Annotated in this window: 202 protein-coding genes, 4 pseudogenes and 1 riboswitch (1 of these 207 only partly in view); of the genes and pseudogenes, 106 read left to right on the forward strand and 100 right to left on the reverse strand. The window is 72.2% G+C overall.

Annotation, left to right across the window (positions count from 1 at the left end; genetic code table 11):
• From IO24_RS0108205 to IO24_RS0108240, 7 genes are all read right to left on the reverse strand, one after another.
• On the reverse strand, positions 1-1,072 hold the 5' portion of the coding sequence (locus tag IO24_RS0108205; protein WP_031133429.1) for an MDR family MFS transporter. Its footprint begins 233 nt before the window's first position; only the first 1,072 of its 1,305 coding nucleotides appear in the window; its start codon is at positions 1,070-1,072; its stop codon lies beyond the left edge, outside the window.
• Positions 1,069-2,877, reverse strand: a complete 1,809-nt coding sequence (locus tag IO24_RS0108215) for an ABC transporter permease subunit (protein WP_078898948.1) — start codon at positions 2,875-2,877, stop codon at positions 1,069-1,071. Before IO24_RS0108215 ends, IO24_RS0108205 begins: the two co-directional genes overlap by 4 nt.
• Positions 2,878-2,966: 89 nt before the next feature.
• Positions 2,967-4,466 (reverse strand): ABC transporter substrate-binding protein, encoded by a 1,500-nt coding sequence (locus IO24_RS0108220; RefSeq protein WP_031133433.1) that lies wholly within the window; start codon positions 4,464-4,466, stop codon positions 2,967-2,969.
• 23 nt (positions 4,467-4,489) lie between these two features.
• On the reverse strand, positions 4,490-5,026 hold the full coding sequence (locus IO24_RS0108225) for a GNAT family N-acetyltransferase (protein ID WP_031133435.1): 537 nt from the start codon (positions 5,024-5,026) through the stop codon (positions 4,490-4,492).
• A gap of 30 nt (positions 5,027-5,056) precedes the next feature.
• The gene (locus IO24_RS0108230; protein WP_031133437.1) at positions 5,057-5,449 is read right to left on the reverse strand and encodes a nuclear transport factor 2 family protein; all 393 of its coding nucleotides are present in this window, start codon (positions 5,447-5,449) and stop codon (positions 5,057-5,059) included.
• A 72-nt stretch (positions 5,450-5,521) separates the two neighbouring features.
• Positions 5,522-6,319 carry a VOC family protein gene (locus tag IO24_RS0108235; RefSeq protein WP_031133439.1) on the reverse strand — a complete coding sequence of 266 codons (798 nt, stop codon included), beginning with the start codon at positions 6,317-6,319 and terminating at the stop codon, positions 5,522-5,524.
• 109 nt (positions 6,320-6,428) lie between these two features.
• A complete protein-coding gene (locus IO24_RS0108240) occupies positions 6,429-7,262 on the reverse strand; it encodes an SDR family NAD(P)-dependent oxidoreductase (protein WP_234335159.1) in 834 nt (277 codons plus the stop codon).
• Positions 7,263-7,358: 96 nt separating this feature from the next.
• Between IO24_RS0108240 and IO24_RS0108245 the strand changes: the two genes are divergently transcribed.
• The gene (locus tag IO24_RS0108245) at positions 7,359-7,835 is read left to right on the forward strand and encodes a DUF4396 domain-containing protein (protein WP_031133443.1); all 477 of its coding nucleotides are present in this window, start codon (positions 7,359-7,361) and stop codon (positions 7,833-7,835) included.
• 171 nt (positions 7,836-8,006) lie between these two features.
• Here IO24_RS0108245 and IO24_RS0108250 read toward each other — a convergent pair whose 3' ends face one another.
• Complete coding sequence (locus IO24_RS0108250; RefSeq protein ID WP_031133445.1) at positions 8,007-9,146, reverse strand: winged helix DNA-binding domain-containing protein; 1,140 nt, start codon at positions 9,144-9,146, stop codon at positions 8,007-8,009.
• Between the two features lie 144 nt (positions 9,147-9,290).
• Between IO24_RS0108250 and IO24_RS0108255 the strand changes: the two genes are divergently transcribed.
• A complete protein-coding gene (locus IO24_RS0108255; RefSeq protein WP_078898938.1) occupies positions 9,291-9,944 on the forward strand; it encodes a hypothetical protein in 654 nt (217 codons plus the stop codon).
• 219 nt (positions 9,945-10,163) lie between these two features.
• Positions 10,164-10,775 carry a sigma-70 family RNA polymerase sigma factor gene (locus IO24_RS0108265; protein WP_031133448.1) on the forward strand — a complete coding sequence of 204 codons (612 nt, stop codon included), beginning with the start codon at positions 10,164-10,166 and terminating at the stop codon, positions 10,773-10,775.
• Positions 10,776-10,969: 194 nt separating this feature from the next.
• On the opposite strand, the gene IO24_RS0108275 is transcribed toward IO24_RS0108265, so the two are convergent.
• Together IO24_RS0108275 and IO24_RS0108280 are read right to left on the reverse strand one after the other, a co-directional pair.
• Positions 10,970-12,256 carry a cytochrome P450 gene (locus tag IO24_RS0108275; protein ID WP_420823201.1) on the reverse strand — a complete coding sequence of 429 codons (1,287 nt, stop codon included), beginning with the start codon at positions 12,254-12,256 and terminating at the stop codon, positions 10,970-10,972.
• Positions 12,257-12,285: 29 nt separating this feature from the next.
• Complete coding sequence (locus IO24_RS0108280) at positions 12,286-13,635, reverse strand: glutamine synthetase family protein (RefSeq protein WP_031133452.1); 1,350 nt, start codon at positions 13,633-13,635, stop codon at positions 12,286-12,288.
• A 336-nt stretch (positions 13,636-13,971) separates the two neighbouring features.
• Between IO24_RS0108280 and IO24_RS0108285 the strand changes: the two genes are divergently transcribed.
• From IO24_RS0108285 to IO24_RS0108330, 10 genes are all read left to right on the forward strand, one after another.
• Positions 13,972-14,160 (forward strand): ferredoxin, encoded by a 189-nt coding sequence (locus tag IO24_RS0108285; RefSeq protein ID WP_031108213.1) that lies wholly within the window; start codon positions 13,972-13,974, stop codon positions 14,158-14,160.
• Between the two features lies 1 nt (position 14,161).
• Positions 14,162-15,370 carry an NAD(P)/FAD-dependent oxidoreductase gene (locus tag IO24_RS0108290; protein ID WP_031133454.1) on the forward strand — a complete coding sequence of 403 codons (1,209 nt, stop codon included), beginning with the start codon at positions 14,162-14,164 and terminating at the stop codon, positions 15,368-15,370.
• Positions 15,367-16,179 (forward strand): acetoacetate decarboxylase family protein, encoded by an 813-nt coding sequence (locus IO24_RS0108295; RefSeq protein ID WP_031133456.1) that lies wholly within the window; start codon positions 15,367-15,369, stop codon positions 16,177-16,179. The genes IO24_RS0108290 and IO24_RS0108295 overlap by 4 nt, the downstream gene beginning before the upstream one ends.
• A gap of 121 nt (positions 16,180-16,300) precedes the next feature.
• The gene (locus IO24_RS0108300) at positions 16,301-17,764 is read left to right on the forward strand and encodes an aldehyde dehydrogenase (protein WP_031133458.1); all 1,464 of its coding nucleotides are present in this window, start codon (positions 16,301-16,303) and stop codon (positions 17,762-17,764) included.
• A complete protein-coding gene (locus IO24_RS0108305; RefSeq protein ID WP_031133460.1) occupies positions 17,757-18,677 on the forward strand; it encodes a 3,4-dihydroxyphenylacetate 2,3-dioxygenase in 921 nt (306 codons plus the stop codon). The genes IO24_RS0108300 and IO24_RS0108305 overlap by 8 nt, the downstream gene beginning before the upstream one ends.
• Complete coding sequence (locus IO24_RS0108310) at positions 18,670-19,515, forward strand: fumarylacetoacetate hydrolase family protein (protein ID WP_031133462.1); 846 nt, start codon at positions 18,670-18,672, stop codon at positions 19,513-19,515. The genes IO24_RS0108305 and IO24_RS0108310 overlap by 8 nt, the downstream gene beginning before the upstream one ends.
• Positions 19,516-19,570: 55 nt before the next feature.
• The gene (locus IO24_RS0108315; RefSeq protein ID WP_031133464.1) at positions 19,571-20,173 is read left to right on the forward strand and encodes a TetR/AcrR family transcriptional regulator; all 603 of its coding nucleotides are present in this window, start codon (positions 19,571-19,573) and stop codon (positions 20,171-20,173) included.
• Positions 20,174-20,311: 138 nt separating this feature from the next.
• Positions 20,312-21,772 (forward strand): APC family permease, encoded by a 1,461-nt coding sequence (locus tag IO24_RS0108320; protein WP_031133466.1) that lies wholly within the window; start codon positions 20,312-20,314, stop codon positions 21,770-21,772.
• Positions 21,773-21,834: 62 nt separating this feature from the next.
• Entirely contained in the window at positions 21,835-23,325 is a 1,491-nt protein-coding gene (locus IO24_RS0108325) for an aldehyde dehydrogenase (RefSeq protein WP_031133467.1), read from the forward strand.
• On the forward strand, positions 23,322-24,017 hold the full coding sequence (locus IO24_RS0108330; RefSeq protein WP_031133468.1) for a gamma-glutamyl-gamma-aminobutyrate hydrolase family protein: 696 nt from the start codon (positions 23,322-23,324) through the stop codon (positions 24,015-24,017). Before IO24_RS0108325 ends, IO24_RS0108330 begins: the two co-directional genes overlap by 4 nt.
• Positions 24,018-24,031: 14 nt before the next feature.
• Here the strand turns inward: IO24_RS0108330 and IO24_RS0108335 are convergent, their stop codons facing one another.
• Complete coding sequence (locus IO24_RS0108335; RefSeq protein WP_031133470.1) at positions 24,032-24,604, reverse strand: MarR family winged helix-turn-helix transcriptional regulator; 573 nt, start codon at positions 24,602-24,604, stop codon at positions 24,032-24,034.
• 104 nt (positions 24,605-24,708) lie between these two features.
• Between IO24_RS0108335 and IO24_RS0108340 the strand changes: the two genes are divergently transcribed.
• A complete protein-coding gene (locus IO24_RS0108340) occupies positions 24,709-25,650 on the forward strand; it encodes a TIGR03619 family F420-dependent LLM class oxidoreductase (RefSeq protein ID WP_031133472.1) in 942 nt (313 codons plus the stop codon).
• A 15-nt stretch (positions 25,651-25,665) separates the two neighbouring features.
• Here IO24_RS0108340 and IO24_RS0108345 read toward each other — a convergent pair whose 3' ends face one another.
• The gene (locus tag IO24_RS0108345; protein WP_031133474.1) at positions 25,666-26,697 is read right to left on the reverse strand and encodes a helix-turn-helix transcriptional regulator; all 1,032 of its coding nucleotides are present in this window, start codon (positions 26,695-26,697) and stop codon (positions 25,666-25,668) included.
• A gap of 207 nt (positions 26,698-26,904) precedes the next feature.
• Here IO24_RS0108345 and IO24_RS0108350 point away from each other — a divergent pair, with 207 nt between their 5' ends.
• The 4 genes from IO24_RS0108350 to IO24_RS0108365 are packed head-to-tail and all read left to right on the forward strand — an operon-like array spanning position 26,905 to position 32,160.
• On the forward strand, positions 26,905-27,915 hold the full coding sequence (locus IO24_RS0108350; protein WP_031133476.1) for a sugar ABC transporter substrate-binding protein: 1,011 nt from the start codon (positions 26,905-26,907) through the stop codon (positions 27,913-27,915).
• A 10-nt stretch (positions 27,916-27,925) separates the two neighbouring features.
• The gene (locus tag IO24_RS0108355; protein WP_037667598.1) at positions 27,926-29,434 is read left to right on the forward strand and encodes a sugar ABC transporter ATP-binding protein; all 1,509 of its coding nucleotides are present in this window, start codon (positions 27,926-27,928) and stop codon (positions 29,432-29,434) included.
• Positions 29,431-30,414 carry an ABC transporter permease gene (locus tag IO24_RS0108360; RefSeq protein ID WP_031133480.1) on the forward strand — a complete coding sequence of 328 codons (984 nt, stop codon included), beginning with the start codon at positions 29,431-29,433 and terminating at the stop codon, positions 30,412-30,414. Before IO24_RS0108355 ends, IO24_RS0108360 begins: the two co-directional genes overlap by 4 nt.
• A gap of 48 nt (positions 30,415-30,462) precedes the next feature.
• Entirely contained in the window at positions 30,463-32,160 is a 1,698-nt protein-coding gene (locus IO24_RS0108365) for an amidohydrolase (protein ID WP_031133482.1), read from the forward strand.
• Positions 32,161-32,167: 7 nt separating this feature from the next.
• Here the strand turns inward: IO24_RS0108365 and IO24_RS0108370 are convergent, their stop codons facing one another.
• The 3 genes from IO24_RS0108370 to IO24_RS0108380 are packed head-to-tail and all read right to left on the reverse strand — an operon-like array spanning position 32,168 to position 34,817.
• Positions 32,168-33,049, reverse strand: a complete 882-nt coding sequence (locus tag IO24_RS0108370; protein ID WP_031133484.1) for a metal ABC transporter permease — start codon at positions 33,047-33,049, stop codon at positions 32,168-32,170.
• Positions 33,046-33,894: a metal ABC transporter ATP-binding protein gene (locus IO24_RS0108375; protein WP_031133486.1), complete on the reverse strand. Its 849-nt coding sequence runs from the start codon at positions 33,892-33,894 to the stop codon at positions 33,046-33,048. Before IO24_RS0108375 ends, IO24_RS0108370 begins: the two co-directional genes overlap by 4 nt.
• Positions 33,891-34,817: a metal ABC transporter solute-binding protein, Zn/Mn family gene (locus IO24_RS0108380; RefSeq protein ID WP_031133488.1), complete on the reverse strand. Its 927-nt coding sequence runs from the start codon at positions 34,815-34,817 to the stop codon at positions 33,891-33,893. The genes IO24_RS0108375 and IO24_RS0108380 overlap by 4 nt, the downstream gene beginning before the upstream one ends.
• Before the next feature lie 184 nt (positions 34,818-35,001).
• On the opposite strand from IO24_RS0108380, the gene IO24_RS0108385 reads away from it, so the two are divergent.
• The 4 genes from IO24_RS0108385 (at position 35,002) to IO24_RS0108400 (ending at position 37,945) form a co-directional block, all read left to right on the forward strand.
• Positions 35,002-35,682, forward strand: coding sequence for a helix-turn-helix transcriptional regulator (locus IO24_RS0108385; protein ID WP_031133490.1), 681 nt, complete (start codon positions 35,002-35,004; stop codon positions 35,680-35,682).
• On the forward strand, positions 35,679-36,659 hold the full coding sequence (locus IO24_RS0108390; protein ID WP_031133492.1) for a pyridoxal-phosphate dependent enzyme: 981 nt from the start codon (positions 35,679-35,681) through the stop codon (positions 36,657-36,659). Before IO24_RS0108385 ends, IO24_RS0108390 begins: the two co-directional genes overlap by 4 nt.
• 60 nt (positions 36,660-36,719) lie before the next feature.
• Positions 36,720-37,079, forward strand: a complete 360-nt coding sequence (locus tag IO24_RS0108395) for a cupin domain-containing protein (RefSeq protein WP_031133493.1) — start codon at positions 36,720-36,722, stop codon at positions 37,077-37,079.
• 161 nt (positions 37,080-37,240) lie between these two features.
• Complete coding sequence (locus IO24_RS0108400; protein ID WP_031133495.1) at positions 37,241-37,945, forward strand: SDR family oxidoreductase; 705 nt, start codon at positions 37,241-37,243, stop codon at positions 37,943-37,945.
• On the opposite strand, the gene IO24_RS0108405 is transcribed toward IO24_RS0108400, so the two are convergent.
• Positions 37,946-39,304, reverse strand: a complete 1,359-nt coding sequence (locus IO24_RS0108405) for a vWA domain-containing protein (protein WP_031133496.1) — start codon at positions 39,302-39,304, stop codon at positions 37,946-37,948.
• Entirely contained in the window at positions 39,301-40,158 is an 858-nt protein-coding gene (locus IO24_RS0108410) for an AAA family ATPase (RefSeq protein WP_031133497.1), read from the reverse strand. The genes IO24_RS0108405 and IO24_RS0108410 overlap by 4 nt, the downstream gene beginning before the upstream one ends.
• A gap of 146 nt (positions 40,159-40,304) precedes the next feature.
• Between IO24_RS0108410 and IO24_RS0108415 the strand changes: the two genes are divergently transcribed.
• Positions 40,305-40,877 (forward strand): TetR/AcrR family transcriptional regulator, encoded by a 573-nt coding sequence (locus IO24_RS0108415; protein ID WP_031133500.1) that lies wholly within the window; start codon positions 40,305-40,307, stop codon positions 40,875-40,877.
• A gap of 163 nt (positions 40,878-41,040) precedes the next feature.
• On the opposite strand, the gene IO24_RS0108420 is transcribed toward IO24_RS0108415, so the two are convergent.
• The 6 genes from IO24_RS0108420 to rhaI form a co-directional block, all read right to left on the reverse strand.
• Positions 41,041-41,703 carry a LutC/YkgG family protein gene (locus tag IO24_RS0108420; protein WP_031133502.1) on the reverse strand — a complete coding sequence of 221 codons (663 nt, stop codon included), beginning with the start codon at positions 41,701-41,703 and terminating at the stop codon, positions 41,041-41,043.
• Entirely contained in the window at positions 41,700-43,178 is a 1,479-nt protein-coding gene (locus IO24_RS0108425; protein WP_031133505.1) for a LutB/LldF family L-lactate oxidation iron-sulfur protein, read from the reverse strand. The genes IO24_RS0108420 and IO24_RS0108425 overlap by 4 nt, the downstream gene beginning before the upstream one ends.
• On the reverse strand, positions 43,175-43,930 hold the full coding sequence (locus IO24_RS0108430) for a (Fe-S)-binding protein (protein WP_031133507.1): 756 nt from the start codon (positions 43,928-43,930) through the stop codon (positions 43,175-43,177). The genes IO24_RS0108425 and IO24_RS0108430 overlap by 4 nt, the downstream gene beginning before the upstream one ends.
• A gap of 70 nt (positions 43,931-44,000) precedes the next feature.
• Positions 44,001-45,449, reverse strand: a complete 1,449-nt coding sequence (locus IO24_RS0108435; RefSeq protein WP_031133509.1) for a rhamnulokinase — start codon at positions 45,447-45,449, stop codon at positions 44,001-44,003.
• Positions 45,446-47,485 carry a bifunctional rhamnulose-1-phosphate aldolase/short-chain dehydrogenase gene (locus tag IO24_RS0108440; protein ID WP_031133512.1) on the reverse strand — a complete coding sequence of 680 codons (2,040 nt, stop codon included), beginning with the start codon at positions 47,483-47,485 and terminating at the stop codon, positions 45,446-45,448. Before IO24_RS0108440 ends, IO24_RS0108435 begins: the two co-directional genes overlap by 4 nt.
• Positions 47,486-47,598: 113 nt before the next feature.
• Positions 47,599-48,759 carry an L-rhamnose isomerase gene (rhaI, locus tag IO24_RS0108445; protein WP_031133514.1) on the reverse strand — a complete coding sequence of 387 codons (1,161 nt, stop codon included), beginning with the start codon at positions 48,757-48,759 and terminating at the stop codon, positions 47,599-47,601.
• A 261-nt stretch (positions 48,760-49,020) separates the two neighbouring features.
• Here rhaI and IO24_RS0108450 point away from each other — a divergent pair, with 261 nt between their 5' ends.
• The 11 genes from IO24_RS0108450 (at position 49,021) to IO24_RS0108500 (ending at position 60,592) form a co-directional block, all read left to right on the forward strand.
• On the forward strand, positions 49,021-50,538 hold the full coding sequence (locus IO24_RS0108450; protein WP_031133517.1) for a sugar ABC transporter ATP-binding protein: 1,518 nt from the start codon (positions 49,021-49,023) through the stop codon (positions 50,536-50,538).
• Positions 50,535-51,575 (forward strand): ABC transporter permease, encoded by a 1,041-nt coding sequence (locus IO24_RS0108455; protein WP_031133518.1) that lies wholly within the window; start codon positions 50,535-50,537, stop codon positions 51,573-51,575. The genes IO24_RS0108450 and IO24_RS0108455 overlap by 4 nt, the downstream gene beginning before the upstream one ends.
• Positions 51,568-52,596 (forward strand): ABC transporter permease, encoded by a 1,029-nt coding sequence (locus tag IO24_RS0108460; protein WP_031133520.1) that lies wholly within the window; start codon positions 51,568-51,570, stop codon positions 52,594-52,596. Before IO24_RS0108455 ends, IO24_RS0108460 begins: the two co-directional genes overlap by 8 nt.
• A gap of 12 nt (positions 52,597-52,608) precedes the next feature.
• Complete coding sequence (gene rhaS, locus IO24_RS0108465) at positions 52,609-53,691, forward strand: rhamnose ABC transporter substrate-binding protein (RefSeq protein WP_031133522.1); 1,083 nt, start codon at positions 52,609-52,611, stop codon at positions 53,689-53,691.
• A gap of 17 nt (positions 53,692-53,708) precedes the next feature.
• A complete protein-coding gene (locus IO24_RS0108470; protein ID WP_031133524.1) occupies positions 53,709-54,029 on the forward strand; it encodes an L-rhamnose mutarotase in 321 nt (106 codons plus the stop codon).
• A gap of 16 nt (positions 54,030-54,045) precedes the next feature.
• On the forward strand, positions 54,046-55,470 hold the full coding sequence (locus IO24_RS0108475; RefSeq protein WP_031133526.1) for a BNR repeat-containing protein: 1,425 nt from the start codon (positions 54,046-54,048) through the stop codon (positions 55,468-55,470).
• Between the two features lie 88 nt (positions 55,471-55,558).
• Positions 55,559-56,590: a LacI family DNA-binding transcriptional regulator gene (locus tag IO24_RS0108480; protein WP_031133527.1), complete on the forward strand. Its 1,032-nt coding sequence runs from the start codon at positions 55,559-55,561 to the stop codon at positions 56,588-56,590.
• Between the two features lie 108 nt (positions 56,591-56,698).
• Positions 56,699-58,000: an alpha/beta fold hydrolase gene (locus tag IO24_RS0108485; RefSeq protein WP_031133529.1), complete on the forward strand. Its 1,302-nt coding sequence runs from the start codon at positions 56,699-56,701 to the stop codon at positions 57,998-58,000.
• Between the two features lie 50 nt (positions 58,001-58,050).
• Positions 58,051-58,785 (forward strand): PIG-L deacetylase family protein, encoded by a 735-nt coding sequence (locus tag IO24_RS0108490; protein WP_031133531.1) that lies wholly within the window; start codon positions 58,051-58,053, stop codon positions 58,783-58,785.
• Between the two features lie 22 nt (positions 58,786-58,807).
• Positions 58,808-59,719, forward strand: a complete 912-nt coding sequence (gene sigJ / locus IO24_RS0108495) for an RNA polymerase sigma factor SigJ (RefSeq protein WP_031133533.1) — start codon at positions 58,808-58,810, stop codon at positions 59,717-59,719.
• A gap of 30 nt (positions 59,720-59,749) precedes the next feature.
• Positions 59,750-60,592: a pentapeptide repeat-containing protein gene (locus tag IO24_RS0108500; RefSeq protein WP_031133535.1), complete on the forward strand. Its 843-nt coding sequence runs from the start codon at positions 59,750-59,752 to the stop codon at positions 60,590-60,592.
• Here IO24_RS0108500 and IO24_RS0108505 read toward each other — a convergent pair.
• The gene (locus tag IO24_RS0108505; protein WP_031133537.1) at positions 60,554-62,050 is read right to left on the reverse strand and encodes a cytochrome P450; all 1,497 of its coding nucleotides are present in this window, start codon (positions 62,048-62,050) and stop codon (positions 60,554-60,556) included. The genes IO24_RS0108500 and IO24_RS0108505 overlap by 39 nt on opposite strands.
• Before the next feature lie 109 nt (positions 62,051-62,159).
• On the opposite strand from IO24_RS0108505, the gene IO24_RS0108510 reads away from it, so the two are divergent.
• Positions 62,160-62,768 (forward strand): TetR/AcrR family transcriptional regulator, encoded by a 609-nt coding sequence (locus IO24_RS0108510; protein ID WP_031133539.1) that lies wholly within the window; start codon positions 62,160-62,162, stop codon positions 62,766-62,768.
• Between the two features lie 86 nt (positions 62,769-62,854).
• Positions 62,855-63,583, forward strand: coding sequence for a DUF2470 domain-containing protein (locus IO24_RS0108515; protein WP_031133541.1), 729 nt, complete (start codon positions 62,855-62,857; stop codon positions 63,581-63,583).
• Here the strand turns inward: IO24_RS0108515 and IO24_RS0108520 are convergent.
• The 5 genes from IO24_RS0108520 to IO24_RS0108540 form a co-directional block, all read right to left on the reverse strand.
• Positions 63,551-64,744, reverse strand: a complete 1,194-nt coding sequence (locus IO24_RS0108520; protein ID WP_031133543.1) for a lactonase family protein — start codon at positions 64,742-64,744, stop codon at positions 63,551-63,553. The genes IO24_RS0108515 and IO24_RS0108520 overlap by 33 nt on opposite strands.
• A gap of 283 nt (positions 64,745-65,027) precedes the next feature.
• Positions 65,028-66,137, reverse strand: a complete 1,110-nt coding sequence (locus IO24_RS0108525) for a hypothetical protein (RefSeq protein WP_031133544.1) — start codon at positions 66,135-66,137, stop codon at positions 65,028-65,030.
• Positions 66,138-66,182: 45 nt separating this feature from the next.
• Positions 66,183-67,436 (reverse strand): FUSC family protein, encoded by a 1,254-nt coding sequence (locus tag IO24_RS0108530; RefSeq protein ID WP_031133545.1) that lies wholly within the window; start codon positions 67,434-67,436, stop codon positions 66,183-66,185.
• Positions 67,437-67,547: 111 nt separating this feature from the next.
• Positions 67,548-68,042, reverse strand: a complete 495-nt coding sequence (locus IO24_RS0108535) for an FBP domain-containing protein (protein WP_031133547.1) — start codon at positions 68,040-68,042, stop codon at positions 67,548-67,550.
• Between the two features lie 101 nt (positions 68,043-68,143).
• Positions 68,144-68,791 (reverse strand): PAS domain S-box protein, encoded by a 648-nt coding sequence (locus IO24_RS0108540; RefSeq protein WP_031133549.1) that lies wholly within the window; start codon positions 68,789-68,791, stop codon positions 68,144-68,146.
• A gap of 152 nt (positions 68,792-68,943) precedes the next feature.
• Between IO24_RS0108540 and IO24_RS0108545 the strand changes: the two genes are divergently transcribed.
• The 3 genes from IO24_RS0108545 to IO24_RS0108555 all read left to right on the forward strand — a co-directional run bounded on the left by IO24_RS0108545 (position 68,944) and on the right by IO24_RS0108555 (position 73,554).
• Positions 68,944-72,135, forward strand: coding sequence for a cytochrome P450 (locus IO24_RS0108545; RefSeq protein WP_031133552.1), 3,192 nt, complete (start codon positions 68,944-68,946; stop codon positions 72,133-72,135).
• 30 nt (positions 72,136-72,165) lie between these two features.
• Positions 72,166-73,128 carry a phosphotransferase family protein gene (locus IO24_RS0108550; protein WP_031133554.1) on the forward strand — a complete coding sequence of 321 codons (963 nt, stop codon included), beginning with the start codon at positions 72,166-72,168 and terminating at the stop codon, positions 73,126-73,128.
• 150 nt (positions 73,129-73,278) lie between these two features.
• Positions 73,279-73,554, forward strand: a complete 276-nt coding sequence (locus tag IO24_RS0108555) for a hypothetical protein (RefSeq protein ID WP_031133556.1) — start codon at positions 73,279-73,281, stop codon at positions 73,552-73,554.
• 90 nt (positions 73,555-73,644) lie between these two features.
• Here the strand turns inward: IO24_RS0108555 and IO24_RS0108560 are convergent, their stop codons facing one another.
• From IO24_RS0108560 to IO24_RS0108575, 4 genes are all read right to left on the reverse strand, one after another.
• On the reverse strand, positions 73,645-74,655 hold the full coding sequence (locus IO24_RS0108560) for an SDR family oxidoreductase (protein ID WP_031133558.1): 1,011 nt from the start codon (positions 74,653-74,655) through the stop codon (positions 73,645-73,647).
• A gap of 214 nt (positions 74,656-74,869) precedes the next feature.
• Positions 74,870-76,165 carry an FUSC family protein gene (locus IO24_RS0108565; RefSeq protein WP_107062919.1) on the reverse strand — a complete coding sequence of 432 codons (1,296 nt, stop codon included), beginning with the start codon at positions 76,163-76,165 and terminating at the stop codon, positions 74,870-74,872.
• A 40-nt stretch (positions 76,166-76,205) separates the two neighbouring features.
• On the reverse strand, positions 76,206-76,871 hold the full coding sequence (locus IO24_RS0108570; RefSeq protein WP_031133562.1) for an HAD family hydrolase: 666 nt from the start codon (positions 76,869-76,871) through the stop codon (positions 76,206-76,208).
• 39 nt (positions 76,872-76,910) lie between these two features.
• Positions 76,911-77,951 carry a PHP domain-containing protein gene (locus IO24_RS0108575; protein ID WP_031133564.1) on the reverse strand — a complete coding sequence of 347 codons (1,041 nt, stop codon included), beginning with the start codon at positions 77,949-77,951 and terminating at the stop codon, positions 76,911-76,913.
• A gap of 123 nt (positions 77,952-78,074) precedes the next feature.
• Here IO24_RS0108575 and IO24_RS0108580 point away from each other — a divergent pair, with 123 nt between their 5' ends.
• Positions 78,075-78,884: an SDR family oxidoreductase gene (locus IO24_RS0108580; RefSeq protein WP_045295975.1), complete on the forward strand. Its 810-nt coding sequence runs from the start codon at positions 78,075-78,077 to the stop codon at positions 78,882-78,884.
• Positions 78,885-78,950: 66 nt separating this feature from the next.
• Positions 78,951-79,187, forward strand: coding sequence for a hypothetical protein (locus IO24_RS0108585; protein WP_031133568.1), 237 nt, complete (start codon positions 78,951-78,953; stop codon positions 79,185-79,187).
• 8 nt (positions 79,188-79,195) lie between these two features.
• Here IO24_RS0108585 and IO24_RS0108590 read toward each other — a convergent pair whose 3' ends face one another.
• From IO24_RS0108590 to IO24_RS0108605, 4 genes are all read right to left on the reverse strand, one after another.
• Entirely contained in the window at positions 79,196-79,741 is a 546-nt protein-coding gene (locus tag IO24_RS0108590; RefSeq protein ID WP_031133570.1) for a VanZ family protein, read from the reverse strand.
• Between the two features lie 351 nt (positions 79,742-80,092).
• Positions 80,093-80,755, reverse strand: a complete 663-nt coding sequence (locus IO24_RS0108595) for a DUF4230 domain-containing protein (protein WP_031133572.1) — start codon at positions 80,753-80,755, stop codon at positions 80,093-80,095.
• A gap of 106 nt (positions 80,756-80,861) precedes the next feature.
• Entirely contained in the window at positions 80,862-81,239 is a 378-nt protein-coding gene (locus IO24_RS0108600; RefSeq protein ID WP_031133574.1) for an anti-sigma factor antagonist, read from the reverse strand.
• Positions 81,240-81,444: 205 nt separating this feature from the next.
• On the reverse strand, positions 81,445-81,882 hold the full coding sequence (locus tag IO24_RS0108605; RefSeq protein ID WP_031133576.1) for a MarR family winged helix-turn-helix transcriptional regulator: 438 nt from the start codon (positions 81,880-81,882) through the stop codon (positions 81,445-81,447).
• A 103-nt stretch (positions 81,883-81,985) separates the two neighbouring features.
• Between IO24_RS0108605 and IO24_RS0108610 the strand changes: the two genes are divergently transcribed.
• On the forward strand, positions 81,986-83,440 hold the full coding sequence (locus tag IO24_RS0108610) for an aldehyde dehydrogenase family protein (RefSeq protein WP_031133578.1): 1,455 nt from the start codon (positions 81,986-81,988) through the stop codon (positions 83,438-83,440).
• A gap of 23 nt (positions 83,441-83,463) precedes the next feature.
• A complete protein-coding gene (locus IO24_RS0108615; RefSeq protein WP_031133580.1) occupies positions 83,464-84,573 on the forward strand; it encodes an NAD(P)-dependent alcohol dehydrogenase in 1,110 nt (369 codons plus the stop codon).
• Positions 84,574-84,743: 170 nt separating this feature from the next.
• Here the strand turns inward: IO24_RS0108615 and IO24_RS0108620 are convergent, their stop codons facing one another.
• Positions 84,744-85,694, reverse strand: coding sequence for an NADP-dependent oxidoreductase (locus IO24_RS0108620; RefSeq protein ID WP_031133582.1), 951 nt, complete (start codon positions 85,692-85,694; stop codon positions 84,744-84,746).
• A gap of 71 nt (positions 85,695-85,765) precedes the next feature.
• Between IO24_RS0108620 and IO24_RS0108625 the strand changes: the two genes are divergently transcribed.
• From IO24_RS0108625 to IO24_RS0108650, 6 genes are all read left to right on the forward strand, one after another.
• Positions 85,766-86,710 (forward strand): GlxA family transcriptional regulator, encoded by a 945-nt coding sequence (locus IO24_RS0108625; RefSeq protein WP_031133584.1) that lies wholly within the window; start codon positions 85,766-85,768, stop codon positions 86,708-86,710.
• A 267-nt stretch (positions 86,711-86,977) separates the two neighbouring features.
• Complete coding sequence (locus IO24_RS0108630; RefSeq protein WP_031133586.1) at positions 86,978-88,708, forward strand: ATP-binding protein; 1,731 nt, start codon at positions 86,978-86,980, stop codon at positions 88,706-88,708.
• Between the two features lie 4 nt (positions 88,709-88,712).
• The gene (locus IO24_RS0108635) at positions 88,713-89,123 is read left to right on the forward strand and encodes a roadblock/LC7 domain-containing protein (RefSeq protein ID WP_003994857.1); all 411 of its coding nucleotides are present in this window, start codon (positions 88,713-88,715) and stop codon (positions 89,121-89,123) included.
• On the forward strand, positions 89,120-89,491 hold the full coding sequence (locus IO24_RS0108640; RefSeq protein WP_031133588.1) for a DUF742 domain-containing protein: 372 nt from the start codon (positions 89,120-89,122) through the stop codon (positions 89,489-89,491). The genes IO24_RS0108635 and IO24_RS0108640 overlap by 4 nt, the downstream gene beginning before the upstream one ends.
• Complete coding sequence (locus IO24_RS0108645; RefSeq protein WP_031133590.1) at positions 89,472-90,074, forward strand: GTP-binding protein; 603 nt, start codon at positions 89,472-89,474, stop codon at positions 90,072-90,074. Before IO24_RS0108640 ends, IO24_RS0108645 begins: the two co-directional genes overlap by 20 nt.
• Positions 90,071-91,321 carry a cytochrome P450 gene (locus IO24_RS0108650; protein WP_031133592.1) on the forward strand — a complete coding sequence of 417 codons (1,251 nt, stop codon included), beginning with the start codon at positions 90,071-90,073 and terminating at the stop codon, positions 91,319-91,321. The genes IO24_RS0108645 and IO24_RS0108650 overlap by 4 nt, the downstream gene beginning before the upstream one ends.
• Positions 91,322-91,467: 146 nt before the next feature.
• Here the strand turns inward: IO24_RS0108650 and IO24_RS0108655 are convergent, their stop codons facing one another.
• On the reverse strand, positions 91,468-93,081 hold the full coding sequence (locus tag IO24_RS0108655; protein WP_244310209.1) for a hypothetical protein: 1,614 nt from the start codon (positions 93,079-93,081) through the stop codon (positions 91,468-91,470).
• 784 nt (positions 93,082-93,865) lie between these two features.
• On the opposite strand from IO24_RS0108655, the gene IO24_RS0108660 reads away from it, so the two are divergent.
• On the forward strand, positions 93,866-94,330 hold the full coding sequence (locus tag IO24_RS0108660) for a pyridoxamine 5'-phosphate oxidase family protein (protein WP_031133596.1): 465 nt from the start codon (positions 93,866-93,868) through the stop codon (positions 94,328-94,330).
• Positions 94,331-94,409: 79 nt separating this feature from the next.
• Positions 94,410-94,802 (forward strand): VOC family protein, encoded by a 393-nt coding sequence (locus IO24_RS0108665; protein ID WP_030845174.1) that lies wholly within the window; start codon positions 94,410-94,412, stop codon positions 94,800-94,802.
• 195 nt (positions 94,803-94,997) lie between these two features.
• Here IO24_RS0108665 and IO24_RS0108670 read toward each other — a convergent pair whose 3' ends face one another.
• Positions 94,998-95,294 (reverse strand): DUF4235 domain-containing protein, encoded by a 297-nt coding sequence (locus IO24_RS0108670; RefSeq protein WP_031133599.1) that lies wholly within the window; start codon positions 95,292-95,294, stop codon positions 94,998-95,000.
• 42 nt (positions 95,295-95,336) lie between these two features.
• Positions 95,337-96,362, reverse strand: a complete 1,026-nt coding sequence (locus IO24_RS0108675) for a glutathione S-transferase family protein (RefSeq protein ID WP_031133601.1) — start codon at positions 96,360-96,362, stop codon at positions 95,337-95,339.
• 139 nt (positions 96,363-96,501) lie between these two features.
• Between IO24_RS0108675 and IO24_RS0108680 the strand changes: the two genes are divergently transcribed.
• A complete protein-coding gene (locus IO24_RS0108680; RefSeq protein WP_031133603.1) occupies positions 96,502-97,422 on the forward strand; it encodes a cation diffusion facilitator family transporter in 921 nt (306 codons plus the stop codon).
• 84 nt (positions 97,423-97,506) lie between these two features.
• On the opposite strand, the gene IO24_RS0108685 is transcribed toward IO24_RS0108680, so the two are convergent.
• Both IO24_RS0108685 and IO24_RS0108690 read right to left on the reverse strand, forming a co-directional pair.
• Complete coding sequence (locus IO24_RS0108685; protein WP_031133605.1) at positions 97,507-97,956, reverse strand: nitroreductase family deazaflavin-dependent oxidoreductase; 450 nt, start codon at positions 97,954-97,956, stop codon at positions 97,507-97,509.
• A gap of 104 nt (positions 97,957-98,060) precedes the next feature.
• Positions 98,061-98,693: a LysE/ArgO family amino acid transporter gene (locus IO24_RS0108690; protein ID WP_031133606.1), complete on the reverse strand. Its 633-nt coding sequence runs from the start codon at positions 98,691-98,693 to the stop codon at positions 98,061-98,063.
• A 348-nt stretch (positions 98,694-99,041) separates the two neighbouring features.
• On the opposite strand from IO24_RS0108690, the gene IO24_RS0108695 reads away from it, so the two are divergent.
• The 3 genes and pseudogenes from IO24_RS0108695 to IO24_RS46260 form a co-directional block, all read left to right on the forward strand.
• Positions 99,042-100,238, forward strand: a complete 1,197-nt coding sequence (locus IO24_RS0108695) for a cytochrome P450 (protein WP_031133607.1) — start codon at positions 99,042-99,044, stop codon at positions 100,236-100,238.
• A 13-nt stretch (positions 100,239-100,251) separates the two neighbouring features.
• The gene (locus tag IO24_RS0108700) at positions 100,252-100,449 is read left to right on the forward strand and encodes a ferredoxin (RefSeq protein WP_031133609.1); all 198 of its coding nucleotides are present in this window, start codon (positions 100,252-100,254) and stop codon (positions 100,447-100,449) included.
• Between the two features lie 93 nt (positions 100,450-100,542).
• Positions 100,543-100,668, forward strand: a pseudogene (locus tag IO24_RS46260) (DUF1348 family protein); the annotation flags it as partial.
• 44 nt (positions 100,669-100,712) lie between these two features.
• Here the strand turns inward: IO24_RS46260 and IO24_RS0108705 are convergent.
• On the reverse strand, positions 100,713-101,582 hold the full coding sequence (locus tag IO24_RS0108705) for a hypothetical protein (RefSeq protein ID WP_045295974.1): 870 nt from the start codon (positions 101,580-101,582) through the stop codon (positions 100,713-100,715).
• A 225-nt stretch (positions 101,583-101,807) separates the two neighbouring features.
• On the opposite strand from IO24_RS0108705, the gene IO24_RS0108710 reads away from it, so the two are divergent.
• The gene (locus IO24_RS0108710; protein ID WP_031133613.1) at positions 101,808-102,776 is read left to right on the forward strand and encodes an aldo/keto reductase; all 969 of its coding nucleotides are present in this window, start codon (positions 101,808-101,810) and stop codon (positions 102,774-102,776) included.
• Between the two features lie 16 nt (positions 102,777-102,792).
• Here the strand turns inward: IO24_RS0108710 and IO24_RS0108715 are convergent, their stop codons facing one another.
• Complete coding sequence (locus IO24_RS0108715; protein WP_031133615.1) at positions 102,793-103,635, reverse strand: phytanoyl-CoA dioxygenase family protein; 843 nt, start codon at positions 103,633-103,635, stop codon at positions 102,793-102,795.
• Positions 103,636-103,698: 63 nt separating this feature from the next.
• Here IO24_RS0108715 and IO24_RS0108720 point away from each other — a divergent pair, with 63 nt between their 5' ends.
• Complete coding sequence (locus tag IO24_RS0108720) at positions 103,699-104,637, forward strand: helix-turn-helix domain-containing protein (RefSeq protein ID WP_031133618.1); 939 nt, start codon at positions 103,699-103,701, stop codon at positions 104,635-104,637.
• A 375-nt stretch (positions 104,638-105,012) separates the two neighbouring features.
• Positions 105,013-107,313: a ricin-type beta-trefoil lectin domain protein gene (locus IO24_RS40475; RefSeq protein ID WP_045295973.1), complete on the forward strand. Its 2,301-nt coding sequence runs from the start codon at positions 105,013-105,015 to the stop codon at positions 107,311-107,313.
• Positions 107,314-107,325: 12 nt separating this feature from the next.
• On the opposite strand, the gene IO24_RS0108735 is transcribed toward IO24_RS40475, so the two are convergent.
• Together IO24_RS0108735 and IO24_RS0108740 are read right to left on the reverse strand one after the other, a co-directional pair.
• Complete coding sequence (locus IO24_RS0108735; protein WP_031133621.1) at positions 107,326-108,585, reverse strand: arsenic transporter; 1,260 nt, start codon at positions 108,583-108,585, stop codon at positions 107,326-107,328.
• A gap of 180 nt (positions 108,586-108,765) precedes the next feature.
• Positions 108,766-111,153, reverse strand: coding sequence for a SpoIIE family protein phosphatase (locus IO24_RS0108740; protein WP_031133623.1), 2,388 nt, complete (start codon positions 111,151-111,153; stop codon positions 108,766-108,768).
• A gap of 256 nt (positions 111,154-111,409) precedes the next feature.
• Here IO24_RS0108740 and IO24_RS0108745 point away from each other — a divergent pair, with 256 nt between their 5' ends.
• The 3 genes from IO24_RS0108745 to IO24_RS0108755 all read left to right on the forward strand — a co-directional run bounded on the left by IO24_RS0108745 (position 111,410) and on the right by IO24_RS0108755 (position 117,770).
• Positions 111,410-114,505: a glycoside hydrolase family 2 TIM barrel-domain containing protein gene (locus IO24_RS0108745; RefSeq protein WP_031133625.1), complete on the forward strand. Its 3,096-nt coding sequence runs from the start codon at positions 111,410-111,412 to the stop codon at positions 114,503-114,505.
• A gap of 153 nt (positions 114,506-114,658) precedes the next feature.
• A complete protein-coding gene (locus IO24_RS0108750) occupies positions 114,659-116,902 on the forward strand; it encodes a glycoside hydrolase family 9 protein (RefSeq protein WP_031133628.1) in 2,244 nt (747 codons plus the stop codon).
• A 76-nt stretch (positions 116,903-116,978) separates the two neighbouring features.
• Complete coding sequence (locus tag IO24_RS0108755) at positions 116,979-117,770, forward strand: alpha/beta fold hydrolase (RefSeq protein ID WP_031133629.1); 792 nt, start codon at positions 116,979-116,981, stop codon at positions 117,768-117,770.
• Here IO24_RS0108755 and qcrB read toward each other — a convergent pair.
• The gene (qcrB, locus tag IO24_RS0108760; protein ID WP_031133630.1) at positions 117,730-119,244 is read right to left on the reverse strand and encodes a cytochrome bc1 complex cytochrome b subunit; all 1,515 of its coding nucleotides are present in this window, start codon (positions 119,242-119,244) and stop codon (positions 117,730-117,732) included. The two genes, IO24_RS0108755 and qcrB, sit on opposite strands and share 41 nt — an antisense overlap.
• Positions 119,241-120,170, reverse strand: coding sequence for a sigma-70 family RNA polymerase sigma factor (locus tag IO24_RS0108765; RefSeq protein WP_031133632.1), 930 nt, complete (start codon positions 120,168-120,170; stop codon positions 119,241-119,243). Before IO24_RS0108765 ends, qcrB begins: the two co-directional genes overlap by 4 nt.
• Before the next feature lie 175 nt (positions 120,171-120,345).
• Here IO24_RS0108765 and IO24_RS0108770 point away from each other — a divergent pair, with 175 nt between their 5' ends.
• The 3 genes from IO24_RS0108770 to IO24_RS0108780 all read left to right on the forward strand — a co-directional run bounded on the left by IO24_RS0108770 (position 120,346) and on the right by IO24_RS0108780 (position 122,928).
• Complete coding sequence (locus tag IO24_RS0108770; protein ID WP_031133634.1) at positions 120,346-120,591, forward strand: hypothetical protein; 246 nt, start codon at positions 120,346-120,348, stop codon at positions 120,589-120,591.
• A 3-nt stretch (positions 120,592-120,594) separates the two neighbouring features.
• On the forward strand, positions 120,595-120,972 hold the full coding sequence (locus IO24_RS0108775) for a hypothetical protein (protein ID WP_031133636.1): 378 nt from the start codon (positions 120,595-120,597) through the stop codon (positions 120,970-120,972).
• 327 nt (positions 120,973-121,299) lie between these two features.
• Positions 121,300-122,928, forward strand: coding sequence for an RICIN domain-containing protein (locus tag IO24_RS0108780; RefSeq protein ID WP_031133639.1), 1,629 nt, complete (start codon positions 121,300-121,302; stop codon positions 122,926-122,928).
• Positions 122,929-122,986: 58 nt separating this feature from the next.
• On the opposite strand, the gene IO24_RS0108785 is transcribed toward IO24_RS0108780, so the two are convergent.
• The 3 genes from IO24_RS0108785 to IO24_RS0108795 form a co-directional block, all read right to left on the reverse strand.
• A complete protein-coding gene (locus tag IO24_RS0108785; RefSeq protein WP_031133642.1) occupies positions 122,987-124,156 on the reverse strand; it encodes a lactate 2-monooxygenase in 1,170 nt (389 codons plus the stop codon).
• Positions 124,157-124,237: 81 nt separating this feature from the next.
• Entirely contained in the window at positions 124,238-124,936 is a 699-nt protein-coding gene (locus IO24_RS0108790; RefSeq protein ID WP_031133644.1) for an alpha/beta fold hydrolase, read from the reverse strand.
• A gap of 33 nt (positions 124,937-124,969) precedes the next feature.
• Positions 124,970-125,527 (reverse strand): hypothetical protein, encoded by a 558-nt coding sequence (locus IO24_RS0108795; RefSeq protein WP_031133646.1) that lies wholly within the window; start codon positions 125,525-125,527, stop codon positions 124,970-124,972.
• Between the two features lie 325 nt (positions 125,528-125,852).
• On the opposite strand from IO24_RS0108795, the gene IO24_RS0108800 reads away from it, so the two are divergent.
• Complete coding sequence (locus IO24_RS0108800) at positions 125,853-126,287, forward strand: protease inhibitor (protein WP_031133648.1); 435 nt, start codon at positions 125,853-125,855, stop codon at positions 126,285-126,287.
• A 206-nt stretch (positions 126,288-126,493) separates the two neighbouring features.
• On the opposite strand, the gene IO24_RS0108805 is transcribed toward IO24_RS0108800, so the two are convergent.
• The 9 genes from IO24_RS0108805 to IO24_RS0108845 form a co-directional block, all read right to left on the reverse strand.
• Positions 126,494-126,700 carry a CDGSH iron-sulfur domain-containing protein gene (locus tag IO24_RS0108805; protein ID WP_031133650.1) on the reverse strand — a complete coding sequence of 69 codons (207 nt, stop codon included), beginning with the start codon at positions 126,698-126,700 and terminating at the stop codon, positions 126,494-126,496.
• Positions 126,681-127,337 (reverse strand): HemK2/MTQ2 family protein methyltransferase, encoded by a 657-nt coding sequence (locus IO24_RS0108810; protein ID WP_234335157.1) that lies wholly within the window; start codon positions 127,335-127,337, stop codon positions 126,681-126,683. Before IO24_RS0108810 ends, IO24_RS0108805 begins: the two co-directional genes overlap by 20 nt.
• A gap of 22 nt (positions 127,338-127,359) precedes the next feature.
• Positions 127,360-128,367 carry an iron-containing redox enzyme family protein gene (locus IO24_RS0108815; RefSeq protein ID WP_031133652.1) on the reverse strand — a complete coding sequence of 336 codons (1,008 nt, stop codon included), beginning with the start codon at positions 128,365-128,367 and terminating at the stop codon, positions 127,360-127,362.
• Positions 128,368-128,482: 115 nt separating this feature from the next.
• On the reverse strand, positions 128,483-128,683 hold the full coding sequence (locus tag IO24_RS0108820; RefSeq protein WP_031133654.1) for a hypothetical protein: 201 nt from the start codon (positions 128,681-128,683) through the stop codon (positions 128,483-128,485).
• Between the two features lie 48 nt (positions 128,684-128,731).
• Entirely contained in the window at positions 128,732-129,739 is a 1,008-nt protein-coding gene (locus IO24_RS0108825; RefSeq protein WP_031133656.1) for a Ppx/GppA family phosphatase, read from the reverse strand.
• Between the two features lie 326 nt (positions 129,740-130,065).
• A complete protein-coding gene (locus tag IO24_RS0108830; protein WP_031133658.1) occupies positions 130,066-132,888 on the reverse strand; it encodes an NHLP bacteriocin export ABC transporter permease/ATPase subunit in 2,823 nt (940 codons plus the stop codon).
• Position 132,889: 1 nt separating this feature from the next.
• Entirely contained in the window at positions 132,890-135,115 is a 2,226-nt protein-coding gene (locus IO24_RS0108835; RefSeq protein WP_031133660.1) for an NHLP family bacteriocin export ABC transporter peptidase/permease/ATPase subunit, read from the reverse strand.
• On the reverse strand, positions 135,112-135,918 hold the full coding sequence (locus IO24_RS0108840; RefSeq protein ID WP_031133662.1) for a biotin/lipoyl-containing protein: 807 nt from the start codon (positions 135,916-135,918) through the stop codon (positions 135,112-135,114). Before IO24_RS0108840 ends, IO24_RS0108835 begins: the two co-directional genes overlap by 4 nt.
• Before the next feature lie 137 nt (positions 135,919-136,055).
• Complete coding sequence (locus IO24_RS0108845; RefSeq protein WP_003994898.1) at positions 136,056-136,271, reverse strand: hypothetical protein; 216 nt, start codon at positions 136,269-136,271, stop codon at positions 136,056-136,058.
• 744 nt (positions 136,272-137,015) lie between these two features.
• On the opposite strand from IO24_RS0108845, the gene IO24_RS0108850 reads away from it, so the two are divergent.
• Positions 137,016-138,404: a S1 family peptidase gene (locus IO24_RS0108850; RefSeq protein WP_031133665.1), complete on the forward strand. Its 1,389-nt coding sequence runs from the start codon at positions 137,016-137,018 to the stop codon at positions 138,402-138,404.
• A 115-nt stretch (positions 138,405-138,519) separates the two neighbouring features.
• On the opposite strand, the gene IO24_RS0108855 is transcribed toward IO24_RS0108850, so the two are convergent.
• Positions 138,520-140,676 carry a SpoIIE family protein phosphatase gene (locus IO24_RS0108855; RefSeq protein WP_031133667.1) on the reverse strand — a complete coding sequence of 719 codons (2,157 nt, stop codon included), beginning with the start codon at positions 140,674-140,676 and terminating at the stop codon, positions 138,520-138,522.
• 318 nt (positions 140,677-140,994) lie between these two features.
• On the opposite strand from IO24_RS0108855, the gene IO24_RS42770 reads away from it, so the two are divergent.
• On the forward strand, positions 140,995-141,603 hold the full coding sequence (locus IO24_RS42770; protein ID WP_031133669.1) for a response regulator transcription factor: 609 nt from the start codon (positions 140,995-140,997) through the stop codon (positions 141,601-141,603).
• 291 nt (positions 141,604-141,894) lie between these two features.
• On the opposite strand, the pseudogene IO24_RS46265 reads toward IO24_RS42770, so the two are convergent.
• The 4 genes and pseudogenes from IO24_RS46265 to lanKC form a co-directional block, all read right to left on the reverse strand.
• A pseudogene (locus tag IO24_RS46265) lies at positions 141,895-143,328 on the reverse strand (ATP-binding cassette domain-containing protein); the annotation flags it as partial.
• Positions 143,325-145,166 (reverse strand): ABC transporter ATP-binding protein, encoded by a 1,842-nt coding sequence (locus IO24_RS0108870; RefSeq protein WP_078898930.1) that lies wholly within the window; start codon positions 145,164-145,166, stop codon positions 143,325-143,327. The gene IO24_RS0108870 and the pseudogene IO24_RS46265, both read right to left, overlap by 4 nt.
• A gap of 82 nt (positions 145,167-145,248) precedes the next feature.
• Complete coding sequence (locus IO24_RS0108875; protein ID WP_031133675.1) at positions 145,249-145,365, reverse strand: SapB/AmfS family lanthipeptide; 117 nt, start codon at positions 145,363-145,365, stop codon at positions 145,249-145,251.
• A gap of 84 nt (positions 145,366-145,449) precedes the next feature.
• Positions 145,450-148,044, reverse strand: a complete 2,595-nt coding sequence (gene lanKC, locus IO24_RS0108880) for a class III lanthionine synthetase LanKC (RefSeq protein WP_031133677.1) — start codon at positions 148,042-148,044, stop codon at positions 145,450-145,452.
• A gap of 186 nt (positions 148,045-148,230) precedes the next feature.
• Here lanKC and IO24_RS0108885 point away from each other — a divergent pair, with 186 nt between their 5' ends.
• Entirely contained in the window at positions 148,231-150,678 is a 2,448-nt protein-coding gene (locus IO24_RS0108885; protein WP_031133678.1) for a SpoIIE family protein phosphatase, read from the forward strand.
• 34 nt (positions 150,679-150,712) lie between these two features.
• On the opposite strand, the gene IO24_RS0108890 is transcribed toward IO24_RS0108885, so the two are convergent.
• Positions 150,713-151,408: a type 1 glutamine amidotransferase domain-containing protein gene (locus tag IO24_RS0108890; protein WP_031133679.1), complete on the reverse strand. Its 696-nt coding sequence runs from the start codon at positions 151,406-151,408 to the stop codon at positions 150,713-150,715.
• A gap of 152 nt (positions 151,409-151,560) precedes the next feature.
• Between IO24_RS0108890 and IO24_RS0108895 the strand changes: the two genes are divergently transcribed.
• The 7 genes from IO24_RS0108895 (at position 151,561) to IO24_RS0108925 (ending at position 157,178) form a co-directional block, all read left to right on the forward strand.
• A complete protein-coding gene (locus tag IO24_RS0108895) occupies positions 151,561-152,496 on the forward strand; it encodes a LysR family transcriptional regulator (RefSeq protein WP_078898929.1) in 936 nt (311 codons plus the stop codon).
• A gap of 74 nt (positions 152,497-152,570) precedes the next feature.
• Entirely contained in the window at positions 152,571-152,990 is a 420-nt protein-coding gene (locus tag IO24_RS0108900; protein WP_031133683.1) for a CBS domain-containing protein, read from the forward strand.
• Positions 152,991-153,182: 192 nt separating this feature from the next.
• Positions 153,183-153,356 (forward strand): hypothetical protein, encoded by a 174-nt coding sequence (locus IO24_RS45580; RefSeq protein WP_167551596.1) that lies wholly within the window; start codon positions 153,183-153,185, stop codon positions 153,354-153,356.
• A gap of 103 nt (positions 153,357-153,459) precedes the next feature.
• Positions 153,460-154,527, forward strand: coding sequence for a glucose-1-phosphate thymidylyltransferase (locus IO24_RS0108910; protein ID WP_031133685.1), 1,068 nt, complete (start codon positions 153,460-153,462; stop codon positions 154,525-154,527).
• Complete coding sequence (gene rfbB, locus IO24_RS0108915; protein ID WP_031133687.1) at positions 154,524-155,504, forward strand: dTDP-glucose 4,6-dehydratase; 981 nt, start codon at positions 154,524-154,526, stop codon at positions 155,502-155,504. Before IO24_RS0108910 ends, rfbB begins: the two co-directional genes overlap by 4 nt.
• Positions 155,501-156,388, forward strand: coding sequence for a dTDP-4-dehydrorhamnose reductase (gene rfbD / locus IO24_RS0108920; protein ID WP_031133689.1), 888 nt, complete (start codon positions 155,501-155,503; stop codon positions 156,386-156,388). The genes rfbB and rfbD overlap by 4 nt, the downstream gene beginning before the upstream one ends.
• Entirely contained in the window at positions 156,375-157,178 is an 804-nt protein-coding gene (locus IO24_RS0108925; protein WP_031133691.1) for a class I SAM-dependent methyltransferase, read from the forward strand. The genes rfbD and IO24_RS0108925 overlap by 14 nt, the downstream gene beginning before the upstream one ends.
• A 374-nt stretch (positions 157,179-157,552) precedes the next feature.
• Here IO24_RS0108925 and rfbC read toward each other — a convergent pair whose 3' ends face one another.
• From rfbC to IO24_RS0108940, 3 genes are all read right to left on the reverse strand, one after another.
• Positions 157,553-158,161 (reverse strand): dTDP-4-dehydrorhamnose 3,5-epimerase, encoded by a 609-nt coding sequence (rfbC, locus tag IO24_RS0108930; protein WP_031133693.1) that lies wholly within the window; start codon positions 158,159-158,161, stop codon positions 157,553-157,555.
• 4 nt (positions 158,162-158,165) lie between these two features.
• On the reverse strand, positions 158,166-160,109 hold the full coding sequence (locus IO24_RS0108935; RefSeq protein WP_031133695.1) for a glycosyltransferase family 2 protein: 1,944 nt from the start codon (positions 160,107-160,109) through the stop codon (positions 158,166-158,168).
• 173 nt (positions 160,110-160,282) lie between these two features.
• The gene (locus IO24_RS0108940; RefSeq protein ID WP_031133697.1) at positions 160,283-162,181 is read right to left on the reverse strand and encodes a DEDDh family exonuclease; all 1,899 of its coding nucleotides are present in this window, start codon (positions 162,179-162,181) and stop codon (positions 160,283-160,285) included.
• 95 nt (positions 162,182-162,276) lie between these two features.
• On the opposite strand from IO24_RS0108940, the gene IO24_RS0108945 reads away from it, so the two are divergent.
• Positions 162,277-162,786: a metallophosphoesterase family protein gene (locus IO24_RS0108945; protein ID WP_031133700.1), complete on the forward strand. Its 510-nt coding sequence runs from the start codon at positions 162,277-162,279 to the stop codon at positions 162,784-162,786.
• Positions 162,787-162,804: 18 nt separating this feature from the next.
• Positions 162,805-163,170: pseudogene (locus tag IO24_RS0108950) on the forward strand (SAM-dependent methyltransferase); the annotation flags it as partial.
• A 13-nt stretch (positions 163,171-163,183) separates the two neighbouring features.
• Here IO24_RS0108950 and IO24_RS0108955 read toward each other — a convergent pair.
• The 5 genes from IO24_RS0108955 to IO24_RS0108975 all read right to left on the reverse strand — a co-directional run bounded on the left by IO24_RS0108955 (position 163,184) and on the right by IO24_RS0108975 (position 167,628).
• Positions 163,184-163,807 (reverse strand): carboxymuconolactone decarboxylase family protein, encoded by a 624-nt coding sequence (locus IO24_RS0108955; RefSeq protein WP_045295972.1) that lies wholly within the window; start codon positions 163,805-163,807, stop codon positions 163,184-163,186.
• Between the two features lie 74 nt (positions 163,808-163,881).
• The gene (locus tag IO24_RS0108960) at positions 163,882-164,934 is read right to left on the reverse strand and encodes an alcohol dehydrogenase catalytic domain-containing protein (protein WP_031133706.1); all 1,053 of its coding nucleotides are present in this window, start codon (positions 164,932-164,934) and stop codon (positions 163,882-163,884) included.
• A gap of 27 nt (positions 164,935-164,961) precedes the next feature.
• Positions 164,962-165,969, reverse strand: a complete 1,008-nt coding sequence (locus IO24_RS0108965) for an NADP-dependent oxidoreductase (protein WP_031133708.1) — start codon at positions 165,967-165,969, stop codon at positions 164,962-164,964.
• 131 nt (positions 165,970-166,100) lie between these two features.
• Positions 166,101-166,433, reverse strand: a complete 333-nt coding sequence (locus IO24_RS0108970) for a putative quinol monooxygenase (protein WP_031133709.1) — start codon at positions 166,431-166,433, stop codon at positions 166,101-166,103.
• Positions 166,434-166,521: 88 nt separating this feature from the next.
• On the reverse strand, positions 166,522-167,628 hold the full coding sequence (locus tag IO24_RS0108975) for an XdhC family protein (RefSeq protein WP_031133710.1): 1,107 nt from the start codon (positions 167,626-167,628) through the stop codon (positions 166,522-166,524).
• A 191-nt stretch (positions 167,629-167,819) separates the two neighbouring features.
• Here IO24_RS0108975 and IO24_RS0108980 point away from each other — a divergent pair, with 191 nt between their 5' ends.
• Complete coding sequence (locus IO24_RS0108980) at positions 167,820-169,793, forward strand: elongation factor G (RefSeq protein ID WP_031133712.1); 1,974 nt, start codon at positions 167,820-167,822, stop codon at positions 169,791-169,793.
• A gap of 82 nt (positions 169,794-169,875) precedes the next feature.
• Positions 169,876-171,735, forward strand: coding sequence for a cellulase family glycosylhydrolase (locus tag IO24_RS0108985; RefSeq protein ID WP_031133714.1), 1,860 nt, complete (start codon positions 169,876-169,878; stop codon positions 171,733-171,735).
• Here IO24_RS0108985 and IO24_RS0108990 read toward each other — a convergent pair.
• Positions 171,728-172,978, reverse strand: a complete 1,251-nt coding sequence (locus tag IO24_RS0108990; RefSeq protein WP_031133716.1) for a YncE family protein — start codon at positions 172,976-172,978, stop codon at positions 171,728-171,730. The two genes, IO24_RS0108985 and IO24_RS0108990, sit on opposite strands and share 8 nt — an antisense overlap.
• Before the next feature lie 146 nt (positions 172,979-173,124).
• Between IO24_RS0108990 and IO24_RS0108995 the strand changes: the two genes are divergently transcribed.
• Complete coding sequence (locus IO24_RS0108995; protein WP_031133718.1) at positions 173,125-173,784, forward strand: TetR/AcrR family transcriptional regulator; 660 nt, start codon at positions 173,125-173,127, stop codon at positions 173,782-173,784.
• A 78-nt stretch (positions 173,785-173,862) separates the two neighbouring features.
• Here the strand turns inward: IO24_RS0108995 and IO24_RS0109000 are convergent.
• The 3 genes and pseudogenes from IO24_RS0109000 to IO24_RS0109010 all read right to left on the reverse strand — a co-directional run.
• Positions 173,863-174,216: pseudogene (locus IO24_RS0109000) on the reverse strand (bifunctional 5,10-methylene-tetrahydrofolate dehydrogenase/5,10-methylene-tetrahydrofolate cyclohydrolase); the annotation flags it as partial.
• A 6-nt stretch (positions 174,217-174,222) separates the two neighbouring features.
• Positions 174,223-174,307, reverse strand: a riboswitch (ZMP/ZTP riboswitch).
• Positions 174,308-174,325: 18 nt separating this feature from the next.
• Positions 174,326-174,691, reverse strand: coding sequence for a nuclear transport factor 2 family protein (locus IO24_RS0109005; RefSeq protein WP_031133721.1), 366 nt, complete (start codon positions 174,689-174,691; stop codon positions 174,326-174,328).
• A gap of 296 nt (positions 174,692-174,987) precedes the next feature.
• Positions 174,988-176,742 carry an ABC transporter ATP-binding protein gene (locus tag IO24_RS0109010; RefSeq protein ID WP_031133723.1) on the reverse strand — a complete coding sequence of 585 codons (1,755 nt, stop codon included), beginning with the start codon at positions 176,740-176,742 and terminating at the stop codon, positions 174,988-174,990.
• Between the two features lie 162 nt (positions 176,743-176,904).
• On the opposite strand from IO24_RS0109010, the gene IO24_RS0109015 reads away from it, so the two are divergent.
• The 4 genes from IO24_RS0109015 to IO24_RS0109030 all read left to right on the forward strand — a co-directional run bounded on the left by IO24_RS0109015 (position 176,905) and on the right by IO24_RS0109030 (position 180,498).
• Positions 176,905-177,993 (forward strand): S-(hydroxymethyl)mycothiol dehydrogenase, encoded by a 1,089-nt coding sequence (locus IO24_RS0109015; protein WP_031133725.1) that lies wholly within the window; start codon positions 176,905-176,907, stop codon positions 177,991-177,993.
• Entirely contained in the window at positions 177,993-178,622 is a 630-nt protein-coding gene (locus IO24_RS0109020; RefSeq protein ID WP_031133727.1) for an MBL fold metallo-hydrolase, read from the forward strand. The genes IO24_RS0109015 and IO24_RS0109020 overlap by 1 nt, the downstream gene beginning before the upstream one ends.
• A 90-nt stretch (positions 178,623-178,712) precedes the next feature.
• A complete protein-coding gene (locus tag IO24_RS0109025; RefSeq protein WP_031133729.1) occupies positions 178,713-179,627 on the forward strand; it encodes an SDR family oxidoreductase in 915 nt (304 codons plus the stop codon).
• A 175-nt stretch (positions 179,628-179,802) separates the two neighbouring features.
• A complete protein-coding gene (locus tag IO24_RS0109030) occupies positions 179,803-180,498 on the forward strand; it encodes a L,D-transpeptidase family protein (RefSeq protein ID WP_031133730.1) in 696 nt (231 codons plus the stop codon).
• A gap of 27 nt (positions 180,499-180,525) precedes the next feature.
• Here IO24_RS0109030 and IO24_RS0109035 read toward each other — a convergent pair whose 3' ends face one another.
• The 4 genes from IO24_RS0109035 to IO24_RS0109050 are packed head-to-tail and all read right to left on the reverse strand — an operon-like array spanning position 180,526 to position 184,995.
• Entirely contained in the window at positions 180,526-181,725 is a 1,200-nt protein-coding gene (locus IO24_RS0109035) for a Gfo/Idh/MocA family protein (RefSeq protein WP_031133732.1), read from the reverse strand.
• A gap of 14 nt (positions 181,726-181,739) precedes the next feature.
• Positions 181,740-183,083, reverse strand: coding sequence for an ABC transporter substrate-binding protein (locus tag IO24_RS0109040; RefSeq protein WP_031133734.1), 1,344 nt, complete (start codon positions 183,081-183,083; stop codon positions 181,740-181,742).
• Between the two features lie 10 nt (positions 183,084-183,093).
• Positions 183,094-184,011: a carbohydrate ABC transporter permease gene (locus tag IO24_RS0109045; protein ID WP_031133736.1), complete on the reverse strand. Its 918-nt coding sequence runs from the start codon at positions 184,009-184,011 to the stop codon at positions 183,094-183,096.
• A gap of 18 nt (positions 184,012-184,029) precedes the next feature.
• A complete protein-coding gene (locus tag IO24_RS0109050) occupies positions 184,030-184,995 on the reverse strand; it encodes a carbohydrate ABC transporter permease (protein WP_031133738.1) in 966 nt (321 codons plus the stop codon).
• Between the two features lie 171 nt (positions 184,996-185,166).
• On the opposite strand from IO24_RS0109050, the gene IO24_RS0109055 reads away from it, so the two are divergent.
• The 3 genes from IO24_RS0109055 (at position 185,167) to IO24_RS46270 (ending at position 187,536) form a co-directional block, all read left to right on the forward strand.
• Entirely contained in the window at positions 185,167-186,327 is a 1,161-nt protein-coding gene (locus IO24_RS0109055; protein ID WP_031133740.1) for an ROK family transcriptional regulator, read from the forward strand.
• A gap of 112 nt (positions 186,328-186,439) precedes the next feature.
• Entirely contained in the window at positions 186,440-186,598 is a 159-nt protein-coding gene (locus IO24_RS44310) for a hypothetical protein (RefSeq protein WP_162494364.1), read from the forward strand.
• 401 nt (positions 186,599-186,999) lie between these two features.
• Positions 187,000-187,536, forward strand: coding sequence for an EamA family transporter (locus tag IO24_RS46270; protein WP_234335156.1), 537 nt, complete (start codon positions 187,000-187,002; stop codon positions 187,534-187,536).
• Between the two features lie 32 nt (positions 187,537-187,568).
• Here the strand turns inward: IO24_RS46270 and IO24_RS0109070 are convergent, their stop codons facing one another.
• Both IO24_RS0109070 and IO24_RS0109075 read right to left on the reverse strand, forming a co-directional pair.
• Entirely contained in the window at positions 187,569-188,915 is a 1,347-nt protein-coding gene (locus tag IO24_RS0109070; protein ID WP_031133743.1) for a S1 family peptidase, read from the reverse strand.
• A 122-nt stretch (positions 188,916-189,037) separates the two neighbouring features.
• Positions 189,038-190,027, reverse strand: coding sequence for a DUF3800 domain-containing protein (locus tag IO24_RS0109075; RefSeq protein ID WP_031133745.1), 990 nt, complete (start codon positions 190,025-190,027; stop codon positions 189,038-189,040).
• Positions 190,028-190,051: 24 nt separating this feature from the next.
• Here IO24_RS0109075 and IO24_RS0109080 point away from each other — a divergent pair, with 24 nt between their 5' ends.
• From IO24_RS0109080 to IO24_RS0109090, 3 genes are all read left to right on the forward strand, one after another.
• Positions 190,052-191,230, forward strand: coding sequence for a MalY/PatB family protein (locus IO24_RS0109080; RefSeq protein ID WP_031133747.1), 1,179 nt, complete (start codon positions 190,052-190,054; stop codon positions 191,228-191,230).
• A 30-nt stretch (positions 191,231-191,260) separates the two neighbouring features.
• Entirely contained in the window at positions 191,261-191,641 is a 381-nt protein-coding gene (locus IO24_RS0109085) for a PPOX class F420-dependent oxidoreductase (RefSeq protein WP_031133749.1), read from the forward strand.
• A gap of 64 nt (positions 191,642-191,705) precedes the next feature.
• Positions 191,706-193,040, forward strand: a complete 1,335-nt coding sequence (locus IO24_RS0109090; protein ID WP_031133751.1) for a Gfo/Idh/MocA family protein — start codon at positions 191,706-191,708, stop codon at positions 193,038-193,040.
• Positions 193,041-193,047: 7 nt separating this feature from the next.
• Here the strand turns inward: IO24_RS0109090 and IO24_RS0109095 are convergent, their stop codons facing one another.
• Both IO24_RS0109095 and IO24_RS0109100 read right to left on the reverse strand, forming a co-directional pair.
• Positions 193,048-193,458, reverse strand: a complete 411-nt coding sequence (locus IO24_RS0109095) for a Zn-ribbon domain-containing OB-fold protein (protein ID WP_031133754.1) — start codon at positions 193,456-193,458, stop codon at positions 193,048-193,050.
• A 151-nt stretch (positions 193,459-193,609) separates the two neighbouring features.
• Positions 193,610-194,278 (reverse strand): TetR family transcriptional regulator, encoded by a 669-nt coding sequence (locus IO24_RS0109100; protein ID WP_199808813.1) that lies wholly within the window; start codon positions 194,276-194,278, stop codon positions 193,610-193,612.
• Between the two features lie 220 nt (positions 194,279-194,498).
• On the opposite strand from IO24_RS0109100, the gene IO24_RS0109105 reads away from it, so the two are divergent.
• Together IO24_RS0109105 and IO24_RS0109110 are read left to right on the forward strand one after the other, a co-directional pair.
• Complete coding sequence (locus IO24_RS0109105; protein WP_031133759.1) at positions 194,499-195,179, forward strand: peptidoglycan-binding domain-containing protein; 681 nt, start codon at positions 194,499-194,501, stop codon at positions 195,177-195,179.
• Between the two features lie 9 nt (positions 195,180-195,188).
• On the forward strand, positions 195,189-195,677 hold the full coding sequence (locus IO24_RS0109110; RefSeq protein WP_031133762.1) for a flavin reductase family protein: 489 nt from the start codon (positions 195,189-195,191) through the stop codon (positions 195,675-195,677).
• 247 nt (positions 195,678-195,924) lie between these two features.
• Here IO24_RS0109110 and IO24_RS0109120 read toward each other — a convergent pair whose 3' ends face one another.
• From IO24_RS0109120 to IO24_RS0109135, 4 genes are all read right to left on the reverse strand, one after another.
• Positions 195,925-198,321: a SpoIIE family protein phosphatase gene (locus IO24_RS0109120; protein WP_045295971.1), complete on the reverse strand. Its 2,397-nt coding sequence runs from the start codon at positions 198,319-198,321 to the stop codon at positions 195,925-195,927.
• Positions 198,322-198,425: 104 nt separating this feature from the next.
• Positions 198,426-198,992: an antibiotic biosynthesis monooxygenase gene (locus tag IO24_RS0109125; RefSeq protein WP_031133766.1), complete on the reverse strand. Its 567-nt coding sequence runs from the start codon at positions 198,990-198,992 to the stop codon at positions 198,426-198,428.
• A 43-nt stretch (positions 198,993-199,035) separates the two neighbouring features.
• Positions 199,036-199,416, reverse strand: a complete 381-nt coding sequence (locus IO24_RS0109130) for a hypothetical protein (protein WP_031133768.1) — start codon at positions 199,414-199,416, stop codon at positions 199,036-199,038.
• A 262-nt stretch (positions 199,417-199,678) separates the two neighbouring features.
• Positions 199,679-200,596, reverse strand: a complete 918-nt coding sequence (locus IO24_RS0109135) for a MurR/RpiR family transcriptional regulator (RefSeq protein ID WP_031133770.1) — start codon at positions 200,594-200,596, stop codon at positions 199,679-199,681.
• 155 nt (positions 200,597-200,751) lie between these two features.
• On the opposite strand from IO24_RS0109135, the gene IO24_RS45585 reads away from it, so the two are divergent.
• Both IO24_RS45585 and IO24_RS0109145 read left to right on the forward strand, forming a co-directional pair.
• Positions 200,752-200,913, forward strand: a complete 162-nt coding sequence (locus IO24_RS45585; protein ID WP_167551597.1) for a hypothetical protein — start codon at positions 200,752-200,754, stop codon at positions 200,911-200,913.
• Between the two features lie 56 nt (positions 200,914-200,969).
• On the forward strand, positions 200,970-201,371 hold the full coding sequence (locus tag IO24_RS0109145) for a DUF3662 domain-containing protein (RefSeq protein ID WP_031133772.1): 402 nt from the start codon (positions 200,970-200,972) through the stop codon (positions 201,369-201,371).
• 19 nt (positions 201,372-201,390) lie between these two features.
• Here IO24_RS0109145 and IO24_RS0109150 read toward each other — a convergent pair whose 3' ends face one another.
• The 3 genes from IO24_RS0109150 to IO24_RS0109160 all read right to left on the reverse strand — a co-directional run bounded on the left by IO24_RS0109150 (position 201,391) and on the right by IO24_RS0109160 (position 206,118).
• The gene (locus IO24_RS0109150; RefSeq protein WP_078898927.1) at positions 201,391-203,055 is read right to left on the reverse strand and encodes an ArnT family glycosyltransferase; all 1,665 of its coding nucleotides are present in this window, start codon (positions 203,053-203,055) and stop codon (positions 201,391-201,393) included.
• Between the two features lie 36 nt (positions 203,056-203,091).
• Complete coding sequence (locus IO24_RS0109155; RefSeq protein ID WP_031133776.1) at positions 203,092-205,008, reverse strand: phosphatase PAP2 family protein; 1,917 nt, start codon at positions 205,006-205,008, stop codon at positions 203,092-203,094.
• Between the two features lie 210 nt (positions 205,009-205,218).
• On the reverse strand, positions 205,219-206,118 hold the full coding sequence (locus IO24_RS0109160) for an N-acetylglucosamine kinase (protein ID WP_031133777.1): 900 nt from the start codon (positions 206,116-206,118) through the stop codon (positions 205,219-205,221).
• A 240-nt stretch (positions 206,119-206,358) separates the two neighbouring features.
• Between IO24_RS0109160 and IO24_RS0109165 the strand changes: the two genes are divergently transcribed.
• The 5 genes from IO24_RS0109165 to IO24_RS0109185 all read left to right on the forward strand — a co-directional run bounded on the left by IO24_RS0109165 (position 206,359) and on the right by IO24_RS0109185 (position 212,903).
• Positions 206,359-207,480, forward strand: coding sequence for an ROK family protein (locus tag IO24_RS0109165; RefSeq protein WP_031133778.1), 1,122 nt, complete (start codon positions 206,359-206,361; stop codon positions 207,478-207,480).
• Between the two features lie 274 nt (positions 207,481-207,754).
• Positions 207,755-209,077, forward strand: coding sequence for an ABC transporter substrate-binding protein (locus IO24_RS0109170; protein WP_031133780.1), 1,323 nt, complete (start codon positions 207,755-207,757; stop codon positions 209,075-209,077).
• Between the two features lie 125 nt (positions 209,078-209,202).
• On the forward strand, positions 209,203-210,114 hold the full coding sequence (locus tag IO24_RS0109175; RefSeq protein WP_031133782.1) for a carbohydrate ABC transporter permease: 912 nt from the start codon (positions 209,203-209,205) through the stop codon (positions 210,112-210,114).
• Positions 210,111-211,013: a carbohydrate ABC transporter permease gene (locus IO24_RS0109180; protein ID WP_031133784.1), complete on the forward strand. Its 903-nt coding sequence runs from the start codon at positions 210,111-210,113 to the stop codon at positions 211,011-211,013. Before IO24_RS0109175 ends, IO24_RS0109180 begins: the two co-directional genes overlap by 4 nt.
• 57 nt (positions 211,014-211,070) lie before the next feature.
• Positions 211,071-212,903, forward strand: a complete 1,833-nt coding sequence (locus IO24_RS0109185; RefSeq protein ID WP_031133786.1) for a hypothetical protein — start codon at positions 211,071-211,073, stop codon at positions 212,901-212,903.
• A 7-nt stretch (positions 212,904-212,910) separates the two neighbouring features.
• On the opposite strand, the gene IO24_RS0109190 is transcribed toward IO24_RS0109185, so the two are convergent.
• Together IO24_RS0109190 and IO24_RS0109195 are read right to left on the reverse strand one after the other, a co-directional pair.
• Complete coding sequence (locus IO24_RS0109190; protein WP_031133788.1) at positions 212,911-213,420, reverse strand: GNAT family N-acetyltransferase; 510 nt, start codon at positions 213,418-213,420, stop codon at positions 212,911-212,913.
• A gap of 7 nt (positions 213,421-213,427) precedes the next feature.
• Positions 213,428-214,063, reverse strand: a complete 636-nt coding sequence (locus tag IO24_RS0109195; protein ID WP_031133790.1) for a nucleoside/nucleotide kinase family protein — start codon at positions 214,061-214,063, stop codon at positions 213,428-213,430.
• A gap of 119 nt (positions 214,064-214,182) precedes the next feature.
• Here IO24_RS0109195 and IO24_RS0109200 point away from each other — a divergent pair, with 119 nt between their 5' ends.
• From IO24_RS0109200 to nicT, 5 genes are all read left to right on the forward strand, one after another.
• Positions 214,183-214,920: an HAD family hydrolase gene (locus tag IO24_RS0109200; RefSeq protein ID WP_031133792.1), complete on the forward strand. Its 738-nt coding sequence runs from the start codon at positions 214,183-214,185 to the stop codon at positions 214,918-214,920.
• Positions 214,917-217,271, forward strand: coding sequence for a glycoside hydrolase family 65 protein (locus tag IO24_RS0109205; protein ID WP_031133794.1), 2,355 nt, complete (start codon positions 214,917-214,919; stop codon positions 217,269-217,271). The genes IO24_RS0109200 and IO24_RS0109205 overlap by 4 nt, the downstream gene beginning before the upstream one ends.
• Positions 217,272-217,375: 104 nt before the next feature.
• Positions 217,376-218,854, forward strand: coding sequence for a hypothetical protein (locus IO24_RS0109210; protein WP_031133795.1), 1,479 nt, complete (start codon positions 217,376-217,378; stop codon positions 218,852-218,854).
• Positions 218,855-218,928: 74 nt separating this feature from the next.
• The gene (gene prcB / locus IO24_RS0109215; RefSeq protein ID WP_031133797.1) at positions 218,929-219,777 is read left to right on the forward strand and encodes a proteasome subunit beta; all 849 of its coding nucleotides are present in this window, start codon (positions 218,929-218,931) and stop codon (positions 219,775-219,777) included.
• Between the two features lie 152 nt (positions 219,778-219,929).
• The gene (gene nicT, locus IO24_RS0109220; protein WP_031133799.1) at positions 219,930-221,069 is read left to right on the forward strand and encodes a Nickel transporter NicT; all 1,140 of its coding nucleotides are present in this window, start codon (positions 219,930-219,932) and stop codon (positions 221,067-221,069) included.
• A 7-nt stretch (positions 221,070-221,076) separates the two neighbouring features.
• Here the strand turns inward: nicT and IO24_RS0109225 are convergent, their stop codons facing one another.
• Positions 221,077-222,048 (reverse strand): hypothetical protein, encoded by a 972-nt coding sequence (locus IO24_RS0109225; RefSeq protein ID WP_031133801.1) that lies wholly within the window; start codon positions 222,046-222,048, stop codon positions 221,077-221,079.
• Positions 222,049-222,060: 12 nt separating this feature from the next.
• Positions 222,061-223,530, reverse strand: a complete 1,470-nt coding sequence (locus IO24_RS0109230) for an APC family permease (protein WP_031133803.1) — start codon at positions 223,528-223,530, stop codon at positions 222,061-222,063.
• A gap of 405 nt (positions 223,531-223,935) precedes the next feature.
• On the opposite strand from IO24_RS0109230, the gene IO24_RS0109235 reads away from it, so the two are divergent.
• Positions 223,936-224,427 (forward strand): DUF5709 domain-containing protein, encoded by a 492-nt coding sequence (locus IO24_RS0109235; RefSeq protein ID WP_420823203.1) that lies wholly within the window; start codon positions 223,936-223,938, stop codon positions 224,425-224,427.
• Between the two features lie 85 nt (positions 224,428-224,512).
• Here IO24_RS0109235 and IO24_RS0109240 read toward each other — a convergent pair whose 3' ends face one another.
• Positions 224,513-224,719: a hypothetical protein gene (locus IO24_RS0109240; protein WP_031133805.1), complete on the reverse strand. Its 207-nt coding sequence runs from the start codon at positions 224,717-224,719 to the stop codon at positions 224,513-224,515.
• Positions 224,720-224,938: 219 nt separating this feature from the next.
• Between IO24_RS0109240 and IO24_RS0109245 the strand changes: the two genes are divergently transcribed.
• Complete coding sequence (locus IO24_RS0109245; protein ID WP_031133807.1) at positions 224,939-225,175, forward strand: chaplin; 237 nt, start codon at positions 224,939-224,941, stop codon at positions 225,173-225,175.
• 66 nt (positions 225,176-225,241) lie between these two features.
• Here the strand turns inward: IO24_RS0109245 and IO24_RS0109250 are convergent, their stop codons facing one another.
• Positions 225,242-226,351, reverse strand: a complete 1,110-nt coding sequence (locus tag IO24_RS0109250) for a PP2C family protein-serine/threonine phosphatase (RefSeq protein ID WP_031133809.1) — start codon at positions 226,349-226,351, stop codon at positions 225,242-225,244.
• Positions 226,352-226,624: the final 273 nt, after the last annotated feature.

Genomic DNA, 226,624 nt, shown 5'->3' on the forward strand with positions numbered 1-226,624 from the left:
GCACCACCAGCATCTGCCCCACGGTGAGCAAGATCACGAAGCCGGCGGCCGGCAGCAGCGCGGCGGTGCCGGTCCAGCCGGCCGGGCGTGCCGCGGCCACCACCGCGAAACCGGACGCGATCAGCAGCAGCCCCGCGGTCATGGAGCGGCGCAGATCGAGCCGGTCGCCCGCCCAGCGGGTCACCGGCAGCTGGGTGAACACCACCAGCACCGAGGACAGTGCGAAGAGCCAGGACAACGGCGCCTGGGAGCCCGCCACGCGCTGCACCTCGTCCGGCAGGGCCAGATACAGCTGGTTGTAGGCGAGCAGATAGGTGCCGTAGGCACAGCACAGGGCGAGGAAGCGGCGGTTGCGCAGCAGGGCGCGGGCCCCGCCCCGCTCCCGGATACGGATCCGGCCGGGGATGTGCTGCGGCATCAGCCACAGGTGCCCGGCGAGGACGAGCACGAAGACCGCGGCACCGGCGAGGCACGCGGTGCGGAAGTCGACGGCGAGCAGCAGCGCGCCGAGCAGCGGCCCGACGAACGCCCCGGCCTGGCCCGCCACGCTGAACAGCGCGAGGACACGGGTGCGCGGGCCGCGCCCGTCCTCCTCCCAGACCACCGACTGGCGGGCCACCTCGGACTCCACGGCGGGAGAGAACAGCGCGGCGGCGAATCCGATCACCAGCACCGCCCCGATGACGGTCCAGCTCGCCTCCGCGTACCCGAGCCACACGAACCCGGCGATCCGCAGCACGCAGCCGGCCAGCACGACCGGCCGCACCCCGAACCGGTCGACGAGCCAGCCGCCGACGACGAACAGCCCCTGCTGGCTGAAGGTGCGCAGCCCGAGCACGAACCCGACCAGCCAGCCCGCCATGCCGATCGCGGTGCCGAGATGCTCGGCGAGGAACGGCAGGACGGCGTAGAAGCCGATGTTGAAGGCGAGCTGGGTGAGGATCAGCAGCCGCAGCAGCGGCGACAGCTCCTTGCAGAGGCGCCAGGTGCTCTCGCGCGGGGACTTCGGTGCCCCGGCGTCGGAGGTACGGGCGGCCTTGCGGGCCAGCACCCGGGAGAGGAGGTCGGTCATCGTTCTTCCGTCTGTGAGGCGGGCACGGGAGTCAGGCGGGCGCCGGGGCGGTCCCGTTGCCGCTGCGGGGCCGTGGCGAGCCGGTCCGCGGGCGGTTGGGCCGGCCCTGTGGGCCGTTTGCGCCGCCGGGGCAGCCGTACGCCGCCCGCGGCCGTCACCGCGAGCGCCCCGAGCAGGGCGAGCACGGCGGCGGGGAAGAGGACGGCCCACGGGGCGCGTTCGGCGTACGGCTGGTTCTCGGCGAGCAGCAGGCCCCACTCCGGGGAGGGCGGTTGGGCGCCCAGGCCGAGGAAGCCGAGCGCGGCGAGGTTCAGCGCGATCCCCGGGAGCCGCAGCAGGGCGTGCCGGGCGACCGGGGGCAGGACGGCGGGCAGCAGTTCGTGCCGGAGCAGATACCAGCGGCCGGCGCCCAGCGCCCGGGTGGCCGTCAGATGGGTGGTCGAGCGTTCCTGCCGCAGCAGGGAGGAGGTGTGCACGGCCAGCGGGGACCAGGCCACGACTGCCACGGCGAGCGCGGGTGTCCAGGGGCCGCTGCCCAGGACGCCGGTGACGAGGAGGCCGGACAGTACGGGCGGTACGGCACTGAGCGTGTCGGTCAGCGGCCCGGACAGCCTCGGCAGCAGCCCCAGCAGCAGCCCGGTGACGAGGGCGGCGGCGCTCACCGCGAGGGCGGTGCCGAGGGTGGTCAGCGCGCCGTGGGAGATCCGGGCCAGGATGTCGCGGCCGAGCGCGTCCGTGCCGAAGGGATGCTCCGGGGAAGGGGCTCGCAGCCGGGCGAGCGTGTCCAGGGCGAGCGGGTCGCGGGGCAGCCCGAACCCGATGACGGCGGCCAGCAGTCCCCCGTAGAGCAGCGGGAGTGTGCGGGGCGCGGGCGGCCGGGGCCGGTGCAGGGACTGCAGGGCGCCGTCGTGCAGCGCCGGACCGATCAGCAGGCGGGCGGCGAGCCGGGCGAGAACGCCGGCGGTGGCCGCGAGCAGGACGAGAGCGAGTGTGCCGGTCTGCAGGGCGGGCAGGTCCTGGGCGAGCGCGGCGTGCAGGGTGAGCCGGCCGAGGCCCGGGATGTCGAAGATCTGCTCGACGGCGACCGATCCGCCGGTCAGTCCGACCACGAACAGCGCCAGGTTGGGCAGCAGTCCGGGCACGCAGCGGCGCACCGCGTGCCGGGCCACGGACCTCGGCGGGACACCGCGTGCCGCTGCCGCCATGGCCCACGGCTCCGCGAACGCGCCGGGCAGCAGGTCGTCGAGCATCCGCCCCAGGACCGCCCCGGCGGGCAGGCCGAGGGCGAGCGAGGGCAGCACCATCCACTGCGGCCCGTACCAGCCCAGGGCGGGCAGCCATCCCAGCTGCACACCGATCAGCGAGGCCAGCACCGAGGCGACGAGGAACTCGGGCAGCGCGGCCAGCACGGCCGGCGCCGTCCCGCCGGGACGACGGCCGGCGAGCCGGCCCCGCGCGCCCAGCCGGAGCGTACGGGCGCAGACGGCGGCCGCCGTGCCCGCGGCGACCACCAGGGCCCCGGCCATCAGCAGCAGCGACACGCCGAGCGCCTGCACGACGCCCGGCAGCACGTGGGCGCCGGACACCCAGGACGTGCCCGCGTCCCCGTGCAGCAGCCCGCCCAGCCAGCGGCCGAGCAGCACCAGTGGGCCGTCGTCGAGGCCCAGTTGGTCCCGGATGGCGCGCAGGGTCTCCGGAGTGGGGTCGCGGTCCGCCGACCGCGCCCGGAGCACGGTCAGGGCGGGGTCGGTGCGCGACAGCCACGGCAGCAGGCCGATACCGCAGACCAGACAGGCCACGAGCACCGTCCGCCACAGCAGCGTCGGGGCGCCGCTGCGCGCGAGTGCGCGCAGAGCGGCGGCGGCACCTTTCGTCGAGGGCGTGGGCGAGCTGTTCAGCGCCGGGTCCCCGTACCTATGAGGGTGCGCTCGTAGGGATCGGGCAGCGCGCCCTGCACGGACGTCGCGATGCCCGCGACGAGCTTCAGATGCACCAGCGGGATCACCGAGTCGGTGCCGAGGACGGCCGCCTCCGCCTTCATGGCGGCGTTCTGCCGCTCGGCCGTGCCGGACTCGGCCTGGGCGGCGGCGACCAGCTTGTCCACGTTCTCGTCGCACAGGAACGACAGGTTGTTGGAGCCGTCGCAGGTGTAGTCGCTCGCGAGGACGGTGACCGGGTCGCCGGTGTCCAGCATCATGTTGCGGGAGAAGACCGCGGCGTCGAACTTGCCGCCCAGCAGGTCGCCTTCGAGGCGCGCGTACGTGCGCACCTCCAGCTTCACCTCGAACCCCGCCTTCTGCAGCTGCTGCTGGAGTATCTGGGCGGCCTCCGGCAGCTCGGGCCGGTCGTTGTAGGTGGCGAGCGTGATGTCCGTGCCGTCGGGATCGGCGGCCTTCGCCCGTCCGGCCGGTTCGACGCGCTTGCCGGCCGCCCAGGTCAGGGCCGGACCGAAGAGGCCCTGTGCGGGCACGGCATACCCCTCGTACGCGCCCTTGGCGATGACCGAGGTGTCGATCGCCTCGCGTGCGGCTGCCCGCAGCCCCGCGTCGGTGAAGGCGCCGGACCTGGTGTTGAGGTAAAGGCCGGTGTTGCGGGCGGTGTTGACCTCGTGGACGGTGTCCTTGTCCAGGGACGACACCTGGGCGACGGGGAGGGACTCGGCGATGTCGACGTCGCCGGTGCGCAGGGCGTTGGCGCGGGCGGTGCCGTCGGAGACGAAGCGGGCGGTGATGCCGGACGCCTGGGCCCGGCCGCCCCAGTAGTCGTCGAAACGGTCGAGTGTGGCCGCCGTGTCACCGTCGACCTCGGTGAGGGCGAAGGGACCGGTGGCGGTGCCGACGACGTCCACCTCGCCCTTCGCGTCGTACGCCTTCGGCGCGAACACCGAGAGGGACGGGTTCGACAGCCGCAGCGGCAGTACGGGGTCGGCCTCTTCGGTGCCGACCCGGACCCGCTGGTCGCCCTCGGGTGTGGCGGTCAGCCGCACGCCGGAGATCGCGGAGGGCGCCGGGTCGGCCTTCCCGGCGGCCGTGAGGGAGGCGGCGACGGCCTTGGCGGTGACGGCCTCGCCGTCCTGGAACCTCGCGTCCCGCAGGGTGAACACCCAGCTCTTGCCGCCGTTCTCACTGCTCCACGACTCGGCGAGGGCGGGTACGGCCGTGCCGTTGGCATCCAGCTTGGTCAGCCCTTCGATCACACCGAGCCGGGACAGGAGCATCGCGTCCTGGCCGTACGGCGAGTAGTTCTCGGTGGGGGCGAAGGGGAGGGCGACACGCAGGCGTGCGCCTTCGGCGGCGCCGGAGGAGGCCGATGAGCCGTCACCGGAGGACGCGAAACAACCGGAGAGCAGGGGCAGCACGAACAGCCCGGCTGTGAGCCGGCGGGAAGTTCTCATGGCGTACATGAATATCATTTTCGTTAAGCGAACGGTATTTCGAAGTGCACCGCCCCGCTGCCGCCGCCGGGCACCTCCTCCCGCTCGTCGCACACCACCTTGCCCAGCGCCTGCCACAGGCCCATCGCGCCGGGGGAGTGCGGGTACGTGTGCAGATACACGGACCGGTATCCGCCGTCGGCCCGGGCGAACTCCAGCAGGCCGTCCACGAGCCGCCGGGCCAGTCCGCGCCGCCGGTGTCCGGGGCGCACGTACACCCGCCGGAGCTGTGCCGTCTCGCCCGAGGGGAAACGCTCGGCCAGCCAGCCGGGGTTCGGCGGGTGCGCCGGGCCGCGCGCGTCCAGAGCCGCCGTGGCCGCCACCGTCCCGTCCTGCTCGTCCACGGCGACCAGGAGAGCGTGCCGGGGCGGTGTGACGTAGAACGACACCGGATCGATGATGTCGGCGTGCCAGTGCGGTACGTAACCCGTGCCGAAGTCGCGGTACACGGCGTCGAGCATCACCGCCCTGGCCTCGTCGATGTCGGCCTCCACGGCTTGCCTGATGCTGTACTCACGCATTTGCGCATCATATGCAAGAGGATCTCGACGTCAGTCGGGGGCCACCGGTGTGATGTGGCTCAGCACGCACAGCCAGCGGCCCTGCCGCCGTACGAACACGTCCGTCGTCCACTCGTCGGCGTCGTGGCGTTCGCCCTGATAGTGGGCCGTGTTCGTCACCCGGCCGGTCACCACGGCGGTGTCGCCGTAGACGCGGATCCTGGGTTCGGTCCTGAGGTCCATCGCCGAGTGGGTGAGCGTGCCGGACTCCACGAGGGAGAGGAATCTCTCCTTCGGGTCGATCCCCGAACCGGAGACGAAGACCCACTCGTCCGCCATGAAGCTCGCGATCCGCGCCGGGTCGTCGGAGACGATCGCCCCGGCCCAGTCCTTCACCAGGCGGACGAGCTGAAGGGCGGCTGCGGAATCGGGCTCTTCGCTCATAGCGCGACCGTCATGGTGTCCAGGCGGTGATGCGGGGTGTTCTCGGCCCAGGGTGACCTGCCGCGGCCCGGGTCAGGTCTCGGACGGGGCGAGCAGCACGAAGTCCGCGTTCGCCGGGTCGAGGCAGACGGCGAGCCGGCCGACGCCCTCCATGTCCTCCGGGCCCATCTGCACGCTGCCGCCGCCCGCGGTGACCTCGGCCACCGCCGCGTCGCAGTCCTCGACGGCGAAGACCGGGTGCCAGTACGGCCGCCCACCCGTCAGGGTCAGGTCCTCCTTGCGGAGCTGCATGAGCCCGCCGTGCATCCGGTCCTCGGAGAGCCCCGAGGGGGTGATCAGGGTGTACGCGCCCGCGCCGCCCGGCAGTGGCATGTCGCTGAACTGCCAGTCGAAGAGGGCGCCGTAGAACTCCCGCGCACCCGCGGCGTCGGACGTGTACAGCTCCGTCCACGACAGCGAGCCCGGCTGGTCCACCAGCTCCAGGCCCTTGTTCGTCCCCGGCTGCCAGACGGCGAACTGACCGCCCAGCGGGTCGCTGTACTGCGCCATCCGGCCCCAGTCGTCGAGGTCCATCGGCGCGACCCGCACGGCGCCGCCCGCCTGCTGCACGGCCTGTGTCGTGGCGTCCGCGTCGGCGACGCAGTAGTACAGCATCCAGGCCGGGCGCGCGCCCTCCTCGGTGAGTTTGCCGAGCCCGGCGACGATCTTGCCGTCCTTCTTGAACATCCCGCCCTCGAAGTCCTCGCTCTCGCCCATGGACTCGTAGTCCCACCCGAGGACGGCACCGTAGAAGGCGGCGGCGGCGCGGACGTCCGGAGCGCCCAGGTCGAGCCAGCAGGGGGAACCGGGGACGTAGTCCGTCGTGATCATGGCGATGCTTCCCTTCGGCGGGGCCTGTGTGCCCAGCGTGACACCGCGCACCGGCCACCGCCCGTCGGCGGCTCCCCGTTTGGGGGACGCCCGGCGGATGCCGGGGGGATCAGTGGACGGACAGCCCGCCGTCGACGAAGACCGACTGCCCGGTGACGTAGGCGGATGCCTCGCTCGCCAGGAAGACGGCCGCGCCCGCGAAGTCCTCGGCGAGGCCGTTCCGCCCGATCATCGTGCGGGCGGCGAGGGCGGCCACCTTCTCCGGGTCCGTCGACAGCCGCGCGTTGAGAGGTGTCATGACGACGCCCGGCACGAGGAGGTTGCAGGTGACGCCGCGCGGCGACCATGCCTCGGCCTGGGAACGCGCCAGTGCTTCCAGCCCGCCCTTGGAGGCGCCGTAGGCGCCGCTCTGGACGAACGCGCGATGCGCCTGCTGCGAACTGATGTGGATGATGCGTCCGTACCCGCGCTCCGCCATACCGGGGCCGAAGCGCTGCCCCAGCAGGAACGGCGCCTCCAGATTGACGGCCATCGTGGCGTCCCAGACGTCCTCGCCGAGCTCGTCCATCGGCGGACGCAGGTTGATCCCGGCGCTGTTGACCAGGATGTCGGGCTCCCCGAACACCCCGGCCGCCCGCTCGGCGGCCGTCCGCACACCCTCGCGGGTGCTCAGATCCGCGCTGACCCACGCGGCGCGGCAGCCCCGGGCCGTCAGCTCCTCCACCGTCGCCGCCAGCCCGGCCTCGCCGCGGGCCACGATCACCACGCTCGCCCCGGCCCGCGCGAGTGCGCCGCTGATCGCGCGACCGATACCGGAACTGCCACCGGTGACCACCGCGACCCGGCCCTCCAGGGAGAACAGTTCGGAGAGGTAAGCCTGGGGCGGCGCAGGCGCCTCGGCCGGCCGAGGCGGATCCGTCGGTGGTGTCGGCTGTGTCGTCATGGCGACCCACTCTAGGTCGATCATCCGGCCGGTCCCGCGCGGCGAGCCCCGGCCGACTTCCCGCGTGTATACCCCCCCAGGGTATATGATCGCCTCATGGACCACACCGCTCATGAACCGGAGAAGCGTCCGCACGGGGCCGCGTCCTGGGGGACCGCCGTGAAGGCGACGCTGCACTGTCTGACCGGATGTGCGATCGGCGAGATCCTCGGCATGGTGATCGGCACCGCGCTGGAGTGGGGCAACGTGCCCACCATGGTGCTGGCGATCGGGCTCGCGTTCCTCTTCGGCTACTCGTTCACCCTGTTCGCGGTCCTGCGCTCCGGACTCGGCCTCAAGGCCGCGATCCGGATCGCCCTCGCCGCGGACACGGTCTCGATCGCCGTGATGGAACTCGTGGACAACGCGATCATCGCGCTCACCCCGGGCGCGATGGACGCCCATCTGTCGGACGGCCTCTTCTGGTCCGCGCTCCTGGGCGGTTTCGCGGTCGCCTTCCTGGTCACGACTCCGCTCAACAGATGGCTGATCGGCCGCGGCAAGGGCCACGCCGTGGTCCACGCCCACCACTGACGCGATGTCACCCCAGCGTGGCGACGGCAGAACCGGGCGGGGTCACGCCCGGTCGCCCCGGGAGGCAAACCCGCCGGGTGCGGTTTCAGCGCGGCCATGGCGTCGTACGAGGAAGACTTCAGGGTGACGGCCCACCGAGGTCCATGCCCGGGTGCCGGACCAGACGCCGGTTCAGCCCTTGAGCAGGCGCACTCGACCGTCAGGGAGTTTCGGCCACCAGTGGTGGTAGCGGCGGTAGACCTCGGTGTCGCGGCCGGCCAGCAGCGCCGACAACGACACGGCCTCCGCGGCGAGTCCGTCCCACGCGGCGCTCGGCAGGTCGTGGAACGCCGTGGCCTCGATACCACCGTCGACCGCGCGCCACACGCCGGCGACCCGGCCGTCGACCAGCAGCGTGGGCAGCACATCGCCGTTCGCCCGGATCACCAGACGGCGATACGCCGGCGGGATCACGCGGCTGCGGTCGGCGTGGGCCAGCAGAACGCTGTCCCACATGGCCATGAGCCGGGGTGGTGCCGGCGTGTCCGCCGGTGGGCGCGAGGCGCCCGGCACGTCGTACAGGAGGGTGCCGTCGGGTCCCCGGAGCTGCTCCACCCCGTCGCCGAGGGCGAGCAGCGCGCGGCGTACGGGGGCGCGCTGCACCATGGCGAACTGCGCGACGTCCGCCACCGACGCGGGCCCGAAGCCCGCCAGGTAGCGCAGGACGAGGTGGCGCAGCGCCTCCGTCGCCGTCTCCCGCCCACCGGGTACAGGGCCGGTCCGTGCCGCGACGAACGACGACCGGGGGCCGAACGACCACGGCCCGCCGGTCGGGACATGGAGCAGCGGCGCGTACGCCTTGAGCCCCCACCACGCCCCGGCCTTCCTCTCCGCGCCGACCTGTTCCGCCAGCCAGTCCTGCATCTCGGCGGCCGTCCGAGGCCGGTCCGCGAAGTCCAGCAACTCGGGCACGAGCGCCTCGCCGTCGGCCGGCGTGAGCCCCGCCGCGGCGAAGCGGTACCCGAGCCGTGAGGCGTACAGGGTCTGCTGCATCGCCTCACGGAACACCTGGTAGTCGTCCGCGTGGACCGCGTGCAACGTGATCCGCATCAGGGTCGCCTTGACCACTTCACGCCCCGCGAACGCGGTGTCCAGTTCGGCCGGCGCGAACCCGGCCAGCCGGTTCCACAGGGCCACATACGGTGAAGCGGCATGCTGCGCCTGGAGCGCCACCACACGCCGCACCGCCTCCCCGGCCTCCATCACCTCCCGCCCCAGCAGCAACTGACGCCCGAGGGTGGCCCGATTGAGCTCCTGCGCGGTGATGTCCACGCCGGGGATTCTGCCGTGGCCCCACCGGAGTCACCGGCTCCGCGACAGTGGCCTGGATCACATGGCTCGGATTGAGTGTCCGGCGGGGGAGGTGTCCGTACTCCTGGGTGGCGGGGTGGGGGCCGGATGCGAGGATGAGGCGCCATGACAGTCGGGTGGTGTGCTCGCGCGATACGGGCCGCGGTGTTCGCGGCCGTCTGTGTCGTGCTCGCCGCCCTGGGGCACGTCATGATGTCCGGCGACCACGTGTCCCCGCCGACGCTGCTGGCCGGCTGGGCCGTGACGGGCGTGACGGGCTGGTGCCTGGCGGGCCGCGAGCGCGGACCGGGCCTGGTCGTCGCCGTGGCCGTGGCCGTCCAGACGGCCCTGCACTCGGCGTTCTCGCTCGGGCCGCCCACGCCTTCCGCGCCCGGGGCGCACTCCATGGACACGCCGTCCATGAGTCATGGCATGGGCTCCATGAGCCACGACATGAGCTCGGGCGCCGTGGACTCCATGTCCCCGCACATGGCGCACGTCCCCGGCGGTGACTCGTCCCTGGGCATGCTCGCCGCCCACCTCCTGGCCGCCCTGTTGTGCGGCCTGTGGCTGGGGCACGGGGAGCGGGCCGTCTTCCGGCTGCTGCGCGCCGTGGGCAGCCGGCTCGCCGCACCACTGCGGCTCGTGTTCGCCCTGCCCGCACCGCCGCCCCCGCCCGTGCGCCAACGGCGACGGCCGTCGAACCGCACGCCGCGCAGCCTCCTTCTCGTCCACGCGATCACCACCCGGGGACCCCCCGCGGGGGCCGCTGCCGCCTGACGGCAGCCAGTGGTGACCGGGGCGGCCATTGCCCGCCCCGGTAGCGGTCGTACGCCTGTGCCTACGCGCCCACCTGTAAGAGGGCGCGCCTCCTGAGGCGCGGTACGGGCACGCCCGCGCCCCCCCCGCTCACCGGACCGCGCGGCACGCGCGCACGCCCGGCCTCACGGCCGGCCCGCTCACGTCCTCGCGGTCCCGGCACCCCGAGAAGGACATCAGGTGATCACTCCTGCCCTGCCCCTTCCGCACGAAAGATCGGCGTCGGCCGACGAGTCGATAACCGCCTGGGCGCTGGCCGCCCGCGGCGGCGACTCCGCGGCCGTCGACCACTTCGTGCGCGCCCTGCACCGTGACGTCATCCGGTACGTCGCCCATCTGAGCGCCGACCCGCAGGCGGTGGACGATCTGGCGCAGGACACGTTCCTGCGGGCGCTCGGCAGCCTGCACCGGTTCGAGGGCCGTTCCTCGGCGCGGACCTGGCTGCTGGCGATCGCCCGGCGCGCGGTGGCCGACAGCATCCGGTACACCGCCGCACGCCCCCGCCCGGCCGACCTGCCGGACTGGGAGCCGGCGGCCGAACTCGCCCAGCCGCGTGGCCTGCCCGGTTTCGACGACGGCGTGGCGCTGCTGGAGCTGCTGGCCGGGCTGCCGCACGAACGCCGCGAGGCGTTCGTCCTCACGCAGCTGCTCGGACTGCCCTACGCGGAGGCCGCCGCGCTGAGCAACTGCCCGGTCGGCACCATCCGTTCCCGAGTGGCCCGCGCCCGCGCGACGCTCCTCGCCCTGCTCGCCGCGGCGGAGGAACCGGACCCCGCTCTCACCGCGGCCTGACCCGTCCGGACCGGCGGTGCCCACCGGCTCTGGCCGGTGGGCACCACCGGCGACGGTCGCGCTCGCCCCTCACTCCACGCGCCGCACCGACTGCCGGATCACCAGCCGGGTGCTCAGCACCAGGTGGTCGTCGACCGCGACCCGCTCCTCCACCTCCCTCCAGAGGGCGGCGACCCGGGAGTTGGCGGGCTGGGTCAGGCCGGAGTGATCTCCACCGGCAGCTTCTTGATGCCGTTGACGAAGTTGGAGCGCACCCGCGGCACGTCGCCGGTCAGGCGGATGTCCGTCAGGCGCGGGATCAGTTCCTCGAACATGATGCGGATCTCGGTGCGGGCGAGGAGGTTGCCCAGGCACAGGTGGGGGCTGCCCTTGCCGAAGGTGACGTGGTCGTTGTCGCGGCGCGTGACGTCGAAGTCGTAGGGGTTGCCGAAGACCTCCTCGTCGCGGTTGCCGGAGGCGAACCACATCACCACCTTGTCGCCCGCCTTCACCTGCTTGCCGCCCAGCTCGACATCGCGCGTGGCGGTGCGGCGGAAGTGGTAGACGGGGGAGGCCCAGCGCAGGAACTCCTCGACTGCGGCCGGGATCCGCGAGGGGTCCTCCTGGAGGCGGGCCAGCTGCTCGGGGTGCTGGATGAGGGCCAGCATCGAGTGGGAGATGGTGTGCCGGGTGGTCTCGTTGCCGGCGACGACCAGCAGGAGGAAGTAGTTGTCGAAGTCCTGCGGGGAGAGCGGGACTCCGTCGCGGGGCGTGGTGTTGACCAGGTGGGAGACCAGGTCGGTGCCGTCGCCGCCCCGGCGCTGCCGGGCCAGCTCACGGCCGTACTCGAAGACCTCCAGGGAGGCGGGCGAGCGGAAGGGCAGGTCGCGGTACTGCTCGCTCTCCTTGCTGTGCAGCAGGACGTCCGCGTAGTCGGGGTCGGTGTGGCCGATGATGCGGTTGCCCCAGTCGATGAGCTTCTGGTTGTCCTCCGGAGGCACGTCCAGCAGCCGGGCGAGCACGTTGATGGGGAAGTCCGCCGAGACGTCCTCGACGAAGTCGAAGCGGCCCTTGGCGAGGGCGGCGTCGAGGGTCCTCGCGGTCAGCCCGCGCAGGAAGTCGGTGTAGCCGCTGATCACGTTCGCACCGAACTGCCGCTGGATCAGGCTCCGCAGCGCCCGGTGCCGCACCCCGTCCAGTTCGAGGATCGAGGCGCGCTTCTTGATCTGGTCGTCGTCGACCTCTTCCAGGTTGACGAACTTCGTCGACGTGAACGTCTCGGCGTCGCGGTCGACCCGCACGATGTCCTGGTGCCGGGTCAGCGCCCAGAATCCGGAGTTGGGCGCCTCCTCGGGCTGCCAGTGCACCGGGTCCTCGTGGCGCAGGGTGTGGAACATCCGCCACGGCGTCACACCGTCGGTGAAGCGGTCCAGGTCGGCGAGGTCCACGTCGGCCAGGGGCAGCGGCTCGCGCACGGCGTCGGTCGGGGTCTCGGTCGTCATCGGCATGCTCCTCGGCGTCACAGGGGGCGTCACAGGTGGTAGGCGTACTCGGTGAACTCCCAGTCCGTGACATGCCGGTGGAAGCGTTCGACCTCGTCGCGCTTGTAGGAGAGGAAGGACGTGGTGAAGCCCTTGCCGAGCAGGTCGGTCAGGGCGGTGTCCGCCTCCAGCGCGTCCAGCGCGGCGGACAGGGTCTGCGGCAGGACGGCCGAGCGGGCGGTGTCGTAGCCGTAGCCCTCCAGCGGGGCGGGCGGCTCCTCGCCGGCCAGCACGCCCAGCAGCGCGGCGGCGGCGGTGCCGGTGATCGCCAGGTAGGGATTGGCGCTCGCGTCGCCGAGGCGCAGTTCGAGCCGGGCGCCGGTGCCGCGCTCGGGCGGGATGCGCACCATGGCGCTGCGGTTGTCCAGCCCCCAGTCGATCAGCCAGGGCGCGAGGGTGTCCGGGCCGAAGCGCTTGTACGAGTTGACCGTGGGGTTGAGCAGCGCGGCGAGGGCCGGTGCGTGGGCGAGGACGCCGGCGACGGCGTGCCGGGCGGTGGCGGACAGGCCGTACGCGCCTGTCGGGTCGTCGAAGGTGTTGCGGCCCTCCTCGTCGTCGCAGGACAGATGGAGGTGGAAGCCGGAGCCGCCCGCGTCGTTGAAGGGCTTGGCCATGAAGGTGGCCAGCCGGCCCTCCTTCCGCGCCAGTTCCTTGATCGCGGCCTTGAAGCGGAACGCGCGGTCGGCGGCCGACACGGCGTCCGAGTGGGCCAGGTTGATCTCGATCTGGCCGCCGTCGAACTCGTGGTTGCCGCTGATCGCCCCGACCCGCAGATCGCGCACGTGGCGCAGGGTGCGCAGCAGGTGGTTGTCCGGGTCGGCACGCAGCCCGGCGGTGTAGACGACCCCGGTGCCGGGCGCGTAGCGGCGCCAGCCGCCCGACGGGTCCGGCTCGCACAGGAAGTACTCGAGCTCGGGACCGACGACCGGGCGCAGCCCGTGCTCGGCGCACCGGGTGAGGACGGACCGCAGCAGATCGCGGGGCGACTCGGGTGCGGGCGCTCCGGTCGCCGGGTCGACGACCTCGCCCAGACAGGCGGCCACCCCCGGCTCCCAGGGCAGTGGCACCAGCGTGTCGAGGTCCGGACGGACGCAGATGTCCGGCAGCCCCGCGTCCAGCCCACCGCTGACCGGGACCACGTCCCCCTGCGGGCTGGTGTGGTAAACGGCCCGGCAGAATGCCAGGCCGTGCTCACAGGCCCTGGGCAGCTCCTCGAGCAGCACGTCACGCGCCCGGTCGGTGCCGATCAGGTCGGGATAGGTCACCCGGACCACGTCGATGCCGTCGGCGGCGAGCCGGTCCATGTGGCGGCGGACTTCTTCGGAATCGTGAGCGCTCACCGTTGTCTCCTCGGGCGGACGTCGGGACACCTCCGGGACGGGGGGCCGGGGAGGCGGGTGGCGTGAGAGCGAGCGTCCGGGCGCGGCGGAGCCAGGACCGCCCGGTGCTTGTTTGATGCCAAACGGTAAGGCGGGGCGAGAGGCCCCGCAAGAGGGTCGGGGCCAAGAATTTATCCATCCGGATAGCTCTTGACCAGACCCCGGCCCCTGCCTACCTTGTTTGAAGCCAAACGAGTTCGGGATGCTTCTCAAGCACCCCGTTGGCCGGGGCCCGGCCCCTTCCGGCCGGGCCCCTTTCCTTCCGCTTCGACGCCCTCACATTCAGGAGGACCGGCCATGAAGGTCGTCGTCGACATGAACAAGTGCCAGGACCACGGCCAGTGCGTCTTCTCGGCGCCCGACGTCTTCCGGATGGACGACGACGGCCGCCTCGCCTACGTCCCCGACCCCGACGACGCCCTGCGCGACGAGGTCGAGGAGGCCGCGGACGTCTGCCCGCTGCAGGCCATCCGGATCGAGGACTGACATGAGCGGGCGCATCGTCGTCGCCGGCGCCTCCCTCGGCGGACTGCGGGCCGCCGAGCAACTGCGCGCCGCGGGCTGGACCGGCGGCATCACGGTGATCGGCGACGAGCCGCACCCGCCGTACAACCGGCCCCCGCTGTCCAAGGAGGTCCTCGCGGGCAAGGCGGCCTTCGCGTCGCTGGCCTTCACGCCGAAGGCGTCCGCGACGGACGTCGAGTGGCGGCTGGGCACGAGGATCGTCTCGGCCCGGCTCGCCCGGCGGACCGTCGAGCTCGACGACGGCGCGGTGCTCCCCTACGACGGTCTGGTCGTCGCCACCGGGATGCGGCCCCGCCGCCTGCGCTGCCCCGGGCCGGTCGCCGGTCGCCACACGGTCCGGACGATCGACGACGCCCAGGTGCTGCGGGACCGGCTGACCCCCGGCGTACGGGTCGTCGTGGTCGGCGCCGGGTTCATCGGCTGCGAGGTGGCCGCCACGGCGGTCGGACTCGGCGCTGCCGAGGTGACCGTGGTCGATCCGCTGCCGCTGCCGATGGTCGGGCCGCTCGGGGAACTGCTCGCGCGGGAACTGCGCAGGCGGCACGAGCAGCGCGGGATCCGCTTCGTGCTGGGTGCCGGCGTGGCCGGGTTCGAGGGCGGGGACCGCGTCACCGGTGTCGTGCTGAGTGACGGGTCCGTGCTGCCCGCCGATGTGGTGGTGGAGTCCGTGGGATCGGTCGCCAACACCGAGTGGCTGGAGGGCAACGGACTCGACCTGAGCGACGGCGTGGTCACCGACGCGCAGCTGCGCGTCGGCGGCCGTCCCGACGTCGTCGCGGTGGGCGACGTCGCCCGCTTCCCGAACGCGCGCTACGACGGTGTGCCCCGGCGGGTCGAGCACTGGTCGGTGCCGACCGACTCGGCCAAGCACGCGGCGAAGGTACTCGTCGGCGGCGACGCCGGCCTGGCGCCGTTCGCGCCGCTCCCCACCTTCTGGAGCGACCAGCACGACTTCCGGCTGCAGTCCTTCGGGGCGCCCGTCCTGGGGCTCGGCGACGTCCGGGTGCTCGACGGCGACCCCGCCGGGGATGTCCTGGTCGGCTACCACCGCGACGGACGGCTGGTCGGTGTCGTGGCGCTCGGCGGACCCTCAGCGGCCCGGGCCGCCGCCCGGTACCGCGCCGAACTGCTGAAGCAGCCCGCCCTCACCCCGCAAGGAGCCCTCTCGTGACCGGTCTTCGTGGTTACTTCCATCCCAAGACGGCGACGGGCGCGTCGTCGCTGATCCCGTCCCCGCCGTGGCGCTACTCCGGTGACCTGCTCACCGTCGAGTACCGGACGGATCCCGCCCGCGTACGTGAACTGCTCCCCGAAGCACTGGAGCTGGCGGATGAGGACCCGGGTGCGGTCGCCCTGATCTGGGCCGACTGGCAGTCCTGCTCGGCGTCGGGGGAGGAGCTGCTGGACCCCGTGCGGGCGCAGTACAAGGAGGCGTTCGCGGTGGTGCGGTGCCGGTTCCGGGGGCAGACGTACTCGAGGTGCGTCTACATCTGGGTGGACAAGGACTTCGCGATCGCGCGGGGGCTGCACCAGGGGTATCCGAAGAAGCTCGGCTCCATTCACCAGACGCGTCCGCATCCCTACGGGCCCGCTCCGCGGATCGAGGCGGGGGCCCGGTTCGGGGCGACGCTGGCGGCCTCGGACCGGCGTCTCGCGCAGGCCGTGGTGACGCTGCGGGAGCCTTCCGAGAGCGGCGGGTTCGTCAACGCGCATCCCATGGCCCATCACCGGTGGCTGCCGTCGATCGAGAAGGGGAAGGGGCTGGCGCTCGACGAGCTAGTCGAGTCCGGGGCGGCGTCCTTCGAGGGCGGTCAGGCGTGGGTGGGGGACGCGGAGCTGGAGCTGTTCGAGGCGCCTACGGAGGAGCTCGCGCGGCTGGAGATACGGGAGCCGATCGCTGCGTATTACCGGCAGGTCGGGGTCGTTTGGGACGGGGGGCGGCTGCTGGAAAGTGGTACGTCCGGAGCGGGTGCCGAGTAGTGCCGGTGGTCGGGTGCGGGTTCGTCGTGGCTGTTCGCGCCCACGCGGCGGAGCCGCAAATGATTACAGCCCCGCGCCCCTGAGGAATTGCAGTAGCCCCTCATTGAATGGAACTCCTCTCATGTCTGACAACATTTCCGTCGCCGGGGTGTCCGTCGACACCCGGCACTGGATCGGCGGTCGCCGCATCGCCTCCGCCGGTAGCTTTGCCGACCACTCGCCTATCGATGGCAGCCTTCTCGGCGAGATCGCCCGGGGCGGGCCCGCCGAAGCCGAAGCCGCTGTCGCCGCCGCCCGGGACGCGTTTCCCGGCTGGGCCACCACCCCGCGCGCCGAACGCGCCCGCATCCTGCACGCCATCGCCGACGGCGTCGACAAGCGGATCGAAGAGCTGGCGATCGTCGAGACCACGGACAACGGCGCCCTGCTCCGTTCGCACCGGCGGGGCGTCATGCCCCGCGTCGCGCACAACTTCCGCTTCTTCGCCGACTGGTTGCTCCGGCTCGACCACGAGGACTTCGAGACGCGCGGTCACACCAACCACGTCAGCTGGGACCCGGCCGGGCCCTGTGTGCTGATCACGCCGTGGAACGCGCCCCTCATGCTCGCCACCTGGAAGGTCGCCCCGGCCCTCGCCGCCGGGAACACCGTCGTCCTCAAGCCCGCCGAGTGGTCGCCGCTGACCGCCTCCCTGCTGGCCGACGTCGCCGCGGAGGCCGGGCTGCCCGCCGGTGTCCTCAACGTCGTCCAGGGCTACGGCTCCGAGATCGGCGACGCGCTCACCTCCCACCCCGACGTGCGCCGCATCAGCTTCACGGGGTCGGTGCCGACGGCCAAGCGGATCGCGGCGTCCGCTGCCGCGAACCTCACGCCTCTCAGCCTCGAACTCGGTGGCAAGTCACCCCTGTTGGTGTTCGCCGACGCCGACCTCGACCTGGCCGTCGACCTCGCCGTGGAGCAGTACGACAACGCCGGGCAGGTCTGCCTTGCCGCGACCCGGCTGCTCGTGGAGGAGCCGGTGGCAGAGGAGTTCACCCGCCGGTTCGTCGAGAAGGTCACGGCCCTGCGGCAGGGCGATCCGCGTGACGAGGGCACCGACATCGGGCCCAACATCCACCCGCGCCAGCTGGAGAAGATCGACGGCTTCGTGCAGCGGGCCCTCGCGGCGGGGGCGCGGGCGGTCATCGGCGGGCAGCGGGGGGACGGGCAGTACTACGCGCCGACGCTGCTCACCGATGTCGAGCAGGACTGGGAGATCGTGCAGGAGGAGGTCTTCGGGCCGGTTCTGACCCTCCAGACCTTCGCCGGTGAGGACGAGGCCGAACGGCTCGCCAACGACACCCGCTTCGGGCTCGCCGCCACCGTAGCGACCGGCGACCGGGAGCGGGCCGAGCGGGTCACGGCCCGGCTCGTCGCCGGCACCGTCTGGGTCAACTGCTTCTTCGTGCGCGACCTCCAGGCACCCTTCGGCGGCTCCCGGCAGTCCGGGGTCGGACGCGAGGGCGGGACCTGGAGCTTCGACTTCTACTGCGATCTGAAGAACACCGTCACCGCCCCGCAGGGATGGGGCCAGGACCATGGGTGAGATCGTCGGGGCCGGGCTGCTCGCCCACGTGCCCACCATCGTGCTGCCCGAGGCCGACCGGCTGGAACTCAACGAGGGCAAGGAGATCACCCTCGTCACCGGGCTTCGGGAGCTGCGCAGGGACGTCTTCGAGCGGGACGACTACGACACCGTCGTCGTCCTGGACTCGCACTGGGCGACCACCGTCGAGTTCGTCGTGACCGCCCAGCAGCGCAGGGCGGGGCTCTTCACCTCCGAGGAACTGCCGCGCGGCATGTGCAGGATGCCCTACGACTTCCCCGGTGATCCCGAACTCGCCCACAACGTGGCCTCGTTCGCCGACAAGCACGGCACCTGGATCACCCCGATCGACGACGAGTACCTGCCGATCTACTACGCCACCATCAACCTCTGGAAGTTCCTCGGGGAGGGACTGCCCGACAAGCGGTGGGTCACCATCGGGGTCTGCCAGACCGGCGACATGGAGGACCATCTGAGGCTCGGGCGGGCCCTCGCCGACGGGATCGCCGCGACCCCGGGGCGACGGGTGCTGCTCATCGCCTCCGGCGCCCTCTCGCACACCTTCTGGCCGCTGCGCGAACTGCGCGACCACGAGGCCGGTGACCCCGTGCACATCCGCACCCCCGAGGCCCGTGAGGCGGACTACGAGCGCATCGCCTGGTTCAAGGAGGGCCGCCACGACAAGGTCCTCGACACGATGGACCAGTTCTGGACGTACAAGCCCGAGGCGAAGTTCTTCCACTACCTGATGATGGCCGGCGCCCTCGGCGAGCAGCGCTGCGTCGCCCGGGGCCGTCAGTACGGCGAGTACGAGAACTCCATCGGCACCGGCCAGGCCCACCTATGGTTCGACCGCCCCGGCGGCGGCTGGACCGCCGCCCACACCCCCGCGCAGGAGTCCGCCCATGCCTGAGTACCGCCGCATCCTCCTTGACGGCGCCGCCGTCCAGGTCACCGTCGACGGTGACGAACTCGTCGCCGGGGACGGCCGCCGCGTCAAGACCGAGGACGCCCGGCACCTGTCGCCCGTGGTGCCGTCCAAGGTCATCGCCGTTCACCTCAACCACCGCAGCCGGGTCGACGAGTTTCAGATCGGGCTTCCCGGCACCCCCACCTACTTCCACAAGCCGACCTCGGCCCTCAACGCCCACCAGGGCGCGATCGTCCGCCCCGAGGGCTGCAAGTGGCTCAACTACGAGGGTGAGGTCGCCATCGTCATCGGGAGGACCGCGCGGAACATCTCGCCGGCCGAGGCGGGGGAGTACATCGCCGGGTACACCGTCGCCAACGACTACGGCCTGCACGACTTCCGCGACACCGACGCGGGGTCCATGCTCCGGGTGAAGGGCTCCGACACCCTCTGCCCGCTCGGCCCCGGCCTGGTCACCGACTGGGACTTCCACGGCAAGCGGCTGCGGACGTATGTCAACGGGGAGGTGGTGCAGGACGGTTCCACCGACGAGATGACCTGGGACATGCACTACCTCGTCGCCGACATCGCCCGCACCATCACCCTGTACCCCGGGGACGTCCTGCTGTCCGGTACCCCCGCCAACTCGCGGCCCGTCCGGCCGGGCGACGTCGTGGAGGTGGAGGTCGAGGGACTGGGGCGGCTCACCAACCACATCGTGACCGGCCCGACCGCCATCCGCACGGACGTGGGCGCCCAGCCCACGGATTCGGAGGAGGTCCTGTCGACCGCGCTCGGCGGCGAGTGGGAGTTCCGTGGCATCCGGCCCCCGCGCCGCTGACGCGGGGCCCGGCCGTCCCGTCGCCGGGCGCGAGCGCCCCGGTAGGGTCACGGGCATGACCGAGCCCGCCGGGCGGCGCCCCCGCAAGCGCGTGAACTACGGCACGGGACGTGAGGCCCTGCTGGAGGCCGCCGTGCGTGTCGTGGCCCGGGGCGGGCTGCGCAGGCTCACCTACCGGGCCGTCGCGGAGGAGGCCGGCGTCACCCACGGCCTGGTCGTGCACCACTTCGGCTCGCGCGACGCGCTGATCGAGGAGGCCGTGGCCCACGCCATCCGCTCCTCCCTGAGCAGCAGCGCCCTCGAACCGGGTACGGGCGAGGCCGCCGACTTCTCGGTGGGGCTGACGGACATGGTGGAGGCCGGTCCGGACCTCCAGGCGTTCCAGTACGAGCTGCTGCTGGAGGCCCGGCGCCGTCCCGAGCTCCTGGCCCACCTGCGGTCGCTGTACGACGAGTACTTCGACGCGACCCGGCGTGAGCTCACCCAGATGCTGCCCGGCCCGGTCGGCCAGGGCTTGTCCCGGATGGTGTTCGCCACCCTGGAGGGACTCGTCCTGCACCAGCTGGTCTTCGGTGAGCGCGAGGTCATCGACGAGGCCCTGGACGAGCTGCGGTCGGTGCTGCGGCTGCTCGCCGAGCGCCGCGGCGACGAGGCCTGACCCGCACCGGTTCCCGCACGCCCCGCCGCGCTGGAATTCCTCGTCCCTCACCCCTTGCCAAACGGATAGTTCCGCCCCACGATGAGGCAACTCGTTTGGCCTGAAACGATCCTTCCTCTCCTCTGGCAGGTGATCCGAGTGGACAGTCAGACGGTCTCCCGGCACGCGGCGAAACCGGACGCGCCCACCGCAGGCACGCTCAAGCCCAACGCCCTCGGCGTCGTGGGCATCCTCTTCTTCGTCCTGTCCGCCCAGGCCCCGCTGACCGGCATCGCCGGTGCGGCCCCCATCGCCGTGGCTCTCGGCAACGGCCCCGGTGTGCCCGCCGCCTATCTGGTGGCCGGCCTGGTGATCCTGCTGTTCTCGGTGGGCTTCGTCGCCATGGGGCGCCACGTGGTGGACGCGGGCGCCTTCTACACGTATATCGGCAAGGGCCTGGGCCGCACCACCGGCACCGGCAGCGCGGGCCTCGCGCTCTTCGCCTACTGCACCATCCAGGCCGCGATGTACGGCCTCTACGGCGCCATCGTGAGCGGCCTGGTCGCGAGCCACACCGGCCTCGACCTGCCGTGGTGGGTCTGGACGCTGGCCACCATGGCCATCGTGCAGGCGCTCGGCGCGGCCGGCGTCGAGATGGGCGCCAAGGTCCTCGCCGTGTTCGTCCTCGCGGAGTTCAGCATCCTGTCGGTCTTCGCCCTGGTCACCCTCTTCAAGGGCGGCGGACCCGAGGGGCTCGGCCTCGCCGACAGCTTCTCCCCGTCCGCTGCCCTGGACGGTGCCCCGGGCGTGGCCGTGATGTTCGCCGTGGCCTCCATGTTCGGCTTCGAAGCCACCGCCATCTACGGCGAGGAGGCCCGTGAACCCAAGAAGACCGTGCCACGGGCCACGTACCTCGCGGTCGTCGTCGTCACCGGCTTCTTCGCGCTGGTCTCCTGGATGCTCGTCTCCTCCTACGGCGCCTCCAAGGCCACCGCGGCCGCGGGCAGGGCTCTGGAGGGGGGCGACGGCGCCGGGTTCGTCTTCGCGCCCATCGCGGCGGACTTCGGCGGCTGGGTGGGAGACGTGCTGCCCGTCCTGCTCGCCACGTCCCTCTTCGCCGGCATCCTCACCTTCCACAACTCGGCCAACCGCTACCTGTTCTCCCTCGGCCGCGACCGGCTGCTGCCGCTGAGGCTGTGCCGGCTCAACCGCCGTCACGCGCCCTCGACCGCCGGGTGCGTCCAGACGGTCCTGGCCGTGCTGCTGGTGGTGCCCTTCGCGCTGGCCGGCAAGGACCCGGTGCTGACGCTGTTCTCCTGGTTCAGTGGCGTCGCCGTCCTGGCGATGATGCTGCTGTACCTGCTGACCTCGGTGTCGGTCGTCGTCTTCTTCCGCCGCGCCCGTCTCGACACCCGCCCGTGGAACACGCTGATCGCACCCGCCCTGGGCGCGCTCGGCATCGCGGGCGCCATCTGGCTCATCCTGGCCAACTTCACCACCCTCATCGGCGGCGAACGCACCACCGCCCTGTGGCTCACACTGTCCGTCCCGGTCGTCATGGCGCTGGGCCTGGCCGCCGCACGCGTGCGGGGCCGGACCGTGGCAGCCGCCGACGGCTGACCGCACGCGCTGCCGTCCGCGGACAGCCCTCTCCAAATCGTTTGAGATCAAAGGAGGTCCTCATGCCGGCCGTCCCCCACGACGAGTGGCTGCGCCGCGCCAAGGCGTTCCAGCTCTCCGGTGGCCATCACATCGACGGCGCCGAGGAGGCCGGGGCTGGGGCGGCGTTCCCTGTCGTCTCCCCGCGGGACGGCCGGGTTCTCGCCGAGGTCGCGGACGGCGGCGCCGCCGAGGTGGACGCGGCCGTCGCCGCCGCGCGGCGGGCCTTCGACAGCGGCCCGTGGCCGCGCCTGGCACCCGCCGAGCGCGGCCGGGCACTGCTCCGCCTCGCCGACCTGCTCGAAGAGCGGCGCGAGGAACTCGCCCTCGCGGTCAGCCTGGAGATGGGCAAACCGATCTCGGACGCGTACGGCATCGAACTGCGCGCCGTCATCGGCACCTTCCGCTGGTACGGCCAGCTCGCGGACAAGCTCACCGACGAGTCCCCGCACACCGCCCCGGACGCCCTCGCCCTGGTCACCCGGGAACCCGCCGGGGTGGTCGGGGCGGTGGTCCCCTGGAACTTCCCGCTGACCCTGGCCGGCTGGAAGGTCGCCCCGGCCCTGGCGGCCGGCTGCACGGTCGTCCTCAAGCCCTCGGAGAACTCCCCGCTCTCCGCCCTGCTCCTCGGGCGCCTCGCCACCGAGGCCGGCATCCCGCACGGCGTGCTCAACGTCGTCACCGGCGACGGCCCGACGGCGGGCAGGGCCCTCGGCCTGCACCCGGACGTCGACGTCCTGGCGTTCACCGGCTCCACCGCTGTCGGCCGCCACTTCCTGCGCTACGCCGCCGACTCCAACCTCAAGCGCGTCTGGCTGGAACTCGGCGGCAAGTCCCCGAACATCGTCCTGCCCGACGCCCCCGACCTCGACAAGGCCGCCGCCACCGCCGCCTGGGGCATCTTCTTCAACCAGGGCGAGATGTGCACCGCCCCCTCCCGGCTCCTCGTGCACTCCTCGATCGCCGAACGGGTCACCGAGGCCGTGGTCCGGCGGGCCCGCGAACTGAAGGTGGGCGACCCGCTCGACCCGGAGACGGAGATGGGCGCACTCGTCGGCCGGGCGCACCTGGACCGGGTGGTCGGCCACATCCGCCACGGCCTCGACGAGGGCGCCCAGCTGCGCACCGGCGGCGACCGCGTCCTTGCCGAGACGGGCGGCACGTATCTGGAGCCGACCGTCTTCGACCGCGTCGACCCCGGCTCGCGACTGGCGCGGGAGGAGATCTTCGGCCCCGTCCTGTCCGTGCTCGCCTTCGACGACCTCGACGAGGCCGTCCGCCAGGCCAACGCCACCGAGTACGGCCTCGCCGCCGGCCTGTGGACCTCCGACCTGTCCACCGCCCACCGGGTCTCGCGCGCTCTGAAGGCCGGAACGGTCTGGGTCAACTGCTACGAGGAGGGCGACCTGACCGTGCCCTTCGGCGGCATGAAGCAGTCGGGCAACGGCCGCGACAAGTCCGCCCACGCGCTGGAGAAGTACACCGAGCTCAAGACCACCTGGATCCAGCTGTGACCCGCCCCCTGATAGCGGTCCCCACCCGCTTCTCGGCCACGGCTTCCGCCCTCCGGTACGCCGCCGAGGTCAACGCCCGCGCCCTGGTCGAGGCCGTCTGGCGGGCCGGCGGTGAACCGGCCGGCATCCACCCGGCGGAGACCGGCACGGCCGCCCGGCTGGCCCGCTTCGACGGCGTCCTGCTCCCCGGCGGCGGCGACCTCGCCCCGTCCCGCTACGGCGCCACCGACACCCACGACACCGTCTACGACGTCGACACCCTCCAGGACACCTTCGACCTCGACGTCGCCCGGCACGCCCTGGAGTCGGGGCTGCCGCTGCTCGCCGTGTGCCGCGGCCTCCAGGTCGTCAACGTCGCCCTCGGCGGCACGTTGCAGCAGGACATGGGCGGCCCCGAGCGTGAACACCGGCACCTGGTGCACCCCGTCACCCTGGAACCCGGCTCGCTCGTCGCCCGGGCCGCGGGCGCCGAGAAGACCGACGCGTCCTGTTTCCACCACCAGCGCGTCGACCGCCCGGGCACGGGCCTGCGCGTCACGGCCCGGGCGGCCGACGGCACCGTTGAGGCCCTCGAACTCCCGGGCGCCGACGGCTGGTTCGCGGCCGTGCAGTGGCACCCGGAGGACACCGCCCACGAGGACCCCGCCCAGCAGGGCCTGTTCGACGCGCTCGTGCGGGCCGCGACCCGGTGAGTCCGCGGTGGGACTCAGGCCCGGGGCCGCCGCCCGCTGCGCCGCGGGGCGGGCTCGGCGCCGCCCAGCAGGGACTGCCGCCGCTCCTCACCGTGCTCCTCCACCTGGAGCACCACACTGCGCAGCCCCTCGGCGAGGCGGCGGCACTCGGCGTCGCTGAGCCCGGCGGTGACGAAGGCCTCCTCCTCGTTGAACGCCGGGAACACCCGCGCCATGAACTCCTCGCCCTCCGGGGTGAGGCGCAGCAGCACCAGGCGCCCGTCGCTCGGATGACCGTCCCGCCGCAGCAGGCCACGGGACTCCAGCGTGCGCACCACCCCCGTCAGCGTGCCCTTGGAGATCCCCGCCTCCTCCGCCACGTGCCGGGTCTCGGACTCGCCCCACACCCAGACCACCCACAGCACCACGAAGGCAGTCCAGGTCAGGTCGGAGCCGCGCAGCACCGAGTTCTCCAGGTGCTGCCGCACCGCGGACGCGGCCCGGTAGATGTTCGCCACCGCCGCCATCTGCTCCCGGCGGATCGCGATACCGCCGAGCTTCGCCGCGGCGAGCTTCTCGGCTTCGGTGATGGATCGGTGCCCCGGCACGGGCGGCTCCTTCGTCTGGTCGGGACGTCTCACGCGCGGGCGGCTCGTCCCGGCCGTTCGGTCGTTCGGACTCAAATTGTACGAAGTCGAAAGGGAAACCCGTCATGCACAGCCCTCCCCGCATGCTCCTCGTCCTCAGCGAGAACTGGACCCTCACCGGCGGCCGGGCCGATCTGCCCGCCGCCGTCCGCTGGGCCCGCGAGGCGGAGGACGCCGGATTCGACGCCGTCATGGTCAGCGAGCACATCGTCCTCGGCCCCGACGCGGCAGCCGCCGGCGTCATGGGCAACCCCCGCGACTACGCCCTCCCCGGCAACCAGGACCCGCACACCCCCTGGCCGAACTCCCTGCTGCTGCTCGCCGCCATCGCCTCCGTCACCTCCCGGCTGCGCCTGGCCGCCGCGGCCGTTCTCGCCCCGCTGCGCCACCCCCTGCTGCTCGCCCGCGAACTCGGCACCCTCGACCTGATCAGCGAGGGCCGGCTCGTCGTGCAGCCGACGGTCAGCTGGAGCAGGGACGAGTACGACGCCCTCGGGGTGCCCTTCACCCGGCGCGGTCGCCTCCTCGACGAGCACCTGGAGGTGTGGGCGAAGGCCTGGGGCCCGTCCCCGCTCTCCCATGACGGGCCGCACTACCCCTTCCGGGACGTCTGGTTCGAGCCCAAGGCGCACCGCCCCGACGGCCCCCGGCTCTGGTTCGGCGGCCAGCGCCTGCACGGCCCCGTCCTGCGCCGCCTCGTCGAGTACGGCCACGGCTTCCACCCGCTCGGCCGGCCCACGCCCGAAGACCTTCAAGGACTCAAGGAGGCGATGTCCGCCGCCGGGCGGGACGTCGCCGACCTGGAGATGATCGGCGGTACGCAGGCCGTCTTCCCCGACGACCGCTCACCGGCGGACCTCGGCGCGGCGCTGTCCGTGATCCCGGAGCAGCTGGAGCAGGGCTTCACGACCTTCTGCGTCAAGCCGAACCAGTTCATCGACGACCCGGGCGGCGTGGGGGAGTTCTGCCACGAGGTCATGCGGCGCGTCGAGGCGCTGACGTCCTGACCGTCCCGGCCCGGATCACCGCTCGACGAACCGTGCGAGGTGATCCGGGTCCGGCCGCAGCAGCCCGTCCCGCACCGCGAGCGCGGTGGCCTCGGCCCGGGAGGCGCAGCCGGTCTTGCGCAGCAGGTGCTCGACATGGCTGTGCACGGTCCGCGGGGACAGGAACAGCGCCTGCGCGATGGCCTGGTTGGTCTGCCCCGTGGCCGCCCGGGTGAGCACCTCCAGCTCCCGGGGGCTCAGCCCGTACGGCAGCTCCGTGGGCGTCTCGTGCACCAGCACCGCGTCCGCCGCCAGGCCGGGCCCGGCCGGATGCCGGTGCAGAAGGACCCGCCGCCAGCCTCCGCCCGCCGGCCACAGCAGCCGCAGCCGCTGCCCGCCCGTGCCGCCGAAGGCGTGCAGCAGCGCACCGAACCCGCCCTCCTCCCGCAGCACCGCGGGGCGGTCGCGACCAGGCAGGTCGATGACGCGGCCGTCGCCGGTGACCAGGCTCGCCGCGTCCTCACTCGCCAGGCCGTGCAGGTCACCGGCCTGCGCCAGCGGGTCGGCGAAGGCGGCCAGGGCGGGGATCACGGAGGCGAGCAGCCGCCGTGCGTCGGTGTCGTAGGCGTTCGCGCTCTCGGTGGAGAGATGGACCAGGCCCACCAGTCGGCCCCGGTGCCGAAGCGCCCCGGTGACGCCGTCCCGGAAACCGGCCGGGCGGACCCGCTCGGCGTAGAACCAGCCGTGCCGGAAGCGCGGACCGGCGTCTTCGGAGTCCTCCGCGTCTTCCGAGATGGACGGCGGCAGCTCCCGCCGTACGACGTTCCGGTACCACGGGGTGGCGACGAACTCCCCGGCCAGAGCCTGCGAGGCCTCGGCCGTGTAGCCGATGCTCGCGATCTGGACGTGGGAGCCGGTCAGCGGGTCGATCGTGAGCAGGGTCGCCGCGTCCAGGGGCAGCGCACGGGCGAGTTCGCACAGGGCCTGCGCGGAGGCCGAGACGGTGTCGCGCTCGCGGGTGAGCATGCCGATGCGCGTGGCTGCCGCGATCTGGTGGTGGCTGGTCATGGCGAGCCTCCGGGGCGGCTCGGGCAGCGATGTCGTTTGGGGCCTAACGATAGGGCTCCGGTCGGTGTCCGGCAAGGTGTTCACCGAGTCCGGCCGTACCCGCAGTCGGTATTTGTACGGATGGCGCGGCGGGCCCCGCGGGTCTTTCCTGTTCGGCACAGCCGGACGCCCGCTCCAGTCGGGCCCGCCCCTCGGAGAGCCCTCGCCATGACCCCACCCCCGTACACCGCCTCGCGCAGACACTTCCTGGCCCTGTCCGCCGCCACCGCGCTGTCCGCCGCCGGATGCTCGGCACCGGAGAACACGGCCGCCTCGGCCAAGCCCTCACGGTCCGGCGGCACCCGCCTGACGAAGATCGGCCTCGACTACCCCTTCACCCAGCTCCCGCTCTACTCCACGCTGGTGAAGCTCTCCACCGCCCAGGCGAAGCGGCACGGCATCTCGCTGCTGACGACCAGCGACAACGCCAGTGCCGACACCCAGGCCGGCAACCTGAACACCTGGGTCGCCCGCAAGGTCCCGGCGATCGTGTCCTTCCCCATGGTCTTCGAGGCCGCCGAGCCCATCGCCGAGGCGGCCCTCGACGCGGGGCTGATCTGGGTGACCTACGGAGGCTCCCTGCAACACCAGAGCGCCGACATCCGGTTCAGCTTCCGCGAGGGCGGCACCCTGCTCGGCGCCGCGGCGGCGAAGTGGGCCCAGGAGCACCTCGGCGGCAAGGGCAAGATCGCCTTCCTCACGGACAGCACCATCGAGCTGGGCCGCGAACGCACCAAGGGCATGATCGACGCCTTCACCAAGGCGGCGCCCGGCGTCGACGTGGTGGCGCGGGAACAGGCCATCGACCCGGACACGGGCCTGTCGAAGACGAAGGCGATCCTCGCCAAGCACCCCGACCTCAACCTCGTCCTCGGCGTCACCGACGCCGCCGCGTACGGCGGCTTCAAGGCGCTCCAGCAGACGGGCCGGGCGAAGGACGACGCCAGAACCTTCGTCGGCGGCCAGGACGGCTCCGCGCCCTCCCTGCTCGCCGTGAAACAGGGCACGTTCTACCGGGCCTCCGCCGCCCTCGCGCCGAAGGACATCGCGGCCGCCATCGTCGACGTGCCGCGGGCGGTCGCCGCCGGACAGGCCGACCCCAGCGCCGAGGTGCCGGTCACGCTCGTCCAGCGCGCCGACACCGCCCGGATCGACGCCCTGCTCGCCCAGAACGCCTAGGGCCGGCACCATGACGACCACGAACCTCCGCATCAGCGGCCTGACGAAGTCCTTCGGCGGCGTCAGGGCCCTCGACGGTGTCGACCTCACCGTCCCCGCCGGGCAGGTGCACGCCCTGCTCGGCCACAACGGCGCCGGCAAGTCCACCCTCATCAAGTGCCTGGGCGGCGCCTACCCGCCCGACGCCGGCACCATCGAGGTCGGCGGGACGTCGTACACCCGGCTCACCCCACGCGAGTCCATCGCGTCCGGCGTGGCGATCATCTTCCAGACGCTCAGCGTGGTCGACGCTCTGACCGTGGCGGAGAACATCTTCCTCGGCCAGGAGTGGACCCGGCACGGCCGCATCGACCGGCGTGCCCAGGAGGAGGTCGCCGCCGGGCTGCTGGAGCGGGTGGCCGCGAAGTGCTCCCCGCGTGACCGGGTGGGTGATCTGCCCATGGGCCAGCGCCAGTTGGTGGAGATCGCCAAGGCCCTCAGCCGCAGCGCCGCTGTCCTGGTCCTCGACGAACCGACCGCCGCCCTGTCCGGCGCCGAGACCGACGCCCTGGCGGAACGCGTCGAGGACCTGCGCACCCAGGGGCTCGCCATCGTCTACGTCACCCACCTCCTGGGGGAGGTGGAACGGCTCGCGGACGCCGTGACCGTGCTGCGGGACGGGCGGGTGGCCCACCACGCGACGGTGCCGGGGCAGACACGCCGGGAACTGGTGGAGGCGATCGCGGGACGGCCGGCGGAGGTCGCCCGGAAGTCCTCGCGACCTCCCGCCCCGCCCCGGCTGGTCGCCGAAGCCTTGCGAGGACCCGGCTTCGGGCCCGTCGGCCTCTCCGTCGCCGAAGGCGAACGCGTCGGTCTGTTCGGGCTCATCGGCTCCGGCCGCACCCGCATCCTGGAGACCCTCTACGGCAGGCGCCGCGCCACCGCCGGCACGATCCGCGTCGGCGGCCGTACCGTCACCCCCGCCCGGCCGGCCGACGCGCTCGCCGCCGGGATCGCGCTCGTACCGGCGGACCGGCGGGCCCAGGGCCTGTTCCCGTCGATGACCGCCCAGGACAACGCCCTGCTCCCCTCGGTCGGGCCCCTGTCCCGCCTCGGGGTACGGGCGTTGCGCGACGAGCGGCGGGTGTTCGGCGCGCTGGCCACATCCGTCGGACTGCGCCCGGCCCGGCCCCGGCTGCCGGCGGGCGCGTTCTCCGGCGGCAACCAGCAGAAGCTCGTCCTCGGCCGGTGGATCAACGAGGCCCGGCACGTGGACGTGCTGCTGCTGGACGAACCGACGCAGGGCGTCGACGTGGGGGCTCGGCAGGAGATCTACCGGGTCGTGTCCGCACTCGCCGAGGACCGCGGCACCGCCGTGCTGTTCGCCTCCAGCGACCCCGAGGAGATCGTGGCGCTCGCCGACCGCTGCCTGATCGTCGCCCGGGGACGGATCGTCGGCGAACTCTCCGGCACCGAACTCACCGAACAGGCCTTGCTGTCGGCCGTTCACGACCCCCTGACCGCCGAAGGAGCAGCATGACCACCGCCGACCCGGTCCTCCCGCGGCCCCGCCCGATCGCCACGGGCGGCCTCGCCGCCGTACGCCGCAACCCGCTCCTCGTCGTGCTCGTCGCGATGGTGCTGGTCTTCCAGCTGACCACGGGCAGCTTCCTCGCCCCGGCCAACCTGAGCGGCATCGCCACCGACGCCGCGACCCTCGCCATCGTCGCCGTCCCGCTGGCCCTGCTCGTCATCAGCGGCTACCTCGACCTGTCGGTGGGCTCCACGCTCGCGCTCGGCGGGCTGGTCGGGGGCTGGCTGGCGGGGCAGCACCACCAATCGCCCGCCGTCGCCCTGCTCGGGGCGCTCGCGGCCGGGGCACTGGTCGGCGCGGTGAACGGCGTCCTGTGCTGCTGGTTCGGCCTGTCCGCGTTCATCGTCACCCTCGGCATGCTGACCGCCGTACGCGGCCTGGCGCAGCAACTGTTCCCGCTGCCGCTGAGCGGCTTCGGCTCCGGCTTCGCCTGGATCGGCGGGGCCCGCGTCGCCGGGATCGCCGCGCCGGTCGTCGTCGCGGTGCTCGTGCTGGCCGCGGGTGCCCTGTTCCTCGCCATCACCCCGGCCGGCCGGCACGTCTTCGCCATCGGCGTCAACCGGGAGGCCGCCCACCTCTCCGGCATCCACATCCGTCGCACCCCGTTCGCACTGTTCGTCGCCACCGGTGTGGCCGCCGCCCTGGCCGGAGCCATCAAGGCGTCGGTGCTGGACAGCGCGGTGGCCGGCACCTCCGGAGCCGGGTTCGAACTGACCGTGCTCACCGCGGTGCTGCTCGGCGGCGTCGCCCTCACCGGCGGCTCCGGCTCCATCCTCGGCGTGCTGCTCGGCGTGCTCTTCCTCGGCGGCCTGCAGAACGGCCTGACCCTGCTGAACGTGCCGACGTTCTGGCAGCAGATGGCCCAGGGCACCGCACTGGTGGCCGGCGCGGCGCTGGCGTACTTCGCACCCCGCACCGGGCGCTGATCCGCCCACCCCACTGAAATGAGGTCATCCGTGAGCGACACCGCATCGATGAGCGACACCGCTCCCACCCTCGTCCTGACCGGCGGTCAGGTCCTCACCGTCGATGCCGGGTTCTCCGTCTTCGAGGGCGTGGCCGTGCGCGGCCGGGACATTCTCGCTGTCGGCAGCGACGCGGAGATGCGCGCCCTGGCCGGTCCCGGCACCCGGATCGTCGAACTGGGCGGCCGGACCGTGCTGCCCGGCATCAACGACTCGCATCTTCACGGAGCCGCCTACGGCATGACGAAACCGCCGTTCGCCCTCGACGTGGGCCACCCGTCGGTCGGTTCCGTCGCCGACATCGCGGCGGTCGTCGGCCGTGCGGCACACGAGACCCCGGAGGGCGACTGGATCATCGGCCTGGGCTGGGATCCCGGCTACCTCGCCGAGTGCCTCGCCGACCCGGGCCGCTTCCCGCACCGGCGGGACCTGGACGAGGTGGCACCCGGTCACCCGGTCTGCCTGACCGACTTCTCCTCGCACATGGTGTGGGTCAACTCCGAAGCCCTGCGCCGCTGCGGCATCGACGCGGACACCCCGGCCCCGCCCGGCGGTGTCATCGACCACGACCCCGACGGCCGGCCGGCCGGCATCCTGCGCGAGTCCGCCGGGCGGCTCGTCCAGGCCGAACTGCCCGCCCCGACCCAGGCCCAGCGTCGCCGGGCGATCCAGGGCGTGATCCGTGAACTGCACTCCCGCGGCATCACCAGCTACACCGAGCCCGGCCTCGGCCCGGGCGGCGCCGGCTCCCTCTTCGGCGGTCTGAGCACCGACAACTGGACCGCCTACGCCGACCTGGCCGCGAGCGGAGAGCTCCAGGCCCGCGTCAGCGTCCTGCTCCTGCCCGCCCCCATGGGCGGCTCCGCCGACGACGTCCGCAAGGGACTGGCCGAACTGCGCCGCCCCGAGTCGGCCGACCCCCGGCTGCTGCGGGCCATCGGCGTCAAGATCTTCGCCGACGGAGTGCCGCCCAACCGCACGGCGTGGATGAGCGAGCCGTATCCGGACGGCGGTCACGGTGCCCTGTGCGTGCACGGGGACACGCCCGCACTCCAGGTGCACGAACTGCGCGAGATGATCAGGCTCGGGCACGAGGCCGGCTTCCAGCTCGGCGTGCACGTCACCGGCGACCGGGCCATCGACCTCGTGGTGGACGCCTTCCTCGCCGCGAACACGGCCGCACCCCGCCCCGACGCCCGCCACTACGTGATCCACGGCGACTTCATCAGCCCGGACAGCCTCGCCAAGCTCGCCGCGCACGGTTACGGCGTCAACATGAACCCCGCCATCAAGTGGACCATCTCGGACCTGATGGACGAGGTCGTCGGCCCCGAACGCTCCGCCTACCAGTGGCCGGTGCGCTCCGCGCTCGACGCCGGGGTACGGGTCTGCGCCAGCTCCGACGCACCCATCACCGAGCCCGACTGGCGTCAGGGCGTGGCCTCGATGATGCTGCGCGAGTCCAAGGCCAGCGGCCGCCCCAGCGGCCCCGAGCAGTGCGTGCCCCTCGCCGACGCCCTGCGGGCCTACACCTTCACCGCCGCCTGGCAGGACTTCGCCGACGGCTGGAAGGGCACCCTGGAACCGGGCCGGGCCGCCGACCTGTGCGTCCTGGACCGGCCGCTGCTCGGTCTCGACCCGCACGAGATCACGCAGGTGCAGGTGGATCTCACGGTCTTCGACGGGCAGGTCGTCTTCGAACGGTGAGCCCTGTTCAGGCCGTTGGCACCGCCGTCCGCCGCGCCCCCCACCGCCGGTTCCGGTACCGGCCGGCCACCCGGCACACCGCGTAGACCGTGAACGAGATCGTCGTGACGTAGGGGCTGATGGGGACGCTGCTGCCCAGGGCCAGCAGGATGCCGCCCTCGATCGAGGCCACGGCGAACAGCACGCTCAGCACGGGCAGCAGCACGGGCGAGGCCGTGACGCGGGCGGCCGCCGCAGCCGGGGTGACGACGAGGGACAGCACCAGCAGCGCGCCGACGATCTGTACCGACAGGGCGACCGCGAGCCCGAGGACCAGCATGAAGGCGAAGGACAGCGCACGCACCGGCACCCCGCGGGCCTCGGCCACGTCCGGATCGGTGCTGGCGAAGGCGAGCGGGCGCCACATGACGACCAGGGCCACCAGCACCAGGGCGGAGGTGCCGAGCAGCCACGACATCTGCGGGGTGTCCACGGCCACGATCTGCCCGGTGAGCAGTCCGAACTTGTTGGCCGCCCGGCCCTTGTAGAGGGCGAGGAAGAGCACGCCGAGTCCCAGGCCGAACGGCATGATGATGCCGATCACCGAGTTGCGGTCCCGGGCCCGTGTCCCGAGGACGCCGATGACGCCGGCCGCGAGGAGCGAACCGACGATCGAGCCCCCCACGATGTTCGCGCCCAGCAGCAGTGCCGCCGACGCGCCCGCGAAGGACAGCTCGCTGATGCCGTGCACGGCGAACGGCAGGTCCCGCATCAGGACGAACACCCCGGCCAGCCCGCCCACCAGACCCAGGGCCACGCCGGCGACGAGGGAGTTGCGGACCAGGGCGAGGAGCTCGCCGTAGTCGGTGAAGTCGAAGATCTGGTTCCAGATCCCGTCGGCGAGTGTCATGCGCGCACTCCGTCCGTCTCGTGAGACCGCCCGGGGTGGTGCGGCGGTGTAGCCGTCTCGTCGGGCGCTCCCGCCACCACCACCCGGCCCCCGACGCGCAGCACGTCGACCTGCGTGCCGTAGAGGCGGGACAGCGACTCGGAGGTCAGCACCTCGTCCGGGGTGCCGACGCGGTGGCCGCCGCGGGCCAGGTACAGCACCCGGTCGACCATGCCCAGGACCGGGTTGATCTCGTGTGTCACGAACACCACCGCCGTGCCGTGGGAGCGACGCCGGGCGTCGATCAGCTCGGTGACGGCCCGCTGGTGGTTCAGGTCGAGCGACAGCAGCGGCTCGTCGCACAGCAGGAGGCGGGGGCCGGTCGCCAGGGCCTGCCCGATGCGCACGCGCTGCCGCTCGCCGCCGGAGAGCATCCCGAGCGGGACGTCGGCGTAGGACGCGGCGCCGACCGACTCGAGGATCTCGTCCACCCTGCGGCGGATACCGCCGGTGCGCAGCCGCGGCCCGAAGCGGTGGCCGTCGATGCCGAACCGGACGAGGTCGCGGGCGCGCAGCATGGCCTGCGCGGACAGCGCCGCCTGCTGCGGGACGTACCCGATGTGCCGGGCGGCCTGACGCGCGGGCCGGCCGAGGACCGTCAGCGTGCCTGCGGACAGCGGCTGACGGCCCAGCAGCGCCCGGACGAAGCTGGTCTTGCCCGCACCGTTGGGGCCGAGTACGGCCAGGAACTCCCCAGGGCGTACGTCGAGTTCGAGGCCGCTCCACACCTCGCGGTCGCCGTAGGACAGGGCGGCTGCGCGCAGAGCGACGACAGGCGTGCCGTCCTGCCGGGGTATCGGGGTCACTTGGCCAGCGCGCTCGCGAGCGCGTCGACGTTGGCGGTCATCCAGCCGAGGTAGTCCTTGCCCTTCGGCAGAGTCTCCGTCACGGGCACGACGGGGATGCCGGCCGCCTTGGCCGCCGCCTCGGTCTTCTCCGTCTGCGGTCCGGAGGTCTGCTCGTTGTAGACGAGTGCCTTCACCTGCTTGCCGCTGAACAGCGCCAGGTTCTCCTGGAGGATCCGCGGCGAGACGTCGTCGCCCTCCTCGATGGCCTCGCTGAACGCCGGGGGCGTCCTGTCGACCAGGCCGCTCGCCTCGGTCATGTAGAGCGGCACGGGCTCGGTGATCGCCACCCCCTCGCCGCCGTGTTCCTTCTTGATCCGCGCCTCCTTGGCCTCCAGCGGCCCGAGCTTCGCCTTGAAGGCGGCGGCGTTCTTCTCGAAGGCGGCCGCGTCGCCCGGGTCGGCCTCGGCGAGGGCGGCGGAGATCCGGTCGGCGACCCTGGCGACGGTGGGGAAGTCGTACCAGACGTGCTCGTTGAGCTCGCCGTCCTTCGGCGCGGTCCTGCCGGACACCTCGACCGCGTTGATCACCTCGGCGGAGTCGTTGTGGCCGCTTTTCAGCATCCGGTCGACGAAGTCGTCGTAGCCGCCGCCGTTCTCGACGACGACCTTGGCCTTGGACAGGGCCAGCTGGTTCTGGGGGTCGGCCTCGTAGGAGTGCGGGTCCTGGTCGGGGTCGCTGATGAGCGAGGTGACATCGACTCTGTCGCCGCCGATGCGCTGGACGATGTCGCCGTAGACGTTCGTGGAGGCGACCACGGTCACGCGGTCCGGCGCGCTCTTGGCGGCGGCGTCGGCGGAGTCCGACGAGCTGCCGCATCCCGCGAGCAGGGCCAGTGACGCGCTGGTCAGCAGCGCGAGGCGGCGGGACGTGGACAGGGGCATGGCTCCTCCAGGAAGGGCGCACAGGGGGTTGCTCGGCAGGCGCCACGCTAGATGGGAATGAATGTCAAGAGCGTGTTCCAGTCGAAGTCATGTGACAACCATTGCCGATTGTTGGAGATCGGCTGGACTGTCTATCCAACAGCTGGACTTGTGGTCTAAAGTGGTGAAGGTGAGAGGAGGCAGGATGGACAGCGAGCTGAACGCCGAGCGGGATGCGATCCTCGCCGCGCTGACCCCGGTCGTGGACGGGATCGCCGTGACATTCGGACCGATGTGCGACGTCGTGCTGCACGACTACCGGAGCCCGGAGAAGTCGGTGGTCGCCGTGGCCGGCTCGGTGACCGGGCGGACGGTCGGCGGCGCGATGAGCGAGATCGGTATGCGCGTCCTCGCCCGCGGCGACGCGGCGGCCGACGAACTGAACTACGTCACCCGCACCCGGGGCGGGACGCTGGTCAAGTCCTCCACGATGGTGCTGCGCGACTCCACGGGAGCCGTCTTCGGCGCCCTCTGTGTCAACGTGGACGTCGGCGCCGTCACCCAGGCCCACGGCCTGCTCGGCGCGCTCGCCGGACTCGGCGCCGCCCCGGCGGAGCTGCCGACCACCACCTTCGGCAACGACATCGACTCCGTGGTCGACGCCCTCGTCGACGCCCACCAGTCGAAGCAGCGGGGCAGCTGGGCGGAGCTCGACCGTGCGGAGCGCCTGGAGCTGTTCGGCGGGCTGGACACCCGTGGTGTCTTCGCCGTGCGCGGCGCCGTCGAGCAGGTCGCCGCCCGGCTCGGCATCTCCCGCGCCTCCGCCTACAACTACCTGTCCCGGGCCCGGGCGGCCCACGACACTTCCACCGGAGGCTCCGCGTGACGACCACCACCCCACCGGTCACCCTCGACGACGTCCGCGACGCCGCGGCCCGGCTCAAGGGCGTCGCCCACCGCACGCCCGTGCTGCGCTCCCGCACCCTGGACGCGCTCGCGGGTGCCGAGATCTTCCTCAAGTGCGAGAACTTCCAGCGCGTGGGCGCCTTCAAGTTCCGCGGCGCCTACAACGCCGCCTCCCGCCTCACCCCCGAGCAGCTGTCCCGGGGCATCGCCGCCTACTCCTCCGGCAACCATGCCCAGGCCGTCGCCCTGGCGGCCCGTGAGCTGGGCACCACCGCCGTGATCGTCATGCCGCAGGACGCCCCGCCGTCGAAGCGTGCGGCCACCGCCGGATACGGCGCCGAGATCGTCACGTACGACCGCTACACCGGCGACCGCGTCGCCATCGCCGAGGCGCTGGCCGCCGAGCGCGGTCTCGCCCTCATCCCGCCGTACGAACACCCGCACGTCATGGCCGGACAGGGCACGGCCGCTCTCGAACTCCTCGAAGAAACAGGGGAGTTGGGTGCTCTGCTGGCACCGGTCGGCGGCGGCGGGCTGATGGCCGGCAGTGCCACGGCCGCCAAGGGCCTGCACCCGGGCATCCGTACCATCGGCGTCGAGCCGGAGGCCGGGGACGACACCAGGCGCTCGCTGGAGGCAGGCCGGCGTATCAGCATCCCGGTCCCGCGCACCATCGCCGACGGCCAGGCCCTGCACACTCCCGGAGAGCTCACCTTCTCGGTCAACCGGCGGCTCCTCGACGACGTCGTCCTGGTCTCCGACGACGAGATCCGGGACGCGATGCGGTTCGCCTTCGAACGCCTGAAGATCGTCGTCGAGCCGAGCGGCGCCACCCCGCTGGCCGCCCTGCTCACCGGCCGGGCGGGCGCACTGCCGGAACGGGTCGGCGTGATCATCTCCGGCGGCAACGTGGACGCCGGGCGCTTCGCCGAGCTCTGCGGCAGCGGCGCCCCCTGATTGGCGCCGCCTGCCGGGCGGGCGGACGATGGAGGCAAACCCTCACCGAGGAGGAGCGTCATGCTTGAAGTGAAGACGCTCGACAAGCCCGACGAGCGGCGCGACTACCCCCGAGGCCACCTGGAAGCCGTCCACATGACAGGACTGGACTTCGCCGTGGCCGTCTTCGAGCCGGGCTGGCGCTGGTCCGAGTCCGTGGCCCCGATCGCCGGGACGGACAGCTGCCGGATCCACCACAACGGCTATGTCGTCTCGGGCCGTATGCACATCCGCATGGACGACGGCGCGGAGAGCGAGGTGGGCCCCGGCGACGTGTTCGTCTGCACGCCCGGCCACGACGCCTGGGTCGTCGGTGACGAGCAGTGCGTGGTGTACGACTTCGCGGGCAGCATGGCCAAGGAGTACGCCAAGAAGGGCTAGCGCTCGCGCCGAGCGCCTTTCGCGCAGGGCCATGAGGGTGCGCCCGGCCCCGGCCGGCCGTCTCCCACACCCTGCCCTTGCTCCCGGAAACCGATCGGTTTACACTTCCCGGCATGGGAAACCGATCGGTTTCCGAGCTGAGGGCAATGAGGGAGACTCCCATGACCGCCATCGAAGGTTCCGTCGCTCTGGTCACCGGCGGCAGCCGCGGCATCGGCCGGGCGCTGGTCGCGGCCCTGTACGAGCGGGGCGCACGCAAGGTGTACGCCACCGCCCGCGACCCGCGCACCGTCACGCACCCGGACGCCGTGCCGCTGGCCCTGGAGGTGACCGACCCCGCGTCCGTCGCCGCGGCGGCCGAGCAGGCGCAGGACGTCACCCTGCTGATCAACAACGCCGGTGCGTCGGTGAACGCGAACTTCCTCGACTCGCCCGTCGAGGACGTGCGCCGCGAATTCGAGACCAACTTCTACGGGCCGCTCCTGGTGACCCGCGCCTTCGTCCCCGTCATCGAGCGCAACGGCGGCGGCCACATCCTCAACGTCCACTCCGTGCTGTCCTGGATCGGCCTCGCCGGCTCCTACAGCGCCTCCAAGGCCGCCTTCTGGTCACAGACCAACTCGCTGCGCCTCGATCTGAAGCCGCGCCGGATCGACGTCACCGGCCTCCACGTCGGTTACGTCGACACGGACATGACCGTCGCAGTGGACGCCCCCAAGTCCACGGTCGCCTCCGTCGCGGCCCAGGCCCTCGACGGTATCGCGGCCGGTGCGTACGAGGTGCTGGCCGACGACATCTCGCGGCAGGTCAAGGCCGGACTGGCGGCCGACCCGGCCGCCCTCTACCCGCAGCTCACCGCCGCCTGATCACACCGGCAGCAGCCGCGCCACCAGTGCGCTCAACTGCCGGGCGTTGCGGCACTCGTGCATCTCGGCCAGCTCGGCGTAGGCGGGCGCCACGGAGTCGCCCGTCCCCCAGCGGGAGCGCTGCTCGGGGTTGAGCCAGTGGACGCGGCGGGCGCGTTCGGTGATCCGCCGCAGGGCGGGCAGGTTCGGGTCGCTGCGGTTCGTGCGGGCGTCACCGAGAACGAACAGGGTCGTGCGCGAACCGACCGCGTCCGCGTACCGCTCGGCGAACTCGCCCAGTGCCATGCCGTAGTCGCTGCTGCCGTGGAAGCCCGTGACCGCCGCCTCGGCCTGGATGCGGGAGCCCAGCCCTTCCGGGTCGGCCCTGCCGTGCTCCAGCAGTCCGGTCACCTCGTCGATCCGGTTGACGAAGGCGAACACCCGCACCTTGCTGAACTGGTCGTGCAACGCCTGCACCAGCAGCATCGTGAAGTCCGAGAAACCGGAGACCGACCCCGACACATCGCACAGCAGCACCAGTTCGGGGCGGGCGGGACGTCGTCGGCGCAGTACCGGCTTCATCGGCACCCCGCCCGTCGACAGCGAACCGCGCAGAGTCCGCCGCAGATCGATCGCGCCCCGGGACGCGCGACGGCGCCGGGCCGCCAGCCGGGTCGCGAGCTTGCGGGCCAGCGGCTGAACCGTCCTGCGCAGCTCGGCCAGCCGGTCCTTCCCGGCGAACAGGAAGTCGACCCGGTCGGCGGTCGGGGCCACCGCCCGCCGGGCGATCTCGTCCCGGCCGCGCCGTTCGGCGGCCCGCCGCCGCGCCTCCGCCGCGACCATGGCCCGGAAGGTATCGACGCGCCGCCGGATCTCGTCCTCCAGCAGCCGGTCCGCGAACCCGGAACTTCCGCCCTGCGCACGGATGTTGTCGCGGACCCGGGCCAGCAGGGTCTGCGGCCGCAGCCGTTCCAGCGTCTGGTACGAGGACCAGCCGTCCGACTCCGGCGAGGAACCGTAGCCGCCGAAACCGTCGACCGCCTCGATCGCCAGCCGGCCCAGCGTCTCCTGGTCGTCGGCTGTCAGGGCGTCGGCCAGCCGGTCCCGCAGGTCCTCCCGCCCCGCCGCCCGCTGCTCCGGGCCGCCGACTCCGCGCGGGAAGTAGAGGTCGAAGACCGGGTCGAACACCTGCCGTTGCCCGGGCCCGTGCAACAGCGTCGCCGCGAGCCCCTCGCGCAGCAGCTCCCGGTCCGCGAGGCCGAGTTCCTCAACCGCCCGCCCCGCGTCCACCGTCTCGCCGGTGCCGATCCGCACGCCGTGCGCGCGCAGCGCCCCGACCAGGGACGTCAACCGCTCGGCGACGCCCGACGGCGTCGTCACAGGGCGTCCAGGTCGAGCTTGGCGGACGCCTTGAGGACGTCGTCCTGATGCTTGAGGAGCACACCGAGCGTGGCCCGCACGACCGTCTCGTCCAGCGAGTCGGCCCCCAGCGCGAGCAGGGTGCGCGCCCAGTCGACGGTCTCGGCGACCGACGGCACCTTGCGCAGGTCCATCGCCCGCAGCGCGCCCACGACCCGGACCACCGAGCGGGCCAGCGCCTCGTCGAGGCCCGGCACCTTCAGCCGTACGATCCGGCGTTCCAGCTCCTCGTCCGGGAAGCCGATGTGCAGGAAGAGGCAGCGGCGGCGCAACGCCTCGGACAGCTCCCGGCTCGCGTTGGAGGTGAGGACCACGAAGGGGCGGCGGGTCGCGGTGATGGTGCCCAGTTCGGGAACGGTCACCTGGAAGTCGCTGAGCACCTCCAGCAGCAGGCCCTCCACCTCGACGTCCGCCTTGTCGGTCTCGTCGATCAGCAGCACCTTCGGGTCCTCGCCCCGGATGGCGGTCAGCAGGGGCCGCGTGAGCAGGAACTCCTCGCTGAAGATGTCCGTACGGGCCTCGTCCCACGTCTCGTCGCGGCCCGCGCTGATGCGCAGCAGCTGCTTGGCGTGGTTCCACTCGTACAGGGCGCGGGACTCGTCGACCCCCTCGTAGCACTGGAGGCGCACGAGCCGGGCTCCGGCGACCTCGGCGACGGCCTTGGCGAGCTCCGTCTTGCCTACGCCGGCCGGGCCCTCCACCAGGAGCGGCTTGCCGAGGCGCCCGGCGAGGAAGACGGTCGTGGCGACGGCGGGCGAGGCGAGGTAGCCGGTCTCGGCGAGGCGTGCGGAGACGTCGTCGACGGATGTGAACAACGGGGCCTCCGGGGCGGCGGAGAGGGGCGAACGGTCAGGGCACTATCTAAGCGCTTGTTCACCCGCGCTGTCACGAGGGTTCCGGTACGGGGTCAGGCCCAAAACCGATCGGTTCCCAGGGGCTGTGGCGCGGTACTCTCGCCCGTATGGCCACATCCGACCAGGCGTCCACCAGGGACCGGCTCCTCGACGCGGCGGCCGAGCTGTTCTACCGCGAGGGCGTCTCCCTCGGTGTCGAGACGCTGTGCCGGAGCGCCGGGGTCTCGAAGCGTTCCATGTACCAGCTCTTCGCGAGCAAGGACGAGGTCCTCGCGGCGAGCCTGGCCCGGCGGCTGCCGGAGTACGAGGAGCGGCTGGCTCCCGGCCCGCAGGAGGAGGCCGTCAGCCCGCGCGAGAGCATCCTGCTCGTCTTCGAACGGCTGGAGAAGGCGTCCGCCGAGCCCGCCTACCGGGGCTGCCCCTATCTCGCCGCGCTGGTCGAGCTGAAGGACCCCGAGCACCCGGCGAGCACCGTCGCCCGGGGAGCGAAGCAGTGGCTGCTGGAGTTCTTCCGCTCGCGGGCCGAGGAGGGCGGGGCGCGGGACGCGGAGCTGCTCGCCCGTCAGCTGATGCTGGTCTTCGACGGGGCCAGCGCCCGGGCCGGGGCGAAGATCGAGACCCTGGACGGCCTCACCACGACCACCGTGACCGCGCTCCTGGACGCCTCCGGCACGCGCTGAGGGGTGGCCGCCGCGGCGACCGCCCCTCCACCAGGCCCTCCGCTCAGGCGGCCGACACCCCCGCCCGCACCGCCGGGGCGCAGCGCCCGCCGTGCGGTGGCCGGGCCGTCCAGTCCGACCACGCCTCGGCGACCACGGGTGGCGCGCTGCGGGTCGACGGGGGTTACGTCGACCCGATCCTGCCCTGACTGACCAGCACCACCTCCAGGGTGCGCGGGCCGTGCACCCCCTCCACCCGGTCCAGTTCGATGTCACTGGTCGCCGACGGCCCGGAGATCCACGTCAACGGGCGTGCCGGGTCGAGACGTTCGAGCCCCTGCGGCACGGACGACACGACCTGGCCGGGCACGCGCACGACACAGATGTGGTGGTCCGGGACGAGCGTGATCCGGCGGCGGCCCTGGTCGGGCGAGCCGTCCAGCACGATGGTGCCGGTCTCGGCGATCGCGACCGCGCAGGCCGTCACCACACTGTCCACCCGGTCCAGTTCGGCGGGGGTGCTCTCGGCCCGGTCCGCCACCCGTGTCACACCGGTCGCGGCCAGCCACTCCGCGTCCAGCCCGGGCGGCACCAGCACCGAAGCGGCCCCGCGCTTCTCCAGCAGCCCCGCGATGAGCCCGGCCAGCCCGCCGGTGTCCGTGCGGTGCACGATCGCCCGGTAGTCCGCCAGGTTCTCGGCGAGCAGCTCCACCGTCTCCGCGACGGACCGCTGCCCGTGCTCCCGCACATAGTCACGCGACACCGCCTGCTCATACGGTGCGTCGTCCCGTGGTACGTCCGCCAGCGCGCGCCGCACCCGTCCGAGGATCCGTTCCCTGCTGTTCACCTGTCCCCGTCCTTCCCGCCACGAGTCCGCTGCCACCAGTCCCGGAACGGCTCTGCGGGCACCGGCGGCAGATCCCGGGTCCCGCTCCAGGCCCGGCCGGGCCCGGGCAGCGTACGGGGATGGAAGCGACGCGTCCGGGAGGCGGTCCGCTGGCCGGTGCGCAGCGCGCCCGGGTGCGTGAACGCCCAGCGCGCCGCGCGCATCGCCGCCCGCTCGGCGGCATGCCCCTTCGCGGGCCGCAGCACCACCTTGTTGCCCTCCCGCGTGACCTCGCCGCCCTGGACGACCCGCTCCCGCAGATGCACCAGCACCTCCGGGATGTCGATGGCGACCGGGCACACCTCGTAGCACGCACCGCACAGCGAGGAGGCGTACGGCAGCGAGGCGTCGATCTCGCTGCCGGTGCCCCGCAGTTGCGGACTGAGGATCGCGCCGATCGGCCCCGGGTACACCGAGCCGTAGGCGTGGCCGCCGGCCCGCTCGTACACCGGGCACACGTTGAGGCAGGCCGAGCAGCGAATGCAGCGCAGGGCCTGCCGGCCGACCTCGTCGGCGAGGGTGTCGGTGCGGCCGTTGTCCAGCAGCACCAGATGGAAGGTGCCCGGGCCGTCCTCGTCTGTCGTGCCGGTCCAGGTCGACGTGTACGGGTTCATGCGCTCGGCCGTGGAGGAGCGGGGGAGGGTCTGCAGGAACACCTCCAGGTCCTGCCACGTCGGCACGATCTTCTCGATGCCGACGACCGAGATCAGCGTCTCGGGCAGGGTCAGGCACATCCGGCCGTTGCCCTCCGACTCCACGACCACCAGGGTGCCCGTCTCGGCGACCATGAAGTTGGCGCCGGAGATGCCGACCTTGGCCCGCAGGAACTTCTCCCTCAGGTGCAGGCGGGCGGCCTCGGCGAGTTCGGCCGGTGTGTCGGTCAGGCCTTCGGGGGCGGGACGGCCCCACTCGCTCATCTCGCGGGCGAAGATGTCCCGGATCTCGCCCCGGTTGCGGTGGATGGCCGGGACGAGAATGTGCGAGGGCCGGTCCTTGCCCAACTGCACGATCAGTTCGGCGAGATCGGTCTCGTAGGCGTGGATGCCCTCGGCCTCCAACGCCTCGTTGAGCCCGATCTCCTGCGTGGCCATCGACTTGACCTTGACGACCTCGGACTCGCCGGTCATCTTCACCAGCTGGGTGACGATCTCGTTGGCCTCGTCCGCGTCGGCGGCCCAGTGCACGACGCCGCCCGCGGCCGTGACCGACTCCTCCAACCGCACGAGGTAGCGGTCGAGATGACGCAGCGTGTGGTCCTTGATCCGCTTGCCCGCCTCGCGCAGCTCGGCCCAGTCGGACACCTCCGCGACGGCCTTCGCCCGCTTGGCGCGGATGGTGTGTGTGGCGTGCCGCAGATTGCCGCGCAGGGTCGTGTTCCCCACGGCCTCCCGCGCGGCCTCCGGAAACGCCGGCATGCCGACGAACGTCCCGCTCATACCGCCGGTTCCTCCTCCGTGCTCGCCAGGATCTCCGCGATGTGCACCGGCCGCATGCCGGTCCGCAGCCGGGCCATCGTCCCGCCGATGTGCATCAGGCAGGAGTTGTCGGCGGCGCACAGCACCTCGGCGCCCGTCGACTCGGCGTTGCGCACCTTGTCGGTGCCCATCGCCGCCGAGACGTCGGCGTTCTTCAGCGCGAAGGTGCCGCCGAAGCCGCAGCACTCGTCGGCACCCGGCAGCTCGACGAGCTCCAGCCCCTGCACCGCCTGGAGCAGTCGCCGCGGCCGCTCGCCGAGGCCGAGTCCGCGCAGCCCGTGGCAGGTCGGGTGGTAGGTCACCTTGTGCGGGTAGTACGCCCCGACGTCCGTCACGCCCAGCACGTCGACCAGGAACTCCGTGAGCTCGTACGTCTTGGGCACCACCGGCGCCAGCGTGGCCGCGAGGGCGTCGCCGCGCCCCTCGGCCCGGGCCCGCTCGCCCATCCGCGGATACAGCTCCCGCACCATGGCCCCGCACGATCCGGACGGCGTCACGATGGCCTCGTACTCGCCGAAGACATCGGAGAAATGCCGGGCGAGCGGCTCGGCCTCGTGACGGTATCCGGTGTTGTAGTGCGCCTGCCCGCAGCAGGTCTGCGCCATCGGGAAGTCGACGTCGACGCCCAGCCTGGTCAGCAGTTTCACCACGGCGCGTCCGGTGTCCGGATAGAGCGTGTCGTTGACGCAGGTCAGGAACAGGGCGACACGCATCGCGGCTCCTTGAGGTTGATCATCGGATGAGTGCAGCGTAGTCCTGGGACGAGACCCGGGGGAGACCTCGTCAGCCCCCGGCGAGCCGGGCCTGCGCGGCGCGCCACCGCTCGGTACCGCCCCGCGGCTCGTACCGCGTGAGCGGCTGGGTGTTCACGAGCAGCCGCCGCATCCCGGCCAGGTCACCGACCAGCCCGTGCGCCCGCGCCTGCACGAGCACGTTCCCCAGGGCGGCCGCCTCGGTCGGCCCGGCCACCACCGGCAGCCCGCACGCGTCGGCGGTCAGCTGGCACAGCAGGGCGTTGCGCGTACCGCCCCCGACCACATGCACGACGTCGACCGCGTGCCCGGCGAGCCGCTGGGCGTCCTGGACGGCCTTGCGGTGGGCGAGGGCGAGGGAGTCGAGGATGCAGCGCGTCACCTCGGCGGGCGACTCGGGCACGGGCTGCTCCGAGACCCGGCACGCCTCGGCGATCCGCTCCGGCATCCGCCCCGGCGCGAGGAACGCCGCGTCGCCCGCGTCCACGACCGACCGCAGCGCCGGAGCCTTGGACGCCTCCAGCAGCAGCCCGCCCAGGTCCGGGTCGCCCCAGGCCCGTACGCACTCCTGGAGCAGCCACAGCCCCATGATGTTCCGCAGATAGCGGACCGTGCCGTCCAGTCCCAGCTCGTTCGTGAAGTTGGCGGACCGGCTCTCCTCGGTCAGCACCGGCGTGTCCAGCTCCAGCCCGGCCAGCGACCAGGTGCCGGTGCAGATGTAGGCGAACCGCTCGCCCGACGCGGGTACGGCGGCGACCGCCGAGGCGGTGTCGTGCGACCCGACGGCCGTGACCGGCACCGGACCGCTGAGCCCGGTCTCCTCCAGCACCTCGTCGCGCAGCAGCCCCGCCGGATCGCCGGGTTGCCTCAGCGGTGCGAACAGGTCCAGGTCGATGCCGAGCCGAGAGGCGATGCCGTGCGACCAGTCACGGGTCCGCGGGTCGATCAGCTGGGTCGTGGACGCGTTGGTCAGTTCCGTGCCCTGCTCGCCGGTCAGCCAGTACGTCAGCAGGTCCGGCATCAGCAACAGCCGCCGGGCCTGGGCGAGCTGGGTGGTGGAGCGGGCGGCGGTGAGCTGGTACAGGGTGTTGAAGGGCGCGTACTGCAACCCGGTCGCGGCGTACAGCTCCTCGGCGGGCACGGTCGCCCAGACCTTCTCCGCGACACCCTCCGTCCGGGCGTCCCGGTAGTGCACGGGATTGCCGAGCAGCGCTCCGTCCGCGTCCAGCAGCCCGTAGTCCACGGCCCAGCTGTCGATGCCGACGGAGTCGGCCTGCCCCGCTGCCCGCAGCCCGTCCAGTACCCCGGCGTACAGCCCGAGCACGTCCCAGCGCAGTCCCTCGGGCACGCGCACCGGCCGGTTCGCAAAGCGGTGGGCCTCGCTCAGCTCCAGCGAGTCGGGGCCGACGCGGCCGACCATGACGCGCCCGCTGGACGCCCCGAGGTCGACCGCGGCGTACGACTTCACGGCCGCGCTCATCGCAGGAAGGCGGCCGCGACGCCGGCGTCGACCGGGATGTGCAGACCGGTCGTGTGGGTGAGATCCCCGCCGGTCAGCGCGAAGACGGCATTGGCGACATGCTCCGGGAGCACCTCGCGCTTGAGGATGGTCCGCTGGGCGTAGAACTCACCCAGCTTCTCCTCCTCCACCCCGTACACGGCGGCCCGCTTGGCGCCCCACCCGCCGGCGAAGATCCCCGACCCGCGCACGACACCGTCCGGGTTGACCCCGTTGACCCGGATCCCGTGCTCGCCCAGCTCGGCGGCGAGCAGTCGCACCTGGTGCGCCTGGTCGGCCTTGGTGGCCGAGTAGGCGATGTTGTTGGGACCGGCGAACACGGCGTTCTTCGAGGCGATGTACACGATGTCACCGCCCAGCTCCTGGGCGGTCATCACCCGGGCCGCTTCCCGCGACACGAGGAACGACCCGCGCGCCATGATGTCGTGCTGGAGGTCCCAGTCCCTGGCGGAGGTCTCCAGCAGCGGCTTGGAGATCGAGATGCCCGCGTTGTTGACGACGAGGTCGACACCGCCGAAGGCCAGGACGGCCGTCCGGAACGCCTCGGCGATCTGCTCCTCGGAGGTGACGTCCACCGTGACCGCGACGGCCTTGTCGGGCCCGCCCAGCTCTTCGGCGACGGCCTCGGCGTTCTCCGCGTTGAGGTCGGCGACGACCACACACGCCCCCTCGGCCACGAGCCGGTGCGCGATGGCCTTGCCGATCCCGCTCCCGGCACCCGTCACCAGCGCCACCCGGGTCGCCAGCGCCTTCGGCTTCGGCATCCGCTGAAGCTTGGCCTCCTCCAGCGCCCAGTACTCGATCCGGAACTTCTCGGACTCCTCGATCGGAGCGTAGGTGGACACGGCCTCGGCCCCGCGCATCACGTTGATGGCGTTGACGTAGAACTCCCCTGCGACCCGGGCGGTCTGCTTGTCCTTGCCGAACGAGAACATGCCCACCCCCGGCACCAGCACGATCGCCGGGTCGGCGCCGCGCATGGCGGGGGAGCCGGGCTCGGCGTGCCGCTGGTAGTAGGCGGCGTACTCCTCGCGGTACTCGGCGTGCAGCTCCTTCAGCCGGGCGATCGCCTCCTCGAGCGGAGCGCCCGGCGGCAGGTCGAGCACCAGCGGCCGGACCTTGGTGCGTAGGAAGTGGTCCGGGCAGGAGGTCCCGAGTGCGGCCAGCCGCGGGTGCTCCGCGCTCGCGAGGAACCCGAGAACGACCTCGGAGTCGTTGAAGTGCCCGACCTGAGGCCGGTCCTGGGAGGCGATGGCCCGCACGTACGGGGCGAGCGCGGCGGCCCGCTCCCGCCGCTCGGGGGCACCGAGCGCGGCGTATCCCTCGATCACCGGCCCGAACGGCTCGGCCTTCCCCCGCTCGGCGAGGAACTGCTCGGCGGTGCGGATGATGTGCAGCGAGTTCCGCTCGCACTCCTCGGACGTGTCACCCCAGGCGGTGATCCCGTGCCCGCCGAGGACGCATCCGATGGCCTGTGGATGGGCCTTTTTCACGGCGGCGATGTCCAGCCCGAGCTGGAAACCGGGCCGCCGCCACGGCACCCACACCACGCTGTCCCCGAAGCACTCGGCGGTCAGCTTCTCCCCGTCGGCGGCGCAGGCGAGCGCGATCCCCGAGTCCGGGTGCAGATGATCGACGTGCGCGGCCTCGACGAGTCCGTGCATGGCGGTGTCGATGGACGGAGCGGCCCCGCCCTTGCCGTGCAGGCAGTAGTCGAACGCGGCGACCATCTCGTCCTCACGCTCGACACCCGGATACACGTCGACGAGAGCCCGCATCCGGTCCAGCCGCAGCACGGCCAGCCCGGCCTCGGTCAGTGTCCCGAGGTCACCGCCGGACCCCTTGACCCACATCAGCTCGACGTCCCCGCCCGTGACGGGGTCGGTCTCGGTGCCCTTGGCGGAGGCGTTGCCCCCCGCGTAGTTCGTGTTGCGCGGATCGGCACCGAGCCGATGCGAACGATCAAGCAGGTCGGCAGCTTCGGGATGGACAGCCATGACAGTTCCTTTTCAATAGAGGGTGGGTCGAGGTGCCTTCTCGGGGGCGCGGGGAACTGCGCGACCAGCCACAACCGGCGCGCGCCCCGCAGACAACGGATCCAGGCAGACGCTTACGCTCCCCACCCCGCCTGCTGCCCGCCGACCCGCTCGGCGACGATCTTCTCGGCCCACCCGGACCGCCGGTACGCGGCAAGAGGCTCGGGGTCCAGCCCCATCTCCTCCCGCACCTCCCGCAGCAACGGCCGCACATCCGTGTTGTACGCGTCCATCACCACGGCATTGGCCTCCAGCACGTCACCCGCCCGCTGCGCCGCGGCCAGCGCGTCACCGTCGACGAGCAGCGCCTTCGCCGTGGCCTCCTGCACGTTCATCACCGACCGGATGATCGCCGGGATCTTCGCCTCGATGTTGTGGCACTGGTCGAGCATGAACGCGACCTCGGACGAGAATCCGCCCCCGCGCACGACCTCGTACATGATCCGGAACAACTGGAACGGATCGGCCGCCCCGACCATGAGGTCGTCATCCGCGTAGAACCGCGAGTTGAAGTCGAATCCGCCGAGCTTCCCCTCGCGCAGCAGCGTCGCCACGATGAATTCGATATTGGTGCCCGGCGCGTGATGCCCCGTGTCGACGACGACCTGTGCCTTCGGCCCGAGCTTCAGGCAGTGGGCGTAGGCGGTACCCCAGTCCGGCACATCCGTCGTGTAGAACGCCGGCTCGAAGAACTTGTACTCCAGCAGCATCCGCTGCCCGTCCCCGAGCCGCTCGTAGACCTCGGCCAGCCCCTCGGCCAGCCGGTCCTGCCGCTCCCGGATGTCGTCCTGGCCGGGATAGTTCGTCCCGTCGGCGAACCACAGCTTCAGATCCGCGGAACCCGTCGCATCCATGACGTCGACGCACTCCAGCAGATGGTCCACGGCCTTCCGCCGCACGGAGGCCTCCGGATGGCAGATGCTCCCGAGCTTGTAGTCGTCGTCCTGGAACGTGTTGGAGTTGATCGCCCCGAGCTTCACGCCCCGCTGCTCGGCGTGCTTCGCCAGCGCCGCGTAGTCGTCGACCTTGTCCCACGGGATGTGCAGGGCCACCGTCGGGGCGACCCCGGTGAACTCGTGCACCTTCGCCGCGTCGTCCAGCTTCTCGAACGGGGTGCGCGGCACCCCCTCCTGCGCGAACACCTTGAACCGTGTGCCCGAGTTTCCGTACGCCCACGACGGCGTCTCGACGGCCTGTGTCTGGAGAGCGGCCTTCGCCGCGGCGAGCTCGGTCACGTCAGGCTCCTGTGACATCGGGTCGTGACGACCACTGAATGAAACGATTCAGTACGCGAAGTTATGGGCCCCCCGAGGGGGTGTCAACCCTTCCGGCCGAGACGGTTTCCCGTGACCCATGTGTGACCTTGCGTCCTCGAAACTTTTTCGACCGGAACCCATTGACGTGACATGCGCCGCCCGCCTAACGTCCCGGCAATCCAGTTGAAACCTTTCACGACGCCGAGAGGGCCGACCCGCCGGCGTCGTCGAGGAGCCCTCATGACCCACCCGTCCACCACGGGTCCGGCCCCGGTTCTCGCACTGAGGGACGTCTCCAAATCCTTCGGCGCGGTCCGCGCACTGCGGGACGTCTCCCTGGAGCTGTTCCCCGGGGAGGTGCACGCACTCGCCGGCGAGAACGGCGCCGGCAAGTCCACCCTCATCAAGACCCTCGCCGGGGTGCACCGCCCGGACGCCGGCCAGGTGCTGCTCGACGGTGCGCCCGTCGCCTTCCACGCCCCCGGCGACGCCCGCGACGCCGGCATCGCCGTGATCTACCAGGAGCCCACGCTCTTCCCCGACCTGTCGATCGCCGAGAACATCTACATGGGCCGCCAGCCGCGCCGCGCCCTCGGCCGGATCGACCACAAGGCCACGCACAACGCGACCGCCGCCCTGATGGAGCGCCTCGGGGTCGAACTCGACCCCGACCGGCCCGCCCGCGGTCTGTCCATCGCCGACCAGCAGATCGTCGAGATCGCCAAGGCCCTCTCCTTCGACGCCCGCGTCCTGATCATGGACGAGCCGACCGCCGCGCTCACCGGCAGCGAGGTCGCCCGCCTCTTCGGCGTCGTCCGCACCCTGCGCGAGCAGGGCGCCGCCGTGCTGTTCATCTCCCACCGGCTGGAGGAGATCTTCGAGATCTGCCGGCGGGTCACCACCCTGCGCGACGGCGCCCGGATCGCCAGCGAGCCGCTGGAGGGCATGACCGAGGACGACCTCGTGCGCCGTATGGTCGGCCGCGACCTCGACGAGCTGTACCCCAAGCAGAAGGTCGAGCCGGGCGAGGTCGCCCTGAGCGTGCGCCGGCTGACCCGCGAAGGCGTCTTCACCGACGTCTCCTTCGACGTCCGGCACGGCGAGATCGTCGGCCTGGCCGGACTCGTCGGCGCCGGGCGCACCGAGGTCGCGCGGGCCGTGTTCGGCATCGACCGATGGGACGCCGGCGAGGTGTCCGTCCGGGGCAAGGCCCTGGTCAACGGCGCGCCCTCCACCGCGATGGCCGCCGGGCTCGCCCTGGTCCCCGAGGACCGGCGCGCCCAGGGCCTGGTGATGGACATGTCCATCGAACGCAACATCGGGCTCACCGGGCTCCGTACGACGGTGAAGGCCGGGCTCATGGACCGTGGCGCCGAGCGCAGCCGCTCCCTCGACTGGGCCGTGAAGCTCCAGGTGAAGTACGCCCGGATCGCCGACACGGTCAACACGCTCTCCGGCGGCAACCAGCAGAAGGTCGTGCTCGCCAAGTGGCTGGCCACCGGCCCGAAGGTGCTGATCGTCGACGAGCCGACACGCGGCATCGACGTCGGCACCAAGGCCGAGGTGCACCGGTTGCTGTCCCAGCTGGCCGCCGACGGCGTGGCCGTGCTGATGATCTCCTCCGACCTGCCCGAGATCCTCGGCATGGCCGACCGCGTGCTGGTGATGCACGAGGGCCGCCTCACCGCCGAGATCCCACGCTCCGACGCCACCGAGGAAACCGTGATGGCCGCAGCCACCGGGAGGGCCGCCGCATGACGGTCGTCACTCCTCAAGAGGCCCCCGTGGCCGATGTGCCCAAGTCGAGCGGCACCCGGCTGGTCGACCGCGTCTTCAAGATGCGCGAACTGGCCATCCTGCTCGTCTTCCTGGTGATGATCGGTATCACCCAGGCCGGCAACAGCGAGTTCCTGTCCGAACAGGGCATCAAGGACCTGCTGCTGAACGCGACCATCCTGGTCCTGGTCGCCACCGGCCAGTCCCTCGTCGTCATCACCCGCAACGTCGACCTGTCCGTCGGATCCACGCTCGGCATCAGCGCCTTCGCCGCCGGCACCTATCTCCAGGGCGGCGGCAACCCCGTCGTGGCGATCGCGCTGGCCGTGCTGCTCGGCATCGGCTTCGGTCTGCTCAACGGACTGCTCGTCAGCCTCGGCCAGGTGCCCGCGCTCGTCGTCACCCTCGGCACGCTGTACATCATCCGCGGCATCGACTCGATCTGGGTCGGCTCCCGCCAGATCACCGCGGCGGATCTGCCCGGCGGATTCGTCGACTTCGGCTCCGGCGGCATCGCGGCGGTGCCGTACCTGGCGCTGATCGCTCTGGCGGTGCTCATCGCCACCGCCTACTACCTCAAGCACTTCGCCAGCGGCCGCGAGCTGTACGCGCTCGGCTCCAACCCCGAGGCCGCCCGCCTCGCCGGCATCCCCGTCCGCAAGCGGATCCTCGCCGCGTACACCTTCTGCGGCGCCCTCGCCGGACTCGCCGGCGCGATGTACCTCGCCCGGTTCGGCAACGTCGACTCCGGCACCGGCAACGGCTACGAACTGACCGTCGTCAGCGCGGTCGTGGTCGGCGGCGTCGTCTTCACCGGCGGCTCCGGCAGCGTCTACGGCGCGGCCCTCGGCGCGCTGCTGCTGACCTCCATCAACAGCGTGCTGCCCGCCCTCGGCGTCAGCTCCGTCTGGGTGCTCGCCATCAACGGCATCCTGCTCATCCTCGCGATCGCGGTCGACCGGGTCGTCGCGCTGCGCGTTGCCTCCGCCCTGAAGAAGAGGAACGCCCGCCATGGCTGACATCTCCCCGAGCCGAGCGGCCGGCTGGTCCGGCCTGAAGAGGTGGGATTCCGCCGTCGGCGCCCTGCTCGTCGTGGTGCTGCTGTTCTCCTTCGGGTTCGTCGACGGGTTCGGCAACGCGCTCAACCTGTCGTTCCTGATCGGCAACACGCTGCCGATCGCACTGATCGCGCTGCCGATGACCCTGCTGGTCGTCTCCGGCGAGATCGACCTGTCGGTCGCCTCCACGGCCGGTCTGTCCGGTGCCGTGATGGGAGCCCTGTGGAACCAGGGCATGACCATCGAGACGATCATTCCGATCTGCCTGCTGCTCGGCGTCGTGTGCGGGCTGGTCAACGGGCTCCTGGTGACCAGGCTGGGGCTGCCGTCCCTCGCCGTCACCATCGGCACGCTGGCCGCCTACCGGGGCATCGCGCAGATCGTGCTCGGCTCCGACGCGGTGACCGACTTCCCGACGCAGTACCTGGACTTCGCGGCCGGGCGCATCGGCGACACGTTCGTCCCGTACGCCCTCCTGCCGTTCCTCGTCCTGCTCGCCATCGCCGTGGTCGCGCTGCACGCCACACCGTTCGGCCGGTCGCTGTTCGCGATCGGCGCGAGCGAGGAGGCCGCCCGCTTCGCCGGGATCCGGGTCAAGCGGCAGAAGCTGATCCTGTTCACCCTGACCGGTCTGATGGCTTCCCTGACCGGCGTCTTCTGGGCGTTGCACTACGCCAGCGCCCGCTACGACAACGCCACCGGCCTCGAATTGTCCGTCGTGGCCGCCGTGCTGCTCGGCGGCATCGACTTCGACGGCGGCAAGGGCACGCTGGGCGGCGCGATCGCCGGGGTCTTCCTCCTCGGCGCGCTGCAGAACGTGATGAGCCTCCAGGACGTGTCCGCCCAGTCCCAGATCGTCGTCACCGGCGTCCTGCTCGTTCTGTCCGTGCTGGGCCCCCGGGTCCTGCGGCAGATCTCCACAGCGAGGGCGGGCCGCAGAGCCGCCTCGACTCCCCTCTCGTCATCCAAGCCTTCCTCGTAAAGGACCAACGCCATGCGTAAGACAACCCTGCGCCGCAGTTGCGCGGCCCTCGCCACCGCCACCTCCCTCGCGCTCGCGCTCACCGCCTGCGGCGGCACCACGAAGAAGGACGTCGCCGACGAGGGCGCCTCCGCCGCCACCGCCGGCAAGGCGGACCCCAACGCCGCCACCAAGAAGGGCCTCACCGTCGGGTTCCTGCCCAAGCAGGTCAACAACCCGTACTTCACCAGCGCCGACAAGGGCGGCGAGAAGGCGCTCAAGGAGCTGGGTTCCAGCTACAAGGAGGTCGGGCCGTCCAGCGCGACCGACACCGCCGGGCAGGTCTCCTACGTCAACACGCTCACCCAGCAGCAGGTCGACGCGATGGCCGTCTCCGCGCAGGACCCCGGTGCGCTGTGCACCGCCCTCAAGCAGGCCATGAAGAACGACATCAAGGTCGTCACCTACGACTCCGACACCACGCCCGACTGCCGCAACGCCTTCGTCTCCCAGGCCTCCGCCGAGGACCTGGGCCGCACCGAGGTGCAGCTGCTCGCCAAGCAGATCGGCTACAAGGGCGAGATCGCGATCCTGTCCGCCGCGCAGACCGCGACGAACCAGAACACCTGGATCGACTTCATGAAGGACGAGCTGAAGAAGCCCGAGTACAAGAACATGAAGCTGGTGAAGACCGCGTACGGCAACGACGACGCCCAGCAGTCCTTCCAGCAGACCCAGGGCCTGCTCCAGGAGTACCCGAACCTGAAGGGGATCATCTCCCCGACCACCGTCGGCATCAAGGCCGCCGCCCAGTACCTGTCGGGCTCCAAGTACAAGGGCAAGGTCAAGCTGACCGGCCTCGGCACCCCCAACGACATGCGCAAGTACGTCAAGAACGGCACCGTCGAGGCGTTCGAGCTGTGGGACCCGGCCAAGCTCGGCGAGCTGGCCGCCCGTACCGCCGTCGCCCTGTCCTCCGGGCAGATCACCGGCAAGGAGGGCGAGACCTTCAAGGCCGGCTCCATGGGCGAGTACACCATCGGCAAGGACGGCGTGATCAGTCTCGGCAAGCCGACCGTGTTCGACGCCAAGAACATCGACCAGTTCAACTTCTGATTCCCGGAGGTTTGTTGATGCAGCGCGTGTGCTTCCTGCTGAAGGTCCGGTCGGAGCGCCTCGACGAGTACCGCGAGCGGCACGCCGCGGTGTGGCCCGAGATGCTCCAGGCACTCTCACAGACCGGCTGGCACAACTACTCGCTCTTCCTGCGCGAGGACGGACTGCTCGTCGGCTACCTGGAGACCGAGGACTTCGCGGCCGCCCAGGCCGGCATGGAAGCCACCGACGTCAACGCCCGCTGGCAGGCGGAGATGGCGCCGTTCTTCGAGTCGCTGGACGGCGCCCGGCCCGACGAGGCCATGAAGCCGCTCACCGAAGTGTTCCACCTCGCATGACGATGGAGTCCACGAGATGCACAGACGTACCCTGCTGGCCGCCGCCCTCGCGGGGGCAGTGGTGACCCCCGCCCTCGCCTCCGGCACGGCGCGGGCCGCCGACCCCGGCCCCTCGGTCACCCGGACCGGCACCACCACGCTCGACAGCCAGGCCCTCTTCTTCGTGTCCTACGACGGGCTGGTCAACAACAACTCGTTCCAGAAGAACGGACTGCTGACCTACAAGGGCTACCAGTACGCAGTCTGGTACACCGCCGACCGCAACGCCGTCGTCGGCCGCCGGGCACTCGGCGCGAGCACCTGGTCCACCGTGAAGGTCGGGCACACCCTTCGCTACAACGACTCCCACAACGTCATCTCCATGGGCGTCTCCAAGGTCGACGGCCGGCTGCACCTCAACATGGACTCCCACAGCGACGGCTTCACCTACGTCAAGTCCGCCGCCGGGCTCATGGACAACCCCGCGGGGCTGAGCTGGACCGCGAGCCGTTTCGGGGCGCCCCAGTCGACGCTGGACGGGCTGGCGCTGACCTCGCAGTTCACCTACCCGCAGTTCGTCTCCACACCCGACGGCAAGCTCCAGCTGAGCTACCGCGTCGCCGTCTCCGGCAACGGCCGCAACGCGCTCGCCGAGTACGACGGCACCAAGTGGACCAACCTCGGCGAATGGTCCGCCTCCACCGGCACGTACACCAGCGAGCACGGTTCCTCGACGGCCCGCAACATGTACCTGCACGGCATCGACTACGACCGGAACGGCCGGCTGCACTCCTTCTTCACCTGGCGCGAGCAGAACGGCGCCGTGATGTGCAACAGCGGCGGCATCACCAACCACGACACCGGCTACGTCTACTCCGACGACCGGGGCCGCACCTGGCGCAACAACGCCGGCGCCGTCGTCGGCACCACCGGCGGCTCCGACAAGGTGTCCGTCAACGACGGCGGCCTGGTCGTGGACCCGCTCAACCCGGACCACTCCCTGATGAACCAGGAGAGCCAGTTCACCGACTCCGCGGGCCGGCCGCACGCGATCATCTCCTACGTCCCGGGCCGCTTCGGCCAGTGCACCACGAACTACGTCGCGAACCGGACGGCCAACGGCCGTGCCTTCCACGTCCGCAGGAACGCCTCCGGTATCTGGCAGAAGACCGAGATACCGGTCCCGCTCAACTCCAGCCAGCGCACCAAGCTGGTCCTGGACAAGTACGACAACGCGTACGCGATCTTCCCGTTCGGCCGGATCGCGGGGGCCTCCGCCGCCTCCGGATACACCGACTGGAAGATCCTCTTCGACGGCAGCGGCCTCAACGCCTTCGGCGAGGTCGTCATCGACGAGGCACGGGTCGCGCAGGACGGGGTGCTGTCCTTCATGTACCAGGAGAAGTCCAGCGGTACGACGCCCTCGACGCTGCACGTCGTGGACTTCCGCCTGCCCGCCTGACCGCGACCGGCTCCCGGGGCGGCGTGCCGGTAGTGTGAAACCGCCCCGGCCGCCGCCCCCCTCGTCTCCCTCTGGAGGTCCCTGCCCGATGGCCCAGTCGGTGGGTATCAAGGACGTCGCCCGCGTCGCCGGAGTCTCCGTCGGCACGGTCTCGAACGTGATCAACCGCCCGGACACGGTCGCGACCGAGACCCGGGCCCGCGTGCTGTCCGCGATAGACCGGCTCGGCTATGTCCGCAGCGAGTCGGCACGCCAACTGCGCGCGGGCCGCAGCCGCATCATGGGGCTGCTCGTCCTCGACATGGGCAACCCCTTCTTCGTCGACGTGGCGCGCGGCGCCGAGCGCGCCGCCCGCCAGGCCGGACTCGGCGTGATGGTCTGCAACAGCGCCCAGGACCCGGGCGAGGAGGCCGAGTACCTGTCGCTCTTCGCCGAGCAGCGGGTGCGCGGCGTGCTGCTCACACCCGCCGACGCGACCGGCCGCAACATCGAGGGGTTCCGCCGGCACAACATCCCGTTCGTCCTGGTCGACCGGGTCGCCGAGGGCACCACCGAGTGCTCGGTCTCCGTCGACGACGTGGCGGGCGGCGCCCTGGCCGTACGGCACCTCGTCGACGCCGGGCACCGCTCCCTCGCCTACGTCAGTGGCCCGCCCGGCCTGAACCAGGTCCGCGACCGGCGCACCGGCGCCCTCGAAGCGCTCGCCGAGGCGGGGCTCGGACCCGACGCGCTGCGCGAGCTGCCCACCGAGCGGCTGGACGTCGCCGCCGGCCGCGACGCCGGGGCCCGGCTGCTCGGGCTCGCCGACCGGCCCACCGCCGTGTTCTGCGCCAACGACCTGCTCGCCCTCGGCGTGCTGCAGGCGATGTACGCGGCCGGTGTCGGCGTCCCCGACGACCTCGCCATCGTCGGCTACGACGACATCGAGTTCGCGGCCGCCGCGGCCGTCCCGCTCACCTCGGTCCGGCAGCCCGCCGTCACCATGGGGGCCATGGCCGCCGACCTGCTCCTGGAGGAGACGGAGGCGGAGGGGGAAGGCACGGGGCGAACGCACGAGCACCGGAGGGTCGTCCTCCAGCCCGAGCTGGTCGTCCGCCGCTCCAGCCTGTCCGCCCGCTGAGTCTGAACCACCGTTCAGCAAGGTTTCATGATCGAAGGGCTCACCCGGGGACGATCGCTGTGATGAACTGGGACGCGGTCCGAAAATCCGTCCGTCCCGGGAGCCCTGTTGACCGCCAGCTACCGCCAGCCCGGAGTCGTCCTCACCGACCGCCGCTTCACCGTCCCCCTCGACCACGACCGCCCCGAGGGCGAGACGATCGAGCTGTACGCCCGCGAAGTCGTCGCGAACGACAAGGCGCACCAGGACCTTCCCTGGCTGCTCTACCTCCAGGGCGGCCCCGGCTTCGGCGCGGACCGGTCCGTCGGCCGCCCGGGCTGGCTCGGCAGGGCCCTGAAGGAGTACCGCGTCCTGCTCCTCGACCAGCGCGGCACCGGCCACAGCACACCCGCCAACCGCCAGACGCTACCGCTGCGCGGCGGCCCCGCCGAGCAGGCCGGCTACCTCACGCACTTCCGTGCTGACTCGATCGTCCGCGACTGCGAGGTCATCCGCGCGGAGCTCAGCCCCGGCAAGCCCTGGACCGTCCTCGGCCAGAGCTTCGGCGGTTTCTGCGCGACCAGCTACCTGTCCCTGGCCCCCGAGGGCCTGGCCACCGCCGTGCTCACCGGCGGCCTGCCCTCCCTCGACGCGCACGCCGACGACGTCTACCGGGCCGCCTTCCCGCGCATCGAACGCAAGGTCACCGCCCACTACGCCCGCTACCCGCAGGACGCCGAGCGCGCCCGCCGCATCGCGGACCACCTGCTTCACCAGGACGTGGTCCTGTCCAACGGCTACCGGTTCACCGTCGAGGCCTTCCAGTCCCTCGGCATCGTCCTCGGCACCGGCGACGGCACCCACCGCCTGCACTACCTCCTGGAGAACGCCTTCGTCCGCACCCCGCAGGGCCACACGCTCTCCGACGCGTTCCTGGAGCAGGCGCAGGCCATGCTCTCCTACGCCCGGCACCCGCTGTACGCCCTGATCCACGAGTCGATCTACGGCCAGGACGCCCGGCCCACCGCCTGGTCTGCCGAGCGGGTCCGCGCCGAGTTCCCGCAGTTCGACGCCGCCAAGGCCCTCGCGGGCGACGAGCCTCTCCTGTTCACAGGAGAATCGATTCACCCCTGGATGTTCGACTGCGACCCGGCCCTGCGCCCCCTGCGCGAGACCGCGGACCTGCTCGCCGCCCGCACGAACTGGACGCCCCTGTACGACCCGGCCCGCCTCGCCGCCAACGAGGTACCGGTCGTGGCGGCCGTCTACCACGACGACATGTACGTCGACACGGCCCACTCCCTGCGCACCGCCCGCACGATCCGGGGCCTGCGCACCTGGATCACGGACGAGTTCGAGCACGACGGCATCCGCACCGGCGGCTCCCGCGTCCTCGACCGGCTGCTCGCGCTCGTGCGGGGCGAGGCGTGATGCCGTGCCGTACGCCCGGTGATGCCGGCGGCGCGGATTAGTCTGCGCACATGACGACCACTCAACTGCAGCCCATGCCCGGCGACTGGCGGCGTGCCCTCGCGGTCGTGGCACACCCGGACGACCTCGAGTACGGCTGCTCGGCGGCGATCGCGGCCTGGACCGACGAGGGCCGCGAGGTCGCCTACGTCCTCGCGAGCCGGGGCGAGGCGGGCATCGACACGATCGAGCCCGCGCGGTGCGGGCCGCTGCGCGAGCGGGAGCAGCGGGCGAGCGCGGCGGTGGTCGGCGTGACGGAGGTGGAGTTCCTCGACCACAAGGACGGCGTCATCGAGTACGGCACCGCCCTGCGCCGCGACATCGCCGCCGCGATCCGCCGGCACAGGCCCGAGCTGGTCATCACGCTCAACCACCGCGACACCTGGGGCGGCGTCGCCTGGAACACCCCGGACCACGTGGCCGTCGGCCGGGCCACGCTCGACGCGGCGGGCGACGCCGGCAACCGGTGGATCTTCCCCGAGCTCGTCGAGCAGGGCCTCGACCCCTGGGACGGGGTGCGCTGGGTCGCCGTCGCGGGTTCCAGCACCCCGACGCACGCGGTCGACGCGACGCCCGGGATGGAGCGGGCGGTGCGCTCCCTGCTGGAACACCGCACCTACATCGAGGTGTTGACCAGCGAGGACCCGGAGACGTATGTCCGCGGCTTCCTGACACAGCACGCGGAGACGACGGGGGAGCGGTTCGGGGGCCGCCCGGCGGTGGCGTTCGAACTGTTCAGCAGATGACCGGCAGACGACGGGGGAGACCATGACAGGCAGCGAGGAACTGGCCGACCGGTTCGAGGAACACCGCGGCCATCTGAAGGCGGTGGCCTACCGCATGCTCGGTTCGCTCTCCGAGGCGGAGGACGCCGTCCAGGAGGCGTGGCTGAAGCTCGGCCGCACCGACGCGGACGACATCCACAACCTCGGCGGCTGGCTCACCACCGTGACCGGCCGGGTCTGTCTCGACCTGCTGCGCTCGCGTACCGCGCGCCGTGAGCAGCCGATGGGCGACACCCAGGACACCGTGCGGGCCTTCGTCCCCGATCCGGTGCTCCGGCCCCTGTCGCACCTCGACCCGGCCGAGGAGGTGCTCCAGGCCGACTCCGTGGGCCTGGCCCTGCTCGTCGTGCTGGAGAACCTGGCGCCCGACGAGCGGCTCGCGTTCGTGCTGCACGACATGTTCGCCGTGCCGTTCGACGACATCGCGCCGATCGTGGAGCGCAGCCCGGCCGCGACCCGGCAGCTGGCGAGCCGCGCGCGGCGCCGGGTGCGCGGCGCCACCCCGTCGGCCGAGCCGGACCTGGGCCGACAGAAGCAGGTGCTCGACGCCTTCCTGGCCGCCTCACGCGGCGGTGACTTCGAGGCGCTGCTCGCACTGCTGCACCCGGACGTGGTGCTGCGGGCCGACTCGGGGGCTCTCGTGCGGGGCACGGCCGCGTCCAAGGTCGTCCAGGGCGCGAAGGCGGTGGCGGAGCAGGCGCTCATGTTCGCCCGGTACGCGCAGGCCGCTCAGCTGGTGCTGGTCAACGGCTCGGTCGGAGTGGTCCACATGCCCGGGGGCCGCGTGCAGTCGGTCATGGGCGTCACGATCACCGACGGCCGCATCACCGGCATGTACATCCTGGCCGACCCGGAGCGGCTGGGGCGCCTGGCGGCGCCCGGGGTCACGGAATAGCGGCGGCTCATCCGGCGGTTTTCGTTTCGTATGCTGAACGGCATGCGAGATCACCAGGCTGAGCGGGCGGAACTGCGCGGCGACTGCGAGCAATGCTTCGGGTTGTGCTGCGTGGCGCTGCCCTTCGCCGCCTCGGCCGACTTCGCGGTCGACAAGGCCGCCGGCACACCCTGCCGCAACCTCCAGGAGGACCACCGCTGCGGCATCCACGCCAGGCTCCGGCAGAAAGGGTTCTCCGGCTGCACGGTCTACGACTGCCTCGGCGCCGGGCAGCAGGTCTCGCAGATCACCTTCGGCGGCCGGGACTGGCGCACCGGACCACCGGAGCGGGCCCGCCGCATGTTCGAGGTGTTCCCGGTCGTCCGGCAGCTGCACGAGCTGCTGTGGTACCTGACCGAGGCGCTCGCCCTGCCGGCGGCCCGTCCCGTCCACGCCGAACTGCGCACGGCGCTGGCGAAGACCGAGGAGCTCACCGCCGGGACCCCGGAGGAACTCGCCGGGCTGGACGTGGCGGCGCACCGCCAGGAGGTCAACGTCCTGCTGCTGAGGACGAGTGAGCTGGCCAGGGCCGGCATCAAGGGCCGCAGGAAGGACCGCCGGGGTGCGGACCTCATGGGCGCCCGTCTCAAGGGCGCCGACCTGCGGGGTGCCTGCCTCCGCGGCGCCTACCTCATCGCCGCGGACCTCACCGGCGCGGACCTGCGGGGCGCCGACCTGATCGGCGCCGACCTGCGCGACGCGGACCTCACGGACGCCGACCTGACCGGTGCGTTCTTCCTCACCCAGCCGCAGCTGAACGCGGCCCGGGGGAGCGCCGGAACCCGGCTGCCCGGGTCAGTCACCCGCCCCGGGCACTGGACAGCGCAGGTCTGAGGCCGGCTCCCGCACCGCCGTGCGGCGTTCCGGGAGCAGCCGCAGGCCCTCCGGCATCAGCGTCAGCCGTTCCGTCACGCCGAGCCGGTAGGCCGGGTCGGCCCGCAGGTCGTAGCGCCGCAGCAGCAGCCCGAGCACCAGCGTGGCCTCGTGCAGCGCGAACTGGCGCCCGATGCAGGCCCGCGCGCCCGTCCCGAACGGCTTGAAGGTGTGCGGGGGCCGGGACCGTACGGCCTGCGCGTCGAAGCGGTCGGGGTCGAACCGCTCGGCGTCCGCGCCCCACACCTCGGGGTCCCGGTGCAGCATCGGCGTCAGCACCAGCGCCCACGCCCCGCGCCGCATGGGATGCTCCCCGGCCAGCACCGTGTCCACCCGGGCCTCCCGGGAGAACGCGGGCGCGGTGGGCCACAGCCGCAGCGACTCGTCCAGCACCCGGCGGACGTAGCGCAGCCGGGCCACCTGCTCGTAGGCGGGCTCCGCTGTGTCTCTCCATACCCGGTCCACCTCGGCGCGGGCCCGGGCGGCGACCTCCGGGTGCCGGGAGAGGTAGTGCAGGGCGAAGGAGAGCGCGCCGGACGTCGTCTCGTGGCCCGCGACGAGAAACGTGATGACCTGACGGCGGACGTTGCGCGGCGCCAGCCGTTCCCCGGTGCCGGGGTGGGCCGTCTCCAGCATCCGGTCGAGCAGGTCACCCTCGCCGCCGCCGGTGGCCCGCCGGGCCCGGACCAGTTCGTCGACCGTGTCGTTGAGACAGGCGATGTCGGCCGCGTTGCGGCGGCTCGCGCTCCGCAGCAGCAGCGGAGCCAGCGGGAAGGGGACGGTGTTGAGCCGCTGCGCGTAGGTCAGCGTGCCCACCATCGCCGTCACGAAGGGGTGCGGCCGGGAGCGTTCGAACGAACCGAAGTCGTGCCCGAAGCCGGTGCGCGCGATCGTCTCCAGGGTCAGCTTGGTCATGTCGCCGGGCACGTCCACCGCCCGGCCCGTCGCCGCCGCCCGGTCCCAGTGCTCCGTCAGCCGCTGCGCGACGGACAGCATCATCGGGTGGTAGCCGGCCATGGCATCGCGGCTGAACCCCGGCGCGAGGACATCGTGGGCCAGCTGCCAGTTCGGCTCGTGGTTGTACGCCGTGAACAGGCCGTCCCCGGCGACCGGCCGCAGATTGGCCACGCCGAGCCCCACGTGCTTGGCGAACCGCGACTCGTCCGCGAGGTCGGCGGCGTACCGCGCGCCCCACACGAACACGAACTCCTTGCCGAACGCCTTCCGCCGGAACACCGGCCCCAGCCGGCGGGCGTAGCGCATCGAGTCCTGCAGCGGAGTGCGCCGGTTCACGCCCACCACGTCACCGAGCAGTGGGATCCGGCGCGGCGGATGCGGAATGCGGGCCAGCTCCGGCCAGCCCAGCTCGGCACTCCGGAAGCCCTTGGGCTCCCCGGTCCGTGTCGGCGCCTCCGTCATGACGCGATCTCCCTTGATCCGGCGGCCGGTTCGCACGTGTTGTACGTGAGTTCAATAGCGCGCTTCAGTCTGTTCCCGTTGCTGAACCGGCGTCAAGTAAAGTGCGGGCATGGCCGCGAACCAGGCCGGGCGCACGCGCCGCCGGCTCAGTACCGAGGAGCGCCGGGAGCAGCTCCTGTCGGTCGGGGCGCGACTGTTCTCCGAGAGCCCCTACGACGACGTGTGGATCGAGCAGGTCGCCGAGATCGCGGGGGTGTCGCGCGGGCTGCTCTACCACTACTTCCCGACCAAGAGGGACTTCTTCGCGGCGGTCGTCGAGCGCGAGAGCGACCGGATGCTGCGCATGACGGCGGCGGTGCCCGGCCTGCCGGTCCGCGAGCAACTCGCGGCAGGACTGGAGACGTTCCTGGAGTACGTCCAGGCGCACGCGCACGGCTATCGCGCCTTCCATCGCGCCGACGCGGCCGGGGACCAGGCGGTGCGGCGGGTGTATCAGCGGGCGCTGGCCGCGCAGGAGCGGCAGATCCTCACCGCGCTCGCCGCGGACCCCGAGTTCGGCCCGGCCTTCGAAGAGCGGCCGGAGGTCCGGCTGGCCGTACGCGGCTGGCTGGCGTTCACCACGGCTGTGTGCCTGGAGTGGCTGCGCGGTACGGAGTTGGGCCGGGAGCAGGTGCGTGAGCTGTGTGCCCGCGCCCTGCTGGGCGTCCTCACTCCCTGAAAGGTCTCGCAAAGAGCACCCTCACGCGGTTGGCGTGCACCACGATCTTCGATAGGTTAGGTGAGGCTTACCTAAGGAGGTCTGGGATGGATGACGACAGCCACAGCTGGACGGCGGCTCCCTCCGCGGCGCAGCGGGCCCGCTCGGTGCTCGCCGCCGCGTGGTCCTGCTCCGTGACCGCGGAGAGCACCCGGGAGGAACTGGTCGGCGCGCACACCGTGGGCGAGGACGGCCGGGTGCTCGTGGACGTGCCCGAGGACAGCGCCCTGCTCGCGGCCGCGATCTGCGCGCCCCGCGGCGAGCCGTCCGCGGTGCTGGAGTTCGCCGACGTCGCACCCGTCCCGGTCCGCAACCGGATCCGCGCCCGGCTGTGGCTCGCGGGCTGGTTCGCCGTCGAGGGGGAGAGGCTCGCCTTCACACCCACGCGCGTGGTGCTGCGGCAGCCGTCCGGATCCGTGGTCGTCGACCTCGACGAGTTCGCCGCCGCCGTGCCCGACCCGCTCACCACGGCCGAGGCCCGCCTGCTGACCCACCTCGCCGACTGCCACGCCGACGCCGTCGAGCGGCTCACCCGGCTCGTCGACTCCGGCACCCTGCACGGCGCCGTCCGCGTCCAGCCGCTCGCCGTCGACCGGCACGGACTGACGCTGCGCATCGAGCGCGCCCGCGCCCACGGCGACGTACGCCTCGCGTTCCACGCGCCCGCCGACGACGTCGCGCAGCTCACCGAGCGGATGCACATCCTGCTCAGCCAGGCCACCGCCGCGTCCTGTCCGCGGGCCCTACAGCGGCAGCGCACAGACGGCGACGGGTGAGGGGAACGCTTCGCCTGCGCGGCGCAGTTCGCCGTTCGCCTCGTCCACGTGGAACGCGGTGACGGTGGAGGACTTCTGGTTCGCCGCGAACAGCAGCGTGCCCTGGGGCGAGAAGGCGATCTGCCGCGGGAAGTCCCCGCCCACCGGCACCGTGCCGAGCAGCCTGAGCCGGGCGCCGTCCGCCTCGACGGCGTACCGGGTGAGGCTGTTGTGGCCGCGGTTGGCGAGATACGCGTACCGGCCGTTCGCGGTCACCAGGATCTGTGCCGGGTAGCTCGTGCCCGGGCCCGTGCCCGTGGACTGCGCCTCGCCGATGGTCAGCCGGCCGGAGGCCTTGTCGTACGCGCAGACCGCCACGGTGTTGTCGACCTCGTTGGCGAGGTAGGCGTACCGGCCGCCCGGGTGGAACGTGAGGTGGCGCGGCCCCGCGCCCGGCCGGGTCCGCGCCCGCGCTGCCTCGGTGAGCGTGCCCGCCTTCTCGTCCAGCCGGTACGTGTAGACGGTGTCCGTCCCCAGATCGACGGCGAGAACGTGGCCCCCGTCCGGGCTCGTGACGAACTGGTGGGCGTGCGGACCCTCCTGGCCGGGGCCGGGCGGCGGACTGGTGTGCCGGACCAGGCCGGTGCGCTCGCCGAGGGCGCCCGAGGCGTCGATGGGATGCACGGCCACGCTGCCCGCCCCGTAGTTCGCGCTGAGCAGCCAGCGCCCGCCCGGATGGACCGACAGATGGCAAGGGGCCGCGCCGCCGGTGCTCCGGCTGCCCAGGACCTTCCGGTCGGCCAGCCGGACGGCGGTCACGGCACCGTCGTCGCGCTCGTCCACCGCGTACAGCGTGCGGCGGTCCGGGTGGATCGCGAGATACGACGGGTCGCCGACGCCGGTGATCGTGCCGGTACCGGTGATCCGGCCCGTCGCCGCGTCGTACGTGGCCAGGCCGATGCCCTTGCCGCCGCCCTCGACGGATGTGTAGGTACCGAGGAAGAGCGGGCGGGGCCCGGAGGGGCGGCGGGCCTCCCGGGACGGGCTCGTCCCCGCCTCCGGCTCCGGCGCCGGGGTGTCCGTGGGCGCGGGCGTGTCGTCACAGGCCGCCAGCGCCGCCGCGGCGGCCCCGCCCGCCAGCGCACCGACGAACCGGCGCCTGCTCCAGCCACCACTGTCCATGTCGCCCCTCAGGTCGCCACTCGTCCCCGTCGTGACAGCCACCTTGGCGTGTCCCGTCCACCGGGTGCAACAACGGCAGCGGGTGTTGCGCGAAGCGCAACGAGTCGTGGCGGCCCGTCAGCCCGCCGCGACGCGCCCCGGCCGGCAGTCAGTCCCCTCCGAGACCCGAGTCCTCGGCTGTCGGCCTTCGTCCGTCACGCGCCCCGGTCGGCTGACCGTGCCCTCCAAGACGTGCCGTCGTCGGCTGACCGTCTCCGTCCTGTCCGCGATGCGCCTCCGCCGGCTACCAGTCCCCGTCCTCGATCGGCTTCCCCGGAGCGTCCTTGAGCTGCTGTGTCTGCCCCGGCGTGGGCGGTTGCCAGGGCTCGTGGTCGTCGCCGAGCCAGTCGCCGACCGGCTTCACGGACCGGAGCGTGTCCGTGGGGGCCAGGTCCGGCGCGTCCTCGTCGCAGTAGTCGAACCAGGGCAGGCCCGCGCGGGTGTACGCGGCGCGGTCCACCGGTGACGGAGGCGCGGCCTCGCCGGTGATGCGGCGCCACTCCGGCGGCGTCACCAGGTGCACGAAAACCCGGCCCGCGGGCTGCTCCGACCAGTCCGTGAGCGGCCGGTCGTCCTGGTAGACCTCCTGCCGCATGGAACCGCCGACGCCAAGACCCATCGCGGCGGCCGCGCGGGGCGGGCTCGCCGGAGCGGCACCGGCGGCGGGCGCCGGGACCGCTCCGGGAGCGGACGGGGCCGCCATGGGCATCGCTGCGCCGAAACCGCCGGACGCCGCGGGGGGCAGGCCGCCCGGCATCGCGGCGCCGTACCCACTCGGCGGCGCCATCGCCCGCGTCCGCTCCGCCCGCTGCCGCTCCTCCTCGTGCCACCGCGCCAGCTCCCGGCCGTTCAGCGCGAAGGACCGCAGCTGTACGCCGCCCCACACCTCCTCGCCCGTGACCTGCCCCTCGACGGTGGCGCCCAGGCCGAGCGGGACGGCCACGAACTGCCGGACCGTGCCCGTGCCGGAGTTGATGCCGTCCAGCCAGGGCTGGCGGGGGAGCACCACATAGTTCTGCGGGCCGTGTGCCAGGCGGTCGCTCCAGGGCCGGCCCGAGACCGCGCACACCTTGCCGACCCCGACCTGGAGCGCGGCCGGCTCCGAGGTGCCCGCGAAGCTCAGCCACATCGCCTCGCGCAGATACACCGGGAGCATCACACCGCCGCGCGCCCGCCACGCCTCGGGAACCCTGTCCCCGTAGTCCGCGATCCGCCGCACCGGGAACTCGCCGAGGCCCGGCGGAAGCGGATGGGTGCCGGTCTCCGGCAGGCGCAGGGTGCGGATGAAACGCACGGCGACCCCGCCCGGCAGCCGCAGTGTGTTCCCGTCGATCCGCACGGTCGTGTCGGCCATCGGCCCGCTCCTCGCCTCAGGCGCCGACCCCCTGCCGGCGTCCCCTCACCGAGAACGCTCGCCGAACCCCGCGCGGTTCCGCCACAGCTGCTCCGTGACGCCCAGCCGCTCCCGCAGCCGCGTCAGCCGGGGCATCCGGGCGCGCTGCTCGCGCGACACGCGGTCCAGTTCCTCGAACAGGCGCCGGGTGCGGTGTTCGGTGTCGAGCTCGTCCAGGATGCGGTTGACCTCCGTCAGGACGGCTCCGGGCAGCTGCCAGTGCCGCAGGTCGCGCTCGGCCTCCTCGCGCAGCAGCAGGGCCAGCTTGTCGCGGGTGCCCGCCGCGGTGCGCAGTTCCGCGGCGAGACGTTCCTCCGCCGACTCGGCGCTCGCACTGAGATGGGTGGTCACCAGCACCGCGAAGCTCACCACGGCGTCGGCGATCTCCGACAGCAGCTGCTCCAGGGCGGCGCCCGTCTCGGGCGCGAACAGCGGCTCGGGTTCGCGCTCCTTCGCAAGGTCGGTGAGGGAGCGGGCGAGCACACGCAGGACGACCGTGCAGATCTCCAGCGTGTCCAGGCCGGTGCGCATCACGACCCGGTGCAGCACGCTGTCCTGCACGCGCGGGTTGAGCCGCAGACTGTCCTCGGCCTGCCGCAGGGCCGCGTCCACCTCGACGATGTCGTGGTCCAGGCGGCGCGCCTCGTGCAGCTGCTTCTCCGCGCGGTGCACGGGCGTGCCGTCGGCGGCCTCCTCGCCCATGCGCAGCATCAGCTGCCGCAGCCGGCGCGCCAGCCCCTCGATGGACTCGCCCGCCTCCTCCACCCACACCGGCGGAGCCAGCAGCAGGTTGCAGGCGAGTCCGACGACCGCCCCGATCAGCGTCTCCACCACCCGGGCCCAGGCGGTGTCCCCGACGGTGGTGACGCCGAGGACGAGCATCGCGCTGATCGCGACCTCGGGTACGTACTCCTCCACCCGGACCAGCCGGCCGACGGCCAGTGAGGCCACCAGCAGCAGCGCCAGGCTCCACCAGGTCAGGCCCACCAGAAGGCTGAACGCGATGGCGACGAGGACGCCGGTCACCACGGCGTTCACCCGCCGGAAGCCGTTGGTGATCGTGGCGTACAGCGTCACCTGGACGACCAGCAGCGCCGTCAGGGGAGCGGTGAGAGGTGCCGGTTCGGGGCTCAGCCGCAGTGCGATGACGTACGCGATCGTCGCGGCGGTCGCGGACCGCAGCGTCTGGACGACCACCGGATCGCGACGCTTCCTCGCGATCCGCTCGGCGTGCGCCGTCCACTCACGTACCTCTCGCATCCTCGGGCTGTTCCCCTTCCCCGGCGTATCGAACGCATCCATGATCACATCCATGAAGGACGCTCACGATGGACGGTAACGCCGGGGCACTCCACGGGCGACCGAGGAGGCTCAGGCGGACACCTTGTCGAGGAAGGCGGCCAGATGGTTCGTGGTCCGCTCGATCTGCTCCTCCAGCGTGAGGCTCTCCTCGAACCGGGCCCCGGTCTCGAGCGCCTTCTTCCCCCGCAGGTAGAGGGAACAGGCGAGGTCGGTGCACATGTACGCCCCGACGGTGTTGCCCTCGCGCCCGGCCTGCCCCGCCTTCCGGGCGGTCATCAGGGAGACCCCGCCCCGCGGGTGCGTCGTCAGGCACAGGGAACACATGCTGCGGTGCAGGAACCCGCGCCGCGCGGCCTGGAACCGCATCGCGACCCCGACGAGCCGCCCTCCCCGCTCCGTCACCAGATAGCTCCGGTCGGGTGCCCCCGGATCACGCCACCCCAGGAAGTCGAGATCGTCCCAGGGGCGCTCGCCGAGGTCCCGGGGCACGGCCAGGCGCTTGGCCTCGCCCTTCGAGCAGTTGATGAAGGAGGCGCGGATGTCCTGCTCGGTGAGCGGCTGCATGGAAGGGCTCCCTGGGGTGGTCGTCGTGAAACCTAGGGGTCCTAGGTTTGCGGGCCAGGTCAGGTTAGACAGTCGCGTCGCGGGGGGCGACCGGATTTCCGTCAGGCCCCGTCGCCCGAGACGCCCGGCGGCCACACCCCGGGGATCAGCACCCCCAGCGCGTACGCCCGGGCCACCAGTTCCGTGCGGTTGGAGGCGCCCCAGCGGGACGACAGGCGGCGCAGATGGTAGGTCACGCCGTCCGTGGTGAGGGCCGTCTCGCGGGCTGCCCGGGCCGTGGTGGCGCCGGCGGCCAGAAGCGCCAGGATGCGGGCTTCCATCGGGGTGACGAGGGCCGGTTCGGCGGGTGCGGCGGGGGAGGGGACGCGTTCGGCGTCCACCCGGAGCATCACCAGCAGGGCAGGGGTGTCCTCCACCGTGTCGCTGACCGGATCCGCCGTCAGTTCGCCGTAGCGCTCCACGCCGCCGGGGGCCTGCCAGCGCACCGACACCTGATAGCGCGAGCGGTGACGCAGGCGCAGGGCCTCGGCGATGCGCTCCACCTGCGTGGCCTCCCGCGGGCTGAACAGGTCCAGCACGTCACGGCCGCGCAGCCGCCCCGGCGTCGTACCGCACTCCGCGGCCATCGCCGGATTGGCCAGCAGCACCGCCCCGTACACATCGCACACCGCGACCGGCATCGCGACCCGGTCGAACAGGAGCAGGGCACGGTTGCGCCACGTCACGGCCTCCTGCCGGGCCAGATCCACGAGCCTCTCCTGCCATGCCGGGCCGCTCCCGCGCAAGAGCGGCGCGCCTGCTCCCGCTACACAATCATGTAGGGCCGCGGCACTGCCCCCCGGGCCCGGTGGATCACGCTGGAGCGCAGTACTTCCGTACCGCGAAAGGCAGTTGCCGCGTCATGCCCCCCACCGGACAGCCTCCCCTGACCGCCGACACCCTCCCCGGCGTCCCCGTCGCCGACATCTCCGGCACCGGACCCGGCGGTGCGCCCGTCCAGCAGGCCATGGACCTGATGCGCGAGCACGGACCCGTGTTCGTGCGGCGGCTGTACGGGCGGGACACCCTGTTCGTGGGTGACCCGGACCTCGTGGCCGACCTCGCGGACGAGCAGCGGTTCGCCAAGCACATCGGGCCCGGTCTGGAGAACGTCCGCGAGTTCGCCGCCGACGGCCTGTTCACCGCGTACAACGACGAACCCAACTGGGCCAAGGCGCACGACATCCTCATGCCCGCCTTCGCACTGGGCTCGATGCGTACCTACCACCCGGTGATGCTTCGGGTGGCCCGTCGGCTCATCGCGTCCTGGGACCGCGACGCCCGCGCCGGGCAGCCGGTGAACGTCCCCGACGACATGACCCGCATGACGCTCGACACCATCGGACTCGCCGGCTTCGGCTACGACTTCGGCTCCTTCGAACGCACCGAGCCGCACCCCTTCGTCGAGTCGATGGTCCGCTGCCTGGAGTGGAGCATGACCCGCCTCGCCCGCGTCCCGGGCCGGGACTACTCCGAGCAGGACGCGGCCTTCCGCGACGACTCCGCCTACCTCGCCCGGGTCGTCGACGACGTCATCGCCGCCCGCACCGGCACCGACCAGAGCGACGCCGACGACCTCCTCGGGCTGATGCTCACCGCCCGGCACCCGGCCGACGGCACCACACTCGACACCGCAAACATCCGCAACCAGGTCATCACCTTCCTGATCGCCGGCCACGAAACCACCTCCGGCGCCATGTCCTTCGCGCTGTACTACCTCGCCAAGCACCCCACCGCGCTCCAGCTGGTGCAGCGCGAGGCCGACGCGCTGTGGGGCGACCAGGCCGACCCCGAGCCGACGTACGACGAGGTCGGCAGGCTGACCTACACCCGCCAGGTGCTCAACGAGGCGCTCCGGCTCTGGCCCACGGCCGCCGTCTTCTCCCGGCAGGCCCGCGAGGACACCCTGCTCGGCGGCCGCATCCCGCTGCGCGCCGGGCAGTCCGCCCTGGTCCTCACGCCGATGCTGCACCGCCAGTCCGTGTGGGGCGACAACCCCGAGCTGTTCGACCCCTCCCGCTTCACGCCCGAGGCGGAGGCGGAGCGGCCGGTGCACGCCTTCAAGCCGTTCGGCACCGGCGAGCGCGCCTGCATCGGGCGGCAGTTCGCGCTGCACGAGGCGACCATGCTGCTGGCCATGATCGTCCACCGCTACCGGCTGAACGACCACGCCGACTACCGGCTCACGGTCAAGGAGACCCTCACCCTCAAGCCCGAGGGCTTCACCCTCGCGCTCACCCCGCGCACCTCCGCCGACCGCGTCCACACCCCGCTGCCCGGAGCCGCCCCGGCCCAGGACAGCGAGTCGGCCGAGCCGCAGGGCCTGCCCGGCCGCGTCCGCCCCGGCACCGCCGCCCTGTTCCTGCACGGAAGCAACTACGGCACCTGCCGCGACTTCGCGGGTCAGCTCGCCGACGAGGCCGCCGCGATCGGCTGCGACACCGAGGTGGCGCCCCTCGACGCCTACGCGGGCGGCCTGCCCACCGACCGGCCCGTCGTCATCACGGCCGCCTCCTACAACGGCCGCCCCACCGACGACGCCACCGCCTTCGCCGCCCGGCTGGAGGAGACCCACGACCTGTCCGGCGTGACGTACGCCGTCCTCGGCGTCGGCGACCGCAACTGGGCCGCCACCTACCAGCACGTCCCCACCCGCGTCGACGAGCGGCTCGCCGAGTCCGGCGCAAGCCGGCTCCTGGAGCGCGCCGCCGCCGACGCCTCCGGCGACCTCACCGGCACCGTCCGCGCCTTCACGGCCTCCCTGCGCAGCGCCCTTCTGGAGCGCTACGGCGACCCGGACGCCACGACGCCGGACCCCGAGCCCGCCACCGCCTACGAGGTCCGCACCCTGACCGGCGGCCCGCTGGACGCCCTCGCCGAACGGCACGACCTCGTCCCCATGCGCGTCACCGAGGTCCGCGACCTCACCGCCCCCGGCTACGCGCGCCGCAAGCGGTTCGTCCGCGTCGCACTGCCGGACGGCGTCACCTACCGCACGGCCGACCACCTCACCGTCCTGCCCGCCAACGCCCCCGAACTCGTCACCCGCGCCGCCACCGCGCTCGGCGCCGGCCTCGACACCGTCCTGGACATCCGCGCCACCCGCCCGCGCCGCGACGGCATCGCCGTGGACCGGCCCGTGACGGTACGGCAGCTCCTCACCCACCACGTGGAGCTGCAGGAGCGCCCGAGCGCCGGGCAACTGGCCGCGCTCGCCGCCGCCAACCCCTGCCCGCCCGAGCGCACGGCCCTGGCCGCCCTCACCGACGACCCGCGCACCCTCGTCGAGATCCTCGAGGACCACCCGGCCCTGCGCGGCGCCCTGGACTGGCCGCAGCTCCTCGACCTCCTCACCCCGCTGCGCCCGCGCCACTACTCCATCTCCTCCTCGCCCGCGGTCGACCCCGGCCACGTGGACCTGATGGTGTCGCTGCTGGAGGCACCCGCCCGCTCCGGCAAGGGTGTATACCGGGGCACCGGCTCCGGCCACCTCACCACCGTCGAGCCCGGCGACACGCTGTACGCGCGCGTGCAGCCCTGCCGGGAGGCCTTCCGCATCGACGTCACCGGCGACTCGGCGCCGGTCGTCATGGTCGCGGCGGGCACCGGCCTCGCCCCGTTCCGCGGCGTCATCGCCGACCGCACGGCGGCCCTCGCCGCCGGCACCGCCCTCGCCCCGGCTCTCTGCTACTTCGGCTGCGACGCCCCCGACGCCGACTTCCTGCACGCCGGGGAACTGCGCGCCGCCGAGAGCGCCGGAGCCGTCAGTCTCCGACCCGCCTTCAGCGAGACCCCCGAGGGCGAGGTGCGGTTCGTGCAGCACCGGATCGACGCCGAGGCCGAGGAGGTCTGGGCCCTGCTCGACGCCGGAGCGCGGGTCTACGTCTGCGGCGACGGTTCCCGAATGGCGCCCGGAGTGCGGGAGGCGTTCCGTACGCTGTTCCGCAAGCACGCGCGGGCCGTCGACGGCACGGACGAGAAAGCCGCGGAGCAGTGGCTCGACGGGCTGATCGCGGACGGCCGCTACATCGAGGACGTGTACGCGGCCGGCTGACCGAAGCGACAGGGGAGGGGTGGGCACACAGTGGTGGACTCCTGGGAACGGGCCCGGCACATCCTGGAGGGGGCGGGCCTGGACCCCGGCCGTCTCGCCCGCCTCGCCCCGCTGACCGGCGGCACGTACAACACCGTCGAGGAACTCCTCCTCACCGACGGCAGCCGCTACGTGCTGAAGATCCCGCCCGCCGCGGCCGTCCCCGGTATGCGGCACGAGAAGCGGCTGCTCGTCTCGGAGGCCGAGTTCTACCGCTCGGCGGCGCGGGCCGGGGTCCCCACACCGCGGCAGGTGTCCGCGGGGGACGACTTCCTGTTGATGACGGCCGTCCCGGGCGACCCGTGGGACGGCACGCTCACCGACGTGGAGCAGACCGCCCTGCGCGCGGAGCTGGGACGCCAGGTGGCGCGCCTGCACGGCGTGACCGGCCCCGGCTTCGGCTACCCTTCCGGCGCCCTCGGCCCGCTCGCCCCCGACTGGCGGACCGCGTTCACGGCGATGTTCGACGCCGTCCTCGACGACGCCCGGCGCTACGGGGCCCGGTTGCCCCGCCCCGTCGACGCGGTGGCCCGTACCGCCGCGTCCGCGTACGGCGCCCTCGACGAGGTCACCGACCCGTGTCTGGTCCACTTCGATCTGTGGCGGGGCAACATCCTCGTCGACCGCGCGGACGGCCCGGCCCGCATCGGTGGCCTCATCGACGGGGAGCGCATGTTCTGGGGTGACCCCTCGGCCGACTTCGTCTCCCTGGCACTGCTCGGCGACATCAGGAAGGACGAGGAGTTCCTGGCGGGCTACCGCGAGGCCGGCGGCCGGGCCCGCTTCGACGCCCCGGCCCGCCTGCGTCTCGCCCTGTACCGCGCCTACCTGTACCTGATCATGCTCACCGAGACGGTTCCGCGCGAGGCCGGTGAGGAGCAGCAGCGGTGGGTGCGGGAGAGGGTCGACCCGGAACTCGTCGCGGCCCTGGACGAGATCGAGCGGGGTTCCTGACCCTCCCGGCCGGACGCGGGTCGGCTCACGTCGTGAAACAAGGGGTGGAGGAACATTCCGCCACGCCTTCAGGAAGGGACACGCGCTGAGGTTTCGCCGATCACCGCGGAGGTACTCGCGTGGCGCCCGGACCACAGAAGGGAGCACGCCGTGACCGACCACCGCCTCGAAGGACCCGGCGAGAACGGTGAGCCCATCCCGCGGGACATGCCGGACCAGCAGGCCGACGACGGCGAGGACCCGTGGGAGGTCGCCCCGCGCTTCACGGGCACCGGTGACAACGACCGGCAGGAGAGCGACGACGAGTCCGACGAGCCAGCCGGTGACGTCCCCGACACGGACGAAGCGGGGACGGGCCGGCAGGGAGCACCGCGCCCGGGAACGGTTCACCCCGAGCACCCGGTGCCTGACGAGCCCTCCGCCTGAGGAGGGCATCCCACCGAGGGCCGCAGCCGGCTGTGGGGGTCGGCTGCGGCCCTCGGGCATGTCCCGGGCCGCTCGTGCGGCTCGCCCGGATCAGCCCACCTTGCGCCCTCGCAGCGGCTCCGTGCGCGCACCCGCGCCCTGCTGCATGCCCTGCAGGAACTCCTCCAGCACCTCGACAGCCGTGTGCTCCGGACGCCAGCCGAGCTCCGTACGGGCACGTGTCGAGTCCATCAGCGGCAGTCGCAGCACCGCGTCGAACAGGTGCGGCGAGGCGGGCAGCAGATGCAGGCCCCAGGCGGCGGCGATCGCCGACCTGGCCGCGCTGCGCGGCAGCCGCACCGGACGCGCGTCGAACATCTCGCCCAGCAGCCGCGCGTCCACCGGTGGGTCGGCCGCCAGATTGAAGGCGCCCCGGACATCGGAGTGCAGCGCGAGGCGGTACGCCTCGGCCGCGTCGTCCGTGTGCAGCGCCTGCACCCGCAGCCCCGGGACGTCGGGCAGGAAGGGCAGCAGCTCCGGGCGGGCCAGCGGGCCGGGCAGGAAACGGCCGCCGAAGATGCGGCGCTGCTCGCTCGCGGACTCCCGCTGGAACAGGAAGGCGGGCCGCATCCGCACCACTCGCGTCTCGGGACGGTCACGCTCGAACGTGTCCAGCGCCCGCTCCAGATAGGCCTTCTCCCGGCAGTACGCGGCGTCCGGCCAGCCGTGGGTCGGCCACGACTCGTCCACCGCCTCGTCCTTCGGGCCGGGCGAGTAGGCGCCGACCGAGGAGGCGTGCACCAGCGTCGGCACTCCGGCTGCCGCCACCGCCTCGAAGACGCGCATGCTGCCGAGTACGTTGGTGCGCCAGGTCGCGGCGGGGTCGTGCGTCGGCTGGAACGCCCAGGCCAGATGGACCACCGCGTCCGCGTCCGTGAACCGCTCCACCAGGTCGGACCGCTCGGACGCCAGATCGACGGCGGCCCAGTCCGTCTTCGGCGGGGACCAGTCGGGGATCCGCCGGGCCAGGCCCAGTACGGAGGCGACCTGCGGGTCCTCCGACAGCAGGCGCACCACACTGGTGCCCACGTTGCCGGTGGCGCCCGTGACGACGACCTTCATGTCCGTTCCGCTGCTCACCTCGTGCTCCTCTCGGCCGCGTGGTTCTGCGAGAGGTACCCGAGTACCCGGGTGGCGCGGATTGCACGTGGACAGGGAGAAGCCCCGGCCGGACGGGGGAATCACGGCCGGGGCGGCTCAGGGGCGGATCCTGTCCGGACCCAGGCAACCACCGCTGGGTGTTCCGCGCCCTGCGCACCGGGCCCGGTGCGGTGCGTCACTGCTCCTGGTCGCCCGGCACCGTCTCGGCCCAGAGGTTCTCCGCCTGGAGCAGCAGCGTGCCCAGGACCATGGTGTGAGCGGCTCCCTCCCCGGCGTGCCGGCGCAGCTTCTCCTGCAGCTCCTCGTGCAGTTCCCGCATCGCCTTTTCGCTCTCCTCGCCCGGCCGGGCGATCACGCTGCCGTCGAGCAGACTGTCGGCCTCCGCGCACAGGCTGTCCCCGATCAGCTCCAGCAGACGCGCGTACGAGCGCAGAGCCGGGCCCTCGGGCGGGGCGGGCGTCCGCTTGGCGTCCACGGACACCGCGAGGGCCCGGGTGAGCGCCATGACGTGCCCGGTCGCCCGGGCGAGCCGCTCGTCCTCCTCCTCCGACGGCAGGACGCCCTCGTGGGGCACACGGTGCAGGGCGCGCAGCGGGGCAAAGGTCAGGCGCAGGCTCTCCTTGCTCCACCGGCGCGCCGAGCGCAACGCCTTAAGACGGTGGTCCAGCCGGGTCGCGGCGCTGACCCAGCCGGAGGCGGTCTGCGCGTCCCACTCGCCTTCGCGCAGATCGCCGGCGACGGTGTGCAGCACGTCCCCCGCCTCCCGGGCGAGCGCCGCCAGGTTCTCCCGTACGTCCCGCAGGTGGATCGGCGGCAGGACGAGCGCGTTGACCGCGACGCCGATGACGGCGCCGATCGCCGCCAGCCCCACCCGGTGCCCGACCGCGGACAGGCTGACCATGCCCGAGGAGATGGTGAACAGGGCCGTGGTCGCCGCGTAGATGCCCTGGTCGCCGAAGCGGGGCCAGTTCGCCAGCAGCATCAGCACCGGCACGGACAGCGCGAGCGCGCCGGTCGTGTCGTCGGTGATCGCCTGCGCACCCGAGGCGAGCAGGGTGCCGACGCAGATCGCGCCGAACTGCCGCGCGCCCTGCACCAGCGAGCTGAACACGGTGGCCTGCACCAGCACCAGAGCCACCCAGGGCGCCATCAGCGCCAGCGGGTCGTCCATCCAGACGCCGCCCACCAGCCACGCCAGCACCGCCGCCCCGGCCGCCTTCAGCGACTGGACGACCAGATCCCGCTCCCGCCCGGGCCCGCGCCACGCCGCCCGTACGGCGTTCCAGGCGCCCCGCGTGTCGCGGCGCACGGCATCCACCGGCCGCACGGAGCGCGTCTGCTGCTCCAGGTTCCGTATCCGCCCCTGAGCCGTCGGTGCTCCCCGGGGCCGCCCACCCGGGTCCTTGTCGCTGTCCTTCCGCCTGCGGAAGACTCCCGCCGCCCGCCGTACCGCACTCGCCACACGCGTCATGCGCTGCGGGTATCCGTGTGACCGGCGGTTTCACGTCGTTTCATGACAGCGGGCTGTCGCCGAGGGCCGACAGGAGGTGTGCGGGGTCGGCGTAGACCGCGTCCGCGCCGGACTCCTCCAGGTCGGCGCGCGGGACGCCGCCGCACAGGACGCCCACACAGCGCACCCCGGCCCTGCTGCCCGCGCGCATGTCCCACACGGTGTCGCCGACGAACACCGCCCGCTCCGCCGGTACCCCGGCCAGCTCCAGCGCGTGCTCGACCGGCTCGGGGGCGGGCTTGCCCTCGTCGACGTCGTCGGCGCTGGCCGTGGCGGCGATGGCCTCGTCCGCGTCGATGGCCCGGCGCAGCGCGCCAAGCTCCGCGCCGTCCGCCGAGGTGGCCAGCACCACCGTCCAGCCGTCCCGGTGCAGCCGCCGCAGCAGCGCCCCGGCCTCCGGCAGCGCGGGCAGCCGGTCGAAGTACTGCCCGTACAGCGCCTTGTGCCCGGCGCTGATGTCGGCGTCCTGGTCCGTGTCCCGGTCGTCACCCAGCAGATGGGCGATCAGGTCCGTCGACGGCAGGCCCACGGCCCGGTGAACGGCGTGCATCGGAACCTGGTGGCCCGCCTGCCGGAAGGCCTCCCACCAGCTCACGACATGCAGATGGTTGGTGTCGACCAGCGTGCCGTCGACGTCGAACACGGCCGCCCGTCCCGCGCTTCCCATAAGTACAGTCCTTTCCTCTCCGGCCGCGCGGGTACCACGTCAGGCGCCCGCCACGCCGGACGGCACCCGCCGCTCACGCGTCCAGGCCAGCAGCTCGTCGAGGGGCCACGTGGTCACCACCCGCTCGGGCGGCACCCCGCACTCCTCCGCCCGTGCGCACCCGTTGATCTGCCAGTCCAGCTGCCCCGGCGCGTGCGCGTCGGTGTCGACGGAGAACAGCACACCGGCGTCCACGGCCCGGCGCAGCAGCCGCCGCGGCGGGTCCAGCCGCTCCGGCCTGCTGTTGATCTCCAGGGCCGTGCCCGTCTCGGCGAGCGCCGCGAACACCTCGTCCGCGTCGAACTCCGACTCCGGCCGCCCCCGCCCGGTCACCAGCCGCCCCGTGCAGTGCCCGAGCACGTCCGAGTGCGGATCGCGTACGGCGGCCACCATCCGGCGGGTCATCGACCGGGCGTCCATACGCAGCTTGGAGTGCACCGACACCACCACCACGTCGAGCCGGTCCAGCAGCTCCGGCTCCTGGTCGAGTGTGCCGTCCTCGAGGATGTCGCACTCGATGCCGGTCAGCAGCCGGAACGGCGCCCAGGTCTCGTTCAACTCCGCCACCACGTCCAGCTGCTCCCGAAGCCGCTCGGGCGACAACCCGCGGGCCACCGTCAGCCGGGGCGAGTGGTCGGTCAGCGCCGCCCACTCGTGGCCCAGCTCCGCGGCGGCCCGGCCCATCTCCTCGATCGGGCTGCCGCCGTCCGACCAGTCGGAGTGCAGATGGCAGTCCCCGCGCAGCAGCGCCCGCAGCTTCTCCCCGCCCCGCACGGCCGGCTTCTCCCGCGCCTCGCCCTCCAGCTTCGACAGATAGCCGGGCACCTGGCCGGCCAGCGCCTCCCGCACCACCTGCGCGGTCTTCGGGCCGACCCCCTTGAGCCCCTCCAGCGAGCCGTCCGCCGCCCGCCGCCGCACCTCGTCCTCGCCCAGGTCCTTCAGCACCCGGGCCGCCGTACGGAAGGCGCGCACGCGGTACGTCGGTGCCAGGGACCGCTCCAGCAGGAAGGCGATCCGGTCCAGTGCCTCGACGGGGTCCATCGTCACCTCCACCTCAAGGGTTCCCCAGCGCCGGACGGGCCGCACGACGGGCGGGCGGTTTGCCCGGTATCCCCCCGGGTACTGCGATGCCTCGCCCTCACCCCGTCGACGAGGAGGCCCCTCATGTCCGCTCCGAGCGCGTCACCCAGCAAGGTCGCCGTGATCACCGGCGCCGACTCCGGCATCGGCCGGGCCACCGCCGTACGCCTGGCGCAGGCGGGCCTGGACGTCGGCATCACCTATCACAGCGACCGCAAGGGCGCCGAGGAGACGGCCGACGAGGTGCGCTCGCACGGGCAGCGGGCCGAGGTCGCCCGGATGGACCTCACCCGGCTGCCCGACGCCGCCGACACCGTCGACGAGCTGTGCGAGCGGCTCGGCCGCATCGACGTGCTGGTCAACAACGCCGGCACCGGCACCATGACGCCCTTCCTCGATCTGGAGCTGTCCGACGTGCGCGAGGTCCTCGACGTGGATCTCGTCGGGCCGTTCCTGTGCGGGCAGAAGGCGGCCCGCCACATGATCGGGCACGGCGAGGGGGGCCGGATCATCAACGTCACGTCCGTACACGAGCACCAGCCGCGGGTGGGCGCCGCCCCCTACTGCGCCGCCAAGGGCGGCCTCGGGCTGCTCACCCAGGTCATGGCGCTCGAACTGGCCGAGCACCGCATCACCGTCAACGCCGTGGCGCCCGGCGAGATCTCCACGCCCATGACCGGGCAGGAGGACACCGACCCGCACACCGAGAGCCGCCCGGGCGTCCCGCTCGGCCGGCCCGGTGACGCCCGCGAGGTCGCCGCCGTCATCGCTTTCCTCGCCGGGCCGGACGCCTCGTACGTCACCGGCGCGTCCTGGAGCGTCGACGGCGGCATGCTCCGGATGGGCCCGCAGGCCGGATCCCATCTGACCGGCCACGACTGGCGCCGCCCCTGAGCGGCCGGCCGGTCCGGCGGGCGCCCTGAACCCGCGCCGCCGCCGGTTGCGTTCTACGCTCGATGCATGACCGAAAGCGCGAGCCCGTACATATCCCACCCGCGGATCATGGTGCTCGGGGTACAGCCGGGCACACCGCCGTTCCGGATCGTGCAGATCGACGGACAGGTGGTCGGGGAGGCCCGGGCCGTCACCGACGTGCTGGCCGCCGCGGCCGCGTTCGGGATCACAGTGCACGACATGGACGATCCGGATGTGGTCCGCTGGGTAGGCGGAGACAAGTTCACCTGGACCGTGCACTAGGGCTCGCCCTAGGCCTTGCCGGCCGACGGCTCCTTCCCCGCCCGGCCCGGTCGGGGCTTGCGCGCGTGCACGGCCCTGCTGAGGCGCCGTCCCAGGAGCAGGTAACCGATGAGCGCGCCCGTCGTGTTGAGGATGACGTCGTCGATGTCGAAGGCGCGGCCCGTGACCAGGGCGCCCTGGGCGAACTCCACCAGGAGCATCACGATCGCGGTCAGGAACAGCACGCGCAGGATGCCCCGGGTGCGGGGGGCGACCACGGGCACGAGGATGCCGAAGGGAATGCCCAGCACGATGTTGCCGCCTATCTGCTTGACGGCGTCCCGTAGTTCGGGCTGGTCGAGATAGGCCTTCAGGGAGCTGCCCGGCTGCAGATTGCTGTGGGTCAGCGCCTCCGAGGCGGGCGAGGGCTGCAGGGTCAGCCGGGCCAGCACCACGGCGAAGGCGACCATGAACGTGAACGCGCACAGCACCGCCAGCAGCCGGACGGGCCACGGGAGCGGGTGTCGCTCGCTCCCGGACCCGGTGGTCCTGGGACGTGAGGCTGTACCGGCCATGGTGAGTTCTCCAGTCTTCGACTTCCCTGCGTGACAAGGCGGTTACCCCCGGGCGGGCCGACGATGCCGCGGGGGCCGTTCCGGGCCTCGGTCCCCGACGGCATCGCCGGGGACCGTTCCCACCGTCTGTTTCCCCGCGTTCCCCGGAGCACTCCCGGCTGGGGGCCGCGGGTCGAAGTCGCCGGATCCCGGACATCATGAGGCCGGCCCGCGCCACCACCGGGCCCCGCTCGGCGTCCTGCCCGGCCTCGTCCCGGCCGCGCCGGCGCTCATCCCCGCGACGGAGCCGTCACCCGGCCCGGGCCTCGCCGCCCCGGGCCGGGTTCTGGGGACCACGTCCTCGGAAGCCGATCAGCTCCCGTACGAGACACGCACCTCCTTGAAGCCCAGGGAGCGCAGCAGGCCTTCGAGCATGCCGGTGGTGTTCGACTCGGCGCGTGCGGTCAGTTCGCTCTCCTTCGCCGCGTCGCCGATGTGCCGTACCGCGAGCTTCTGCACGGCCTGCTCGCCGTTGGGGTTGTCCGAGAAGAGGTCGCCGAGGCGGTCGAAGAGACCGCGCTGCTTGGAGACCGCGTAGGAGCGGTCGGGGTCGAGGGCGGGCCTGCCCAGCTGCGCGTGGGGCAGCCGGAGTGTGGCGGACGTGCGGTCGCCGTTGACCTTCACGTCGTTCTCGCCGACCTTGCCCAGGTCGACATAGGCGTCGACGGTGCCCGCGCCGACGTACAGGGTGCGGGTGCCGCGGATGGCGTCGGGCAGCAGCTTGGCGTCTTTCTCCAGGTCCACGACGACCTGGAAGTTGCCGGAGGCGGCGTCGTAACGGCTGAGGTCCTGGACGGACTTCAGCAGCGCGGGGCCGGACCGGTCGTGGGTGTCGGTGCCGAACAGGTCCTTCAGGCCCGGGAGCACGCTCAGCCGGAGCCCGGCGAAGAACACGAAGAGCACCAGCACGAGCGCGGCCACCACCTTCGCCCAGCCGGGCATGCGCCTGGGGAGACGCTTGACGGGAGTCGTCATGCGACGGCCCTCCTTCCTACTGTCCGGATGCCCGCCGCATGCCCTGCCAGACCGCCGAGTTGAGGATGGGAGGGTCTTCGGCGGAAGCACGCGGGGCGCACGCCCGTCACGGGCGGGACGTCGCCTCGGGCTGCTCCAGCGCGGCGTCCAGCGTCGGCTGCGGAGGCAGCAGCCGGGACAGGCCCGTGATCCGCAGGACGCGCAGTGTCAACGGGTGCGCACAGACGAGGAGCACGTACCCCCGCCGGTCCAGCACCCGGCTGCGGGCCCGGTACAGCAGCCTCAGTCCGGAACAGTCGAAGAAGTCGATCCCGCTGAGGTCGATCACGACCCGGGCGGCGGGGCGGTCCGTTTCCCGGTCCAGGTGCGGGGCGATCTCCGTGGCCGCGGCGAGATCGATCTCGCCGCGGAACTCCAGCACCGTGTGCCCCCGTTCCTGGCGGACGCGCAGATGCCGGGTGAGCGGTGCAGGTTCCTGCCGCACGACGAGATCGCCTCCAGCCTGCTCCGTGCGTGGGGAGGGGCTACGGCCTCAACACCGGTCCCCGCCCTGCAAGTTACCCTCCAACGAGTGAATTTGAGCATGTTCGATTGACATATGTCTTTGAATTCCGGCCGAGTTGGCCGAGGTTCACGCCGGGGCGTGCGCGGGCGTGTCCGCGGGGGTGTGTCACCAAGGCCCGGCTGGGTCAGGACAGGGCGTGCCAGGTCCTGGCGAGTGCCTCGCGGAACTGCTCGGTCTGGTGCGCGGTGAGGTCGCGCACCATCCGCTCCTCCAGCTCCCGGACCGGCCCGGCGTGCCGGGCGAGCAGCTCGCGGCCGTCGTCGGTGAGCAGGATCAGCAGCTCCCGGCGGTTGCGGGGGTTGCGCTCCCGGCGTACCAGCCCGCGGCCCTCCAGGGAGCGGACCAGGTCCGCGATGGACTGGGCGGTGACGAAGGAGTCGCGCGCCAGCTGGGCCGCGGACAGTCCGTCGTGCCGCTCCAGCACGGTCAGGGCCGTGTACTGAAGGGCGGTGATCCCAGAGGGTCTGACCAGCTCGTCCAGATGGGAGCGCACGACGAGCTCCACCTGCTTGACCATGTAGAGCAGGGAAGGGGGCGCCTTGGTCACCTGAGAGTCGAGCATGAGGGCAGGCTAGACCATTGACAGGAAACCTGTCTGTAAAGAGACTGCGCACAGACAGGAATCCTGTTTGTTGAAGTCTTGGCGACGAAGCTGAGGAGTGGCGATGACCACCTTCGAGAGCACACCCGGGCAGCTGTTCATCGGGGGCCGATGGCGCGAGGCCGCCGACGGGGCGCGCACCGAGGTGGTCGACCCCTCCCGGGGGACGGTCGTCACCACCGTCGCCGAAGCGGGCCCCGCCGACGTCGACGCGGCCGTACGCGCCGCCCGCGAGGCCTTCGACGACGGCGCCTGGTCCGGGCTGAGCGGCCGCGAGCGCGGCCGGGTGCTGCACCGCGTCGCCGAGCTGATCCGGGAGAACGCCGACGAGCTCGCCGCACTGGAGAGCCTCGACGTCGGCAAGCCGATCACGCTGTGCGGCGCCGTCGACGTCACGAACGCGGCCAACGACTACGAGTACTACGCCCACCTCGCCCAGAGCCAGGACGGCGCGCTGCGCGACCTCCCCATGAACGCCCTCGCCTACACCAAGCGCGAGCCGCTCGGCGTGGTCGCCGCGATCACCCCGTTCAACTTCCCGCTGATCCTGGCCGGCTCGAAGCTCGCCCCGGCGCTCGCGGCCGGCAACACCGTCGTCCACAAACCCGCCGACGAGACCCCGCTCAGCGCCCTGTACATGGCCCGCCTGCTCCAGGAGGCGGGCGTCCCCGACGGCGTCGTCAACGTCGTCACCGGCAGTGGCCCGGTGGCGGGCGAGGCGCTGCTGCGGCACCGCGGAGTCGACAAGGTCGCCTTCACCGGCTCCACCGCGATCGGCCGGCACGTGGCGAGCGTCGCCGGCGAAGCGCTCAAGCCCGTCACCATGGAACTCGGCGGGAACGCGGCCCACATCGTCTTCGAGGACGCCGACCTCGAGAAGGCGGTCGGCGCCGTCATCAAGGGCTTCGTCTTCAACACCGGCCAGTTCTGCATGGGCGGCCCGCGCCTGCTGGTGGCCCGCTCGGTGTACCCGACCCTGCTCGGCATCCTCGCCGAGGCCGTGCCCGGCGTGCCGATGGGGGACCCCCGCGATCCGGCCACGGTCATCGGCCCGATGGCGGCCGAGAAGCACCTGAAGAAGGTCGAGGAGTACGTCGCGCTGGCCCGCAAGGAGGGCGCCCGCATCGTCTGCGGCGGTGAGCGGTTCGACCTCGACGGCGGCTACTACTACCGGCCGACCGTCATCGCCGACCTGGCCAACGACTCCCGCGTGATCCAGGAGGAGATCTTCGGCCCGGTCCTCACCGTGCAGCCCTTCGACGACGAGGACGAGGCCGTCGCCCTCGCCAACTCCACGCCCTACGGGCTCGCCTCGGGCGTCCAGACCACCAACCTCGCCCGCGCCCACCGGGTCGCCGACCGGCTCCAGGCGGGCATCGTCTGGGTCAACGACTGGGCGATGCTCGATCCCGCGGTGCCCTTCGGCGGGGTGAAGGACTCCGGCTACGGCCGCGAGTACGGGCCCGAGGCCCTCGCCGGCTACACCAAGGTCAAGTCCGTCGTCGTCTCGCTCGACTGAGACACCGTCAAGGAGTCATCGCGATGCCCACCACCACCCGTGCCGCGGTCGTCGAGTCCGGCGGCGCGCCCTTCACCCTCTCCGACGTCGTCCTCGACGCGCCCGGCCCGCACGAGGCGCTGGTCCGCATGGTCGCCACCGGCCTGTGCCACACCGACCTCGGGGTGGCGAGCGGCGGCCTGCCCTTCCCGCTGCCCGGGGTCCTCGGCCACGAGGGCGCGGGCGTCGTCGAGGCCGTCGGCTCGGCCGTCACCGGCGTCGCGCCCGGCGACCACGTCCTGCTCTCCTTCACCTCCTGCGGCGGCTGCCGCAACTGCCGCGGCGGCCACCCCGCGTACTGCGCGACCTGGCTGCCGCTGAACCTGCTCGGCGGCACCCGCGCCGACGGGACGAGCACCATCAGCCGGGACGGCGAGGCTCTGGGCGGCCACTTCTTCGGCCAGTCCTCCTTCGCCGAGCTGGCCCTGGCCGACGAGCGCAGCCTCGTCAAGGTCGACCCGGACGTGCCGCTGGAGTCCATCGCACCGCTGGGCTGCGGGGTACAGACCGGAGTGGGAGCCGTCTGGAACGTCCTGAAGCCGGACACCGGCGGCACGGTCGTCGTCCTGGGCGCCGGAGCGGTCGGCCTGTCCGCCGTGATGGCAGCGGCCCTCACCCCCGCCACCAGGATCGTCGCCGTCGACCGGGTCGCCGAACGCCTGGCTCTGGCGAGAGAGCTCGGCGCCACCCACACCGTCGACACGAGCAGCGGCACGGACCTCGCGCCGGCCCTTGCCCAGATCACCGGCGGGCAGGGCGCGGACGGGGTCGTGGAAACCACGGGCAACGTCGGCGTCCTGCGGCAGGGCGTCGACGCGCTCGCCGCCCGCGGCACCCTGGTCGTCGTCGGCGCGCCGCCCTTCGGGACCGAGGTCGCCCTGGACGTCAACGGCCTCCTCGGCGGCAAGCGCATCGTCGGCCTCACTCTCGGCGACAGCGAGACCCAGACCATGATCCCGGCCCTGGTCCGCCTGGTGAAGGACGGCCGGCTCCCGCTGCACCGCCTGATCGGCACCTACCCCTTCGGGGACATCGACCGGGCGGTCCAGGACATGAGGTCGGGCAAGACGATCAAGCCGGTTCTGACGTTCTGAGGCGGCCCGCCGTCATGGCCGGTTCGCATGAGAGCCCGGGGGCGCGGGTGGACCGGCGTGTGCGGCATTGCCGTGGCTTGCCGCGCAGTTCCCCGCGCCCCTTCGGGGCACTGCCGTCCGGCCGGCCCTGCCGAGCTCCTGCCACCGCGTCCGCCGTCCGGCCGTTCGGGTCAGTCGTTCACCAGGACCAGCTTCCCCGTGGTCCGGCCCGTGTCGCCCGAGGCATGGGCCTCCGCCGCGGCGGCCAACGGGAAGGTCCCGGCGATCGTGGCGTGCAGCTTCCCGGCCTCGACCAGTTCCGCGATCGCCTCCATGCCGCTGCGGTCGGCGTCCACCAGCATCCGCAGCGCCCGCACACCGAGCCGCTCGGCCTCCTCGTAGAGGTCGTCCGATCCGCCCGGGAGGATCGAGACGAGGACACCGCCGGGGCGCAGCACGCGCAGTGAGCGCAGCGCGTTGTCGCCGCCGATCGTGTCCAGGACGACGTCGGCGTCCTTCACGGCCTCGGTGAAGTCCGTCTCCCGGTAGTCCACCGCCTCGTCCACGCCGATCTCGCGCAGGAACTCGTGCTTGCCCGCACTCGCGGTACCGATCACGTACGCACCGCGCGCCTTGGCGATCTGGACCGCCACGTGTCCGACCCCGCCCGCCGCGGCGTGGATCAGCACCCGCTGCCCGGCCCGCAGGCCGGCGTGCTCGACCAGGGCCTGCCACGCGGTCAGTGACACCAGCGGCAGCGCGCCCGCCTGGACGTGGCCGGTCCCGGCCGGCTTGCGCGCCAGGGCCCGCACCGGAGCGATGACGTACTCGGCGTGCGAGCCGTGCCCGAACGGATACGGCAGCATGCCGAAGACCTCGTCACCTGGTGCGAACGCCGCGACGCCGATGCCGACCGCCTCCACCACCCCGGAGACGTCCCAGCCGAGGACGAAGGGCGGCTCGCCCAGGAATCCGCCCGTGGCACGGTGCTTCCAGTCGGTCGGGTTGACCCCGGCGGCCCGCACCCGCACCAGCACCTCGTTCGGCCGGGGTGCGGGGCGCTCGACTTCCACTTCCTTCAGGACCTCGGGGCCGCCGAGGACGTCCTGGCTGATGGCTCGCATCGTGTTCTGTGTGCTCATGGTCATCCAGCGTGCCCGCCCCCGCCCCGCCCGCCAATGGCACGATTGCCAACCTTCGATAGGATCGTGCCATGCGACGTGAGCGAGTGGTGGTCCTGGCCCTGGACGGGGTGTACCCCTTCGAGCTGGGCATCCCCAGCCGGATCCTCGGCGCGGCCGACAGCCGGTACGAGGTGCTGACCTGCTCGGTCGACGGCGGTCCGGTGCGCACGAACGCGGACTTCGGCGTCACCGTGGAGCACGGCCCCGAGATCCTGGGCACGGCGGACACGGTGGTGATCGCGCCCGTCGCGCCCGGCCGGCTGACCGACGAGGTGTCCGGCGACGTCCTGGCCGCCCTCGCGTCCATCCGCCCCGGCACCCGCATCGTCTCCATCTGCACCGGCGCCTTCGTCCTCGCCGCCGCGGGACTCCTCGACGGGCGCCGGGCGACCACCCACTGGCAGGTCGCCGACCACTTCCGGCGCCTGTTCCCGCGCGTCCACCTCGACCCGGACGTGCTCTTCGTCGACGACCACCCGTTCCTCACCTCCGCCGGGGCCGCCTCCGGCGTGGACATCTGCCTGCACCTCGTCCGCAAGGACCACGGCAGCCGGCTGGCCAACAGCGTCGCCCGCCGCTGCGTCGTCCCGCCCTTCCGGGACGGCGGCCAGGCCCAGTACATCGAGCAGCCCGTCCCCGAGCAGGGCGCCGCGAGCACCGCCGCCACCCGCGCCTGGGCCCTGGAACGCCTGGGCGAACCGCTCACCCTGGCCGACCTCGCCGGCCATGCCCGGATGAGCCTGCGCACCTTCGCCCGCCGCTTCCACGACGAGGTGGGTCTCAGCCCCGGCCGCTGGCTGATCCAGCAGCGCGTGGTCCGGGCCCGGCATCTGCTGGAGTCCAGCGACCTGACGGTGGATCAGATCGCGGGCCGGGTCGGCTTCGCGACCGGCGCGTCACTGCGCCAGCACCTGAACGCGGCGATCGGCGTCTCCCCGCAGGCCTACCGCCGCACGTTCCAGACCGCGCGCTGACGCCGGCGGCACACGCCCGCGGCCTGGCACGCACAGTCCAATTCCGTTGGCAGCAAAGCCATTTGTCGACCTGTTGCCTTCTGTCGGAGCGTGACGGAACCCTCATGTCCCGGCGGGGGGCGGGTTTGATCCTTTCGGGTCCAAACCCGATAAGGTTCCGATCGGCGCTGCGAGTTGACGCGATCGCGTCCAGTCGACTCGCGGTGCGTACTCATGAGTGCGGTCCACACCCCCCCCTGTTCGTTCGTGTTGCTTCGAAGGATGCAGATGGAACTCGCCACTCCGCCACCGGCGGCGCGGGCCCCTGTCGCCTGGTACAGCTGGTGGTTGATGCCGCTGGGCCTGGGAGGCGGGACCGTTGCCGCCACGTTCATGAGCTCGGAGCGAATAACCGCGGCCGTCGCCGGAGTAGCGGCGACGGCGGCCGGTGCCCTGTGCGTACGGCTGCTGCTGCGCACCCGGGCACAACTGCACCGGGCGGAGGCCTCCTTCCGTACCACGCAGGCCGAGCACAACCAGCAGTGGCAGCAGCATGTGGCGGCCCTGGAACGCAAGTTCGCCGCCGAGCGCGCCGGCCTGGAATCCCAGCTCAACGAGCAGAACGCGACGTACGAGCGGCGCCTGGCCGACCAGAGCGCCACGTACGAGACGCAGCTCGCCGAGCACTCCCGGGCCTACGAGGAACGGCTGACCGAGCAGGCCACGTCCTACGAGGCCCAGCTCGCCGACCAGGCCACGGTCTGGCAGGAGCAGCTCTCCCACCAGCTCGCCGCGGTCGCCCGGCTCGCCGACGAGCAGCTGCCCGACGCGATGGAGAAGCTGCGCGCCGGCGACGCCATCGACGACCTGCTGCCCACCGTCAACCAGTGCGCCAAGGTCGGTGCGGAGCTCCAGGCCGAACTGCGCAAGCTGCTGCGCACCTCCCTGATCGGCCTGGAGGCGGAGTTCGACCGCTCCACCTCCGCCGAGCAGGCCGTGATCAGCATCGGCAACCGCATCCACGTCCTGACCAGCAAGCTCCGCGGCCGTCTGCACGAGATGCAGGGCGAGCACGGCCGGCTGCCGGCCGTCGCCCGGGGCCTGATGGAGCTCGACCAGGAGCTCGGCCCCGCCGACTCGCTCGCCGCGAGCATCGGCGTGCTCGGCGGCTCCGACCGGCCCGGACGGCAGTGGCAGGAGCCGCAGCGGCTGCTGAGCGTGGTGCGCGGCGGCATCGGCCGGATCAAGGACTTCCACCGGATCCAGGTGCGCCACCTGCCCGAACTCGGCGTCGACGGCGGCCTCGTCGACCACCTCACGCTGATCCTGGCCCACCTCCTGGACAACGCGGCCCGCTACTCGCCGCCCACCGAGCCGGTGCTCATCTCCGGCAAGGAGGTCCCCAACGGCGTCGGCATCGAGATCCAGGACTCCGGCAAGGGCCTGAGCGAGGAGAAGAAGCGCGAGGCCGAACACGCCCTCGCGGGCACCGCACCCGGCGCGGGCCTCGGCGGCATCACCGAGGACGCCAGCATCGGCCTGCGCGTCGTCGGCGCCCTCGCCCGCCGCTACGGCATCCGCGTCACCTTCGCGGACTCGCCCTGGCTCGGTACCTCCGTGGTGGTCGTGGTCCCGCACAAGTACTTCAGCCCGCTGCCCACGGCCGCGACCGCTCCGGCCGCGCCGGCCCGGGAGGTCCGCACCGCCGCCCCGGCCGTCCCGGCCCGCGAGACGGTCAGCGTGCCCGAACCACGGGCCGCGCAGGCCGAGACCGCGGAAACCACGCCCGGCGGACTGCCCCGGCGCCGCAGCAAGCGGAACGAGACGGAGGCGCCCAGGCCGGCCGACCGGACCGACCGGGGCACCGTCGCCGCCGTCCCGCCGGACGCGTCCTTCTCGGGTCTCGCCGCCTTCGCCACCGCCGGACGGAACGCAGCAGAGGACTCCTCGGCGGCCGACGACCGCGACACCCTCGCCGGACGCGAGTACACCGAGCACCGCACCGAAGAGAGCGACTAGTCCCATGACGCAACAAGGAACAGATGTGAGCTGGGCGCTCCGCGATCTCGTCGAGAGCATCCAGGAGATCCGCTTCGCCCTCGTGGCCTCCAGCGACGGCAAGGCCATCACCTCCTACGGCGCCGAAGACCCCGACGACGTCGACCGCTTCGCGGCCGTGGTGGCCGGCCTGCAGGCCCTGGCCCAGCCGGTCGCCGAGCAGTTCCCCAAGTACGCCGGGCAGCTCCGCCTGGCGATGATCGAGGTGGACGGCGGGCACCTCTTCGTCGTGCGCGCGGGTGTGGAGACGTACCTCGGTGTCCTCGCCAGGGAAGGCCTCGACCAGGGCCTGCTCGGGCACCAGATGAGAGACCTGGCCCGCAGGATGGGTGAGCTCCTCGGCACCACTCCGCGCCTGGAGGAGCACTCTGGATGAGTGCTCCCCGCAGGCCGTCGGACCCGTCCGGTCTCGAGCGCTACTACGTCCTCACCGGGGGGCGCAGCGGACCGGGCGGTTCGGCGTCGAGCCTCGACGTGGCGACCCTGGTCGTCTCCCGCGCCGCCCCGTTACCGGGCATGCAGCACGAGCACGAGGAGATCCTCCGCCGCTGCCGCGACCCGCTGTCGGTCGCCGAGCTCGGCGCTCACCTCGGGCTCCCCTTCAACATTCTCGCGGTGCTGCTGTCCGACCTGCTGGACGCAGGTCGCGTCGAAGCGCGTAACCCCATCCCGGCACACCAGGCCGGCCGCGGGCCCGACCTCGCGCTCCTTGAGGAGGTACTCAGTGGACTTGAAAGGCTTTGACCAACCCGGAGGCCCGGCCGGGGACACCCGCTCGGTGAAGGTGATGATCGCCGGCGGGTTCGGTACCGGGAAGACCACCATGGTCCGGTCGGTCAGCGACATCAAGCCGCTCACCACCGAGGAGACCCTCACCCAGGCCAGCGTCGACGTCGACCATCTCATCGGCGTCGCCGACAAGACGCAGACCACCGTCAGCCTGGACTTCGGCAAGATCGGCATCAACGAGAGCCTGGTGCTGTACCTGTTCGGCACGCCCGGGCAGGAGCGGTTCTGGTTCCTGTGGAACGGGCTGTTCAAGGGGGCCCTCGGCGCGATCGTCCTGGTGGACACGCGCCGCCTGGAATCCAGTTTCCGGGCGATCGAGGAGATGGAGCGGCAGAACGTCCCCTTCGTCGTCGCGCTGAACGTCTTCCCCGACTCGCGGAACTACCCGGCCGAGGAGATCCGGGACGCCCTGGACATCCCCGAGCACACCCCGGTCGTGGCCTTCGACGCCCGCGACCGGGCCTCCAGCCGGGACGTCCTCGTCGCCCTGATCCACCATCTGAAGGAACGCTCGGCCGTGGCCCTGGAGCCCCGATGAACGACTCGACCGATTCTGGACTCCAGGCCGTGCGGGGCTGCCCCGTCGCCCACCACGGGGCCGACCTGACCAGGCTGTACGGCCCGGACGCCGCGACCGACCCGGCGGGCATCTACGAGCGGCTGCGCAAGGAGCACGGCTCGGTCGCGCCGGTTCTGCTCGAAGGCGACGTGCCCGCCTGGCTGGTCCTCGGCTACCGCGACAACCGGCGGGTGCTCGACAACCCCCGCCAGTTCAGCCGGGACGCGAGGATCTGGCGGGACTGGCGGGAGGGCCGGATCGAGGAGACCTCGCCGATCATGCCGATGGTCGGCTGGCGCCCCGACTGTGTGTCCCAGGACGGCGAACCGCACCGCAGGCTGCGCGGTGCCGTCACCGACGGGTTGCAGGCGGCGGCCGCCCGGGGCATCCGGCGGCACGTCACGTACTTCGCGAACAAGCAGATCGACGCGTTCGCCGACGCCGGGCGCGCCGACCTCGTGGCCGACTACGCCGAGCAACTGCCGATGCTCGTGCTCACCAGGATGCTGGGCCTTCCCGCGGCGGACGGGCTACGCCTGATCGAGTCGTGCGCCGAGGTCTTCAAGGGCGGTGAGGGCGCCCTCGAGCACAACGACCGGATCATGCAGATCCTCGCGGAACTCGCCGAGCGCAAGCGGGCCGAGCCGGGCTCCGACTTCGCCACGGCCCTGCTGGAGCACCCGGCCGGCCTCGACCACGACGAGGTCGTCAGCCATCTGCGCCTGGTGCTGATCGCCGCGCACACCACCACCAGCAACCTGCTGGCCCGGGTCCTGCAACGGGTCCTCACCGACTCCGCCCGGCTGTCCGGTCTGGTCAGCGGGGAGCTGAACATCTCCTCAGCGGTGGAAGAGGTCATGTGGGACACCCCGCCGCTGTCCGTGCTGCCGGGCCGGTTCGCAACCGCCGACCTGGAGCTCGGAGGCCATCACGTCCAGGAGGGAGAACTGCTCATCCTGGGCCTGGCCGCCGGCAACCTCGACCCGGAGGTACGGCCCGACTCGGCCGTCGCCGTGCAGGGCAACCAGTCGCACCTGGCGTTCAGCTCCGGACCGCACGAGTGCCCGGGGCAGAACATCGGCCAGTCCATCATCGAGATCGGCGTGGACGTCCTGCTGCACCGGCTGCCGGACCTGCGCCTGGCTGTACCGCCGGAAGAACTCGGCTCGACCGCCTCCACGTGGGAGTCCCGGCTGGACAGCCTGCCGGTCGAGTTCGCCGTCTAGGCCACGCCGGCAGACCGTTGCCCGGCCGGCTTCCGGCCGGGCAACGCCATGCGTGGGTGCAGGCGGTGGCTCACACGCCCAGCAGGCCGTGAACCGAGCTGCGTCCGGGGAGTCCGGCCGCGGCCCGAGCCTTCAGGGTTGAGGCGTCAGCCGTCGAGCCAGTCGCCTGCGACGCCCGTGGGACGGTATCCCGTGGCGTTCCAGAGAAAATGCGGGTGGGCACAGCCGAACATGTAGGCGAGCAGTGCGGTGTCTTCCCTCCCGGTCTGAGGGTCGTGCAGGGTGTGGAACCTCTCGGATCCGACTACGCCGGCGTCTTGCTGGACATGACGGGCGCGGTCCGGCGATGGTGCGGCGCTGGATGCCTCCACGGCGGCGATGTAGGTGCGGCGCAAGATCTCCCACGTGCTGTCCGTGTTGCCGTACCAGGGGCCGTGCAGTGCTTCGAAGGCATGGAGCTCGGCGTCGAAGAGGGGCCATGTCCGGGGGTATTGGGCTCGACAGCGTGCGGACAGCTCGGCGGTCCGGGTGCTCAGTGCCGGTGCGGTGGGCCGCGGGGCGATGGTGAGGGTGGTGCCGTGGGTGAGGATGCCGGTGCACGGGTTGGGCTGCAGGTCACACAGCGGGCACTCCTCGGCAGGGGGGAGGCCCTGGGTGATGCCGTCGAACCACAGGGCGTGGCGGCCCGTGAGTCCCATCCAGACGATGGTGGTGGTCATCAGCCAGGTGTTCCACATCGGGCTGTGGGCCTCGGGCATGCAGCCGTACTTGACGAGGGCTATCGCGCAGGCAGCGTAGAGCGCCTTGGTGTGGGTGGGCATTTCGGCGAGCCAGAAGTTGCTGATCTCGCCGGTGAGGGCGTCGGCTCGTACATCGGCCATGTCGTCGATGACGCGGCACAGCAGCAGGGAGGCGAGGTTCTCTTCCTGCCAGAGTTCGGTGTCGGGGGCGACGTGCCAGAACAGGCAGTCCAGCATCTGCAGGGCTGAGTAGGTGCTCTGGTCGAGCGGGTTGGTCTGGGAGAGCATGACGCTGCCCGCGTCGTGCTGTTGCAGCCAGTACTCGTCGACGGAGCGCTTGTGGGCTGCGAAGAGTCCGGAGACCAGGGCCCGTGCGCTGTTGGTGCTGAAATTCTCGGCCAGGCGGCCTTCGACGTGTTGGGTGAGGCGCGTTGTGTCGATGGTGTCGATCACGCGTTTGTATTCGTGGAAGACGAGGATGTCGTCCTCGAAGCGGTGGCGGTGGCCGAGGTCTCGTTCGAGGTCGTTCATCTGCCGGGTCCAGGACCATCCACCGGTCAGGACGCTGTCGAGTTCCCGGCGGTACGGCCAGGTCTTGACGGTGAGGGGACGACCGGCGCTCTGCCGCCAGCGGTAGTCGTCCAGCGTGCGTGCGGGGGGCGTGGGCAGCCGACGGCACAGGGGGCAGGCGCAGACGCTTGTCTGCTCCTCCTCGCGCGGCGGGGTGAGTGCCCGGCTCCTCCAGGCCCCTTCCAGCATCGTGCAGGTCAGTCTGCAGACCTCGACGTCGGTGCTGACTTGGGGGAAGGCTGCTTCGATCATGCGCAGGCTGGTGTCGAGGTGCCTCAACCTGGCGTAGCCCTCCTCGTCGGGCGGGAGGAACGCGGGCCGCGCCAGATGGAGGGCTCCCTCCACACGCAGCGTGGTGCTGGAGTGGGGGGAGCCGAATGCGTTCAGCCGCTGCTGAGCGGCGTTCTGGGACCTTCGGTACTGCTCCGTGTTCCCCTTGATGTGTTTCACCAAGAGGCGGGCCAAGGTGTTCCCTGCCTCCGTGGGGTGGAGCTGGGCGCTCGGCTGCGCCGGGAGCGAGCTGTCGGCGGACGCCTTCGGAACAGCACCTGCGACTCGAGATTTCACACCGGTCTCCCCATGAACTGTGGTCCTGGCAACGGAATGGATCGACCGTGGTCGTTGACCGGTCGTGTCCGGGAATCTTCTGTACTTTCCGCGACGGCCTCGCCGGACAGCCGGACTCACGCGACCGGCTCTGGCTCCTGCTGCGAACGACCGCGAGGGGCACGACTGCTGCGATGGCGGCACTCCTGCTGCAAGGCGAGCACCTGCATCGCCGGCTCAGCTGTGCTGATCAGGAAGCACTCGCGGCCCGTCAGGCGTAGCGCGACCCCTGGATCCGAGATGCGCTGCTTCGCCCGAGGTGTGTGGGTAGCTGACCGGGGTGTCGAAGGGCAGGTCGAACCGGACGTCCTGAGGCATGCGTTTCCTTTCGGGAGACGGAACGCAGAGTCCCCCCACCCCTGCCGGCGGACGGTGCCGTGACCGCCCGCACACTCGAACTGGGCTTCGCAGTCCGAAAGTTGAACCGAGAAAGCGGTACGAGGCTGCCCACGGCGTGAATAAGCCATTCCGTGACCCTGCCGTGATCTCCGTTACTGCCCGAAGCGCATGAGCTGCGTATACTCCCTCGTCCCTCACCCGGTACCGGCTCGTCCGCCGAGCCTCCGGAGCCGCGGAACGCCACACTGGTCAAAGTCCGTTCGACGACCGGCCAGGAGGCGCACCGACGATGACGTCCGCACCCGCACGCAGCGCTGAGCAGCGCACGAAGGACACCCTGCACCGTCTCGAACACGACGTGGACGCCTGGGTCGCCACGGCCGACGGCGCGTCGGGGACGCCCTACCTCGTCCCGCTGTCCTTCCTCTGGAACGGCTCGTACCTGCTGTTCGCCACGCCCGCGTCCAGCCCCACCGGACGGAACCTCGCCGCGTCCGGCCGGGCCCGGGTGGGCATCGGGCCGACCCGTGACGTCGTCCTCGTCGAGGGCACCGTCGAGACGGTCCAGCCCGGCGAGCTGACCGAGCAGGACGCCGAACTCTTCGCGGCCAAGACCGGGTTCGACCCCCGCCGGCTCGCCACGCCGTACCTCTACTTCCGCGTCGTGCCACGGCGGGTGCAGGCCTGGCGGGAGGCCGACGAACTCGACGGCCGTGAACTCATGCGCGACGGGCGGTGGTTGAAGGCCGACTGAATCCGCCGGACCGGGATATCCGCAAGGTACGGATCCGCGGGGCACGACCGCCCTGCGGCCGGAATCCTGCGGAGGAGACATGGCACTGGTGAAAGCGGGGGTCCTCGTGCTCGACTGCGCCGAGCCCGAGAAGCTCGCCGTGTTCTACAAGGAACTGCTGGAGGGGGAGGAGTCGGACGCCACCGCCAACCGGGTGGAGATCAAGAGCGCCGACGGCTTCCGGATCGCACTGCGCCGGGACGTCAACGCGACCCCGCCCAGCTGGCCCCGCCCCGAGAACTCCCTGCAGGCACATCTGGAGTTCGTGGTGGACGACCTCGACGCGGTGGAACGCCGCGTCATCAGCCTCGGCGGCCGCCCCCTGGAGGCCAAGGAGCCCTCGGGCCCCCTGGAGGAGCGCGGCTACGCCGATCCGGCCGGACACTCCTTCACCCTGCGCCGCACCGCGCCGACGGCACCCAAGCAGGGCTGAGCGAGGGGTTCGGTGAGGACCTGCCGGACGTGGCCGACGGGCCCGGTCACGTCGTGCGCGACCGGGCTGGTGGAGGCCCGGCGGCCTGCCCGCCGCGCTGCGCCTCGCATCCCCCTCACCACGAAAACGATCACTGTGAACGGCTGAGGGCCGGCCGGCCCCGCCCGGCAGCCGCCGGGCGGGGCCGATCGGCTGTCAGTCCCGGCCGCCCTTCTCGCCGACCGGCCACGTGCCGGTCGAACGCTCGATGGCCTTGGCGCCCGCGCGGTCCACGGCGCTGCGCACCACCGCGAAGATGGCGCCCTGGATCGCGGCGGCCAGCAGGACTTCGCCCCAGCTGCGGTCCTTGTCCAGCGCGTCGGGCGCGTCCTCCTCGTGCCGGATCGCCATCCACGTCTTGCGGAAGGCGAGCCCGGCCAGCCAGCCGCCCGACCAGCCGAGCACGAACCCGACGGGCTGGTACGCGAGGGACATCTTCTTCTTCTTTGCCACGGGAACTCCTTGGTCGCTGAGGGGGGAGATGAAGGGAAGGGGTCAGGGTGTGTGCGCCGCCGGGATCCGCTCCTCGGCGCGGACCGGCCCGGGCGGTGTGCCGTCACCGAACGGCCGGCCGCCCAGCTCCTCGCGGTGGTGCGGGGCCGACCAGCCGGACAGGTCCGGGCCCAGCGGGACGACGCGGGTCGGATTGATGCCGGTGTGCACCTGGTAGTAGTGGCGTTTGATGTGGTCGAAGTCGACGGTGTCACCGAACCCGGGCGTCTGGTACAGGTCGCGGACGTACGCCCACAGCACCTGGTTCTCCGTCAGCTTCCAGCGGTTGCACTTGAAGTGGCCGTGATAGACCGCGTCGAAGCGGACCAGCGTGGTGAACAGCCGGATGTCCGCCTCGGTGATCGTGTCGCCGACGAGATACCGCTGCCGCTCCAGCCGCCCGGCGAGCAGCTCCAGCCGCCGGAACACGCCCGCGCAGGCGGCCTCGTACTCCTCCTGCCCGGTGGCGAAACCCGCCCGGTAGACGCCGTTGTTGACGTCCTCGTAGACGTCCGTCATCACCTCGTCGATCTCGTCGCGCAGCGCGTCCGGGTACAGGTCGGGCGCGCCGTCCCGGTGCAGGGCCGTCCACTCGGTCGCGAGATCGAGGGTGAGCTGCTGGTAGTCGTTGGTCACCAGCTGTCCGCTGGGCACGTCCACGAGCGCCGGCACGCTGACACCGCCGGGGTAGTCGCTCTCGCGGCGGTCGTAGGCCTCGCTGAGGAAGCGGATGCCGAGGACCGGGTCGCGACCGTCCTCGTCCAGAGTGAAGCGCCAGCTGCGGTCGTCCTGGATCGGGTCGGCGACGGCCAGGGACAGGGCGTCCTCCAGGCCGAGCAGCCGCCGGGAGACCAGCGACCGGCTCGCCCACGGGCAGGCCCGGCTGACGACCAGACGGTAGCGGCCGGCCTCCACCGGCCAGCCGTCCCGGCCGTCCGCGGTGACCCGGTCCGCGAAATGCGCCTTGGACCGTTTGAACGCCCTCCTTCCGTAGCCGGTGTTGCCGTCGTCGCCGTCGTCGCGGCTCATGGGGGTGACCTCCTTGCCGTACGTGGACCCTGGTGAACGCGTTCCCCGTTTTCCGCCGACGGCACGGTGTGAGCACCGCCGACCGGGGCAATCGGCGTGGGTGAATGATGAAGGAAGTGATCAGAGGACACGCGTCACCGTGCTGGTGGCGCTCGCGGCGAATCTGGTGATCGCCGTGGCCAAGGCGGTCGGCGGCCTGGCGGCGGGGTCACCCGCCCTGCTGTCCGAGGCGGCCCACTCGGTGGCCGACAGCCTGAACGAGGTGTTCCTGCTCGCGGCACTGCGCCGCAGCCGCCGCCCCGCCGACCGGCGCCATCCCTTCGGCTACGGCAAGGAGCGGTTCTTCTGGTCGCTCCTCGCGGCCGTCGGGATCTTCGTCATGGGTGGCTGTTTCTCCTTCTTCCAGGGCTTCGAGGCCCTGACGAGCGATTCGGCGGAGAATCTCGGCGGCTATGTGGCCGGCCTGATCGTGCTGGGAATCGCCCTCCTCGCGGAGGGCGGTTCGCTGTTGAGGGCGCTGTACCAGGTGCGGCGGCAGGGCGGCACGGGCGCCGGGATGCGCGACCCGGCCCTGCGCACGGTCGTCGCCGAGGACGGCACCGCGGTGCTCGGCGTCACTCTGGCCATCGCGGGCATGGCGCTGCACATGGTCACCGGCCAGGTGGTGTGGGAGGCGTCGGCCTCGCTCGCGATCGGCGCGCTGCTGGTCTACGTGGCCTTCCGGCTGGGCCGCGAGGCCCGCGACCAGCTGATCGGCGAGGCGGCCGACCCGGAGTCGAGCGGGCGGATCCACGCGCTGCTGCGGGCACAGCCCGAGATCGACAGTGTGGAAGCGCTGTTCACGATGAAGACCGGACTCGACACGATCCTGGTGGCGGCCCGCGTCGACCTGGTACCCGGCCTGGACAGCGAGCGCGTGGAGGATGTCGCCGTCCGCATCAAGCGATCCATCGCCCGGACGGTGCCCGAGGCGGACCAGATATTCCTCGACGTGACCGACCGGCTCGCCCGCGAGGCAGCGGAAAGCCCCGCCGCGACGGGGGAACGCGGCGGGGCCTGAATCACGCGTGCCCCGTCGCGGCCGGTTCACACACACGGGGGGAGATTTTCCGCCGGCTGCCCGCACCGGGCAGCCGGCCCCGCCTCAGCCGGTCTCGCCCGGCTCCAGGACGAACACCGGAATCTCCCGGTCCGTCTTCTTCTGGTAGTCGTCGTACGCCGGGTACGCCGCGACGGCCCGCTCCCACCACGCCGCCTTCTCCTCGCCCGTGACCTCACGGGCGGTCATGTCCCGCTTCACCGGCCCGTCCTGAAGCTCCACGTGCGGGTCGGCCCGCAGGTTGAAGTACCAGACGGGGTGCTTCGGCGATCCGCCGAGGGAGGCCACCACGGCGTAACGCCCTTCGTGCTCCACCCGCATCACCGGTGTCTTGCGCAGCTTCCCGCTCCTGGCACCCCGTGAGGTCAGGACGACGACCGGCATCTTCGAGCCCTGCAGCGTCGTCCCCTCGGTACCGCCGGAGCTCTCGTACAGCTCCACCTGCTTGCGCACCCACTGCGTCGGGCTGGGTTCGTACTCGCCCTCCAGAGGCATGGCATCCGTCCCATCGTCGCGTCCGCGGCTCATCGCCACCTGTCGTCAACACCCGTGCCCCCCGGAATCATCCGCATCGCGGCGGATCCGGCCGGAAACGGAGCTCACCCCGGCGCGAGCGCCATCCGCACGGCCAGAGCCGTCATCACCCCGCTCGCGGCCAGTGCCGTCGCCAGCCGCCCCCGACGACCGGTCAGCGCGCGGCCCAGCAGCGCCCCGCTCCCGGCCAGCAGCACCTGCCAGCTCGCGGAGGCGGTGAAGGCGGCCAGCACGAACACGCCCTGCTCCGGCAGACCGGCCGGGCCGGAGGCCTGGGCGCCGAGCACGAGGGCCGCGAAGTAGATGACCGTGGTCGGGTTCAGCAGGGTGATGCCCAGCAGGCCCAGATAGGCCCGGGCGGGGCTCGGGGGAGCGGGGGCGGTGCGGGTCGCGAGCCGGTGGCCGCGGTACTCGCGCACGGCGGTGACCGCGCCCCACGCCGCCAGCGCGAGCAGCACCAGCACGCAGACCCACCGCAGCGGACCGAGCACCGGCCGCAGCGCGGACGCCAGGGCCGTGCCCCCGAGCGTGGCCGCCAAGGCGTAGAGCCCGTCGGCGGTGGCGACGCCGAGCGCGGCGCAGACACCGGTGCGCAGGGAGGTGCGGGCGGTGAGGGAGACGAGGTAGGTCCCGACGGCGCCCACGGGTACGGCGATGCCGTACCCGGCGAGCAGCCCCGCGACGAGCGCGGTCGTCACGATCGCGGCGGTGTCGGTCCTCCCCGGCGGTCCGACTGCTGCTGCCGGGGCGCGGCGGGAGCGGCGACGGACAGCGGTACGAGGACAGTGAACGCAGGCATGGCTGGATCCTGGGGCCTGCCCGTCCGCACCGACAACTCGTTTTCGCATCGACGTCGCCGCGCCCGTGCCGGGACGCGGACGCCGGCCCCGCGCCATGGGCCTCAACCCTCGTGTCCGAACGGGAAGACGGCATTCCCCGGCCATATCGGCGCCGGCACCGATCTGGCCGAACTTCGCGTCGCCCCATAGATGCCTGGGGCATCTAATGAAGATCGGCACGACGCACTATTCGTCTGCGAGGTCTTCATGACGGACACGACCGCACCCGTCGTCTTCCCCCAGAGCCGGACCTGTCCCTACCACCCGCCCGCCGCCTACGACTCCCTGCGCGCCGAGCGCCCCCTGACCCGGATCACCCTCTTCGACGGCCGCGAGGCCTGGCTGGTCAGCGGGCACGCCACCGCCCGCGCGCTGCTGGCCGACCCGCGTCTGTCGTCCGACCGCGACCGGCCCGGCTTCCCCGCCCCCACCAAGCGCTTCGCCGGGATCCGCAACCGCCGGACGGCCCTGCTGGGCGTCGACGACCCCGAGCACCGCGTCCAGAGGCGGATGGTCGTCGGGGACTTCACCCTCAAGCGGGCCGTCGAACTCCGGCCACGCATCCAGGAGATCGTGGACGAACGGCTCGACGCGATGATCGCCGGGGGACCCGCCGCGGACCTGGTGAGCGCCTTCGCGCTGCCCGTGCCGTCCATGGTGATCTGCGCCCTGCTGGGCGTCCCGTACACCGACCACGACTTCTTCGAGACCCAGTCCCGGCGGCTGCTGCGCGGCCCGGAGACCGCCGACGTACTCGACGCCCGCGACCGGCTGGAGACGTACTTCGGCGAGCTGATCGACATCAAGCAGCAAGACCCCGGCACCGGCCTGCTCGACGACCTGGTGCACCGGCAGCTGGGCGAGGGCGAACTGGACCGCGAGGGCCTGATCGCCATGGCCCTCATCCTGCTCGTCGCGGGCCACGAGACGACCGCCAACATGATCTCGCTCGGCACCTTCACCCTGCTCCGGCATCCCGAGCGGCTCGCCGAGCTGCGCGCGGACCCGCGGCTGCTGCCGGCCGCGGTCGAGGAGCTGATGCGGATGCTGTCCATCGCGGACGGCATGCTGCGCCTGGCCGTCGAGGACATCGAGGTGGCCGGGACGACCATCCGCGAGGGCGAGGGCGTGGTCTTCGCGACCTCCGTCATCAACCGCGACGAGACGGTCTACCCCGAGCCGGACACGCTCGACTGGAGCCGCCCGGCCCGTCACCACGTCGCGTTCGGCTTCGGCATCCACCAGTGTCTCGGCCAGAACCTCGCCCGCGCCGAGCTGGAGATCGCCCTGCACAGCCTCTTCGACCGGCTGCCCACCCTGCGCCTGGCCGCCCCGGCCGAGGAGATCCCCTTCAAACCGGGCGACACGATCCAGGGGATGCTGGAACTCCCCGTGACCTGGTAAGAGGCTTCCACCCATGCACATCGACATCGACAAGGACGTCTGCATCGGCGCGGGCCAGTGCGCCCTGACCGCCCCGGACGTGTTCACCCAGGACGACGACGGCTACAGCACCCTGCTGCCCGGCGGGGAGGACAGCGGCAGCCCGCTGCTGCGGGAGGCGGCCCGAGCCTGCCCGGTCAGCGCCATCACCGTGTCCGAGACGGTGAGCTGACCCCGCGCTCACGCGGCGTCCAGGAGCCGCCGGGCCGCCTCACGCGCCCTCGGCCGCGGGCTCGGCGCTCCTGGAGACGCCCGCCGTGACCACAACCGCGACACCTTCGTCACCGGCCGCGCCGAGATCGCCGAATACCTGACCCGCCGGCGGGAGCGCGAGCGGGAGCAGGCGCTGCGCAAGGACCCGTGGGCCTTCCCCGGCGACCCCATCGCCGTCCCGGGTGGGGGCGGGCCCTGGACCTGGTCGGACGCGGCCGGGGGTCAGGCGCAGCCGACCGTCGGCCCCTCCACCATGCCGCCGGTGTACAGCGCCTGCCCGCGCGGCATCCAGTAGCCCAGCTTCGAGACCACCGCCGAGCAGGTCGCGGCCGTGGTGACCTGGACGCGCACGGTGGCCGGACGCCCGGGCTGGAGGTCGGTGAGCGCACAGTCCACGGAGTGCGTCAGCCGGGCCTTCGACGGATGGCTGCCGACCAGCGGGTTGACGCACCGGGCGTCCCCGGTGCTGATCCGCACCCCCGTGCTCTCCTCGCCGATCAGCCCGAAGCGCGCGCTGCCGTCGCCCTGCTCGCTGTCGCGGTACACCCGGTACGTCAGCGTGGTGGTGCTGCCACGCTTCAGGGTGGTCCGGTCGACCTCCACGCGATGGGTGGGCCGCTGCTTCGGCGCGGTCAGGGTGAGCGTGGCCCGGACCGTGCCGCGCAGGTCCACACCGGCCGGCGCGGAGCGGACGTGCACCGTGGCGGCGACGTCGTAGGTGCCGGGGCCGGGGTAGGGCTGCGAGCCGGGCATGGTGCCGGAGGCCACGGTCGCGCCGTCGCGCTTCGCCGTCCAGGTGCCGGAGGTCAGGCAGGCGTACCGGACGGACGTCCCGGGCCGGCGGCAGGTCGCGGGTGCCGAGACCTCCATCACCGGGGTGCCGCTGCCCGCGCAGAGGCTGACGGCGGCCCGCTCGCCGTCGTTGCCGCGCAGTACGCCCGCGGGCGCGCACAGGGTGGCCGCGGCGCCGGCCGCCGGTGCCCGGACCTCGGGCTGTGGCGGGGCCGGGCGGCTCCAGGCGGTCGAGGCGAGGGCGACGGACGCGGCTGCCGCCCCGGTCAGGATCCTGAGTGTCCTGCGTGGTACCGCCACGAGTCCTCCCGAACGCCGTGCGCAACGGACCGGCCCGGCACCGGTCACCCGCGCCGATGATGCGGCAGCGGCCGGGCCGCCCGGCTGCTCCCACGCCGTCCGGTCACCTCGGGGCAGCAACGATGACGGCCCGTCAGGCGCCCCGTCGCGACTCGCCTTCGAGCGCACGCGAACACGTACGCTCCCCCTGGAACGCCGACCCTCCCGAAGGCAGGAGCAGCAAGGATGCAGTACGTGAAGCTCGGTTCGACGGGTCTGGACGTCTCGCGGATCTGTCTGGGGTGCATGACCTACGGTCTGCCCGACCGCGGCCCGCACGCGTGGACCCTCGACGAGGAGGCCTCACGCCCGCTGATCCGGCAGGCCGTCGAGGCGGGCATCAACTTCTTCGACACGGCGAACGTGTACTCCGACGGCACCAGCGAGGAGATCGTCGGCCGGGCCCTGCGCGACTTCGCCCGCCGTGACGAGATCGTCCTCGCGACGAAGGTGCACGGCCGGATGCGGCCCGGGCCGAACGGCGGCGGACTGTCCCGCAAGGCGATCATGACCGAGCTCGACCAGAGCCTCACCCGCCTCGGCACCGACTACGTCGACCTCTACCAGATCCACCGCTTCGACCCGCACACCCCGGTCGAGGAGACGATGGAGGCCCTGCACGACGTGGTCAAGGCGGGCAAGGTCCGCTACATCGGGGCGAGTTCGATGGGCGCGTGGCAGTTCTCCAAGGCCCAGTACACCGCGCGGCTGAACGGCTGGACCCGCTTCGTCTCCATGCAGAACCACTACAACCTGATCTACCGCGAGGAGGAGCGCGAGATGCTCCCCCTGTGCGCGGACCAGGGCGTGGGCGTCCTGCCCTGGAGCCCGCTCGCCCGCGGCCGCCTCACCCGGGACTGGGACGCCACGACCGAGCGCAGCGCCACCGACACCTTCGGCAGCACCCTGTACCAGGAGGGCGACCGCACGATCGTCGAGGCGGTCACCCGCATCGCCGGGGAGCGGGGCGTCCCCCGCGCGCAGGTCGCCCTCGCCTGGCTCCTCCACCAGCCCACGGTGACCGCCCCGATCGTCGGCGCCGCCAAGCCCGGGCATCTGGAGGACGCGGTGGCGGCCGTGGAGGTCCGGCTGAGCGACAAGGAGCGGGAGGAGCTGGAGCGCCCGTACGGTCCCCATCCCATCGCCGGGCACTGAACGTACGTCCCGCAGCTCAGTGGGGCCCCTGCGGCGCGAACTCCGTCCCGCAGGGGCCCGCCCCCTCGCTCTCCGCCAGCTCCACCCTCGCCCCGCTCATCGCCAGCGTCCGGTAGAACCGCCCGATCCGCTCCGTCGACCGCCCCACGTAGTGCCCGATGAACGAGCGCCGGAACCGTTCGGCCGACCGGTTCGGCTGCGACCCGTGCACCAGGCTCCCGTTGAAGAACAGGACATCGCCCGGCGCCATGTCCACCGGCACCGGCGCCAGCCCCGGCGGCGGCGCGACGTACTCCCTGGCGAAGGACACATCCGAGTCGGCCGTCTCCGGGCAGAACAGGTCCATGAGGTGGGTGCCCGGCACGACCTCCAGTCCGCCGTTCTCCCGGTCGATCACATCGCAGGCCACCCATGCCGCCACGCACGTCCCCGGCTCCACCCGCAGATAGAAGTTGTCCTGGTGCAGTGCCTGCCCCCGGGCCCCCGGCGGCTTGAAGTAGAACATGCTCTGCGCGGCCAGCACCTCCTCCCCGAGGAGCACCTCAAGAACCGTCCGCAGCCGGGCGTCGAGCAGGACCTCACGTGCGAGGCCGTTGATCTCGTGCGGATGCATCACCCGGGGCCAGATGTGCAGCGGATCCGCGCCCGGCCCGTCCGCCGCGCGCGGCTCGAAGTGCCCGGGAACCCGACCGGCCGCCCGCAGCGCCGCGAACTCGCCGCACAGCCGCTCGATCTCGCCGGCCCCGAAGAGCCCGCGCACGACGGCGAAACCGTCCTCCTCGAACGCCTCCCGGTATCGCCGCAGCCCGGCGGGGTCCAGCATGGAAGCGCCGGCGGCGCCGTTGCCCGTGACTGTCATGAACGCACTCCTCGGTCAGGTGTCCTCGGTCCGAAACGCTAGGCCGCCCAGCCGTCCAGGAGGATGCCCGTGCGTGCTGACGAATTGCCCGGCGCTGCTGAGCACGGCGACACCGGCGACTGCGGGGATCCCGCCCCGCCGCCCGGGCTGGTCGTGCTCGGTCACTTCGACCAGCCCCCCGGTTACGGCGTCAACCGGCCGCACGGGTCCGCGAGCTGGCTCTTCACCTGGACCACCGCAGGCCGGGGACGGCTCTGGCAGGGCGGTGCGCGGACCTCGGCCGGCGTGGGCCACCTGGTCGTGCTCGCTCCGGGCGTTCCGCACGGCTACGCCGTCGAACCCGGTGCCCGGCACTGGCGGTTCTGGTGGGCGCACTGCCAGGCCCGCCCGTCCTGGGCGGCGTGGCTGCGGCCGTATGACGCCGGTGACGGGATGTACGTCGTCACCTCCGCCCCGCCCGGGGTGCACGGCCGCGTCGGGGCGGCGTTCCGGCGGATGCACGCCGACGCCCGCTGGACCGGCACCGAGGCACCGCCCGACGCGGCGCCTCCGGACGGCCAGGTCGCCGTGGCGCACGGCAGCGCGGCCCGTGAACTGGCCCTGTGCGCCCTGGAGGAGATCGTCCTCCTCACCACCGCCGGCGCCCGCCCGACGGCGCCCCGGCCCGGCCTCGACGCACGGATCCGCCGCGCCCAAGAGCTGATCGAAGCCGACCCGGGCGCCCCGCACACCGTCCGCTCGCTCGCCGGGAGCGTCGCGCTGTCGCCGTCCCGCTTCGCCCATCTGTTCAGCCGGCAACTCGGCCAGTCGCCCATGCGTGCCCTGCGCGAGGCGCGGCTGCGCCACGCCGCCCGGCTGCTGGAGAGCACCGACCTGCCGGTGGAACGCGTCGCCGCCGCCTCGGGGTTCGTCAGCCCGTTCCACTTCAACCGAGCCTTTCGCGAGCGCTACGGGGCACCGCCCGGGGCCTACCGAACGACGGGCGGCGATCCGCCCGCCTGAGCACCGCTTATTGGTTCCACCGGAGGCCCCGGAAGGCCGGCGCGGAGAAGGCGTTCGACGCTGTGAGCTGCTGGTCAGGCGATGGCTCAATGGTTTCCGGGCGGCTTCCGGAGGCGGGAAAATCCGAGCCGTAAAAGGGGGCAGACAGCACGGAAATGCCTTTCGCTCCGTTGATTGACATCTTGTCAAAAGGCACTGGCGCCGCACGCAATGCACGAAACTGCGAGATCGCTTGTTCCCTGTCGCTGACCTGTGCAAAGGTGTGCCCTGTCGGCGTGCCCACATCACGCCTTTCTTTCGTATGCGCGAGGCCGACATGCCGGCATACCCCTTGGTATGGACTTTATCCCGCATGTCCTTGAGAGGAATGCAGCCGTGAAAGACGCAGGCCCGTCGAATTCCCCGGCCCCGGCCCGCAGGTTCGGCGCGACGGACGAGCAGCTGAGCGCGGAGCTCAGGAAGTGGACCGGGGCGACGCCCGCACTTCACCCCGTCGGCGAACTCCTGGACCGGCACTGGGAGGCGGCCTTCGCCTACGCCCGGCTGTGCACCGACGGCCCGCGCTCCGCGGGAATGCTGACCACCGCGGCTTTCACCCGGCTCTTCGGCGAGACCCTCCGGCAGAACGGCCCGACCTCCGCATGGCGGCCCCATCTGCTCGTCACCGTTCGGCGTATCGCGGCCGAGTGGGCCGGTGACCACCGACACGAGATGCTCCACCCGGAGCTGCTCGCCGGGACCGGCGAGGGGGAGCGGCCCGCCTCCCGGCTGCTGCCGTCGCAGCGCCGGCGCCTGCTGTCCGGGGCCTTCCAGCGGCTGCCCCAGTCCGCCCGCTGCCTGCTGTGGCACGTCGAGGTCGAGGCCGAACCGCTCACCTCCCCGGCCGGGTTGCTCGGCCTGGACGAGGAGGGCGCACGCGTCGAACTGGCCCGGGCCCGGGACCGGCTGCGCGAGGAGTGCCTCCAGCTGCACCGCGAACTCGCCCCTGACGAGGACTGCCGGCGCTATCTGCGCCTCCTCGACGTGACGTACCGGCGCGGGGGCCTCGGCATCGACCCGGATCTACGCGCGCATATCGAGGGCTGCGGGCACTGCAGCGCCGCCGCCGACCAGCTCGACCGGTTCAACCACGCTCTCGGCGCCGCCCTGTCGGAGGCGGTGCTGGGCTGGGGCGGTCAGGCGTACGCGGAGAGCCGGGAGGGTGAGGCGGGGGCGACAGCCGCCGCCGGCGGCCGCGGGGGAGCGGCCGGTGCGGCAACCGTCCCGAGGCCGGCCGATCTGGCCCGAGAGGCCTTTGCCGATCCGGACCGTGTGTTCCCGGATCCGGTGGGTGTGGCGCGCCAGGTGTTCCCGGATGCGGTCGGTGCCGCGCGTGAGGTGTCCCGCGATCCGGTGGATGTCGCGCGTGACGTCTTCCCCGATCCGGCCGGTGCCGCGCCCGAGCTCTTCCCGGACCCCGTCGCCCTCGCCGGCACGGTGGGGGAGTCGTTCACCGAACCGGGTGGTCCGGCGGCCGTGCCGCCACCTCCCGGCGCCGGAGCCGGACCGGGAGCCAGAGCGGGAACCAGAGCCAGAACGGGAGCCAGAGCCAGAACGCGGCGTGCGGACGCGGCCGGGGGCACAGCCCCTCCTCCGGTCCCGGCCCGCGCGAACCTCGCCGTCCCACCCGTCACCACAGCCCCCGCTACCGCCCCGCCGCCCCTCACCGCATCCCCGGGCCCCCGGCCCGTCGGCCCCCGGACCGCCGCCCGACGATCCGCCCACAAGGCGGCCCGCCGTGCCGCCCGGCGGCGCAACCTCACCGCAGGCGTCCTGACCGTCAGCGGCCTCGTCGTCCTGCCACTGGTCCTGTGGTCCATCGGCAACTCCGGCGACGGCGCCCCGGCCGGCACCGACCGGCCCGCCGGGGAGGCCCCCGGCTCGGACGCGGGCGAGGCGACCACCGACCCGTCCTGGGCCGGGGCGGCCGACGCCGAGAAGGGCGCCCTGCGCGGGCGGCTGCACAACGTCGCCTCGGGCCTGTGCGTGGGCATCGACGGCAAGAAGGCCGTCGAGGACGCGGAGGCCGAGCTCACGGCCTGTTCCGCGGACGCCGCCCAGCAGTGGACGTACGAGACCGACGGACTGCTGCGCAACGGCGCCTCCCCCGGCCTGTGCCTGGACTCGCAGCTCGGCTACTCGGTACGGCTGGCTCCCTGCACGGGCGCGTCCCGGCCGGACCCGAAGCACATCCGCTACGACTTCACCCTCCAGGGATCCCTGGTGCCCCGCTGGGACCAGGACCTCGCCCTGACCCCGGCCGCGACCGACGGCTCGGGAGCCCTGGTCCTCAAGGCCCGGGCGGACGACGAGGCCCAGCGCTGGGTGATCGACACCTCCAAGACCGACCTCCAGATGGAGGCCGTCAACTGGAACGCCGCCGCTCCGGCCCCGAGCCCCACGCCGACCCGGGCCCCCGCCCCCACACCGTCGAAGACGCCCGGGCCCGCACCGACGCCGTCCGCGACCTCCCCGGCCCAGCAGCCGGCACCGAGCAGCCCGGCCGCGACCGACTCGTCCTGCCACCACTACGGTTACTACTGCGATGCGGACGGCCGGTACGGCAACCCGGGATACGGCTACCCCGGATACGGCTACGGCGGAGGCTATGGCTATGGCGGAGGCGGCCGCGGCTGACCGGGTGTGCGCTCAGACCCCGAGGACGGTGAGCGACAGCCACAGGGCCACCACGGCCGGCACCAGCGCGGCCGGTACGGCGAGCAGCCCGAGCCGTGTGAACTCCCCGAGCCCGACCCGGTGCCCGTGCTGCTGCACGATCCGCCGCCACAGCAGGGTCGCCAGCGATCCGGCGTAGGTCAGGTTGGGGCCGATGTTCACCCCGAGCAGTACCGCCAGCACGGCGCCGGGACCCGACCCGGCGGTCAGGGGCAGCAGCACCAGCACCGCGGGCAGGTTGTTGATGAGGTTGGCCAGGACGGCGGCCAGTGCCGCCACGCCCAGCAGCGTGAGCAGGCCCGCCCCGTCGGGCAGGACCCGTCGCAGCGCGTCGGCGAGCCCGTGGTCGACGACCGCGCGCACGACGACGCCGAGCGCGAGCACGAACGCCAGGAAGGCCGGGGCGGCGGACCGCACCACCGTCAGGGGCGTCGCCCGTCGCCGCACCAGCGCCCGCCCGGCCAGCACCAGCGCGCCGGCCAGCGCGGCCCAGGCCGGCGCGATGCCCACGGCGGAGGCCACGACGAACCCGGCGAGCGTGCAGCCGACCGTGACGAGGGCGAACAGCGGAAGCGGCTCGGGGTGCGGCGCCGGGTCGGGGGAGGGGAGGGGCGCCGCCAGTTCGTCGTCGAAGAAGCGCCGGAACACCAGGTACTCGGCGGTGATCGCGACCAGCCAGGGCAGCGCCATCAGGGCCGCGAAGCGGGTGAAGCTCAGCCCGCTCGCCGTGAAGGCCAGCAGGTTGGTCAGGTTGGAGACCGGCAGCAGCAGCGAGGCGGTGTTCGACAGATGGGCGCACGCGTACAGGTGCGGCCGGGCCCGCACGCCCATGCGGGTCGCGGTGGCCAGCACCACCGGGGTCAGCAGGACGACCGTGGCGTCCAGACTGAGCACGGCCGTGATGACGGACGCCAGCGCGAACACCGCGGTCAGCAGCCGCGTGGGGCGCCCCGCCGCCCAGCGGGCCATCCAGGCCCCGCACGCCGTGAACAGCCCCTCGACGTCGCAGAAGTGGGCGAGCACCAGCACGGCCGCGAGAAAGCCGACCACGGGCCCCAGCCGCTGGACCTCCTCCCAGGCGTGGTCCGGCGAGATCACCCCCAGGGCGACGGTGAGCCCGGCGGCCGGTACCGCCAGCACGGCTTCGGGCAGGCCTTTGGGGCGGGCGACGGCCCAGATCAGCACGGCGGCCAGCAGCGTCACGGACAGGACTTCGGCGAGCGGGGTGTTCAGGGCGGGGTCCTCCGGGACGTGAGCAGGTCGTGCCCGCTCATGAAACCAGGCGCGGGTAAGAGACCCCCGGCGGCCCCGCTGTCCCGGTCAGGGGCCGCTGCCCGCCGTGACCGCCGTCCGGAGCTCCCGCCCGGCGCCGGCCGCACGGTCCGCCGGCCCGGCCGAGTGCACCCGGATCGCTCAGATCTCGTCGCCGAGCAGGGCCAGCTCCGCCCAGATCGTCTTGCCCTCGGCGGTGTGCCTGCTGCCCCACCGCTGGGTGAGCTGGGCGACCAGGAGCAGACCGCGGCCGCCCTCGTCCCAGGTCTTGGCCCGGCGCAGGTGTGGTGCCGTGTGGTTCGTGTCGGACACTTCGCAGATCAGCGTGGCCGCGTCATGGATCAACCGCAGCCGGATCGGCGGGGCGCCGTAGCGGATGGCGTTGGTGACCAGCTCGCTCACGACCAGCTCGGCGGTGAACGTGGCCTCGACCATCCCCCAGCGTTCGAGCTGGTCCACGACCTGCTTGCGGATGGGGGCCACCAGCGCCGGGTCGGCGGGGATGTCCCAGGTGGCGACCTGGGCGGACGGCAGGCCGCGGGTGCGGGCCAGCAGCAGGGCCACGTCGTCGCTGGAGCCGCCCGGTGGGAGCAGGGTGTGCAGCACACGGTCGCAGGTCTCGTCCAGGGAGGCGGAGGGCACCGACAGCGCCTCGCGGAGCATCCGGCTGCTCGCGTCGACGTCCCGCTCGCGGCTCACGAGCAGCCCGTCCGTGTGGAACGCCAGGACGCTGCCCTCCCGCAGCTCCACCTCGGCGGACTCGAACGGCAGCCCGCCGACACCCAGCGGGGGACCCGAGGGCAGGTCGAGCTGCTGTGCCGGACCGTCCGGCGGCACCAGCAGGGGCAGCGGATGCCCCGCCCGGGCGAGGTCGCAGCGCCGCGACACCGGGTCGTACACCGCGTACAGGCAGGTCGCGCCCATCTCTCCGGCGTCGTTGTCCCCGCCGGACTCCTGGGAGAGCCGGACGACCAGGTCGTCGAGGTGGGTGAGCAGTTCGTCGGGGGCCAGGTCGATGTCGGCGAGGGTGCGGACGGCGGTGCGCAGCCGGCCCATGGTGGCCGAGGCCTGGATGCCGTGGCCGACGACGTCGCCGACGACCATGGCCACTCGCATCCCGGACAGCGGGATCACGTCGAACCAGTCGCCGCCCACGCCGGAGCGGATGGCGGGCAGATAGCGGGAGGCTGCCTCCACCGCCGCCGTGTGCGGCAGGGTGCGGGGCAGCAGGCTGCGCTGCAGCGTGAGGGTCGTCTCGCGCTCGCGGGAGTAGCGGCGTGCGTTGTCGATGCAGACGGCCGCCCGCGCCGTGACCTCCTCGGCCAGCAGCACGTCGTCGTCGGTGAACGCCTCGGGGCGCCGGAAGCGGGTGAAGACCGCCACTCCGAGGGTCGTGCCGCGGGCCTGGAGCGGGACGGACATCGTGGAGTGGATGCCGAACTCGTGGACCCGCTGGAAGCGGACCGGGTCCCAGGCGAGCCACCGCTCGAGGTCGCCGGACGAGCCCGAGGCCACCACCGTGTGCCCCGCGACCAGCGAGGCGGCCTGCGGGGAGTTCGCCGGGTAGACGTCGACCTGCCCGGGCTCGGCGACGGCTTCCGGGCTGCCCTTGTTGACCGACCGGTGGGCTGCCCGGCGCAGATGCACGGGCGGCGCCGGCGGCCCGGCGGACTCGCCGCCGTGCTCCTGCGGGTCGAGCAGGTCGACGCTGACGAAGTCGGCGAGCGCCGGGACGCTCACGTCCGCCAGCTCCTGGGCCGTACGGGTGACGTCGAGGGTGGTGCCGATGCGCACGCTCGCCTCGTTGACCAGCTGCAACCGCTCCCGTGACCGGTACTGGTCGGAGAAGTCATGGGCGGTCACGCACACGCCCCGCACCTGGCCGGTGCCGTCGGTGAGGGGTGCCATCCGGGCCAGCCAGGCGTGCGGGCCCCGGTTCTCGCCTGTGGCCTTCATGTACGTCTGCATGTCCTGTCGCCGACCGGTGCTCAGCACCCGGCGCAGATGCTCTTCGAGGTCGGTGTTCTGCGGCCGGCTGCCGATGTCGGTGGGGCGCAGGCCCAGCACCCGCCCGGCGGGCAGTCCCAGGAGGTCCGCCATGGCGTCGTTGACGCCGCGCAGCCTCAGCCGCTCGTCGAAGATCATGGTGGCGCAGGGCGACTGGGTCAGGGCCATGCGGACCAGTGGGTCGTCCGGAAGGCCGTGGTCGGCGCCTTCCGGAGCGCACACCGCGAGCCAGTCGGTCGTCTCCGCTCCGTCCGGCGGTCTGCGGTGGGCGAGCACCCACACGGACACGGGGTGGCCGTCGCGATGCCGCAGGGTGAGCGTGCCGCTCCAGCGGGAGTCGTCCGGCACGGGCGGCGGGTCGGCGCCGTCGGCCAGCAGCGCCGCGGCCGGGCGTCCCACGACCTCGGCGGCCGTGTGGCCCAGGAGACGGCGGGCGCCCTCGCTCCACTCGGTGAGCGTGCCGTCGACGGCGATGACGGCACGGGCGGCCACGCCATCGTCGAACGCCTCGTCCGGGCTCATCGTCGCGACTCCATACGGACACTCACAGTGAACAGGGAAGTCAGTTGAGTTCCAGCGTAGTCCGTAGGCGCCCGGCGTGGACCGGTAACCCCCGTGGCGCCTCCCCGGCGGAGGCACGGCGCAAATCCGGCCGAAGCGACCCCTGAGGCAGAAGGGCGCTTCCGCACCCTTGACGGCCGTGTGTGACACATCGACAGAATCTGTTTGTTCACGATGAGTTGTGAGTAATTCTGGGCCCTAATGAGGGAGAGTCGCCATGTCGGTCACGCGCAGATCGGTCTTGCTCGCCTCCGCCGCCGCGCCCGCGGCCGGAGCGCTGCCGGGCGCCCCGGAGGCGTGGGCCGCCGGGGAGGCGCGCGGCGCGTCCGGCCGCCGGACCGTCGCACTGCGCGACGGCTGGCGCTTCGCGCTGGTGAACCCCGGCGGCATCACCGACCCGACCGGTGCCTACGCCGACGCCCACCTTCCCGGCTACGACGACTCCCGGTGGCGCGAGACCGCCGTCCCGCACGACTGGAGCATCGAGCAGACCCCCACCACCGAGCACGGCACCACCAGCGGCACCGGCTTCCTGCCCGGCGGCCTCGGCTGGTACCGCCTGGCCTTCACCCTGCCGCCCACCCTCGCCGGCCGGTGCATATCGGTGGAGTTCGACGGCGTGTACATGGACTCCACCGTCTACTGCAACGGAAAGGAGGCCGGCCGCCACCCCTACGGCTACACCGGCTTCGCTCTCGACCTCACCGACCTGGTGCACACCGACGGCACCACCGAGAACGTGATCGCCGTCAAGGTCCAGAACCGGCTCCCCAGCAGCCGCTGGTACTCGGGCAGCGGCATCTACCGCGAGGCCCGCCTGGTGATCACCGAGCCGGTGCACGTGGCCCGCTGGGGCACCCGGGTCACCACGCCCGAGATCACCGCCGAGCGGGGTGTCGTACGGGTCGCCACCTCCGTCGTCAACGCCTCGGGCAGGGACGCGGACATCGAGGTGGTCTCCCGGATCGTCGACCGCAAGGGCCGGACCGTCGCCCGTACCTCCGCCACCGCGGCCGTCACCGGCGAGCGGACCGAGACCCAGGAACTCACGGTACGGCGACCCGAGTTGTGGGACTTCGAGACGCCCCACCGCTACACCCTGCACACCGAACTGCGCGTCGACGGCACAACCACCGACACCTACCGCACGGTCTTCGGCTTCCGCACCTTCCGCTTCGACCCGGACGAGGGCTTCTTCCTCAACGGCACCCACCACAAGATCAAGGGCGTCGACCTCCATCACGACCTGGGCGCACTCGGCGCCGCCGTCAGCATGGACGCCGTCCGCCGGCAGATGGAGATCATGCGGTCCATGGGCGTCAACGCCCTGCGCACCTCCCACAACCCGCCCGCGCCCGAGGTCATCCAGGTCTGCGAAGAGCTCGGCGTCGTCATGCTGGTGGAGGCGTTCGACTGCTGGCGCACCGGCAAGAACCGGTACGACTACGGCCGCTTCTTCGACGAGTGGTGCGAGAAGGACGCCACCGAGATGGTGCTGGCCGCCCGCAACTCGCCCGCCGTGCTGAGCTGGTCCATCGGCAACGAGGTCCCCGACTCCACCTCCACCGCCGGCCTCGCCATGGCCGACCGGATCATCGGGGCGATCAGGGCCGCCGACGACACCCGGCCGCTGGTCATCGGCTCCGACAAGTACCGCCGCCTGCCCGCCAAGGGCTCCGCGGCCGATCTGATGCTGGCCAAGCTGGACGGCCTCGGCCTCAACTACAACACCGCCAAGTCGGTGGACCAGTTGCACGCGGCCTACCCGCATCTGTTCCTCTTCGAGTCCGAGTCCTCGTCGGAAACCTCCACCCGCGGCGCCTACCAGGAACCGGAGCGCCTCAACACCGGTGAGAACTACACGCCGGGCAGGCGCGCGACCTCCTCCTACGACAACAACCTCGCCTCCTGGACCATGAGCGGCGAGTACGGCCACAAGAAGGACCGGGACCGGAAATGGTTCGCCGGGCAGTTCCTCTGGTCGGGCATCGACTACATCGGCGAACCCACGCCCTACGACGTCTTCCCGGTCAAGGCGTCCTTCTTCGGCGCGGTCGACACCGCGGGCTTCCCGAAGGACATGTACCACCTGTTCCGGAGCCAGTGGACCAGCGAGCCGATGGTCCACCTGCTGCCGATGACCTGGAACCACGAGAAGGGCGACACGGTCGAGGTCTGGGCGTACGCGAACGTCGGCACCGTCGAGCTGTACCTCAACGGAAAGTCCCTGGGCGTACGGCGGTTCGACACCAAGAAGACCGCCGACGGCCGCACCTACCTGGAGACCACCGAGGCGACCGGCGACGACAAGACCTTCACCGACGGCCCCTACCCCGGCAGCTACACCAGCCCGAACGGCAGCGCCGGAAAGCTCCATCTGACGTGGAAGGTGCCTTTCGCGCCGGGCGAGCTGAAGGCCGTCGCACGGCAGGGCGGCAAGGTGGTCGCCACCGACGTGCTGCGCACCGCCGGAGCGCCGCACGCGATACGCCTGAGCCCGGACCGCAAGTCCCTCGCCGCGGACGGCCGTTCCCTGGTCTTCGTGACCGCCGAGGTCGTCGACCGGCACGGTGTGGTGGTGCCCGACGCGGAGCACCTGCTCTCCTTCGAGGTGGCGGGCGGCTCCCTCGCCGGGCTCGACAACGGCCGCCAGGAGAGCGCCGAGCGCTACCGGGCGAGCACCCGGACCGCCTTCCACGGCAAGGCCCTCGCCATCGTCCGGTCCGGCGCCAAGTCCGGCCCGGTGAAGGTGACCGCCCGCGCCGACGGTCTGCGCCCGGGCACCACGACCGTACGGGCCACCCGGGCGCAGGACCGGGCCGAGACGGCCCCGGCCGTCTTCGGGCCGGAGCACCCGGCTCCCGTCGGCCACCCGCACGCGGACGCCAGTTACTCCGGACGTCCGGACACCCTGCCCGCCGCCATGCTCGACGGAGACCCGGCCACCGGCTGGTCCAACGGGTTCTTCAAGCAGGCCACGCCGCTGCTGCCCGCCTTCGACGGGGCGCGGGCCGAGGACTGGGTCTCGGTCGACCACGGGCGCACCCGCGGCTTCGACCGGGTGGACGTCTCCTTCACCGTGGACGCCACGCACAGCCTGCCCGCGGCGGTCGAGGTGGCGGTCTGGGACGGCCGCGTGTGGCAGGCCGCGCGGGACACCGAGATCGGCTGGGCCACCGCCTCCGACGCCCCCACCGTGATCACCTTCAAGGCCGTCCGCGGCTCCCGGGTCCGGCTCACCCTGACGAGCCGCCACCCCGGCGAGCCCCGCGGCGCGATCCGCATCAGCCGGCTGGACGCCCCGGCCGTCTGAGCCCCCGGGCACCACGGTCCGGGCGGGCGGCGAACAGCCAGTCCTGTCCGGACCGTTGACGGCGTGTCACATCAGACACAACCATGGCCTGCGTCCGCATCTGGGAGCGCTCCCACCCCGAGCGCCACCCGCATCCCCCGGAGGAGCCCAGACGTGAAACGACGCAGAACCGCCCTGCTGTCCCTGACGGCCCTGCTGGCGACCGCGCTCACCGCGCTGCCCTCCGCGCCGGCCGGGGCCGAAGAGGTCGAGCAGGTCAGGAACGGCACCTTCGACACCGCCACCGAGCCCTGGTGGACGACCAGCAACGTCACCGCGGGTCTGTCGGACGGCCGGCTGTGCGCCGACGTCCCCGGCGGCACCGCCAACCGCTGGGACGCCGCCGTCGGGCAGAACGACATCACCCTGGTGAAGGGGGAGTCGTACCGTTTCTCGTTCAGCGCGACCGGGTCACCCGCCGGACATGTGGTGCGGGCGATCGTGGGTCTGTCGGTGTCGCCCTACGACACCTACTACGAGGTGACACCGCAGCTCAGCGTCTCCGGCGACACCTACTCCTACACCTTCACCTCGCCCGTCGACACGGCTCAGGGCCAGGTCGGCTTCCAGCTCGGCGGCAGCGCGGACGCCTGGCGCTTCTGCATGGACGACGTCTCGCTGCTCGGCGGCGTGGCGCCGGAACCGTACGAGCCCGACACCGGGCCCCGGGTCCGCGTCAACCAGGTCGGCTACCTGCCGGCCGGCCCGAAGAACGCCACTCTGGTCACCGACGCCACGGCCAAGCTGCCCTGGCAGCTCAAGACCTCCGGCGGGACGGTCGTCGCCCGGGGCACCACCGTGCCGCGCGGCGTCGACGCCTCCTCCGGGCAGAACGTCCACTCGATCGACTTCGGCGCGTACCGCAAGAGGGGCACGGGCCTCACGCTCGTCGCCGACGGCGAGACCAGCCGCCCCTTCGACATCGACGCGAGCGCCTACGAGCGGCTCCGGCTGGACTCGGCGAAGTACTACTACACCCAGCGCAGCGGCCTCGCGATACGCGACGACCTGAGGCCCGGCTACGGCCGCCCCGCCGGTCACGTGGGCGTGGCACCCAACAAGGGCGACACCTCGGTGCCCTGCCAGCCGGGCGTGTGCGACTACAGCCTCGACGTCAGCGGCGGCTGGTACGACGCCGGTGACCACGGCAAGTACGTCGTCAACGGCGGCATCTCCACCTGGGAGCTGCTGAGCACCCACGAACGCGCCCGGCACGCCCGCACCGGGCAGGCGGACAAGCTCGGGGACGGCACGCTCGCCATCCCGGAGAGCGGCAACAAGGTCCCGGACATCCTCGACGAGGCCCGCTGGGAGCTGGAGTTCCTGCTGAAGATGCAGGTGCCCGACGGCAAGCCGCTGGCCGGCATGGCTCACCACAAGATGCACGACGAGCAGTGGACCGGCCTCCCGCTGATGCCCCATGACGACCCGCAGAAGCGCGAACTGCACCCGCCGTCCACGGCCGCGACCCTGAACCTGGCCGCCACGGCTGCGCAGGCGGCCCGGCTGTACCGGCCCTACGACAAGACGTTCGCCGGCAAGGCCCTGGCCGCCGCCCGCAAGGCCTGGTCGGCGGCGCTCGCCCACCCCGACCGCTTCGCCTCCGACAGCGACGGCATCGGCGGCGGCGCCTACTCCGACAGCGACGTCACCGACGACTTCTACTGGGCGGCGGCCGAGCTGTACCTCTCCACCGGGGAGAAGCGGTTCGAGGAGTACGTCCTGAAGTCCCCGGTCCACGCGGCCGACCTCTTCAAGCCCCTCGGCTTCGACTGGGCCCGCACCGGCGCGGCGGGACGGCTCGACCTCGCCACGGTGCCGAACAGGCTGCCCGGCCGGGACAAGGTGCGCCAGTCCGTCGTCGAGGGCGCCGACCGCTACCTGGCCACCCTCAAGGCACACCCCTACGGCATGCCCTACGCACCGGACGGCGCCACCTACGACTGGGGCTCCAGCCACCAGGTCCTCAACAACGCGGTCGTCCTGGCCACCGCGTACGACATCACCGGCGCCTCGAAGTACCGGGACGGAGCGCTGCAGAGCATGGACTACATCCTGGGCCGCAACGCGCTGAACATCTCCTACGTCACCGGCTACGGCGAGGTCAGCGCGCAGAACCAGCACAGCCGCTGGTACGCCCGCCAGCTCGACCCGAGCCAGCCGGGCCCGCCGAAGGGCACCCTCGCGGGCGGGCCGAACTCGAGCATCCAGGACCCCTACGCACAGAGCAAACTCCAGGGCTGCGTCGGTCAGTTCTGCTACATCGACGACATCCAGTCCTGGTCGACCAACGAGCACACGATCAACTGGAACGCGGCCCTGACCCGCATGGCCTCCTTCGTGGCGGACCAGGGGTAAGGACCGGACGACGGTGCCGCGTGCCGGGGAGGTCCGCCGGCAGGACTCCTCCGGCACGCGCGCGTAGCCTGGTGTCATGCCAGCGGTGCGGGTCGACGGCGTCGAGGTCGCGTACGACCGGGCGGGCCGGGGCCCGCTCCTCGTGCTCGCGCACGGCGCCACGATGGACGCCCGGCTCTTCCGCGGCCAGTTCGAGGACCTGGCCGACGAGTTCACGGTCGTCGCCTGGGACGAACCGGGCGCAGGCCGCTCCTCCGACGTACCGCTCTCCTTCCGGCTGGCCGACTATGCCCGCTGCCTGGCGGCCGTCATCGACGACGTGGGGCTCGGCCCCGCCCATGTCCTCGGCCTGTCCTGGGGCGGGACCGTCGTGCTGGAGCTGTACCGGAACCATCCCGCGCTCGTGCGGACGCTGCTCCTCGCCGACACCTACGCGGGCTGGAAAGGCTCGCTGCCCGCGGCGGAAGTGCGGTCCCGGGTCGAGGGGGCGGAACGGATGCTGGCGGTCCCGGCCGAGGCGTTCGCTCCGACCATGCCGGGTCTCTTCGCCGGGCAGCCACCCGCCGAAGCGGTACGCATGCTGTCCGTGATGTCGGCCGACACCCGCCCCCGGAGCATGCGGACCGAGCTCACCGTCATGGCCGAGGCGGACCAGCGTGACCTGCTGCCGAAGATCGAGGTACCGACGCTCCTGTTGTGGGGCGAGCGCGACGCGCGCTCACCCGTGGAGCCCGTCGCCCACCAGTTCCTCGAAACGGTCCCGCGGGCCACGCTGGTCGTGCTCCCCGGCATCGGGCACCTCAGCAATGTCGAGGCGCCGGAGCCGTTCAACCGGACCGTCCGGGAGTTCTGCCGCGCCCACTCCTGACCGGCCCGGCCACGGCCCGGCGCGGCTCGTGCCCGACGGGCTCCCCGGGCCTGTCATGCGCGGTCAGGGTGTGCAGCCGGGCCCGGTCGAGCGGCTCGTGCACCTCGACGTACTCGCCGTGCGGCAGCCGCTTGATCACCCCGGTCGGCCGTCCGTGCGCCACCAGCTCCCGGTCGCGCAGCTGCAGGCCGAGGCAGATCCGCCGGGTGACGGCGAAGACGACCGCCGGGACGGCGAACACCGCGATCCGCACCGCCCACGTCACCGTGTTGATCGACAGATGGAAGCGGGTCGCCACGATGTCGTTTCCGCCGCCCGCCAGCAGCACCAGGTAGAGGCTGATCCAGGCCGCCCCGATCGCCGTACGGACCGGGCGGTTGCGCGGCCGGTCCAGCAGATGGTGCTCGTCCCGGTCGCGGGTGAACCGGGCCTCCAGGAACGGGTACACGCCGATGAAGACCAGCAGCAGCGGGAACACCACGACCGGGATCAGCACGCCCAGCACCAGCGTGTGCCCCCACAGCGTGACCTCCCAGCCGGGCATGATCCGCACCAGGCCCTCGGCGAAGCCGAGATACCAGTCGGGCTGGGCGCCCGTGGACACCTGGTCGGCGCGGTACGGGCCGTACGACCACACCGGGTTGATCGTCGCCACGGCCGCCATCAGCGCGAGCACCCCGAACACCAGGAAGAAGAAGCCGCCCGCCTTCGCCAGGTACACCGGCATGAACGGGGCGCCCACGACGTTGCGTTCGGTGCGTCCGGGCCCGGCGAACTGGGTGTGCTTGTGGTACACGACCAGCAGGACGTGGACGACGATCAGCGCCGCCATGACCCCGGGGACCAGCAGCACGTGCAGGGCGTAGAAGCGGGCCACGATGTCGTCGCCGGGGAACTCGCCGCCGAACAGGAACATCGCCAGATACGTCCCCACGATCGGCACCGACAGCAGCGCACCGTGCACGAACCTCAGGCCCGTACCCGACAGCAGGTCGTCCGGCAGCGAGTAGCCGAACAGTCCCTCGAAGAGGCCGAGGAGGAGCAGCAGCCAGCCGAACAGCCAGTTGACCTCCCGCGGCCTGCGGAACGAGCCCGTGAAGAAGTGCCGCATCATGTGCGTCAGCATCCCGGCGACGAAGACCAGCGCCGCCCAGTGGTGCAGCTGCCGGATGAGCAGCCCGCCGCGCACGTCGAAGCTGATGTCCAGCGTGGACGCGTACGCCTCGGACATCCGCACACCGTTCAGCGGGACGTAACTCCCTTGGTACGTCACCTCGTTCATCGACGGGTGGAAGAACAGCGTCAGATACACGCCGGTGAGGACCAGCACCACGAAGCTGTACAGGCAGATCTCGCCCAGCAGGAACGACCAGTGGTCGGGGAACACCTTGCGCAGGTACTTCCTGCCCAGCGTGTGGATGCCGAGCCGGCCGTCGAACCAGTCGGCGAGACGCTCACCGCGTCCAGCGCTCACGCCGCCTCCCTGGGCAGGTGGGCGAGCTTGTCCGGGTTGGCCACCACATAGATGCCGCGCACCCGGTCGCCCTCCGGGGTGAGATCCAGGACCAGGACGGCGAACGGCGCGTCGCCGTCGAACAGCACCGCCGCGTCGTCGCCGTTCACCCGCCGGTAGCGCCAGACGGGGTGCTCCGGACCGCCCCGCCCGGACGTCAGCAGGCGGGCCACCTTGTCCCGGCCGTGCACCGGGCGCAGGCCCGCCCGCCGGCGCTTGCCGCCCGCGTCCGTCCACGCCGTGACGTCCGGCGCGAGGACCTCCATCAGCTCGGCGATGTCCCCGCCGAGCGCCGCCCGCACGAACCGCTCGGTCGCCTCCCGCCGCACCCGCGGGTGCGCCTCGTACCGCGGCCGCCGCGCGTGCACGTGCTCCCGGGCCCGGTGCGCCAGCTGCCGTACGGCGGCGGGGGAGCGGTCGATGATCTCCGCGATCTCGGCATGCGGGTAGCCGAACACCTCGCCCAGCACGAACACGGCCCGTTCCAGCGGCGTCAGCGACTCCAGGACCACCAGCATCGCCAGCGACACCGACTCCGAACGCAGCGCCGGGTCCTCGGCGGTCTCGGTGTCCTCACCGACCAGCGGCTCGGGCAGCCACGGGCCGACGTACGTCTCCCGCCGGCGGCTGATCACGGCACGGCGGCGCAGCGCGTGGTTGACCGCCACCCGGACGAGATAGGCGCGCGGATTGTCGACCCCGGCCAGAGGAGCGCCCCCGCCCCGGGCCGTCCAGGAGAGCCATGTCTCCTGCAGGACGTCCTCGGTGTCGGCGACGCTGCCGAGCATGTTGTAGACGACGCCGAACAGCAGCTCGCGATGGTCGACGAACACCCCGGTCGCCGCGTCGAGCGGGGCGTCGGTGCCGGGTACGGAGATCTCGGTCATGCGTGGGCCTCCCGTTGAACGCGCTCACTACTGCGAGCCGGGCAGGGCCCCGGAATGTGACATCGCACGGTCCGATGTGACCCACATCTCAGGCGGCCGTCTCTTCGGTACCGTCCAGAAGCCTTCCTGACCTGGGGATATTTACGAGTCAGTACCCGAGCGGTACCGTGAAGGCATGCCAGCTCTCAACGTGGAGTTCAGCGACCGCGAACTTGAGGACCTCAGGCAGATCGCCAAGGAGCGCGGTACGTCCATGAAGGCGCTCGTGCGGGAGGCGGCCGCCGCCGACATAGCCCGCCACCGGGCCCTGCAGGAGGGCGCGGAGGCCTTCCGCCGCTTCTTCTCCACTCACGCCGACGAGTTCGCCGCCGCGTTCCCCGACGACGAACCGCCCGCCAGGGGCGAAGGGCGGGCTGCCTGACCCATGGCGCCCCTGATCCATATCGACGTGCCCTGGCTGCTTCAGCGCCACGAAGAGGTCCTGCCGGACCAGCCCACCGTCAACGACTTCTCCGCGCTGGTCGCCGCCGTCGCACGGCACCGCGTCGACCCGCCCCGCCTCGGCGTGAACTCCGACCCGGCCTGGCGGGCCGCCGCACTGCTGCACACCATCACCGTGCTCCGGCCGCTGCCCTCGGCCAACGCCCGCTTCGCCTGCGCGACCGCCGTGGCGTACATGTTCGTCAGCGGCGTCGGCATCGACCCGCCCTACGGCGCCCTGGTCGACCTGGCCCGCGATCTGCTGTCCGGCGCCACCGACGTCTACGGCGCCGCGGACCGGCTGCGCTCCTGGCAGATCTGAGGAACCGGATCGGTGCCCGATTCACGCGGGCCGCAGGGAAATGTCGAAAACGGGTGCGAACTGCGCGCATGCGTTCTGTGTTTCTGACTTTCTGTCAATGGCGGGGATGTTGACCGGGCGCCTTGTTGGCCGTGTGGGGGTTGTGCAAGAGTGCAACACGCGTGCGGGGGGAATCGCCGGGTGTCGCACGTGATTTGTTGACCACGACCGATTCTCCGTCGGTGAATTCTCACCTCCCGCGCCGCGCCAAAGAGGGTACGCACCAACCGGGCTCCTTTTCGGCGGCAGGACTTCTGTGTGTCACATGCGTGGGAAGGAACCATCTCAGTGCCCACCCCCCACCCCCCTCGTCCCCCGTATCCCCCGCCCGGCGGGGATCTTGGGGAATCCGATGAAGCACTCGCCGCCCCACTGAGAGGCAGTCCGGAGGGCGGGGTCGCCGCCCATTCCGTCGCACTGCTGATGGCGCGGCACTACCAGCCGGCGCACGACTACGCGGTCATCTGTCTCGCCTCGTCGGCGCAGGTCGCCGCGATGGTGACCGGGACCGCCTTCCACCGGACCCTCAACCGCCTCGCCTTCGGCGAGTCCGCCGTCGCGCTGCGCCCGGCCCTTCTCGTGACCGTGCGCGACACGATCCGCGAGTGGTCCGGCGACGACCGAATATCAGCCGTTCTGCCCGCCTTGCAGAAACCGGCGGGAGGGCGGGGGCTGCGCGCGGCGACGTCCATGACGCCCGATAATCGCACCCTCGCGGAGCGGGCATTCCAGGCACTTCCCGCGGCCTCGCGCTGTTTGCTCTGGCATGTCGAGGTCGAGGCAGATCCTTTAAGCGTCCCGGCCGGACTGCTGGGCATGGACACGGACATCGCGTCGGCGACCCTCGAACAGGCCCGGGACACATTCCGTGAAGGCTGTGTACACGCCCATCGCGAACTCGCGCCGACCCACGACTGCCGCTTCTACAACCGCCTCCTCGACGTCCCGATCCGCCGGGGTGGCGCACTGCTGCCGGACGTCCAGCAGCATCTGGCGGAGTGCCGCTACTGCCGGAGCGCGGCGGAACAACTCAGCCATTTCGAGGGCTCGCTGGGGCCGCTGCTCGCCGAGGCGGTGCTCGGCTGGGGCGCCCGCCGCTACCTCGACTCCCGCCCGGGACGCGCGTCGCACGGCACACGGGGCGCTCGCGTCGGCCGGCGCGGTGGCGGACGGCGGGGCGGCGGGCGGCACGGGCTGCTGTCCCGGCTCCCCGTGCCCGCCCCCCGGGTTCCGGAGGCGCTGCGCTCCTCGCGGGCACTGCTCTCGGGCGTCGGCGCGGTCTCGGCCGGGGTGCTGGCGACGGTGCTCATCATCAGCGCGTCGTCCCACGACGGCGGGGAGGCCGACCCGGCCGGCTCCAACAGCGCCGCCGGGGGCGGCAAGAGCTCCACGTCGGTGACGCCGCCCGGTACCGCCGGGCTTCCCGCGGCACCGGGTGTGACGCGGCTGCGCAATGCCGGTGCCGACCTGTGCCTCGACATCCGGGACCTGCCGAAGGAGGGCTCCGGCACGAAGCTGGCGCAGTGCTCGACGGTGTGGACGCAGCAGTGGACGTACGAGGACGACGGCCTGCTGCGCAGTGTCGCCGACCCCGGGCTGTGTCTGGACTCCCACAAGGACGCCGGTGTCGTCGTCCTCGGCACCTGCGCCGACGAGGACGCCGAGCGGGGCGACGACGTGCGCTACGACCTCACCGTGCAGGGGGAGTTGCTGCCCCGCTGGGACGAGCAGCTCGCCCTCACCCCGGCCGACGACGACCCGGGGGCCGACATCGTCGTCAAGGTCCGCGCCCGCTCCTCCGACGCCCAGCGCTGGCAGCCGGAGCCCCTGCCGACGGCGGAGGGCTCTCTGTCGATCGAGGAGCAGGACGACCCGGCCGCCCGCCGGGTGACACTGACCGACGGCAGCACCGCCTGACGACGGGCCCCGGGGCCGGAGCGGGGCTGCGTGGCGAACGCGCCGCGCAGCCCATCCGTCAGGCCGGATCCTCGACGAGGTCGGCCGGGCCGATCGTGCTCGGTGTCGCATGCCCCGAGAGGGCGAGCGTGAGGTCGAGTTCGGCGAGCAGGCAGCGGATGACGTGTTCGACACCGGACCGGCCGTCGAGGCCGAGTCCGTAGACGTACGGGCGGCCGACGAGGACCGCGCGGGCGCCGAGGGCGAGGGCCTTGAAGATGTCGTCACCGGTGCGGACGCCGCTGTCGAAGAGGACGGTGAGCCGGTCGCCGGCGGCCTCCGCGACGCGGGGGAGCGCGTCTGCCGCCGCGACGGAGCCGGCCACCTGGCGGCCGCCGTGGTTGGAGACGACCACGCCGTCCATGCCGGCGTCGGCGGCCCGTCGCGCGTCGTCCGGGTGCAGGACGCCCTTGAGGACGATCGGGCCGTCCCAGTTCTCCCGCAGGAACGCCAGGTCGGGCCAGCTCTTGGCCGGGTCGGAGAACATGCCGACGAAGTGCATCACGGCCGCGTTCGGATCCTCGTGCACCGGCTTGGCCAGACCGGCCTGGAAGGCCGGGTCCGAGAAGTAGTTGGCCGTGCCGACACCGTGCAGGAACGGCAGGTACGCCTGGTCGAGATCGCGCGGCCGCCACGACAGCAGAGGCGTGTCCAGGGTGACGACCAGTGCGGTGAAGCCCGCCGCCTTCGCCCGGCTCAGGAAGCTGCGGGCCACCTCCGGGTCCTTCGGCCAGTACAGCTGGAACCAGCGCTCGGCGTCACCCATGGCCTCGGCGACCTGCTCCATGGGGGTGCTGGACGCGGACGACAGGATGTACGGCACGCCCTGCGCGGCGGCGGCCCGGGCCGCGGCGGACTCGGCGTCCGGATGCATGATCGACAGCACGCCGACCGGGGCCAGCGCGAGGGGGGCGGGGAGGGTCCGGCCCAGCACCCCGACCGACAAGTCCCGCTCGTGCACGTCCCGCAGCATGCGCGGCACGATCCGCCGGCGCTCCAGGGCCGTCCGGTTGGCGCGGGCCGTACTGCCGTTGCCGGCGCTGCCCGCCACATAGCCGACCGGGCCGGGCCCGAGCCGCTGCTCGGTGAGCTCCTCCAGCCGGGTCAGATCGGTGGGCAGCCGCGGTACGGCACCCGTCATCCCGTTCAGATAGATCTCGTACTGGAAGTCCGCCCAGTGCTTGCCCACCGTACGCCCCGCCTCTCGTCGTCTCCTCGTCGAGACCGTGCCGTACGGCCGACGATACCGAGCGGTATGCGCTGCGGTGGATCAGGGCCGGGCCGCCGCCGTGTGCAGCACACGGGCCAGAGCACGCGGCCGGGAGAACATCGGCCAGTGCCCGGTGTCCAGCTCCACCAGCTCCCAGCTGTCGCTCTTGAGGGCCGCGGCGACCGCCGGCATCGGTTCGTCCCCGTCGAGGAGGCACTTCACGTACGTCGCCGGAAGGTCGCCGAGGGGGCGGGTGAGGACGGCCGGTTCGGTGAGCGTGGCACCGGGGTGCGGCGTCGAGCCGCCCACGATGCGGGCGATCTGCTCGTCCGTCAGTCCCTGCCCCGCGTAGTCCTGCGGGCCGAGCGGCGGCCAGTACCCGTCGTGATCGGCGATCGCCTGCCGGACATGCCCGCTCGGCCAGCCCGACAGGAACGACTCACCGTCCTCCGGCACGTTCGCGTCGACGAACACCACGCGCCGCAGCCGGTCGCCGATCCGCTCGGCGGCCTGCCCCACCGGGATGCCGGCGTAACTGTGTCCGACCAGGGCGACGTCCTGCAGGTCGAGACGCTCCACCTCCTCGACGATGTCCCGGACGTGCGTCTGCTGCCCGGCCGGCTGTGTGCCGCTCTTCTCCGCGAGGCCCGACAGCGTCAGCGCATGGACGTCGTGCCCGGCTCCACGCAGCTCCGCGGCCGTCTCGTCCCATGCCCACGCCCCGAGCCATGTCCCTGCCACCAGTACGAAGTCGGTCATGCGGGCAACGTAGCCGAAGGGTCTGACAAGTGGTCACTCCCCGTCGTCGGTGTCCGGTGCGGTGTCCGGTGCGGTGTCCGGCCCCTGGGCCCTGACGCGCTGCACGTGTTCCAGCGAGTCGCGCAACTCCGCGAGCCAGTCGTCCGTGTGCCGCTGCACCAGGCGCACGCACCAGGCCAGCGCGTCGCTGCGGCTGCGGGCCACACCGCCGGCGATCAGGGTGTCGAGGACCTGGCGCTCCGGCTGGCGCAGCCGCGTCATGACCGGTGCGGCCACGTGCGTGAAGAGCGTCCGCAGCCCGCCGCACTCCACACCCCAGGACACCTTCCGGCGGAACCGGTGCTCGGCCTCCCGGGCCACGGCCATCCGGTCCTCGCGGGTGCGCTCCCGGAACTCCTGCGCCCGGCTTGCCAGGGCCGCCTCCCGTTCGGTGGGCGGGACGTCCTCGGCCAGCCGGGGTGCGGGGATGCGGCCGACCACGAGGATCTCCTCGCGGTCGACCGTGATCTCCGTCAGTTCCTCGAAGAGGTCGTCGGGCAGGCGTCCTGCGAACCAGCCGCGAAGCTTCTCTCTCTGCTCATTCGTAATCATGTAATGACGATTACTCGGCCGATCCATGAACGCAAGAGGTCTCCAGCGGTCGGCGAAGGGCGGAATCGGAATGTTTCAGGCCTATTAACAAACACGCGGGAATCGGCCATCTGGCCGCTTCGTAACCCCCGAGACCGCGCAGTTACGGGCTTCCCCCGGGCGGATTCCGTAACTTCACGCCACTGATTCAATACGCAAGGTTACTGAAACCCGTGGGGTCGATGTGTGTTTCCGCTGCGGACTCGGCAGACTCGCGCTCGCCGCTCCGGGCACCGACCGAGCACGGACCGGCACACCCTGTCATCGATGCGGAAGGATGCACACAATGCGGAACACCGCGCGCTGGGCCATGACCCTTGGCCTGACGGCCACCGCCGTCTGCGGACCCCTCTCCGGGGCCGCGCTCGCCACCCCGGGTCAGGCCCCCACCGCGCTCTACGCCCCGTCGGCCCTCGTCCTCACGGTGGGGCACGGTGAGAGCGCGATCGCAGCGACTCCGGAACGCGCGGTCACCCTGACCTGTGCCCCGACGCCCGCCGGCACGCACCCGGCGGCCGGCCCGGCCTGCGCGGAACTGCGCGGCGTCGGCGGGGACTTCGACGCCCTCACCGCGAAGGACGGCGTGTGGTGCACCAAGCAGTACGACCCGGTGGTCGTCACCGTCGACGGAGTCTGGCAGGGCAAGCGCGTCTCCTACGAGCGCACCTTCTCCAACGACTGCATGAAGAACGCCTTCGGAACGGGCGTCTTCTCCTTCTGAGAGGGCCGATCCCACAGACCGGGATCGCGCTGAATCCGTGAAGCACAGCGGGCCGTGGCTGGGGAGCCGGGCCGTTGTCACGGGAAGCCGCGATCTCGCGCGAGGGGGCCGGCGGGCGGAGTGGGGCCGCCCGCCGGCCTCCGGGTTTCCACGCCCGGCAGGTTTCCACGCCCGGCGCGCCCGGCTGGTTTTCTACGCCCGGCACCTCACGCCCGGTCGCGGTGGCTCGTGTCGCACCACGGGTAGCGGCGGCTCCGGCGGCAGGTGCACAGGGCCACGCGGAAGCGGTCCGAGGTGACCACGGAGCCGTCCTCCAGCTCCACTTCCACCGGGCCTTCCATCAACAGCGGGCCCTTGCGCTGGACGGTTACGCGTCGAGGCGCGGCGGGCCGGTCAGACGGGGAGTTCGGCACGGACGACCACCAGCTCTTCCTTGTCATCGGCGGCGGACAGCAGCCCCCGCTCCCGCAGCCAGCGTTCCCGGCCGCGCAGCACCGGGCCGAACGCGATCCGGCGCCGGAGGGTCACGGCGGCCTTCAGGCCGGCCGTGCGCAACTGCCCGACGGTCAGGTCCGGGCCGCTGAGTGCCGACTGCACGAGCAGCAGCACCCCGCCCGGCCGCAGCAGACCGGGCGCCTCCCGGCAGATCCGGTCGACGATCAGCCGCCCGTCGCCGCCCGCGTCCCACGCCCGGGCCGCGCCCCGCGGCGGCCTGCGATGACCCTCGGGCGCCGGCACGTACGGCGGATTGGCCAGGATCAGATCGAACGTTTCTTCGCGTACGGGTTCGAAGAGGTTCCCGTGCCGGATACGGACCGGGAGCCCCGCCAGACGGGCGTTCAGCCGCGCGGCCCACACGGCGCTCCAGGACACGTCCACGGCGGTCACACGGCCGCCGCGGCGCGCGGCCTCCAGAGCCAGGGCGCCGCTGCCGGTGCCTACGTCGAGGACCTTCGCGCCCGGCGCCAGCGGCTCGTCGGACAAGGCACCGGCCAGCAGCTCGGTGTCCTCCTGCGGGGCATACACGCCCGGGGGTACCAGTGCAGTCACGGAACGCCGAGTACCCCGGCCATCAGGAGGTATGAGTCGCTTCCCGGGCCAGTGGTTCACGCAGTGACGAACGTGACGCACGCCAGTCGGTGAGCAGCCGGACGCCGAAGCGTTCCTCGACGAACTCGGTGGCGTCGATGCCGAAGGCGACATCCGGGGCGAGATGCGGCTCCCGTTCCAGCAGCCCGCCGATGACGTCGTGACGCACCACCTGCTCGTGGACGGCGTCGGCCTCGACGTGCTCGTCGTAGAAGTGCTCGGCCGCCGGCCCCGCACCGGTGCGGCGCATCGCCTCGGCGAGCCGCCGCGACCCCGGCGACGAGGTGATCTCGACCGTCGCGAAGTGACCCACCAGGGCGCCCCTGAGCGCCCGGTGCAAGCCGAAGAGGGACATCATGTTCACGGTGACCAGGGCCTCGGCGGACGCCGCGTCGAGATAGCGGCCGTACGTGGTGTCCAGGCCGAGGTCCGTCATCAGGTCCGCGAACAGGACGGCGTGCACGCGGTCGGCACGGCCGCCGCCCCACTCGTCGAACTCCACGGCCGCCATCGCCGCCTTCGCCCGGCCGTACAGACGCGGCAGCACCCAGGCGTGCGGGTCCGCCTCCTTGAGGTGGTAGAGGGAACGCTGGGCCGCGTACTCGCGCACCTGCCACAGCTCGCCCTCGTCCCGCAGGAAGTGGGTGACGCCGGTTCCCTCGACGGGCTCGACCAGCAGGCCGGCCAGTGCCTCGGCCACGCTGTCGTGGACGTGCGCGTCGGTGCGCAGCGCGGACAGGAAGCGGTGCTCCATGGCCGCGCGGACCCGCAACAGATCGGGGTCCCACTCGCGCTCCGGAGGGACGCCCGCGAAGCCGCGGTAGTGCAGCTCGTAGCAGAGGTACAGGGCGAGCTGGAGATCGTCGCCGTACACCTCGGCGCGGGCGACGTCCTCGGGACGGGGCAGACGGCCCGCACCTCGCAGATACGCGTCGACCCCCCTGCTCAGCGGGCCGCGCGGGGCCGGCAGTCGTGGTCCATCGTGCTCCATGCGCGCCGGGTACCCGCCCGGCGCCCGAGGTCACCCGCCGTACGACACCGCCCCGCCGTACGGGCGCGACCGGTCGGGCCGCGGCCCGAGGCAGCCCGGGACCGCCCGGCGCCCGTCAGTCCCCCTCGGACTCCTCCTGCGCACGCGTATTGGGCGTGATGGCCTCCCCCGCCTCGCCCCGGTGGCGGCGCTGCCCGGCGGAGTCCCGGGTGCGGTTCTCGGCGTCCTCGACCTCCCGCAGCACCTCCTCGAGTGCCGTTTCGGGCGGCTTGCCGTGCTGGTCCTCGCCCCGGTCGTGGTCCTTGTGCTGAGACACAGGGGTCTCCTTTCTGCGTTCGGTGCGTCCGGCCAGGTGGTGGGCGGTTCAGGTGGAGGCTGCGGCGATGCGCAGGGGTACCGGATCGGGCGGGACGGCCTCCGCACTGCGGCGGGCGACCTCCGCCCACCAGGAGGGGCCGTCCTCGATGTGGCGCAACAGCACCCCCTCGCGGATCGCCCAGGGGCAGACCGTGACGGCCTTGATGCCGGTCAGCTTCAGTGCCGTGTGCCCGACCACGGCTCCCGCCAGGCTCTGCGCGGCGCGCGGTGCGGAGATGCCGGGCAGGTGCGCGCGTTCGGAGGCGGGCAGAGCCGCCAGCTGCGTGATCGCCGCCCGCAGCTCGGAGCGGTGCATCTGCCGGTCCACGAACGGGCCGTGGCGTCCGGGCGCCGCGCCGCACAGCCGGCCCAGCTGCTGGAAGGTGCGGGAGGTGGCGACCGCGGTGCGCGGGCCCTCCCAGCGGATGCGTGCCGCGACGTCCCGCAGCTGGTGGCGGACCTTGCGGCGCAGCGCCCGCACCTGCTCCGGTGACGGCGGGTCCTCGTCCTCGAAGAACTCGTGCGTCAGCCGCCGTGCGCCCAGCGGCAGGGACGCCACGAAATCGGGCAACCGGCCGCGCCCGAAGGCGACCTCGAGCGTGCCGCCGCCGATGTCGAGCAGGGCGAGCGGCCCCGACCGCCAGCCCATCCAGCGCCGGGCCCCCAGAAACGTCAGCTCGGCCTCGACCTCGCCCGGCAGCGTGCACAGGTCCACGCCGGTACGGGCATGGACGGTGCGCAGCACCTCGTGCCGGTTCGGCGCGTTGCGCACCACCGCGGTCGCGAACGCCAGCGGGTCGGCCGCACCCCACCGGGCCGCGGTCCGGCTCGCCTCGGCCACCGCGTCGACGAGCTGTCCCACGGCCTGCTCCGGGATGGGTCCCCCCGGTGTGACCTGCTCGGACAGCCTGAGCCGCCACTTGGCGGTGTGCACGGGCAGCGGCACCCCGTCCGCCGCGTCCGCGACCACAAGTCTGACCGTGTTCGATCCCACATCCACCACGCTGATTCGCATGGGCGGTGGGTACCCATTTACGGGGCGCGCCAACAGACCACACGCTCCGTACCGGCGAGGTCACGCCACGGACCGGCCTGCGCGCCTCCCGGGCCATGAGCCGGCTCGGCGCTGCGATGCTCCTCGCCGTAGCCGGACAGCGCCCAGGTCACGTTCCGGCCCCGCACAACCCCCGGCTGAAGGTCGCGCCCGTGGTGCTCCCCGGCCAGGGCGCGGCGCTCGGTGAACCGGACGGGCGGCCGACCGGGGGCGTCCCGGGATTCGTTGCGAGGTCGAGGACCGTGTCGTGCGCTGGCCACGTCGCGCCTGTGGGAGAGCGCGCTGCGTCACGCCATCTGGCGGCGCACCAGTTCGTGCAGCCGGCCGTTCGTGTCGGCGAGGAGTTGAGAGGGCGGGCCCTGTTGGATGACCTTGCCGTCCTCCATCACCACGACCCGGTCGGCGTCCATCACGGTCGACAGCCGGTGCGCGATGACGATGCGGGTGGCGTTGAGGGCCTTGGTGCTCTCGATGACCGTGCGTTGCGTCTCGTTGTCGAGCGCGCTGGTCGCCTCGTCGAAGAAGAGGATGCGCGGCCGCCGGATCAGCGCCTGGGCGATCATCAGCCGCTGGCGCTGGCCGCCGGAGACGGCCCCACTGCCCGCCACGATGGTGTGCAGGCCCATCGGCATCCGCTTGATGTCCTCGGCGAGCCCGGCCATCTCGGCGGCCGCCATCGCCTCCTCCGGCGTGTACGGCTCGGTGCCGCAGATGACGTCCAGGATCGAGCCGGAGAACGGCTGCGCGTGCTGGAGCACCACACCGCACTGGCGGCGCACCGCCGACTGGTCCAGGGCCGCCAGGTCCTGCCCGTCGTACAGCACGCTGCCCGACACGGGCCGGTCGAAGCCGATCAGCAGCCGCAGCAGCGTCGACTTTCCGCAGCCGCTCGGGCCGACGACCGCGACGAACTCGCCCGGCCGCACCTCGAACGACACGTCGTCCAGAACCAGCGGACCGTCGTCCGAGTAGCGGAACGACACCCGGCGCGCCTCGATCGCCCCGGTCAGCGGCCCCGGCCGGGTACTCGCCGTGCGCACCTCGGGCGTGGCGTCCAGCACCGGCTTGATCTCCTCGAAGAGCGGCAGCGCGGCCACCGCCGAGACGAACGCACCGGTGAGCTGGGTGACGGAGGTCAGCAACATCGTCACCGACGTGTTGAACGTGAGGAACGCCGCCGCCGACATCGAGCCCCGGGCCGGACCGGCCAGCAGCATGAACATCAGCAGGGTGCACAGCGGCAGGTACACCGCGCCCAGCACCGAGGTGATGTTCTTGATCCGGCCGACCCTCTGCTGGAGTTCCCGGCTGCGCGCGAACTCCGATGCCCACGCGGCGTACGCGTAGTTCTCGGCGGCGGCCACCCGCAGCTTGGGCAGGCCCCGCAGCGTCTGGAACGCCTGGTTGTTCAGCTTGTTGGAGAGCACCACCAGCCGCCGCTGCCAGCGCACCTGCCACAGCCCGAGCCCGAGGAACACGGCCGCGATGACGACGAGCATGCCGATCGCGGCCATCGCCATCGGCACGCTGAACCACAGCAGCAGCCCCAGGTTCATCGCGCCGACCGTCACCGACTGGGCGACCGTCGGGCCGACGCCCGCCAGCAGCCGGCGGATGGAGCTGATGCCCATGGCCGCGCTGGCCAGTTCGCCCGTGGAGCGCTCGGTGAAGAACTTCGTCGGCAGTCTCAGCAGCCGGTCCCACACCGCCGGCTGGAGCGTGGCCTCGATACGGCCCTCGAGCCGCAGGATGGTCAGGTTCTGCAACAGCATGAAGGCCGCCGCCACCACACTGCTCAGCATCACCGCGATGCACACCTGCACGATCAGGTCCGTCTGTGCCTTCGGGACGAACTCGCCGAGCACCTTGCCGGTCGCGATCGGCACCAGTGCGCCGATCGCCACCGTCACCAGACCGCTGAGCAGCAGACCGGTCAGGTCGCCGCGCATGCCCTGCATACAGAACCGCAGCAGCCTCAGCGGGCTGAGCCCCCGCTCCGGCAGCGGGCGGTAGAACATCACCGCGCGCGGCTCGAACTCGTCGGCGTTGGCCTTCTCGATCGGCGTCTCACGGCCGGTCGACGGATGCACCGCGACATAGCCGCCGCGCCGCCACAACAGCGCCACCGGCGCCCCCGACAGAGCCCGCTGACCGACCAGCGGCCCCACGTTGTCCCGCCACCAGCGGCCGTCGAGCCGTACGGCCCGGGTGCGGACGCGGGAGGCCAGGGCGACCTGCTCGACCGGGTCGAGGCGGTCGCCTCCGGTGCCCTTCTGGGTCGGCTCGGTGATCCGGATCCCGGCCGCCTGCCCGACCAGCCTGCAGGCCGCGTACGAGGCGTCCGCGTCGGCCGCGGTGGTGCGCTGGGAGGAGCGTTTGCCGATGGAGGCGAGCAGCGTCCGGTCGGCCTGGACGCGCACCGCCTCACCGGCCTTGATGCCCTCGGCCGTGCGCGTCTCGTGGGTGCGCTCCAGCTGCTCGATCCAGCGGTCCAGCGTGGTCAGCAGCCGGTACTGCTGGTCGACCATGGACTGCCACAGCGCGGGGTCCATCAGCAGGTCGGCCGCGGCCTCCGCGCCGTACAGCGAGCCGTACTGCACGCTGCCCGGCGGGACCTGCATCCAGAACACGTCGTCGTCGGTGGGCGCGGCGGCCCGCTCGGTGGCCATCGGCGCCTGGAAGAGGATGGACAGGCTGCGGCCGACGCCGAGGGCGAGCGCGTACTCCAGCGGACTCGTCGTCGGCGGCACGTACTGCGGGTTGCCGTACTCGTCGTACGACCAGGTCGCCGTGTTGGCGGGCTGGTACAGCTCGCGCAGGCCGATACGGTGCACCACGCAGTCCCGCAGCGGCCGGGCCACCAGGGTGTGCTGCGGGCCCGGCACCGGGCCGAGCACCAGCGACCCCGCCTCCAGCCGGCCCAGATGGTGCCAGTGGCCCTGCTGCCCGGCGTCGACCGCGAACAGGTCGACAGCGCCGGACGCGACCAGCCACAGCACCTGCGGGCCTTCCAGGTCGAGGCGGTTGAACCCGGCGCAGTCGATGCGCGAGCCCATCTGCCCGAAGGCGCCCAGCACGAGGTCGCCGTGTCCTTCGTGAACGGTCGTCATCTCACCGCTCCCTGACCAGTGCCGCGTACGCGCCGCCGCGGGCCACCAGGTCCTCGTGCCGTCCCCGCTCCACGACCGTGCCGTGCTGCAGGACGACGATCTCGTCGCTGTCGCGGACCGTGCTCAGCCGGTGCGCGATCACCACACAGGCGCAGCCGCGCCGGCGCAGGTTGTCCATCACGACCTGCTCGGTCTCCGCGTCCAGGGCGCTCGTCACCTCGTCGAGCACCAGGATGCTCGGCCGGCGCACCAGCGCTCGCGCGATCTCCAGGCGCTGGCGCTGCCCGCCGGAGAAGTTGCGGCCGTCCTGCTCGACCTTGCTGTGGATGCCGCCCGGGCGGCGGGTGATCACGTCGTACAGGGCGGCGTCGCGCAGCGCGTCCTCCACCGCGTCGTCGGGGATCGACGGGTCCCACAGCGCCACGTTGTCCCGGACCGTGCCCTCGAAGAGGAACACGTCCTGGTCGACGAAGGAGACCGAGGCGGCCAGCGCCCCGCGCGGGATGTCCTCGATGCGCTGCCCGTCGATACGGATCACGCCCTCCCACGGCGCGTACAGCCCGGAGATCATCCTCGACACCGTGGACTTGCCGCTGCCGGAGCCGCCGACCAGCGCGACCTGCTGCCCGGGGCCGACCGTCAGGTCGAAGCCGGTGAGCAGGGGCTTGTCGAGCGGGCTGTAGCCGAACGTGATGTTCTCCAGCTCGACATGGCCCTGGAGGCGGCGCGTGGACTCCCCGGCACCGGGGCGGCCGTAGAGCGGGTCGGCCTTGAAGTTCTCCACGTCCTTCAGCCGGGCCACGTCCGCCGCGAAGTCCTGGATGCGGCCGGCGACGCCGTTCAGCCGGGTCAGCGGGGCCGTGAAACGGGTGACCAGGGCCTGGAAGGCGACCAGCAGACCGACCGAGATGTGCCCCTCGACCGCCCGCATGCCGCCGATCCACAGGATCAGCGCGCTGTTGAGGGTGGCCAGCGTCGGCGCGACCACGCCCAGCCAGGCGCTCGGCACGCCGAGCCGCTGCTGCTCTTCCAGGGTGGTGGCGTGCTGCCCGGCCCACTTGCGGAAGTAGCCGTCCTCGCCGCCGGTCGCCTTCATCGTCTCGATCAGCTGAAGGCCCGTGTAGGCGGTGTTGGTGAGGCGGGCCGTGTCCGCGCGCAGCTTCGCCGTGCGCGTCGCCCGCAGCCGGATGACGACGCGCATGGCGACGATGTTCAGCAGCGCGACGCCGATGCCGACGAACGTCAGCTGCGGGTCGTAGGTGTACAGCAGCACCGCGTACAGGACGACCACGACCGCGTCCACGCCCGCCGCCGCGAGGTCGCGGGACAGGGTCTCGGACACCGCGTCGTTGGACTGGAGCCGCTGTACCAGGTCGGCCGGGCTGCGCTGGGAGAAGAACGTCACCGGCAGCCGCAGCAGATGCCGCAGGAAGCGGGCGCTGGACAGGGTGGAGGAGATGATGCGGCCGCGCAGCAGGTTGGCCTGCTGGAGCCAGGTCAGCACCACCGTGAGCAGCACGCACGCCGCCATCGACGGGAACAGCACGTCGAGCAGCGAGGTCTGGTTGCCGATCAGGAACTCGTCGATGTAGGTGCGGCTGAGCGCGGGCACCGCCGCCCCGACCGCCACCAGCAGCAGGCTCGACAGGACGGCGGCGGGCATCGTGCCCGCGGTGCCGCGCAGCCGGGCCGGCATCGCGCCCAGGACGCCCGGCTTGCGGCCACCCCGGGCGAAGTCCTCACCGGGCTCCATCACCAGCACGACACCGGTGAAGCTGCCGTCGAAGTCCTCCATGGGGACGAAACGGCGGCCCTTGCCGGGGTCGTTGATGTAGATGCCACGGCGGCCGAAGCGGCGGCCCATGCCGTCATAGACGACGTAGTGGTTGAACTCCCAGAACAGGATGGCCGGCGACTTCACCTCGGCGAGGGCGGCCAGGTCCATCTGCATGCCCTTGGCCGTCAGGCCGTAGGAGCGGGCCGCCTTCAGCAGGTTGCTGGCGCGCGAGCCGTCCCGGGAGACACCGCAGGCGATGCGCAGCTCCTCCAGCGGGACGTGCTTGCCGTAGTGGCCGAGCACCATGGCCAGGGAGGCGGCGCCGCACTCGACGGCCTCCATCTGGAGCACGGTGGGCGTGCGGACGGTCTTCGCCCCGGCCTTGGGCACCTTGCGCTTCGGCGGGGCGGCGCGGCGCCGGCCCCGGGTGTCCGGTGCGGTCGCGCTCATGGCAGCAGCCAGTCGACGGGACGCTGGTCGGCCAGCCGGATCGAACCGGAGGCCGGCGTCATGGAGGTCAGCTTGAACGGCGGTCCGTCCGCGGACGACCACGTGTAGCCGCTCTTCGTGCCGGACGACTTGTCCAGCCGGACCGTCACGGCCACCGGCCTGCCCTTCTTGGTGAACTGTTCGCCCAGCTGGCTGTCCCCGAGGAACGCGGCGATCTGCTGCGGGGACTGGGCCGAGCGGTCCACCGACTTCACATGGCCGCGCAGCACCCCGTACTCCTGCGTGGGCACCGACTGCACGGTCAGGTCCACGGCGGCGTCGTCGGGGATCGAGGCGGCGTTCTCGGCGGGGACGTACACGGTCGCGTAGAGCGGGTCCCCGGTGTGGGCGACCTTCTCGACGGCGGCGATGTTCGCGCCGGTCTGGATGATCTGCCCGACGGTCGCGGCGAGTGCGGAGACCCGGCCCGCGTCGAGCGTGCGGACGACCGCTTCGCCCTTGGCCGTACGGACCTTGAGCACGGGGGAGTTCGCGGGCACCTGTTCGCCCTGCTTGGCGAGCACCGCGGTGACCTGGCCCGCGACGGGGCTCTGGAGGAGGTAACTGCCCTGCCCGTGCGTGATGATGGCGGGTGCGCTGACGGTGGAGGTCACCGAGCCGGTCACCGCCCACACCGAGGCGGCCGCCATCGCGACCACCGTCACCGAGAGCACGAGCCAGCCCTGCGGGCGGGCGAAACGCACCGGCAGGTCGAGTTCCTCCGGTGACTGGAGCTTGGCGAGGGCCTGTTGGCGGAACTGCAAGGAACTTCCCTCACCCGTAGAAGAGGTACTCACGGCCGTGGCAGAGGTACTCACGGCTGCGGCAGAGGTTCATACGGAACCCGAAGAACCCGGAACCGCCGGCTGCGGTTCCGGGAATCAACGGCACAAGGGCTCGATCAGAGGCCGGAGACCAGGCCGGTGACCGGGGCCGTGTTCAGGCCGGTGACACCCTCGACGGTGCCGACGGCCGTGTCGACCAGGCCGGAGACCGGAGCGATGCCGTCAACCGTGTCGGTGACGGTGTTGACGGCGTTCACGGAAAGGCCGCCGGAGATGGCGTCGAGCTGGGCGTCAGCGATCTCGACGGTCTCGACCTGGGGGGTGGAGTTCATGATGGAACTTCCCTTCGTATGGGTATCTCACAAGGGGGGAGCGGCCCCCTCTGGGGACAGATGACGGCCGCGACCGCGGGCACCGGGCATTCGTTTCCGAGTGCCCTGAGCGGCCCCCGCGGTGCGATGGATCAAAGCACGCTGCGGCTCCGCGCTTCCAATCAACCACCCCCCTCACCAGGGAACTTGCGCCCCCGTGGCGCCGATCCGTGCAGGTCCGTGCACCGCTTGGCGGCGAGTTCTTCACATGCGGCACCGCATCGGTGCATCCGGGCCCTTGTTCCTCGGGGTGGCGAATCCGGCACTCCCGCCCCAAAGGCGTGACCTACGCGGCCGGGGTGTGGATAACCCTCATTTCGGTGACCGGGTTGAGCATTCGATGTGCAGATTCGCTGAAGCCGGGATTCCACTCCGTGAGGACGACAGATCGTTTCCGGGTGGATACGGAGCGTTGCGTTCCGCCATGCCGGAGCGGCGACCGTCGCTGAAAGGCCGTCATCCGGCCATGGCGCTCCGCGGGCCGGCCGGACCAGGCCTCCCGGACCGGCCCGGGTGAGCAGGGCGGTCACGGACCACGCGGTCGGTCTGCCGGCGGCGGGAGTTGGCTGATTCCGCGATGCGAAGGGATCACTTGCAAACGGAATTGAACGCCCCGTGCGGCCCGTGCGTACCAACAGCCATCCAGGCGCCCCCCAGAAGCTGCCGGACGGCGGCACCCACTCCGTTCCCCAGGAGGAGAGAAGTTTGAGTCACAAGCGAATTCCGAAGCGCAAGGCCGCGATAGCGGCGGGCGGTGTGGTGGCGCTCGGCGCGGCCGCGATCCTGCTCCCCAACGCCAACGCCTCCCAGGACGGTTCGTCCGGCGACGCGGCGGCCGCGCCGAAGACCCTGAAGGCGGGCGACGCCTCGGATCTCGCCTCGCAGCTCTCCGGGCTCCTCGGTGAAGCGTTCGGCGGCTCCTACTACGACGGCGACAGCCGGCAGCTCGTCGTCAACGTCGTACCGGGCGACAACAACAACGTGATCGTGCAGGCGAAGGCGGCCGGCGCGAAGGTCCGCGAGGTCGAGAACAGCTGGTCGGAGCTGCAGGACGGCGCCTCGACGCTGAAGTCCGAGGCGACCATCGCCGGCACCTCGTGGTCGATCGACCCGCGCACCAACAAGCTCCTGGTGACGGCGGACAGCACCGTGACCGGCGCCAAGTGGGACAGACTGGAATCCACCGTGCAGGAGCTCGGCTCCGGCATGGCCACCATCAAGAAGTCCGCCGGCACCTTCAAGCCGTTCGTCTCCGGAGGCGACGCCATCTTCGCGGGCGGCTCGCGCTGCTCCCTCGGCTTCAACGTCACCGCGGGCGACGGCTCGCCCGCCTTCCTGACGGCCGGTCACTGCACCCTCGGCGGCAACGAGTGGTCGGACACCCAGGGCGGCCAGCCGATCGCCACCGTCGACCAGTCGACGTTCCCGGGCAACGGTGACTTCGCACTCGTGAAGTACGACGACCCGGCGACCGAGGCACCCAGTGAGGTCAACACCGGCGACCAGACCGTCCCGATCACCGAGGCCGCCGAGGCGACCGTCGGCCAGCAGGTCTTCCGGATGGGCAGCACCACCGGGCTCGCCGACGGCCAGGTCCTCGGCCTGGACGCCACGGTGAACTACCCGGAGGGCACCGTCACCGGCCTCATCCAGACCGACGTCTGTGCCGAGCCCGGCGACAGCGGCGGCTCGCTGTTCACCCAGGACGGTCTCGCCATCGGCCTGACCTCCGGTGGCAGCGGTGACTGCACGGTCGGCGGCGAGACGTTCTTCCAGCCGGTGACCACCGCCCTGGAGGCCGTCGGCGCGACCCTCGGCGCGGGCGGTGCCGGTGCCGGTGCCGGTGCCGGTGACGAGGCCGGTGCCGGCGAGGACGCCGGTGCTGGTGAGGAGGCCGGTGCCGGCGAAGAGGCCGGTGCCGGTCAGGAAGCCGGTGCGGGTGCCGGTGAAGAGGCCGGAGCCGGTGAGGAAGCCGGTGCCGGTGCCGGTGAGCAGGCCGGAGGCGACGAAGCGGGTGCCGGAGCCGGTGCGGGTGCCGGTCAGGACGCGGGTCAGGGCGTCGAGGACAACTCCGGTCTGACCGAGAGTCGCTGACCCCCGCACAGCCGTCGGCAGCCGGTCCGACGCGGCCGGCCCGGTTCCGCCCCCTTCCTGGCGGAACCGGGCCGGCCACCGGCGTTCCCGTCCGGGCGCCCCGCGCCCGGCGGACCTATCCGACGGCCCGGATCAGCAACAGGGCGATGTCGTCGAGCCGTTCCTCCCCGGCGGTGTGGTGCCGCCCCTGGTGGACGAGGCTGTCGGCCAGTTCGTCCAGCGGCTGGTCCCCGGCGTCGGCCAGCCGCCGGCCCAGATCCGCGAGGGCCTCCTCGAAGTCCGTGCCGGGGGATTCGACCAGCCCGTCGGTGTAGAGGACGAGCAGCGAACCGGGGGCCAGGGCGACCTCCGTCGTCGGGTACACCGCCGAGGCGTCGATGCCCAGCAGCGGGCCGCCCGCCAGGTCGAGGACGCGCACCCGGCCGTCCGGCCGTCTCAGCAGCGGCGGGGGGTGCCCCGCCCGGGACATCACGGCCCGCCCGTGCTCCGGGTCGAGGCGCAGGTACAGACAGCTGGCGAACAGGTCGGACCCCAGGTCGAGCAGCAGCCGGTTGGTGCTGCGCATGACCTCCTCGGGCGCCTGACCCACGGTGGTGTACGCGCGCACCGCGGTGCGGACCTGCCCCATCAGCCCGGCCGCCGTCACGTTGTGGCCCTGCACGTCCCCGATCACCGCCGCCGCCGTCCCCCGGGTGCCGACCAGGTCGTAGAAGTCGCCGCCGATGTCCATGCCCTGAGTGGCCGGGACATAGCGGCCGACCGCCTCGATGCCGGGCAGGGACGGCAGGGAGTGCGGCAGCAGCGCTTCTTGCAGGCCGTGCGCGAGCCGGTGCTTGGCGTCGTAGAGCAGCGCCCGCTCCAGCGCCTGGGCGATCAGCCCGGCCATGCTGATCATCACCGCCCGCTCCTCCGTCGGGAAGGGGTGCGGCTCGGCGTAGGACAGGACGCAGGTCCCGACCGGGCGGCCCTGGGCGATCAGCGGCAGGTAGGCCCAGGCCTCGAATCCGTCGGGGGTCGCGAGCCGCGCGGGGTACAGCCGTTCCAGCTGCTCCTGCGACTCGAAGAACGCGGGCACGCCCGTCCGCAGCACCTGGGTGCCGGGTGTCGACTCGGTCAGGGGCATCCCGTCGAACCGTTCCACCACGTGCGGGTCCCGGTATCCGCGATGCCCCAGCACCTGCAGCCGGTTCGCCCGCGAGCCCAGCACGACCAGGGCCTGGCTGCCCACGGCCGGGGCGATCTCGTCGGCGACCAGCTGCACCACGTCCTGCACCCCCACCGCCTCGGTGAGGGCGCCGGCCAGATCGAGCACCTGCGTGATGGTGACCAGCCGGGACGGTGTCCCGGCTGGCGGTGGTGCGGTCCGGTTCATCTGCGACACGGCCCTGGACCTGGTGATGCGCACGCTCAGGCCCGTCGTGCTCGGGTACAGCCGGAACGACAGCCACTCGCCGGGCGGGCGCAGCGCCACGAACGACGTGACGTGCTGGCTGAGCAGAGCGGCCCGGTACCGGTCCTCGTACACCGGGTCGTTGAGCCACGGCACCGACGCCCACAGCTGGGTGCCGAGCAGTCGGCTGACCGGGACGTTCAGCAGCTCACCCGCCGCCGCGTTGACGAAGCCGATCCGTCCGTGCAGGTCCAGGGAGACCAGCCCGTACGGCAGCCGGCTCACCATCCGGGCCGCCTCGACCGTGCCGAGCGTGCCGGCCATGCCGCCCGCCAGGGGCGAGGCGAGCAGGTCGGTCTCGGGGTGCGGCGGGATGCTGTGCTCGGCGGCCCGCTCCAGCCGGACCGCCAGCCGGCCGCAGGCCGCCGTCAGATGGTCGCGCTCGTGGTCGGACATCTCCGCCGGGTGCGCGCCCGGCCAGGTCACGAAGACCGCGCCGTAGACGGTGGACTCGGTGGCGATCGGCACCGCGGCCAGGGCGAACGGGTACGGCAGCACCACGGCGATCCGCGGGTAGTGGCGGGCCATCTGCTCCTCGCCTCCCACCCACACCAACCGCCGCTCGCGGGCCGCGTCGGCGACCGGGATCGGTGAGCTCAGGCCCACCCGTTCCCAGGGCGCCGCGAACGCCCGGGGCAGACCGGCCATCACCGCCATCTCCAGCACCGGCTGGTCCGGTGCCATCAGGTACACCGCGCCGGAGTGGGCGTGCACCTCGTCCATCATCGAGGCCAGCGCCAGGGAGAGCAGGGGACGGCCGACCGGCGTCCTGGCGGTTGCCGGCGCCTGCGCGGAGGACTGCCCGTCGGACACGCCGACCACCTCCTCGCACGGCCGCGCGACCGGGTCCAGGAACAAATCTCCCCCCTGGCGGCCCGTCCCGCACGACGAGCGGTTCCCGAACGGTCCCGGTTACCGCCGGTCACACGTGCTCTGGCCCCGCCGGGGGCGCCCACCTACCCCGACCGCCCCGGCCCATGCCCCCGCAGTCGAAGCGCGGCCGGGCGTACGGGGCGCTGGGCGTGCGCCCCCGCGCACCCTGATGGCCGGATCATCGCGCCCACGCAGGGTCACGGTCGCGAACAATGGGGCACGCGCTCAAGACGACGAGGGGGCGTACGGCGAGCGGAGGGGGTGGCAGTGATCCGGGTGCTTCTGGTGCACGACGAGTGTCTGGTGAGGTCGGTGCTGGCGGAGTGGCTGCGGCAGGAGTCCGACCTGCTGGTGCACGACACGTCGTGGCGCGGCGCGCCGGGCACGGTGCGGTCGGTCCGGCCGGACGTGTGCGCGGCGGACCTGGAGTGCGCGGACTCCTACGGCATCCCTCCGCTGGGCGAACTGTGCCGGCCGGGGCCGGAGCGCGTGCGGCCGCGATTACTCGTGCTCGCCACCGCGAACCGGCCGGGCCTGCTGAAGCGGGCGGTCGAGGCGGGGGCGCTCGGCTACGTCGACAAGGAGGGGTCCCCGCAGAATCTTCTGCGCGGGATCCGTCGCGTCGCCGAGGGGGAACGTTTCGTCAATGACTCGCTGGGCTTCGGGTTCCTCAAGGCGGCCGAGATGCCGCTGACCCGCAGAGAGCTGAGCGTGTTATCCCTCGCGGCCGAGGGAGCCTCCATCGCGGAGATCGCCGGGAGCCTGCACCTGTCCCACGGGACGGTGCGCAACTACATGGCGGCCATCACCCGCAAGACGGGGGCCCGCAACCGCATCGACGCGATACGCATCTCGCAGGGCCAGGGCTGGCTCTGATCCTCGCCGGGCCGGTGCGGGGGCCCAGCTCCCGACGAGGTCCCGGTACAGCGCGGAGGACCGCATCAGCTCCTCATGGCTGCCGTACGCCGTGCTCCGGCCGTCCATCACCAGGACACGGCCGGCGCGGCGGGCCGAGCTGATGCGGTGGGCCACGACCACCAGGGTCCCGCCCGGCCGTGCGGCGAACGCCCGCTCCGCCCGCTCCTCCGTCTCGGGGTCCAGATGGCAGGTCGCCTCGTCGAGCAGGGCGAGCGGCGCGTACGACAGGTAGGCCCGGGTCAGCGCGACCAGCTGCCGTTCGCCGGCCGACAGCGCCGCCGGATCGACCCGGGCGCCGAGCCCGCCGAGCCGGCCGGCCAGCGGGGTGAGGCCGACCGCTTCGGCCGCGGCCAGCAGCTCCTCCTCGGGCACCGGGTCCGGGCGCAGGTACGCGAGGTTCTCGGCCAGGGTGCCGCCGAACACGTAGGCCTCCTGCGGGATGAGCACCCGCTCGGCGGCGGCCTGCGGGCCGGGCACGGGATGTCCGCCGACCCGGATGGCGCCGCGCGAGGGTGTGAGCAGCCCTGCCACAAGGGCGGTGAGCGTGGACTTGCCGGTGCCGCTGGGGCCCACGACGGCCAGGTGCGCGCCGGATGGGAGGACGAGGTCGAGATCCTGGACGACCGGCGCGCTGGCGGGGCCGTAGGCGAAGGTGACGGAGGCGAGGGAGAGGGCGGGGGGCGGGGCGGTGTGGTTCGTGGCGGTGCCGGCCGGCCCGGGGCCGCTGTCCGGATCGGGTGCCTCGGTGTCCGTCCTGGCCAGCCTGCGCAGCACCACCGTCAGCCGGGAGCCGCTCGTGCCCAGGCCGTGGATCAGGTTGCGCAGGGCCGGGAGCAGGGACTGGGTGACGTAGGCGAGGGCGCCGACCAGGGCGCCGGTGGTGACGCCGTGGGCCAGCAGCCAGGGCGCGGCGGCGAGCAGCAGCACGACCGGCAGCTGGCCGCCGATCGTCAGGGACGCCACGCGCAGCACGCCCCAGTGGGCCAGGGCGCGCGCCGCCCGCAGTTCGGCCTCGACCCGTTCCCCGGTGCCGGCGGCGATGTGCGCCTCCGCCCCGGTCGCCGTGACGTCCCGCAGGCCCGGGCAGACGGTGCCGAGGTGACCGGCGAGAGCCTCGTCGGCGAGCAGGAACGTCTCCTGCCGCCGGGCGAGCGGCCGCAGCGTCGCGGCGAACAGCGCCATGCCGGCGGCCAGGGGAGGCCCCACCACCAGCAGGAGCGGCGGGGCGAGTGCGAACAGGCCCGCCAGAGCCCCGGCTGCGGTGAACACGAAGGAGCGGGAGACCATGACCAGCCCGGCGAAGGTGTCCCGGGCGATCTCCACCTGCTGGGTGAGCCCGGACAGGGAACCCGCGTCGCCGGTGCGCACCCCGCGCGAGACCACCCGCTCCACGAGCCGGTCCCGGAGCGGTTCGACCAGCGCGGCGACGGCGGCGTAGACCCGGGCGGTCCCGTACGCGCCGACCAGGACACCGACCCCGGTCACCGCCAGCCAGAACAGCCCGACGTCCGCCCGGCCGCGCAGGAACCCCTCGTCCAGGGCGCGGGCGGGCCCGTACCCGATGAGGAAGGTCTGCCCGGTCTCCAGCACGGACCAGCCGGCGAGCCGCAGCAGGACCCGCGGGCGGGCCAGCAGGAAGCGCAGTCCCCGGGCGGGGAGGCCGGTGGGGTGCAGGGCCGTCATGAATCCGTCCCGTCCCCGGCCGCCGCGCCCGTACGCGTCCGGCCGCTCGTGCTGTCACGTTCCTCTCCGTGTCCGTCCCGGGTGTCCGGGGCCGGTGGCGCGTCGCCGGCGCACGTATCCGCGAGTCCCGCCCCGTCCCCGAACGCGGCCCGGTACTCCGCGAGCCGCCACAACTCCTCGTGCCGTCCCACCGCCCGCACCCGCCCCCCGTCCAGCCACGCCACGGCATCCGCGCACGCGGCCGTCGCCCCGCGGTGGGCGACCAGCAGCCGGGTGCTGCCCGGGCCGTCGCCGAACAGGGCGTCGGTGATGCGGCGTTCCGTCACCGTGTCGAGGCTGGAGAGGGCGTCGTCGAGGATCAGCAGGCGCCCGCCGTGCGCGAAGGCCCGGGCGAGACCCAGCCGTTGGGACTCGCCGCCGGAGCGCGGGGCGTCGGCGACGGCCGTGCCGTATCCGTCGGGGAGACGGCGGACGAAGTCGTCCGCGAGGGCCGTGCGGGCCGCCTCGCGGATCCGGGCGGGGGAGGGGGACGGCAGGCCCAGGCCGATCGCCTGTTCCACCGTGCCGCCGAGGAGAGCGGGGCGGGCGAAGGCGTAGCCGACGGCGCCGCGCAGGTCGTGGTGCGGCAGCTCGCGCAGCGGCACACCGTCCAGGAGCACCTCTCCCGCGTCCGGGTCGGCCAGCCTGCCGGCGAGCGCGGCCAGCAGCGACTTGCCCGCGCCGGAGCGGCCGACCAGGGCCAGGGTCGTGCCGCCCGGCACGTCGAGGTCCACCCCCTCGAGCACGGTGCGCCCGCCGCGCCGGGCCGTCACCCCGCGCAGCTCCAGCCGGCCGGGGCCGTCGGGCAGCCGGCGGGTGCCGAAGGCGGTGGCGGGCTCGGTCTCGACCTCGCCGAGGCGCCGGGCCGCGGCCCGGGCCCGGGCCAGGCCGGCGAGCCGGCCGACCAGCATGCCGACGCCCGTGGCGAGCACCGCGTACCGGGAGGCCGCCAGTACCTCGCCCACCGAGAGCCGGTCCCGGGTGAGCAGTACCCCGGCCACGGCGACGACTGCGAGTTGCAGCAGCGGGGCCACGGCGACCGCCCTGGCCGCGGCCCGCCCCTGCACCCGCCACATGCGGTGTCCGGCCCGGGACAGATCGGGCAGCGCCCGCAGCACACGGGCCGTTTCGCGGCCTTCCGCGCCGGCCGCCCGGACGGTGAGGACCCCCTCGACGGCCTCCGCCAGCGCGGCCGCGATCCGGCCCTGGGCCCGCTGATAGCGCGACGCGCTCTCGGAGGTGTCGCGGGAGACGGCGCGCAGCAGAAGCGCGAGCACGGGGGCTCCGGCGAGGAACACGGCCGCGAGCCACCAGTCGATCAGACCCAGCGCGACGACCCCGCCGACGGGACCGGCGAGTGCGGCCAGCAGCGCCGCGCGGGCCGCCGGAGTGGTCCCCGCCTCGGCGGCGTTGCCGACCAGCCGCGCGACGAGGTCACCGGAGCCGAAGCGGTCGGCCGCCCGCGGGCCGACGCCCAGGACGTGCCCGGTCAGCCGGCGGCGCAGCCATGCGGTGGTACGGGCGTCGACGGTGCCGGTGAGGACGGTCTGGACCGCGTCGAGCACACCGAGCAGCAGGACGAGGCCGGCGCAGCAGAGCACCCACCGGGTGGCCGGGGCGTGCGCCAGCAGCAGATCGAGGGCCCGTCCCAGCGCCGCCGGCAGCAGCAGTCCGGCACCCGTCGCGGCGATGCTCACCAGGCACAGCGCCACACAGCGGGACCCGCTGTACCGGGTGGCCGTGCGCAACAGCGTGCGAGCGTGTCCGGCCGCCGGGTCGTCGTCGCCGCGCGAGGTCATACGGGCCTTTCCTGGGGCGGGAAGGACCCCGGGCGGCCCCTCCCCGAAGGGAGAGAGCCGCCCGGAGCGAGCAGACCGTGGATCAGAGACAGAGCAGCACGCTCGCGGCGCTGATGCAGGAGAGCAGGCTCAGCGTGCTGTTGCCGCCGCCGTCCGTGCGCTCTTCGGTCTCGATGGTCTGCAGGTCGAGAAGTGCCATGGTGTGTCCTTCCGTTGGGTGTCCGTCCGTGGTCATCCGTGGGGACGGGGTGGTGTCACGACTCCGCGGGATGGCGGAACCGCGTCAGTGGGGCCGCCGGCTGGGCGGCGGGAGGAACGGCAGGTGGGCGCCGGTCGCCGGGTCGAGGGCCGCGCCGAGTGCCAGCAGGCACCCTGCCGTTCCGGTGGCGAGGTCCATGGAGAGCCGCATCATCTGGTGTCCGGGGAAGGCCAGCTGGCCCTGGTAGGCCATCGCGAACCAGCCGAGCCCGGCGATCTGCCCGGCCAGCCGGTCCGCGGTCGCGCCCGGCGTGGCCGTGCGGCTGAGGTGCAGGATCATTCCGGCGCGGCCCTGGAACAGGCCGGGCTGCGCGTAGAAGCGTGAGGTGGCCGCGGTGAGCACACCGGAGCGGGCCGTCTCGAACTCCCCGGCGTGGCCGGGGGAGTGGGCCACGAGGTCGTCGAGGACCATGCCGAGGCCCGCGCTGCCGTCGCCGAGGTAGGGCAGGGTGCGCCAGCCCTCGTCGACTTCCAGTGACCCGTTCTCGCGGGTCATGCAGGACGCCAGGTCCCGGCGCAGGGCCACGGCCGCCGCTTCCAGCCAGGCTTCCTCGCCGGTCCACTCGTACTGCCGCAGCATGAGCAGTGCGGGGCCGCTCGCGCCGCGCAGCAGTCCGGCGCGCGGCCGGGACGTGGCCGGGAACGGTTCGGTGAGCCGCTGGACGAGGATCCGCGCGGCTTCGTGGGCCCGTTCGCCCAGCTCCGACTCGCCGGTCGTCCGGGCCAGATGCCCGAGGACCAGGCCCAGCCCGGCCAGTCCGCCGTGCAGGTCGGAGGAGAGGTTCTGCCACCGTTCGGCGAGGATGCCCTCGACCAGGTCCAGTGCCCGCTGCCGGTGGCCGAGCCGGTCGAGGACCAGGGCGACGCCGGCGAGCCCGTCGTACAGGCCGAGCGGTGTGCCGACGGGGGCCGGTGCCGTGCGGTCCAGCAGCCAGCGCTCGCCCTCCTCGTACCGCTCGGCGCCGGCCGCGTCCAGCGCGAACAGCACCCCCGCGGCGCCGTGGGCGAGCCCGAGCCCGCCGCCGTCGGAGAACTGGGCGACGTCGCCGGGGAAGAGCCGGTCGTCGCGCTCCGGGGTGGCCGAGGCGAGGATGGCCTTGACCATCGAGTCGCGGCTGTACGGCCAGTCGCCCGGGTCCACCGGCGAGGAGGGAGCGGCCACCGTACGGCCGGACACCTCCCGGGTGATCTCGGTGACCGCCTCGTCGAGGAACTCCCGCGGCACGTCCGGGAACTGCTCCGCGATCACTTCGGCCAGGTGTGCCGCCTTGCCGCGGTCGACCACGAACAACGTGGTCACGGGCAGGAACAGGGCCAGCCGCAGACAGGCCAGCGCGTAGCGGTCGACGTCGGCGCCCCGGCGGTCCGGCGGCGCGAAGAACCCGGGGTGGGCGACGACCTGGCGGCCGTTCTCCCCGACCGGGGCCGCGGCCTCGAAGTCGAGGAGGAACACCGTCTCCTCGTCCGGGGCGACCATGATGTTGAAGACGTGCAGGTCGTTGAAGACGATGCCCCGGTCGTGCACCGCCGCCACCGCCTCCTCCACCCTGCGGTGGATGCGCAGGGCCCATGCCGTGTAGGCGGCGACGGCCTCCGGGCCGGGGTCCTGGGTGAGCAGCGGATGCCGCTCGGCGAAGAAGGAGTTGAGCGGACGGCCTTCCAGGAAGTCCATCACCAGGAAGCGGTGACCGCCGAGTTCGAACCAGTCGCGCACCTCCGGGACCACGCCCGTGCCCGCGACCTGCTCCAGCGCCTGCTTCTCCCGTTCCAGCCGGGCGATCGCGTCGGCGCCGTCCGAGGCGAGCCCCGCGTGCGGCCGGCCCTCCTTGAGGACGATCCTGCGCCCGTCACGGGTGTCGGTGCCCACGTACACCCCGCCGCCGTTGGAGAAGTGCAGCGCCTTCTCGATCCGGTACGGCAGCTCACCCGTCGTCGTGTTGTTCCGCGCGTCGAGGTGCGGCTGGAGGAACGCGGGCAGGGTCACCCACTCGGGCACCTGGAAGGACGGCGACCGCCGGTCCGGCACCAGCCGCCCCTCGCCGTCCCGCACCGCCGGCACCAGCGAGCCCCGCTCGTCCACGACGAACGTGCGGGCGAAGGCGCCGTAGCGGACATACAGCGGGCCCTCGCCCCAGCGCAGGTCGGTGAGGATGTACGGCCCCTCGAAACCCTCCAGCAGCGCGCCCAGCTCGCGCAGCACCTGGTGCAGCTGCTCCTCGTCGGCCGGGTACACGGTGACGAACTTGCCGCTGCCGTCGCGCGGCGCGTACTTGGTGTTGCGCAGGTGGAGCAGGTGCGGACCCGGCACGAACTTGAAGGGGACGCGCCGCTCGACGCAGTAGTCCCACACGATCCGCGCGATGTCCTCCGCGTTCGCCCGGGTCGCCGAGGCGTGGATCTTCCACCCCTGGGCCGGGCCCTGCAGCGGTGCGCCGTCCGGGCCGAGCGGCGTCAGCGTCAGCCAGTCGCCGATCCGGGCCGACTCCCAGCCCTCCGGCAGCGGCCGGCGGGCCGTCTCGTAGAGGTGGGCGGCGCTCTCCTGCCCGCCCCGCGCCAGCCGGTCCGGCGTCTCGTAGAAATGCCGGTCGGCCAGCGCGTACACCTCGTACCGCTTGTCCATGCGTCCCCCTCCGTGACGGAAACCGAGCCTTCCAGCCACGAGCCGGGCACGCACAGTCACGCCTGTCACGAGAACACCGTGCGGAACGCACGCGTTAAGACCTGTTCGGTTTCTTTCGAGCGTCCGCGTCAGCGCCGTTCCACGGAACGCCCACAGGGGCTGCGCAGGTGTCGTATAAGCGCTGTAATGGCCAACGTGGTCAGTCAGGGCGCCCGAGAGCGCGGAACGCGAACGCTGCGTGCCGAAGGTGCCCTCAAAGCGATCGCGGCCGATCAGGAGTCGCCCGAACGACTGCGCCGCGTCCTCGAACAGGCACTCGTCTTCGCCGGTGCGGCGTTCGCCGCCGTCTACGCGCCCAGCCAGGACGGCGAGCTGCTGTGCCTGATGGAGTCGGCAGGGGTCCCGAGGACGCTGTACGGACTGCGCGACAGCTACCCGCGCGCCGGGCGCTCCCCGGTCGCCGAGGCCCACCGGGGCGGACGGCCGGTGTCACTGAGCCCGGCGGAACTCGCCGAAGACGCCCAGGCGCGGCGCACGCCGTCCGGGGACTTCTTCCTCACAGCCCTGCCCGTGCAGGGGGACGGCGGCTGCCTGCTGGCCGTGAGCGAGCGCCCCGAAGGCTTCACAGCCGACGACCTCGGATGCCTGGAGCTCATCTCCGCGGCGGTCGCCCTCACCGCCCCGGCCGCGCCCGCCGAGGCCGGTGACCTGCCGCCGAGCGCCTTCAGCCTCGCCATGGACACCGGCCGCGTCCGGGTCGGCGACGACCTGCTGGACCTGTTCGGCCTGGACCCCGTGGAGTTCGACGGCCGGATCGAGACGCTGCTCAGCCTGACCGTGCCCGAGGACCTCCCCTCGCTGATGTCCGTGGTGGAGGCCGACCACATGTCCATCGGCGACCGCGAGCTGGAGTTCCGGGTGCTCCAGCCCGCCGGGGCGCCGAAGTGGCTCCGGCTGCGCGGGCGCCTCCTGCCCGGCGGCGAGGGCCGCCCGGCCCGGCTCGTGGGCACCGTCGTGGACGTCTCCACCCTGCGCTCCGACGTCACCGACGTGGCCCGCGTCCAGCGCCTGGCCGCCGCGCTGGCCACCGCCGTCACCGTCCGCGACGTGGGCAAGGCCGTGGTCGCCGCCCTGCGCCGGCCGCTGCGGGCCGACCGGATCGCGCTCGCCGAGCTGGAGAGCGAACGGCTCGTCGTCACCGTCCTCGACCCGCCCGAACCCGAGTCATGGCCAGAGCTGTGGCGGTCGGAGTGGCGCACCGAGTGGCCCGACGCACCTGTGCGCGCCATGCCCACCCTCGCCGCCGCACTGCGCGAGGGCCGGGCCCGCATCTGGCCCGCCGGCAGCCCCCTGGAACGCGCTCTGGCCGAGGTCGGCCCCGGAGGCCTCGCGGTCCTGCCGCTGCCGGCCGGGAACCGCATGGCCGGCGCCTGCCTGATCGGCTGGGACACCCCGCACGACTTCGGCACCGACGAACGCGCCCTGCTCACCGCCTGCGCCGGCCTCGCCGGACAGGCCCTGATGCGGGCCCGGGCCTTCGACGCCGAGCACGAACTCGTCGGCATGCTCCAGCGCCAGTTGCTGCCGCGCAGCCTGCCCCGGCTGCCGGGCGCGGTGGCCGTCGCCCGCTACCTGCCCAGCACGGCGGGGCTCGAACTCGGCGGCGACTGGTACGACGTCATCCCGCTGCCCGACAACCACGTCGCCCTCGTCATCGGCGACGTCCAGGGTCACAGCGCCGGCGCCGCCACCCTCATGGGCCAGATGCGCACCGCCCTGCGCGCCTACGCCGTCGAGGGGCACCCGCCGGACGTGGTGGTCGGGCACGCCAACCGGCTGCTGATGGACATGGAGAGCGACCTCTTCGCGACCTGTTGCTACGTCGACGTCGACCTGGAGGAGGGCGCGGCCTGGTGCGTGCGCGCGGGGCATCTGCCGCCGGTGCTGCGCTACCCGGACGGCCGGACCGACATCGCGGAGGCCGAGGGCGGGCCGCCCCTCGGGGTGGTCACCCGGGCCGACTTCCCCATGAGCCCGCTCCGGCTCCCGCCGGGCACCGTGATCACCCTGGTCACGGACGGTCTGGTCGAGACGCCGGACTCCGACATCGACGAAGGCATGGACCACCTCGCCGAGCGGCTGGCCGGCGCCGCACCCGCCGACCTGGGGCTCGTCGCCGACGCCCTCCTCGGCAACGCCCCGCGCAGCGACGACGTCGCCCTGCTCCTCCTGCGGTACGACGGAATGGACCTGCGCCCGCTCCGGGAGAGCTGGACGGTCTGGCGGGTGCCGCAGGCCGTCGGGCACGCCCGCCGCTTCGCCCGGCGCACCCTGCGCTCCTGGGGCGTCACCGTGGACTACGACGCCGCGCTCCTCGTCGTCTCCGAACTCGTCACCAACGCCCTGGTCCACACCGACGGCAAGGTCCGCATGGACCTCACCCTCGTCAACAACCGGCTGCGCATCGCCATCGCCGACGCCTCCCCCCGCTCACCGGTCAGACCGGCCAGCATCGGCTGGGAGGCCACCGGCGGCCGGGGCATCCTCCTTGTCGAGGCCCTCGCCGCGACCTGGGGCACCCTGCCGGTCAGCGGCGGCAAGCAGGTGTGGGCGGAACTGGTGCTGGGCCGCTGAGCGACGACCGGCCCGGCCCCGGTGATGCCCCTGCTCAGCCCAGCCGCTTCAGCAGTTCCTCCGCCAGCGGGGCCGACGACGCGGGGTTCTGGCCCGTGATCAGGTTGCGGTCGGTGACCACGTGCGGGGCCCACGGCTCGCCGGCCCGCACGGTCACCCCGGCCTCGGTGAGGCGGTCCTGGAGCAGCCATTCGGCCCGGTCGGCGAGACCGCCCTGGATCTCCTCGGCGTTGGTGAACGCCGCGACCTCGTAGCCGGCGAAGACGTTCCCGCCGTCGGCCCCGACAGCGGCCAGCAGCGCGGCCGGCCCGTGGCAGACGACACCGAGCGGCCTGCCCGACTCCAGGACCTGTGTGAGCAGCCGGCCGGAGTCGGCGTTCACGGCGAGGTCCTCCATCGGGCCGTGGCCGCCGGGGTAGAAGACGGCCGCGTAGTCGTCCGGCCGGACGTCCTCGAGACGGACGGGACGCCGCAGCTCGGTGAAGGACTCCAGCGCCTTCGCGATCCGGTCGGCGTTCTCCCGGCCCCCGTTCACCTCGGGAGCGAGAGAGGCCCGGTCGACGGTGGGTACGACACCGCCGGGCGTGGCCACGACGACCTCGTGGCCGGCGGCCCGGAACGCCTCGTACGGGGCGACGGCCTCCTCGGCCCAGAAGCCGGTGGGGTGCTCGGTGCCGTCGGCCAGGGTCCAGGTGTCGGCGCCGGTGACGACGAAGAGGATCTTCGACATGGGTGCATCTCCAGTGGGAAGGGCCGCAGTCGGACAGCGCGGCGATGACGGGGACGACACGACCGTAGGCGCCCGGGCCTCCGGTTTTCCAATGGCAGACCCAATGGCAGCCATAGGCTTTCCAATGGCGCGGCGCGGTAGGGTCGGACCGCGTGAGGCCCATCGACCCCCTGAGCACGACCGGCACGCCCGCACAGCCCGACCTCAACCTGCTGCGCACCTTCCTGGCCGTCTACCGGTCCGGGTCCTTCACGGCCGCCGCGCAGCTGCTGGGCCTGTCCCAGCCGACCGTCACCACGCAGATCCGCTCGCTGGAACGGCAGACCCGCCGGGAGCTGTTCGAACGGCTCCCGCGCGGCGTCGCCCCGACCACCGTGGCCGACGAACTCGCGGCCCGTGTCGCCGCCCCCCTCGACGCGCTCGCCGAGGCCACCGGTCACGGCCCACGGGCGGAATCGCGCGTCGATCCGGTCCATCTGGCCGGGCCCGCCGAGCTGCTGTCCACCCGGGCCCTGCCCGCCCTCGCCCCGCTCGTCACCGAGGGCGTGCGGCTGCGCGTCGCGACGGGACTGACCGAGCCTCTGCTCGACGAGCTGCGGGCCGGCCGTCACGACCTGGTGATCGCCACCGGCCGGCCCCGCGGCCGCACCCTGTCCGCGGTGCCGCTGACGGACGAGGAGTTCGTCCTGGTCGCCGCACCCGCCTGGGCCGACCGTGTCGCGCAGCGCCCGGCCGCCGACCGACCCGCCGCGTTGCACGACGTCCCGCTGATCACATACGCCGAGGACCTGCCCATCGTGCGCCGCTACTGGCGGCACGTCTTCGGCCGGCGCCTGAACTGCCGCGCCGCCGTCTCGGTGCCGGACCTGCGGGCCGTCCTGGCGCTGGTCACGGCCGGCGCCGGCTTCAGCGTGCTGCCGCGCTACCTGTGCGCCGGGGAACTGGAGTCCGGCGCCCTGGTCCTCCTCGACGCCCCCGAGGACGCCCCGATCAACACCGGCTTCCTCGTCCAGCGGCCCGGTACCTCGGACAACCCGCACGTCGCCCTCGTCCGCGACCGTCTGCTGGAGGCCGGGCGTACCTGGTGACACCGCGGGCCGGCCGGGTACCCGGCGTGGCGCAGGACGGAGAAACCGCCACGAGCCGAAGGAAGAGGAACGTCATGGCTCAGCATGTCCGCGACATCATGACCGGCGACCCCGTCACCGTCGAGCAGCAGACCTCCGTCGCCGAGGTGGCGCGCATCATGCGCGACGAGGACCTCGGAGTCGTCCTGGTGACGGACGGCGACAATCTGCGCGGTCTGGTCACCGACCGCGACCTGGTGGTCCGGTCGGTCAGCAGGGGCGGCGACCCGGAGCAGACCACCGTGGCCGGCGCGTGCAGCGACGAACTGGTCACCGTCAGCCCCGACGAGGACCTGACCCAGGCGGTGGAGCTGATGCGCGAGCACTCCGTGCGCCGCATCCCGGTCGTCGACCACGGGCACCCCGTGGGCATCGTCTCCCTGGGCGACATGGCCATGGAGCGCGACCCGGAGTCGGCGCTCGGCGACATCAGCGCCGCACGCCCCAACGGCTGACGGGCAGCACCCCACCGGACGGTCCCCGCGCACCTCGCCGTGCGCGGGACCGTCGTACGTCTTCCGAACACCTCACAGGGGATGGGGAGTTCGGCAGCGGGGCACGGGCGTCCGGGACCGGGTTTGTTCGGTTTTTCGCTGGGGACTCGAACATCAGTGGAAGCAGAAGGAAGATGATGAGTCGTGGAGTCCATGGACACCAGTGAGAAGCCCGTCGTCCGTCAGCACGAGACCGGCTGGTCGAAGGCGCGCCGCCTGCGCGGAAAGGCCGCGCTGCGGACCTGCCTCCCCGCCGTCGAGGACCGGGGCACCCCCAGGGCGGTGCAGTCCGGGGCGGAGTGGAACATCGTCCGGGGTGAGGACTGATCCCTCTCCGGAACACCGCGCGGTGACGAGCCGGGTGACACCGCGCGTCGACAACTAAAGAAGTGATGTTCACATCCGCCGGATCACGACTAAGGTGAACCGAATGAAGGCTCTCGTGCTGTCCGGCGGCGCAGGAACAAGACTGAGGCCGATCACGCACACGTCGGCCAAACAACTGGTGCCCGTGGCCAACAAGGCCGTGCTGTTCTACGGGTTGGAGTCGATCGCCGAGGCCGGCATCACCGACGTGGGCATGATCGTCGGGGAGACGGCCGAGGAGATCGAGGAAGCGGTGGGAGACGGGTCGAAGTTCGGCCTCGACGTCACCTACATCCCGCAGGAGCGGCCCCTCGGGCTGGCCCACGCGGTGCTGATCGCCCGGGACTACCTCGGTGACGACGACTTCGTGATGTACCTCGGCGACAACTTCATCGTCGGCGGCATCACCGGGCTCGTCGAGGAGTTCCGAGCCCACCGGCCCGACGCCCAGATCCTGCTCACGCGCGTGGCCGACCCGCGCGCCTTCGGCGTCGCCGAACTCGACCCGTCCGGCCAGGTGATCGGCCTGGAGGAGAAACCCGACCAGCCCAAGAGCGACCTCGCGCTGGTCGGCGTCTACATGTTCACGCCCCTGATACACGAGGCGGTCCGCGCCATCGAACCGTCCTGGCGCGGCGAACTGGAGATCACCCACGCCATCCAGCACCTGATCGACACCCGCGCCGACGTGCGCTCCACGGTCATCACGGGCTACTGGAAGGACACCGGCAACGTCGGTGACATGCTCGAGGTGAACCGCATGGTCCTCGAGGGCATGGAACGCCGCATCGACGGCGACGTGGACGAGGTGTCCGAGACCATCGGCCGAGTGGTGGTCGAAGAGGGCGCGCGGATCGTCGACTCCCGTATCGTCGGGCCCGCCGTCATCGGCTCGGGCACCGTCGTCAGCAACTCCTATGTGGGCCCCTTCACCTCCGTCGCCGAGAACTGCCGCATCACCGACAGCGAGCTGGAGTTCTCCATCGTGCTGCGGGATTCCTCGATCCAGGGCGTCGGCCGGATCGAGGCCTCGCTGATCGGCCGGCACGTCGAGGTGACCCCGGCCCCCAGCGTTCCCAGCGCCCACCGCCTCGTCCTCGGAGATCACAGCAAGGTGCAGATCACTTCATGAACCTCCTCGTCACCGGCGCCGCCGGGTTCATCGGCTCCCGCTACGTGCGCGCACTGCTCGCCTCGGACGCGCCCGACGCGCCGCGCATCACCGTGCTGGACAAGCTCACCTACGCCGGCACCCTCGACAACCTCGAACTGACCCATCCGCGGCTGGAGTTCGTGCAAGGCGACATCTGCGACGCCGAACTGGTCGACAAACTGATGGCCGACGCCGACCAGGTCGTGCACTTCGCCGCCGAGTCCCATGTGGACCGCTCGATCAGCGGTGCCGCCGACTTCGTCCGCACCAACGTCCTCGGCACCCAGACCCTCCTGGACGCCGCCCTGCGCCATGGCACGGGCCCGTTCGTGCACGTCTCCACCGACGAGGTCTACGGCTCCATCGAGACCGGCTCCTGGCCGGAGACCCACCCGCTGCAGCCGAACTCGCCGTACTCGGCCTCCAAGGCCTCCTCCGACCTGCTCGCACTGGCCTACCACCGCACCCACGGCCTGGACGTGCGCGTCACGCGCTGCTCCAACAACTACGGCCCGCACCAGTTCCCCGAGAAGGTCATCCCGCTGTTCGTCACCAACCTCCTCGACGGCCACAAGGTGCCGCTGTACGGCGAGGGCCGCAACATCCGCGACTGGCTGCACGTCGACGACCACTGCCAGGGCGTCGACCTCGCCCGCACCCAGGGCCGGCCCGGCGAGATCTACAACATCGGCGGTGGCACCGAGCTCACCAACAAGGAGCTCACCGGCCTGCTCCTGGACGCCTGCGGAGCGGACTGGGACCGGGTGGAGTACGTCGAGGACCGCAAGGGCCACGACCTGCGCTACTCCGTCGACTGCTCCAAGGCCCGCGACGAACTCGGCTACCGCCCCCGCCACGACTTCACCACCGGCCTCGCCGAGACCGTCGCCTGGTACCGCGACAACCGGGCCTGGTGGGAGCCCCTGAAGCGGCGCGTCGCCCAGGAGCGGGCATGAGGTGGCTGATCGCCGGGGCGGGCGGAATGCTCGGGCGGGACGTCGTCGAGGAACTCACACGGCGTGGCGAGACCGTCGCGGGCCTCGACCGCGCGTCCCTGGACATCACGAGCCCCGAAGCCGTCGACGCCGCCGTGCGGGAGCACCGCCCCGGCCTCGTCGTGAACTGCGCCGCCTACACGGCCGTCGACGACGCCGAGACCGACGAGGCCCGCGCCCTGGAGATCAACGGGGACGGCCCGCGTCTGCTGGCCCGGGCATGCGCCGCGCACGGCGCCCGCATGATCCACGTCTCCACGGACTACGTCTTCTCCGGCGAGGCTCGCACCACCCCCTACCCGGAGGACCATCCGACGGGCCCGCGCACCGCCTACGGCCGCACCAAGCTGGCCGGGGAGCGGGCCGTACTGGAAGAGCTCCCCGGGGCGAGTGCGGTGCTGCGCACGGCCTGGCTGTACGGCGTCCACGGCTCCAGCTTCGTCCGCACCATGATCGGGCTGGAGGCCCGCCGCGACACCCTCGACGTCGTCGACGACCAGCGGGGGCAGCCCACCTGGAGCGCGGACGTCGCCGGGCGGATCGCCGACCTCGGCCCCCGGCTAGGCCCCGATGCGCACGGCGTCTTCCATGCGACCAACTCCGGCGAGGCCACCTGGTACGACCTCGCCCGCGAGGTGTTCTCCCTCATCGGCGCCGACCCGGACCGGGTGCGCCCCACCAGCAGCGCGGCCTTTCCCCGGCCCGCGCCCCGCCCGGCGTACAGCGCTCTCGCACACCGCCGCTGGCAGGAGATCGGCCTGCCACTGCCGCGCGACTGGCGCTCCGCCCTGCACGAAGCACTGCCCCGCATCCGCAAGGAAGGTCTTCCTCGTGAAACGCCATGAGTTCCTCCGGGAACTGCACAAGGTCAGCGCCAATCGCAACTACCTGGAGATCGGCGTCAACGACGGGCGCAGCCTGACGCTGTCCCGCGTCCCCAGCATCGCGATCGACCCCGCCTTCAAGGTGGTCTCGGAGCTGAGGTGCGACGTCCACCTGGTGAAGGCCACCAGCGACGACTTCTTCGCGCGCGACAATCCGCTCCAGCACCTCAAGGGCGGCCGTCACCCGCTGCGCAACCTCCGCCGCGGCCGCAGCCCGATCGGCTACTGGCGCAAAACGACGCTGGACCTGTCGTTCATCGACGGCATGCACCTGTTCGAGTTCGCGCTGCGCGACTTCATGAACGTCGAGAAGTACTCGGACTGGTCCAGTGTGATCGTCCTCGACGACATGCTGCCGCGCAGCATCGACGAGGCGGCCCGGGACCGGCACACCAACGCCTGGACCGGCGACGTCTACAAGATCACCGAGGTGCTGGCGCGCTACCGCCCCGACCTCGTCACGGTGCAGGTGGACACCGCCCCCACCGGCCAGCTGGTCGTCTTCGGCGCAGACCCGAACAACCGGGTCCTGCACGACAAGTACGACGAGATCATGGCCGAGTACAAGATCCCCGACCCGCAGAAGGTCCCCGAGGCGATCCTGGAACGGGCCGGCGCGGTCCGCCCCGAGGCCCTCGTGGAAGCGGGCTTCTGGCGCCCCCTCGCGCAGGCCCGCAACCGCGGCCTGCCCCGCGCCGTCGGCTGGGAGCCCCTGCGCAAGGCCCTGCAGCAGGTCGGCGTGAGCCGCTGAACGACTGCGCCGGCCACCGCCCGGGGGTGGCCGGCGCCGACGACCTGCCCGGCCTCACGGAGCACAGGCCCGGACGCCGCACGCGTCCGGGCCTGCGGTGTGTCCGGGACTCGGCTCAGGGAGCTTGCAGGGCGGGCACCGCCCCGCGGCACACCGGCTGAGGGAGCCGCGGGTGCCAAGCCTCTACGGCCGCGGCGGGAGCGGAGCGGCTCCACCGGCTTCGGCAGTCGGAGCCCCGGAACGACGGCCGACGGCGCGCCCGGCCCGCCTCGTGCCCCGGGCCGTGGCAGGCACCGGCCCGTGACGCATGACGGGCCGGGCGCATCCTGAGCCCGCGCCGTCCCTGGGGGGGGCCCCTCCGCCTCTTTCAGGCGTCAGCAGCCCCCGGCCCGCCCGCGCAGTTCCTCGTAGTACGCCAGGCAGGCGTCGTACGACGGCAGCAGCCCCTGGCGTTCCGCCTCCGCCAGGGTCGGGGCCTGTTCGTCCTTGGGGGAGAGGAGCGGCGTGATGCCCTCGGGCCACTCGATGCCCAGGGCCGGGTCGAGCGGGTGGATGCCGTGTTCGCGGCCCGGGGCGTAGCCCTCCGAGCACAGGTAGACGACCGTCGCGTCGTCCGTGAGGGCCATGAACGCGTGGCCGAGGCCCTCCGCCAGGAACACCGCGTGCCGCGTGTCGTCATCGAGCGGTACGGCCTCCCACTTCCCGTAGGTGGGGGAGCCCACCCGGATGTCGATCACCACGTCCAGGACGGCACCGCGTACACAGGTGACGTATTTGGCCTGGCTGGGCGGCACGTCGGCGAAGTGCACGCCCCGCAGCACGCCCCGCCGCGAGACCGAACAGTTGGCCTGGGCCAGTGACAGGTCGTGACCCGTCGCCTCGCGGAACTCCGCACCGCGATACCACTCGTGGAAGCTGCCCCGGTCGTCCGGGAAGACCTTGGGCTCCAGAACCCAGGCACCCTCTATACCCAGCGGTCGCATGCCGTCACCGCCCTCCGGCCTTGATACGGGAACTCACTTTCCGGCGCGCGGCACCCAGGACGCGTCGCGCACGCCGGGCCAGCCGGAGCGCGACACCGGGCCCCGGCGCCGGCGTCACCAGCACGCTCCCGCCCCCGGCCCGCAGGGCGAACGGCAGGCCGGTGAAACGGGCCCGGTCGGCGCCCGGGTTCAGGCACACGGCCACCCGCCAGACGTCGTCCGAGAGATCCTCGGCGGGCAGCGCCGCCGCCAGCACCGAGCCCGGCCGGTCCGCGCCGGGGGAGAGCGTGCCCGGCACCTCCAGGATCCGGCCGGAGGAGACGAACCTCAGCCGCACCCCGGTCTCGCCCGCGGCGTGCACCGGGAGCAGGACACGGAAGCGCCCCTCGGAGACGGCGACGTCCCCCAGCTGCACGCGGCCCAGCCCGAGCCGCTTGCCGCGCGCACCGAGCTCCAGGGAGAGGTTGCCGTGCGGTTCGGTCCAGTACGGCAGGACCGGTCGGTCACCGACGAGGCCCACGTCCGGCGTGGGCCGGTTCTCGCGCGGCGCCGGGCCCAGCCGGCACTCCTTGGTCCAGCCGCCCGCCTTCACCCGGACGAGTGCGTCCCAGGCGCCGTCCCGCGGCAGGTCGGCCGGGTCGACCGTGGCGGTGGCCCGCAGCACCAGCCGGACCTCCCCGCCGTCCCCGGCCGGCACGGTCTCGCGGGTGAACTCCACCGGCTGGAAGTACTGCGCGGCGCTGGAGCGCTCCCGCAGCAGCAGATCGGCCGTGGCCTGCCCGAATCGCGCGGCGGTCTCCGAGGCCACCCACCGCACCGCCTCGGGCACGTCCTTCGGCACATCGGTCAGCGGCGCGGCCTCGGCGTCGGCGGGGAACAGCATCGGCTCACCGCCGGACAGATACTCGGCCGTGAAGCCGACGGTCAGTGAACCGTCGCGCCATTCGATGCCCTCGGGTGTCGCCGTGGGGGCGACGCCGGCCTCCCACTCCGCGAAGGCCACCACGTCGTCGTACCGGTCGGCCGCCGTCAGCGCGGCGACGACCTGCTGCGTCGGCTGCAGACCGGCCGCGACACCGGGCCCGAAGCGCTCGACGACGACCTCGTGGATCTCCCCGAACAGCTCCCTGCGGTAGTCGTCCGGCAGGTTCAGGAAGCGCCGGCCCCGCAGCCGCTCGACCATCTCCACGCGCAGCCAGCGCCGGAACAGCCGGTCGCGCACCGGACCGGGCTCGGTGTACTGCTCGACGACGTCCAGAGCCTCGCGGAGGTTCCTGAAGTAGCCGACGGGGTCGAAGCGTTCGAACCCGGCGTTGGAGCCGTCGTCCCGTCGGAGGTGGTAGTAGCAGACGTAGTCGCTGAGCACGGACACGTTCTCCGCGCGCAGATACGCCTCGGCGACGAAGACGTGGTCCTCCAGGCGCCGTCTGCCTTCAGGGAAGCGCAGGCCGATGCGGTCCAGGAAGGCCCGGCGGACCATCTTGTGCGGGGTGAGGCTGTCGATGAGCGGGGCGTTCTCGACGGTGGCACGCGGATGGTTGCGGCGGAACAGCTCCACCGGCACCCCGCGGCCCTTGCCGGCCATCTTGCCCACGACGACGTCGGCGCCGTTGGCCACGCCGTAGTCGTACATCCGCTCCAGGGCCTCGTCGCCCAGGTAGTCGTCGTTGTCGACGAACATCACGAACTCGCCCCGGGAGGCCTCGATGCCGACGTTACGGGGCTTGCCCGACCAGCCGGAGTTCTCCTGGTGGATGACCTTGATCCGGGGGTCCTCGGCGGCGAGCGCGTCGAGCCGGGCCGGGGTCTCGTCGGTCGAGCCGTCGTCGACGAAGATCACCTCGAACTCTTCGGGAGGCAGCGACTGCCGCTGCAGCGAGGAGATGCAGTCCTCGATGTAGATCCCCGGGTTGTACACGGGGATGATGACGCTGACCTTGACCGGCATCGGGTTTCCGGGCCCCTTCGGGTCGCTCGCCGTAGACGTCCTGTTGTAGTGCGTGTTGCCCGATGCTAACCCGCTCGGCGAGGTGGCCTCACCTTTCGAGACCTCGCCGTGATCATCTCTGCCGGCAGGGCAACTGAGCTGCGGTGTCTGTCTGTTCGCGGTCAAGGTGCGCTTCAGTCGGAGACATTCACACCGTAGGTCCGGGCAAGGGCGTCCAGCCCTTGGTCGTACCCCTGCCCCACGGTGCGCAGGCGCCACAGCGGGCCGCGGCGGTAGAGCTCGGCGAGCACCAGGGTGCGCTCGGTGGTCGCGGCGTCCAGAGTGGCCTGGACCAGGGGTGCGGCGCTGGGGCCCGGGCCGGAGCTGATGTGGATCGCGCCGACGTCCCCGAAGGTGGGCGAGCCGTCGACGGCGGCGGCGACGACAACCTTGCGGGCTGAGGGCGGCAGTGCGGCGAGATCGACGCCGATCGTCTGCTCGGTCGGCCCGTCGCTGTGCAGCCGCACCGTCCCGCCCGGATTCTCCGGCGCACCGTAGAAGACGAAGTCCTCGTCGAAGCAGACCTGTTCCTCCTCGTCGACGACGAAGGCGACCACGTCGATCTCGCACGACGTCTGCTGCGCCCAGGTCGCGGTGACGGTCCAGGGGACCGCAGTCGTGGGCCCGCTCGGCTGCGGCAGGTCGATGACGCCTCCGCGCGGGAGGACGCATGCCGCCGCCGCTCCGCCGCTCCGCCGGGACAGCGGGGTGAGGGCCGGGGCGTCGAGCCATGTGGCGTCGTGCGTGGGGAACGCGAGGGTGGTGATCCGCTTCATCCGGCGGTCCCGCTCGCCGCCGTCCAGGAGCACGACATCGGTGACACTCGAGGAGAGGTTGATCGCCGCTGCCCCGCCGAGCTCGACGATCCTGCCGCGGGCCGTGACGGCTTCGGGGTGCGTGCCACCCAGCACCAGGACGCGTCGGCCGGACAGGGGACGGTCCTGGGTGGCCGGGTGTGCCGCATGCGCGGGCGTGGACGGTGCCGATCGCGCCGGGCCGGGGAGGGCGGCGGCGGGGACCGTGGGCTCCTGGCCGGATCGCGTTGCGGACGTGGGGGGCACTGCGGGCGTCGCGGGCGAGGGGATCGCGGCATCGGAGCTCCGTGTCCGCTCATGCGGTGTCCCCGGCCGTACGTCCCCCAGCAGCCTCACGAACGTGGACTCGTCGAGCACCGGCACGCCCTCGGCCAGGGCGCGCCGCGCCTTGCCGGAGCCGGACGTGGCGTCGTTGGTGACCAGTGCGCTGGTGTGCCGGCTGACGGACGTCATGATGTTGAGCCCGGCCTCGACGGCCCGCCGCTCCAGCTCCGCGCGTGGCGTCAGCGTCTCACCGGTGATCGCGACCTTCATGCCCTGCACCAGTGGCCCGTCCGGCTCCGGCCGCCCCGGATTGCGGTAGGCGCACGGTGTCTTGGCCGTCCGGGGAGCGAACCGGGGGTCCTGGCGGGGCGGGCAGGACACGAACGGCAACGGCAGTTCGAGGCGCGCCGCCTCCCGCAGTGAGGCGCGCAGCACGCCCGCCAGCACCCGGGTGTCGTCGAGCGCGTCGTGTGCCCTGACCTGGGGGACGCCGTAGTGGGCGGCGAGCGTGCCCAGCCTGAGATCCCCGGTCGGCGGATCGACCCGTCGGTTCAGTGCGAGGGTGCACAGGCGACGGGTCACCGGCAGCGCCGTGCCGGCACGGGCGAACTCGTGGGCGAGGAAGTCGTAATCGAACTGGGCGTTGTGCGCGACGAGCACCCGGTCCCGCAGCATCGCGGCGATCCGCGGCGCGACCCTGTCGAAGACCGGCGCACCGCGCAGCCTCTCGGACGTCAGCCCGTGGACATGCACCGGCCCTGGATCGCAGCCGGGGTCGAGGAGCGTCGAGAACTCGTCCGTCTGCTCCCCGTCCGGGCCCAGGATCACCACGGCCAGGGACAGCACCCGGTCACGGCGGGCGACCAGCCCTGACGTCTCCACGTCGACCACCGCCCAGTCGTAGGCGTAGTCGCGCAGGCCGGACGCATCGAAGGCGGGTGAGACGAGAGACATGGAGGAAGGATGGAGGGATCTTCACCGACCCTTCAACCTGGATGTCGATTCATCCGTATAAGTGGATATTGAACGGCACCCTCTAGGGTGATGATGTGCGACTGCTGCTGATGTCCGACACCCACCTGCCCAAGCGCGCCAAGATCCTGCCCGCCCCCCTGCTCGCCGAACTCCCGCACGCCGACGTCGTGTTCCACGCCGGGGACTGGGTCGACACGGAGACGCTCGATCTGCTGGAGGCCCGCTGTCGCCGGCTCGTCGGGGTGTACGGCAACAACGACGGGCCGGATCTGCGCGCCCGGCTGCCGGAGGTGGCGTACGCGGAACTGGAAGGGGTGCGGTTCGGCGTGATCCACGAGACGGGTGCCAAGCAGGGCCGGGAACAGCGGTGCGCCGCCCGCTTCCCCGGCCTGGACGTGCTGGTCTTCGGCCACAGCCACATCCCCTGGGACACCACGGCCCCCACCGGCCTGCGCCTGCTGAACCCGGGTTCCCCGACGGACCGCCGCCGCCAGCCGCACTGCACGTACATGACCGCCACGGTCGCCGACGGGCTGCTCACGGACTTGGAACTGCACCGGCTGCCACCCCGCGCACCGCGCTGAACCGCCGGCCGGGCCCGTGACATGATCGGCCCCGAGCAGGAACTCGCCAACCGGCTCCGTGCCGGCTTCCGGCAGCTGTTGCGCCGGCGTGGTGCCGACCTCGGCTATGGACGCAGACTGCCGCGGCTGCTGCGCGAAGCGGGACTCGCCGACGTGGAGGCCGACGCCTACTTCCCGATCACCTCGCCTGCCTGCGACGTCCTCGAGACGGCCACCGTCCAGCAGGTGCGCGGCAGGCTCGTCGCCGAGGGCCTCGCCACGGACGAGGAGATCGAGCGGCACTTCGCCAACATCGCGGCCGGACGCCTCGACCTCGCCACCTCCCCGATGATCTCGGCCTGGGGCCGCCGTCCGGCAGGCGACGGCTCGCCGCCCCTCGTCTGAGGTGACGGGCCGTTTACTCCGGGCGCCCCTGACTACTCCTGGTCTCTGTCCCCCTCCGCGAAGCCGTGCCGTCGAACCCCTGCTCCAGTTCCACACCGGTGGCGTTCAGGAAGAAGGCCACCATGTGGTACTGCCCCACCAGCATGACGATCTCGATCAGTTCGGCGTCGTCGAAGTGCTCGGCGAGACCCTCCCAGGTGGCGTCGGACATCGTGGCATCGCGGTTCAGCTCGTCCGCCGCGCGGATCAAGTGCCTCTGGAGGTCCGTCCAGTCGGGTGCCTCCGGCCCTTCGCCGATGCGGTCGATGTCCGCGTCCGTGACGCCCTCGGCCCCGGCCAGGGGGAGGTGCCGCCCCCACTCGTACCGTGAGCCGGTGTTCCACGCGGTGCGCAGGATCAGCAACTCGCGCACTTCTCCCGGCAGTCGGCCGCTGACGAGCAACTGGCCGCCGAACGGCATGAACTGCTCGTAGAGGTCGGGATGACGTACGAGCGTGGTGAAGATGTTCGGGACGCCGCCCCCGGGGTCGTGGGGTGCGCCGGTCAGCAGTTCCCGGGTCCGTGGGTCCCACTGTGCTTCGGGGAGCGGCGTCAGCCGCGGACGGGTCGGGCGGGCGGCTTCGTGGCGCTGTGACATCGCGGCCTCCAGTCTCCGAGAGACCCACCCTAGGAGACCGGCTGAGCGCCTGGTAGGTGAGTGGCCGGAAGCAGTCAGCCGGTCGGGTCGAGAAGGATCTTGCGGACGCCGTCGGAGCGGCCTGCGAACAGTTCGTACGCGGCCGCGCCTTCGGAGAGGGCGAAGCGGTGGGAGACCACGACCTCGGGCTGGAGCCGGCCGGCCCGGGTGAGGGCGATCAGAGGAGGGAGTTCGTAGTGCACCGAGCACAGCCCGATGGCGAACTCCAGTTCCTTGACCTGCGCCAGGTACATGTGGAACGGGAACGCCTTGTTCTGGCTGACGCCGATGACGCTGACCCGGCCGGCCTGCCGGACGGCCTTGAGGGCGAGTTCGATGGTGGCGTCGGAACCCACCGCCTCCACCACGGCGTCCGGCCCACGGCCGGCGGTCATGTCCCGGATGGCCGCCCGCGCGTCGTCACCCTCGACCGGCTCGACGCCCAGGCCGGCGGCGAAGGCGCGGCGCTCCGCGACCAGGTCCACGCCCAGGACCCGGGCCGCGCCCATCGCGAAGGCGGACTGGGCGGCCATGAGGCCGACCGGGCCGAGGCCGATGACCAGGACGGTCTCACCGGGCTGGATGCGGGCACGGCGGCAGCCGTACCAGGCCGTGGGGGCGTTGTCCGTCAGGACGACGGCGGCCTCGTCGGAGATGTCCTCGGGCAGGTGCACCAGATTGACGTCGGCACAGGGCACGGCCAGGAGCTGAGCCTGGCTGCCCGGGAGCTTCGGGCTCACTCCGTAGCAGAGCTCCGTGCTCGACGTGGCGCGCTCGCAGCGGGCGGTGAACCCGGCCGCACACTGCCGGCACTGCGCACAGCCGACGGAGGCCGGCACCAGAACCCGGTCGCCGGGCTTGAACCGGGTGACCTGGCCGCCGGTGTCGACGACCACGCCGACGCACTCGTGTCCCGGTGTGTAGCCCAGTTCCGGGCTGAACGCGTTGCCGCCGTAGATGTGCAGGTCGCTGCCGCAGATCCCGGCCGCGGTCACCTTCACCACCGCGTCGGCGGGGCCGGCGACGGCCGGGTCGGGGACCTCCCCGTAGCGGATGTCGTGCCGGCCGTGGTAGGTCAGTGCCTTCATCGGGTCTCTCCCTCCCCTCGGGCCCGGTCAGTCCGCGATCTTCAGCACCAGCTTGCCGTGGTTGTCACCACGGAACAGGCGCATCAGGGTCTCGGGAAACTCCGCGACCGAGCCGGACACCACGTCCTCCAGGGACTTCAGCCGGCCCTCGGCCCGCCACGTGGCCATCTGAGCGATGCCCTCCGCGTACCGTTCGGCGTAGTCGAACACCACGATGCCCGTCATGGAGGCGCGGTTCACCAGCAGCGACAAGTAGTTGGCGGGACCTTGCGGCTTGGTGCTGTTGTACTGGGAGATCGCGCCGCAGACGACCACGCGGGCGCCGCGCGCCAGCCGCAGCAGCACGGCGTCCAGAACGTCGCCGCCGACGTTGTCGAAGTACACGTCGACGCCGTCGGGGGCGTGCTCGCGCAGGGCCTTGCGGACGTCCTCGCTCTGGTAGTCGATCGCGGCGTCGAACCCGAACTCGTCCACCACCAGCCCGCACTTGGCCGCGCCGCCGGCGATGCCGATGACCCGGCAGCCGAGGATCTTGGCGATCTGCCCGACGACGCTGCCGACGGCCCCGGCCGCTCCGGAGACCACGACGGTCTGCCCCGGCTCGGGCCGCCCGACCTCGATCAGGCCGAAGTAGGCCGTCAGGCCCGACATGCCGAGCGTGCCGAGGTAGGTCGGCAAGGGGGCCGCCGCGGGGTCGACCTTGGTCACGCCGCGCCCGTCCGACACGCAGTACTCCTGCACGCCGAACGTGCCCGACACATGGTCGCCGACCGCGAACCCGGAGTGCCGGGAGGCGACCACCCTGCCCACCGCGCCGGCGCGCATCACCTCGCCGATCTCCACCGGGCGGATATAGGACCTGCCCGCGTTCATCCAGCCACGCATCGCCGGGTCGATCGACAGACAGAGCACCTGAACCAGGAACTCCCCGTTGCCCGGCTGCCCGGCCGGCTCCTCGACGTGCTGCCAGTCGGTGGGGCGCGGTTCTCCCACGGGGCGTGCGGCCAGGCGTATCTGGCGGTTGATCGTGCTCATGTCCGGCAATCCTCCTCGGATGCATACCGTCCAGTCGGTACGGCCGTGAGCGTACGGGTGCCCGCCGTCCGGGGCAAGAGCCGGTCCGCCACGACTTACGGCCCATGCCGGTGGCCGGACCTGTGCGGGGGCTACTCCTGTCCCGGCACCGCCATCTCCCCGAGGAGCGACCAGTCGTCCTGCGGGACGTTCGCGTTCACGACGCGCGGCGTCTCGGCCAGATGCGGAGGCAGCGTCTGCTGCGCTGCCTTGAAGTGCGCGGACTGCACATGCGCGGCTCCGGCCGCCTCGTCGCGGAAGGCCTCGACCAGGACGTACTCCGACGGCTCGGCCACACTGCGCGACCAGTCGAACCACAGGCAGCCGGGCTCGGCGCGCGTCGCCCGGGTGAAGTCAGCGGCGATCTCGGGCCAGCGGTCGGCGTGCTCGGGACGGACCCGGAACTTGGCGGTGATGAAGATCATGGGATTCCCCTTGCTGGTGTGCTGATGTGCTGACGGCGACACGATCGTACGAACCCGATGGCGACGTGACCGGGAGCGGCGCCGGTGATCAGGAGGATCGGTGCGGATGCACCGCCCCTTCCGTCGCGCTAAGCGGCGCGCCGGTGCCGCCCCAGCGCAGCGCCACGATCTCGGCGGCGACGGACACCGCCACCTCCTCGGGCGTACGGGCCCCGAGGTCGAGGCCGACCGGTGAGCGCAGCCGGGACAGCTCGGACCGCGTGAGCCCGGCTTCGGCCAGCCGTTCCGCCCGGTCGGCGTGGGTGCGGCGGCTGCCCATCGCCCCGATGTAGGCGGCCGGGCGGCGCAGCGCATCGGTCAGCAGCGGTACGTCGAACTTGGGGTCGTGCGTCAGGACGCAGATCACCGTGCGCTCGTCCGTGTCCGTCTCGCGCAGGTAGTGGTGCGGCCACCGCGCGATCACCTCGACACCCTCGGGGAAGCGCCGGGGCGTGGCGAAGGCCGGGCGGGCGTCGCAGACGGTGACCCGGTAGCCGAGGAAGCCCCCGATACGGGCCACGGCCGCGGCGTAGTCGATCGCGCCGAACACCAGCATCCGCGGCGGCGGTGCGAAGGACTGCAGGAACACGCTCACGGAGTCCTCGCGGCGCTGCCCCTCGGGCCCGTAGTGCCGCAGACCGGTGGCGCCGAGAGCGAGTCCGCCGCGGGCGTCGGCGGTCACGGCCGCGTCCAGGCCGCTCGTGCCGAGCGAGCCGGCGGTCCGGTCCGGCCAGACGGCGAGCGCCGCCCCGCACGGTGCCGGGCCGTCGGCCACGGTCGCCACCGTGACCGGCTCGCCCGCCGCGACCGAGTCCGCGACCGCGCCGAAGCCGGGATCCCGCTCGGGCGTGACCGCGCGCACGAGGAGTGTGATCTCGCCGCCGCAGGTCAGGCCGACGGCGAAGGCGTCCGCGTCGCTGTAGCCGAAGGTCTCCAGCCGGGCCTCGCCGCCCGCGGCGACCTCCCGCGCCAGCTCGAACACCGCGCCCTCGACACAGCCCCCGGACACACTGCCCACGACCTCCTCGTCCGGGCCCACCGCCATCGCCGCGCCCGGGTCGCGCGGCGCGCTGCGGCTGACCCGCACGACCGTCGCGAGGCCGAACGGGACTCCGGCCGCGTACCAGCGGCCGAGCACCGGGAGAACGTCACGCACGAGCCGCTCCTCTCCTTGCGCGCACCCCGCCGGGTACCCCGGCAGCGGTTAATTCCGTTGTGGCCCCCCGTGCCGGTCTGCTGCACTGCACAGGTCAGCGACGTCACCGAGTCCGGAGGAGTTCCGAATGCGCACTGCGTGCATGTCCCCCCAGCCAGGAACGGACCTCTCTCCGAAGGACATGACGCTTCGTGCACATGCTCAACCTTGGAATCCTCGCCCATGTCGACGCGGGTAAGACCAGCCTGACCGAGCGGCTGCTCCATTCGGCCGGGGTGATCGACGAGATCGGCAGCGTCGACGACGGGAACACCCGCACCGACACCCTCGCCCTCGAGCGGCAGCGCGGCATCACCATCAAATCCGCCGTCGTCTCGTTCCCGCTCGACGGCGTGACCGTCAACCTCATCGACACCCCCGGTCACCCGGACTTCATCGCCGAGGTGGAGCGGGTGCTCGGTGTGCTGGACGGCGTCGTCCTCGTGATCTCCGCCGTCGAAGGGGTGCAGGCGCAGACGCGGGTGCTGATGCGGACACTCCAGCGGCTGCGCATCCCGACCCTGCTCTTCGTCAACAAGATCGACCGGAGCGGGGCACGCCACGAGGCGGTGCTGCGGGAGATCTCGTCCCGGCTGACACCCGCGGTCGTGCCGATGGGGACCGCCACCCGCCTCGGCACCCGCGCGGCCCGCTTCACCCCCTCTCCCGGACCGGCCGGCGCCCTCGACGTCCTGACCGGGCACGACGACGCCCTGCTGACCGCGTACGTCGAGAACACCGTCACGGACGCGGCCCTGCGCAAGGCACTCGTCGCGCAGACCCGGGAGGCGCTCGTCCACCCGGTCTACTTCGGTTCCGCCGCCACGGGCGCGGGCGTGACGGCACTCCTGTCCGGCATCGAAACGCTGCTGCCGGCGGCCGACGGGAACGCGGACGGGCCGGTCTCCGCCACCGTGTTCAAGGTCGACCGGGGCCCGGCGGGGGAGAAGGCCGCCTACGCCCGGATGTTCTCCGGGACCCTGCGCACCCGCGACCGGGTCCCCTTCGGAGCGGACGGCGCCGAAGGCCGGATCACCGGCATCAGCGTCTTCGACCACGGCACGGACACCCGTGCGGACTCCGTCGCGGCCGGCCGGATCGCCCGCCTCACCGGGCTCGGCGACATCCGGATCGGCGACGCGATCGGCGAACCCCGCAAGGCGTACGAGCACTACTTCGCCCCGCCCACCCTCGAAACCGTCGTCGTCCCCGGCCCGGACGTGCACCGGGGAGCGCTCCACCTCGCGCTCACCCAGCTCGCCGAGCAGGATCCGCTGATCGGCCTGCGCCGCGACGAACGCCGCCAGGAGACCTCCGTCTCCCTCTACGGCGAGGTGCAGAAGGAGGTCATCCAGGCCACCCTCGCCGACGAGTACGGGCTCGACGTCACCTTCCGCCAGACGACGCCGCTGTGCGTCGAACGGCCCGTCGGCACGGGGCAGGCCGTGGAGTTCATCAAGAAGGACCCGAACCCGTTCCTCGCGACCGTAGGTCTGCGCGTCGACCCCGCTCCGGTCGGTTCGGGCGTGGGCTTCCGGCTGGAGGTGGAACTCGGGGCGATGCCGTACGCCTTCTTCAAGGCCGTGGAGGACACCGTGCGCGAGACCCTCGACCAGGGTCTGCACGGCTGGCAGGTCACCGACTGCGTGGTGACGATGACGCACAGCGGATACTGGCCCCGTCAGAGCCACGCCCACCAGGGCTTCGACAAGAGCATGTCGAGCACGGGCGCCGACTTCCGCGGCGTGACCCCGCTGGTGCTGATCGAGGCGCTGCGGCGGGCCGGGACGCGGGTCCACGAGCCGATGCACCGCTTCCGCATCGAGGCCCCGGCCGACACCCTCGGCGCCCTGCTGCCGTTCCTCGCCGGGCTCGCGGCCGTGCCCGGGACGACGGGGAACAGGGACGACCGCTGCGTCCTCGAAGGCACGGTGCCGGCTGCCCGGGTGCACGCCCTCGAACAGCGGCTGCCGGGACTCACCCGGGGCGAGGGCGAACTGGAGAGCTTCTTCGCCCACTATGCGCCGGTCACGCACGGCACGATCCCCGAGCGCCCGCGCACCGACCACAACCCGCTGAACAGGAAGGAGTACTTGTTGAACGTGACACGAAGGGTGGGTGGCTGAGGTGTGAGGGTTGCCGGAGAGGGAACTTACTCCAGAGTCAGGGGTGTTGACGGTGTCCTGATATCGCCGGACTGTAGTGGACATGCCGACTATCCGAGCGCGTCTGCTGGTCGTCCTGGTCGTCCTCTTCGGCTCCGTGTCGGTGGCGGGCGTCCCGCCGGCCACCGCCGCGCCCCCTCCCGGCTCCCTCTGGTTCGACGACCCCACCGTCACGGTGCGGGACGGCCGCTTCACCGACACCCACGGCCGCGAGATCGTGCTGCGCGGCTACAACGTCTCCGGCGAGACCAAGCTCGCGGAGAACAAGGGCCTGCCCTTCGCCTCGGTCGCCGACGCCCGCACGTCGGCGACCGCCCTGCGCGCCCTCGGCGGCGGCAACACCGTCCGCTTCCTGCTCTCCTGGGCCTACGCCGAGCCCGAGCGCGGCCAGGTCGACACGGCCTACCTGGCCGCCGCCACCGACCAGATGAAGGCCTTCCTCGACATCGGCATCCGCGTCTACCCCGACTTCCACCAGGACCTCTACTCCCGGCACCTCTTCGACGCCGACAGCTGGTACACCGGCGACGGCGCCCCGAAGTGGGCCGTGGACGCCGGGAACTACCCGGACGAGTCCTGCGGGATCTGCCTCTTCTGGGGGCAGAACATCACCCAGAACGAGGCGGTGAAACGTGCCACCTACGACTTCTGGCACAACGCGCACGGCGTGCAGGACGCCTTCCTCGCCACCGCCCAGAAGACCATGGCGTACGTGCGACAGCACCTGAGCGCGGACCAGTTCAGGGGCATCGCCGGATTCGACCCCTACAACGAGCCGCACGCGGGCGTCTACGACTCCGGGCAGACCAGCCGAGCCTGGGAGAAGGACGTGCTCTGGCCGTTCTACGAGAAGTTCCGCACCCGCATGGACACGGCCGGCTGGCGCGACAAGCCCGCCTTCGTCGAGCCGAACCTCTTCTGGAACGCCAATCTGGACTTCCAGAAGCAGGAGGGCGGCCTGCTCGACGCCGGCAGTCTCGGTCCTCGCTACGTCTTCAACACACACTTCTACGACCAGAAGGCCATCTCCGGCGTCTTCATGTGGGGCAAGGCGGCCGACGGCCAGTACACGGGCGACTTCCGCACCGTCCGCGACCGCGCCGCCGCCGCCCGGACGGCCGCCGTGGTCAGCGAGTTCGGGCATCCGCTGGCGGGCAACGTCTCCGACAAGGCGCCGACCGTCCTCAAAGCGATGTACCAGGCCCTCGACTCCCGCGTGAAAGGCGCCGACTGGTGGTCCGACCCGGCGGCCTCGGGACCCGTGCTCTCCGGTTCCCAGTGGCAGTGGGACATCTACAACGGCCGCCACCGCGAGCTGATGAACGGCAACCCCGACAAAGTGCTCACCGCCGGTGACGCCTGGAACGACGAGGACCTGTCCGCCGTACGACTCGACGACGCCGGCGAACCCGTGCTGCGCCAGGACGCCCGGCTCCTGGACCGCCTCTACCCGAGCGCCACGGCCGGTACGACCGTCGGCTTCACCTACGAGGACCGCTCCCGGGACGGTTCGACGACCCTGACCTGGAATCCCGTGCCGAGTTCGCTGCCCAGCGTGCAACGGCTGGTGGGGTCGGGGCAGTACGGGCTGCTGCTGTGGCGCTCGGACGGCGGCCCGGCACCCACCGAACTGCATCTGCCGGCGAGCTTCCCGGCCAAGTCCACCACGGTCGTTTCCGACCTGGGTACGGCCCATGCCCCGCCGGCCTACACCTCGGCGACTCCGGTGGGCGTGGCGCAGGAGCCCGGCGGCACGGGAAGCCGCCGCCTGCTGCTCACCGCGCCGGACTCGGGCGTCCTGCACTACGCGCTGGTGACCAACGGGGCGACGGCTCCCTCGGCGGATCTGCTCGCCGCGGCCCGCTCCGAACTGGCGGCCTGGGCGGCGAAGGAGGTCAACTAGCGGACGGGCTCGTCCAGCCGGCCGCCACATGGCCGAGCCGGACGCGCTGCGGGTGGTCACCGACCGGCACGGACACGACCTTCTTCCCGGTGGCGAAGTCGATGGCCGTGACCTGGTCGGTGCCGCTCTCGGAGACCACGCAGGCCTTGCCGTCACCGCTGACCGTGGCCCAGTAGGGCTTGGACGCGGTGACGAGCGGGCCCTCCTGGAGCGTGGCGCGGTCGACGACGGTGGCGTAGTCGTCCATCGTGCCCGCGACGCACAGCCTGCGTCCGTCCGGGCTCATCGAGATGCCGTGGTGGCGCGAGTCGTTGACGAAGGTCGTGCGGTCGTCGCTGGTCGCCGGGTTCTCCGGCAGGGTCTTGGTGCGGGTGATCTTGTCGGTGGCGATGTCGTACTCGAAGAAGCCGTTGAAGAAGGAGACCTGGAAGTACAGCTTCGACTCGTCCGGCGAGAAGACGGCCGGGCGGACCGCGTCGGAGTGCTCCTTGAGGCCGAGCGCGTCCAGTTGCGGGCGCATGTCGATGACCTTGACCTGCTTGAACGTGGTGGCGTCGACGACGGTGATGCGCCGGTCGCCCTTCGTCCAGTCCAGCCACGGGGCGTCGGTCTGCGTGTTCACGTCGCCGATCGCCATGTTGTAGATGTACTTGCCGTCCTGGGTGAAGATGTTCTCGTGCGGCTTGTCGCCGGTGCCGAACTTGCCCAGCTCCCTGCCGGAGACGATGTCCAGCACATGAACGGTGTTGGAGGTCGACGCCGAGACCGCGACCCGCTTGCCGTCGGGGGAGACCGCCATGTGGTCGGAGCGGTAACCGGACACGGGGAAGCGCCAGTTGATCCGCCCGGAGGCGAGGTCGATCGACACGACGTCGGCGAAGCTCGGCCGGGAGACGACCATCGACGTCCCGTCCGGCGTGGAGTACATGTCGTCGACGAACTGGTCGTGGCCCTCGCCGACGCTGTTGCGGATCGCCATGAAGTAGATCCACTTGATCGGGTCGGCGTTGATCTCGGCCATCCGCTGGTCCTTGTCGGGGACGACGTTGATCCGGCCGATCTTCCCGAAGTCACCGGTCGATCTGATGACATCGGCGGTGCCGTCCCAGTTGTTGCCCACGAACATCACCTCGCGCAGCGCGGCGGAGGAACTCGGGGCGGCCGCGGCGGTCGCGGGCAGGGCGGCGGTCAGGGCCAGGGCGGCGGTCAGGGAGCACAGGTGCCGTCGTCGGAAGACGGACATGGCTGATCCCTCCTCTGCGGGTGGGGTGAGGAATCTGAACACACGCGCTTTCAGAGTCAACTTACTGCAAAGTAAGGAAGGGGCGGCCTTCTCCACAAGACCGCGTGCACGACAAAATCAGTGTGCGAACGACGAAGGGAGTGCCGGTGCCGGGCAGACTCAGAGCACCGACCGGCCGCTACGGCGGCAAGACCGCCGAGGAACGGCAGGCCGAGCGGCGCCGGCGGTTCCTCGACGCCGCGCTCCAGCTGTTCGGTGACACCCCCGGCTTCCGCTCCACCACGGTCGCCGCCCTCAGCGAGACGGCCGGGCTCTCCACCCGCCAGTTCTACGAGGAGTTCCGCACCCTCGAGGACGTGCTCGCCGCGTTGCACCTCCAGGTCAACGACTGGGCCGAGGCTGCGGTGCTGGAGGCGGCCGCGGGCGCGACGGACCTGCCGCTCGCCGAGCGCGCCACCGCCATCTTCCGCGCCTACGCCGGGAACGTCGCCGCCGATCCGCGCCGGATCCGGATCACCTTCGTCGAGATCATCGGCGTCAGTCCGCGCCTGGAGGAACAGCGACTCGCCCGCCGGGCCGGATGGATCGACCTCATCTGCGCCGAGGCCGACGCGGCGGCCGCACGCGGAGAGGCCGCACCCCGCGACTACCGCCTCGCCGCGACGGGTTTCATCGGCAGCGTCAACGGCCTGCTGCACGACTGGAGCGCTGGCTGGGTGGACGCGACACTCGACGAGGTCGTCGACGAACTGGTCCGGCAACTGCTGGGGATCCTGCGGCCGCCGGGGTGGAGACCGGAAGGGTGACGGCGCGGCCGGACGGTGGCGCCGGCGGGGACAGAGGCCCAGCTCACTGACACTCCGCCGGCCACGCCCGAGCGCTGATCACACCCCGGTGACACCGAGTTGCCGGGCGGCGGCCTCCACGGTCTGCTCCAGCAGCGTGGCGATGGTCATCGGCCCGACACCGCCCGGCACCGGTGTGATCAGCGAGGCCCGCTCCACGGTGGAGTCGACATCGACGTCGCCGACGTTCCCGGCGTTGTACCCGGCGTCGATCACCACCGCGCCGGGCTTGATGTCCTGGCCGCGGATGAGGCGTGGCCGGCCCACCGCGGCCACCACGATGTCGGCCTCGCGCACGGCCACCGGCAGGTCCCGCGTGCGCGTGTGGCAGTAGGTGACCGCCGCGTCCCGGGCGAGCAGCAGCATGCCGACGGGCTTGCCGAGGATCCGGCTGGTGAACTGCTTCGCCCAGGCGCACGGCATCGACTTCCGAGAGGCCGCTCCCCGGTGGTGCTCCACCTCAGCGCCGGTAACGGCCCGGCCCCACCCTGTGCGGCGCCCGCTACTCGTCCCAGGCCTGGACCAGGGTCTGCTCGGCGATCTTGCCGCCGCGCAGCGCGATCATGGACTCGGACAGGACGCGCACCCCGTCCGCGTACTCGCAGCTCTCGCTGTAGGCCGCCTCGTCGCCCTGGATGACGCACCGCTCCAGTTTGTGCGACATGTCGCGGCTGTAGACGTCCTCCAGCATCCGGCCGATCTCGTCCCTGCCGTGCAGGACCTTGGGGTGGCTGGGCTGGGTCGTGCGGTCCACGATGCGCAGCTCCGCATCGTCGGCGTACAGGGAGAGCAGGATGTCCGGGGTCTGTCCTTCCACGCCCCGGCGCAGGATCTCCCGGTCGAAGGCGGGGTCTGCCGCGGTTCCCATGATGACCTCCTTCGAAGGGCCGCGGCCCGACGGGAGCGGGCCGCGAAAGGCCTCTCCTGACGAGCGTCCTCCCGCCCGGCGGGCACGGCAAGCGCAGCCGGGGCACTGGGCGTGGCGGGTGAGCGGCGCCGCCCGCCCCTGCCCGCTGGGCCCCGCCCGCGTTGCGAAAGGCACTGTCTCAACACGACGTATCGTCGCCGCCGTTGGTCTCGCCGCCGGGGTCACGGGCCTCGCCGCGCCGGACATCCCCGCCGAGCACAAGGACGAGACCCCGTGGCCCTCCCGCACGCCCGGGTTCAGTCCGCGGTGGCCAGGAACTGTGTCGCCGCCAGCTCCGCGTAGAGCGGATCGGCCGTCACGAGCTCACGGTGCGTGCCGACGGCCCGTACCCGGCCCGCGTCCATCACCACGATCCGGTCGGCCATGGTCACCGTGGACAGCCGGTGCGCCACGACGAGGACCGTGGTCGTACGGGCCACATCCGCGACGGTGTCGCGCAGCGCCGCCTCGTTCACCGCGTCCAGCTGCGAGGTCGCCTCGTCGAGCAGCAGCAGCCGGGGCCGGCGCAGCAGCGCGCGGGCGATGGCGACGCGCTGGCGCTCACCGCCCGACAGCTTGGTGCCGCGGTGCCCCACGAGCGTGTCGAGGCCGGCGGGCAGCCGGGAGATCAGGCCGTCGAGCCGGGTCGTCTTGAGTACCCGCGTGAGGGCGTCCTCGTCCGCCTCCGGGTGGCCCAGCAGCAGGTTGTCGCGCAGGGAGCCCGACAGGACCGGCGCGTCCTGCTCGACGTAGCCGATCGCGGCGCGCAGCCGGTGCAGCTCCCAGTCGTTCAGGTCCCGCCCGTCCAGCGTGATCACACCGGACTCGGGGTCGTAGAACCGCTCGATCAAGGAGAAGACGGTGGTCTTGCCTGCGCCGGACGGGCCGACGAACGCCGTCATGCCCTGCGCCGGCACCGTGAACGTCACTCCGTGGTGGACGTAGGGCAGGTCGTCGGCGTAGCGGAAGCGGACGTCGTCGAAGGCGAGGGCGGCGGGCGGCGCGCCGGGGGAGGGCAGCGGTGCGGCCCCGGCGGCCGGCTCGGAGGGCAGGCGCAGCGCCTCCTCGATGCGGGTGAGGGCCGCGGCGCCCGTCTGGTACTGGGTGATGGCGCCGACGACCTGCTGTATCGGTGACATCAGGTAGAAGACGTACAGCAGGAACGCCACCAGGGTGCCCACGTCGACCGCGCCGGTCGCGACGCGTGCGCCGCCCACGGCGAGTACCGTGATGAAGGCGATCTGCATGGCCAGCCCGGCCGTGTTGCCCGCGGCCGCCGACCACTTGGCGGCCCGCACGCTCTGCCGCCACGACTCCTGTGCCGCCTCGTGCAGCGTCCGCTCCTCACGGTGCTCCGCGCCGGACGCCTTCACGGTGCGCAGCGCGCCGAGGATCCGCTCCAGCGAGGCACCCATGACGCCCACCGCGTTCTGCGCCTGCCGGCTCGCCTGGTTGATGCGCGGCACGATCACCCCGAGGACCACGCCCGCGCCCAGGATCACGGCGAGGGTGACGCCGAGCAGCACGGCGTCCACGAAGCCCATCATCACCACGGTGGCGACGAGGGTGAGTCCGCCCGTGCCCAGGCCGACCAGTGAGTCGGTGGTGACCGCGCGCAGCAGGGTCGTGTCGGAGGTGATACGGGCCATCAGGTCCCCGGGTTCGCTGCGGTCCACGGCCGTGATCCGCAGCCGCAGCAGATACGACGACAGGGCGCGCCGCGCGCCGAGCACCACCGACTCGGCGGTGCGGGTCAGCACGTACGACCCCAGCGCGCCGAGCGCCGCGTTGGTCACGACCAGGGCCGACATGGCCAGCAGGGCGCCGGTGATGGCCCGCTCGTGCGACAGGTCGTCGATCAGGCCCCGCGCCACCAACGGCAGCAGCAGCCCGGTCGCCCCGGTGACCAGCGAGAGCAGCGCGCCGGCGAACAGGGACCAGCGGTGCGGCCGTACGTACCCGAGGAGCTGCCGCCACGCGGGTGTGGCGCTCCCGGTCTCTGTGATGCTCAAGGCGCTCCCTCGGCGTCGGCGGAGCGTTCAGGCTACGTCGCCGCCGACCCGTGCGGCCTGCCCTTTCCGGACGGAACGGACCGGCCGATCCGCACCCCTTACCGATCAGTCGCGCGTAGGGTCGGGAAGGAACGGACCCCGGCCGACGAAGGAGTCAGCACCATGGCCCAGGAAGTACGCGGCGTGATCGCCCCCGGCAAGGACGAGCCGGTGCGGATCGAGACGGTCGTGGTGCCCGACCCCGGCCCGGGCGAGGCCGTGGTGCGGGTGCAGGCCTGCGGGGTCTGCCACACCGACCTGCACTACAAGCAGGGCGGCATCAACGACGATTTCCCGTTCCTGCTGGGCCACGAGGCCGCGGGCGTGGTCGAGGCGGTCGGCGCCGGCGTCACCGACGTCGAGCCCGGTGACTTCGTCATCCTCAACTGGCGTGCGGTGTGCGGGAAGTGCCGGGCCTGTCTGCGCGGGCGGCCCTGGTACTGCTTCGACACCCACAACGCCCAGCAGAAGATGACCCTCGCCTCGACCGGGCAGGAGCTGTCCCCGGCCCTCGGCATCGGCGCCTTCGCGGAGAAGACGCTGGTCGCGGCCGGGCAGTGCACCAAGGTCGACCCGGGTGTCGCCGCGCAGGTGGCCGGGCTGCTGGGCTGCGGTGTGATGGCCGGCATCGGCGCCGCGATCAACACCGGGAACGTCGGCCGGGGCGACACGGTCGCCGTCATCGGCTGCGGCGGGGTCGGCGACGCGGCCATCGCCGGTTCGCACCTGGCCGGAGCGGCGACGATCATCGCCGTCGACATCGACGACCGCAAGCTCGAGACCGCCCGCTCCATGGGCGCCACCCATACCGTCAACTCGCGCGAGAACGACCCCGTCGAGGCGATCCGCGAGCTCACCGGCGGCTTCGGCGCCGACGTCGTGATCGAGGCCGTCGGCCGCCCGGAGACCTACCGGCAGGCCTTCTACGCCCGTGACCTCGCCGGCACGGTCGTCCTGGTCGGCGTCCCCACGCCCGAGATGAAACTCGAACTGCCGCTGCTCGATGTCTTCGGCCGCGGCGGAGCACTGAAGTCCAGCTGGTACGGCGACTGCCTGCCCTCCCGCGACTTCCCCATGCTGATCGACCTGCATCTGCAGGGGCGCCTGGACCTCGGCGCGTTCGTGACCGAGACGATCGGGCTCGACGAGGTGGAGAAGGCGTTCGAGCGGATGCACCAGGGCGACGTGCTGCGTTCGGTGGTGGTGCTGTGATGACGACCCGCATCGAACACCTCGTCACCTCTGGGCAGTTCAGCCTCGACGGCGGCACCTGGGACGTCGACAACAACGTGTGGATCGTCGGCGACGACCACGAGGCGATCGTCATCGACGCCGCCCATGACGCCGACGCCATCGCCGAGGCCGTCGGGGACCGCCGGCTCACGGCCATCGTGTGCACGCACGCCCACAACGACCACATCGACGCCGCCCCCGCCCTGGCCGAGCGCACCGGCGCCACCATCTGGCTGCACCATGACGACCTGCCGCTGTGGAAGCAGACCCACCCTGACCGCGAGCCGGACGCCTGGCTGGTCGACGGGCAGGTCATCGAGGCCGGCGGCGCCGACCTGCGGGTGATGCACACCCCGGGGCACGCGCCCGGCGCGGTCTGCCTCTACGACCCGGGGCTGGGCACCGTCTTCACCGGCGACACCCTCTTCCAGGGCGGGCCCGGCGCCACCGGCCGCTCCTTCTCGCACTTCCCGACGATCATCGACTCGATCCGCGACCGGCTGCTCACCCTGCCGGCCGACACGGCGGTCCGCACCGGCCACGGCGACTCCACGACCATCGGCGCGGAGGCCCCGCAGCTCCAGGAATGGATCGCCCGGGGCCACTGACCGCGTGTCGCCGGTAAAAGGCGACAGGAGATGTCCGGCTTACCCGTGACCCTGGAGGCGACAAGCAGCCACGGTCATGGGAGGTCGGACATGTCAGCTCCGTTGCAGGGCAAGGTCGCACTGGTCGCCGGTGCGACCCGGGGCGCCGGGCGGGGAATCGCGGTGGAACTCGGCGCGGCCGGCGCCACCGTCTACGTCACCGGCCGCACCACTCGCGCCCGCCGCTCGGAGTACGACCGGCCCGAGACCATCGAGGACACCGCCGACCTGGTCACCGCGGCGGGCGGACGGGGCGTCGCCGTCCCCACCGACCACCTCGATGTGACGCAGGTCCGTGCCCTCGTGGACCGGATCGCGGACGAGCAGGGCCGCCTCGACGTCCTCGTCAACGACATCTGGGGCGGCGAGAAACTCTTCGAATGGGACACCCCGCTCTGGGAGCACGACCTCGACAACGGCCTGCGCCTGCTCAGGCTCGCCGTCGAGACGCACGCCGTCACCAGCCACCACGCCCTGCCCCTGCTGCTGCGCAACCCCGGCGGCCTGGTCGTCGAGGTCACCGACGGCACCGCCGACTACAACGGCGAGAACTACCGCGTGAACTTCTTCTACGACCTCGCCAAGACCTCCGTGCTGCGCATGGCCTTCGCCCTCGGCCACGAACTCGGCCCGCGCGGCGCCACCGCCGTCGCCCTGACCCCCGGCTGGCTGCGTTCGGAGCTGATGCTGGACGCCTTCGGGGTACGGGAGGAGAACTGGCGCGACGCCCTGGCGAGCGTCCCCCACTTCGCCATCTCGGAGACCCCGCGCTACGTGGGCCGGGCGGTGGCCGCGCTGGCCGCCGACGCGGACGTGGCGCGCTGGAACGGACGGTCCCTCTCCAGTGGCGGCCTGGCCCAGGAGTACGGCTTCACCGACCTCGACGGCAGCCGCCCGGACGCCTGGCGCTACGTCGTCGAGGTCCAGGACGCGGGCAAGCCGGCGGATACGACCGGCTACCGCTGACGCCCTGAAACCTGATCTCCGCAATCGCCCATTATGCGAAGGTATGCCCGTCCCGTACCGGTGGGGTATGTCACTGTTCCGTCGCAGCCCGGCCGATCGCACAACCGGAGCCGTTCTCCGTCCGTCTAGCTGGCAGACATCACAGACCCAATCTCGCGAAAGGGCATGACCAGCCATGGGGGACGTACGCAGACGGAGTGCCGTCGCACTGGGGATCACCGGCCTGGTGGTACCGCTCACGCTCGCACTCGGCGCCGCACCGGCCCAGGCCGCGAGCTGCACCACGCAGGCCGGCCCGTATCAGAAGAAGGTCGAGAAGTTCCTCGGCCGTCCGGTCGACGGCAAGCAGTCCGCCGCCGACTGCAAGGCCATCCGCGCCTTCCAGACCAAGCACGGCATCACCCCGAACATCGGCTACGCCGGTTCCGTCACCTGGGGGGTGATGGACCTGATGCAGAAGCAGAAGGCCGTCGGGAACAACCCCAACAAGGACGGCAAGTGCCCGGTGAACAAGGGCCGGATCGCCTGCGTGAACCTGACGCTCCAGCTGAGCTGGATCCAGGACGGCAAGAAGCTCGTCTACGGCCCGGTCCCGGTCCGCACCGGCCGCAACGGGGACGAGACCCGCACCGGTCTGAAGAAGATCTACTGGCGCAACATCGACCACGTCTCGTCCATCTATGACGTGCCGATGCCCTACGCCCAGTTCTTCGACGGCGGCCAGGCGTTCCACTCCGCCGGCGTCAGCATGTGGAACCCGCCGGGCTCGCGCGGCTGCGTCAACATGACCAAGACCGACGCCAAGAAGTACTGGTCGATGCTGAAGAAGAACGACGACGTCTTCGTGTACGGCCGCAAGCCGGGCACCTGATCCAGGAACCCGGCTCGCGCACAGCCCCTACTGGGGCGCGTCCCCGAAGTCCGGGATCTCCAGCCTGGCCCCGCCCTGCCGCGCGGACTCGTGCGCGATGATCCCCGGCAGGGTGTAGCGGGCGGCCACCCACGCGTTCACCGACGGCAGGGTGCGGTTGTTGACGGCGGTCGCGAAGTCGTCCACCAGGAAGTGGTGGCTGCCCTCGTGGCCGTTGTGCAGATGGTCGAACTCCCTCGGCAGCCGCGCACGGTCGTGCACGGGCGCCGACCCGGAGGTGAAGGCTGCCCGCAGCTCCGGCGCGATGTGCTGGAGTGACGGATCGTCAGGGGACATGGTGGGCTTGGGCTCCAGCAGTTCGCTGATGTCCTTCACCCCCTGCTTGTCCTGCCACAGGGCGACCGTGGCGAGCTGCTCCATGCTGGCCTCGGTGCCGAAGAAGCGGAAGCGCGACTCCCGTATGTGCGAGGGGTAGCCGACCCGCCGGAACTCGTTCGTACGGAACGAGCCGCCGCCCGCCACCTCGAACAGCGCGGTGGCGTTGGAGACGTCGTTGCCGAACTGGCTGACGTCCTTGTCGAAGACGCCGTCGCCCCGGTCGTCGACGACACCGATCGCCGACACGCTCACCGCGTGCGTCTTCCAGGCGCCGAGCACCCCGCCGACCGCGTGCGTCGGGTACAGCAGCGGGGGATAGCTGGCGGTCGCCTTCCAGTTCTCCCCGCCGCTGTACTGGTAGGCCTCGTAGAACCCCAGGTCCATGTCGTGGACGTAGTCGCCCTCGGCGTAGAAGAGTCGCCCGAAGGCGCCCTCGGCGATCTGGTTGCGGGCGTGGACCGTGGCCGGGTTGTACTCGCTGGTCTCGCCCATCATGTACGTCAGTCCGGTGGCCTTGACCGTGTCGATGATGGCCGCGATCTCCTCCGTGGTGATCGCCATGGGGACCGCCGAGTACACGTGCTTGCCGGCGTTGAGGCCCTGGAGCACCAGCGGCCCGTGTGTCCAGCGCTGGGTGAAGATCGCGACGGCGTCGACGTCCTCCGACTCCAGCATGGCCTGGTAGGACGGGAAGGTTCCCGCCAGTCCCTGGGCGGCGGCGAGCTGCCCGGCCCGCTCGGGGAGCAGGTCGGTGACGTAGACGTCGCTGACGCCGGGGTGGGCCTGGAACAGGGTGGCGAACTGGCCCGAGAACTGTCCGGCGCCGACGATGCCGATGGAGAACGTCATGGAGCGCGTGCCCTTCACTGGGAGAGGATGAGGTTGATCTGGTCGTTGGTCTGATCGAGGCTGCTCACGGGCTTCCCGTTGCCGTAGATGTCCTCCATGGCAGGGGCCATGAGCGCCGTCATGTCCGCCGAGTAGCTGGCGATCGGGTAGGAGAAGGTCCGGAAGCGGTTCTTGTCGGCCAGGGGTTCGGTGAACGCCGAGACGTCGATGCCCTTCTTCCGGTACGCGGCGACGGCCGCCTCGGTCCCGGCCGGAGTGGCGGGGAAGACCACCCCGGACCTGCCGACGACGGTCTGGCACCGGTCCGAGGCCAGGTAGGCCACCCACTTGCGGGCGCCCGCCTTGTTCTTGGCGGCCTTGGTGACGGAGTCGGCGAGACCGTTCATCATCGTGGCGCGCTTGCCGGTCGGGCCGGCGGGCGTCAGGGCGGTCTTGATGTCCTTGCCCTTGAAGCCCGCGTACGTGGAGATCATCCAGGCCCCGTCGAACGCGGTGGCCGCCTTGCCCGCCGCGACCTGGGTGTTCGCCTGGTTGGACTGGACGTTGTAGTCGGACAACGGCGGCATGTAGCCCTTCTTCGCCAGACCGAAGTACCACCGGATGACCGACTGGAAGGTCTTGCTGTCGTACTGGTACTCCGTGCCCCAGCGCGGCTTGTCGAGGTAGCTCCATCCGGCGGAGGCGGCGAAGTTGCTCCACTGGGTCTGGCCGTCGCCGAAGCCGCCGCCGTTGCTGGCCATGCCGTAGACCTTGACGTTGTTCTTGTCGAAGCCCGGCTCGTCGCCCCGCTTGCCGTTCCTGTCGATCGTGAGGTGGGCGATCGTCTTCTCGAAGGTGCCGCCGTCCTCCGGGTTCCAGGAGAGGCCGTTCAGCTGCTCGGCGGTGAGGCCGGCGTCCTGCGTCATCTTCGAGTTGTAGAAGAGCGCAACGGTGTCCCAGTCCTTCGGGGCGCCGTAGCGGTGGCCGTCCTTGCCGATCCAGTTGGCGGCGAGGCCCGGCTGGTAGTCGGAGTCCTCGATGCCGAGGTCGTCGAGCGGTTCGAGGACCTTGAGGTCGGCGAACTGGCCGAAGTTCTGGATGTGGTCGGTGAACACGTCCGGCTGGGTGCCCGCGATGAACCCCGCGGTGAGCTTGGTCCAGTAGTCGGACCAGCCCAGCTGCGTGATCTTCACCTTCAGTCCGGGGTTCTCCTTCTCGAACCCTTTCGCGCAGGCCTGGTAAGCGGGCAGCTGGTTGGCGTCCCACAGCCAGTACGTGACGGTGTTCGCGGAGGATCCGGCGGCGCCTCCCTGGGCGCATCCGCTGACCAGGGACAGCGCCAGCGCTCCGGTCGCCGCGACGAGCGTACGAATTCGCATCACAGTCCCCTTACTTGATCCCGGTGAAGCCGATGGAGCTGACGATGCGGCGGGCGAAGCAGGCGAACAGCACCAGCATCGGCAGCGCGGCGATCAGCGTCGCCGCCATGAGCCCGGACCAGTCGACGCCGGTCGCCGGGGTCTGCGCCCGGAAGACCGCCAGCGCCACGGTCAGCACGCGCGAGCTGTCGCTGTAGGAGACCATCAGCGGCCAGAAGTAGTCGTTCCAGGAGGTGATGTACGTCAGCACGGCCAGCGTGATGACCGGCGTGGACGCCATCGGCAGGACCACCCGGAAGAAGATCTTGATCTTCCCGGCCCCGTCGAGCAGCGCGGCCTCCTCGACCTCCTGGGGGATGTTCATGAAGAACTGCCGCAGGAAGAACACCGCGAAGGGGGTCATGAACAGGCTGGGCAGTGCGATGCCGAGCAGCGTGTCCACCAGGTGCAGCTGCTTGATGAGCACGAAGTTCGGCAGCAGCGTGAAGATGGTCGGCACCATCATCCCGCCCAGGAACAGCCCGAACACCTTGTCCCGGCCGCGCCAGCGCAGCCGTGAGAAGGCGTACGCGGCCATCGCGGAGAAGAAGATCTGACAGCCGGTGATCAGGGTCGAGACGAGCACCGAGTTGAGCAGGTAGCGCCAGAAGTCCAGCCCGCCGCCCGCGCCGCCCTGTGCGATCGCCTCCTCGGACGACTGAAGGCCCAGGGCCCGTTCGAAGCCGCTGGTGGTGAGGTCCACCGGCAGGGGGTTGGTGGGGTCGGCGCTCAGGCCCGCGTTGGTGGAGAGCGCGGTGCGCAGGATCCAGTAGAACGGCAGCAGGGTGATGAGGACGATCAGTCCCATCACGGTCCAGGCGGCGGCCCGCCCGAAGGGGAACCTGCGCCGCACCGGTCGTACGGTCGTGGTGGTCGTCACGGCAGCCATGGCGGTGTCTCCCTTCCGTCAGCCGAGGTCGGTCCGGCCGGCCCGGGTGAGCCGGTACTGGAGGATGGTGATCGCGCTCAGCACGACCAGGAGGGCGACGGACATGGCCGAGGCGTAGCCGAACTGGAAGCGCCCGAAGGCGGAGCTGTAGATGTAGTACTGGAGCACGTTGGTCGCGTTCGCGGGCCCGCCCGCGGTGGTCACGGCGACGGTGTCGAACACCTGGAACGACCCGATCACGGTCATGATCAGCACGACCGCGAGCACCGGACGCAGCAGCGGCATGGTGATCCGCCAGAACATCCGCCACTCGCTCGCGCCGTCCACCCGGGCCGCCTCGTACATGTCGCCCGGGATGGCCTGGAGGCCGGCGAACAGCAGCAGGGCGGTGTACCCCACGTGCCGCCACACGTTGATGAGCGCGATCGTGGGGATCGCCCAGGTCTCGTCGGCGAGGAACGGGATGCGGTCGACGCCCAGGCCACTGATGATCTCGTTGCCGATGCCGAGCTGGGTGTCGAGGATCCAGAGCCAGACCAGACCGGCGACGACGTTCGACATCAGGTACGGCGTCAGCACGATCCCGCGCAGCATCGCCGACTGGGTCAGCCGCTGGAGCAGGACGGCGATGGCGAGCGCCGCGACCGTCTGGACGCCGATGTTGATGACGACGTACTCGACGGTGACCCACAGGGAGTCCCAGAAGATGGGGTCGTTGACCATGCGGACGTAGTTGTCCAGGCCCACCCACTCCGCCGGCGTCAGCAGGTTGAAGCGGGTGAAGCTCAGATAGATGCCCTGCAGGGTCGGCCAGAGCAGGAAGACCAGGAAGCCGAGCAGGGCCGGCGCGATGAAGAGCGCGGCCAGCCGCCCGTCCCCCCGGTCCTCGCCGGACACCCCCTGTCGCGTCCCGGTCCTGCTGCGGGCCTCCGTCGCGCCGCCCGTGGGCAGACGTGATGGAGGACTGCTGGAGGCGATGGTCATCGGGAGACTCCCTCGCTGCGGCGGCTCGTCCTCTGGCGGGATTTACTTTTGGTGCGAAACAATTGCTGCGTCAAGAGGCCTGCAAACATCTTTTCTCAGGAACCGACATCGACCTAGAGTGGTCATGTTGGTTTCAGTGTGAAAAAAATGGGTGAGGGGAGTCGGACCTTCATGACCGAAGGCACCGCCGGCTGGCTGCCGCTGAGCCCGGGGGAGCGATCCGTGGCGATCGAAGTGCTCGTCCACGGACCGCTGTCGCGCACGGAACTCGCCCGCAGGCTGGGCCTGTCGGCGGGCAGCCTCACACGGCTGACCAAGCCGCTGACCGAGTCGGGCCTGCTGGTCGAGGTGCCCGAGGCGGGCGCACCCGCGGAGACGCGCCAGGGCCGCCCCTCCCAGCCGCTGGACGTGGTCGCCGACTCAGGGTTCTTCCTCGGCTTCAAGATCACCGAGGACGCGGTCTACGGCGTCGTCACCACCCTGCGCAGCCACATCGTCGCCCGCCACGACCGCCCGCTCACCACCCACGACCCTGCACAAGTCGCCGACGTGCTGGCCGAGATGACCGCCGAACTGGCCGACGGCCACCCCCGGCTCGCCGGGATCGGCATCGGCGTCGGCGGCTTCGTCCAGGACCGCGCGGTGGTCGGCGAGTCACCCTTCCTGCTGTGGCGGGACGTCCCCCTGGCCGACCTGGTCGAGGAGCGCACCGGACTGCCGGTGGTCGTCGAGAACGACGTCGCCGCCCTGGTCGAGGCCGAGACCTGGTTCGGTGCCGGACGCGGCCTGGACCGCTTCGTCGTGCTCACCATCGGCGCCGGCCTCGGCTACGGGCTCGTCCTGGGCGGCAAGCGGGTGCCCTTCGCGGAGGAGGACCGCGGCTTCGGGAGGCACTGGATCGTCGACCCCAACGGGCCGCTCACCCCGGACGGCGGCCGCGGCAGCGCCGTCTCGCTGCTGACCATTCCCAGCATCCGCTACCAGATCCGGGCCGCCACCGGCCGTGACCGCACGTACGAGGAGATCCTGGCGCAGGCCGCCGCCGGGGACCCCATGTCCGCCCGGGTCGTCCACGAGGCGGCACGCGCGCTCGGCGTGCTCCTCGCTCAGATCTCCAACTTCGTGATGCCCCAGAAGATCCTGCTCGCCGGTGAGGGGGTCGGACTGATGGACGTGGCCGGCAGGACGGTGGAGGAGACCGTCCGCGACCACCGGCATCCCCTGGCCGCACCGGTCGGTCTGGAGACGAAGGTGTCCGATTTTCACGACTGGGCGCGCGGCGCGGCCGTATTGGCCATCAAGGTGCTGGTCCTGGGTTCGGCCGAAGTGTGAACAGCCTCACGTTTACCGGGAGATGGACGTGATCAGTAACACTGTCCGGAATGCCCTTTTAGCTCGTGATTACTCACATCGCCTTCACCTTCAGCGCCGTATGCTTCACAGCATGTCCACCACTGTTGAAACCTCATCCGAGCGATCGGCTGACGAGGTCAACGAGGAGATCCGCGCGCTGTGGCGCCGGTCGGGCGGGACACTGAGCGTCGAGCAGCGCGAGGAGTACCAGCGGCTCGTCCTGGAGTGGGCCGCCGCGGCCCCGCAATAGGCGCCCGCGGCGACCTTCGTCCCGGCCCGCTGACGCATCGGACCCTCGTCGAAGGGCACCCCTGATCCAATGGGTGCCCTTCTCGCACTTTCCTCGGCAACCGTCTACGGCATCGTCGACTTCGCCGGCGGTCTGCTGTCCCGGCGCGCGCATCACACCGCCGTCACCTTCCTCGGCCAGCTCGGCGGGCTGCTGCTCGCCTGCGCCGCCGCACTCCTCCTGCCCGCCGACGCCGTCCACTCCGCCGACCTGCTGTGGGGCGCGCTGTCCGGCGTCGGTAGCGGCACGGCCATGTGGTTCCTCAACCGTGGGCTGAGCCGGGGGGATGGGGGCACCTCCCTGCTCGAGCGAAGCCGAGAGCTTGGGGGAGAGTGTTGTGGTGCCGGTGAGCGCCGTCACCGGTGTCGCGCTGTCGGTGCTGTGCGGGGTCCTCGTCCTCGGCGACCGCCCGCCCCGGCGCCGTCGCCTGGCTGGGCATCGCCGTCACGGTGCCCGCCCTGTGGTGCGTCGCCGGTGGCAGGGGCGGTGCGGGGAAGGGGACGGCGGACGGACTCGTCGCCAGTCTGGGCGTCGCCGCGCAGTACCTGGCCCTCGGCCAGGCCGGACCCGGGAGCGGGCTGTGGCCCGTCGCCGCGGGCCGGGTCGCCGCGGTCCTCGTCCTTCTGCCGGACGCCGCGCGTCACGCCCGCCGGCTGAAGCTGCCGCCGGTGCGCTGCGCCCAGGCCGTCCTCATCGGGGCCGGGGCGGCCCTCGGCCTCGTGCTGTACCTGCTCGCCGCCCAGCGGCAGTTGCTCGCCGTAGCCGTGGTTCTGGCCTCCCTCTACCCGGCCCTTCCCGTGGTGCTCGGCCTCGTCCTGCTGCACGAGCGGATCAGCCGCCGCCAGGCGGTGGGACTGCTGGGGGCGGGCATCGCGACCGTACTGCTCACACTGGGCTGACGGGCACACCCCGCGACGGTCGGCCACCGGGGTCATCCCCAAGTGGCCGAGTAGTACTGCCGGTACGCCTTGCGGTCCTGCTCCGCGCGGATCCACCGGGTCGCCACCAGGGCGACGAGGCTGCCCGCGATGACGAGCATGCCGGGGCCGACATTGCGCGGGTCGGTGAGGCGGGTCAGCAGCGTCGACACGTCCGTGCCCGTGATCGGCGCCGACGAACCCGGCGAGGCGGGGTCCTGCGAGGCCGACGGCGCCGGTGCGGTGCCCGTGCCCCCGGCCGACTTGGCCACGATCAGCTTGACCCCCAGCTCGGTCAGCGCTTTCGGCACCGGCTGGAAGAACGTCGTGCCACCCGCCCTGCAGTCCCCGCTGCCGCCCGACGTCAGGCCGAGCGCGACGCCGTCGGCGAACATCGGGCCTCCGCTGTCGCCCGGTTCGGCGCACACGTTCGTCTCGATGAGGCCGGTGACCGTGCCCTCGGGGTAGTTGACCGTCGCGTTGAGCGCGGTCACCTCTCCCTCGCGCAGGCCGCTGGTACTGCCGCTGCGGAAGATCTTCTGCCCGACCTCCGCATCGGCGACGCCCGTGATCCGCACGCCCTTGCCGTCACCGACCGCCACGACGTCCGCGCCCTTGCCCGCACGGCCACCGTCGTACTTCACCAGGGAGTAGTCGTCGCCGGGAAAGCTGCCCTTGAGCGACGTGCCGACCTGCTCCCGGCCCCGGTCGTCGGCGAACCAGACGGAACCGTCCGGCCCGCAGTGCCCGGCCGTGAGGATGAAGTCGCTCTTCCCGTCGGTCACGTTGAACCCCGCCGAACAGCGCCCGGCGGTGGACAGGATGGGCTGCGCGCCGTTGACCCGGGTCGTGAACCTGCCCTCGGTGCGCTCCATGCGCACGAAGGAGCCGATGCCCTCGGCGACCTCGGTCATCCGGGACCAGTCGGAGGCGGAGACGGTGCTGTCACCCCGTACCACCACCCGGTTGCTCTTGTAGTCCAGGGACCACGAGGTTCCGGAGACCCGGGGTGCCGAACCCAACGTCGCCGCCGCGGACTTGAGGTCGCTCATGCTGTGGCTGACCATCTTGGCCCGTGCGCCGGCGCGCTTCACCTCGGCGGCCGCCTTCTCGTCGGTGACCGCGACGACCGGCCGCCCGGCCGAGTCGACCCAACTGCCCGCCGTGCGGGAGTTCCCGAGCCGGGACACGAGGTCGGTGCCCTCGCCGGTCGCCGGCGGCGCGGTGAACGGCACGCCGATGGACGGGGCGGGGGGCTCGCTCGCCACGGCGTTGGTGACCATCGCTCCTCCGAGGAGGAGTCCGCCGACTGCCGCCAGCCGTGTCACTCGCCGGACGACCCGTCGTCGTGCGTGCCTCATGCATGGCTCCCGAACCCGAACATCACGGTGCGAACACTGCGGGGCCCTCCTTGAGTTGAGTGCCCTTCATTCATACGGGGCGGAGCCGTGCCGCGTTCAGCGCACCGGTGATCTCTTGCGCGTCACCCGGCGACCGCGGCCGAGAGCAGGGCCCCGCTGCGCGCGTCGCCCCACACCGAGTCCGGATCGACGTAGGGCCGCAGCAGGGCGGTGAGCGCCGGGTCGCCGCGGCCGTTCAGCTCGTCGGAGGCGATTCTGCGGGCGATCCCGGCGAGGAAGTCCGCCACCTGCACCCGCGCGTCGTCACGCGCGACGACGAGCCGCAGCCCGGCCAGGCCGATCCCGGCCCGCCGGGCCGTCCTCTCGATCCACGCGATGCGGTCCGGCGTCAGCATGTTCTGCCGGTCGTGGACGAGGTGGACCGGCCGCCCGTCGCGGCTCCAGAGCGCGGCCGTCCGCACGATCGCCGGGAGCAGCGGGTTGAGCGGTGGGATCAGGGGCGGCCCGGCCAGGAGCCCGTCCCGGTAGGACACCGCGCGCGACCGGGTCCCGGCGAGCCGCTCCAGGATCCCTGCCGCGTCGGTCCGCTGATGCGCGCGGCGCAGGGCGTCGACCGTGCCGTAGAAGGCCTCCACCGGGTCCCCGTCGTGGCGCACCCGCAGCAGCCGGTTGGCCGCCTCCAGGAACGCCCGCCAGCCGTCCTCCCCGAAGGCCGGGCGCCCCACGCCGAACAGGGCTACCGCCGCGGCCGGGTCGTCGAGCAGCAGGCCGACGGTCCGGTCCACCACGAAGAACGTCTTCTCCATGAGGTGTACCCGCGCCCGACCGTGGATCGGTCCCTCCGGCGCGAGCAGCCACTCCAGCACCGCGCGGTGCTTCTCCCGGAGCAGGTGGTTCGCCTTGTACTCCTCGGCCGGCGACCGGATCCGGTCCCGGATCTCCCGTACCGCCGCCGCGGCCGCCGCCACGGACAGCGAGACACCGGCGTGCGCGAACACGTCCGTGTTCCCGCCGGTGAGGTTCTCACCGTCCGACCCCGACTCGTCGCAGGCGATCTCCAGGAACCCGTCCGCCGCCCCGCCCCGCTCCCCGTCCGCAAGACTCCCGCTCACCGCACAGCCCCCTATCGTGTGCCCATGACCAGGATCCCGCACGAGACGTCCGGTGAACCGAATCCCCTGCAAGTCCTGACGCTCGACCGCCTCCGGCAGCGCACCAGCATGAAGTGGCGCACTCACCCCGAGGACGTGCTGCCGCTGTGGGTGGCCGAGATGGACGTACCGCTCGCCGAGCCCGTGGTGCGCGCCGTCACCGACGCGCTCCACCTCGGAGACACCGGCTACCCGGCCGGCACCGCCTACGCGGAGGCCCTGGCCGCCTTCGCCGGGAAGCGGTGGGGCTGGGGCGGGCTCGCCGTGCAGCGCACCGCGATCGTGCCGGACGTCATGCTGGGCGTGGTCGAGATGCTCAAGCTGGTCACCGGCACCGGCGACACGGTGGTCGTGAACCCGCCCGTGTACCCGCCGTTCTACATGTTCGTGGAGCACATGGACCGGCGGGTGGCCGAGGCCCCGCTCGGGGCGGACGGGCGTATCGACCTCGATGTCCTGGAGGAGGCCTTCCGGCAGGCCGTGGCGGGCGGGCGGCGGGCCGCGTACCTGCTGTGCAGCCCCCACAACCCGACCGGCACCGTGCACACGGCCGAGGAGCTGTCCGCCGTCGCCGGGCTCGCCGAACGGTACGGGGTGCGCGTCGTCGCCGACGAGATCCACGCCCCGCTCGTGGTCGGCGGCGCCGGCTTCGTGCCGTATCTGAGCGTGCCGGGCGCCGAGCGCGGCCTGTCGCTGATGTCGGCCTCGAAGGGCTGGAACCTTCCCGGGCTCAAGGCCGCCCTCGCGGTCGCCGGGCCCGGGGCCGCCGCCGACCTGGACCGGATGCCCGAGGAGGTGGGGCACGGCCCGAGCCACGTCGCCGTCATCGCCCACACCGCCGCCCTGCGCGACGGGGTCACCTGGCTGGACGCCCTGCTGGCCGGCCTCGACGGCAACCGGCGGCTGCTCGCGGATCTGCTGGCCGAGCACCTGCCCGCGATCCGCTACCGGCCGGGCGACGCCACCTACCTGGCCTGGCTCGACTGCCGCGCCCTCGGGCTCGGCGACGACCCGGCCGACGTCTTCCTGCGCCGCGGCCGCGTCGCCCTCAGCTCCGGCCTCGCCTTCGGCACCGGCGGCACCGGCCACGTCCGCCTCAACCTGGCGACCTCGAAAGAGGTGCTCACGGAGGCCGTGCGGAGAACGGCGGCGGCGCTGCGGTGAACCCGGAGACCGGCTCGTACACTTCCCGCCATGCACGACAGGACACCGGCTGAACCGGGCGCGGGCAAGTACCTGCTGCTCACCAGCTACCGCGGGAACGGCACGCCGGTCGCCACCCCGGTCTGGGTGGTACGGGACGGGGACGCGCTCGGCGTATGGACGCCCGCCGGCTCCTGGAAGGTGAAGCGGATCCGCAACCGGGCCGACGTCCTGGTCGGCCCCTGCGACGCCCGCGGCAACCCCACCGGCGACCAGGTGCCCGCGACGGCGGTGATCTGCGACCCGGCCACCACCGCCCGCTACCGGAAGCTGATCGCCCGCAAATACGGCCTGACGGGGCGGCTGACCCTGCTCGGCAGCCGGCTGCGCCGGGGCGTGAACGGCACCGTGGGCATCCGCGTCACCCTCTGACGTCCAGCAAGCGCTTTCGGCCGCGGGGGAGTGGAGATCCCGTTCACCGGAAAGGGCACCTGCCATGAGCCGAACTCCCGTCCTGCGCGCAGCCGTCGTCGGCACCGGCCACCGGGCCCAGCTGTACACCCGCGGCCTCGCCGAACGCCCCGGCCATGTCGTGGCCGCCCTGTGCGACCCCAGCCCGACCCGGATGGCCTTCCACAACCGGCTGCTGGCCGAGACCGGCGCACCCGCCGCCACCCCGTGGGAACCCGACCGCTTCACCGAACTGCTCGCCGAGGAGGGCATCGACGAGGTCGTCGTCACGACCGTCGACGCCGAGCACGACCGCTACATCGTCCCGGCCCTGAAGGCCGGCTGCCGCGTCGTCACCGAGAAACCGATGACCGTCGACGCCGGTCGCTGCGCCCGCATCCTCGGCACCGTCCGCGAGACCGGCAACTCCCTCACCGTCGCCTTCAACTACCGCTTCAACCCCGTGCACGAGAAGGTCCGCGGCCTGCTCGCCGACGGCGCCATCGGCGAGGTGCTGTCGGTCCACTTCGAGTGGCTGCTCGACGTACGGCACGGCGCCGACTACTTCCGCCGCTGGCACCGCGAGAAGCACCACAGCGGCGGCCTGCTGGTGCACAAGTCCTCGCACCACTTCGACCTGGTGAACTGGTGGCTCGACGACGAGCCCCGGGAGGCCTTCGGCTACGGGCGGCTCGGCTTCTACGGCCGCGACGCGGGGGAGCGGCACGGGCTGCGCCGGGACTACGACCGCGCCCACGGCGCCGACCGGGCCGCCGACGACCCCTTCGCCCTGGACCTCGCGGCCGACGACACCCTGCGCGCCCTCTACCTCGACGCCGAACGCGACGACGGCTACCTGCGCGACCGCAATGTCTTCGACGGGCCGGTCACCATCGAGGACGACATGTCCGTCCTCGTGCGCTACGCGCGCGGCGCGACCATGACGTACCACCTGACCGCCTACTCCCCGTGGGAGGGCTACCGGGTGATGTTCAACGGCAGCGCGGGCCGGCTGGAGCTGGAGGTGGAGGAGAGCCGCTGGCAGCCGCCGACCCGGCTCGCCTCGGCGGCCGGCGCGGTGCACGGGGGCATGGCGGCCGAGCACGCGGGCGGCGTCCGCCTCACGCTGCGCCCGCTGTGGAAGCCTCCGGTGGACATGCCGCTCGCGGTCGCCCACGAGGCTCACGGCGGTGGTGATCCCCGCATGCTCGACGCGCTGTTCGGCCCTGTCGGCGCCACCCGCCCGGCGGACACCGCCGCCGTGGCCCATCCGACGGCCACCGAACGCGACGGCGCGCTGGCCCTGGCGGTCGGGCTGGCGGCCAACCGGAGCTTCGAGACGGGGCGGCCGGTGCGCACCGACGAGCTCATCACGGGCTGAGAGGGCGTCAGCGCCAGGCCCGGTACGGCTCGTCCAGGAGCTGGAAGACCGGCTCGCCCCGTACCGGGTCCTTGGCCGTGGACAGCCGCACCCGGTCCCCGCTGTGGATGCCGATCGGCGGGCCCATCACCCGGCCGCGCACGACGAACCCCTCGGACATCTCTATCTGCGACACGTTGCGCGCCGCGGGGGTGTTGCGGTGCACCACCGTGGAGTGGCGGACGGTGCCCGTGCCCTCCGCGCGTTCCGTGCGCAGATCGCTGCCCCGGCAGACCGGACACAGCAGCCGGTGGTACATGGCGGTGCCGCACCAGGTGCAGCGCTGGAAGAGGATGGCCTCCGCGTTCTGGCCCCTCGGGTCGAGCAGACCCGTCGCGGAGCCGGCTGCCTGCTGAGCGACGCTTCCTGAGTGGTACACGCTGGTCAACTCCCTGCACTCGGCCGGAATCCGCGCACGCGATCACCCGCGCACACGTGTGCGCGGTTCGCCGTGCCACCGTGCACGCAGCACAGAGTATGGCACTCAGTGCCACTCGTAAAGGCACTCCGTACCCTCAATGTGAGGGGTCTCAGCCTCGCCCCAGCGTCGACTCGATCTCCTGCACGACCCGCCACAGCGGTGCCCCACGTCGCGACACGACGACCACCACGTCCTCCGGCTGCTCCCCGGCCGGCGGCACCGGTACGCCGCCGAACGCCGACCGCACGTAGTCCAGCGCGTGGTCGACCGCCGTGCTCGCCTCGCCCTCGCCGTCCGAACGCAGCCAGGAGCGCAGCGCGTTGTTGTGCGCCGCGACCACCGCCGCCGCGATCACGTCCGCCTTCAGGGTGCCGTCCCGGCGGACGGCGAAGCGCCGGCGCAGGTACTCGGCGAGGGCCCGCTCGTAGCGCCACACGACCGACAGCTCGTAGGCGCGCAGCCCGGGGACCTGCTTGGTGAGGCGGTAGCGCTGCACGGAGAACGTCGGGTTCTCGGCGTACATGCGCAGCACCAGCCGGGCCGCGTCGCAGACCCGCCCCACGGGTTCGTCGTCGTCGGAGCCGTCCGCCAGGAAGGCCGTCATGTCGGCCAGGCACCGCTCGTGGTCGGGGAAGACCACGTCCTCCTTGGAGGGGAAGTAGCGGAAGAACGAGCGCCGCCCGACACCGGCGAGCGCCACGATGTCATCGACGGTGGTCTGCTCGTATCCCCGCTCCAGGAACAGCTGGAAGGCCGCGGCCACCAGGGCGTCCCGCATGGGCGGCTTCCCGTTGCCGGCCTCGGCTTTCTCGGAGCTCATGAGCGGGAACGTAGCACCCGGAAGGCCACTCATGGCACTCAGTGCACACTTCGGGAGGTACTGAGTGCTCTGGGAGTGGGCTTGATCGGTCTCTGAACCCCGGGCGCGGCAGCCGCGTATCCATCGGCAGGACGATCCTCGAAGACGGGCGCCCCGGACCCGGACGAAGGAGAGCAGCGTGTCGACACCGTCCGAGCCCCGGCCGCCGCACGACGGCCAGGCCCTCGAACCCATCCGCGTCCTGCGGCCCCGCCGCACCGACGCCCTCGCGGAACTGATGCGGGAGTTCCGGCAGGACACCGGCCAGGAGCCGGGCGGGTACGAGCCCGTCGTGCTGCCGGGGAAGCCGCCGGCCGGCTCCGAGCCGCTGACACAGGAACTCCCGCCCGTCGCCCGCCGGAGTCGCCGGCCCGTGGACGCCGTGCCGCCGGGAGCCGGGCTGCGCCGCGCCGCCGTCGCGGTGGCGGTCCTCGCGGCCGCGGTGATCGGCTTCGGCGGTGCGCTGCTGCTCCGCGGCGAGTACCCGGACGACACCGCGACGCCCGCGCCGCCCCGGTCCGCCGCCCCGGCTCCTGACCCCACGCCCACCCCGCCGGCCACCGCACCCGTGGACCCGGACGGCGCCGGCACGCTGCGCGAGGGAGCCACCGGCCCCGAGGTGACCGAGCTTCAGCAACGCCTCCTGCGCGTCCCGGACGTCTACCGGGACGGCTCCACCAGCGGCCGCTACGACCCCACCCTCACCGCCGCGGTCGCCCGCTTCCAGCTCTGGTACGGCATCCGCGGCGACGAGACCGGCGTGTACGGCAACGACACCCGGGCCGCACTGGAGTCCCGCACCCCGGCGGGCACGAGCTGATGTGTGACCATGGCCGGCATGGACGAGTTCATCGACCGGCTGAACCCCGAGATGTACGTGGTCACGGCCGCCGCGGGTGGTGAACGGGCGGGCTGCCTGGTCGGGTTCGCCTCGCAGTGCTCGCTGCGGCCGGTGCGGTTCGTGGTGTGGCTGTCCGAGCTCAACCACACCTTCCGGGTGGCCCGGAACGCGGAAGTCCTCGCCGTGCACCTGCTCGGCCGCGAACAGGACGCCCTCGCCGAGCGGTTCGGCGGACACACCGGCGACCGGACCGACAAGTTCCAGGACGTCCCGCTGCGCGAGGCGTACGGCGGTGCCCTGGTCCTGGAGGACGTGCCGGCCTGGTTCGTCGGCCGGATCGTCACCCGCGCGGGCGGCGGCGACCACATCGGTTTCGTCCTCGACCCGGTCGAGTGGGGCGGACACCAGGAGTACGACGGGCCGTTGCTGCGCCTTTCCGACGCCCTCGCCATCGACCCGGGGCACCCGGTCGACTGACGTCGCTCCCCGCGTGTCGAACGCCGGGCAAGAAATGGGGAAAGCGGCGGAACGGCGGGACCCTTCGGCGTCACCCTGGGGCGGGGCGACGCATGAGGCGCCCGAACCGCCGCGAACCAAAGGCCACGCCCATGAACGGCTCCCGCATCCCCGGCCTGGTGCTGCCCACTCTGTTCCTGCTGGCCCTGCTCGTGGGCCTGTGGTGGTACTGGCGCCATCGCGGGGACTCGTGAGGCGGGTGTGAGCCCTACCGGTCCTGAACCCCGGGAACCCGGACGTCCACCACGCACACGTCGTCCCGCCGCTCGTCCGGCAGCATCCGCGCGAGCAGCGGCCCCAGCGACCCGGGCCCGTCGCCGTGCGGAGCCGCCACCGCCTCGGCGAGGTGCTCCAGACCCCGGTCGATGCTGTCCGGCGGGTGCTCGACCAAACCGTCGGTGTACAGGATGAGCCGGTCGCCCGGGTCGAGACGGCACTCCGCCTCCTGGTAGACCGGCGAGGCCGCCGCCCCGAGCAGCATGCCCCGGGGGCGGCCCAGATACCGCGCCTCGCCGTCCCGCAGCAGCAGCGGCGGGGGGTGCCCCGCCTGCGCCCAGACCAGGCGCCGGCGTCGCCGCTCGTAGCGGGCCAGCACCATCGTGGCGGTGGCGTGGGAGTCGCGGGAGTGCAGCAGCAGCGTGTTCAGCCGGGCGAGCGCGCCGGTCAGCGACGAGCCCGTGATGACCATGCCCTTCGCGGTGAACCGGAGCTGGGCCATCGTGGCCACGGCGTCGACCCCGTGCCCGGCGACATCGCCGACCACCAGCAGCGCGTCCCCGTCGGGCAGCTCGATGGCACTGAACCAGTCACCGCCGACGTGCACACCCGACTGGGCCGGGAGATAGGCGACCTCGACGCGCAGCCCGGCCAGGTGCACGGGCCGGTTGGACATGGGCAGCAGCGCGTGCTGGAGCCGGGTGGCCAGGGTCCGCTCGGCCTGGAGCACGTCGTGCTGCGTCAGGATCGCCCGCTCGCTCTCGACCAGGGCCAGCTCCGCCCGCCGCCGGGCGGTCATGTCCTGCACGAAGCCGTGCACCTCGACAGGCATGCCGTGCCGGTCGGCCACCGCCTCGGCCACCAGCCGCAGATGCCGGATGCCGCCGCTCGTCCGGATCCGGAACGGCACGTCGAACGGCCGCCCGTCGTGGACGAGTTCATCGACGGCGCGCGTCAGCGCGGGTGTGTCCTCGGGCAGCGCGAGCTCCGGCACCTCGGGCAGGGGCACCGGGCCGTGCGCCGGGTCCCGGCCGACCAGGGAGAACACCTGGGACGACCAGGAGGCCTCATGTGTCGCCAGGTTCCAGTTCGCCCAGCCGAGATTGCCCAGTCGCTGCAGGTCCGCCAGCCGCTGCTCCTGCCGGTCGGAGGAGCCGTGCCGGATCCACGAGACGACGAGGGCGTCGCCCAGGGGCGCCACTCGTGCCTTGTACACGGACAGCTCGGCGACCCCCGCCACGACCTCTTCGTGCGCGAACGGCTCGCCCTCGTACGCCTTCCCGGTGGCCAGCACCTGCAGACAGCCCTGCCACAGCGGCTCCGCCGTCAGGGCCGGCCGCAGCTCCAGCAGCCGCCGCCCGGCCGGTTCCTCACCGGTCCGGCCCAGCAGGTCACCCACCTGCGCGGTCGCGGCCTCCACCCGGAAGTCCTCGGTCCCGCCCGTCGCGGTCCTCAGCGGCGTGAGCAGCATCGCCGCGACCGGCAGCGCCTCGAACAGCGCCTGCACCGCGTCCGTGGCGGCGTCGGCGTCGCGCTCGGGCGGTGAGTCGAAGGCACGCAGCCGGCCGGCGCACAGCCCGGTGACGCCCCGCAGGTGGGCGCGGTCGCGCGGGGTGAACACCCCGGCCCGGCCGCGCAGCACGCCGATGCAGACCTCGGCCGAGCCCGCGGCGAGCACGGGCAGCCAGGCACGCGAGCGCCACCTGTCGGGAGGGTCGCCGATGAGCACGTACCGCCGCACGTCCGAGGCGAAGTCCTCCAGCCAGCGCGGCTCGCCCGATCGCAGCGCGTCCAGCGCCGCCATTCCGGCCAAGGGCGGCACCTGGAACCACTGGGTCGCCAGTGTGTCGTCGATGCCCGCGTGCCCGGCCATCTCGAGACCGCCGTCGGGCCTGCGTGCGTAGATCAGGATCGCGTCCGCCGACATGTCGGGGCCGAGATGCTCCAGCAGACACCGGGCGAGGTCCTGCGGTGTCATCACCCGAACGAGGGCCTGGCCGAGGCGGGCCAGGGCGGCGGTGACGTCGTCCGGAGCGGCCGACCGCTCCAGGGCCGCCGCCCCGGAGTCGGTGGCCTCGACGCCCAGGGACTCGCTCGCCGCGCCGGGGCCGGACGGTGTGGGCGCGAGACCGCCCAGGGTGATCCAGCACTCCTCCAGCAGGGTGCGACGGGCGGCCTTGGCCCGCTGGAGCAGCTGCTCGCCCGCCGCGTCGGCGGAACACCCGGTCAGCGCCATCACCGCGCCCTTGGCCCGTTCCACGACAGCCGACGTGGCCGCCCGGTCGCGCAGCCGGTCCAGTTCGGCACGCTGCCGGGCGACGATCTTGGTCAGTTCGACCAGGTCCGGTGCGGCACCGGGCTGCGCCGGCGTCACGGGCTCGCTCGTCACGCGTTGAGCATTGCACACCTGGCCCGATTCGCAGACCGCCTTGTGCGCACGGACTGCTCGCCCGTCCCAGGAGCCCCGTCGGTCCCATCAGCCTTGGGGGCTGTTCAGTCGTCGTCGTGCGGATACAGCCACTGCCGCAGCAGCCGGCTGAGCCGCGGCATCACCAGGTACGTCAGCAGCGGCAGCAGTACCAGCGGGAAGACGGCGGCCCGCAGGGGCAGTGGCCAGCCGGTGGTGTGCGGAGTCACCAGCCACTGGATGAGCAGGGTGAGAGGGTAGGCGCCGAGGAAGGTGGTGAGGACCATCTTCCACCGGGGCGGGGCCTGCACGGCGGTGCCCGGGAGGCTGAACCAGGACTCCATCCCGGTCGTCGACTGGCGCTCGCTGCTGACCTCGGTGGCGATGTCCTCGATCCTCCGGTGCCAGTGCGCGCGCTCGTCGGATTCCAGCCAGGCGGCGAGCCGGTGCTGATCGGACCAGCGCAGCACCGCGTGGTAGCGGTGGCCGTCCTCGGGTGTGAGCCAGGAGACGCCCTCGTTGCCGGGGAACTGTCTGGCGCAGCGGGTGATGCCGTGCGTCCACTCCTCGAACCGCTGCTCCCGGCCGGGGCGCACCTGCCAGGTCAGGACGGTGGTCACCGGCGCGCCGCGCCGGGCTGTGGTGGTCCTCATTCCTCCACGTGTGCCACGTGCGGCGCCGGTCATGCCCGGCGGCTCACGGCTGGCGGTTCGCCTCCACCAGGGCCTGGGTCACCGCCCGGACGCTGCGCGCGATGTGCTGGAGCTGCATGACCTCGGCCGCGTACAGCTTGATCGTGTGCTCGATGACCCCCTCGTGCAGGCCGAGGCCCGGCAGGTCGGCGCGGGCGGTCTGCAGGGCGGTGCGGGCGACCCGGATCTCGTTCTGGACCTGGATCTGGGCATGCCGTGCGAGAAGAACGGGATGCCGGATGAACACGGGATATCCGGCGTAGCGCGTGGGCACCAGCTCGCGCAGCCACTTGGCCGCCGAGCGTTCCCAGTCGTAGCTCCCGGGGGTCTTGACCTGGCAGGGCCAGTCCGGGCTGATGCGCGTGGTCGTCAGGGGCATGATCATCGCTCTCGGGTGTGCGGCGTCGTGAGGGTGGACGACGAGTCGGGGCGGCCCCGGCCTAGGGGATGGCCGGGGCCGCCACGAACACCCGGGACGCCGGAGTGGGTAGGACCCGGCTCCACGGGTGCGGAACGGATCCGGAACTGCCGGGTCGCGATCCGTGAGCAGTATTTATATATGCCAACCGGTTTGCAAGCAGCATGAAAACATTCATGCGTGCTTTGTTGTGGATGGTCCCCATGTGCGGCCCGCCGCGTGCCGCCGCTCAGTCCCTGAGGAAGAACTGGTGCTGGTCGGCGACCTGCTCGTACCCCTCCAGCCGCGCCTGCGTCCGCTCCGGATCCGCGTCCGTCATGGCCTGCAGCAGCGCCGAGCACATCACGCCCGGGGCCGCGTAGGAGTCGAAGACCAGTCGCGATCCGGTCCCGATGGCGAAGACGACGTCGGCCTCGTCTGCGAGCGGCCCGAGCGCCAGGTCGGTGATCAGGGCGACCTTGAGTCCGGCGCCCCGCGCGACCCGCACGGCCGTCAGGGTCTCCTGCGCGTGCCGGGGCATGGAGAACGCCAGCACCCACGTGCCACCCGCCTCACGCGACTGCAGCAGCGCGTCGTAGGCGACGCTCCCGCCCCGCGTCACGAGCCGTACGTCCGGGTGGATCCGGCGGGCGGCGTAGGCGAAGTACTCGGCGAGCGAGACGGAGATGCGCAGGCCGAGGACCGTCAGGGGGGTGGACGACGAGAGCTTGCGGCCGACGTCGATGACCACGTTCGGGTCGGCCAGGTCCCGCCGCAGGTTCTCCAGGTTCTCGATCTCGGCGTCGACCGCCGCCTGCAGTTCGTTGCCGCGCATCTCCTCGGCCGGGCCGACGGCGAGGGTGCCCAGCGCGATCGACTGGAGCTTCTCCCGCAACGCCGGGTAACCGCTGAAGCCGACCGCCGAGGCGAACCGTGTCACCGAGGGCTGGCTGACGCCCACCCGGTCCGCGAGATCCGTGATCGACAGGAACGCCGCCTCGGTGATGTGCTCGATCAGGTACTGCGCGATGCGGCGCTGTCCCGGGGACAGCCGGGGCCGGTCGAAAAGTGCCCTGAGCTGGGCGGACGGGGAGACCTCCGCCTCGGGGGCGGCCTTCCCCGAGGTGATCGCGGATGCCTGTGCGCGTGCCTGCTGCGGCGATGGCACCGGTGCGCCTCCTTCGTCTCCCACGGACGTTCAACATAGCTCACGCACTGTGGTGACCAGGGCTTCTCCGGACAGCATGAGCGGCCCACCGCGGGGATACCCGTACGCCGGGTGGGAACCCGCCGCCGCACACGATCCCGAGAGGAGCCACCGTCATGACCGTCCCCGAGGAGAACCGGCCCAAGACGCAGGCCACGGACGAGCTGCTGGAACACCACGACGAGGACCGCTCCCGTCCGCCGGGCGCGACCGGCCGCACGATGCGCGAGGCCCTGGAGGAGGCCGAGGTGCGCCCCGACGACTACGACGACCGGTGATGGCTCACCCCAGCCACCGCAACCGAATCGACGACGCTTCCGGCAGGTGAGACGGCATGGGCGCGCTGAGTGCGCTGGAACAGACCCTGGAGAACCGCTTGGACGCGCTGTGGGCGCGGCTCCTCGACAAGGAGCCGGTCGAGGTCCTCGACGCCCTGCGACGCGAGTGCGACGACAACGCCGTCGTGTGCCGTGAGGGCCGTGTCATGGTCCCCAACGCCTACGACGTGGAACTGCCCGACGACGTGCACGACCATCTGACCCGCACCGGCACCGATGTGGGCCAGGCCCTCACCGACAGCCTGTGCCGCCACGCGGAACGCCGCGGCTACGAATTCGCCGGCCCGCTGGCGGTCCACGTGGCGAGGTGCCCCGACGTGCCCAACGGCCGCTACCGGGTGGCCGGCCGGGTCATGCACCATGTGAGCACGGACGGGTTCTTCCACGCGAGCCACTGACGCACGCGCGCCGAGGCACTCAACGGCGATACAGGGTGATCGAGTGCCCGACGTCGTGCACGGGGCGGCTGCCGCCGATCAACTCGGCCAGCCGCCCCGTGGCCTTCGCGGCCGCCGAGTCCGACACGACCAGCAGCCCCCGCACCTCACGGACCGGCACCCGACGAGGATCCGATGCCTCGATGCCGTAGAAGGACGGGACACCACTGCCCTTGTACACGAGCCACACCCGCTCGCCCGGATACCGCTCACGCAGCCGGTCCGCGAGCCGCCCGAGATCCTGCCCCCAGTCCACGTTCGAGTCGTGCAGCCACTCCCGGGTCCTGCCAGGCCCCCCGAACGCCTCGTTGGAGTACGGCAGATACCAGGGATACGCCCGCACCGAACTGACGGCGGCGAACGCCACCAGCACGGTCACCGCCACGGACACCCACCGCCGCCGCACCAGGAGCACGCACCCCGCCGCCACCGCGAGGAACAGCGGCAGGAACACCGCGTACCGGGTCCCGAAGTCCCGCGCCCCCTGCATGGCCGCCGCCAGCAGCACCAGCGGAGCGGCCAGCACATAGGGCGCGGCGGGCCGCAGCCGCCGGACGGCGACCACGGCCGCGGCACCCCCGGCCCACAGCGCGAGCATCCCCAGCGGCGTCTTCACCAGCAGCGCGGCCGGCAGGTAGTACCAGAGTGAGCCCTCGTAGAGCCGCCCGAACAGAAACCCCTGCCACGGCCGGTTCTCCAGCCCGAACTGCACGCGCATACCGTCCCGGTAGGCCTCCGGAAACGGCATCACCCCGACCAGCAGCTCCCGCAGCCCGCGCACCACGGGCACATGCTGCTCCGGAGTCCAGCGCAGCCGCGGGTCGACCATCAGATACGTGACCCACACGACGGCGACCGCGGCCAGGACCACACCGCCCGCTGCGGCCGCGGCCCGGCGCCGGCTGCCTCCGGACGCCTGCCGCACGGACACCGCGGCCAGCACCACCAGCACCGGCACGGCGGGCAGCGTACTCATCTTCGTGGCCAGCGCGGCGCCCAGCGCCACCCCTGCGAGCGGCACGTACAGCCGCGGTCTCCGGCGCGCCCGCCACAGCAGCCACGCCGACGTCAGGACGAACCCGGCGGCCGGCACATCGAGTGTGGCGAGTGAACCGTGGGCGATGACGTCGGGGGAGAAGCAGTACAGCGCGAGGGCGGCCGACCCCGCGACGTGCCCGGCCAGTTCACGGGCGAAGGCGAACACCACCAGCCCGAACGACAGGGTCAGCGTGATCACCGGAAGGCGGGCCCAGAGCATCAGCCGCCACGGATCGTTGCCCGACTCGTACAGCAGGTGCCGGCCCGACTGCCCCTGGTCTCCGGCGAAGGCCGTGTCGACCCGCGGATCCGCGAGGGCCACCCCCGCACCGATGAGCAGCTTGCCGAGCGGCGGATGCTCGGGGTTGTGCCGCAGCCGGTGCTCGCGCACGTACTCCGCGGCCGCGCCCACGTACACCGGTTCGTCGATCGTCGGGGTCTGCTGCACGGCGGTCGTGACCATCGCGAAGGCCATCTGGGCGAGCAGCACGGCCACGAGGAGCGGCACGGGCCACCGCCTGCCGGACCGGCGTGCGCCGTCCGCCGGCACCGGGAGCGAGAGCGACACCGGCCGGGGGACGGCGGGAGCGATCCAGAGGTCCCTCATGGGCCCACTCTGCATCAGCCCCCGCCGTGGAAAGCGCTACCGCCTCACGAGTCGCACCGACAGACCGTCAGCCGTGTGGACGGGCACGGCACGCAGCGTCGTCGAGTCCAGCTCGACACGGTCGAACCGGCCACGCAGCTGCGCGGCGGACAGGACGGGGACGGTCGTTCCCGCGACCGGGGGCCGCTCGGTGCCGAGCCGCAGCGACAGCACGCTGCCCCGGCCCAGCAGAACCCGCCGGCTGACCGTGAGGGCCGGACCGCGGTGCCTGCACAGCGGCAGCTCCAGTGTCGACTCGCCCTCCTGGACGTAGGAGCCGCGCACCCGCAGCACCTCGTCCGCGCGGAGCGTGCCGCCCGTGACCCGGACGTCACCCTCACCCAGGGCGCCCGGCGACGCGGCGACCAGCGTGCCGGCCTCGAGGACGGTCCCGCCGTGGTAGCGGTTGTGGCCCGTCAGGGTGAGCGAGCCCGAGCCGCGCTTGGCCAGACCGCCGTGGCCCTCGATGTCGTTGCGCCAGCTGTCGGCCGCGTGGAAGCCCCCGGCCGCCGCGTCCAGCGTCACGGTGACGTCCCGGTCGAAGGCGCCGTAGCCGTCCGCCGCGGCGAACAGGTTCAGCCGGCCCCACTGCTCGAAGCCGTCCAGCAGGACGTAGCCGGAGGGCAGCGCGGTCGTCCGCAGCACCTCGCGCCGCTGGGCCGCGGTCAGGTACGGCAGCCGCGTCTCCAGCAGCACCTCAGCGCCCTTCGGCACGGTGAGCGGGTCCTTGCGGCCGCGGCGCGGCAGGACGTACGTCAGCCGGGGCCCGACCGCGCGGGCGTTGGCCTCGCGGTCGCCGTAGGCGTCCCCGGCGCCCGGGTGGGCGTAGTCGTACAGGGTGTCCGCCGTCGTGCCGGTCCGCTGCGTGAAGTAGGAGAGGGCCTGGGCGCGGGCCGCTGCCTTGAGCTCCGCGTTCGCCGGGTCGGCCAGGGCCGCGGCCGTCAGGGCGGTGGCCATGATCCGGCCGCCGATGACGTCGACGGTGGAGTGCATGCCCGACATGATCCGGGTGTGGCTGAGCTCGAACGCCCGCGTCACCAGCTCCTGGAACCGCTCGGGGACCGCGTACGCGAAGGCCAGACCGGCCAGGTGGAAGGCGTTGGTGTGGCCGCTGGGAAAGCCGCCGTCCTCCTGCGCGTTCTCGGAACGCTGGCGCAGCAGCTGCGGGGCGACGACGACGTCCGAGTCGTACACCGGGTAGCCGAGCGCGTCCTTCGTCCCGGTGTCGACGACCTCGCTGTCCTCGTTCATCCGCCACGGGCGCGGGTACTGGAAGGCGAACTTGCCGGGATTGCCCGAGGCGAACGGCCCGCGCACGGTGTCGACCAGCTTGGCCACCTGGCCGAGGTCCGAGTCGTACGAGCCCGCTCCGAGCGCGGATCCGGCCGGGGCATCGGCGGGCAGGGTGTCGTTGATCTTCCCGGGGGGCGTGCCGTCCGGAGCGCTCGTGATCGACGTGACCGCCTTGGCACCGGAGATGTAGAGCCCGGCGAGCGGACCGAGACCGGCGATCATGGCGTAGCTCTGGTGCCGGCGGTCGTAGAGGAAGGCCTCCTTCGCCTGCGCCTCGGTGCGGGCCTGCGTGATACGGGCGCAGTAGCGCATGTTGGCGCGCAGCACCTCGCGGTCCAGGACCCGGCCGGTGTCCCAGGCGTCGCCGGTCTTCCACACCTGCGACATGCCGCCCAGGATGCGCACGACGGCGTTGGTCTCGGGGGTCAGGTTCGTGAGGACGTTCGACTTGTAGTCGTCGACGAACGCGGCGAAACCCGTGGCGGCCTTCGCGTCCGCGGCGCCCAGCCACGAGACGAGGGTCGGTGCGGCGACCACACTCGCCGAGGCACCGAGGGAGGTCTTGAGAAAACCCCGCCTGTTGACGGTTGCGGCGGTGCGGTGCCCGGCTGATGTCGGCATGGGTGCGCCTCTCTGGAGTTCTGCGCAGGGATTCTGCGGCGGGAGCTTCGGCCGTGCGGCCGGGAGGTGGTGCGAGTGCGACGTTCGGTGCCCGTGGTTGCTTCCGTGGCACCTGGTGCGTACGAGCGAAGATCTACGGCCGTGCTGTGACCCTTCGGAGAGGGTCCGGCCACCAGCCCGTGTCCGGAAGGTGAACGGCGGCCGCCCGGCTCACAGCAGCGAACGGGCCAGGGCCAGCGCGCCCTCGACCGGCGGCACCCGCAGCGGCTGCGGCCGGGCGCCGGGCAGGGACTCGGCGAGCGCGGAGGTGAACGCCTCGTACAGCGCGGGCTGGGCGAGCACCGTGCCGCCCGCCACCACCACGTCGTCCACGGGCACACCGCGGGCGGCGAGCCGTCCGACGAGCCCGGCGAGCGCCCGGCCGCCGTCGGTGATCACGGCCCGTGCGAGCGGCGAGCCCGCCTCGGCGGCGGCGAACACGGCGGGGGAGTGACGGCCCCACTCGGCGGAGACGTTGGTGGCGGCCTCCAGGGCGGCGCCGAGCGCGGGCACCTCGGCCACCCCGAACGCGGTGAGCAGGCCGGTCGCCAGCGCGTCGGGCTCCTCACCGCGGTCGTGGGCGGCCCAGACGGCCCGCGCGGCCTCACGGACGAGGCCGGCCGCGCCGCCCTCGTCGCCGAGCACCGCGCCCCAGCCGCCGACCTGGACAGCGGCGCCGTCGGGCAGCCGCCCCACGGCGACCGAACCGGTACCGGCGACCAGACCGACGCCCTTGTCCAGTCCCGCGGCGGGAACGAGAAGCTCGGCGTCGCCCACGACGAGCGCGGGCACCCCCAGCCGTTCCCGAAGCGCGTCCCGGATGCCCGCGCACTGGCGTGGCGTCTCACAGGCGTGACCGCCCACGGCGAGCGTGGACGGTCGTACGCCGGAGGGCAGGGCGTCGGCGACCAGTGCGGCCAGCCAGCCGGCGGCGGCCCCGGGGTCGTGCGGCCGCCATCCGGTACTGCTGCGGACACGGTCGACGATGTCCTCGCCGTCCGCGAAGGCGCGCAGATGCGTCTTGGTGCCGCCCACGTCGATACCGACCGCGTAAGGCGTGGAGTCCTGCACGGGTCCTCTTTCGTCGTTGCGCGGCACGGCGAACGGCAGGCGAACCGCCCGTCGGACCACGGCAGTTGAAGAGGTTGGGAAGCCCCGGGACGGGCTTCTGCCGAACACGGCAGGCGAGTACCGTGAACTTCGTTAGGAAGTTAACTAACGAAGTAGGGTGCGTCAAGAGGCACGGAATTCCCGATGCCGCGCGACCCTTGCGGCCTGCCCCGCCCGGCCGCAGCACGACCTGGGGAGACCATGCACCTGAGTGAGAGTGCCCGTGTGGTGTTCGACGTACTGGCCGGAACGGGAACGGCCACCCGCCCCCAGCTGGCGGCCGGTGCGGGCCTTTCCAAGCCGACCGTCTCCACCGCCGTGGCCGAACTCGAGGCCGTCGAGCTCGCCGCCCACTCCGGGCGCGCCTCCGGCGGCACCGGACGCAGCGCCGCCGTCTACCGGCTCGGCCCGGCCGCCGGTTCCGTGCTCGCCGTCGATCTGGGGCCCGCCAAGACCCGGGTGCGCGGTTGCGCCCTGGACGGCGCGCTGCTCGCCGAGGGAACCGGCTCACGGCAGGAGGCGGCCGACACCGTCCGCAAGGTCCTCGACGCGCTGCCCACCGGGGCTCCGCTGCGGGCCGTCGTCGTCGCCGTCGGCGATGTCACCACCCGGGACGGGGAGGGCGCCGGGGAACGCCCCGCGACCGCCAAGGCCGGACCCGTCTTCGACGCCATGGCCGTCGCGCTGCCCGAGGGCGTGCCCGTCCACCTGGAGAACAACGTCAACTGTGCCGCGCTCGCCGAACTGCACGAGGGCGCCGCCACCGGCCGCGACACCTTCGGCTACCTGCGCATCGGTGTCGGCATCGGTCTCGCCGTCGTCATCGGCGGCCGGGTGCTGCGCGGCGCCAACGGCGCCGCCGGTGAGGTGGCCCGGATTCCGTATCCCTGGGACGAGAGCCGCGCCCCGCGCCACGAGGGCCTGGAGCAGCGCATGGGCTCGCGCATGCTGCTGCGCCGGGCGGCCGAGGCGTGGCAGGACGGCGACGGCCCCTGCCCGCGCACCGCCGAGCGGCTCCTCGCCCTCTCGGGGCGGGGACATGCCACAGCCCGGGCGGTGATCGACGCGCACGCCGCCGATGTGGGCCGGCTCGCCGCCGCCGTGGCCGCCGTACTGGACCCCGGACTGATCGTGCTGGGCGGCGGTACCGGCGCGGATCCGCAGCTCCTGCCCGGGGTGCGGGCCGAGCTGGACCGGCTGAGCTGGCCCACCGAGGTGGTCAGCAGCGTGGTGGGCGACACCGGCACGGTGGCGGGCGCCAGCAGGCTCGCCGTCGCCCATGGAATTCAAACCGTGACCGGAGCTGTGCGAGCGAGGCATTGACGGCTGCGGCATCGGTCTGCCAATGTCCGGACAAGCGCTTTCTGAGTCGGCCGGGACGCCGACTCCGGGTGAGCCTCCCGCTCGTACGTGAAGTACGGCAGCCGCACGAGGGCGTGCTTGTGCGACGCCGGCCGTCATGGCCGGGGACCCCACCCGTCAAGGCGACGCGGCCGGGCGAGGCCGTGCCCCCGGAAAGCGAAATTCCTGCAAAAACGCACCCGTGCCGCCTCGGCTGGCGCCGTGCTTCTTCCGCTACGACGAAAAGGGATTGAAGATGACCAGTCTGGGTGTGCGGCGCTCCCGCCGGCTCGGCCGCGGCGGCATACGCCGTGTGGTGCCCCTCGCTGCCGTGGCCACGGCAGGTGCCCTTCTGCTCTCCGCCTGCGGGTCGGGATCCGACTCGGGCGGGAACGCCAAGTCGCTGACGTTCTGGATCTCCACGGTTCCGGGGCAGGACGCGGGCTGGAAGAAGATGGTGGCGCAGTACAAGAAGGACACCGGCGTCAAGGTCAAGCTCGTCAACATCCCCTACGACGGCTACGACGCGAAGCTGCGCAACGCCGCGCAGGCGAACTCCCTGCCCGACGTGGCGGCCGTGCCGAAGCTGGACCCGATCTGGTCGAACAAGCTGATCGACCTCAAGGACATCGCCAACAACAAGAAGAACAAGATCAACGGCAACTTCGTCGCCAAGGACTCGTCCGGGAAGGTGCTGTCCATCCCCTCGGACGTCACCGCGTCCGGCATGTTCATCAACAAGTCGCTCTTCGAGAAGGCCGGCGTCTCCTACCCGACCTCGCCCCAGAAGACCTGGACGTGGACCGACTTCATCAAGGCGGCGGACAAGGTCCGGGAGAAGACCGGCGCCAAGTACTCGCTGACGTTCGACCAGTCGCCCTCCCGGCTCCGCGCCATGGTGTACGAGATGGGCGGGAAGTACGTCCACGCGGACTCCTCGGGCAAGTTCTCGGTGGACGCGGCGACCAAGAAGGCCGTGAAGTACTTCGTCGGACTGAATGACGACAAGACCATGCCGAAGTCGGTGTGGACCAGCGGCGCCGACCCGTCGGCCATGTTCCAGAGCGGTGACGTGGTCGCCTACTGGTCGGGCGTGTGGCAGGTTCCCGCCTTCGCGGAGAGCATCAAGAAGTTCGAGTGGGCGAGCGTCCCGACTCCCGCGCAGCCGGTGCAGGCCAGCGACGTCAACAGCGGCGGCATGACGGTTGGCTTCAACAACAACGCCGACGCCGCCACAGCCGCGACGAAGTTCCTGTCCTGGCTGTACGAGCCGGCCCACTACCAGGCCCTGTGTGAGGCGTCCGGATTCCTGCCGGTCGAGACCGGCCTGAGCCCGAAGTACCCCTTCAAGTCCGAGGCGGCGCAGGCGGCGTTCAAGCTGTACAACGAGTCGATCCCGCTCTACGACCCGATCTCCGGCTACTTCAACAGTGCGCAGACGAACTGGGTGCTGAAGGGCAAGAGCCTCACCGAGGACCCGACCAAGACGGAGCTCGGCAAGGCGATCAACGGCCAGCAGTCGGCCGACAAGGCCCTGCAGAACATCGTGGCCGGCTACAACCAGCAGGTCGGCGGCTGAGCGTAGGCCGACAGGCCCGGGCGGCGGGATCGAGACACCGCCGCCCGGGCCTCAGGACCCCACGTGATGCCGGGCTCGTGGCCTGAGCCCACAGGAACCCATTCCACCAGCACGGAGTCAGGAAGATGACAAAACGCGCCTCGGACGTGTCCGTGAGCCCGCCCAGGAGACGCAGCAAGTACACCGTCGCGCCGCTCGTCCTCATCGCGGCCAATGTCGTGCTCTTCGCGCTGTTCTTCCTCTGGCCGGCGGTGATCGGGCTCGTCTACTCCTTCACGAATTACACGGGCGTAGGGGCGTTCCAGTTCGTCGGACTGGACAACTACAGCAGGCTGCTCGACGACGCCGTCTTCTACGACGCGGCGACCCGGACGCTGCTGTACACCGTGCTCTTCGTTCCGCTGAACTTCGTGTTCTCGCTGCTCATCGCGAACGTCCTGGTGAGCAAGCACGCCAAGGGCGTTTCGGTCGCCCGCGTCTTCTTCTTCATCCCATGGCTTCTGTCGCCCATCGTCGTGGGCGTCCTGTGGCGGTGGCTGTTCGGTGAGAACTTCGGACTGGTCAACTACGTCATCGAGAAGCTCGGCGGAAGCGCCGTTCCGTGGCAGTCGAACGCGGACCTGTCGCTGATGGTGGTGGTGGTGGCGGCATCCTGGGCCTGGACGGGCTTCTCGATGCTGCTGTTCATCGCGGCGATCAAGAACGTACCGGTGTCGTACTACGAGGCGGCCTCGCTCGACGGCGCCGGTCCGTGGCGCCAGTTCATCAGCATCACCTGGCCGAGCATCGCGCCCACGTCCTTCATCGTGATCCTGCTCAACACGATCCACGCGATGAAGGAATATCCGCTGTTCGCCTCCCTCAACAACGGCGGACCCGGAACGTCGAACAACCTGCTCGTCCAGTACATCTACCAGACCGGGTTCAAAGCGGGCCAGATCGGCTACGCGAGCGCCGCGTCGTTCGTGCTCATGCTCATCCTGATGGCCGTCGCGATCATCCAGCTGATCGTCAACCGGCGGGTGGAGAACCGATGACAACCACAGACACGCCGCGCAAGGTCGGTGCCGATTCCGTACGGGCCGTCTCCAGGAAGCGGCCCAGCAGCGCGGCCGGCGGTGGGCTGCGGCGCGCGGTGCCCGCGACGACACTGCTCTGGGTCCTGGCGGCCCTCTACGGGCTGCCGGTGCTGTGGTTCCTCCTCAGCTCCTTCAAACCGGCGGGAGACCTCTTCTCCCTTCCGCTGACGCTGTTTCCGCACAACCCCACACTGTCGGGTTATGCGGAAGCGTGGCGCAGCGCCAACTTCTCCCAGTACTTCATCAACACGACCATCGTGTGTGTGATCGCGACGATCCTGACGGTGGGAGTCAGCTGCTGCACCGGGTACGCGCTGGCCAAGTACGACAACAAGTGGCTCAAGGTCTTCTTCGTCGGCATCCTGGCCACCACGATGCTGCCGTCCGAGGTCATGCTCGCCCCGCAGTTCCTGGTGGTCCGCGACCTCGGCCTCTACAACTCGCTCGCCGGCATCATCCTCCCGGCCGTGCTCACCGCGACCGGGTGCTTCATGTTCCGCCAGTTCTTCCTGACGGTCCCCGACGAGCTCATCGAGGCCGCCCGCATCGACGGCGCGCGTGAGCTGTCGATCTTCCTGCGCATCATGGTGCCGATCTCCCGGCCCATCATGCTGACGCTCGCCATCCTGTCGTTCCAGTGGCGGTGGAACGACTACATCTGGCCGCTGCTGATGCTCAACGACCCCGAGAAGTTCACCGTGCAGATCGGCATCCAGAGCCTCGTCGGGGCCCAGAACATCAACTGGTCGGTGCTGCTCGGGGGATCGGTCATCTCCATGATTCCGCTGATCGTCGTCTTCCTGGTGTTCCAGCGTTACGTCATGAACGCCGACATCAACGCCGGGCTGAAGGACTGACCGTGCCCACCCCGACCCACGGCATGGCCACCTCAGGCATGAAGGGCTGATCCACCCGTGCACCTCCCCCACCAGCGAGGCCCGCTGCACGACCTCCCGGACACCCCGGAGGCGTACGACGCCGTCCTCGCCGACGTCACCGAGCAGGCCCTGGCCCGCATGACGCCGGAGGGCAATCTCGAACACCCCGACTGCGTCGACGACATCGGCGACACGTCCCTCGGCATCACCTCGCTGCTGGCCCTCGCCTGGCAGCGGGGCAAGGACCCCCGGCTGCCCGACGCGGTACGCCGCAGCCTCGCCTTCCACCTTGCCGAGCGGGTGTACACCGAGGACAACCCGGGCTACCCCAACCTGCGGGTGCGTGGCTCCGGTCTGCCGTACGCCCGTTACACCCTGGCGGCCGGCGCGCACCCCATCGGCGACTGGCCGAGCACGGTCTGGGCCCTGCTCCAGGCGGTCAACGTCCTGGACGCGGCCGACAGCCTCGTCGACGACGCCCAGCGCACCCGGCTCGCCGAGGTGGCGCACGGCTACTGGCGCTGGCTGACGGAGGCCACGTTCTTCAATCCGCAGGAGGCCGGCAACCAGGCGATCGGCTGCGTCGTCGGCGGCCTGATGCTGGCCCGGCACCTCCCGCCCGCCGAGGGCGACGCGGTGCGGCGGGAGGCCCTGCGGCTCTACGAGGACGAGATCCGCGCCCACCGGGTCGCCGACCGCGGCGCCCTTCTGCCCCCCGAGCACGGCGGCGCCTACGACAACAACTACGGCCCGATCTCCCTGTCCTTCCTCGCCCAGGCCCACCGCGTCAGCGGCGCGGAGATCTTCGCCGAGGACGGCGACGCGCTCGCCCGCTACCTCGACGCCCGCCTCACGGGCGGCGGCTTCGACAACGGCGGCCCCCGCTACAGCGAGCAGCACTCCGCCTTCGAGTCGGTGCTGGGCCTGCGCTACTTCGGCGCCCGCATCGGCTCCGACCTGGGCCGCTACCGGGGCGACAGCCGCTGGGCGCGGTACGCGTGCAAGGCCGACGGCGGGGTCGACGGCCACTTCGCGTGGATGCTGGTCTGGCAGATCCAGGACACCACGCGCTGGCACCGCGCCCCCTCGACGGCACCGGCCCGCCACCAGCTCCGCGCCGGATCGGTGTCGGTGGCCTTCGACACCCGCATGACCCCAAGCCTGGTCGAGGCGGCCGGCACCTACTACCTGCCCGCCGCCGTCAACCGCCAGCACGGCTTCGGCCCCGTCACGGACGGTTTTCTGCTGTGCCGCCCGATGGGCGAGGTCCGCGTACGGGACGTGGTGGCGGAAGGCCTGAGAGCGAAGCTGGTCACCACACCGGTGGTGGGCCGCGACCACGTCCTGCGCCACGTCCAGTCCCTGTACGTCACCGACGGCACGGCCCTGTGGACGACAGTCGCGGTCGAACGCCTCCCCGGCACCCCGTACCTGCTCGCCGGCCTGCCGTACGCCGCCGACGACGGCGACCGGGTCCGCAGGACCGCCGAACCCCGGATGACATCGGCCGGTGACCTGCGCCTGACCCACCCGGCCCCGGACGACCCGCACCACTTCGACGCCCGCACACCGGTCACCCAGGAACAGGCCGCCTTCGCCCTGGCCGCCGACCCCCGCGGCTACGGCAACCCCGACGAGGGCTGGCGCCACCTGGTCGCCTCGACGGCCCTGGAAGCGGAACCGGCCCCCGGCGCACCCGAGGACCTGCACGTCTTCGCGGTCCGCTACGGCCCGGGCGCGGACCCGTTCACGCCCGTGTTCGAGCGGGTGGGGACGGCCCTGAGGGTCCGCACCGAGGCGTTCACGGCGCTGATCGGCGAGGCCGCGGGCGACGCGCACGGCGAACCGGAACTGACGCTGTCCGCCTGACAGCGGCTCACCCGTCGCAGGCCGGGTCCACGACCTGCGGTGCCCGGGCGGCGAGTTCCGCAAGGGACTCGCCGCTGAGCCGGCACACCTTCCACTCGTCCAGGAGTTCCACCCCGAGCGACGTGTAGAAGTCGATCGCCGGTGTGTTCCAGGCCAGGACCCACCACTCGAAGCGGTCGTAGCCGCGTCGCCGGCAGGTCGCGGCGAGGGCCGCGAGGAGGGCCTTGCCGTACCCCGAGCCGCGCGCCTGCGGCCGGACGTAGAGGTCCTCCAGGTGCATGCCGCGCGTACCCGTCCAGGTCGAGAAGCGCGGGAACCACAGGGCGTAGCCCATGACCTCACCTGTGCCGTCGTCCTCGGCGATCAGAGCGAAGGCGGCGGGGTCCTCCCCGAACAACGCCTCGCGCAACTGCTCCTCGCCGGCCCGGGCTTGTTCCTCGGCCCGTTCGTACGCGGCGAGTTCACGGATCATCGCCCGGATCTCGGGGATGTCGTCCGGGGTGGCGGATCTGATCATGGGCAGATCATGCCTCACCCGGCACCACCAGGTCCGCCCGCCCCCGGGTCGCCGCGACCAGCCCGGCGTTGCGCTCGTCCGAGCGGGACACCCAGGCCACCGCCTCCTCGTGGTTCTTGCCGAACTGCTCGTGGCGGGCGACCAGTCGGCGGACGCGTTCGCTCTCGGGCAGCTCGCAGAACCACACCTCGTCGAGGAGGGGACGGACGCGCTGCCAGGCACCGGTGGTCAGGAGCAGGTAGTTGCCCTCGGTGATGACCAGACGGGCCGTCGGGGGAACCGGGATCGCGCCCGCGACCGGCTGCTCCAGGACGCGTTCGAAGCCGGGGGCGTAGACGACGTCGCCGGGTTCGTCGCGCAGCCTTCGCAGCAGGGCCGCGTAGCCGGCCGCGTCGAACGTGTCGGGCGCGCCCTTGCGGTCCCGTCGGCCGAGGCGCTCCAGTTCGGCGTCGGCGAGGTGGAAGCCGTCCATGGGGACGTGCGCGACCCAGGGGTCACCGGTGCCGTTCAACTCCCGCACCAGGCGCTCGGCGAGCGTCGATTTGCCCGCGCCGGGGCTCCCCGCGATGCCGAGGATCGCGCGCCGGCCACCCTGAGGGAGGGCCCGGGCGCGGTGGACGAGGTCGTCGAAGGCGTGCGGCACAAGGCGAGTCTGCCACCCGGATCAGGACGGAGGCCCGGGAACCCCCCCACCCCTTCGCGCCCCCGGCATGTGGCGTGCGCCACTCACTGGAACACCACCGGGAGGGAAACCGGACCTGTATGACGCAGCTCGGTCTCCCCGAAGACATCCACGCCTGCCTCTTCGACCTCGACGGCGTCGTCACCAGGACGGCCGTCGTGCACGCGGCCGCCTGGAAGGAGATGTTCGACGCCTTCCTGCGCGAGCGCGACGGCGCGGACTTCCGGCCGTTCGGCGACGCGGACTACGACGAACACGTCGACGGCCGACCACGCGCCGACGGCGTGCGCACCTTCCTCGCGTCCCGCGGCATCGACCTGCCCGACGGTGCTCCGGACGACCCACCGGGGGCCGAGACCGTGCACGGACTGGGCAACCGCAAGAACGAGCTGGTCCTGGAGAAGATCCGCACCGACGGCGTCGAGGCCTATGACGGCACCCTGCGCTATCTGGAGGCGGTCCGCGCGCACGGACTGAGCACCGCGATCGTCTCCTCCAGCGCCAACTGCCGTGACGTGCTCCGCTCGATCGGCGCCGAGCACTTCTTCGACGTACGCATCGACGGCGTCGTCGCCGCCGAGCGCAAGCTGCCCGGCAAGCCGCAGCCCGACACGTTCCTGGCCGCCGCCGGGGACCTGGGCGTCGAACCGTCCGAAGCGGCCGTCTTCGAGGACGCCCTGGCCGGCATGGACGCGGGCCGCGCGGGCCGCTTCGGGTACGTCGTCGGAGTCGACCGGGTCGGACAGACCGACGCGCTGTACCGGCACGGTGCCGACATCGTGGTGCAGGACCTCGCCGAACTGGGGGACACGGAGTGATCACACAGCGGGCGTACGGCGTCGAGCCCTGGGCCGTACGCGAGACGGCACTCGACCTCGACGTCCTGGCGCAGAGCGAGTCCGTCTTCGCCCTGTCCAACGGCCACGTCGGCTGGCGCGGCAATCTCGACGAGGGCGAACCGCACGGCCTGCCCGGCTCCTACCTCAACGGCGTCCACGAACTGCACCCGCTGCCCTACGCCGAGGCCGGCTACGGCTACCCGGAGTCCGGCCAGACCTCCATCAACGTCACCAACGGCAAGGTGCTGCGGCTCCTGGTCGACGACGAGCCCTTCGACCTGCGCTACGGGCGGCTCGTCACCCATGAGCGGACCCTCGATCTGCGGCGGGGAGTCCTGGAACGGGTCTGCGAATGGACCTCACCGGCCGGCTCGACCGTCCGGGTGCGCTCCACTCGGCTGGTCTCCCTCACCCAGCGCGCGATCGCCGCCGTGGCGTACGAGGTGGAGCCCGTCGACAGCCGGACCCGCGTGGTCGTCCAGTCGGAACTCGTCACCAACGAGAGCCTGCCCGAGCCGGACGGCGACCCGCGCGCCGCCAAGGCGCTGAAGTCGCCGCTGGAACCGGAGGAGGACCTCGCCGAGGGCAACCGGCTGCGCCTGGTCCACCGCACCCGCCGCAGCGGTCTGCGGGTCGCCGTGGCCGCCGACCACACGGTCTCCGGGCCCGAGCGGACCACCACGAGCAGCGAGAGCAACGTGGACGTGTCCCGGCTGACCATCACCTCCGTGCTGGAACCGGGGGAGCGGCTGCGCGTGGAGAAGCTGGTCGCGCACGGCTGGTCCGGAGTCCGCTCCCGGCCCGCGATGAGCGACCAGGTCGAGGCGGCCCTCGCGGCGGCCGGGCACAGCGGCTGGCAGGGACTCCTGGAGGACCAGCGGGACTACCTCGACGACTTCTGGGCGCGCGCCGACGTCGAGATCGACGGCGACGAGGAGATCCAGCAGGCCGTCCGCTTCGCCCTCTTCCACGTCCTCCAGGCCGGTGCCCGCGCCGAGCAGCGCGCCATCCCCTCCAAGGGCCTCACCGGCTCCGGCTACGACGGCCACGCCTTCTGGGACACCGAGGCGTTCGTGCTGCCGCTGCTGACCTACACCGCGCCGAAGCCCGCCGCCGAGGCCCTGCGCTGGCGTCTGGACACGCTGCCCGCCGCCCGGGAGCGCGCCGCCCAGCTCGGCCTGCGCGGTGCCGCGTTCCCCTGGCGCACCATCGAGGGCTCGGAGGGTTCCGCGTACTGGCCGGCCGGCACGGCGGCCTTCCACGTGGGCGCCGACATAGCCGACGCCGTCGTGCGGTACGTGGCCGTCACCGGCGACGAGAGCTTCGAACGCGAGGTCGGCGTGGAGCTGCTGGTGGAGACGGCCCGCCTGTGGCGCTCCCTCGGCCACCACGACGACCGGGGCGCCTTCCACATCGACGGCGTCACCGGACCGGACGAGTACAGCGCCATCGCCGACGACAACACGTACACCAACCTCATGGCCCGGGCGAACCTGCTGGCCGCCGCCGACGCCTGCAAACGCCACCCCGACGAGGCCGCCCGGCTCGGCGCAGACGAGGAGGAACGCGCCGCGTGGCGGGACGCCGCCGAGGCCATGAACGTCCCCTACAACGAGGAACTCGGCGTGCACGAGCAGCACGCCGGCTTCACCCGCCACCAGCGCTGGGACTTCGACCGCACCGGCCCGGACCAGTACCCCCTGATGCTGCACTTCCCCTACTTCGACCTGTACCGCAAGCAGGTCATCAAGCAGGCGGACCTCGTGCTGGCGATGTACACCTGCGGCAGCTTCTTCGAGGAGTACTTCGACGAGGAGCAGATCGCCCGCAACTTCGCCTACTACGAGCCGCTGACGGTACGCGACTCCTCCCTGTCCGCCTGCGTCCAGGCCGTCATGGCCGCCCGGGCCGGCCATCTCGACCTGGCCGCCGACTACACGGCCGAGGCCGCGCTGATGGACCTCGGAGACCTGGAGCACAACACCCGCGACGGACTGCACATCGCCTCCCTGGCGGGCACCTGGATGGCGCTGGTCGCCGGCTTCGGCGGCATGCGCTGTACCGACGGCACCCTGCGGTTCGCACCCCGGCTGCCCGAGCGGTACAGCCGGCTCGCCTTCACGGTGGGCTTTCTCGGCCGGTGCCTGCGCGTGGAACTGACCGCGGGCCAGGCCACGTACACCCTGAACTCCGGGATGCCCCTGACCATCCGGCACCACGGCACCGAGCTGACGGTGCGCGAGGACGCCCCCGTCTCCCGGCCCGTTCCCGGGCTGACCCACCGTCCGGCCCCGAGCCAGCCCCCGCACCGGGCCCCGAACGCCCGCTGACCCACGCCCCCGCGTCAGGCACTTGGCCGAGTTCCACCCTGCATACCCCGGCCCCGGGGGTTAGCTTGATCGTGTTTTCCGATCACCGGGGTAAGGGGCGGAACATGCCTGATGGCGCGAACGCCATCCTCGTCCGAAGGCGAAGACGCGAACAGCCGGCCGGACCGCGCACCACCCGCGTGACGCTCGGCAGCCGGCCGCTCGCCGTGCTGGCCGCCGTCTTCGCCCTCGCGCAGCTCATCCTGGTCCGGCCCGTGCTCGGCCTCGGCTGGGACGAGATCGTCTACGTCAGCCAGGTCACCTCCCACCACCCCGCGGCCTTCTTCAGCGCCCCCCGCTCCCGCGGCGTCTCGCTGCTGGTCGCGCCCGTCGCGTCCTGGTCGTCGTCCGTCCCGCTGCTGCGCGTCTACCTGGCCCTGCTGTCCGGCCTCGCCCTCTATCTGGCCCTGCGCTCCTGGCGCGGCCTGTTCCCGACCCGCGTCCTGGTCGTCGGCGGGGCCCTCTTCGCGTCCCTGTGGCTGACCCTCTTCTACGGCCCGCAGGCCATGCCCAACTACTGGGTCGCGATCGGCGCCCTGATCAGCGTCGGCTGCTTCCTGCGGGCCCGGGCGGGACGTTCCGCCCGCGCGGTCCTGTGGGGCCTCGCGGCGGGCGCCGCTCTCATGGCGTGGATGCGTCCCACCGACGCGGTCTACGTGGCCGTGCCGCTGCTCGTCCTCGCCCTGGCGCGCCGCCACTGGCACATCCTCCTCGTGCTCGCGGCGGGGCTCGCGGCGGGCGCCGTGCCATGGGTGATCGAGGCGTACGCCGGCCACGGGGGTCTGGGGGAGCGGCTGGCGGAGGCCTCCCGGATCCAGGGCGGACTGGGCTGGCAGATCGCCGTCGACGACCAGTTGCGCAGCCTGGGCGGGCGGGCCCTGTGCCGGCCGTGCACCGGGCCGATGCCCAACCCCCTGGTCACCCTCTGGTGGTTCGCCCTCCCCGTCCTGGCCGGTCTCGGGCTGGTCGTCGCGGGCCGGGCCCGGCGCCTGGGACGGACCCTGGTCCCGCTGGCCTGCGCCACCACGGCCGCGCTGCCGTACCTCTTCATGATCGGCTACGCGGCGCCGCGCTTCCTCCAGCCGGCCTACGCGCTGCTCGCGATCCCCGTGGCCGACGCCCTGTGGCACCTGGTCAGAAGGCCGGGCGGAGCCTGGCGCCCGGTGGCCGCCACACTCGTCGCGCTCTGCCTGGCCGGGCATCTCGCGGCGCAGCTCGCCGTTCTGCACGGCGCCGTGTCCCGCAACACCGAGAGCCGCCGCGACTGGGGCCGTACCGCCGACGCCCTGCACCGCCTCGGCGTCCGCCCGCCCTGCCTGCTCACCGGTCACGAGGCCATCCCCATCGGCTACTACACCGGGTGCTCCTCGGGGGCGACGTCCGGGAACAACGAGAACATCACCGTGGCCGGCATCCTGCGCACCGCGGACCGTCTCCCCGTCGCCCACCTCGCACCGGCCGGCGGCGCCCCGCCCCGCTACGCCCGCTCCTGGCCCGTCCACCGGATCTCGGATCTGGACGTCCGCGTCGCACCGGGCCCCTGACGCCTCAGAGCGCGTTTCCCGCCCGCCCGGCACAGGTAGGAGTCGGTTGACGGTCACGATCGAGGGGGAACGGCATGACGGCGAGCGACCACGGGGGCAGGCTGGGTGAGGAGTTCTTCACTCCGGGCTCCTCGTCCTTCACGGAGTTCCTCGCGGCCCACCGCCCGGAGCTGCTGAGCACCCGGCGCGTCCTCGCGGCCGGCGTCCGCGCGCAGGGCGCCCCGCACGGCACGACCGTGCTGGCCCTCACCCACCGGGACGGCGTGCTGATCGCGGGCGACCGGCGGGCGACGATGGGCAACCTGATCGCCCAGCGCGACCTGGAGAAGGTGCACCCCGCCGACGACCACTGCGCGGTCGCCTTCGCGGGCACGGTCGGGCTCGCGGTGGACATGGTGAAGCTGTATCAGGTCGAGCTGGCGCACTTCGAGAAGATCGAGGGCATCCCCATGACCCTCGCCGCGAAGGCGACCCGGCTGGCCACCATGATCCGGAACAACCTGGGCCAGGCCATGCAGGGCCTGGCGGTCGTCCCGCTGCTCGCGGGCTACGACCCCGCGGCCCCCGAGGGCGCACGGGGCCGCATCTTCTCCTTCGACGTCGCCGGCGGCCGCTACGAGAAGTTCGGCTTCCACGCCGAGGGTTCCGGATCGCCCTACGCCCGGGGCGCGCTGAAGAAGCTGTACCGCCCGGGCATGTCCCGCCGGGAGGCGGCCCTGGCCGCCCTGCAGGCGCTGTACGACGCGGCGGACGACGACTCCGCGACCGGCGGCCCCGACCTCACCCGCCGCATCTACCCGATCGTCTCGGTCATCACCGAGGACGGCTTCGAGCGGCTGGCCGCGGGGGAGACGGAGGAACTCAGCCGCGAGATGGTCGAGCAGCGGCACACCCGGCCGGACGGACCGAGCGCCGGCGGGTGACACCCGGCCGGACCGACGGTCGGCCCGGCGGAGTTTCCGGTTCCATGGACAAGACCTGTCACGGGCTTTACTGCACATCACTTGCAGGTACCGGAGGATGGCGCGAGGCTGTTCATCGCAGCCGTCCGTCCGACAGAAAGACCTTCCCCCCGATGACGGCCGCCCCTGAGTCCACTCCGCCCCTCCCCGCCCAGCGCACGGCCTGGCACCGCGTCCGCACCTCCATGACGCGGCGGGAGTGGACCAGGGCCGGCGGGATGGCGGCCTCCGTCCTGGCCCTGCACCTGATCGGCTGGGTCACCCTCGTCGCGATCGTCGCCCCCGAGCACCACGCCATCGGCGCGCAGACCTTCGGCGTCGGCATCGGCGTCACCGCGTACACGCTCGGCATGCGGCACGCCTTCGACGCCGACCACATCGCCGCCATCGACAACACCACCCGCAAGCTCATGGGGGAGGGCCAGCGGCCGCTGTCGGTCGGCTTCTGGTTCTCCCTCGGCCACTCCAGCGTCGTCTTCGCCCTGGCCTTCCTGCTCACTCTCGGCGTGAAGACCCTGGCCGGGCCGGTCCGCGACGACGGCTCCTCGCTGCACGACGTCACCGGCCTGATCGGCACGACCGTCTCCGGGGCGTTCCTCTACCTCATCGCGGGCCTCAACCTCGTCATCCTGGCCGGCATCTGGAAGGTGTTCCGCGCCATGCGCTCGGGCCGCTACGACGAGGCCGCCCTGGAGGAGCAGCTGAACAACCGCGGCCTGATGAACCGCCTGCTGGGCCGCGTCATGGAGTCGGTGTCCAAGCCCTGGCACATGTACCCGCTGGGCCTGCTGTTCGGCCTCGGCTTCGACACCGCCACCGAGATCGCCCTGCTCGTCCTGGCAGGCTCCGGCGCGGCCTCCGGACTGCCCTGGTACGCGATCCTGTGCCTGCCCGTCCTGTTCGCCGCGGGGATGTGCCTCCTCGACACCATCGACGGCTCGTTCATGAACTTCGCGTACGGCTGGGCCTTCTCCAAGCCCGTCCGCAAGGTCTACTACAACCTCACCATCACCGGCCTGTCCGTCGCCGTGGCCCTCCTCATCGGCACGGTCGAACTCCTCGGCCTCCTCGCCGAGCAGCTGGACCTGCACGGCGCCTTCTGGGACTGGATCTCCGGCCTCGACCTCAACATCCTCGGCTATGTGGTCGTCGCCCTGTTCTTCGCCACCTGGGTGGTGGCGCTGGTGGTGTGGAGGGCCGGGCGCATCGAGGAGAAGTGGTCGGGGGACCTGGCCGGGCCGCAGAGCTCCTGACAGGCGCTCACGTCCCCCGCCGCAGCTCCTTGCGCCACTTGACGATCTGCTTCTCCGCATCGCCCGTGTACGACCAGGGGGTGTGGGTCGCGCGGGCGCCCAGCATGCCCAGCAGGACGCCCGCGATGTCCGTGGCGCCGGCGGAGCAGGCCGCGTGGGCCAGGTAGTTGAAGTCACGGAGCTCGGCGGGCGCGATCGTGCTCTCCGTCCGGCTCATGACCCAGCGCTGCCAGGTCCGCCGCAGGTCGCTCGCCGCACCGTCGTGGTTCCAGTGCTGTGAGAGCCCCACGGCGGAGTGCCTGCCCCGGGCCGCGTCCAGGGCGAAGCGGTACTCCTCGACCCGGGCGTACTGCACCAGCACCGGCAGCGGACAGCCGGGCGGCGCCACCCCGGCCGCGTCCCGGGCGAAGTCGTACATCAGGCCGTGCGTGCCGTGCCAGCGTGCCGAGTAGTAGTGCAGGACCTGCAGGTGCCCCTCGACGCTGTACGGGTCGCGCCCGTGCAACTCGTCCCACCAGCGCCCCAGTTCCTGCCGGCGCACCCCCGACGGGTACAGGCGCGCCACCGAGATCAGCGACACCCACGGCGTCGGATCCTCCGGGTAGGCCTCCGCCGCCGTCAGGCAGGCGAGCACCGCGGCGTCCACGCGGTGCTGGTCGATCGGCACGCCACGCCCCGCCGCGATGGCCACGTTGAAGGTGCGGGCCGTCTCCGTCGCCGCCCGCAACACCAGCGCGTCGGCGCTGTGGGCGTCCGCCGAGAGCCAGGACTCCACCGTCGAACTGCCCGCGCACACCTGCGCGAGCTGCCGGACCCGGTGCCCCCGGGCCGCCCAGTCGCGGCCGGTGGCGCCCAGCAGGTCCCGCAGCCCCTGCCAGCGGCCGATCACGACGTCCTGTCGGGCGGAGGTGAGGCCGGTGTCCCCGCAGTCGGGGTCGAAGTCGGGAGTGAAACCACGTCTGAGACTGCCTCGCGCCATCGCCGGTTCTCCTCAGAAGTCGGTGGAGAGGCCCTCGTGGACGCGGGTGTGCGCGTCCTGTTCGTCGGGGACGTAGTCCCTCTCGACCGCGCGCGAGGCGTCCAGCTTCGCGGGCCGGTAGTAGTCGCTGCCCTGCCTCCAGTACCAGAGCATCGGGACCAGCCCGACCGCGAGACCGCCGATGCCGATCGTGATCGCGGCGCTGCTCAGCTCGCCCAGCGACTCCACGAACACCCAGAACATGAACAGGGCGCCGCACAGCGGCCACAGGCCGCCGAAGAGGAAGTTGGACGCGGACTTCAGCAGCATCTTCCGGTACGCGACGACCACCGCGAGCCCCGCGAGACCGTAGTAGACCGCGATCTGCAGCCCGATCGCCGAGATGGCGTCGGAGAGGATGTCGCCCACCGAGCCCAGGGCGTTGGAGGCGATGAACATGATCAGGGCCACCGCCCCGACCACCACGATCGCCACCCAGGGGGTGTTCCACCGGCGGTGCACCCGGCCCAGCGCGGACGGCATCGTACGGTCCCGGCCCATCGCGAACAGCGAGCGCGTGACCTGGATGAGCGTCGTCTCCAGCGTGGCGATCGTCGACAGCATCACGGCCACGATCAGCAGCTTGCCGCCCCAGCCCGGCCAGATCTCCTCGCCGAGCACCGCCAGCACGTTCGCGTCGTTCTCCTCGATCTGCTTCGACGACAGGATCACGTTCACCGCGATGGTGAACACCTCGAACAGCAGGAAGACGATGCCCAGCCCGATCAGGCCCGCCAGGCCCGTCGTACGGCGGCTGTTGCGGGTCTCCTCGCTGAGGTTGCTCGTGACGTCCCAGCCCCAGTAGTAGAAGGCGGCGATGAGCGCGCCGGAAGCGAAACCGGCCATGCCGTCGAAGTGGGAGAAGCCGAGCCAGGACCAGTCGAAGGCGCGGGCGTTGCCCGTGTGGAAGAAGGCGAGCACCGCGAACAGCGCCAGAATGGCCAGCTCGACGCCGGACATGATCAGCTGGGCCCGGACCGTGAGCCGGGCGCCGCCGAGCACCACGCACAGCATGATGAGGAACCAGGCCGCGCCGACCACCGTGGACAGCGCGGTGTTGTCCGCGAGTTCGCCGTCGAAGAGCGCGAGCGTCATCGATCCGGCGGGCAGCGAACCGGCCACCATGAAGATGGTCGCGGAGATCACCAGCGCCCAGCCGCTGATGAAGCCCAGGAAGGGGTGGAGCGTGCGTCCCACCCACGAGTAGCTGGCACCGGCGTTGACGTCGATCCGGCCGAGGTAGCTGAACGCCAGCGCGATGCCCAGCATGGGTATCGCGCAGTACAGCAGGGCGGCCGGACTGGCCAGCCCCACTGCGCCGACCAGGACGGCGGTGGTGGCGGCCAGTGAATACGCCGGTGCGCTGCCGGCGACCGCCATCACCACGGTGTCGAACGTGCTGAGGACGTTGGCCTGCAGCCCTCTGCCCCTGCTGTAGCTCATGGATGCGCTGCTTTCACTTGTGCACGACCGGAGGCGGACAGGCCGTCCCGGCGTCGGGGGGTGGGGGGTGGAGCTCGCCGCCGGACGGCGGAGGGTGGCCTCGGGCCCGGGGACGATGAAAAAGGGATGGCGGATACCGTGCTGCCGCCGCGTCGGCAGCCGGTCACACCGTGTGTGCGAGTGATGATAGTCCCACTCCTTGAGCTTTCAAGATTGACTGGTGGGTAATGTCCGGGGCCGCGCGCGGTTTTAACTGCCGTTGGTCCGCGAGACGTTCGGGCGCCTTCCCGGCCGGGGGACACCCGCCGAGGTTAGAGCCCGCGTAACGGGAAACGCGGAACGGACAGGCGAGACGAACGAGTCGAGCAGCGCGACAGGAAGGCAGGAGTGATGGGCACGGAACCGATGCGCCCCGGACCGATGGCGGACGACGTGTACCAGCCCACCGGGACCAACGAGGAGCAGGAGGACGCCGCGCCGCTGGACCTGCAGGACGCCGTCGACGAGCGGACGTACGACGACACCCTCGACGAGGGCTACTCCCCGCCGGAGAAGCCCCTCGGTGTCACCAAGCGCGGCACCACCGCCGCCGAGCAGCACGACGGCGAGACCCTCGACGAACGGCTGGCCCAGGAGGTCCCCGACGTGTCCGCCGAGCCCGCCGGTGACGGGGTGGGCGACACCCCGGACAGCGATGGCGAACCGGTGGACCCCGAGGCGGGCACCGCCCGCGCCGGCCGCCTGGTCGCCCCGGACGAGGGCGCCCACGCCGACACCACGAAGGAGACCGTCGCGACCGACGTCGGCATCGACGGCGGAGCGGCCGGCGCGGAGGAGGCCGCCGTGCACGTGGTGGAGGACGACAGCGCCCTGCCCGAGGACGACGGCAGGGTCTGACCCACGGGCTGGACATACCGAAGGCCACCGGACCCGGACGCATCCCCGCCGGGCCGGTGGCCTCCGGTATGCCGAGGGCGGGCGGTCAAGGCAGCAGCTTCTCCAGGGCGGCGGGTCCCTCCGCGGCCAGCTTGCGCTTGGCCCACTCGAGGTTGCGGGGGGTGAGGTCCTTGCCCGAGGCGAGGACGAGGTCCTCCGGCGACACGTCGGTGCCGGTGCGGGCGTGGAGCAGGCGGTCCGGGGTGGCCCGGTCCTCGGGCTGCCGGGATGCGGTGGGCTCTGAGGTCGACATGTTCTCTGCTCCTAGGGTCCGGATCGCTGGTGCGGCCCCGGTGCTGAAAAACGGGTCCGCTATCACCATTCCCCGCGGGAGGGCGGCGTGCATCCGGAGAACGGGAACCCGGCCCCGCCGGACCCCGTGCACCCCGTTCGGAGGCTCACCGATGTCGCGGCGGCGCCCACCGGGTGACGCTGGAGGCACGTGTGCCTGCGAATGACAGGAGCTTCACCCATGCGCACACGTGTGACTGCCGCGGCCGGCCTGGCCTGCGCCGCCCTGCTGGCCTTCGCCGGTACAGCGAGCGCGAACGACTGTCCCGTCGGTATCGCCACCGGCAGCCCCGGCTTCCTCTCCGGCAACGTCGTCCAGATCCCCATCGACGTCAACGCCAACGTCTGCGGCAACTCGATAAACGTGATCGGGCTGTTCAACCCCGCGATCGGCAACAAGTGTGAGATCAAGGACTGACGTACCGGTCGTACGGCGCCGGCGGCGGCCCGAGAAACGTCGCGGGCCGCCGCCGGCCGCTTTTTGTCACGGCCCGTCCCCCGGACGCGGCGCGAGCACCAGCATCGTGACGTCGTCCTGTACGTCCGGGCAGTGCCGGACGAGGTCGGTCCAGACCCGCTCGGCCAGCGCGACCGGGTCTTCGCCGGCGAGGCCCGGCAGCCGCTCGGCCAGGGGGTAGAAGACCCCGGCGGCGTCCCTGGCCTCGGTCACGCCGTCGGACGCGAGGAAGAGCCGGTCTCCGGCCCTCAGCGGCACCGAGACGACCCGGGGCGGGGCGGCCTCGGCGAGGCCCAGACCGAGCGGTGTGCACGGGTCGACGTCCAGCTCGACGGCCCGGCCGTCACGCAGCAGCAGCGGTCCGGCCTGCCCGCACGCCACGATCCGCACGACCCGGGCGTCGGCGGAGAAGTCGAGCAGCACCGCCGTCGCGAACAGCTCGGCGTGCGGGTCGCCCGCCGAGTCCACCGCCAGCCTCCGGTCGAGCCGGGCCGCCACCGCCTCCGGGTCCGGCTGGTCCAGCGCCGCCTCCCGGAACGCCCCCAGCAACGACGCGACCGTGGCGACGGCCGACAGCCCGTGCCCCTGGACATCGCCCATGACGGCCCGTACGCCGTAGGGGCCCGCCCGTACGTCGAAGAAGTCACCGCCCACCAGCGTCCCGCGCTGCGCGGCCCGGTACAGGCCCGCACACCGAACCGGCCCGACCCGCTCCGGCAGCGGCGGCACCACGGCCCGCTGGGCGGCTTCGGCGACGGCCCGCTCGGTGACCAGCTGGGCGTCCCGGCTGCTGCGGACGTACGACAGCAGCACACTCAGCAGCGAGACGAAACACACGGTCAGTACATCGGTACTGCCGGGATCGTTCAGGTCGAAGACCGGGACGGTCAGCACGAGCACCGCCAGCGCCCCGAGCACCGCCGTCGCCACCGGGCCGTGCGCCAGCACGGCCAGCGGCGGGATGGCGCCCAGCAGGAAACCGATGTCGAGCGGCTCCGGGCTGATCAGCTCCGCCGCGCACACTCCCGCCAGCAGCGCCGACGGCAGCACCCGGGCCCAGCCGGGCGGCGGTGCGCCGCTCAGCCAGCCCCGCCGGTCCGGGTCCCGGCGCGCCGGCCGGCCGCGCACACTGCTCACACCACCACGCTGCTACGCCCGCCCGGCCGCCGCACGCCGGGCCCACACGCCACGGGCGGCCGCGGGCCCCGAAGAGAAGGGCGTCAGCGCCGGCCGGAGGCCCGAGCGGGCCCCTCTCGAGGAGTCACCGAGCCGCGCCGGAAAACCGATGGACGGCCCGCCGGCGGGTCCCGTAGCGTGTGCCGCGCCACGCCCCGAGACCAGCGGAAGGAGGGCAGAGCCGTGCCGTTCACACCGTTCCCGCGCTCCCTCCCCGTTGTGCCGGCGTGCCTC

Source organism: Streptomyces flavovariabilis (assembly GCF_000725785.1).
Classification (GTDB): domain Bacteria; phylum Actinomycetota; class Actinomycetes; order Streptomycetales; family Streptomycetaceae; genus Streptomyces; species Streptomyces hawaiiensis.

Excerpts from the sequence above, each read along its gene's own strand:
- IO24_RS0108710 (WP_031133613.1), top strand. The coding sequence starts at position 101,808 with ATGCAGTACGTGAAGCTCGGTTCGACGGGTCTGGACGTCTCGCGGATC.
- IO24_RS0108525 (WP_031133544.1), bottom strand. The coding sequence starts at position 66,137 with ATGGCCGACACGACCGTGCGGATCGACGGGAACACACTGCGGCTGCCG.
- rfbD (WP_031133689.1), top strand. The coding sequence starts at position 155,501 with ATGAGGTGGCTGATCGCCGGGGCGGGCGGAATGCTCGGGCGGGACGTC.
- IO24_RS0108510 (WP_031133539.1), top strand. The coding sequence starts at position 62,160 with ATGGCCGCGAACCAGGCCGGGCGCACGCGCCGCCGGCTCAGTACCGAG.
- IO24_RS0108605 (WP_031133576.1), bottom strand. The coding sequence starts at position 81,882 with ATGCTCGACTCTCAGGTGACCAAGGCGCCCCCTTCCCTGCTCTACATG.
- IO24_RS0108580 (WP_045295975.1), top strand. The coding sequence starts at position 78,075 with ATGTCCGCTCCGAGCGCGTCACCCAGCAAGGTCGCCGTGATCACCGGC.
- IO24_RS0108290 (WP_031133454.1), top strand. The coding sequence starts at position 14,162 with ATGAGCGGGCGCATCGTCGTCGCCGGCGCCTCCCTCGGCGGACTGCGG.
- IO24_RS0108755 (WP_031133629.1), top strand. The coding sequence starts at position 116,979 with ATGCCAGCGGTGCGGGTCGACGGCGTCGAGGTCGCGTACGACCGGGCG.
- IO24_RS0108310 (WP_031133462.1), top strand. The coding sequence starts at position 18,670 with ATGCCTGAGTACCGCCGCATCCTCCTTGACGGCGCCGCCGTCCAGGTC.
- IO24_RS0109125 (WP_031133766.1), bottom strand. The coding sequence starts at position 198,992 with ATGAGGACCACCACAGCCCGGCGCGGCGCGCCGGTGACCACCGTCCTG.
- IO24_RS0108845 (WP_003994898.1), bottom strand. The coding sequence starts at position 136,271 with ATGAACTCCACCCCCCAGGTCGAGACCGTCGAGATCGCTGACGCCCAG.
- IO24_RS0108240 (WP_234335159.1), bottom strand. The coding sequence starts at position 7,262 with ATGACGACACAGCCGACACCACCGACGGATCCGCCTCGGCCGGCCGAG.
- IO24_RS0109210 (WP_031133795.1), top strand. The coding sequence starts at position 217,376 with ATGCCTGATGGCGCGAACGCCATCCTCGTCCGAAGGCGAAGACGCGAA.
- IO24_RS0108795 (WP_031133646.1), bottom strand. The coding sequence starts at position 125,527 with ATGATTACGAATGAGCAGAGAGAGAAGCTTCGCGGCTGGTTCGCAGGA.
- IO24_RS0108315 (WP_031133464.1), top strand. The coding sequence starts at position 19,571 with ATGACCGAGCCCGCCGGGCGGCGCCCCCGCAAGCGCGTGAACTACGGC.
- IO24_RS0108775 (WP_031133636.1), top strand. The coding sequence starts at position 120,595 with ATGGCGCCCCTGATCCATATCGACGTGCCCTGGCTGCTTCAGCGCCAC.
- IO24_RS0108480 (WP_031133527.1), top strand. The coding sequence starts at position 55,559 with ATGGCCCAGTCGGTGGGTATCAAGGACGTCGCCCGCGTCGCCGGAGTC.
- rfbC (WP_031133693.1), bottom strand. The coding sequence starts at position 158,161 with ATGCGACCGCTGGGTATAGAGGGTGCCTGGGTTCTGGAGCCCAAGGTC.
- IO24_RS0108360 (WP_031133480.1), top strand. The coding sequence starts at position 29,431 with ATGACCACCGCCGACCCGGTCCTCCCGCGGCCCCGCCCGATCGCCACG.
- IO24_RS0109170 (WP_031133780.1), top strand. The coding sequence starts at position 207,755 with ATGACCAGTCTGGGTGTGCGGCGCTCCCGCCGGCTCGGCCGCGGCGGC.
- IO24_RS0108275 (WP_420823201.1), bottom strand. The coding sequence starts at position 12,256 with ATGACGACCGAGACCCCGACCGACGCCGTGCGCGAGCCGCTGCCCCTG.
- IO24_RS0108985 (WP_031133714.1), top strand. The coding sequence starts at position 169,876 with ATGCCGACTATCCGAGCGCGTCTGCTGGTCGTCCTGGTCGTCCTCTTC.
- IO24_RS0108940 (WP_031133697.1), bottom strand. The coding sequence starts at position 162,181 with ATGTCTCTCGTCTCACCCGCCTTCGATGCGTCCGGCCTGCGCGACTAC.
- IO24_RS0108815 (WP_031133652.1), bottom strand. The coding sequence starts at position 128,367 with ATGGAGCACGATGGACCACGACTGCCGGCCCCGCGCGGCCCGCTGAGC.
- IO24_RS0108385 (WP_031133490.1), top strand. The coding sequence starts at position 35,002 with ATGGACAGCGAGCTGAACGCCGAGCGGGATGCGATCCTCGCCGCGCTG.
- IO24_RS0109165 (WP_031133778.1), top strand. The coding sequence starts at position 206,359 with ATGCACCTGAGTGAGAGTGCCCGTGTGGTGTTCGACGTACTGGCCGGA.
- IO24_RS0109050 (WP_031133738.1), bottom strand. The coding sequence starts at position 184,995 with ATGACCATCGCCTCCAGCAGTCCTCCATCACGTCTGCCCACGGGCGGC.
- IO24_RS0109055 (WP_031133740.1), top strand. The coding sequence starts at position 185,167 with ATGACCGAAGGCACCGCCGGCTGGCTGCCGCTGAGCCCGGGGGAGCGA.
- IO24_RS0108255 (WP_078898938.1), top strand. The coding sequence starts at position 9,291 with ATGACAGTCGGGTGGTGTGCTCGCGCGATACGGGCCGCGGTGTTCGCG.
- IO24_RS0108765 (WP_031133632.1), bottom strand. The coding sequence starts at position 120,170 with ATGACCGAGATCTCCGTACCCGGCACCGACGCCCCGCTCGACGCGGCG.
- IO24_RS0108900 (WP_031133683.1), top strand. The coding sequence starts at position 152,571 with ATGGCTCAGCATGTCCGCGACATCATGACCGGCGACCCCGTCACCGTC.
- IO24_RS0108400 (WP_031133495.1), top strand. The coding sequence starts at position 37,241 with ATGACCGCCATCGAAGGTTCCGTCGCTCTGGTCACCGGCGGCAGCCGC.
- IO24_RS0108490 (WP_031133531.1), top strand. The coding sequence starts at position 58,051 with ATGACGACCACTCAACTGCAGCCCATGCCCGGCGACTGGCGGCGTGCC.
- IO24_RS0108685 (WP_031133605.1), bottom strand. The coding sequence starts at position 97,956 with ATGCCTCTGGAGGGCGAGTACGAACCCAGCCCGACGCAGTGGGTGCGC.
- prcB (WP_031133797.1), top strand. The coding sequence starts at position 218,929 with ATGACGGCGAGCGACCACGGGGGCAGGCTGGGTGAGGAGTTCTTCACT.
- IO24_RS0108380 (WP_031133488.1), bottom strand. The coding sequence starts at position 34,817 with ATGCCCCTGTCCACGTCCCGCCGCCTCGCGCTGCTGACCAGCGCGTCA.
- IO24_RS0108520 (WP_031133543.1), bottom strand. The coding sequence starts at position 64,744 with ATGGACAGTGGTGGCTGGAGCAGGCGCCGGTTCGTCGGTGCGCTGGCG.
- nicT (WP_031133799.1), top strand. The coding sequence starts at position 219,930 with ATGACGGCCGCCCCTGAGTCCACTCCGCCCCTCCCCGCCCAGCGCACG.
- IO24_RS0108740 (WP_031133623.1), bottom strand. The coding sequence starts at position 111,153 with ATGAGCCCGGACGAGGCGTTCGACGATGGCGTGGCCGCCCGTGCCGTC.
- IO24_RS0108625 (WP_031133584.1), top strand. The coding sequence starts at position 85,766 with ATGCGACGTGAGCGAGTGGTGGTCCTGGCCCTGGACGGGGTGTACCCC.
- IO24_RS0108340 (WP_031133472.1), top strand. The coding sequence starts at position 24,709 with ATGCACAGCCCTCCCCGCATGCTCCTCGTCCTCAGCGAGAACTGGACC.
- IO24_RS0108545 (WP_031133552.1), top strand. The coding sequence starts at position 68,944 with ATGCCCCCCACCGGACAGCCTCCCCTGACCGCCGACACCCTCCCCGGC.
- IO24_RS0108650 (WP_031133592.1), top strand. The coding sequence starts at position 90,071 with ATGAACGACTCGACCGATTCTGGACTCCAGGCCGTGCGGGGCTGCCCC.
- IO24_RS0108890 (WP_031133679.1), bottom strand. The coding sequence starts at position 151,408 with ATGTCGAAGATCCTCTTCGTCGTCACCGGCGCCGACACCTGGACCCTG.
- IO24_RS0108910 (WP_031133685.1), top strand. The coding sequence starts at position 153,460 with ATGAAGGCTCTCGTGCTGTCCGGCGGCGCAGGAACAAGACTGAGGCCG.
- rhaS (WP_031133522.1), top strand. The coding sequence starts at position 52,609 with ATGCGTAAGACAACCCTGCGCCGCAGTTGCGCGGCCCTCGCCACCGCC.
- IO24_RS0108565 (WP_107062919.1), bottom strand. The coding sequence starts at position 76,165 with ATGACGCGTGTGGCGAGTGCGGTACGGCGGGCGGCGGGAGTCTTCCGC.
- IO24_RS0108635 (WP_003994857.1), top strand. The coding sequence starts at position 88,713 with ATGACGCAACAAGGAACAGATGTGAGCTGGGCGCTCCGCGATCTCGTC.
- rfbB (WP_031133687.1), top strand. The coding sequence starts at position 154,524 with ATGAACCTCCTCGTCACCGGCGCCGCCGGGTTCATCGGCTCCCGCTAC.
- IO24_RS0109090 (WP_031133751.1), top strand. The coding sequence starts at position 191,706 with ATGAGCCGAACTCCCGTCCTGCGCGCAGCCGTCGTCGGCACCGGCCAC.
- IO24_RS0108430 (WP_031133507.1), bottom strand. The coding sequence starts at position 43,930 with ATGCGTGTCGCCCTGTTCCTGACCTGCGTCAACGACACGCTCTATCCG.
- IO24_RS0109225 (WP_031133801.1), bottom strand. The coding sequence starts at position 222,048 with ATGGCGCGAGGCAGTCTCAGACGTGGTTTCACTCCCGACTTCGACCCC.
- IO24_RS0108500 (WP_031133535.1), top strand. The coding sequence starts at position 59,750 with ATGCTGAACGGCATGCGAGATCACCAGGCTGAGCGGGCGGAACTGCGC.
- IO24_RS45580 (WP_167551596.1), top strand. The coding sequence starts at position 153,183 with ATGGACACCAGTGAGAAGCCCGTCGTCCGTCAGCACGAGACCGGCTGG.
- IO24_RS0108455 (WP_031133518.1), top strand. The coding sequence starts at position 50,535 with ATGACGGTCGTCACTCCTCAAGAGGCCCCCGTGGCCGATGTGCCCAAG.
- IO24_RS0108575 (WP_031133564.1), bottom strand. The coding sequence starts at position 77,951 with ATGGACCCCGTCGAGGCACTGGACCGGATCGCCTTCCTGCTGGAGCGG.
- IO24_RS0109200 (WP_031133792.1), top strand. The coding sequence starts at position 214,183 with ATGACGCAGCTCGGTCTCCCCGAAGACATCCACGCCTGCCTCTTCGAC.
- IO24_RS0108990 (WP_031133716.1), bottom strand. The coding sequence starts at position 172,978 with ATGTCCGTCTTCCGACGACGGCACCTGTGCTCCCTGACCGCCGCCCTG.
- IO24_RS0109015 (WP_031133725.1), top strand. The coding sequence starts at position 176,905 with ATGGCCCAGGAAGTACGCGGCGTGATCGCCCCCGGCAAGGACGAGCCG.
- IO24_RS0109145 (WP_031133772.1), top strand. The coding sequence starts at position 200,970 with ATGGGCGCGCTGAGTGCGCTGGAACAGACCCTGGAGAACCGCTTGGAC.
- IO24_RS0108450 (WP_031133517.1), top strand. The coding sequence starts at position 49,021 with ATGACCCACCCGTCCACCACGGGTCCGGCCCCGGTTCTCGCACTGAGG.
- IO24_RS0108370 (WP_031133484.1), bottom strand. The coding sequence starts at position 33,049 with ATGACACTCGCCGACGGGATCTGGAACCAGATCTTCGACTTCACCGAC.
- IO24_RS0108440 (WP_031133512.1), bottom strand. The coding sequence starts at position 47,485 with ATGGCTGTCCATCCCGAAGCTGCCGACCTGCTTGATCGTTCGCATCGG.
- IO24_RS0108345 (WP_031133474.1), bottom strand. The coding sequence starts at position 26,697 with ATGACCAGCCACCACCAGATCGCGGCAGCCACGCGCATCGGCATGCTC.
- IO24_RS0108830 (WP_031133658.1), bottom strand. The coding sequence starts at position 132,888 with ATGACGACCGTTCACGAAGGACACGGCGACCTCGTGCTGGGCGCCTTC.
- IO24_RS0108285 (WP_031108213.1), top strand. The coding sequence starts at position 13,972 with ATGAAGGTCGTCGTCGACATGAACAAGTGCCAGGACCACGGCCAGTGC.
- IO24_RS0108230 (WP_031133437.1), bottom strand. The coding sequence starts at position 5,449 with ATGAGCGAAGAGCCCGATTCCGCAGCCGCCCTTCAGCTCGTCCGCCTG.
- IO24_RS0108825 (WP_031133656.1), bottom strand. The coding sequence starts at position 129,739 with ATGCGAATCAGCGTGGTGGATGTGGGATCGAACACGGTCAGACTTGTG.
- IO24_RS0108590 (WP_031133570.1), bottom strand. The coding sequence starts at position 79,741 with ATGGCCGGTACAGCCTCACGTCCCAGGACCACCGGGTCCGGGAGCGAG.
- IO24_RS0108235 (WP_031133439.1), bottom strand. The coding sequence starts at position 6,319 with ATGATCACGACGGACTACGTCCCCGGTTCCCCCTGCTGGCTCGACCTG.
- IO24_RS0108695 (WP_031133607.1), top strand. The coding sequence starts at position 99,042 with ATGACGGACACGACCGCACCCGTCGTCTTCCCCCAGAGCCGGACCTGT.
- IO24_RS0108300 (WP_031133458.1), top strand. The coding sequence starts at position 16,301 with ATGTCTGACAACATTTCCGTCGCCGGGGTGTCCGTCGACACCCGGCAC.
- IO24_RS0108620 (WP_031133582.1), bottom strand. The coding sequence starts at position 85,694 with ATGAGCACACAGAACACGATGCGAGCCATCAGCCAGGACGTCCTCGGC.
- IO24_RS0108770 (WP_031133634.1), top strand. The coding sequence starts at position 120,346 with ATGCCAGCTCTCAACGTGGAGTTCAGCGACCGCGAACTTGAGGACCTC.
- IO24_RS0108800 (WP_031133648.1), top strand. The coding sequence starts at position 125,853 with ATGCGGAACACCGCGCGCTGGGCCATGACCCTTGGCCTGACGGCCACC.
- IO24_RS0108505 (WP_031133537.1), bottom strand. The coding sequence starts at position 62,050 with ATGACGGAGGCGCCGACACGGACCGGGGAGCCCAAGGGCTTCCGGAGT.
- IO24_RS0108515 (WP_031133541.1), top strand. The coding sequence starts at position 62,855 with ATGGATGACGACAGCCACAGCTGGACGGCGGCTCCCTCCGCGGCGCAG.
- IO24_RS0108935 (WP_031133695.1), bottom strand. The coding sequence starts at position 160,109 with ATGCCGGTCAAGGTCAGCGTCATCATCCCCGTGTACAACCCGGGGATC.
- IO24_RS0109245 (WP_031133807.1), top strand. The coding sequence starts at position 224,939 with ATGCGCACACGTGTGACTGCCGCGGCCGGCCTGGCCTGCGCCGCCCTG.
- IO24_RS0109190 (WP_031133788.1), bottom strand. The coding sequence starts at position 213,420 with ATGATCAGATCCGCCACCCCGGACGACATCCCCGAGATCCGGGCGATG.
- IO24_RS0108425 (WP_031133505.1), bottom strand. The coding sequence starts at position 43,178 with ATGAGCGGGACGTTCGTCGGCATGCCGGCGTTTCCGGAGGCCGCGCGG.
- IO24_RS0108965 (WP_031133708.1), bottom strand. The coding sequence starts at position 165,969 with ATGAGCACGATCAACCGCCAGATACGCCTGGCCGCACGCCCCGTGGGA.
- IO24_RS0108245 (WP_031133443.1), top strand. The coding sequence starts at position 7,359 with ATGGACCACACCGCTCATGAACCGGAGAAGCGTCCGCACGGGGCCGCG.
- IO24_RS0109230 (WP_031133803.1), bottom strand. The coding sequence starts at position 223,530 with ATGAGCTACAGCAGGGGCAGAGGGCTGCAGGCCAACGTCCTCAGCACG.
- IO24_RS0108585 (WP_031133568.1), top strand. The coding sequence starts at position 78,951 with ATGACCGAAAGCGCGAGCCCGTACATATCCCACCCGCGGATCATGGTG.
- IO24_RS0109110 (WP_031133762.1), top strand. The coding sequence starts at position 195,189 with ATGGCCGGCATGGACGAGTTCATCGACCGGCTGAACCCCGAGATGTAC.
- IO24_RS44310 (WP_162494364.1), top strand. The coding sequence starts at position 186,440 with ATGTCCACCACTGTTGAAACCTCATCCGAGCGATCGGCTGACGAGGTC.
- IO24_RS0108435 (WP_031133509.1), bottom strand. The coding sequence starts at position 45,449 with ATGAGCGCGGCCGTGAAGTCGTACGCCGCGGTCGACCTCGGGGCGTCC.
- IO24_RS0108415 (WP_031133500.1), top strand. The coding sequence starts at position 40,305 with ATGGCCACATCCGACCAGGCGTCCACCAGGGACCGGCTCCTCGACGCG.
- IO24_RS0109100 (WP_199808813.1), bottom strand. The coding sequence starts at position 194,278 with ATGCGGGACGCCCTGGTGGCCGCGGCCTTCCAGCTGTTCCTGGAGCGG.
- IO24_RS0109175 (WP_031133782.1), top strand. The coding sequence starts at position 209,203 with ATGACAAAACGCGCCTCGGACGTGTCCGTGAGCCCGCCCAGGAGACGC.
- IO24_RS0109025 (WP_031133729.1), top strand. The coding sequence starts at position 178,713 with ATGTCAGCTCCGTTGCAGGGCAAGGTCGCACTGGTCGCCGGTGCGACC.
- IO24_RS0109080 (WP_031133747.1), top strand. The coding sequence starts at position 190,052 with ATGACCAGGATCCCGCACGAGACGTCCGGTGAACCGAATCCCCTGCAA.
- IO24_RS0108350 (WP_031133476.1), top strand. The coding sequence starts at position 26,905 with ATGACCCCACCCCCGTACACCGCCTCGCGCAGACACTTCCTGGCCCTG.
- IO24_RS0108615 (WP_031133580.1), top strand. The coding sequence starts at position 83,464 with ATGCCCACCACCACCCGTGCCGCGGTCGTCGAGTCCGGCGGCGCGCCC.
- IO24_RS0109240 (WP_031133805.1), bottom strand. The coding sequence starts at position 224,719 with ATGTCGACCTCAGAGCCCACCGCATCCCGGCAGCCCGAGGACCGGGCC.
- IO24_RS0108365 (WP_031133482.1), top strand. The coding sequence starts at position 30,463 with ATGAGCGACACCGCTCCCACCCTCGTCCTGACCGGCGGTCAGGTCCTC.
- IO24_RS0108970 (WP_031133709.1), bottom strand. The coding sequence starts at position 166,433 with ATGATCTTCATCACCGCCAAGTTCCGGGTCCGTCCCGAGCACGCCGAC.
- IO24_RS0108570 (WP_031133562.1), bottom strand. The coding sequence starts at position 76,871 with ATGGGAAGCGCGGGACGGGCGGCCGTGTTCGACGTCGACGGCACGCTG.
- IO24_RS0108720 (WP_031133618.1), top strand. The coding sequence starts at position 103,699 with ATGCCCGTGCGTGCTGACGAATTGCCCGGCGCTGCTGAGCACGGCGAC.
- IO24_RS0108960 (WP_031133706.1), bottom strand. The coding sequence starts at position 164,934 with ATGAAGGCACTGACCTACCACGGCCGGCACGACATCCGCTACGGGGAG.
- IO24_RS0108640 (WP_031133588.1), top strand. The coding sequence starts at position 89,120 with ATGAGTGCTCCCCGCAGGCCGTCGGACCCGTCCGGTCTCGAGCGCTAC.
- IO24_RS0109035 (WP_031133732.1), bottom strand. The coding sequence starts at position 181,725 with ATGACGTTCTCCATCGGCATCGTCGGCGCCGGACAGTTCTCGGGCCAG.
- IO24_RS0109030 (WP_031133730.1), top strand. The coding sequence starts at position 179,803 with ATGGGGGACGTACGCAGACGGAGTGCCGTCGCACTGGGGATCACCGGC.
- IO24_RS0109130 (WP_031133768.1), bottom strand. The coding sequence starts at position 199,416 with ATGATCATGCCCCTGACGACCACGCGCATCAGCCCGGACTGGCCCTGC.
- IO24_RS0108305 (WP_031133460.1), top strand. The coding sequence starts at position 17,757 with ATGGGTGAGATCGTCGGGGCCGGGCTGCTCGCCCACGTGCCCACCATC.
- IO24_RS0108355 (WP_037667598.1), top strand. The coding sequence starts at position 27,926 with ATGACGACCACGAACCTCCGCATCAGCGGCCTGACGAAGTCCTTCGGC.
- IO24_RS0108665 (WP_030845174.1), top strand. The coding sequence starts at position 94,410 with ATGGCACTGGTGAAAGCGGGGGTCCTCGTGCTCGACTGCGCCGAGCCC.
- IO24_RS0108395 (WP_031133493.1), top strand. The coding sequence starts at position 36,720 with ATGCTTGAAGTGAAGACGCTCGACAAGCCCGACGAGCGGCGCGACTAC.
- IO24_RS0109180 (WP_031133784.1), top strand. The coding sequence starts at position 210,111 with ATGACAACCACAGACACGCCGCGCAAGGTCGGTGCCGATTCCGTACGG.
- IO24_RS0108325 (WP_031133467.1), top strand. The coding sequence starts at position 21,835 with ATGCCGGCCGTCCCCCACGACGAGTGGCTGCGCCGCGCCAAGGCGTTC.
- IO24_RS0108835 (WP_031133660.1), bottom strand. The coding sequence starts at position 135,115 with ATGAGCGCGACCGCACCGGACACCCGGGGCCGGCGCCGCGCCGCCCCG.
- IO24_RS0109020 (WP_031133727.1), top strand. The coding sequence starts at position 177,993 with ATGACGACCCGCATCGAACACCTCGTCACCTCTGGGCAGTTCAGCCTC.
- IO24_RS0109005 (WP_031133721.1), bottom strand. The coding sequence starts at position 174,691 with ATGGGAACCGCGGCAGACCCCGCCTTCGACCGGGAGATCCTGCGCCGG.
- IO24_RS0108225 (WP_031133435.1), bottom strand. The coding sequence starts at position 5,026 with ATGCGTGAGTACAGCATCAGGCAAGCCGTGGAGGCCGACATCGACGAG.
- IO24_RS0108560 (WP_031133558.1), bottom strand. The coding sequence starts at position 74,655 with ATGAAGGTCGTCGTCACGGGCGCCACCGGCAACGTGGGCACCAGTGTG.
- IO24_RS0108460 (WP_031133520.1), top strand. The coding sequence starts at position 51,568 with ATGGCTGACATCTCCCCGAGCCGAGCGGCCGGCTGGTCCGGCCTGAAG.
- lanKC (WP_031133677.1), bottom strand. The coding sequence starts at position 148,044 with ATGGACAAGCGGTACGAGGTGTACGCGCTGGCCGACCGGCATTTCTAC.
- sigJ (WP_031133533.1), top strand. The coding sequence starts at position 58,808 with ATGACAGGCAGCGAGGAACTGGCCGACCGGTTCGAGGAACACCGCGGC.
- IO24_RS0108220 (WP_031133433.1), bottom strand. The coding sequence starts at position 4,466 with ATGAGAACTTCCCGCCGGCTCACAGCCGGGCTGTTCGTGCTGCCCCTG.
- IO24_RS0108470 (WP_031133524.1), top strand. The coding sequence starts at position 53,709 with ATGCAGCGCGTGTGCTTCCTGCTGAAGGTCCGGTCGGAGCGCCTCGAC.
- IO24_RS0108700 (WP_031133609.1), top strand. The coding sequence starts at position 100,252 with ATGCACATCGACATCGACAAGGACGTCTGCATCGGCGCGGGCCAGTGC.
- IO24_RS0108675 (WP_031133601.1), bottom strand. The coding sequence starts at position 96,362 with ATGAGCCGCGACGACGGCGACGACGGCAACACCGGCTACGGAAGGAGG.
- IO24_RS45585 (WP_167551597.1), top strand. The coding sequence starts at position 200,752 with ATGACCGTCCCCGAGGAGAACCGGCCCAAGACGCAGGCCACGGACGAG.
- IO24_RS0109085 (WP_031133749.1), top strand. The coding sequence starts at position 191,261 with ATGCACGACAGGACACCGGCTGAACCGGGCGCGGGCAAGTACCTGCTG.
- IO24_RS0108790 (WP_031133644.1), bottom strand. The coding sequence starts at position 124,936 with ATGACCGACTTCGTACTGGTGGCAGGGACATGGCTCGGGGCGTGGGCA.
- IO24_RS0108875 (WP_031133675.1), bottom strand. The coding sequence starts at position 145,365 with ATGGCACTTCTCGACCTGCAGACCATCGAGACCGAAGAGCGCACGGAC.
- IO24_RS0108475 (WP_031133526.1), top strand. The coding sequence starts at position 54,046 with ATGCACAGACGTACCCTGCTGGCCGCCGCCCTCGCGGGGGCAGTGGTG.
- IO24_RS0108870 (WP_078898930.1), bottom strand. The coding sequence starts at position 145,166 with ATGACCTCGCGCGGCGACGACGACCCGGCGGCCGGACACGCTCGCACG.
- IO24_RS0108535 (WP_031133547.1), bottom strand. The coding sequence starts at position 68,042 with ATGCAGCCGCTCACCGAGCAGGACATCCGCGCCTCCTTCATCAACTGC.
- IO24_RS0108530 (WP_031133545.1), bottom strand. The coding sequence starts at position 67,436 with ATGCGAGAGGTACGTGAGTGGACGGCGCACGCCGAGCGGATCGCGAGG.
- IO24_RS0108745 (WP_031133625.1), top strand. The coding sequence starts at position 111,410 with ATGTCGGTCACGCGCAGATCGGTCTTGCTCGCCTCCGCCGCCGCGCCC.
- IO24_RS0108715 (WP_031133615.1), bottom strand. The coding sequence starts at position 103,635 with ATGACAGTCACGGGCAACGGCGCCGCCGGCGCTTCCATGCTGGACCCC.
- IO24_RS0109150 (WP_078898927.1), bottom strand. The coding sequence starts at position 203,055 with ATGAGGGACCTCTGGATCGCTCCCGCCGTCCCCCGGCCGGTGTCGCTC.
- IO24_RS0108660 (WP_031133596.1), top strand. The coding sequence starts at position 93,866 with ATGACGTCCGCACCCGCACGCAGCGCTGAGCAGCGCACGAAGGACACC.
- IO24_RS0108595 (WP_031133572.1), bottom strand. The coding sequence starts at position 80,755 with ATGACGACTCCCGTCAAGCGTCTCCCCAGGCGCATGCCCGGCTGGGCG.
- IO24_RS0109045 (WP_031133736.1), bottom strand. The coding sequence starts at position 184,011 with ATGGCTGCCGTGACGACCACCACGACCGTACGACCGGTGCGGCGCAGG.
- IO24_RS0109040 (WP_031133734.1), bottom strand. The coding sequence starts at position 183,083 with ATGCGAATTCGTACGCTCGTCGCGGCGACCGGAGCGCTGGCGCTGTCC.
- IO24_RS0108630 (WP_031133586.1), top strand. The coding sequence starts at position 86,978 with ATGGAACTCGCCACTCCGCCACCGGCGGCGCGGGCCCCTGTCGCCTGG.
- IO24_RS0108610 (WP_031133578.1), top strand. The coding sequence starts at position 81,986 with ATGACCACCTTCGAGAGCACACCCGGGCAGCTGTTCATCGGGGGCCGA.
- IO24_RS0108885 (WP_031133678.1), top strand. The coding sequence starts at position 148,231 with ATGGCCAACGTGGTCAGTCAGGGCGCCCGAGAGCGCGGAACGCGAACG.
- IO24_RS0109155 (WP_031133776.1), bottom strand. The coding sequence starts at position 205,008 with ATGCCGACATCAGCCGGGCACCGCACCGCCGCAACCGTCAACAGGCGG.
- IO24_RS0108955 (WP_045295972.1), bottom strand. The coding sequence starts at position 163,807 with ATGTCACAGCGCCACGAAGCCGCCCGCCCGACCCGTCCGCGGCTGACG.
- IO24_RS0109070 (WP_031133743.1), bottom strand. The coding sequence starts at position 188,915 with ATGAGGCACGCACGACGACGGGTCGTCCGGCGAGTGACACGGCTGGCG.
- IO24_RS0109235 (WP_420823203.1), top strand. The coding sequence starts at position 223,936 with ATGCGCCCCGGACCGATGGCGGACGACGTGTACCAGCCCACCGGGACC.